This is a genomic window from Streptomyces angustmyceticus, from assembly GCF_019933235.1.
GTDB classification, from domain to species: Bacteria; Actinomycetota; Actinomycetes; order Streptomycetales; family Streptomycetaceae; genus Streptomyces; species Streptomyces angustmyceticus.
Map to the genome: position 1 here is coordinate 6,209,536 of NZ_CP082945.1, position 228,040 is coordinate 6,437,575.

General features: G+C 73.0%; 195 protein-coding genes, 3 rRNA genes, 4 pseudogenes and 1 riboswitch (2 of these 203 running past the window's edge). Of the genes and pseudogenes, 116 read left to right on the plus strand and 86 right to left on the minus strand.

Features of this window, described 5'->3' with window-relative positions; genetic code table 11:
• Positions 1-596: the 5' portion of a class I SAM-dependent methyltransferase gene (locus K7396_RS27685; RefSeq protein WP_152104959.1), read on the minus strand. It extends 94 nt beyond the left edge of the window; 596 of the gene's 690 nt are visible here — the first part of the coding sequence; the start codon lies at positions 594-596; the stop codon falls past the left edge of the window.
• A 79-nt stretch (positions 597-675) separates the two neighbouring features.
• Here K7396_RS27685 and K7396_RS27690 point away from each other — a divergent pair, with 79 nt between their 5' ends.
• From K7396_RS27690 to K7396_RS27700, 3 genes are all read left to right on the plus strand, one after another.
• On the plus strand, positions 676-1,380 hold the full coding sequence (locus K7396_RS27690) for a DsbA family oxidoreductase (RefSeq protein ID WP_152104960.1): 705 nt from the start codon (positions 676-678) through the stop codon (positions 1,378-1,380).
• Positions 1,381-1,494: 114 nt separating this feature from the next.
• The gene (locus tag K7396_RS27695; RefSeq protein ID WP_086720341.1) at positions 1,495-2,556 is read left to right on the plus strand and encodes an aminotransferase class V-fold PLP-dependent enzyme; all 1,062 of its coding nucleotides are present in this window, start codon (positions 1,495-1,497) and stop codon (positions 2,554-2,556) included.
• An 85-nt stretch (positions 2,557-2,641) separates the two neighbouring features.
• Positions 2,642-3,712 carry an alkene reductase gene (locus K7396_RS27700; protein WP_086720338.1) on the plus strand — a complete coding sequence of 357 codons (1,071 nt, stop codon included), beginning with the start codon at positions 2,642-2,644 and terminating at the stop codon, positions 3,710-3,712.
• Positions 3,713-3,790: 78 nt separating this feature from the next.
• Here K7396_RS27700 and thpD read toward each other — a convergent pair whose 3' ends face one another.
• The 4 genes from thpD to ectA form a co-directional block, all read right to left on the minus strand.
• Positions 3,791-4,690 carry an ectoine hydroxylase gene (thpD, locus tag K7396_RS27705; protein WP_086720337.1) on the minus strand — a complete coding sequence of 300 codons (900 nt, stop codon included), beginning with the start codon at positions 4,688-4,690 and terminating at the stop codon, positions 3,791-3,793.
• Between the two features lie 92 nt (positions 4,691-4,782).
• Positions 4,783-5,199 carry an ectoine synthase gene (locus tag K7396_RS27710; RefSeq protein ID WP_086720336.1) on the minus strand — a complete coding sequence of 139 codons (417 nt, stop codon included), beginning with the start codon at positions 5,197-5,199 and terminating at the stop codon, positions 4,783-4,785.
• A 47-nt stretch (positions 5,200-5,246) separates the two neighbouring features.
• Positions 5,247-6,515: a diaminobutyrate--2-oxoglutarate transaminase gene (gene ectB / locus K7396_RS27715; protein WP_086720335.1), complete on the minus strand. Its 1,269-nt coding sequence runs from the start codon at positions 6,513-6,515 to the stop codon at positions 5,247-5,249.
• A 128-nt stretch (positions 6,516-6,643) separates the two neighbouring features.
• Positions 6,644-7,210: a diaminobutyrate acetyltransferase gene (gene ectA / locus K7396_RS27720; protein WP_086720334.1), complete on the minus strand. Its 567-nt coding sequence runs from the start codon at positions 7,208-7,210 to the stop codon at positions 6,644-6,646.
• A 575-nt stretch (positions 7,211-7,785) separates the two neighbouring features.
• On the opposite strand from ectA, the gene K7396_RS27725 reads away from it, so the two are divergent.
• Together K7396_RS27725 and K7396_RS27730 are read left to right on the plus strand one after the other, a co-directional pair.
• The gene (locus tag K7396_RS27725; protein WP_174886994.1) at positions 7,786-8,877 is read left to right on the plus strand and encodes an amidohydrolase family protein; all 1,092 of its coding nucleotides are present in this window, start codon (positions 7,786-7,788) and stop codon (positions 8,875-8,877) included.
• Between the two features lie 311 nt (positions 8,878-9,188).
• A complete protein-coding gene (locus K7396_RS27730) occupies positions 9,189-10,163 on the plus strand; it encodes an SCO1860 family LAETG-anchored protein (RefSeq protein WP_107421229.1) in 975 nt (324 codons plus the stop codon).
• A gap of 208 nt (positions 10,164-10,371) precedes the next feature.
• On the opposite strand, the gene cobC is transcribed toward K7396_RS27730, so the two are convergent.
• From cobC to K7396_RS27770, 8 genes and pseudogenes are all read right to left on the minus strand, one after another.
• Complete coding sequence (cobC, locus tag K7396_RS27735) at positions 10,372-11,463, minus strand: Rv2231c family pyridoxal phosphate-dependent protein CobC (RefSeq protein WP_086720340.1); 1,092 nt, start codon at positions 11,461-11,463, stop codon at positions 10,372-10,374.
• A gap of 2 nt (positions 11,464-11,465) precedes the next feature.
• Complete coding sequence (locus tag K7396_RS27740) at positions 11,466-12,371, minus strand: sirohydrochlorin chelatase (protein ID WP_174886995.1); 906 nt, start codon at positions 12,369-12,371, stop codon at positions 11,466-11,468.
• Between the two features lie 195 nt (positions 12,372-12,566).
• Positions 12,567-13,121 (minus strand): annotated as a pseudogene (locus K7396_RS27745) (cobalamin biosynthesis protein); the annotation flags it as partial.
• Positions 13,024-14,445, minus strand: a complete 1,422-nt coding sequence (locus K7396_RS27750) for a cobyrinate a,c-diamide synthase (RefSeq protein ID WP_086720330.1) — start codon at positions 14,443-14,445, stop codon at positions 13,024-13,026. The gene K7396_RS27750 and the pseudogene K7396_RS27745, both read right to left, overlap by 98 nt.
• A gap of 25 nt (positions 14,446-14,470) precedes the next feature.
• Complete coding sequence (gene cobO / locus K7396_RS27755) at positions 14,471-15,067, minus strand: cob(I)yrinic acid a,c-diamide adenosyltransferase (RefSeq protein WP_086720329.1); 597 nt, start codon at positions 15,065-15,067, stop codon at positions 14,471-14,473.
• Positions 15,067-17,163, minus strand: coding sequence for a putative cobaltochelatase (locus K7396_RS27760; protein WP_086720328.1), 2,097 nt, complete (start codon positions 17,161-17,163; stop codon positions 15,067-15,069). Before K7396_RS27760 ends, cobO begins: the two co-directional genes overlap by 1 nt.
• Positions 17,164-17,234: 71 nt before the next feature.
• A complete protein-coding gene (locus K7396_RS27765; RefSeq protein WP_086720327.1) occupies positions 17,235-18,776 on the minus strand; it encodes a cobyric acid synthase in 1,542 nt (513 codons plus the stop codon).
• A gap of 10 nt (positions 18,777-18,786) precedes the next feature.
• Positions 18,787-19,845 (minus strand): cobalamin biosynthesis protein, encoded by a 1,059-nt coding sequence (locus tag K7396_RS27770; protein WP_086720326.1) that lies wholly within the window; start codon positions 19,843-19,845, stop codon positions 18,787-18,789.
• Positions 19,846-19,996: 151 nt separating this feature from the next.
• Positions 19,997-20,144, minus strand: a riboswitch (cobalamin riboswitch).
• 205 nt (positions 20,145-20,349) lie between these two features.
• Between K7396_RS27770 and K7396_RS27775 the strand changes: the two genes are divergently transcribed.
• From K7396_RS27775 to K7396_RS27785, 3 genes are read left to right on the plus strand one after another with little or no spacing between them, the layout of a single operon-like run.
• Complete coding sequence (locus tag K7396_RS27775; protein ID WP_152104961.1) at positions 20,350-20,793, plus strand: hypothetical protein; 444 nt, start codon at positions 20,350-20,352, stop codon at positions 20,791-20,793.
• A gap of 5 nt (positions 20,794-20,798) precedes the next feature.
• Positions 20,799-23,432, plus strand: a complete 2,634-nt coding sequence (locus tag K7396_RS27780; protein ID WP_152104962.1) for a caspase family protein — start codon at positions 20,799-20,801, stop codon at positions 23,430-23,432.
• On the plus strand, positions 23,429-24,826 hold the full coding sequence (locus K7396_RS27785; protein WP_086721488.1) for an extracellular solute-binding protein: 1,398 nt from the start codon (positions 23,429-23,431) through the stop codon (positions 24,824-24,826). The genes K7396_RS27780 and K7396_RS27785 overlap by 4 nt, the downstream gene beginning before the upstream one ends.
• Before the next feature lie 54 nt (positions 24,827-24,880).
• Here the strand turns inward: K7396_RS27785 and K7396_RS27790 are convergent, their stop codons facing one another.
• Both K7396_RS27790 and K7396_RS27795 read right to left on the minus strand, forming a co-directional pair.
• Entirely contained in the window at positions 24,881-25,117 is a 237-nt protein-coding gene (locus K7396_RS27790; protein ID WP_086721489.1) for a hypothetical protein, read from the minus strand.
• 22 nt (positions 25,118-25,139) lie between these two features.
• On the minus strand, positions 25,140-26,471 hold the full coding sequence (locus tag K7396_RS27795) for an inorganic phosphate transporter (RefSeq protein ID WP_086721490.1): 1,332 nt from the start codon (positions 26,469-26,471) through the stop codon (positions 25,140-25,142).
• A gap of 388 nt (positions 26,472-26,859) precedes the next feature.
• Here K7396_RS27795 and K7396_RS27800 point away from each other — a divergent pair, with 388 nt between their 5' ends.
• From K7396_RS27800 to K7396_RS27825, 6 genes are all read left to right on the plus strand, one after another.
• Entirely contained in the window at positions 26,860-27,516 is a 657-nt protein-coding gene (locus K7396_RS27800; protein WP_086721491.1) for a class II aldolase/adducin family protein, read from the plus strand.
• A gap of 107 nt (positions 27,517-27,623) precedes the next feature.
• Positions 27,624-28,751, plus strand: a complete 1,128-nt coding sequence (locus K7396_RS27805) for an alpha/beta hydrolase (RefSeq protein WP_152104963.1) — start codon at positions 27,624-27,626, stop codon at positions 28,749-28,751.
• 237 nt (positions 28,752-28,988) lie between these two features.
• Complete coding sequence (locus K7396_RS27810; protein ID WP_086719561.1) at positions 28,989-30,428, plus strand: hypothetical protein; 1,440 nt, start codon at positions 28,989-28,991, stop codon at positions 30,426-30,428.
• 484 nt (positions 30,429-30,912) lie between these two features.
• The gene (gene abc-f, locus K7396_RS27815; RefSeq protein ID WP_086717255.1) at positions 30,913-32,511 is read left to right on the plus strand and encodes a ribosomal protection-like ABC-F family protein; all 1,599 of its coding nucleotides are present in this window, start codon (positions 30,913-30,915) and stop codon (positions 32,509-32,511) included.
• A gap of 335 nt (positions 32,512-32,846) precedes the next feature.
• Positions 32,847-33,068 (plus strand): helix-turn-helix domain-containing protein, encoded by a 222-nt coding sequence (locus tag K7396_RS27820; RefSeq protein WP_176604217.1) that lies wholly within the window; start codon positions 32,847-32,849, stop codon positions 33,066-33,068.
• 113 nt (positions 33,069-33,181) lie between these two features.
• The gene (locus K7396_RS27825; protein ID WP_086717257.1) at positions 33,182-33,961 is read left to right on the plus strand and encodes an enoyl-CoA hydratase/isomerase family protein; all 780 of its coding nucleotides are present in this window, start codon (positions 33,182-33,184) and stop codon (positions 33,959-33,961) included.
• Between the two features lie 51 nt (positions 33,962-34,012).
• Here the strand turns inward: K7396_RS27825 and K7396_RS27830 are convergent, their stop codons facing one another.
• Positions 34,013-34,732: a hypothetical protein gene (locus K7396_RS27830; protein WP_086717253.1), complete on the minus strand. Its 720-nt coding sequence runs from the start codon at positions 34,730-34,732 to the stop codon at positions 34,013-34,015.
• Positions 34,733-34,953: 221 nt separating this feature from the next.
• Between K7396_RS27830 and K7396_RS27835 the strand changes: the two genes are divergently transcribed.
• From K7396_RS27835 to amaP, 5 genes are read left to right on the plus strand one after another with little or no spacing between them, the layout of a single operon-like run.
• Positions 34,954-35,415: an Asp23/Gls24 family envelope stress response protein gene (locus K7396_RS27835; protein ID WP_086717252.1), complete on the plus strand. Its 462-nt coding sequence runs from the start codon at positions 34,954-34,956 to the stop codon at positions 35,413-35,415.
• Between the two features lie 35 nt (positions 35,416-35,450).
• Positions 35,451-35,648 carry a hypothetical protein gene (locus K7396_RS27840; RefSeq protein WP_086717251.1) on the plus strand — a complete coding sequence of 66 codons (198 nt, stop codon included), beginning with the start codon at positions 35,451-35,453 and terminating at the stop codon, positions 35,646-35,648.
• A 15-nt stretch (positions 35,649-35,663) separates the two neighbouring features.
• Entirely contained in the window at positions 35,664-36,041 is a 378-nt protein-coding gene (locus tag K7396_RS27845) for a hypothetical protein (protein WP_086717256.1), read from the plus strand.
• Positions 36,038-36,703, plus strand: a complete 666-nt coding sequence (locus K7396_RS27850; RefSeq protein ID WP_086717250.1) for a DUF6286 domain-containing protein — start codon at positions 36,038-36,040, stop codon at positions 36,701-36,703. The genes K7396_RS27845 and K7396_RS27850 overlap by 4 nt, the downstream gene beginning before the upstream one ends.
• Positions 36,704-36,710: 7 nt before the next feature.
• Positions 36,711-37,316, plus strand: a complete 606-nt coding sequence (amaP, locus tag K7396_RS27855) for an alkaline shock response membrane anchor protein AmaP (protein ID WP_086717249.1) — start codon at positions 36,711-36,713, stop codon at positions 37,314-37,316.
• Between the two features lie 71 nt (positions 37,317-37,387).
• On the opposite strand, the gene K7396_RS27860 is transcribed toward amaP, so the two are convergent.
• From K7396_RS27860 to K7396_RS27885, 6 genes are all read right to left on the minus strand, one after another.
• Positions 37,388-38,143, minus strand: a complete 756-nt coding sequence (locus K7396_RS27860) for an SDR family oxidoreductase (protein WP_086717248.1) — start codon at positions 38,141-38,143, stop codon at positions 37,388-37,390.
• Positions 38,144-38,147: 4 nt separating this feature from the next.
• Positions 38,148-39,932, minus strand: coding sequence for a glycoside hydrolase family 15 protein (locus K7396_RS27865; protein ID WP_086717247.1), 1,785 nt, complete (start codon positions 39,930-39,932; stop codon positions 38,148-38,150).
• Between the two features lie 54 nt (positions 39,933-39,986).
• The gene (locus tag K7396_RS27870; protein ID WP_086717246.1) at positions 39,987-40,814 is read right to left on the minus strand and encodes an SURF1 family cytochrome oxidase biogenesis protein; all 828 of its coding nucleotides are present in this window, start codon (positions 40,812-40,814) and stop codon (positions 39,987-39,989) included.
• Between the two features lie 106 nt (positions 40,815-40,920).
• Entirely contained in the window at positions 40,921-41,154 is a 234-nt protein-coding gene (locus K7396_RS27875; RefSeq protein WP_086717245.1) for a hypothetical protein, read from the minus strand.
• A gap of 63 nt (positions 41,155-41,217) precedes the next feature.
• The gene (locus tag K7396_RS27880; protein ID WP_223660221.1) at positions 41,218-42,255 is read right to left on the minus strand and encodes a DEDDh family exonuclease; all 1,038 of its coding nucleotides are present in this window, start codon (positions 42,253-42,255) and stop codon (positions 41,218-41,220) included.
• A 136-nt stretch (positions 42,256-42,391) separates the two neighbouring features.
• Entirely contained in the window at positions 42,392-42,937 is a 546-nt protein-coding gene (locus K7396_RS27885; protein ID WP_086717243.1) for a Type 1 glutamine amidotransferase-like domain-containing protein, read from the minus strand.
• A 131-nt stretch (positions 42,938-43,068) separates the two neighbouring features.
• Between K7396_RS27885 and K7396_RS27890 the strand changes: the two genes are divergently transcribed.
• Genes K7396_RS27890 through K7396_RS35715 form a run of 3 tightly spaced genes read left to right on the plus strand, consistent with a single transcriptional unit; the run spans position 43,069 to position 46,320 of the window.
• Positions 43,069-43,968: a sterol desaturase family protein gene (locus K7396_RS27890; RefSeq protein WP_086717242.1), complete on the plus strand. Its 900-nt coding sequence runs from the start codon at positions 43,069-43,071 to the stop codon at positions 43,966-43,968.
• Positions 43,965-44,684: a lysoplasmalogenase gene (locus K7396_RS27895; protein WP_086717241.1), complete on the plus strand. Its 720-nt coding sequence runs from the start codon at positions 43,965-43,967 to the stop codon at positions 44,682-44,684. Before K7396_RS27890 ends, K7396_RS27895 begins: the two co-directional genes overlap by 4 nt.
• Before the next feature lie 10 nt (positions 44,685-44,694).
• Positions 44,695-46,320 (plus strand): TIGR03086 family metal-binding protein, encoded by a 1,626-nt coding sequence (locus K7396_RS35715; protein ID WP_263295962.1) that lies wholly within the window; start codon positions 44,695-44,697, stop codon positions 46,318-46,320.
• A gap of 93 nt (positions 46,321-46,413) precedes the next feature.
• On the opposite strand, the gene K7396_RS27915 is transcribed toward K7396_RS35715, so the two are convergent.
• Together K7396_RS27915 and K7396_RS27920 are read right to left on the minus strand one after the other, a co-directional pair.
• A complete protein-coding gene (locus K7396_RS27915) occupies positions 46,414-47,928 on the minus strand; it encodes a S8 family serine peptidase (RefSeq protein WP_086717239.1) in 1,515 nt (504 codons plus the stop codon).
• A 196-nt stretch (positions 47,929-48,124) separates the two neighbouring features.
• Entirely contained in the window at positions 48,125-48,322 is a 198-nt protein-coding gene (locus K7396_RS27920) for a hypothetical protein (protein ID WP_086717238.1), read from the minus strand.
• Positions 48,323-48,542: 220 nt separating this feature from the next.
• Between K7396_RS27920 and K7396_RS27925 the strand changes: the two genes are divergently transcribed.
• The 3 genes from K7396_RS27925 (at position 48,543) to moaA (ending at position 51,693) form a co-directional block, all read left to right on the plus strand.
• The gene (locus K7396_RS27925) at positions 48,543-48,887 is read left to right on the plus strand and encodes a DUF485 domain-containing protein (protein WP_086717237.1); all 345 of its coding nucleotides are present in this window, start codon (positions 48,543-48,545) and stop codon (positions 48,885-48,887) included.
• Entirely contained in the window at positions 48,884-50,521 is a 1,638-nt protein-coding gene (locus K7396_RS27930; RefSeq protein ID WP_086717236.1) for a solute symporter family protein, read from the plus strand. Before K7396_RS27925 ends, K7396_RS27930 begins: the two co-directional genes overlap by 4 nt.
• Positions 50,522-50,703: 182 nt before the next feature.
• Positions 50,704-51,693: a GTP 3',8-cyclase MoaA gene (gene moaA / locus K7396_RS27935; RefSeq protein WP_086717235.1), complete on the plus strand. Its 990-nt coding sequence runs from the start codon at positions 50,704-50,706 to the stop codon at positions 51,691-51,693.
• A 70-nt stretch (positions 51,694-51,763) separates the two neighbouring features.
• On the opposite strand, the gene K7396_RS27940 is transcribed toward moaA, so the two are convergent.
• Positions 51,764-52,009, minus strand: a complete 246-nt coding sequence (locus tag K7396_RS27940) for a hypothetical protein (RefSeq protein WP_086717234.1) — start codon at positions 52,007-52,009, stop codon at positions 51,764-51,766.
• 230 nt (positions 52,010-52,239) lie between these two features.
• Complete coding sequence (locus K7396_RS27945) at positions 52,240-52,614, minus strand: DUF3099 domain-containing protein (protein WP_086717233.1); 375 nt, start codon at positions 52,612-52,614, stop codon at positions 52,240-52,242.
• 222 nt (positions 52,615-52,836) lie between these two features.
• Between K7396_RS27945 and K7396_RS27950 the strand changes: the two genes are divergently transcribed.
• Positions 52,837-53,115: a GlsB/YeaQ/YmgE family stress response membrane protein gene (locus K7396_RS27950; RefSeq protein ID WP_086717232.1), complete on the plus strand. Its 279-nt coding sequence runs from the start codon at positions 52,837-52,839 to the stop codon at positions 53,113-53,115.
• 117 nt (positions 53,116-53,232) lie between these two features.
• Here the strand turns inward: K7396_RS27950 and tyrS are convergent, their stop codons facing one another.
• The 3 genes from tyrS to K7396_RS27965 form a co-directional block, all read right to left on the minus strand.
• Positions 53,233-54,636, minus strand: coding sequence for a tyrosine--tRNA ligase (tyrS, locus tag K7396_RS27955; RefSeq protein WP_086717231.1), 1,404 nt, complete (start codon positions 54,634-54,636; stop codon positions 53,233-53,235).
• A gap of 174 nt (positions 54,637-54,810) precedes the next feature.
• Positions 54,811-56,262 carry a metallopeptidase TldD-related protein gene (locus tag K7396_RS27960; protein WP_086717230.1) on the minus strand — a complete coding sequence of 484 codons (1,452 nt, stop codon included), beginning with the start codon at positions 56,260-56,262 and terminating at the stop codon, positions 54,811-54,813.
• Positions 56,259-57,788 carry a TldD/PmbA family protein gene (locus tag K7396_RS27965; RefSeq protein ID WP_086717229.1) on the minus strand — a complete coding sequence of 510 codons (1,530 nt, stop codon included), beginning with the start codon at positions 57,786-57,788 and terminating at the stop codon, positions 56,259-56,261. The genes K7396_RS27960 and K7396_RS27965 overlap by 4 nt, the downstream gene beginning before the upstream one ends.
• A gap of 294 nt (positions 57,789-58,082) precedes the next feature.
• Here K7396_RS27965 and fabG point away from each other — a divergent pair, with 294 nt between their 5' ends.
• Positions 58,083-58,787 carry a 3-oxoacyl-[acyl-carrier-protein] reductase gene (fabG, locus tag K7396_RS27970; RefSeq protein ID WP_152105253.1) on the plus strand — a complete coding sequence of 235 codons (705 nt, stop codon included), beginning with the start codon at positions 58,083-58,085 and terminating at the stop codon, positions 58,785-58,787.
• 5 nt (positions 58,788-58,792) lie between these two features.
• Positions 58,793-59,563, plus strand: a complete 771-nt coding sequence (gene fabI / locus K7396_RS27975; protein ID WP_088797049.1) for an enoyl-ACP reductase FabI — start codon at positions 58,793-58,795, stop codon at positions 59,561-59,563.
• A gap of 85 nt (positions 59,564-59,648) precedes the next feature.
• Here the strand turns inward: fabI and K7396_RS27980 are convergent, their stop codons facing one another.
• Positions 59,649-60,332, minus strand: coding sequence for a FadR/GntR family transcriptional regulator (locus K7396_RS27980; protein WP_152105252.1), 684 nt, complete (start codon positions 60,330-60,332; stop codon positions 59,649-59,651).
• 145 nt (positions 60,333-60,477) lie between these two features.
• Between K7396_RS27980 and K7396_RS27985 the strand changes: the two genes are divergently transcribed.
• From K7396_RS27985 to K7396_RS27995, 4 genes are all read left to right on the plus strand, one after another.
• A complete protein-coding gene (locus K7396_RS27985) occupies positions 60,478-61,809 on the plus strand; it encodes a CynX/NimT family MFS transporter (protein ID WP_152105251.1) in 1,332 nt (443 codons plus the stop codon).
• A 16-nt stretch (positions 61,810-61,825) separates the two neighbouring features.
• Positions 61,826-61,942: an SGM_5486 family transporter-associated protein gene (locus K7396_RS35720; RefSeq protein ID WP_263295963.1), complete on the plus strand. Its 117-nt coding sequence runs from the start codon at positions 61,826-61,828 to the stop codon at positions 61,940-61,942.
• Positions 61,943-62,112: 170 nt separating this feature from the next.
• Positions 62,113-62,322: a hypothetical protein gene (locus tag K7396_RS27990; protein ID WP_086718622.1), complete on the plus strand. Its 210-nt coding sequence runs from the start codon at positions 62,113-62,115 to the stop codon at positions 62,320-62,322.
• Between the two features lie 88 nt (positions 62,323-62,410).
• Complete coding sequence (locus K7396_RS27995; protein ID WP_086718623.1) at positions 62,411-62,929, plus strand: SixA phosphatase family protein; 519 nt, start codon at positions 62,411-62,413, stop codon at positions 62,927-62,929.
• A gap of 228 nt (positions 62,930-63,157) precedes the next feature.
• Here the strand turns inward: K7396_RS27995 and serB are convergent, their stop codons facing one another.
• On the minus strand, positions 63,158-64,405 hold the full coding sequence (gene serB / locus K7396_RS28000) for a phosphoserine phosphatase SerB (protein WP_086718624.1): 1,248 nt from the start codon (positions 64,403-64,405) through the stop codon (positions 63,158-63,160).
• Between the two features lie 581 nt (positions 64,406-64,986).
• Between serB and K7396_RS28005 the strand changes: the two genes are divergently transcribed.
• Positions 64,987-67,560 (plus strand): ABC transporter ATP-binding protein/permease, encoded by a 2,574-nt coding sequence (locus tag K7396_RS28005; protein WP_086718625.1) that lies wholly within the window; start codon positions 64,987-64,989, stop codon positions 67,558-67,560.
• Positions 67,561-67,657: 97 nt separating this feature from the next.
• On the opposite strand, the gene K7396_RS28010 is transcribed toward K7396_RS28005, so the two are convergent.
• The 3 genes from K7396_RS28010 to K7396_RS28020 form a co-directional block, all read right to left on the minus strand.
• Complete coding sequence (locus K7396_RS28010) at positions 67,658-68,404, minus strand: transglycosylase SLT domain-containing protein (protein ID WP_152105250.1); 747 nt, start codon at positions 68,402-68,404, stop codon at positions 67,658-67,660.
• A 446-nt stretch (positions 68,405-68,850) separates the two neighbouring features.
• Positions 68,851-69,984 carry an S-adenosylmethionine:tRNA ribosyltransferase-isomerase gene (locus K7396_RS28015; protein ID WP_152105249.1) on the minus strand — a complete coding sequence of 378 codons (1,134 nt, stop codon included), beginning with the start codon at positions 69,982-69,984 and terminating at the stop codon, positions 68,851-68,853.
• Positions 69,981-70,889, minus strand: a complete 909-nt coding sequence (locus K7396_RS28020; RefSeq protein WP_152105248.1) for an SDR family NAD(P)-dependent oxidoreductase — start codon at positions 70,887-70,889, stop codon at positions 69,981-69,983. Before K7396_RS28020 ends, K7396_RS28015 begins: the two co-directional genes overlap by 4 nt.
• Positions 70,890-71,075: 186 nt before the next feature.
• On the opposite strand from K7396_RS28020, the gene K7396_RS28025 reads away from it, so the two are divergent.
• The 3 genes from K7396_RS28025 (at position 71,076) to K7396_RS28035 (ending at position 73,379) form a co-directional block, all read left to right on the plus strand.
• Positions 71,076-72,233, plus strand: coding sequence for a GAF domain-containing sensor histidine kinase (locus K7396_RS28025; protein ID WP_086718229.1), 1,158 nt, complete (start codon positions 71,076-71,078; stop codon positions 72,231-72,233).
• An 85-nt stretch (positions 72,234-72,318) separates the two neighbouring features.
• Positions 72,319-72,948 carry a response regulator gene (locus K7396_RS28030; RefSeq protein ID WP_086718240.1) on the plus strand — a complete coding sequence of 210 codons (630 nt, stop codon included), beginning with the start codon at positions 72,319-72,321 and terminating at the stop codon, positions 72,946-72,948.
• 188 nt (positions 72,949-73,136) lie between these two features.
• Positions 73,137-73,379 carry a chaplin gene (locus tag K7396_RS28035; protein WP_086718230.1) on the plus strand — a complete coding sequence of 81 codons (243 nt, stop codon included), beginning with the start codon at positions 73,137-73,139 and terminating at the stop codon, positions 73,377-73,379.
• Between the two features lie 231 nt (positions 73,380-73,610).
• Here K7396_RS28035 and K7396_RS28040 read toward each other — a convergent pair whose 3' ends face one another.
• A complete protein-coding gene (locus K7396_RS28040; protein ID WP_086718231.1) occupies positions 73,611-74,426 on the minus strand; it encodes a hypothetical protein in 816 nt (271 codons plus the stop codon).
• A 90-nt stretch (positions 74,427-74,516) separates the two neighbouring features.
• Here K7396_RS28040 and K7396_RS28045 point away from each other — a divergent pair, with 90 nt between their 5' ends.
• The 4 genes from K7396_RS28045 to K7396_RS28060 all read left to right on the plus strand — a co-directional run bounded on the left by K7396_RS28045 (position 74,517) and on the right by K7396_RS28060 (position 77,708).
• The gene (locus K7396_RS28045) at positions 74,517-75,329 is read left to right on the plus strand and encodes an ABC transporter ATP-binding protein (RefSeq protein WP_086718232.1); all 813 of its coding nucleotides are present in this window, start codon (positions 74,517-74,519) and stop codon (positions 75,327-75,329) included.
• Positions 75,330-75,402: 73 nt separating this feature from the next.
• Positions 75,403-75,816 (plus strand): NfeD family protein, encoded by a 414-nt coding sequence (locus tag K7396_RS28050; protein ID WP_086718233.1) that lies wholly within the window; start codon positions 75,403-75,405, stop codon positions 75,814-75,816.
• Positions 75,817-75,918: 102 nt separating this feature from the next.
• Positions 75,919-76,857: an SPFH domain-containing protein gene (locus K7396_RS28055; RefSeq protein WP_086718234.1), complete on the plus strand. Its 939-nt coding sequence runs from the start codon at positions 75,919-75,921 to the stop codon at positions 76,855-76,857.
• Between the two features lie 83 nt (positions 76,858-76,940).
• The gene (locus K7396_RS28060; RefSeq protein WP_086718235.1) at positions 76,941-77,708 is read left to right on the plus strand and encodes a sulfite exporter TauE/SafE family protein; all 768 of its coding nucleotides are present in this window, start codon (positions 76,941-76,943) and stop codon (positions 77,706-77,708) included.
• 33 nt (positions 77,709-77,741) lie between these two features.
• Here the strand turns inward: K7396_RS28060 and K7396_RS28065 are convergent, their stop codons facing one another.
• The 3 genes from K7396_RS28065 to K7396_RS28075 all read right to left on the minus strand — a co-directional run bounded on the left by K7396_RS28065 (position 77,742) and on the right by K7396_RS28075 (position 80,000).
• A complete protein-coding gene (locus tag K7396_RS28065; RefSeq protein WP_086718236.1) occupies positions 77,742-78,245 on the minus strand; it encodes an HNH endonuclease in 504 nt (167 codons plus the stop codon).
• Positions 78,246-78,635: 390 nt separating this feature from the next.
• Positions 78,636-79,175, minus strand: coding sequence for a YbhB/YbcL family Raf kinase inhibitor-like protein (locus K7396_RS28070; RefSeq protein WP_086718237.1), 540 nt, complete (start codon positions 79,173-79,175; stop codon positions 78,636-78,638).
• A gap of 42 nt (positions 79,176-79,217) precedes the next feature.
• Positions 79,218-80,000, minus strand: coding sequence for a sporulation protein (locus K7396_RS28075; RefSeq protein WP_086718238.1), 783 nt, complete (start codon positions 79,998-80,000; stop codon positions 79,218-79,220).
• 170 nt (positions 80,001-80,170) lie between these two features.
• On the opposite strand from K7396_RS28075, the gene K7396_RS28080 reads away from it, so the two are divergent.
• The 6 genes and pseudogenes from K7396_RS28080 (at position 80,171) to K7396_RS28105 (ending at position 88,787) form a co-directional block, all read left to right on the plus strand.
• Entirely contained in the window at positions 80,171-80,821 is a 651-nt protein-coding gene (locus K7396_RS28080; protein ID WP_086718239.1) for a DNA-3-methyladenine glycosylase, read from the plus strand.
• A 618-nt stretch (positions 80,822-81,439) separates the two neighbouring features.
• A 16S ribosomal RNA gene (locus K7396_RS28085) occupies positions 81,440-82,968 on the plus strand.
• A 305-nt stretch (positions 82,969-83,273) separates the two neighbouring features.
• Positions 83,274-86,393 (plus strand): 23S ribosomal RNA (locus K7396_RS28090).
• 116 nt (positions 86,394-86,509) lie between these two features.
• A 5S ribosomal RNA gene (gene rrf / locus K7396_RS28095) occupies positions 86,510-86,626 on the plus strand.
• Together the 16S, 23S and 5S rRNA genes form the textbook arrangement of a ribosomal RNA operon.
• 337 nt (positions 86,627-86,963) lie before the next feature.
• Positions 86,964-87,740, plus strand: a pseudogene (locus K7396_RS28100) (hypothetical protein); the annotation flags it as partial.
• A gap of 282 nt (positions 87,741-88,022) precedes the next feature.
• Positions 88,023-88,787, plus strand: a complete 765-nt coding sequence (locus tag K7396_RS28105) for a tetratricopeptide repeat protein (RefSeq protein WP_218039134.1) — start codon at positions 88,023-88,025, stop codon at positions 88,785-88,787.
• A gap of 109 nt (positions 88,788-88,896) precedes the next feature.
• Here the strand turns inward: K7396_RS28105 and K7396_RS28110 are convergent, their stop codons facing one another.
• The 5 genes from K7396_RS28110 to K7396_RS28130 form a co-directional block, all read right to left on the minus strand.
• Positions 88,897-90,714, minus strand: coding sequence for an IucA/IucC family protein (locus K7396_RS28110; protein ID WP_152105018.1), 1,818 nt, complete (start codon positions 90,712-90,714; stop codon positions 88,897-88,899).
• Complete coding sequence (locus K7396_RS28115; RefSeq protein ID WP_086720605.1) at positions 90,711-91,280, minus strand: GNAT family N-acetyltransferase; 570 nt, start codon at positions 91,278-91,280, stop codon at positions 90,711-90,713. Before K7396_RS28115 ends, K7396_RS28110 begins: the two co-directional genes overlap by 4 nt.
• Positions 91,277-92,596 carry a lysine N(6)-hydroxylase/L-ornithine N(5)-oxygenase family protein gene (locus K7396_RS28120; protein ID WP_107421239.1) on the minus strand — a complete coding sequence of 440 codons (1,320 nt, stop codon included), beginning with the start codon at positions 92,594-92,596 and terminating at the stop codon, positions 91,277-91,279. Before K7396_RS28120 ends, K7396_RS28115 begins: the two co-directional genes overlap by 4 nt.
• A gap of 47 nt (positions 92,597-92,643) precedes the next feature.
• A complete protein-coding gene (locus K7396_RS28125) occupies positions 92,644-94,197 on the minus strand; it encodes a pyridoxal phosphate-dependent decarboxylase family protein (RefSeq protein ID WP_086720607.1) in 1,554 nt (517 codons plus the stop codon).
• Between the two features lie 156 nt (positions 94,198-94,353).
• Positions 94,354-95,619 carry a DUF1015 family protein gene (locus tag K7396_RS28130; RefSeq protein ID WP_086720608.1) on the minus strand — a complete coding sequence of 422 codons (1,266 nt, stop codon included), beginning with the start codon at positions 95,617-95,619 and terminating at the stop codon, positions 94,354-94,356.
• A 175-nt stretch (positions 95,620-95,794) separates the two neighbouring features.
• Between K7396_RS28130 and K7396_RS28135 the strand changes: the two genes are divergently transcribed.
• Positions 95,795-96,820: an HAD-IIA family hydrolase gene (locus K7396_RS28135; RefSeq protein WP_086720609.1), complete on the plus strand. Its 1,026-nt coding sequence runs from the start codon at positions 95,795-95,797 to the stop codon at positions 96,818-96,820.
• A gap of 140 nt (positions 96,821-96,960) precedes the next feature.
• Here K7396_RS28135 and K7396_RS28140 read toward each other — a convergent pair whose 3' ends face one another.
• Together K7396_RS28140 and K7396_RS28145 are read right to left on the minus strand one after the other, a co-directional pair.
• Complete coding sequence (locus K7396_RS28140) at positions 96,961-97,851, minus strand: siderophore-interacting protein (protein WP_152105019.1); 891 nt, start codon at positions 97,849-97,851, stop codon at positions 96,961-96,963.
• Positions 97,852-98,036: 185 nt separating this feature from the next.
• Positions 98,037-99,059 (minus strand): ABC transporter substrate-binding protein, encoded by a 1,023-nt coding sequence (locus tag K7396_RS28145; RefSeq protein WP_152105020.1) that lies wholly within the window; start codon positions 99,057-99,059, stop codon positions 98,037-98,039.
• A gap of 111 nt (positions 99,060-99,170) precedes the next feature.
• Between K7396_RS28145 and K7396_RS28150 the strand changes: the two genes are divergently transcribed.
• From K7396_RS28150 to K7396_RS28160, 3 genes are all read left to right on the plus strand, one after another.
• A complete protein-coding gene (locus K7396_RS28150; RefSeq protein WP_086721085.1) occupies positions 99,171-100,175 on the plus strand; it encodes a FecCD family ABC transporter permease in 1,005 nt (334 codons plus the stop codon).
• Complete coding sequence (locus K7396_RS28155) at positions 100,172-101,326, plus strand: FecCD family ABC transporter permease (RefSeq protein ID WP_152105021.1); 1,155 nt, start codon at positions 100,172-100,174, stop codon at positions 101,324-101,326. Before K7396_RS28150 ends, K7396_RS28155 begins: the two co-directional genes overlap by 4 nt.
• Before the next feature lie 149 nt (positions 101,327-101,475).
• Complete coding sequence (locus K7396_RS28160) at positions 101,476-102,426, plus strand: ABC transporter ATP-binding protein (RefSeq protein ID WP_086721909.1); 951 nt, start codon at positions 101,476-101,478, stop codon at positions 102,424-102,426.
• On the opposite strand, the gene K7396_RS28165 is transcribed toward K7396_RS28160, so the two are convergent.
• Entirely contained in the window at positions 102,410-102,757 is a 348-nt protein-coding gene (locus K7396_RS28165) for a sterol-binding protein (protein ID WP_086721910.1), read from the minus strand. The genes K7396_RS28160 and K7396_RS28165 overlap by 17 nt on opposite strands.
• 74 nt (positions 102,758-102,831) lie before the next feature.
• Between K7396_RS28165 and K7396_RS28170 the strand changes: the two genes are divergently transcribed.
• From K7396_RS28170 to K7396_RS28210, 9 genes are all read left to right on the plus strand, one after another.
• Positions 102,832-103,275, plus strand: coding sequence for a hypothetical protein (locus K7396_RS28170; RefSeq protein WP_086721911.1), 444 nt, complete (start codon positions 102,832-102,834; stop codon positions 103,273-103,275).
• A gap of 7 nt (positions 103,276-103,282) precedes the next feature.
• Entirely contained in the window at positions 103,283-104,098 is an 816-nt protein-coding gene (locus tag K7396_RS28175; protein WP_086721912.1) for a TlyA family RNA methyltransferase, read from the plus strand.
• On the plus strand, positions 104,095-105,036 hold the full coding sequence (locus tag K7396_RS28180) for an NAD kinase (RefSeq protein WP_086721913.1): 942 nt from the start codon (positions 104,095-104,097) through the stop codon (positions 105,034-105,036). The genes K7396_RS28175 and K7396_RS28180 overlap by 4 nt, the downstream gene beginning before the upstream one ends.
• A gap of 327 nt (positions 105,037-105,363) precedes the next feature.
• Positions 105,364-106,101, plus strand: coding sequence for a class I SAM-dependent methyltransferase (locus tag K7396_RS28185; protein ID WP_152105022.1), 738 nt, complete (start codon positions 105,364-105,366; stop codon positions 106,099-106,101).
• Positions 106,102-106,626: 525 nt separating this feature from the next.
• Positions 106,627-108,354, plus strand: a complete 1,728-nt coding sequence (gene recN, locus K7396_RS28190; protein WP_086717437.1) for a DNA repair protein RecN — start codon at positions 106,627-106,629, stop codon at positions 108,352-108,354.
• A 302-nt stretch (positions 108,355-108,656) separates the two neighbouring features.
• Positions 108,657-110,753, plus strand: a complete 2,097-nt coding sequence (locus K7396_RS28195) for a bifunctional polysaccharide deacetylase/glycosyltransferase family 2 protein (protein WP_086717438.1) — start codon at positions 108,657-108,659, stop codon at positions 110,751-110,753.
• Between the two features lie 91 nt (positions 110,754-110,844).
• Complete coding sequence (locus K7396_RS28200) at positions 110,845-112,035, plus strand: LCP family protein (RefSeq protein WP_086717439.1); 1,191 nt, start codon at positions 110,845-110,847, stop codon at positions 112,033-112,035.
• Between the two features lie 86 nt (positions 112,036-112,121).
• On the plus strand, positions 112,122-112,910 hold the full coding sequence (locus tag K7396_RS28205; protein ID WP_152105023.1) for a hypothetical protein: 789 nt from the start codon (positions 112,122-112,124) through the stop codon (positions 112,908-112,910).
• A 413-nt stretch (positions 112,911-113,323) separates the two neighbouring features.
• Positions 113,324-114,487 (plus strand): glycosyltransferase family 4 protein, encoded by a 1,164-nt coding sequence (locus tag K7396_RS28210; protein WP_152105024.1) that lies wholly within the window; start codon positions 113,324-113,326, stop codon positions 114,485-114,487.
• A 41-nt stretch (positions 114,488-114,528) separates the two neighbouring features.
• Here the strand turns inward: K7396_RS28210 and K7396_RS28215 are convergent, their stop codons facing one another.
• The gene (locus K7396_RS28215; RefSeq protein ID WP_086719253.1) at positions 114,529-116,160 is read right to left on the minus strand and encodes a PucR family transcriptional regulator; all 1,632 of its coding nucleotides are present in this window, start codon (positions 116,158-116,160) and stop codon (positions 114,529-114,531) included.
• 149 nt (positions 116,161-116,309) lie between these two features.
• Entirely contained in the window at positions 116,310-117,398 is a 1,089-nt protein-coding gene (locus tag K7396_RS28220) for a LacI family DNA-binding transcriptional regulator (protein ID WP_152105025.1), read from the minus strand.
• 224 nt (positions 117,399-117,622) lie between these two features.
• Here K7396_RS28220 and K7396_RS28225 point away from each other — a divergent pair, with 224 nt between their 5' ends.
• Positions 117,623-118,837 (plus strand): beta-1,3-glucanase family protein, encoded by a 1,215-nt coding sequence (locus K7396_RS28225; RefSeq protein WP_086720150.1) that lies wholly within the window; start codon positions 117,623-117,625, stop codon positions 118,835-118,837.
• Positions 118,838-118,910: 73 nt separating this feature from the next.
• Here the strand turns inward: K7396_RS28225 and K7396_RS28230 are convergent, their stop codons facing one another.
• Positions 118,911-120,722: a glycoside hydrolase family 15 protein gene (locus tag K7396_RS28230; RefSeq protein WP_086720149.1), complete on the minus strand. Its 1,812-nt coding sequence runs from the start codon at positions 120,720-120,722 to the stop codon at positions 118,911-118,913.
• Between the two features lie 474 nt (positions 120,723-121,196).
• Between K7396_RS28230 and K7396_RS28235 the strand changes: the two genes are divergently transcribed.
• The 11 genes and pseudogenes from K7396_RS28235 (at position 121,197) to K7396_RS28285 (ending at position 133,602) form a co-directional block, all read left to right on the plus strand.
• The gene (locus K7396_RS28235; RefSeq protein WP_086720148.1) at positions 121,197-122,852 is read left to right on the plus strand and encodes a CTP synthase; all 1,656 of its coding nucleotides are present in this window, start codon (positions 121,197-121,199) and stop codon (positions 122,850-122,852) included.
• 97 nt (positions 122,853-122,949) lie between these two features.
• Positions 122,950-123,576 carry an NUDIX domain-containing protein gene (locus tag K7396_RS28240; protein WP_086720147.1) on the plus strand — a complete coding sequence of 209 codons (627 nt, stop codon included), beginning with the start codon at positions 122,950-122,952 and terminating at the stop codon, positions 123,574-123,576.
• 170 nt (positions 123,577-123,746) lie between these two features.
• Positions 123,747-125,876: a tetratricopeptide repeat protein gene (locus K7396_RS28245; protein WP_223660222.1), complete on the plus strand. Its 2,130-nt coding sequence runs from the start codon at positions 123,747-123,749 to the stop codon at positions 125,874-125,876.
• A gap of 168 nt (positions 125,877-126,044) precedes the next feature.
• Positions 126,045-127,160 (plus strand): alanine dehydrogenase, encoded by a 1,116-nt coding sequence (gene ald, locus K7396_RS28250; protein ID WP_086719364.1) that lies wholly within the window; start codon positions 126,045-126,047, stop codon positions 127,158-127,160.
• A 488-nt stretch (positions 127,161-127,648) separates the two neighbouring features.
• Positions 127,649-128,665 carry a ParA family protein gene (locus K7396_RS28255; protein ID WP_350250154.1) on the plus strand — a complete coding sequence of 339 codons (1,017 nt, stop codon included), beginning with the start codon at positions 127,649-127,651 and terminating at the stop codon, positions 128,663-128,665.
• Positions 128,650-129,318 carry a hypothetical protein gene (locus K7396_RS28260; RefSeq protein WP_174887001.1) on the plus strand — a complete coding sequence of 223 codons (669 nt, stop codon included), beginning with the start codon at positions 128,650-128,652 and terminating at the stop codon, positions 129,316-129,318. The genes K7396_RS28255 and K7396_RS28260 overlap by 16 nt, the downstream gene beginning before the upstream one ends.
• Positions 129,319-129,559: 241 nt before the next feature.
• Positions 129,560-130,666, plus strand: a complete 1,107-nt coding sequence (locus tag K7396_RS28265) for a segregation and condensation protein A (protein WP_086719353.1) — start codon at positions 129,560-129,562, stop codon at positions 130,664-130,666.
• Complete coding sequence (gene scpB / locus K7396_RS28270) at positions 130,663-131,367, plus strand: SMC-Scp complex subunit ScpB (RefSeq protein ID WP_086719354.1); 705 nt, start codon at positions 130,663-130,665, stop codon at positions 131,365-131,367. The genes K7396_RS28265 and scpB overlap by 4 nt, the downstream gene beginning before the upstream one ends.
• Positions 131,367-132,512, plus strand: a complete 1,146-nt coding sequence (locus K7396_RS28275) for a pseudouridine synthase (protein ID WP_086719355.1) — start codon at positions 131,367-131,369, stop codon at positions 132,510-132,512. Before scpB ends, K7396_RS28275 begins: the two co-directional genes overlap by 1 nt.
• Before the next feature lie 123 nt (positions 132,513-132,635).
• Positions 132,636-132,782: pseudogene (locus tag K7396_RS28280) on the plus strand (ADP-ribosylglycohydrolase family protein); the annotation flags it as partial.
• Positions 132,775-133,602, plus strand: coding sequence for a nucleotidyltransferase domain-containing protein (locus K7396_RS28285; RefSeq protein WP_086719356.1), 828 nt, complete (start codon positions 132,775-132,777; stop codon positions 133,600-133,602). The pseudogene K7396_RS28280 and the gene K7396_RS28285, both read left to right, overlap by 8 nt.
• On the opposite strand, the gene K7396_RS28290 is transcribed toward K7396_RS28285, so the two are convergent.
• Entirely contained in the window at positions 133,588-134,283 is a 696-nt protein-coding gene (locus K7396_RS28290; RefSeq protein ID WP_086719357.1) for a nucleotidyltransferase domain-containing protein, read from the minus strand. The two genes, K7396_RS28285 and K7396_RS28290, sit on opposite strands and share 15 nt — an antisense overlap.
• Positions 134,284-134,528: 245 nt before the next feature.
• On the opposite strand from K7396_RS28290, the gene aroH reads away from it, so the two are divergent.
• From aroH to der, 5 genes are all read left to right on the plus strand, one after another.
• The gene (aroH, locus tag K7396_RS28295; RefSeq protein WP_086719358.1) at positions 134,529-134,891 is read left to right on the plus strand and encodes a chorismate mutase; all 363 of its coding nucleotides are present in this window, start codon (positions 134,529-134,531) and stop codon (positions 134,889-134,891) included.
• Positions 134,888-135,973, plus strand: a complete 1,086-nt coding sequence (locus K7396_RS28300) for a prephenate dehydrogenase (RefSeq protein ID WP_086719359.1) — start codon at positions 134,888-134,890, stop codon at positions 135,971-135,973. The genes aroH and K7396_RS28300 overlap by 4 nt, the downstream gene beginning before the upstream one ends.
• 87 nt (positions 135,974-136,060) lie before the next feature.
• Positions 136,061-136,795, plus strand: coding sequence for a (d)CMP kinase (cmk, locus tag K7396_RS28305; RefSeq protein ID WP_086719360.1), 735 nt, complete (start codon positions 136,061-136,063; stop codon positions 136,793-136,795).
• Positions 136,792-137,448, plus strand: a complete 657-nt coding sequence (locus K7396_RS28310; RefSeq protein WP_086719361.1) for a lysophospholipid acyltransferase family protein — start codon at positions 136,792-136,794, stop codon at positions 137,446-137,448. Before cmk ends, K7396_RS28310 begins: the two co-directional genes overlap by 4 nt.
• A 96-nt stretch (positions 137,449-137,544) precedes the next feature.
• Complete coding sequence (gene der, locus K7396_RS28315; RefSeq protein WP_086719362.1) at positions 137,545-139,005, plus strand: ribosome biogenesis GTPase Der; 1,461 nt, start codon at positions 137,545-137,547, stop codon at positions 139,003-139,005.
• Between the two features lie 26 nt (positions 139,006-139,031).
• Here the strand turns inward: der and K7396_RS28320 are convergent, their stop codons facing one another.
• Entirely contained in the window at positions 139,032-139,376 is a 345-nt protein-coding gene (locus K7396_RS28320; protein ID WP_223660223.1) for a hypothetical protein, read from the minus strand.
• Positions 139,377-139,494: 118 nt separating this feature from the next.
• A complete protein-coding gene (locus K7396_RS28325; RefSeq protein ID WP_152105026.1) occupies positions 139,495-140,292 on the minus strand; it encodes a hypothetical protein in 798 nt (265 codons plus the stop codon).
• A 284-nt stretch (positions 140,293-140,576) separates the two neighbouring features.
• Here K7396_RS28325 and K7396_RS28330 point away from each other — a divergent pair, with 284 nt between their 5' ends.
• The 4 genes from K7396_RS28330 (at position 140,577) to K7396_RS28345 (ending at position 144,824) form a co-directional block, all read left to right on the plus strand.
• Positions 140,577-141,182, plus strand: coding sequence for a LysM peptidoglycan-binding domain-containing protein (locus K7396_RS28330; RefSeq protein ID WP_086719876.1), 606 nt, complete (start codon positions 140,577-140,579; stop codon positions 141,180-141,182).
• 294 nt (positions 141,183-141,476) lie between these two features.
• Positions 141,477-142,736: a glycosyltransferase family 4 protein gene (locus K7396_RS28335; RefSeq protein WP_086719877.1), complete on the plus strand. Its 1,260-nt coding sequence runs from the start codon at positions 141,477-141,479 to the stop codon at positions 142,734-142,736.
• Complete coding sequence (locus K7396_RS28340) at positions 142,733-143,707, plus strand: hypothetical protein (RefSeq protein WP_086719878.1); 975 nt, start codon at positions 142,733-142,735, stop codon at positions 143,705-143,707. The genes K7396_RS28335 and K7396_RS28340 overlap by 4 nt, the downstream gene beginning before the upstream one ends.
• 82 nt (positions 143,708-143,789) lie before the next feature.
• Complete coding sequence (locus tag K7396_RS28345; RefSeq protein ID WP_086719880.1) at positions 143,790-144,824, plus strand: helix-turn-helix transcriptional regulator; 1,035 nt, start codon at positions 143,790-143,792, stop codon at positions 144,822-144,824.
• Here the strand turns inward: K7396_RS28345 and ctaD are convergent.
• The gene (gene ctaD / locus K7396_RS28350; RefSeq protein WP_086719881.1) at positions 144,712-146,394 is read right to left on the minus strand and encodes an aa3-type cytochrome oxidase subunit I; all 1,683 of its coding nucleotides are present in this window, start codon (positions 146,392-146,394) and stop codon (positions 144,712-144,714) included. The genes K7396_RS28345 and ctaD overlap by 113 nt on opposite strands.
• A 511-nt stretch (positions 146,395-146,905) precedes the next feature.
• Here ctaD and K7396_RS28355 point away from each other — a divergent pair.
• A complete protein-coding gene (locus K7396_RS28355) occupies positions 146,906-147,118 on the plus strand; it encodes an I78 family peptidase inhibitor (RefSeq protein WP_086719883.1) in 213 nt (70 codons plus the stop codon).
• Positions 147,119-147,220: 102 nt separating this feature from the next.
• On the opposite strand, the gene K7396_RS28360 is transcribed toward K7396_RS28355, so the two are convergent.
• On the minus strand, positions 147,221-148,255 hold the full coding sequence (locus K7396_RS28360; RefSeq protein ID WP_086719884.1) for a phosphatase PAP2 family protein: 1,035 nt from the start codon (positions 148,253-148,255) through the stop codon (positions 147,221-147,223).
• 282 nt (positions 148,256-148,537) lie between these two features.
• The gene (locus K7396_RS28365) at positions 148,538-149,731 is read right to left on the minus strand and encodes a glycosyltransferase family 39 protein (RefSeq protein WP_086719886.1); all 1,194 of its coding nucleotides are present in this window, start codon (positions 149,729-149,731) and stop codon (positions 148,538-148,540) included.
• 211 nt (positions 149,732-149,942) lie between these two features.
• Between K7396_RS28365 and K7396_RS28370 the strand changes: the two genes are divergently transcribed.
• Both K7396_RS28370 and K7396_RS28375 read left to right on the plus strand, forming a co-directional pair.
• On the plus strand, positions 149,943-151,592 hold the full coding sequence (locus K7396_RS28370; protein WP_086719888.1) for an MFS transporter: 1,650 nt from the start codon (positions 149,943-149,945) through the stop codon (positions 151,590-151,592).
• A gap of 141 nt (positions 151,593-151,733) precedes the next feature.
• Entirely contained in the window at positions 151,734-152,939 is a 1,206-nt protein-coding gene (locus K7396_RS28375) for an acyl-CoA dehydrogenase family protein (RefSeq protein ID WP_086719889.1), read from the plus strand.
• Between the two features lie 105 nt (positions 152,940-153,044).
• On the opposite strand, the gene K7396_RS28380 is transcribed toward K7396_RS28375, so the two are convergent.
• Complete coding sequence (locus K7396_RS28380; protein WP_086719890.1) at positions 153,045-153,494, minus strand: cell division protein SepF; 450 nt, start codon at positions 153,492-153,494, stop codon at positions 153,045-153,047.
• Positions 153,495-154,202: 708 nt separating this feature from the next.
• On the opposite strand from K7396_RS28380, the gene K7396_RS28385 reads away from it, so the two are divergent.
• The 3 genes from K7396_RS28385 (at position 154,203) to K7396_RS28395 (ending at position 157,823) form a co-directional block, all read left to right on the plus strand.
• Positions 154,203-155,102 (plus strand): S1 family peptidase, encoded by a 900-nt coding sequence (locus K7396_RS28385; RefSeq protein WP_086719892.1) that lies wholly within the window; start codon positions 154,203-154,205, stop codon positions 155,100-155,102.
• 228 nt (positions 155,103-155,330) lie between these two features.
• The gene (locus K7396_RS28390; RefSeq protein WP_086719893.1) at positions 155,331-156,260 is read left to right on the plus strand and encodes a slipin family protein; all 930 of its coding nucleotides are present in this window, start codon (positions 155,331-155,333) and stop codon (positions 156,258-156,260) included.
• A 486-nt stretch (positions 156,261-156,746) separates the two neighbouring features.
• Positions 156,747-157,823, plus strand: coding sequence for a S1 family peptidase (locus K7396_RS28395; protein WP_086719895.1), 1,077 nt, complete (start codon positions 156,747-156,749; stop codon positions 157,821-157,823).
• A 91-nt stretch (positions 157,824-157,914) separates the two neighbouring features.
• Here the strand turns inward: K7396_RS28395 and K7396_RS28400 are convergent, their stop codons facing one another.
• Together K7396_RS28400 and K7396_RS28405 are read right to left on the minus strand one after the other, a co-directional pair.
• A complete protein-coding gene (locus tag K7396_RS28400; RefSeq protein ID WP_086719896.1) occupies positions 157,915-158,352 on the minus strand; it encodes a subtilase-type protease inhibitor in 438 nt (145 codons plus the stop codon).
• Between the two features lie 538 nt (positions 158,353-158,890).
• A complete protein-coding gene (locus K7396_RS28405; protein ID WP_152105027.1) occupies positions 158,891-159,586 on the minus strand; it encodes a TetR/AcrR family transcriptional regulator in 696 nt (231 codons plus the stop codon).
• A 107-nt stretch (positions 159,587-159,693) separates the two neighbouring features.
• Here K7396_RS28405 and K7396_RS28410 point away from each other — a divergent pair, with 107 nt between their 5' ends.
• Complete coding sequence (locus K7396_RS28410) at positions 159,694-160,464, plus strand: SDR family NAD(P)-dependent oxidoreductase (RefSeq protein ID WP_152105028.1); 771 nt, start codon at positions 159,694-159,696, stop codon at positions 160,462-160,464.
• Between the two features lie 174 nt (positions 160,465-160,638).
• On the opposite strand, the gene K7396_RS28415 is transcribed toward K7396_RS28410, so the two are convergent.
• A complete protein-coding gene (locus K7396_RS28415) occupies positions 160,639-161,379 on the minus strand; it encodes a 5-formyltetrahydrofolate cyclo-ligase (RefSeq protein ID WP_223660224.1) in 741 nt (246 codons plus the stop codon).
• The gene (locus K7396_RS28420; protein WP_086719217.1) at positions 161,376-162,542 is read right to left on the minus strand and encodes a helix-turn-helix domain-containing protein; all 1,167 of its coding nucleotides are present in this window, start codon (positions 162,540-162,542) and stop codon (positions 161,376-161,378) included. Before K7396_RS28420 ends, K7396_RS28415 begins: the two co-directional genes overlap by 4 nt.
• 325 nt (positions 162,543-162,867) lie before the next feature.
• Here K7396_RS28420 and K7396_RS28425 point away from each other — a divergent pair, with 325 nt between their 5' ends.
• Positions 162,868-163,287 carry an ATP-binding protein gene (locus tag K7396_RS28425; RefSeq protein ID WP_086719216.1) on the plus strand — a complete coding sequence of 140 codons (420 nt, stop codon included), beginning with the start codon at positions 162,868-162,870 and terminating at the stop codon, positions 163,285-163,287.
• A gap of 151 nt (positions 163,288-163,438) precedes the next feature.
• Here the strand turns inward: K7396_RS28425 and K7396_RS28430 are convergent, their stop codons facing one another.
• The 3 genes from K7396_RS28430 to K7396_RS28440 all read right to left on the minus strand — a co-directional run bounded on the left by K7396_RS28430 (position 163,439) and on the right by K7396_RS28440 (position 165,214).
• Positions 163,439-163,654 carry a tautomerase family protein gene (locus K7396_RS28430; protein WP_086719215.1) on the minus strand — a complete coding sequence of 72 codons (216 nt, stop codon included), beginning with the start codon at positions 163,652-163,654 and terminating at the stop codon, positions 163,439-163,441.
• 205 nt (positions 163,655-163,859) lie between these two features.
• On the minus strand, positions 163,860-164,183 hold the full coding sequence (locus K7396_RS28435; protein WP_086719214.1) for a hypothetical protein: 324 nt from the start codon (positions 164,181-164,183) through the stop codon (positions 163,860-163,862).
• On the minus strand, positions 164,180-165,214 hold the full coding sequence (locus tag K7396_RS28440) for a DUF3533 domain-containing protein (RefSeq protein WP_086719213.1): 1,035 nt from the start codon (positions 165,212-165,214) through the stop codon (positions 164,180-164,182). Before K7396_RS28440 ends, K7396_RS28435 begins: the two co-directional genes overlap by 4 nt.
• Before the next feature lie 244 nt (positions 165,215-165,458).
• On the opposite strand from K7396_RS28440, the gene K7396_RS28445 reads away from it, so the two are divergent.
• A complete protein-coding gene (locus K7396_RS28445; RefSeq protein ID WP_152105029.1) occupies positions 165,459-169,040 on the plus strand; it encodes a DNA polymerase III subunit alpha in 3,582 nt (1,193 codons plus the stop codon).
• The gene (locus K7396_RS28450; RefSeq protein ID WP_086718924.1) at positions 169,037-170,143 is read left to right on the plus strand and encodes a DNA polymerase Y family protein; all 1,107 of its coding nucleotides are present in this window, start codon (positions 169,037-169,039) and stop codon (positions 170,141-170,143) included. Before K7396_RS28445 ends, K7396_RS28450 begins: the two co-directional genes overlap by 4 nt.
• A 32-nt stretch (positions 170,144-170,175) precedes the next feature.
• Here the strand turns inward: K7396_RS28450 and K7396_RS28455 are convergent, their stop codons facing one another.
• Positions 170,176-170,832, minus strand: a complete 657-nt coding sequence (locus K7396_RS28455; protein WP_086718920.1) for a pyridoxamine 5'-phosphate oxidase family protein — start codon at positions 170,830-170,832, stop codon at positions 170,176-170,178.
• A 334-nt stretch (positions 170,833-171,166) separates the two neighbouring features.
• Between K7396_RS28455 and K7396_RS28460 the strand changes: the two genes are divergently transcribed.
• Positions 171,167-172,021, plus strand: coding sequence for an esterase/lipase family protein (locus tag K7396_RS28460; protein ID WP_086718921.1), 855 nt, complete (start codon positions 171,167-171,169; stop codon positions 172,019-172,021).
• Positions 172,022-172,088: 67 nt separating this feature from the next.
• On the opposite strand, the gene K7396_RS28465 is transcribed toward K7396_RS28460, so the two are convergent.
• From K7396_RS28465 to K7396_RS28475, 3 genes are all read right to left on the minus strand, one after another.
• On the minus strand, positions 172,089-172,676 hold the full coding sequence (locus tag K7396_RS28465; RefSeq protein WP_086718922.1) for a TetR/AcrR family transcriptional regulator: 588 nt from the start codon (positions 172,674-172,676) through the stop codon (positions 172,089-172,091).
• 315 nt (positions 172,677-172,991) lie between these two features.
• Complete coding sequence (locus K7396_RS28470) at positions 172,992-174,002, minus strand: lytic polysaccharide monooxygenase auxiliary activity family 9 protein (RefSeq protein ID WP_086718923.1); 1,011 nt, start codon at positions 174,000-174,002, stop codon at positions 172,992-172,994.
• 428 nt (positions 174,003-174,430) lie between these two features.
• Positions 174,431-176,950, minus strand: a complete 2,520-nt coding sequence (locus tag K7396_RS28475) for a SpoIIE family protein phosphatase (protein ID WP_152105030.1) — start codon at positions 176,948-176,950, stop codon at positions 174,431-174,433.
• 196 nt (positions 176,951-177,146) lie between these two features.
• On the opposite strand from K7396_RS28475, the gene K7396_RS28480 reads away from it, so the two are divergent.
• The 5 genes from K7396_RS28480 (at position 177,147) to K7396_RS28500 (ending at position 182,450) form a co-directional block, all read left to right on the plus strand.
• On the plus strand, positions 177,147-177,914 hold the full coding sequence (locus K7396_RS28480) for a class I SAM-dependent methyltransferase (protein ID WP_086720857.1): 768 nt from the start codon (positions 177,147-177,149) through the stop codon (positions 177,912-177,914).
• 264 nt (positions 177,915-178,178) lie between these two features.
• The gene (gene asnB / locus K7396_RS28485; RefSeq protein ID WP_086720856.1) at positions 178,179-180,029 is read left to right on the plus strand and encodes an asparagine synthase (glutamine-hydrolyzing); all 1,851 of its coding nucleotides are present in this window, start codon (positions 178,179-178,181) and stop codon (positions 180,027-180,029) included.
• Between the two features lie 164 nt (positions 180,030-180,193).
• Positions 180,194-180,583, plus strand: coding sequence for a GntR family transcriptional regulator (locus K7396_RS28490; RefSeq protein WP_086720855.1), 390 nt, complete (start codon positions 180,194-180,196; stop codon positions 180,581-180,583).
• A 58-nt stretch (positions 180,584-180,641) separates the two neighbouring features.
• Positions 180,642-181,418 carry a dimethylargininase gene (ddaH, locus tag K7396_RS28495; protein WP_086720854.1) on the plus strand — a complete coding sequence of 259 codons (777 nt, stop codon included), beginning with the start codon at positions 180,642-180,644 and terminating at the stop codon, positions 181,416-181,418.
• Positions 181,419-181,487: 69 nt separating this feature from the next.
• The gene (locus tag K7396_RS28500) at positions 181,488-182,450 is read left to right on the plus strand and encodes a pirin family protein (protein ID WP_086720853.1); all 963 of its coding nucleotides are present in this window, start codon (positions 181,488-181,490) and stop codon (positions 182,448-182,450) included.
• Between the two features lie 42 nt (positions 182,451-182,492).
• Here K7396_RS28500 and K7396_RS28505 read toward each other — a convergent pair whose 3' ends face one another.
• Positions 182,493-183,605, minus strand: a complete 1,113-nt coding sequence (locus K7396_RS28505) for a DUF5925 domain-containing protein (RefSeq protein WP_086720852.1) — start codon at positions 183,603-183,605, stop codon at positions 182,493-182,495.
• A gap of 127 nt (positions 183,606-183,732) precedes the next feature.
• On the opposite strand from K7396_RS28505, the gene K7396_RS28510 reads away from it, so the two are divergent.
• Entirely contained in the window at positions 183,733-185,079 is a 1,347-nt protein-coding gene (locus K7396_RS28510; RefSeq protein WP_086720851.1) for a glycoside hydrolase family protein, read from the plus strand.
• Between the two features lie 92 nt (positions 185,080-185,171).
• On the opposite strand, the gene K7396_RS28515 is transcribed toward K7396_RS28510, so the two are convergent.
• From K7396_RS28515 to K7396_RS28540, 6 genes are all read right to left on the minus strand, one after another.
• On the minus strand, positions 185,172-188,678 hold the full coding sequence (locus K7396_RS28515; RefSeq protein WP_086720850.1) for a lipopolysaccharide biosynthesis protein: 3,507 nt from the start codon (positions 188,676-188,678) through the stop codon (positions 185,172-185,174).
• A 53-nt stretch (positions 188,679-188,731) separates the two neighbouring features.
• A complete protein-coding gene (locus K7396_RS28520) occupies positions 188,732-189,535 on the minus strand; it encodes a polysaccharide deacetylase family protein (protein WP_086720849.1) in 804 nt (267 codons plus the stop codon).
• Positions 189,532-190,614: a glycosyltransferase family 2 protein gene (locus K7396_RS28525; RefSeq protein ID WP_152105031.1), complete on the minus strand. Its 1,083-nt coding sequence runs from the start codon at positions 190,612-190,614 to the stop codon at positions 189,532-189,534. Before K7396_RS28525 ends, K7396_RS28520 begins: the two co-directional genes overlap by 4 nt.
• On the minus strand, positions 190,611-191,426 hold the full coding sequence (locus K7396_RS28530; RefSeq protein WP_152105032.1) for a glycosyltransferase family 2 protein: 816 nt from the start codon (positions 191,424-191,426) through the stop codon (positions 190,611-190,613). Before K7396_RS28530 ends, K7396_RS28525 begins: the two co-directional genes overlap by 4 nt.
• Positions 191,427-191,901: 475 nt before the next feature.
• On the minus strand, positions 191,902-192,996 hold the full coding sequence (locus K7396_RS28535; protein ID WP_152105033.1) for a GNAT family N-acetyltransferase: 1,095 nt from the start codon (positions 192,994-192,996) through the stop codon (positions 191,902-191,904).
• 1 nt (position 192,997) lies between these two features.
• Positions 192,998-193,423, minus strand: a complete 426-nt coding sequence (locus K7396_RS28540; protein WP_223660225.1) for a hypothetical protein — start codon at positions 193,421-193,423, stop codon at positions 192,998-193,000.
• Positions 193,424-193,646: 223 nt separating this feature from the next.
• On the opposite strand from K7396_RS28540, the gene K7396_RS28545 reads away from it, so the two are divergent.
• The 3 genes from K7396_RS28545 (at position 193,647) to K7396_RS28555 (ending at position 195,817) form a co-directional block, all read left to right on the plus strand.
• Complete coding sequence (locus K7396_RS28545) at positions 193,647-194,354, plus strand: YoaK family protein (RefSeq protein WP_152105034.1); 708 nt, start codon at positions 193,647-193,649, stop codon at positions 194,352-194,354.
• 120 nt (positions 194,355-194,474) lie between these two features.
• Positions 194,475-195,281: an SGNH/GDSL hydrolase family protein gene (locus tag K7396_RS28550; protein WP_152105035.1), complete on the plus strand. Its 807-nt coding sequence runs from the start codon at positions 194,475-194,477 to the stop codon at positions 195,279-195,281.
• A 272-nt stretch (positions 195,282-195,553) separates the two neighbouring features.
• On the plus strand, positions 195,554-195,817 hold the full coding sequence (locus K7396_RS28555; RefSeq protein WP_152105036.1) for a hypothetical protein: 264 nt from the start codon (positions 195,554-195,556) through the stop codon (positions 195,815-195,817).
• 306 nt (positions 195,818-196,123) lie between these two features.
• Here the strand turns inward: K7396_RS28555 and K7396_RS28560 are convergent, their stop codons facing one another.
• The gene (locus K7396_RS28560; RefSeq protein WP_152105037.1) at positions 196,124-197,383 is read right to left on the minus strand and encodes a type ISP restriction/modification enzyme; all 1,260 of its coding nucleotides are present in this window, start codon (positions 197,381-197,383) and stop codon (positions 196,124-196,126) included.
• Positions 197,384-197,600: 217 nt separating this feature from the next.
• On the opposite strand from K7396_RS28560, the gene K7396_RS28565 reads away from it, so the two are divergent.
• Positions 197,601-198,992 carry an MFS transporter gene (locus K7396_RS28565; RefSeq protein ID WP_086715660.1) on the plus strand — a complete coding sequence of 464 codons (1,392 nt, stop codon included), beginning with the start codon at positions 197,601-197,603 and terminating at the stop codon, positions 198,990-198,992.
• Between the two features lie 611 nt (positions 198,993-199,603).
• Here the strand turns inward: K7396_RS28565 and K7396_RS28570 are convergent.
• Positions 199,604-200,350, minus strand: coding sequence for a GntR family transcriptional regulator (locus K7396_RS28570; protein WP_152105038.1), 747 nt, complete (start codon positions 200,348-200,350; stop codon positions 199,604-199,606).
• 17 nt (positions 200,351-200,367) lie between these two features.
• Positions 200,368-201,717, minus strand: coding sequence for a homogentisate 1,2-dioxygenase (gene hmgA, locus K7396_RS28575; protein ID WP_152105039.1), 1,350 nt, complete (start codon positions 201,715-201,717; stop codon positions 200,368-200,370).
• Between the two features lie 159 nt (positions 201,718-201,876).
• On the opposite strand from hmgA, the gene K7396_RS28580 reads away from it, so the two are divergent.
• The 6 genes and pseudogenes from K7396_RS28580 to K7396_RS28605 all read left to right on the plus strand — a co-directional run bounded on the left by K7396_RS28580 (position 201,877) and on the right by K7396_RS28605 (position 208,410).
• The gene (locus K7396_RS28580; protein ID WP_086718301.1) at positions 201,877-202,527 is read left to right on the plus strand and encodes a TetR/AcrR family transcriptional regulator; all 651 of its coding nucleotides are present in this window, start codon (positions 201,877-201,879) and stop codon (positions 202,525-202,527) included.
• Positions 202,528-202,728: 201 nt separating this feature from the next.
• A complete protein-coding gene (locus K7396_RS28585; protein ID WP_086718302.1) occupies positions 202,729-204,189 on the plus strand; it encodes a CitMHS family transporter in 1,461 nt (486 codons plus the stop codon).
• Between the two features lie 299 nt (positions 204,190-204,488).
• A pseudogene (locus K7396_RS28590) lies at positions 204,489-204,782 on the plus strand (MFS transporter); the annotation flags it as partial.
• 160 nt (positions 204,783-204,942) lie between these two features.
• The gene (locus K7396_RS28595; protein ID WP_152105040.1) at positions 204,943-206,337 is read left to right on the plus strand and encodes an aldehyde dehydrogenase family protein; all 1,395 of its coding nucleotides are present in this window, start codon (positions 204,943-204,945) and stop codon (positions 206,335-206,337) included.
• Between the two features lie 107 nt (positions 206,338-206,444).
• Positions 206,445-207,527, plus strand: coding sequence for a Zn-dependent alcohol dehydrogenase (locus K7396_RS28600; RefSeq protein WP_086720991.1), 1,083 nt, complete (start codon positions 206,445-206,447; stop codon positions 207,525-207,527).
• Between the two features lie 118 nt (positions 207,528-207,645).
• Positions 207,646-208,410: an SDR family oxidoreductase gene (locus K7396_RS28605; RefSeq protein ID WP_086720990.1), complete on the plus strand. Its 765-nt coding sequence runs from the start codon at positions 207,646-207,648 to the stop codon at positions 208,408-208,410.
• 58 nt (positions 208,411-208,468) lie between these two features.
• Here K7396_RS28605 and K7396_RS28610 read toward each other — a convergent pair whose 3' ends face one another.
• Positions 208,469-209,116 carry a TetR/AcrR family transcriptional regulator gene (locus K7396_RS28610; RefSeq protein WP_086720989.1) on the minus strand — a complete coding sequence of 216 codons (648 nt, stop codon included), beginning with the start codon at positions 209,114-209,116 and terminating at the stop codon, positions 208,469-208,471.
• A gap of 74 nt (positions 209,117-209,190) precedes the next feature.
• Between K7396_RS28610 and K7396_RS28615 the strand changes: the two genes are divergently transcribed.
• The gene (locus tag K7396_RS28615) at positions 209,191-210,342 is read left to right on the plus strand and encodes an acyl-CoA dehydrogenase family protein (protein ID WP_086720988.1); all 1,152 of its coding nucleotides are present in this window, start codon (positions 209,191-209,193) and stop codon (positions 210,340-210,342) included.
• Between the two features lie 121 nt (positions 210,343-210,463).
• On the plus strand, positions 210,464-211,114 hold the full coding sequence (locus tag K7396_RS28620; RefSeq protein ID WP_086720987.1) for a TetR/AcrR family transcriptional regulator: 651 nt from the start codon (positions 210,464-210,466) through the stop codon (positions 211,112-211,114).
• Between the two features lie 67 nt (positions 211,115-211,181).
• Here the strand turns inward: K7396_RS28620 and K7396_RS28625 are convergent, their stop codons facing one another.
• Positions 211,182-211,643 (minus strand): MaoC family dehydratase, encoded by a 462-nt coding sequence (locus tag K7396_RS28625; protein WP_086720986.1) that lies wholly within the window; start codon positions 211,641-211,643, stop codon positions 211,182-211,184.
• Between the two features lie 155 nt (positions 211,644-211,798).
• Here K7396_RS28625 and soxR point away from each other — a divergent pair, with 155 nt between their 5' ends.
• Positions 211,799-212,374 carry a redox-sensitive transcriptional activator SoxR gene (soxR, locus tag K7396_RS28630; protein ID WP_223660226.1) on the plus strand — a complete coding sequence of 192 codons (576 nt, stop codon included), beginning with the start codon at positions 211,799-211,801 and terminating at the stop codon, positions 212,372-212,374.
• A gap of 51 nt (positions 212,375-212,425) precedes the next feature.
• On the opposite strand, the gene K7396_RS28635 is transcribed toward soxR, so the two are convergent.
• From K7396_RS28635 to K7396_RS28650, 5 genes are all read right to left on the minus strand, one after another.
• Positions 212,426-213,868, minus strand: coding sequence for an amidase (locus K7396_RS28635; protein WP_086720985.1), 1,443 nt, complete (start codon positions 213,866-213,868; stop codon positions 212,426-212,428).
• Positions 213,869-213,960: 92 nt separating this feature from the next.
• On the minus strand, positions 213,961-214,074 hold the full coding sequence (locus tag K7396_RS36110; protein ID WP_425275745.1) for an MFS transporter small subunit: 114 nt from the start codon (positions 214,072-214,074) through the stop codon (positions 213,961-213,963).
• Positions 214,071-215,450 carry an OFA family MFS transporter gene (locus K7396_RS28640; RefSeq protein WP_086720984.1) on the minus strand — a complete coding sequence of 460 codons (1,380 nt, stop codon included), beginning with the start codon at positions 215,448-215,450 and terminating at the stop codon, positions 214,071-214,073. Before K7396_RS28640 ends, K7396_RS36110 begins: the two co-directional genes overlap by 4 nt.
• Before the next feature lie 22 nt (positions 215,451-215,472).
• Positions 215,473-216,201, minus strand: coding sequence for a 3-keto-5-aminohexanoate cleavage protein (locus tag K7396_RS28645; RefSeq protein WP_086720983.1), 729 nt, complete (start codon positions 216,199-216,201; stop codon positions 215,473-215,475).
• A gap of 88 nt (positions 216,202-216,289) precedes the next feature.
• Positions 216,290-216,904, minus strand: coding sequence for a hypothetical protein (locus K7396_RS28650; RefSeq protein ID WP_152105041.1), 615 nt, complete (start codon positions 216,902-216,904; stop codon positions 216,290-216,292).
• A gap of 255 nt (positions 216,905-217,159) precedes the next feature.
• On the opposite strand from K7396_RS28650, the gene K7396_RS28655 reads away from it, so the two are divergent.
• Positions 217,160-219,979 carry a penicillin acylase family protein gene (locus K7396_RS28655; RefSeq protein ID WP_086718290.1) on the plus strand — a complete coding sequence of 940 codons (2,820 nt, stop codon included), beginning with the start codon at positions 217,160-217,162 and terminating at the stop codon, positions 219,977-219,979.
• A gap of 193 nt (positions 219,980-220,172) precedes the next feature.
• Entirely contained in the window at positions 220,173-221,195 is a 1,023-nt protein-coding gene (locus K7396_RS28660) for a LysR family transcriptional regulator (protein ID WP_086718291.1), read from the plus strand.
• Here the strand turns inward: K7396_RS28660 and K7396_RS28665 are convergent.
• Positions 221,190-222,545, minus strand: coding sequence for an MFS transporter (locus tag K7396_RS28665; protein ID WP_223660227.1), 1,356 nt, complete (start codon positions 222,543-222,545; stop codon positions 221,190-221,192). The genes K7396_RS28660 and K7396_RS28665 overlap by 6 nt on opposite strands.
• A gap of 92 nt (positions 222,546-222,637) precedes the next feature.
• Positions 222,638-223,915, minus strand: a complete 1,278-nt coding sequence (locus tag K7396_RS28670; RefSeq protein WP_086718292.1) for an exo-beta-N-acetylmuramidase NamZ family protein — start codon at positions 223,913-223,915, stop codon at positions 222,638-222,640.
• Positions 223,916-224,101: 186 nt separating this feature from the next.
• Here K7396_RS28670 and K7396_RS28675 point away from each other — a divergent pair, with 186 nt between their 5' ends.
• The 4 genes from K7396_RS28675 to K7396_RS28690 all read left to right on the plus strand — a co-directional run.
• A complete protein-coding gene (locus tag K7396_RS28675) occupies positions 224,102-224,875 on the plus strand; it encodes an SDR family oxidoreductase (RefSeq protein WP_086718293.1) in 774 nt (257 codons plus the stop codon).
• A 133-nt stretch (positions 224,876-225,008) separates the two neighbouring features.
• The gene (locus K7396_RS28680; protein ID WP_086718294.1) at positions 225,009-226,670 is read left to right on the plus strand and encodes an AMP-binding protein; all 1,662 of its coding nucleotides are present in this window, start codon (positions 225,009-225,011) and stop codon (positions 226,668-226,670) included.
• 25 nt (positions 226,671-226,695) lie between these two features.
• Positions 226,696-227,301, plus strand: coding sequence for a TetR/AcrR family transcriptional regulator (locus K7396_RS28685; RefSeq protein WP_086718295.1), 606 nt, complete (start codon positions 226,696-226,698; stop codon positions 227,299-227,301).
• 326 nt (positions 227,302-227,627) lie between these two features.
• Positions 227,628-228,040, plus strand: the 5' portion of a protein-coding gene (locus K7396_RS28690; RefSeq protein ID WP_086718296.1) for a class I SAM-dependent methyltransferase. The gene runs 208 nt beyond the window's last position; the window shows 413 of its 621 coding nt (coding positions 1-413); the start codon lies at positions 227,628-227,630; its stop codon lies off the right edge, out of view.

A 228,040-nucleotide genomic window follows, 5' to 3' on the forward strand; every position in this document is an offset into this window, starting at 1 on the left:
CCCACCACCCCCGCCCGCTCCTTGCGCACCGCGAAGCCGGCCTCCCCGAGCAGCCCGCGCAGCCGCTCCGGCGGATGGTGCCGGAACACCCCGCCGTCCGGCGTCTCGAAGACCCCGTACGTTCCGTAGCGGTCCGCGAAGCGCGCGTACCGCTCCCGGTTGAGGGCATCGTCCTGCAGCGGAACGTCGCTCAGGTACACCACCCCGCCGGGCCGCACCAGTCGCCCCAGCTCCGCGACGATCGCCGTCTGGTCCGCGTCCCCGGGAACGCAGGTGAGCACCGCGAACAGCAGCGCCGCGTCGAAGGCACCGTCCCCGAACGGCAGCGGGAACCCGGCGCAGTGCAGGAGTTCCAGCCCGGGGTGCTCGCGCCGCCCCCGCGCGATCAGCGCCGCCGAGACGTCCACCCCGCGCACCGCGCCGTACCCCAGCCCGGCCAGCTCGGCGGTCAGCCGCCCGTAACCGCACCCGTAGTCCAGCACCCGCGCGCCGCGCGGCACATAGACGTCCAGCAAGGCCGGATCGAGCGGATGGGTGAAGGTCTTGGCCGATCCGGTCGTCTCCCAGAAGCCGAGAAATCCCTGTGACGAGGTCATGCGGGGACGGTACCCACGGAATACCCCGCCGTCCCCCGGGGTTGCACCGGGACCCATCCACGACGAGGAAAGCCGGCTCATGCGCGTCGAAATCTGGTCCGACATCGCCTGCCCCTGGTGCTACATCGGCAAGGCCCGCTTCGAGGCCGGGCTCGCCGCCTTCGCGCACCGCGACCGGGTCGAGGTGGTGCACCGCTCCTTCGAGCTGGACCCGAAGGCACCGGCCGCCACCGACGTCCCGGTGCTCGACATGCTCGCCGCGAAGTACGGCGTCACCCGCGAGCAGGCCGAGGCGATGGAGGCCCGGGTCGCCGAGGCGGCCGCCGGGGAGGGGCTCGGCTACCGCTCCGACCGGATCCACGGCAACACCTTCGACCTGCACCGGCTGCTGCACGCCGCGGCCGCGCACGGGGTGCGGGACGCGGTGCTCGACGCCTTCTACCGTGCCAACTTCGCCGAGGCCAGGACGCTCGGCGACCCCGCCGTGCTCCGCGCGGTCGCCGTCGGCGCGGGGCTGCCCGCCGAGGAGACCGACCGGGTGCTCGCCGACCCCGGCGCCTACGCCCGGGAGGTGCGCGCCGACGAGCGCGAGGCCGCGGAGCTGGGCGCCACCGGCGTCCCGTTCTTCGTCATCGACCGCCGCTACGGCATCTCCGGCGGCCAGCCCGCCGAGGTCTTCCGGCAGGCGCTGGAGCGCGCGCACGAGGACGCCCCGGCGCCGCCCGCGGCCGGCGGCGAGGCCGCGGTGTGCGGCGACGACGGCTGCGCCGTGCCCGGGAAGTGACCGCGGGCCGGCCCGCTCGCACCCCCCTGTGACCTGCACGGATAAGGAGCGCTTGCGGGCCGGCCAAGCGGATTCGCCATGGACGCGGCGCACTTCGCCGAGCACAGTGGGGGCATGCAGCGAATCGAGCCACTCGGCGGGGACGAGTTCGCCCCCGAGACGACCTATCTGAACTCCGCCTCGTGCGGCCTCCTGCCCCGGCGCAGCGCCGCCGCCCTGCGCGCGGCCGTGGAGGAGTCCGTTTCCTACGGCACCATGGGCCGCGACTACTTCGCCGCCGCCACGGCCTCCCGGGCGGCCTTCGCCCGGCTGATGGACGTCCCCGCCGACCGGGTCGCCCTCGGCAGCTCGGTCGCGGTGCAGTCCGCGTTCGTCGCGGCCTCGCTCCCGGCGGGCGCCGAAGTACTCGCCCCCGAGGGCGACTTCAGCTCGCTGGTCAACCCGCTCGCCGCGCACCCGGGGATCAAGCTGCGCACCGTGCCGCTGGAGGCGCTCGCCGACGAGGTGCGCCCCGGCACCGCGCTGGTCGCGCTCAGCGCCGTGCAGTCCCTGGACGGCCGGATCGCCGACCTGGCGGCGGTCCGCGACGCCGCCCGGACCCACGGGGCGCGCACCTACCTGGACGTCACCCAGGCCGCCGGCTGGCTGCCGCTGCGCGCCGCGGACTTCGACTTCGTCGTCGCCGGCGCCTTCAAGTGGCTGCTGTGCCCGAAGGGGGCGACCTTCATGGCGTTCGGCGGGGACCTCGGCCGGGGCGAGGAGTGGCCGGCCGCGCTCCACGCGGGCTGGGTGGCGGGGGAGGACATCGGCGCGTCCAACTACGGGCCGATCCGGCCGGCCGCCACCGCCCGGCGCTTCGACGAACCGCACGCCCACTACTCCTACGTCGCCGCCGAGCACTCCCTCGGCCTCCTGGCGGAGCTGGGCGTGTCCACCGTCCACGCCCACAACACCGCGCTCGCCGACCACTACCGCGCGGGCCTGACCGAGCGCGGTCTGACGCCCCGCCCCGCGCCCGGCTCGGCGATCGTCTCCACCCCCGGGCTCGCGGACGCGGAGGAGCGGCTGGCCGCGGCGGGCGTCCGGGTCGCGGTGCGCGGCGGACTGCTGCGCGCGGCCTTCCACCTCTACAACTCGACCGACGACGTGGACCGGCTGCTGAGCCTGCTGGACTAGGGGGAGGACGGGGCGGGCGTGGGAGCGGGGGAAGCTGATGTAATGGGCAACGATCTTGTTCCGTACAGCAGTTGAGAGGCCCTCAGTGACCACCGCGTTCGACCCCGTCGACCTCGCCGGCATCCCGCTCGCCAACCGCATCGTGATGGCCCCGATGACCCGCAACCGTGCCACCGGGGGCGGCGGGGTGCCGACCGACTCGATGGTCACGTACTACGCCCAGCGCGCCTCGGCCGGGCTGATCGTCACCGAGGCCAGCCAGACCTGCGCCGTGGGCCAGGGCTACCCCTTCACCCCGGGGCTGCACACGCCCGAGCAGGTCGCCGGCTGGCGCCGGGTGACCGACGCGGTGCACGCGGCCGGCGGCCGGATCTTCGCGCAGCTGTGGCACGGCGGCCGGATCGGCCACCCGGTGCTGCTGCCGGACGGGCTGGTCCCGGTCGGCCCGTCCCCCGTGGCCGCGGCCTGCCAGGTCTTCACCGAGGACGGCATGAAGGACTGCGTCACGCCGCACGAGCTCACCGACGCCGACATCCGCACGACCGTCGAGGAGTTCGCGGCCGCGGCCCGCAACGCCGTCGAGGCGGGCTTCGACGGCGTGGAGATCCATGGCGCCAACGGCTACCTCGTGCACCAGTTCCTGGCCCCCAACAGCAATCTGCGCACCGACGACTGGGGCGGTACGACGCAGGGCCGGATCCGCTTCGCCGTCGAGGTCACCCGGGCGGTGGCCGAGGCGGTCGGCGCCCACCGCACCGGTCTGCGGCTCTCCCCGGGCAACCCGTTCAACGGCATCGAGGAGCCGGCCCCCGAGCCGCTCTACACCGCGCTGCTGCGGGCCGTCGAGCCCCTGGGCCTGGCCTATCTGCACCTGTGCGACGTGCCCGACCACGAGCTGATCGCCCGCCTGCGCGAGCACTTCACCGGCCCGCTCGTCCTCAACCCGGCCGATGGCGGGCGCCCCGCCGGCCCCGAGGACCTGCCGCTGATCGAGGACGGCACGGCCGATCTGCTCGCCTTCGGGCGGCAGTTCCTCGCCAACCCCGACCTGCCCCGGCGGCTCGCCCGCGGCGGCCCCTTCAACACCCCCGTCCGGGAGAGCTTCTACGGCGGCGACGACACCGGCTACCTCGACTACCCGGCGCTGGACGCCTGAGCAGGCACCGCACACACCAGCGCGGCCGCCGCACAGTCCCTGCTGTGCGGCAGCCGCGCCACCCGTGCTCCGCCGTGCCTACCGCACCGGCGTGAAGTCCCGGGCTCCGATGTACTCCGGGCGCCGGATCGGCGCCGCGAACGGCTCCACCGCTTCGTTGTCCACGCTGTTGAAGACGATGAAGACGTTGCTGCGCGGGTAGGGCGTGATGTTGTCGCCCGAACCGTGCATGGCGTTGCAGTCGAACCACGTCGCCGAGCCGGCCTTGCCGGTGAACAGCCGGATGCCGTGCTTGTCGGCCATCTTCGTCAGCACCTCGTCCGACGGGATGCCCGCGTCCTGCATCTGCAGCGACCGCTTGTAGTTGTCCTTCGGCGTCGCACCCTCACAGCCCACGAAGTGCTGGTGCGAACCGGGCATGATCATCAGCCCGCCGTTGGTGTCGTAGTTCTCCGTCAGCGCGATCGAGACCGACACGGTGCGCATGTTCGGCAGACCGTCCTCGGCGTGCCAGGTCTCGAAGTCCGAGTGCCAGTAGAAGCCGGAGGCACCGAAGCCGGGCTTCACATTGATCCGCGACTGGTGGACGTAGACGTCCGAGCCGAGGATCTGCCGGGCACGGCCGACCACACGCGGGTCGGAGACCAGCTTGGCGAACACCTCGCTGATCTTGTGCACCTCGAACACGGACCGCACGCTCTGTGACTTCTTCTCGACGATGGAGCGCGGGTCGGCGCGCATCGTCGGATCGAGCACGAGCCGGTCCAGTTCGGCGCGGTACACCGCGACTTCGTCCGCCGTCAGCAGCTCTCCGATGGCGAAAAAGCCGTCGCGTTCGAAGTCGCTCAGCTCGGACGGCGCGAACGGGCCGGCCGTTCCGGGCTGCGACCACACCACCGGGTCCTTCCGCGGGGTGATGACCTCATTGGTCCCACGGGTCGGGTACAGGTCGGCGGTGCGCTCGGGTGCGGTGGTCATGGTGTTGCCTTCCTCTCCTCTCGTACGGTCTGCGGCTTGCGTGCGTGTGGGCGTGCCTTCCTCCTGCCGGACGGGGCAGGCGGCCGACGCCGTCAGACCGCCTCGGTCTCCGGCTCGGGCTCGGTGAGCAGCGGGTAGACCCCGTTCTCGTCGTGGTCCTCACGGCCGGTGACCGGCGGGTTGAAGACGCAGACGCAGCGGAAGTCCTTCTTGATCCGCATGGTGTGCTTCTCGTGCCCGTCGAGCAGGTACATCGTGCCGGGCGTGATGATGTGCTTTTCGCCGGTCTCGTCGTTCGTGAGCTCGGCCTCGCCCTCCACGCAGAGTACGGCTTCGATGTGGTTCGCGTACCACATCGAGGTCTCCGTACCGGCGTACAGGGTGGTCTCGTGCAGCGAGAAGCCGACGCGCTCCTTGGCGAGCACGATGCGCTTGCTCTCCCAGGTACCCGACTTCGCCTTGACGTGGCGGTCGGTGCCCTCGATGTCCTTGAAGGATCGGACGATCACGGTGACTCGGTGCCTTTCTGTGGAACGGTAAGGAACTCTGGAGTGGCTCAGACGCAGTCGCGGACCGCGCGGGCGAGGATCCGCAGGCCCTCGTCCAGCTCCTCGGGGGTGGTCGTCAGCGCGGGAAGCAGTTTGACGACCTCGCTCTCCGGGCCGGAGGTCTCGATCAGCAGACCCAGCTCGAAGGCGCGCTTGGCGATCTTGTCGGCGACGGGCTTGTCGTTGAGCTCCATGCCCCACACCAGGCCGCGGCCGCGGTACTCGGCGATGGCCTCCGGGTGCTCCTCGGCGATGGCCTTGAGGTGTGCTTCGACAATCTCACCGCGGGCGAGAGTCTGCTTCTCCATCTGGCCGTCGGCCCAGTAGGTGTCCAGCGTCGCGGCGGCGGTGACGAACGCCGGGTTGTTGCCGCGGAAGGTGCCGTTGTGCTCGCCCGGCTCCCAGATGTCCAGCTCAGGCTTGAACAGGGTGAGCGCGAGCGGCAGGCCGTAGCCGCTGATGGACTTCGAGACGGTGACGATGTCCGGCACGATGCCCGCCTCCTCGAAGGAGAAGAAGGCACCCGTACGGCCGCAACCCATCTGGATGTCGTCGACGATGAGCAGCATGTCCCAGCGCTGGCACAGGTCGGAGAGGGCGCGCAGCCACTCGGCACGGGCGACGTTGATGCCGCCCTCGCCCTGGACCGTCTCGACGATCACGGCGGCGGGCCGGTTCAGGCCGGAGCCCTGGTCCTCCAGCAGCCGCTCGAACCACAGGAAGTCCGGGTACGTGCCGTCGAGGTAGTTGTCGAACGGCATCGGGGTGCCGTGCACCAGCGGGATACCGGCGCCGGCGCGCTTCATGGAGTTGCCGGTGACGGCGAGGGCGCCCAGCGACATGCCGTGGAAGGCGTTGGTGAAGGACACGATCGACTCGCGGCCCTTGACCTTACGGGCCAGCTTCAGCGCGGCCTCGACGGAGTTGGCGCCCGTCGGGCCCGGGAACATGACCTTGTAGGGCAGGTCGCGCGGCCGCAGGATGATGTTCTGGAAGGACTCCAGGAACGCCCGCTTGGCCGTGGTGGACATGTCCAGGCCGTGGGTGACGCCGTCCCGCTCGATGTAGTCGATCAGAGCGCGTTTGAGCACCGGGTTGTTGTGCCCGTAGTTGAGCGATCCGGCCCCGGCGAAGAAGTCGAGGTAGGTGTGGCCGTCCTCGTCGGTCATGCGGCTGCCCTGCGCGCGGTCGAACACGGTGGGCCAGCTGCGGCAGTAGCTGCGGACCTCGGACTCCACGGTCTCGAAGACGCTCAGGTCGGGCTGGGTGATGGTCACAACATGCTCCTGGGAGATGAGTGGCGAAAAGGATCAGGAAGTCTGTGGGGCGGTGCCGGCGGTGTCACGGGTGTGGTGCCGGCTCCCGCGTGGCCGCTGCGGCGCGGTGGCCGCGCGGTCCTGGGGCGTCAGTGCTCCGGGCGGGCCGGTGGTTCGAACGGGCCGATGAGGTGCAGCACCTCCGGCTCGTGGCCCTGCTCCGGGAACAGCCCCGCGTCGAAGAGCACCTCACGCTTGATCGGCACGGAGTGCCGCTCGGCGAAGGACGCGAACAGCCGGTTGGACGCGGCGTTGTCGGGGGTGATGGTGGTCTCGACGAATCGGATGCCCAGCTCTTCCCCGGCCCGGGCGCTGAGCCCGTCCAGGAGTGCGGCGGCGAGCCCCTGGCCGCGGTGCGCGTCGTCGACGGCTACCTGCCAGACGACGAGCGTGTCCGGGCGCTCGGGGCGGATGTACCCGGTGACGAAGGCGGCCGGCTCGCCCTCCGCGTCGCGGGCGACGACGGAGGTGGCGGCGAAGTCGCGACACCACAGGAGGTAGCTGTACGAGGAGTTGAGGTCCAGCGCCTTCGAGTCGCGGGCGATACGCCAGATCGCGGCTCCGTCCTCCACGCGTGGGGTGTCGAGCTTGAAGCCCTCCGGAAATTCTCTGATATCGCTTCGGGCACCTGCATGGTCTGCTTGTGCGGCGGTCATAGAAATTAAATTTACCCAGGGAAAAAGGAAATTGCATCGCGGGCAGGGGTTACGGAAGCGCCGAAGATGTGTTATCGCGCGGGGGCGCCCGTACGCGCGATGCCACCGCGTGATGTCCCCATTTGACCTGGATGTTCGGGGCGAAACGGACACGGTGTGTAGTCGGTCACAGCTCCGTAACGCGGATGAGATCCGTCCGAATTACGGAACCCGGCGCCCACAAAATCGTGGCGTTTGAGCTGCGGAAAAGCGGGCAGAAGAATACGGGAAGCTGTACTCCAGGGAAATGGGAATTCGTCCCCGGAAGGCGTGGCGCAAGGCCCATCGAAACCCGCGTGACAAGGCCGTGGCAAGGGCTTCGGGAACACGCGCGAGAAGTTGTCCCAAAGCGTGCGGAGAACGCGGGTAAAGGCGCGCACGGAACGTGCGGAAGCTCCACGGAGAGCGACCGGGGCGAAAGGTGCGGCGCGCTGACGGCTTTCCGGGGAACGGCCCGGGGAATGCGCCCGCCCGGTGGGCCCGGCGGGGGCCGCCGCACGCGGTGTGACGCCGCCTAGAGTGCCGGTATGACGTCCATGAGCGAAGGTGCGGTGCTGCACCTCAAGGGGAGGGTCCTCGTCGGACCGGACGACGTGCGCGACGAGCTGTGGGTGGTCGGGGGCCGGGTCACCTACGACCGGCCGGCCATGGCACGGGATGCCACCACCGTGACGGGCTGGGTACTGCCCGGCCTGGTCGACGCCCACTGTCACGTGGGCCTGGACGCCCACGGCCCGGTGGACGCCCCCACCAGCGAGAAGCAGGCCCTCACCGACCGTGACGCCGGCACCCTGCTGATCCGCGACTGCGGCTCCCCGTCCGACACCCGCTGGGTCGACGACCGCGCGGACCTGCCGCGGATCATCCGCGCCGGCCGCCACATCGCCCGCACCAAGCGCTACATCCGCAACTACGCGCACGAGGTCGAACCCGAGGACCTGGTCGCCTACGTCGCCCAGGAGGCCCGCCGCGGCGACGGCTGGGTCAAGCTCGTCGGCGACTGGATCGACCGCTCGACGGGCGATCTGGGGGCCTGCTGGCCCCCGGGCGCGGTCGAGGCGGCCATCGCCGAGGCCCACCGGCTGGGCGCCCGGGTGACGGCGCACTGCTTCGCCGAGGAGTCCCTCGCCCCGCTCGTCGAGGCCGGCATCGACTGCGTCGAGCACGCCACCGGGCTCACCGAGGACACCATCCCGCTGTTCGCGGAGCGCGGCGTCGCCATCGTGCCCACGCTCGTCAACATCGCCACCTTCCCGCGGCTCGCGGACGGCGGCGCGCAGAAGTTCCCGCGCTGGGCGGACCACCTGCGGCGGCTGCACGCGCGCCGCTACGACACCGTGCGGGCGGCCTACGACGCCGGTGTGCCCGTCTACGCCGGCACGGACGCCGGCGGTTCGCTCGCCCACGGCCTGATCGCCGGGGAGGCCGCCGAGCTGACCCGGGCCGGCCTGCCCGCCACGGCGGCCCTCTCCGCCACCACCTGGGGCGCCAGGGACTGGCTCGGCCGCCCCGGCCTCACCGAGGGCGCCCCGGCGGACCTGGTGGTCTACGGGAGCGATCCGCGCGAGGACGTCCGGGTGCTGGCCGCGCCGCGGCGCGTGGTGCTGCGCGGTCAGGTCGTGGGGTAGCCGGGGAGCCGCGCCCCGGGTGCCCGAAGGGGTGACCCGGGGCAACCCGGCTGGTCAACCGGGGTCACCCGGGTGGTGTGGCCGCTGTGGCGGGGGTGGTTCTCCGTGCCGCAGGAATCGAACAATTACGCGGAAACCACCCATTGGGATGAACTGACCTCACGTGGCTGCCCGTTCACCCTCCGTGCCGACACGATGTGCGGGTCGAGGTCGTCGGCCCGCGTGATGTCCCCCATTGGCGCGGCCGGCGGCTCCATTTCTCCTGTGAGGGTTCCACACACGTGTCCACCAGTCCCACCTGCTCCTCCGGCATGCCCAGGCGGCTCGCCGCCACCGTCGTCGCCACCGCGCTCACGGCCGGCCCCGCCCTCCTGCTCGGCGCCGTCCCCGCGCATGCCACCGGAGCCCACGGCCCGGCCCGCGGCACCGCCGACGCGGTCGTGCTGCGCACCGGCCTGAACGTCGGGCTGCTCCACAAGACGCTCGACGTCCCGCTGAACACCACGCTCAACGAGGTGCACGCCCCGGCCTCGGCGTCCAGGACGGCACTCACCGTCCGCCTCGACGGGCTGAACCAGGGCAGGCCGTTCAGCGTGCTGCGCGCCGACGTCGCCACCGCGCGGGCCACCCAGGGCCACGGCAGGACCGAGGGCTACGCCAACCTCGTGCGGGCGAAGGTGCACCTGCCCGGCCTGGCCCTGCGGTCGCTGGTCGAGGTCCAGCAGGTCACCGCCAAGGCGGTGTGCGAGGCGGGCGAGCGGCCCCGCGCCGAGGCCAACGTGCTGGGCGACGTCCTCGTGCTGGGCAAGCGGGTACGGCTCACGGCGGGCGGTACGACCGAGGTCAAGGTGCCGGGCGTGGGCGAGGTGCGGCTCGACCTGTCCCGCAGGAACGTGCTGTCCAAGAGCGCCGCGGCCACCGCGCTCGACCTGAAGGTGTCCCTCAACCCGCTGAAGCTCGGCGTCGCCGAGGTGCGCGGCGGGGTCACCCTGGCCCGCGCCGCCTGCACCGCGCCCGGCGTCAAGGCACCCGAGCACCACAGCACCGGCGGCACCGAGCCCACCGCCGGCACGAAGCCCGCGGGGGACAGCAAGCCGGCCGGCGGCAAGGACACCGCGGTGACGCAGACCGGCTCGCGGCCCGCCACCCAGAACCTCGCGGAGACCGGCAGCAGTTCGGCCACCCCGTACCTCGCCGGGGGCGCGGCCCTGCTGGTCGCCGCGGGCGCCGGATCGGTCGCCTACGCCCGCCGGCGCCGCAACGCCGCACCGGGCGGCCGCGACTGACGGACCCCGTACACCGCGCTCGGTGCTGTGGGGGCGTCGCGCGCGGGGTACGGCCGAGGTGCGCCGGCCGGGCCGGAGACAGCCGGTACGGCGCACCTCACCCTCGCCGGGGGCCTTCGAACGTGGTGTGCGGGACCCCGGCGAGGTCCGCCCGGCGGCTCCGGCCGCCGGGCACCCCCGCTCCGGCCGGCCGCGGCCCCGGGCGCCGCTACCCGAGCACCTCGCCCAGCGCCGCCGCGAACCGGTCCGTCGTGGCCCGGTCCCGCACCGCGAGGCGCAGCCAGCCGGGGCCCAGGCCGGGGAAGGTGTCACCGCGGCGCACCGCGAAGCCGCGGGCCCGCAGCGCGGCCCGTACCGCGTCCGCGTCCGGCAGCCGGATCAGCACGAACGGGCCCGCCGCCGGGCCGGCCGCCCGGATCTGCCCGAACGCGCCCAGCAGGGCCAGCAGATGGTCCCGGTCCGCGGCGATCTCCCCGGCCGCCGCCTCCGCCTCCGCCAGCGCCCGCGGCGTACAGCACGCCTCGGCGGCGGCCAGCGCCGGGCTGGAGACCGGCCACAGCGGCTGCGCCCGCTCCAGGGCGGCGACGGTGTCCGCGGCGGCCAGCACATAGCCGATCCGCAGCCCGGCCAGCCCCCAGGTCTTGGTGAGGCTGCGCAGCACGACCAGCCCCGGCAGGTCCGTGCGCCCGGCCAGCGCCTCCCGCTCACCGGGCACCGCGTCCATGAAGGCCTCGTCCACCACCAGCGTCCGGCCGGGCCGCGCCAGGGAGGCCAGCACGCCCGCCGGGTGCAGCACCGAGGTGGGGTTGGTGGGGTTGCCGACGACCACCAGATCGGCGTCCTCGGGCACCGCGGCCGGATCCAGCCGGAAGCCGTCGCCCGCGTCGAGCAGCACCCGCCCGACGTCGTGCCCGGCGTCCCGCAGCGCCGCCTCGGGCTCGGTGAACTGCGGGTGCACCACGACCGGCCGGCGGGCCCGCACGGCGCGCGCGATCAGTACGAACGCCTCCGCGGCCCCCGCCGTCAGCAGCACCCGCTCCACCGGCAGACCGTGCCGGTCCGCGACCGCCCGGCGTGCCGCGCGGCCGTCGGGGTAGGCGGCGAGGGTGTCCAGCGACGCGGCGATGCGGGCCTTGAGCCAGGCCGGGGGAGTGCCGGTGCGGACATTGACCGCCAGATCCGTCAGGGCGCCGTCCGCGCCCCGGACTTCGGCGTCGCCGTGGTGCCGCAGATCGGGTTCGCGGGGCGGTGCGTCCGGCCCGGGGGCCCGGAGCGGCGCGGGCCCGGTGTGTGCCGGCATGCTCACCGCTCCCCGGCGTCCGTCGCCACCGGGGCGCTGCGCGGCGCCGCGCCGTCCGGCCGCCGGGCGCCCTCCGCCGCCGGGCAGCCGCACGCCGCGCCGGCCGGCGGCGCCCCGTCCGCGACCGTGGCGCGGTAGCGCTCCATGACCACCTCGGCGACCTCGGCCTCCGCGCCGAGCGCCGCCGCCACGGTCACCTCCGTGCCGGGGTACGCGGCGGACCAGCCCTCGGCCTGCATCCGCAGCCGCTCCCACAGGCCCCCGGGGAGGACGAAGTAGGGCAGGACCACGATCCGGGCCGGCCGGCCGGGCGCCGCGGCGGCGGCCAGCGCCCGGCAGCGGTCCAGGCCCGCCGGCACGTCGGGCGCCGCCTGCGAGACGAACGCGGTCTCCACCCCCGCGACGCCGCGCCCCTCCCACAGCAGCCGCGCGGCCCGCGCCACCTCGGCATTGGCGTACGGATCGGAGGCGCCGCGCCCGACCAGCAGCACCGTGGTGCGGGCCCGGTCCTCGGGCCTGCGGGCGCCGCCGCCCAGCGCCTCGTCCAGCCGGCGCTCCAGCACGTCGAGCACCTTGGGGTGCGGGCCCAGTTCGGCCCCGCAGGCGTAGCCGAGCCCCGGGTGGCGCTCCGCCGCCCGCGCCAGCGCGGACGGCAGCGCCTCGGGCACCGGCCCCGTCGGGGCCAGCAGCAGCGGTATCACGGCGAGCCGGGAGGCGCCCCGCGCGACGAGCCCGTCGACGGCGTCGTCCAGCGGCAGGGGAGAGGCCGGGACGCCGAAGAACCCGCCGGCGACGGGCACTTCGGGGTGCCGCTCGCCCAGTACACGCACCAGCGCGCGCAGAGCCTCGGCCCCGCCTTCGTCACGGGTGCCATGACCGGCGATGAGCAGTGCGGGAGGAGTGGTCACTGGATCTCCTTGGTGCCGGGGGTGCGCAGTCGGCGCCGGGTCGCCGATGTCCGCCGTCCGCCGATCCGGGCCACGGCGGGGCGGGTTGGGGGAGGTCATGACGATAACCGCCCCGGCTGCGGGCACGGCGGCCGCTCCCTCCCTACCAGCGGTAAGGGCCCCGTCTTCCGTTACAGCCCCCACGGCGAGCGCACAGGTCGCCCGCGCCGACTTCCGCTTTCCGGCGGCCAGGGCGGCGCCCGGCCCCGCGGCCAGCAGCGCGGCCGCCTCGGCCACGCTCGGCGTGCCGACGGCGGCCGCCGCGGCCGCGGACGGCTCCGGTACCCGTACGGCCGCCAGCGCCGCCGCCGGGAACGGCCGCAGCGGCACCCCCAGTTCGCGCGCCGCCCCGGTCAGCCCCGGCTCGGCCGCCTTGGCCGCCACCGTCGCCAGGGCGGTGACCTGCCGGACGGCGTACCCCGCCGCCGCGCAACTCGCCGCGAGCAGTTCCAGCACCTCGGACACCGGGACGCCGCGGCGCGCGCCCAGGCCGGCGACCAGCGGCACGAGAGGCGCGCGCGGCGCGTCGGCCGGGGACGGCGCGGGGGCTTCGCCGGCCTCGGCGGCCGCCCGGAGGGTCATCCCGCCCGCCTCCGGCCGCCGCCCCCGGCGGTCATCGGGCGGCGCTCCGGGCCCCGCCGTCGTGCGCCGCAGCTGCCGCGCCCGCCACCAGGCGTCCGGCCAGCGATGGTTCGGCGGCCCAGTGCACATGCAGGTACGAGGCGTGCACCCCGCCGGAGACGAAGCCCTCCACCCGCCGCTCCGGGTGCGTCAGCCCCCAGGCCGGGTCCGCGCCCGCGCCCGGCTCCAGCACCGTGCGGTGGAACTCGTGGCCGCGCACCCGGGTCCCGGCCGCCGCGAGCGCGTTGTCGCGCAGCGCCACCGCCTCCCGGTAGCCGAGGGTGAGCCGCTCGGTCATCCGGGACTCGGCGGGCAGCACCCCGCACATCGGCTTCCCGTCGAGCGACCGGGAGAGGTAGAGCAGCCCGGCGCACTCGGCGGAGACCGGCGCCCCGGAGGCGGCCAGCGCGGCCACCGCGGCCCGCAGCGGCGCGTTCGCCGACAGGTCCGGTGCGTACATCTCGGGAAAGCCGCCGCCGATCACCAACCCCTGGGTGCCGGGCGGCAGTCGCTCGTCCCGCAGCGGGTCGAACGGGGCCACCTCGGCGCCCGCGGCGGCCAGCAGCTCGGCGTGCTCGGCGTACGAGAAGGTGAACGCGGCGCCGCCCGCCACGGCGATCAGCGGCCGCCTGGAGGCGTTCGTCCCCGAGGCGGCCGTCCCCGCGGCGGGGGCGAGCTCCGCCGCCGGGTCCCAGGGCGCGTCCGGCAGCTCGGGCACCGTACGCGCCAGCGCCAGCAGCGCCTCCAGGTCGCAGCCCTCCCGGACCCGCGCGGCGAGTTCGGCCACCGACTCCAGCGCCTCGGTCCGCCGTTCGGCGACCGGCACCAGGCCGAGGTGCCGCGACGGCGTACCGGCCCGCCCGTCCCGGCGCAGCGCGCCCAGCACCGGCACGCCGGAGGAGTCCATCGCCTCCCGCAGCAGCTCCTCGTGACGGTCCGAGCCGACCTTGTTGAGGATCACCCCGGCCAGCCGCACCTCCGGGTCCCACGAGGCGAAGCCGTGCACCAGCGCGGCCACCGACCGCGACTGCGAGGACGCGTCCACCACCAGCACCACCGGTGCCCGCAGCAGCTTCGCCACCTGCGCCGTCGACGACAGCTCGCCCATGCCGGACGCCCCGTCGAACAGCCCCATCACGCCCTCGACCAGCGCGAGATCGGCGCCCGCCGCGCCGTGCAGGAACAGCGGCGCGATCCGGCCGGGCCCGCACAGGTAGGCGTCCAGATTGCGGCCGGGGCGCCCGGTGGCCAGGGAGTGGTAGCCCGGGTCGATGTAGTCCGGGCCCACCTTGTGCGGCGACACCACGAGCCCGGCCTCGGCGAACGCCGCCATCAGGCCGGTGGCCACCGTCGTCTTCCCCGCGCCCGAGGACGGCGCGGCGATCACCAGCCGGGGGATCGCACCGGTGCTCATGCCGCGCCCGCCCGGCCGGCCCCGCTCACCATTCGATGCCCCGCTGGCCCTTCTGGCCGGCGTCCATCGGGTGCTTGACCTTCGTCATGTCCGTCACCAGGTCCGCGAAGTCCAGCAGCGCCTCGGGGGCGCCCCGCCCGGTGATGACGACATGCTGCGTACCGGGACGCCCGCGCAGCGCCGACACCACCTCCTCGGTGTCGATCCAGCCCCACTTCAGCGGGTACGCGAACTCGTCCAGCACCAGCAGCTTGTACGTCTCCGCGGCGAGGTCCCGCTTGACCTGCTCCCAGCCCTCGCGCGCCGCGTCCTCGCTGGAGGCGATGTCGCGCTGCACCCAGGACCAGCCCTCGCCCATCTTGTGCCAGGCGACGGTGCCGCCCTCGCCGGACTCCCCGAGCACCTTCAGCGCCCGCTCCTCGCCGACCTTCCACTTCGCCGACTTCACGAACTGGAACACCCCGACCGGCCAGCCCTGGTTCCAGGCGCGCAGCGCCAGCCCGAAGGCGGCGGTGGACTTGCCCTTGCCCTGCCCGGTGTGCACGAACACCAGCGGGCGGTTGCGGCGCTGGCGGGTGGTGAGGCCGTCGTCCGGCACGACGGCCGGCTGTCCCTGTGGCATTACGCTGCCTTCCTGTTGCCTTGCACGGTCCGTACGAGCGCGGAGACGCTGTCCGCGCGCAGTTCGTCGAGGGTGACCGCGGTGCCCTGCAGGTCACGGGCCAGCTCGCCCGCCAGCCCCAGCCGCACCGGGCCCGCCTCGCAGTCCACGACCACCGAGGCGGTGCCCTCGCCCGCCAGCAGCCGGGCCGCGCGGGCGGCGCGGGCGACGGGCTCCGGGCCGCCGGTCGCCCGGCCGTCGGTGACGACCACCAGCAGCGGCCGCCGCGAGGCGTCCCGCATCCGCTCCACCCGCAGCACCTCATGGGCCTTCAACAGCCCCTCCGACAGCGGCGTACGGCCGCCCGTCGGCAGCTGCTCCAGCCGCGCCGCGCCCGCCTCGACCGAGGACGTCGGGGGCAGCGCCAGCTCGGCGCCGGTGCCCCGGAAGGTGATCATGCCGATCTTGTCGCGCCGCTGGTAGGCGTCCAGCAGCAGCGAGAGCACCGCGCCCTTGACGGCGCTCATCCGCTTCCGTGCCGCCATCGAACCGGACGCGTCCACGACGAACAGGACCAGATTGCCCTCCCGGCCCTCGCGCACCGCCTCGCGCAGGTCGTCCCGGCGCACCACCAGGCCCCGGCCGTGCCGGCCGCGCGCCCGCTGGTGCGGCGCCGCGGCTTGCACGGTCGCCGCCAGGTGCAGCTTGCCCAGCGCGCCGTGCGGGCGCCGCGCCCCGGTCGTCCGGCCGTGCGCGGTCCGGGCCCGCGACCTGCGGCCGTCCGCGCCCTCGCCCAGGCCCGGGACGTCGAGGCGCCGGGTGCGGAACGGCTCGGCCGCGCCGACCGCCGGCCTCTCCCCGGCCGCGGCCCCCTGCGGCGCGCCCTCGGGCTCGGGCCGTTCGGTCCGCTCGGGCGGCTGCGGGGCCTCCCGGTCCTGCTGGTGCGGGAGTTCGGCCTCCGGCGGGAGCGGGGACTCGTCCGGGCCGCCGTCCTGCGGGGGCTGCCCGCCGCCGTCCGGACCGCCTCCGCCGGGGCCGCCGTCCGGGCCGTCCGGCTCCGGGTCGTCGTCGCCGTCCGCGTTCTCGTCCGCGCCGAACTCCTCCAGCGTCCGGTCGAGTTTGTCCTCGTCCAGGCCGGGCGCGTCGAAGGGGTTGCGGCGCCGGCGGTGCGGCAGCGCCAGCAGCGCCGCCTGCCGCACGTCCTCCTCCAGGACCTCGCTCCGGCCCGCCCAGGCGGCCAGCGCGGTGGCGGTGCGCGCCATCACGATGTCCGCGCGCATCCCGTCCACCTCGAACGCCGCGCAGGTCGCGGCGATCTGGCGGAGCGCCCCGTCGCCCAGCGTCACCCGCGGCAGCAGCTCGCGGGCCGCGGCGATCCGCGCGCGCAGCGCGTCCTCCTCGGCCGCCCAGCCCGCCGCGAAGCCCGCCGGATCGGCGTCGTAGGCCAGCCGGCGCCGGACCACCGCCACCCGCTCGTCGGGCTCGCGGGAGGCGGCCACCTCGACGGTGAGCCCGAACCGGTCCAGCAACTGCGGCCGCAGCTCGCCCTCTTCGGGGTTCATGGTGCCGACGAGCAGGAAGCGGGCCGCGTGCCGGACCGAGACGCCCTCGCGCTCCACGTACGAGGCGCCCATGGCGGCCGCGTCCAGCAGCAGGTCCACCAGGTGGTCGTGGAGGAGGTTGACCTCGTCGACGTAGAGGATGCCGCGGTGCGCGTCCGCCAGCAGGCCCGGCTCGAAGGCCTTCACGCCCTCGGACAGCGCCCGCTCGATGTCCAGCGCGCCCACCAGCCGGTCCTCGGAGGCGCCGACGGGCAGTTCGACCATCCGCGTCGGGCGCTCCTCGACGGCGGCGGCCTGGTGCGGCCCGTCGGGGCAGCCGGGGTCGGGCGCGGCCGGGGCGCAGGCGAACCGGCAGCCGCCGACCACGTCCACCGGCGGCATCAGCGACGCCAGCGCGCGTACGGCGGTGCTCTTGGCGGTGCCCTTCTCACCGCGGACCAGCACGCCGCCCACTGCCGGGCTCACCGCGTTCAGCAGCAGCGCGAGGCGCAGGTCGTCCATGCCGACCACCGCGGTGAAGGGGTACTGCGGGGTCGTGTTGTGCGCGGTCGTCATGCTGTGTCGTCCTCCAGATCGTCGGCCGGCTGCGTCGTCGGTGTCCGTGGCGGTCCCTCCCGTGCGTACCCTCATGGCGCCCCCGGAGGCACGAACGGCAGCCCCTCCGGTACTCCCTGTTCGATCAGCCGCAGCAGCGCGGCGGTGTCCGCGTGCTCCTCGATCAGATCGCCCAGCCGGTCCAGCTGCTCCTCGCGCAGCGCCTCGAAGCAGGTGTCCGGGGCCGGGACGAACGCCCGGCCCGCGCCGGCCGCGACCCGCCGCAGGAAGGCCCGGCGGAAGCCGTCGCTCTCCAGCGAGCCGTGCCAGTGCGTGCCCCAGACCGAGCCGCTCCGGCACCCGTCGAGGAACTCCTCGTCGCCGCCGGTCACCTCGGCGACACCGTGGTGGATCTCGTAGCCGGTCACCGGCTCGCCCAGCGCCTCGCCGGCCGGCCGCGCCAGGGTCTTCTCCACCGCGAACCGCACCCGCACCGGCAGCAGCCCCAGCCCGTCGACCACGCCCGCCTTCGACTCGACGTCGTCCTCGATGCGCTCGCCCAGCATCTGGAAGCCGCCGCAGATGCCCAGCACCGGGCGGCCCTCGGCGGCCCGCCGGGCGATCGCGTCCGCCAGCCCGCGCTCGCGCAGCCACGCCAGGGCCCGGACCGTGCCCCGGGTCCCCGGCAGCACCACCAGGTCCGCGTCGGCCAGCTCCTCGGCCCGGTCCACGAACCGCACCACCACGCCCGGTTCCGCGGCCAGCGCGTCCACGTCCGTGAAGTTCGACATCAGGGGGACGGCACAGACCGCCACCCGCAGCACCTCGGCGCCGTGCGGCGGGGCCACCACGCTCTCGCGCACCGCGCCCCGCAGCGACACCCGCAGGCCGTCCTCCTCGTCGATGCCCAGGCCGTGCGAGAAGGGCAGCACGCCCAGCGTCTGCCGCCCCGTCAGGCCGCGCAGCATGTCGAGGCCAGGCTCCAGCAGCGTCACATCGCCGCGGAACTTGTTGACGAGGTACCCGGCGACCAGCGCCTGGTCCTCCTTCGACAGCAGCGCGGTGGTGCCGAAGAAGGAGGCGAACACCCCGCCGCGGTCGATGTCACCGACCACCACCGCCGGGATCCGGGCGGCCCGCGCCAGCCCCATGTTCACGATGTCGGTGCGCCGCAGGTTGATCTCGGCGGGGCTGCCGGCGCCCTCGCAGATCACCGCGTCGTGGGTGCGCCGCAGCTCCGCCAGGCAGTCGGTGACCGTGCCGAGCAACTGCTCCTGGCGCCCCTGGTGGTAGCCCTTGGCGCTGAGTTCGCCCACCGGCTTCCCCAGCAGCACCACCTGGCTGCTGCGGTCGCTGCCGGGCTTGAGCAGGACCGGGTTCATCAGCGCGCTCGGCTCCACCCGCGCCGCGGCCGCCTGCATCGCCTGGGCCCGCCCGATCTCCGCGCCCTCGCGCGTGACGAACGAGTTCAGCGACATGTTCTGGGCCTTGAACGGCGCCACCCGCACGCCCTGCCGGACCAGCCAGCGGCAGATGCCCGCCGTCACCACGCTCTTGCCGGCGTCGGACGTCGTGCCGGCCACCAACAGGCCACCGCCGACGGCACCGCCGGATGCCTCGAACCGCCCGTTCACCGGGTCCTCCTCATGCGCCGGGGCCCCGGCTGTCGTGAGCCGTGCGCGCCAGTGCGCCCACCGCCGCGCGTGTCCTCGCACCCGCGGCCCGGCGGGAGACGGACGACGGGGCCCGCCGCACCGCACCGGCCGCCAGCCGCGCCGCCACCGTCGTCACCAGCGCCAGGGCACTCACCCGGCGCGAGAGCCGCACGGCCCGTTCGATGTCGGGCACCGCGACCGGCGGCGCCCCGTCGTTGAGCACCGGCCGGTGCTCCACCCGCCCGCCGTACGCCAGCGTGCCGCCCAGCCGGACGCCCAGCGCGCCCGCGAACGACGCCTCCACGGGGCCCGCGTTGGGGCTCGGGTGCGCACCGCCGTCCGCCCGCCAGGCCCGCAGCGCACCGCGCCGGTCGGGGCCCGCGAGCACCGTGAGGGCGGCGGTCAGCCGGGAGCCGGGCCAGCCGGCGAGGTCGTCGAGCCGGGCCGAGGCCCAGCCGAAGCGGCGGTGGCGCGGCGACTTGTGCCCCACCATCGCGTCCAGGGTGTTCACCGCCCGGAACGCCACCAGGCCGGGCACGCCGCCCAGCGCGCCCCAGACCAGGGCGCCCACCACGGCGTCCGAGGTGTTCTCGGCGACCGACTCCACCACCGCGCGGGCCATCTGGGGCCCGTCCAGCGCCTGCGGGTCGCGCCCGCACAGATGGGGCAGCCGCTCCCGCGCCACGTCGAGGTCGCCCGCCGCCAGCGCCCCGCCGACGGCCCGCGCCTCCCGGCCGAGCGAGGTGCCGCCCAGCACGGCCCAGGCCGTCGCCGCGGTCAGCGCGATCCCGGCACCGTCGCGCAGGGGGGCAGGGGCGGAGCGTACGGCGCGCCGCACCAGCGCGGCACCGGCGGCGGCACCGCCCGCGCACAGCACGGTGTGCGCCGCTCCCCAGCCGCGGTGGTCGCGCCAGAGGCGGCGTTCGACGGCGGCCGCGGCCCGGCCGAAAGCGGCCACGGGATGGCCGCGCCGGGGGTCCGCCGCGATCAGGTCGCCGAGAAAGCCGAGGGCCGCGCCGCACGCATATCCCGCGTGTTCGCCGCGCACCGGATCAGACCGCCGCCAGGGCGTGTCCACGACGTGCCACGCCTCGAAGGGGCCCTGCGGCAGCGGGCAGTGGGGCTCTCGACGGGCAGCCGGGCATGGCGGTATGTCCTCACTCAGGGTCCGCGCCCTGGCTCGACGTGTCGGCGACCAGAGTCTCCTGGCTCCCCGGATCGGCGGCCCTCCGGCCTTCCAGTCCCGCGTGCGTCGGCGGACGCAGGCGAGGCGGACCGTGGCCTTCGCTGGAGGAACGCTCCCCGGTGACAGTGGCGGGACCGCGCCGGATTCGCACCGGACTTCCTCAGCTGTCGCCGAATGGCTCCGGCAGTCCACCACGTCCCGCGAATGCCCGTCAACTCACTCTTGACCTGCGACGCAGCCCTGTGGCAGGCACTGTGGCGCACGCCACAGCGTGGTGGCGGCATCACCCACGGTTGCCCGCGCACCTGATCCCGCGTCACTATCTGGTGCACGGCGGCGACGGGGCCGCCGGAAGGGGGCCGGGGGATGCCGCAGCGCGCTGACCGACATGAGATCCGCATCAGGATCACGGGCACGAACAATCCCGAACAGGACATCGAGGACCTCAAGGCGTGGCTGGAGCGCGAGCCGTGGCTGGACCGGCGCCGGCACGACTGGCTGCTGCGGCCGCGGCCCGCCGGCGGGGGCGCGGACGGGCCGGGCGACATGGCCGTCGGCGTCGACGACCTGATCCTGGTCGTCGTCGGTGCGGTGGCCGCCGAGATCACCAAGAGCCTCGGCATCGCCCTGCAGGAGTGGCTGCGACGGCGCCGGGAGGAGCGCGACACCGGCGAACGGCCCGCCGTCGCGGTCGGGGCCGGCGACGGCGACCCGCGGCCGCTCGACGAGGCGGGCCCGGACGCCGCGGCCCCCGAACACCCCGATCCCGGCAGCCCGGCGGACGGGAGCGGCAGCACCGCCGGGGACTGAGCCGGATGTCCGAATACGACGCGCGGGGCAAGGTCAACCGGGCGCTGCTGATCTGCGTCGACGACTACCGGCACCTGCCCCCGCTCCCCGCGGTGAAGGACAACGCGCAGGAACTCGAACGCGCCCTGCTCGCCCCCGGCACCGACCTGTTCACCCGCGGCGAGGTCGTCGTCTGCCGCCCCCAGGAGCCCTGGGAGGTGGAACAGGCGCTGGACGCCGTCACCCAGGAGGCCCGCGGACTGCTGCTGGTGTACTTCTCCGGCCACGGCCGGGTGGGCCGCGACGGCGGCAATCTGCAGCTGACCGTCGGCGCCTCGGAACCGCGCCACAAGACCGTCTCCTGGCAGGACATGGTGCTGCCCTACCTGGACAACGCACGCGCCGACCGGATCGTGATCGTCCTGGAGTGCTGCTACGCGGGCAACGCGAGCGAGGCCTTCTACGCCTGCCGCAAACCCACCTCGCTGCTGATGGCCGCGCAGCCCAACCGCCGCATCTTCAGCGGCGAGGAACCCACCGGCGGCAGCGTCTTCAACCGCGCCCTGGTGCGGACCCTGCAGCAGGGCGTACCCGGCAAACGGTTCGTCACCTTCGAGGACCTCGTCCGCTCCCTGCGCGACCAACTGGCCGCGGAACGCACCCCGATGGGCGACGTGTGGGAGCCGCGCTCGGCCAAGCAGAACACCGTCGACGACGTCGTGCTGTCCTTCGCCACCCCCGAGGCCCGCCCGCCGACCCCGCTGCGGATCCGGTTGCGGCGCCGCCTGAAGGCGTACGTCCGGCACTGGCCCAGGATCCTGCTGATCCTCGCGATCGTCCTCGTCCCGGCCACCAGCGGCGTCGTCCTGCTCACGCTCCCGGACCGCGAGGCGCCCTGCCCGCCCGCCCTCGAACTGCGGCTGCTCACCGCCCCCGAGGCCGAACCCGCGCTGCGCCGGGCCGCCTTCGACTACGAGATGTCCGAGGCCAACACCCGGCCGCTGAGCGGCGAGGGCGACCTCCCCGACGGCTGCCGGCGCGCCCAGATCACCGTGTACTCCGCCGCCAAGGACCAGGTCGACCAGGGCTTCGCGGCCGCCGACCGCTGGCAGGGCGAGGCCCGCGGCACCGGCGAGGACCGGCCGGGCGGCCAGGTCACCGACCCCCTCTACCGGCCGGGACCGCAGCCCGACATCTGGATCCCGGAGTCCACCGCCGACTACGACGAGGCTCGCCGCGGCATGCCCCCCAAGGGCTCCCCGGCCACCCTCCACTACACCGCCCCGGTCGCCTACACCCCCCTCGTCGTCGGCATCCCGGCGCCCCGGCGGCTGGACGACGTCGAACCGGCCGGCGCGTCCTGGCCCGAGCTGCTCACCGGCACCGACCGCGACCACCGCGACCTCAGGCTGCTGCGGCCCAGCCCCGTCCTGTCCGGCACCGGCCTGCTGCACACCCTCGGCCTCTACCTCGCCCGCGACGGCTCGGACGCCGCGTCGGCGGGCACCCCCGACCCCGCCCTCGCCCGGCAGGCCGAGGAGCGCCTCGCCGCCCCCGGCAGCCAGTACGCGGGCAGCACCGAACTGCTGTGTTCGCTGCGGCCCGACACCGACGCCGCCGGCTCCGTCGACCGGACGAGGTCCGCGCCCCTGGTCTCGGAGAAGTCCCTCGCCGACTACAACCTGGGCCACGCCATCGGCAGTTGCCCCGCCCTGGACTCCCCGCTCCCGCTGCGCGACCGGTACATCGCCTACTACCCCGGCAACGTCCCCGCGCTCGACCACCCCCTGATCCGCGTCGACTGGCACGGCACCGCGGACGCCGCCCCGCGGCAGGCCGCCGTGGCCCGCTTCGCGACCTGGCTGCGCGAGCCGGACGGCGGCCAGCGCACGCTGACCGCCCAGGGCTACCGCGGGGTGCGCGACAGCGGCCCGCGCCGGGGCTCGCCGCTGCTGGACAGCCGCGCGGACGTCAGTCCCCTCGTCGCCCCCACGGTCCCCTTCACCGCGGACCCCGAACAGGTCTCCCGGGTCCTGGACGGCTACGACAAGGCACAGCGCTCCAGCCAGGTGCTGATCCTCCTGGACGCCTCCACCTCCATGGCGGAGAACGGCAAGCTCCCGGTCGCCCTCGGCGCGGCCGGGCGGGCCGTGGAACTGGCCGGACCACGGCACACCTACGGCCTGTGGACCTTCCCCGACCGCGCCCGCCCCGGGGACCGCGACGCGGTGCGCGAACTCGTCCCGCTCGGCAGCGCCGATCCCGCCCGGGGCCGGGCCGCCCTGGACCGGATCGCGAGCCGCCCGGACGGTGAACTGGTCGACCACGGCGCCGCGATGGAGGAGGCGCTGACCCGGGCCCTGCGGACGATGAAGACCTCCCCGGCCACCAACAAGGCCATCGTGCTCGTCCTGGACCAGGACGACGGCGCGGCCGGGCGCGCGGCGGGCGTGGAGCGCACCCTCGGCACCCTCGTCGAGGACGGGCCCGACGTCCCCGTCCTGGCGCTGGTGATGGGCAAGTCGGGCTGCGACACCTTCGCCCTCCAGCACCTGGCCGACGCCTCCCACGGCCAGTGCGTGCCCAGCGGCCCGCAGGCCGTCGACACGCTCGCCGGGCGGATCGCCTCCATCGGCACGGCCACCAAGGGGGACCGATGACCATCCCGCGCGCCCGGACGGGGGCCGTCCTGGTCTGCCTGGCGCTCCTGCCGGCGGCCGGCGGCTGCACGGCGGGGGAGCCCACCGGCCCGGAGCGGGGCGCGATCGTCCTCGCCACCGGCAGCGACCTCAGCAGCTCCGGCATCCGCCAGGACCTGATCCGCGCCTGGGAGAAGGAGCACGGCCGCACGGTCCGGATCGTCAAACTCCCCGACACCGCCGACGGCCAGCGCAGCCAGCTGCTGGCGGCCGGCCAGTCCGGCAACGGCGGCTACGACGTGCTCAACCTCGATGTCGCCTGGACCGCGGAGTTCGCCGAGGCGGGCGTCATCCGCCCCTGGGCCGACCATCTGGACGGCGACTTCCTCGACAGCGTGGCCAAGACGGTCGAGTACGGCGGCAAGGTGTGGGGCGTCCCGTTCAACACCGACGCCGGGCTGCTCTACTACCGCAAGGACCTCCTGGCGGAGTACCACCGCCCCGTCCCGTCCGACTGGGACGAGCTGGAGAAGACGGCGCAGGACGTGGCGGGCGCCTACAACCGCAAGGCCGCAGGAGCCGCCCGCGGGGCCGGACGGAAGCCGCCGCGGATGTACGGCATGGTCGCCCAGCTGCGGCCCTACGAAGGGCTGACGGTCAACACCCTGGAGTCGGCCTGGGCCGACGGCGGCGACCCCGACGCCACCAGCTTCACCAAGGACGAGCAGGTCGGCGCGCTCCAGCAGGGCGTCACCGACCTCAAGGGCCGGCTCGACGCGATCATGCCGCACGAGGCCACCACCATGGACGAGACGGAGAGCCGCCGCTGGTTCGCCGACGGCCGGGCCCTGTTCATGCGCAACTGGCCGGTCGAGTACGCCTCGGTGGCCGAGAAGCTCACGCCCGGCGTGCAGTTCGACGTCACCCAGCTGCCGGCCCGCCGCGGCGACGGCAGACGGATGTCCGTGCTGGGCGGGCAGAATCTGGCGATCTCGGCCGCCAGCGAGCGGCCGGCCGGCGCCCGGTCCCTGATCGAGGCGCTGACCGGCCCGCGCAGCGAACGCTGCCTGCTGGAGCGGGGGTTCGCGGCGACCCGCGAGTCGGCGTACCGGGAGAGCGCCGGGGCGCCGCGCTGCCCGTCGCACAGCGGTACGGAGCGCGGTGAGCACGGCACCCCGGGAGCGCCGGAGCCGCGGCCCGACACCCGCACCCTGCACGAGGCGCTGCTGGCCGCCGAGCCCCGCCCGCGCAGCGCCCACTACCAGACCTTCAGCAAGGTCGTGCAGCTCGGGGTGTCCGCCTTCCTCAACGGCCGCGGCGGCACGGCCATCGCCGACCGCCTGGCCCGCGAGGCGGACGACGCCCTCGGCGGACGGGGCGCACCGACGACGAAGCGCCCGGCGGACGACGGCTGATGCCGAGGTCCGCCGGGCGCCGGGTGCCGTCCGGTGCTGCCGTCTCCCGTGGGGTCAGGCGGCGACGATCAGGTAGATGCCGTAGGCCACCGCCGCCGCGCACAGGGCGAAGGCGGTCACCGCGCCGGCCCGCGCGCCCGTACCCGGTGCGGTGCCCGCGGCCGTGGCGCCCTCGGTCTGCGGCTTGCGGGACGTCCCGACGATGCCGACGGTGAACAGGCCCACGATCCCGACCGTCACCGCGAGGGTGACGCCGAAGACCTGGCCGAGAGCTGCCCAGTCGATGTTCATGGGGTTCCTTAGGTGAGGGCGGCTAGCGGGAGACCGTCGCGGCCCGGGGGCGCGGGGCAGGAGGAGCGGAGGAGTCGGCGCCGGACGCCTGGGCGGGAATCCCGGCGGCGTCCGGGGACTCGGCCACGGCCGCTGCGGCGTCGGCCACCGGGGTGTCGGCCACCGGGGCGTCGGCCGGGGCCGGCTGGCCCGCCGGGGGCGGGGAGACGGAGCGCAGCGCGGCGGTCACCACGCCCACCGGCTCCGCGGCCGGACCGTCGTTGACATTGGTGTGGTCGACCGGCTTGCGCCGGGAGGCGGCCCAGATCGCGCCGCAGATGCCCAGGCCGAGGACGGCCACCGCCGCCACGCCCCAGTCGCCCTGGCCGGCCAGGAACGCGGCGCCCGCCGCGACCAGACCCGCGGCCGGCAGCGTCAGGCCCCAGGCGAGGACCATCCGGCCGGCCGTGGACCAGCGCACCACGCCGCCCTTGCGGCCCAGACCCGAGCCCATCACGGAACCGGAGCAGACCTGGGTGGTGGAGAGCGCGAAGCCGAGGTGGGAGGAGGCCAGGATGGTGGCCGCGGCGCCGGTCTGGGCGGCGAAGCCCTGCGGCGGCTGGATGTCGGTGATGCCCTTGCCCATGGTGCGGATGATCCGCCAGCCGCCCAGGTACGTGCCGAGCGCGATGGCCAGGCCCGCCGAGGCGATGACCCACAGCGGCGGGTCGGCGTGCGGGGCGACCACACCGCCGGTGATCAGCGCGAGGGTGATCACGCCCATCGTCTTCTGGGCGTCGTTGGTGCCGTGGGCGAGGGAGACCAGGGCGGCGGAGGCGATCTGGCCCGCGCGGTAGCCCTTGGCGGTGTCCGCCTCGTCGCGGTTGCGGGTCAGCCGGTAGGTGAGCCGGGTCGCCGCCATCGCGGCCAGGCCGGCGACGATCGGGGCGGCCACCGCCGGGATCAGGACCTTCATCACCACGGCCTCGCCGTGCACCCCGTGGGTGCCGACCGACACCAGGGTCGCGCCGATGAGACCGCCGAAGAGCGCGTGGGAGGAGCTGGAAGGGAGGCCCGCGAGCCAGGTCAGCAGGTTCCAGACGATCGCGCCGACCAGGCCGGCGAAGATCACTTCAGGTCGGATGCCGGCGCTCTCGTCGATGATCCCGCCGGAGATGGTCTTGGCCACCTCCACGGACAGAAACGCACCGACGAGGTTGAGCACTGCCGACATCGCCACCGCGGTCCTGGGTCGCAGGGCGCCGGTGGAGATGGTGGTGGCCATCGCGTTGGCCGTGTCGTGGAAGCCGTTCGTAAAGTCGAACACCAAGGCCGTGACGATCACGATCCCGATGAGAAGCGTGATGTGTTCCATTCACCCGGGCAATCAGTTCGAAGGTCAGTGTCGTTGGGACCGTACGGAGAGCGGGTGAACGGAAAGTGAACTGGGACGGGCGCGGTGGTGACACCCCCGCAGTGTTCACGGGAAGGAGTCCCCGCCGTCACTTCCGCCTCATCCGTTGGCGAACTCGGTGAGTTGGGGCGACGGGCGTCTCCCCGGTCGCGCCGTGCGCCGGCTCCGGCGTGACGTGAACGGAGGAAGAACGCAAGATGGCTCATCTCCGCCCAATCCGCCACAGTGGGCAAGATATCCCTATATGGCAGATAGCGGACAAGCGGGCCCCCGGCGTACGGTGCCCCGGCCTGCTCGTACGGTGACGCGCACCGCGTCCGCCCATTCGCCGCACCGCGCCGGAGGACCCATGAAGGACCGCGCCGACCGCCTCGCCGAAGCCTGGGGCGACCTGGTCGCCACCGCCCGCCGCACCGTCACCGACGGCCTGGTCGTCGGCACCTCGGGCAATGTCTCGTGCCGCATCAAGGACCTGGTGCTGGTCACCCCCAGCGGCGTCCCCTACGACCGGCTCGGGCCCGCCGACACCACCGCGGTCGACCTCGAAGGGCGCCAGATCATCGGCACGCTCCGGCCGACCAGCGAACTCCCCATGCACCTGGCGGTCTACCGCAGCACCACGGCCACCGCCGTCGTCCACACCCACGCCCCCTGCGCCACCGCCGTCTCCACCCTCGTCCCCGAACTCCCGCCCGTCCACTACATGACCGCGGCGCTCGGCGGCCCCGTCCGCGTCGCCCCCTACGCCCTCTACGGCAGCGACGAACTCGCCGCGCACATGCTGGCGGCGCTCCGCGACCGCACCGGCTGCCTGCTGCAGAACCACGGCACCCTCACCTACGGCGACAGCCTCGGCCAGGCGCTGGACCGCACCGCCCAGCTGGAGTGGATGTGCCGGGTCTGGCTGACCGCGAGCTCGGTGCCCGGCCACGCACCCAGCCTGCTGTCCGCCGAGCAGCTCGACGCGGCCGCCGACCGGCTGCGGGACTACGGCCGGCAGGGCTGAGCGCCCGCCGGGGGGGACGGCGGCGCGGCACGGGCCGCCGTCCCCCCCGGTCACCCGCCGGACACCGCCAAGTGGCCGTGTCCGGCGCCGCTGCGCACACTGGTGAGGTGCGCCTGGTTACCGCGGCGGCCGTGGCCGCCACCACCGTGATCGGTGCCGGGGCGGCCGCCGTGGCGGTCGGCCGGTACGCCGGCGACGTCGCCCTGAAACCGTCGCCCGACGACCCCTTCCCGGGCGACCCCCGGCTCACCGTGCACTCCGCCACCGAGAGCCGCGTCGCCCTCACCCGCAGCCTGGCGTCCCTGCGGCCCGGCACCTACGGGCTCACCGGCTCCGGCTGCCACGCCGTGATCGGCGACGTCGTCCACGGCGTCCCGCACCCCGCCGACGCGGTCGTGCGCCGCCTGGTGCGGGTCACCCACGGCACCCTCAGGCCGGGCAACCGGATGCGGCTCACCCCTCAGGTCCACCTCGGCAACCCCCGCGACGCCCTCGGCCTGGACTGCGCCGACGTCGACGTCCCCGGCGAACTCGGCGCCCTGCCGGCGTGGTTCCTCCCCGGAGTGCGCGACACCTGGGTCATCACCGTCCACGGCCTGGGCACCACCCGCGAACACCCCATGGTGGTCATGCCGTTCCTGCACCGGCACCGGCTGCCGGTCCTCGACGTGGCCCACCGCAACGACATCGGCGCCCCGCGCACCGCCGACGGCATCGACCACCTCGGCGACACCGAATGGCGCGACCTCGACGCCGCGATCCGCTACGCGGTCCGCTACGGCGCCCAGGACATCGTCCTCCACGGCTGGTCCACCGGCGCGACCATGGCCCTGCGCGCCGCCACCCACTCCGCGCTGCGCGCCCGGATCAGCGGCCTCGTCCTGGACTCCCCGGTCCTCGACCGGGGCGCCACCGTCCGGGCGCTGGCCGCCGCCCGCCGCGTCCCGCGCGCCCTGCTGCCGCTGGCCGTACGCGCCGCCGAGGGCGCCACGGGGATGCCCGTCGACCGCCCCGCCGACGCCGTCGACGTGGACGGCCTCAACGTCCCCATCCTGCTCTTCCACGGCCCCGACGACCTCATCGCCCCCTGGACGGCCTCCCGCTCCCTCGCCGCCCGCCGCGCCGACCTGGTCACCTTCCAGCCGGTTCCGCACGCACCGCACGCCGCGATGTGGAACGCCGACCCGCCGGCCTACGAAGAGGCACTGCGGCGCTTCCTCACCCCGCTCATGTGACGCCGCGCGCGGGCGCCGGCCCGCGCACCGGGCCCGACAGCGGCCCCCGCGAACCGCCCCGCCCCCGGCCACGGGCCCGCCGCCCCGGCCGCGATCCGCGCGCCCCCGGATGACGCCCGGACCCACGGCGCGACAACTCCCCTCATCGCGGACGTGTCGGCACGGCGGCGCGGCCCCGGCAGATCGCAAGCAGGGTTCCGATTGGGCTTTCGGGCCGACAGCGGGAACACTGCTCCTGTGACGTCCCGTACCCCGCGCGACTCCCGGCTCCGACTCGTCCCCCGTCAACCGGTTGCGGCCGCCCGCCGGGCGGTGACAACCCGGACCAAGCGTCCGGCGCCCCGCCCGCCCGAGGGCACGCCGCCGCCCGCGGAACTGGCCCGGCAGGCCCGCGCCGTACTCGCGGGCGCGGCCCGCCTCGCCCGCTGGGCCGACGGCGCCGCGCTGCGCGCCGGTGCGGACGGGACGCTCCCGGAGGCCGCCGCGGAACGCGCCGCCGAGGCCCTGGGTCTGACGCCGCGGCAGGTCCGCACCGACTGGGACCGGGCCCGGCTCTCCGGCCTCGTCGAACTCCACGACGGCCTCGCCCGCCCCGGCTGGCGGCTGCGCGCCTGGGACCGCGACGACACCGCCGTGCTGCGCGGCTGGGTCGCCCTCTTCGACGCCTGGTCGCTGGCCCGCCCCGCGCCGGCCACGGCCGGCCCCGCGATAGTCGCCGAAGTCGTCGAGGCACTGCCCCAGTTGCTGTCCCTGCTGCACCTCTCGGCCGGGCCCGTCCGGCTCCCGGTGCTGCTCGACATGCTGGATCAGCGCGTCGCCGAGCTGCGCACCGAACGCTGCGAGGTCCCCTACGGCCAGGACCCGGCCCCGGGCAGCGCCGACCACGCCGCGCCGGCGGCCGACGACGCCGCGGGGGCGTCGCTGGCCGAACTGCTGGGCTGGGCGCTCGACGCCCTGCTGACCGTCGGCGCGCTGGTGCCCCCGGACGGCGCGCACGACGGCGTCCACGAAGCCTTCCACGACGCCTCCGAGGCGCAGCTCACACCGCTCGGCAACTGGTCGGTGTGGGTCAAGCTGGAACAGATCTGCGTCGCCGCCCAGAGCCCGGCCGGCCACATCGAACAGTCCGCGGAGGCGATGCTGCGCGGCTGCGCCCGGCTCACCCCCGGACCGGCCCGCGCCGAGTACCGCGCCTGGCTCGCCGCCCGCTCGGTCGGCGCGGCCGTCGAAGAACTGCTGACCGTGGCCCGCGGCGAGGACGCGCTGCTGCGCGGCCTGGCCTTCGAGGCACTGCGGGCGGTCGGCGCCCCCGCCGAGCCCGCCGTACGCGCCGCCGCCGACGAGCCGGCCCTGCGCCCGTACGCCCTGCTCTGGCTCGTCGAGCACGAGGGCGGCGACCCGGAGACCGCCCCCGACGTGCTCACCCGCGAGGAGTCCACCTGGCTCTGGGTCGACACCGCGGCGGCCGTCGCCGACCACGGCGAGACCCAACTCCTGGTCCGGCACCTCGACTCGGCGGTCCAGGGCTCGGTCCCCCGCCTCCTGGAGGAGGTCCGCGCCATCGGCCACCCCAGGACCGTCCAGGTCCTGGTGGCGTTGGCCGCGGCGCACCCAGACCCGGCCCTCGCGAAGGCCGTGCGGCGGGCGGCGTTCCAAGTCCATACCGGTGGGGTTTGATCCCACGTTTTTGGCTTTCCCGCCGTGGGTTCTTCTCGCCGTGTTTCGCCCGCTGGCGCGGTGCGCTCGCCGGGGCGCCTGCGGCGGGCGGGGTCCGCTGCGCGGGGCTGTGGGTGCGGTGACGGGCCGGAGCGGGTGGGGTGCCGGACGTAAAGCGAAGCAGTCCGGCACCCCACCCGCGGAGGCCCGGCACCGGCACCCGAAACGCCCCGCGCAGCGGACCCGCCCGCCGCGTGGGGGTACCTCCCACGCCCTTAAGGCAGTGGGGGAGCAACGGCGGGACAGCCAAAAACGTGGGCCGGGAGCAAAGCGCAGCGGGCGACAAACGGCGAGAACCCATCACGTCGGGAAAGACACAAACGTGGGAAGAAAAACTACCGTTAGACTGCCTCCCATGGCAGTTCTCCCCCGGGTTCATTAGACGGCGTAGCCCGCTCTCGGACCGTCCGTCCAATCCGCCGTCTTCCTGCCCTGGAGTTTTTCCGTGATCACCGCCTCCGGCCTCGAGCTGCGTGCCGGCGCCCGCGTCCTCATCGAGTCCGCTTCCTTCCGTATCGCCAAGGGCGACCGCATCGGCCTGGTCGGCCGCAACGGCGCCGGCAAGACCACGCTGACCAAGGTGCTGGCGGGCGAGGGCATCCCCGCCGCCGGGTCGGTCACCCGCGGTGGCCAGGTCGGCTACCTGCCGCAGGACCCGCGTACCGGCGACCTCGACGTGCTGGCCCGCGACCGCATCCTGTCCGCCCGCGATCTGGACACCGTGCTGCGCAAGATGCGCGAGAACGAGGACCGGATGGCGAACGGCAAGGGCGCCACCCGCGAGAAGGCGATGCGGAAGTACGAGCGCCTGGAGACCGAGTTCCTCACCAAGGGCGGGTACGCCGCCGAGGCGGAGGCCGCGACGATCGCCGCCAGTCTCGGGCTGCCCGACCGCATCCTCGGCCAGCCGCTGCACACCCTGTCCGGCGGTCAGCGCCGCCGAGTCGAGCTGGCCCGGATCCTGTTCTCGGACTCCGACACCCTGCTGCTGGACGAGCCGACGAACCACCTCGACGCCGACTCCATCGTGTGGCTGCGCGACTACCTCAAGACCTACCGCGGCGGCTTCATCGTGATCTCCCACGATGTCGACCTGGTCGAGACCGTCGTGAACAAGGTGTTCTATCTGGACGCCAACCGCTCGCAGATCGACATCTACAACATGGGCTGGAAGCTCTACCAGCAGCAGCGTGAGGCCGACGAGAAGCGCCGCAAGCGCGAGCGTGCGAACGCCGAGAAGAAGGCCGCGGCGCTCAACTCCCAGGCCGACAAGATGCGGGCCAAGGCCACCAAGACCGTCGCCGCGCAGAACATGGCCAAGCGCGCCGACAAGCTGCTCGCGGGCCTGGAGGCGGTGCGCGCCTCCGACAAGGTCGCCAAGCTGCGCTTCCCGGACCCGGCGCCATGCGGCAAGACGCCACTGACCGCCGAGGGCCTGTCGAAGTCCTACGGTTCCCTGGAGATCTTCACCGACGTCGACCTGGCGATCGACAAGGGCTCCCGGGTCGTCATCCTGGGCCTCAACGGCGCCGGCAAGACCACCCTGCTGCGGCTGCTGGCGGGCGTCGAGCAGCCGGACACCGGCGAGGTCCGCCCGGGGCACGGCCTCAAGCTCGGCTACTACGCCCAGGAGCACGAGACCCTGGACCCGGACCGCACGGTCCTGGAGAACATGCGCTCCGCCGCCCCGGACATGGACCTGGTCGCGATCCGCAAGACGCTGGGCTCCTTCCTCTTCTCCGGCGACGATGTCGACAAGCCCGCCGGGGTGCTCTCCGGCGGCGAGAAGACCCGGCTCGCCCTGGCGACGCTGGTCGTCTCCTCCGCGAATGTGCTGCTGCTCGACGAGCCCACCAACAACCTCGACCCGGCCAGCCGCGAGGAGATCCTCGGCGCGCTGCACACCTTCACGGGCGCGGTGGTCCTGGTGACGCACGACGAGGGGGCCGTGGACGCGCTGTCGCCGGAGCGGATCATCCTGCTGCCCGACGGCGTCGAGGACCTGTGGGGCCAGGACTACGCGGACCTGGTCGCGCTGGCCTGACAGCGGCGATTGGATCATGCCGTATGGATCATTCGGCCGACGTGTGATCCATCATCTGAGTGAGAACGGCTCGTACATCGGCGAGTCTGCGGCATACGGCCGGGCCCGTGGGGCCCGGCCGTCACCATTTCGGCGGCATACCACCTGACCTGCCACTTCTTGCGCAAAGCCGGGCGAGGGCGGCCTTCCACCAGGGCGGAATGCGGCATTCCGGCCTCGGTGGGCGGCCGCCGGACGGCAAAGGATGTCGTACTGACCTTGCGGAATGGGTGGCCAGGAAGCCGGGGAGGGGTGATCATGAGAGTCCAGAGCGCACTTCCCACGAGGAGGCACGGGTGGCCGAGACTCTGAAGAAGGGCAGCCGGGTGACCGGCGCCGCGCGCGAGAAGCTCGCGGCAGACCTGAAGAAGAAGTACGACTCCGGTGCGAGCATCCGGGCGCTGGCCGAGGAAACCGGCCGCTCCTACGGATTCGTGCACCGGATGCTCAGCGAATCCGGTGTGGTCCTGCGCGGTCGCGGCGGAGCCACGAGGGGCAAGAAGGCCACATCGGCCTGACGGCTGCGACTCCGGGTGCAGCGGTGTCCCCCCGGTCGACCGAGCGGTCGACCGGGAGGTTACCGTTCAGTCACTTACGCACGCAGGTGCGGCTGGCTGACTCGGAGGCGCTCATGACTCTGCTGGACAAGGACGGTGTGCGACTCACCGTCGACGATGCGATCGCCACGGTGACCCTCGCCAACGCGGCGAAGCGCAATGCGCAGTCACCGGCCATGTGGCGGGCGCTCGCCGAGGCGGGTTCGCTGCTGCCGGGAAACGTCCGGGTCGCGGTGCTCCGCGGTGAGGGCAAGTCCTTCTCCGCCGGCCTCGACCGCCAGGCGTTCACGCCCGAGGGCTTCGACGGCGAGCCGTCGTTCATCGATCTGGCGCGTGGCAGCGACAGCGCTCTGGACGCCACGATCGCCGAGTACCAGGAAGCGTTCACCTGGTGGCGGCGCAACGACCTGGTGTCGATCGCCGCCGTGCAGGGGCATGCCATCGGCGCGGGCTTCCAGCTCGCCCTGGCCTGCGATCTGCGGGTGGTCGCGCCCGACGTCCAGTTCGCCATGCGCGAGACCAGCCTGGGACTCGTACCGGACCTGACCGGTACCCACCCCCTGGTGGGGCTGGTGGGCTACGCCCGGGCGCTGGAGATCTGCGCCACGGGGCGCTTCGTGCACGCCGAGGAGGCCGAGCGGACCGGCCTGGCCAACCTCGTGGTGCCCGCGGACCAGCTCGATGCCGCGGTGTCCGACCTGGCCGCCGCGCTCACCGCCGCGCCCAGGGACGCCGTCATCGAGACCAAGGCCCTGCTGGCCGGCGCCGCGGGCCGCACCTACGAGGAGCAGCGCGGCGCCGAGCGGGCCGCGCAGGCGCGCCGACTGCGCGATCTCGCGGGCGTGGGGGAGTAGCCCCGCCGCATTCCCCGCACTGACGGGCGTCCCCCTGGCCGGGGGCGCCCGTCAGCGCTGTTCGACGGCGGTGACCAGCACGGCCACCGTCGACGGCGCCGCGGGCGTGGCCGCCACCGCCCGCCGCACGGCGCAGGAGACGTCCAGGGCCCGGTGGCCCGGCGCGGTCGCCAGCTGGATCAGCACATGCCCGTCGGTGCGCCGCACCGCGCGGGAGCGCCCGCCGAGCGCCGGTGCCAGGCGGGCCACGCCCGGCACCTCCCGCGCGACGGCGGTGATCCCCGCCGGGCCCTCCTGCGTCGCCCCGCTCCGGTCGTCCGCCGCGGGGGCGGCGGGCTCCTCCGTCGGGGCGGCGGGCGGCGGTGCTGCCTCGTCCTCCGCCAGCAGCGCGCTGACCCGCAGGTCCACCACGCCGACCACCAGTCCCAGCTCCTGCACCGATGCCTCCAGCAGCGCGGTGCGCACCTGGTCGGCGACGGCGGGCAGCGGCCGGCCGGCGACCGCGGCGAAGTCCGCCTCGATCCGCAGCGGGCCGGGCGGCAGGGCGCTCGGCGGGGCCGGCACCGCGGGCTCCGTGGCGTGGCCGGGGTCGGCGACGGACAGCCGCAGCGTCCCGATGCGGACGCCGGCCGGTGTCCGGGCGGCGGCCCGCAGCGCCCCGGCGGCCGCCCGCTCGGTGATCCACGAGCCGTCCGCGGGCCCGCCGAGCGGCAGCACCCGGCCGATCCCGAGCTGCGCCCGCACCGACTGTGCCAACTGGTTCGCGGCCACCGCGTCACCCCTTTCCCGGCAGGGCCCGGACCTGTTCCCTGACCCGTCCCGGACCACGCCCCCAGCCTGCCGCAGACCGGCCCCGGCGGCAGGGCGGTGCGCCGGACACCGCCGTACGGAGCACTCCGCTGCCGCATCCCTGGGGCGGCCCCCGGCGACCGGACCTACTGTGGGCAACGGAGCGGGCGGACCGTTTCTCCTCGCGGAAAGGGACGACGGCGATGAGCGAGAGCCAGCAGCACGCGGAGGGGACGCGGACCCCGGCCAGACGGGGTGGCGGCGATCCCGCGACCCGTGGGCGGACCACCATCGCCGACGGTGTGGTGGAGAAGATCGCCGGCCTGGCGGCCCGGGAAGTCCTCGGTGTGCACGCCATGGGCAGCGGCCTCGCCCGTACGCTCGGCGCCGTCCGCGACCGGGTCCCCGGCGGGGGCCGGTCGGCGACCGTGACCCGTGGGGTCAAGGCCGAGGTCGGCGAGGTGCAGACCGCGCTGGACCTGGAGATCGTCGTCGACTACGGCGTCGCCATCGCCGATGTCGCCCGCTCCGTACGGGAGAACGTCATCTCCGCGGTGGAGCGGATGACGGGCCTGGAGGTCGTCGAGGTCAACATCGCGGTCAGCGACGTCAAGCTGCCCGACGAGGAAGACGAAGAAGAGGGAGCGGAGCCGCGGCTCCAGTAGCCGGGTCCGTCGGAGTGGTAGCGAAGGAGCGCACGATGAGCATGGCCGTGGTCGGCCTCTTGGCCGGCATGGCGCTGGGCTTCGCCGGATACTTCGGCGGCTTCGGCGCCTTCGTGCTGGTGGCGGCGCTGGGCGCCATCGGGTTCGTGGCCGGCAGACTCCTGGACGGGGATCTGGAAGCCGGCGATTTCTTCCGTCCGCGCGGCAGCGGCCGCGACGACCGGCGGCGGTGAGACCGGGTGGCGACGATGTCCCCGGTCGCCGCCACCGCCGGCGTACCGGCGGGTGAGCGGGGCGCGACCAGAATCGCCGACCGGGTGGTGGCGAAGATCGCCGCACGCGCCGCCCGGGAGGCGCTGCGCGGGCAGTCCCCGCAGGCCGACGCGCATGCGACGGTGACGGTCCACCGGCGCGACGACCGCCGGCACTTCGGCGAGGCGCGGGTGCGGATCGCCGTGGAGCTGGGCTACCCCTCCGACATCGGCGCCCAGTGCCGGGCGGTGCGCCGCCGGGTCACCGAGCGGGTCACGGCGCTGGCGCACATGGAGGTGCCCGAGGTCGCCGTGGACGTCGAGCGGCTGCACTCCCCGCTGCTGGAGCGCACGGGCCGCGGGAGGGTGCGATGAGCGACGACGCGCGGCAGCCGGACACCCGGCGGCTGCCCACCCTCGACCCGGTGCCGGACCCCTCGGCCGAGGGCGCCGGCGGCGCCCCGGACGCGGCCGCGACGGACACCGCGGACGGCGGGCGGGCCGGGCGCTTCTGGTCGGCCCGCCGGGTGCCGGCCGCCGTGGTCGCGCTGGTGCTGCTGGCCGCCGCGGGGCTGCTGCTCTACGACGTGGTCGCGGTGCGCGCCCACCACCCCGCGATGGCCTGGCGCCGGTGGCTCGCCCGCGAACTGGCCACCCGTCACCTCGACACCCCCTGGGTGCTGGCCGCCGCCGCGCTCGCCATGGTGCTCGGCGTCTGGCTGATCGTGCTGGCCCTCACCCCCGGCCTGCGCCGGGTGCTGCCGATGCGGCCGGCCGCGCCGGACCTGCGGGCCGGGCTGGACCGGGCGGCCGCCGCACTGGTGCTGCGCGACCGCGCCATGGAGGTGGCCGGCGTCCAGTCCGTACGGATGAAGGTCGGCCGCCGCAAGGCCAGGGCCCATGCCGTCTCGCACTTCCGCGGGCTGGACGAGGTCCGCGCCGACCTCGGCACCGCGCTGGGCGAGGGCCTGCGGCAGCTGGGGCTGGCGCACCGGCTCGGCCTGACCGTGCACGTCCGGCGCCCGAAGAAGAGGTAGGCGAGCGATGCGCCAGATCAGCAGAACGGTCAACCGGGTACTGCTCGGGGTCGTCGGCGTGGTGCTGCTGGGCACCGGTGGCCTGGCGCTGCTCGGCGGCCTGGACCTGCCCGCGAAGGAGCATCTGGACCTGCCCGCCCACTGGCCCTGGTCCCGCCCCGGCGACGTCCTGCTGTCCGCGCAGCAGCGCACCCGCTGGACCGGCCAGGGCTGGTGGTGGCCCAGCGTGATCGCCGCGCTGGCCGTCCTCGTGCTGCTGATGCTGTGGTGGCTGCTGTCGCAGCTGCGGCGGCACCGGCTGCACGAGATCCTCGTCGACAGCGGCGACGGCGAGGGCGCCACGCTGCGCGGCCGGGCGCTGGAGGGTGTCCTCGAGGCCGAGACGGAGGCGCTGGACGGCGTCGACCGGGCCGGTGTGCTGCTGACCGGCCGCCGGCGCGCACCACGGGTGCGGGCCCTGCTGGCCCTCGCCCCGCACGCCGACCCGGGGACCGTGGTCCGGCGCCTGTCGGAGGAGGCGGTGGCGCACGCCCGCCGCTCGGCCGGCCTCGACCGGCTGCCGGGGGACGTCCGGCTGCGCGCGGTCAAGCACCGGCCCGAGCGGGTGAGTTAGGGCGTTTCCGCCGCGGTGAAGTCCGGTGCGGCCGGTGCCGTGGCGCGTTCCGGCCCGGGGCGGGCACCCCGTCAGAAGCCGTGCAGGGCCCCGCCGTCCACCGGCACCATCACCCCGGTGACGTACGACGCGGCCGGCGACAGCAGGAACGCCGCGGTCCGGCCGAACTCCTCCGGCTTGCCGTAGCGGCGCAGCGGGATCGCCGCGGAGTTGCGGGCGCGGGTGCCCTCCGGGTCGCCGGAGAGCGCGTCGAGCTGGGTCATCCGGTCGGTGGCGATCCGGCCGGGCAGCAGGCCCAGGACGCGGATGCCGCGCGGGCCCAGCTCGTCGGCGAGCGACTTGGCGAAGCCGGCGAGGCCGGGGCGCAGCCCGTTGGAGATGGTGAGCCCGGGGATCGGCTCGTGCACCGAGCCGGACAGCACCAGGCCGATCACGCCGCCCTCCGCCAGCTCGGCGGCGGCCGTGCGGGCCAGCCGTACCGCGCCGAGGAAGACCGACTCGAACGCCTGCTGCCACTGGTCGTCGGTGTTGTCGAGGGCGCCGCCGGGCGGCGGGCCGCCCACGCTGACGAGCATGCCGTCCAGGCGGCCGAAGCGCTCCCTGGCCGCGGCCACCAGGCGGCCGGGGGCCGCCGGGTCGGCGTTGTCGGCCGCCACCCCCAGGGCGCGCTCGCCGAGCGAGGCGGCGGCCGCGGCCGCGCTCTCCTCGGTGCGCCCGGAGAGCACGACGTTGGCGCCGTCGGCGACCAGTTCACGGGCGGTGGCGAAGCCGAGGCCGCGGGTCGCCCCGGTGACGAGGTACGTCCGGTCGGTGAGTCCAAGATCCATGGCCCTAGTCTGCCCTCGCCCCGTCCTGCAGTCCGAAGGCGGTCCCCACCAGGCCGATGTGGCTGAACGCCTGCGGGAAGTTGCCCAGCTGCCGGCCGGCCGCCGGGTCGTACTCCTCGGAGAGCAGCCCCAGGTCGTTGCGCAGGTCCAGCAGCCGTTCGAACATCTCCCGGGCCTCGTGCCGCCGCCCGCTCAGCCGCAGGGCGTCGACCAGCCAGAACGAGCAGGCCAGAAAGGTGCCCTCGTCGCCCGGCAGCCCGTCGACCGAGCCGCCCTCGGTGCTGTACCGGCGCACCAGCCCCCCGTGCGTCAGCTCCCTGCGCACCGTGTCGACGGTGCTGACGACCCGGGGGTCGTTCCCCGGCAGAAAGCCGACCCGGGGGATCAGCAGGGTCGCCGCGTCCAGCTCCGCCGAGCCGTAGAACTGGGTGAAGGTGCCGCGGTCGGCGTCGTAGCCCTGCTCGCACACCTCCCGGAACACCTCCTCGCGCATCGCCCGCCAGCGGTCGGCGTCCCCGCCCAGCTTCGGGTTCGCCTCCACCGTCCGCGCCGCCCGGTCGGCGGCCACCCAGGCCATGACCTTGGAGTGCACGAAGTGCCGGCGCGGCCCGCGGATCTCCCACAGCCCCTCGTCGGGGTCGCGCCAGGAGGACTCCAGGTAGTCCGCCAGCGCGCGCTGGATGCTCCAGGCGTGCGGCTCCGACGGCAGCCCCGCGGTGCGCGCGATGTGGAAGGAGTCGAGCACCTCGCCGTAGACGTCGAGCTGGCGCTGTTCGACGGCGGCGTTGCCGATGCGTACCGGCACGGAGTCGGCGTATCCGGACAGCCAGGGCAGCTCGGCCTCCGGCAGCCGCCGCTCACCGGCGAGCCCGTACATGATCTGCAGGTCGTCGGGGGCGCCGGCCACCGCGCGCAGCAGCCAGTCCCGCCAGGCCCCGGCCTCCTCCAGATATCCGGCGGAGAGCAGGGAGTTCAGGGTGAGGCTGGCGTCGCGCAGCCAGCAGTAGCGGTAGTCCCAGTTGCGTACGCCGCCCAGCTCCTCCGGCAGCGAGGTGGTGGGGGCCGCGACGATGCCGCCGGTGGGGAGGTAGGTGAGCGCCTTGAGGGTGATCAGCGAGCGGATCACGGCCTCGCGGTAGGGGCCGGTGTAGCGGCAGCGCGCGGACCAGGTCTGCCAGTCGTCCAGGGTGTCCTGGAGCGCCTCGAACGGGTCGATCCGGACCGGCCGGGGCTCGTGCGAGGGGTGCCAGGTCAGCACGAACGCGGTGCGCTCGCCCGCGGTGACGGCGAAGTCCGAGCGGGTGCTGAAGTCCTTGCCGTAGGTGGTGCTCCGCTCCGGGGTGCGCAGCCACACCGAGTCCGGTCCGGCGACGGCGACCCGGCAGCCCTCGGTGGCCCGCACCCAGGGCACCACCCGGCCGTAGTCGAACCGCAGCCGCAGCACCCCGCGCATCTCGACGCTGCCGCTCAGGCCCTCGACGATCCGTACGACATCGGGCTGGCGGTCGCGCTGCGGCATGAAGTCGATGACCCGGACGCTGCCCGTGGGGGTCTCCCACACGGTGTCCAGGATCAGCGAGTCGCCGCGGTAGGAGCGCTCGGCGCGGGCCTCGGGGGAGCGGGGGGACAGCCGCCAGTGACCGTTGTCCTTGTGGCCCAGGAGCGCGGCGAAGCAGGCCCCGGAGTCGAAGCGGGGCAGGCACAGCCAGTCGATGGAGCCGTCGCGGCCGACGAGAGCGGCGGTCTGCAGATCGCCGATGAGCGCATAGTCCTCGATATGTGGGTGCACTCAGCGGCTTTTCCCGCGCGGCGGGCGCGCCACGCGGGGTGGCGGCTGTACGGGCTACCTGCTCGCCGGAACCGCCGCCGGGTCCGCGCCGGCGTCCTCGCCGTCCGGGTCCGCGCCGGCCTCCGCGGCGGCGGCCTCCGCCCGGTCGCGGCGCTCGCGGCGGACCAGGACGACCCAGCCGACCGGCACCGCCGCCGCGAACAGCCACCACTGGATCGCGTACGCCATGTGGGGGCCGATGGAGTCGTGGTCCGGCTCGGGCACCAGCTCGGGCTTGCCGCCGTGCGGCGCGGGCCCGGTCTGCTCGATGTAGCCGCCGAGCAGCGGCCGCCCCATCCGCGGCGTGAGCTCCTTGCTGTTGATCAGCATGATCTGGCGCGCGGGCAGGCCCTTGGTGTCCTTGATGCCGCTGACCGCGGTGGTCTCGTCGGCCATCATCCGGCCGGTCACGGTGACCTTGCCCTTGGGGGCGGGCGGAACGTCCGGGAACCTGGTCAGGTCGTTGCCCGCCGAGATCCAGCCGCGGTTGACCAGCACGCCCCGGCCGTCGCCGAGCACCAGCGGGGTCAGGACGTAGTAGCCGATGCTCTGCTCGTCGGCGGCGGTGCGCTGGCGGACCACGACCTCGTGCGCGGTGTCGTAGGTGCCGGTGGCGGTGACCGTGCGCCACATGTCGTGGTGCGGCAGGTTCCGGCCGGGCGCGGTCAGCTCGGTGACCGGGACCGGCCTGGCGGCCAGGCTGCTCGCGATCAGCTGGTTCTGCGCCACCTTGTGCTCATGGCGGTGGAGCTGCCAGAAGCCCAGCTTGATCATGACGGGGATCAGCACGAGAGCCAGAAGGGTGAGGATCACCCACTGCCGGGACAACAGGAAGCGGTACACGGCCTCGACGGTACCTGGGGCGCCGCGGCCCCCGGGCCGCGGGTCCCCCGGCGCCGTCCGGGAGGACCGGGGCGCGGCCGGTGCCGGTCCCCGCGGCCCCGGTGGCTCAGACCCGGTCGACGATGCCCACCCTCCCGTCCGACCGGGCGCAGTGCGCACCGCAGTACCACCGCCCGTCGGCCTCGACGCCCTGGCCGATGATCTGGCACCGGCAGTGCTCACAGATCGGCGCCATGCGGTGGATGGCGCAGGCGAAGCAGTCGAAGACGTGCACCGCGCCCTGCGCGTGCACCTCGAACGTCATGCCGTATTCGTTTCCGCAGACCTCACAACGTGCCATGCGCCACAGGGTGCGGGCGGCGCCCTCGCGGGAGGCGGTGGCGACGGGTGTGTTGGGCGGGCTTCACCCGGACGCAGGCGGCGAGCCGGCCGGCGCGACGTCCTGCAGCAGCTGCATGAAGGCCGCCTCGTCGACCACGACCGTGCCGTACGAGGCGGCCTTGGCGGTCTTGGAGGTGCGGGCGTCGGGATCGTTGGTCACCAGCAGGCTGGTCAGCCGGGACAGGCTCGTGGCGACGTGCAGCCCGGCCTCGGTCGCCCGGTCCTCCAGCAGCTCGCGGTCCACGGAGGTGTCGCCCGAGAAGGCGACCCGCATCCCCTGGACCAGCCGGCCGCCGGCCTCGTAGCGCCCCGGGTTGGGGTACGGGCAGGCGGGGCGCTTGCGGGAGGGCCGCCAGGAGGTGGGGCGGTACGCCGTGGCGGTGGAGCGCTGCCGGGGCGCGGGGGCGTCCGACCACTCCGTCAGCGGCTGGCAGCTCAGCAGCGGCAGCCGCAGGTTCTCCCGCGCGGCGCGGTGCAGACTGGGACGGAACGACTCGGCCAGCACCCGCGCGTCGTCCAGCGCGTGGTGGGCGCGTTCCTGCACCACGCCGTAATGGGCGGCGAGGGACTCCAGCTTGTGGTTGGGCAGCGGGAGCCGCAGCTCCTTGGACAGGGCGATGGTGCACAGCCGCTGCCGGACCGGTGCCGTCGCCGCGGCGCGGGCGTACTCGCGGGCGATCATCGACCAGTCGAACATGGCGTTGTGCGCGACCAGCACCCGGTCGGCCAGCCGGCGGGACAGCTCCGGGACGATCTCCCCGAAGAGCGGGGCGTCGGCCAGCACGGCGCTGGTGAGTCCGTGGATCCAGACCGGCCCCGGGTCCCGCTGCGGGTTGACGAGGGTGTACCAGTGGTCCTGGACCTCGCCGTGTGCGTCGAGTTGGTACACGGCCGCGGAGATGATCCGGTCGTCCCGGGCCAGGCCCGTGGTCTCGACGTCGACCACCGCGTACCCCTGGGGATAGGCGGACGGCCAGGGGGCCGGCGGCGTCTGCGGGCCCGGCTGCTGGCCGATCTTCGGCGCGATCGGGTCGGCTGCTGCCATGTGGTCTTCGAGCATGGTCACTGAGGATACGGGCCGCCACTGACAGCCACCGAACCGGCGTGGGGCGCGCGGGGCGGCCGCGCGCCCCGTGTGCCGTAGTCCCGGGACCGCCACCGGAGTTGACGGCGTGCCCGGGATCCGGCGCCCGGCGCTACGTCCCCAGCAGCCGCGCCGGCCGCGCCGTCTCCGTCACCGCGCCGTCCGCGCCGACGTCCACCCGGCGGAGCGTGGCGCCCGGCCTGCGGGTGACGACGTCCACGAGGCGGCCGCCGGTGAACAGCGCGGCGGCGCCGTCGTCGAGGGCCCAACCTCCCGGCAGCGCAAGGTCGTTGACCGCCGCCAGATAGCCGGGCCGGCGCGACGGCTCGCTGTCGTAGTGGCCGTGCACCCGCCAGACGGCAAGCATGTTGGCGGTGTTGCCGCCCCCGACGTACACGACGTCCTGGGAAAGGACGAATGCCCGCAGATCGGTCACGGTGCGGCGGAACAGCTCCAGATGGACCGGCTCGCAGGCGCGCGCGGCCAACGCCGTGTGGAACTTCTCGATGTATCCCGGGGCGTCGCCGCTCGCGGTCGGCAGGAAGCAGACCTTCGGCCGGGGCCGCCCGGAGGCCTCCAGTACGAAGTCGTCCAGCAGCGTGTCGGGGTCGTCGGAGAAGCCGCCGCCGAGGAGGGCGAGGGTCGGTGTGCGGGGCATGGGACCTCGATTCCGGTCGTCGCGGGACCTCCTGTGCGGCCGCCGCCGCGACGCAGCTGACGGCACGTCTCACATACTTCTCAGTAACAACCCCTAGCGGCACCGCCGTCCACCGATTTATGGTGCGGGACATGCCGCACCTGCCCGATGTCGTGTTGTGGTCCGTACCTGCCTTCGTCCTGCTCACCGTGGTGGAGATGGTGAGCTACCGCCTGCATCCCGACGAGGAAGCGCAGGGCTATGCGGCCAAGGACGCCGCCACCAGCGTCGGCATGGGGCTCGGCAGCCTCGTGTTCGACGCGCTGTGGAAGATCCCGATCGTGGCGATCTACGCGGCCGTCTACGAACTCACCCCGCTGCGGATACCCGTGCTGTGGTGGACGCTGCCCCTGATGCTGCTCGCCCAGGACTTCTTCTACTACTGGTCGCACCGCGGCCACCACGTCATCCGCGTCCTGTGGGCCTGCCACGTGGTGCACCACTCCAGCGAGAAGTTCAACCTCACCACCGCCCTGCGCCAGCCCTGGACGACCTGGACCGTCTGGCCCTTCTACGTCCCGATGATCGCCCTCGGCGTCCATCCGGCCGCGATCGCCTTCACCTCCGGGGCCAACCTCGTCTACCAGTTCTGGGTGCACACCGAGCGGATCGGCACACTGCCCCGCCCCGTCGAGTTCGTCTTCAACACCCCCTCCCACCACCGGGTCCACCACGCCTCGCAGGGCTGCTACCTGGACCGCAACTTCGGCGGGATCCTCATCATCTGGGACCGGATGTTCGGCTCGTTCGTCCCCGAGACGGAGCGGCCGGTCTACGGGCTCACCAAGAACGTCAACAGCTTCAACCCGCTGCGGGTGGCCACCCATGAGTACGCCGCCATCGCCCGCGACATACGGGCCGCGGACAGCTGGCGCGAGCGCGCCGGGCGGGTGTTCCGCGGGCCGGGCTGGCAGCCGGCCGCGCCGGCCCCCGCGGAGGAGACGCCCACCGGTGCCGGGGTGCGCGCCTCCGTCCAGGAGCCGGCCGCATGACGGCACGCCGGCCGCGGGCCGTACGACCGCTGCTGTGGGCGGGCGCCGTGCTGTCCGTCGTGCACCTGGCGGCGCTCCTGGGACACGTCACGACGGTGGTGCAGCTCACCAAGCCCGCGCTGATGCCGGTGCTGGCCGCCTGCGTGCTCGCCCGCGGCGGCCCCCGGCTGCTCGCCGGTGCGCTGCTGTGCGGCTGCGGCGGCGACACCTTCCTCCAGATCGGCGGGGACCTCGCCTTCCTGGTGGGGATGGGCTCCTTCGCCGCGGGACACGTCTGCTACCTGCTGCTGTTCGCCCGGCACGGGACGTCCCCCGGGCCCGGCCGGCGGGGCCGGACGTACGCGGCGGGCGCCGCGTACGCCGTACTGCTGGCCGGCACGGTCGCGCTGCTGTGGCCGGACCTCCCGGCCGACCTGCGGATCCCGGTCGCCGGCTACAGCCTGCTGCTCACCGCGATGGCCTTCGGCGCGCTCCGCGCGGGCCCCCTGGCCGCCGCGGGCGGACTGCTCTTCCTCCTCTCCGACACCCTGATCGCGAGCGGCATCGCCCACTGGCCGCAGCTCCCGGCCCCCCAGTTCTGCATCATGCTCACCTACGTCGCGGCCCAATTCGCCCTGGCCGGCGGCGTGTTGCGGGCCGCCGGCACCGGCCCTGCCCGCCCCGCACCCCAGCCCGGCGAAGAGCCGGTCCCGGCGGCCGGACACGGCGCCGCTTGAGTCTCCCCCCGTGGGAGACCCGACAGTGGAGCCCATGTACGAGGACGGCACGGGCCTGCTCACCATCGGCGCCCTGGCGCGCCTGACCGGCGTCCCGGTGAAGACCATCCGGAACTGGTCGGACCAGGACCTGCTGCCGCCCGCCGCCCGCACCCCCGCGGGCTACCGGCTCTACGGCCCGGAGTCGCCGGCCCGCCTGGAGATCGTGCGCAGCCTGCGCGACCTGGGCATCGGGCTCGCGGCCATCCGGTCCGTGCTGCACCGCGAGCGCACCGTCGCCGAGACGGCCCGGCAGGGGGCGGACGCGCTGGACGCGCAGATCCGCGCTCTTCGGCTGCGTCGCGCCGTGCTGCGTGCGGTGGCCCTGCGGGGGAGCACACCGGAGGAGCTGCCGCACATGACCGAACTGGCCCGCCTGTCGGACCGGGAACGCCGCCGGATCATCACGGACCTCGTCGAGGACGCCCTCGGCAACGTACCCGCCCCCGACTACCGCAGCGGCCTGCTGGCCGCGGTGCCCGACCTGCCCGACGACCCCACCCCCGAGCAGCTCGACGCCTGGAGAGAACTGTCCGCCCTGGTCCGCGCACCCGAACTGCGGGCGGCGCTGCGCCGGCTGGCCGAGTACAGCGCCCGTACGACGCCGGCGGAGGACGAGCCGCGCCCCGCGGCGGAGACGGCCCCGGCCGCGCAGGAGCAGACCGCGCAGCAACAGGCCGCCGTGCGCGTCGCCGAGCTGATGCGGGAGCGCGGCGAGGCGGCCGTCGCGGCCGGCCTCGCCCCGGACTCCCCGGCCGCCGAGCCCGTCGTCGCCGAGCTGGTCGCCGCCTGGATCCCCACCCAGGCCGGTACCGCCGACCCGCCCGCCGAGGACGGCCCGGGGGCCCGCGGCCGGCTGCTGGAACAACTGGAGACCGCCGCCGAACCGGCCGTCGAGCGCTACTGGCAGCTGCTGTGCACCGTCACCGGCCGCCCCGCGCCACCCCGCTGGGGCACCGCCGGCGCCTGGACCACGGCCGCGCTGCGCGCCCACCTCCGGCCGTACGAGCTGGACCGTTCCGCGTTCGCATCCGCCGACCCGGACCGGGTGCTGCACGCCTGCACGCAGGTGATCCGGGACGTCGGCGCGCTGGTCGCGGCCGTACGGCCCGAGGATCTGGACCTGCCGACACCGTGCGCGGGCTGGACCGTACGGCAGTTGCTCGACCACATGGTGTGGGAGAACCTGATGGCCGCCTCGGTCGCCGAGGGCACCCCGCGCGACGACCTCACCGCCGACCACCTCGGCGCCGACCACCGCGCCGCCTTCGAGGACTCCGCCCGCGCCGCCCTCGCCGTCTTCACCGGCAGCGGAATGCTGCACCGCACCTTCGGCCCCTACGAGGCGCCCGGCGCGATGCTCGTCCAGCAGGTCGTGGTCGAACTCCTCGCCCACGGCTGGGACCTGGCGCGGGCGACGGGCGCGCCCACCGGCCTGGCGCCCGGCGTCGCCGAGGAGACCCTGGCCGCGGCCCGCCGGATCTACGGTGCCGCGCCGCGCACCGAGGGCGGCTCGTTCGCCCCGGAGCGGCCCGCCCCGCCCGGCGCGCACGCCACGGACCGGCTGGCGGCCTTCCTCGGCCGCGACCCGGCCTGACCCGCCGCGCGGGCCCCGCCCGCACCGCAGGGAAAAGGGCCGGGTGACGCACCACCCGGCCCTTCCCCGTCCGTACCGGAAACCGTCCGGACGTTACTTCTTCACCGCGTCCAGCGCGTCGACGATGCCGTAGCCGAAGTGGCTGTTGACGTGCTTGGTGCCGGTGCAGGTGGCGTCACCCGTGGGGCAGCCGGGGTTGTCCGCCTGCTCCTTGAGGAGCCACTGGATCTCCTGCGGGCCGGCCTTCGGGTGGGCGCTCTTGATCAGCGCCGCGACGCCCGCGACGTGCGGGGTCGCCATGGACGTGCCGGCCAGGTAGGCCCAGTCACCGCCCGGCATGGTGGAGAGGATGTTGCCGTTCTTGGCGGGCAGCTCGGGCACCTGCCGCGAGTCGCCGCCCGGCGCGGCCACGTCGATCTGGCCGAGGCCGTAGTTCGAGTAGTACGACTTGAGCTTGTTCACGCCGGCCGCCGCGACCGTCACCGTGCCCGGCAGCTGGGTGGGAACGTCCCAGCAGGTCTTCGGGTTGATGGTGCGCTGGACCGGGGTGGAGTCGTTCGGGCTGGAGGCGTCGGGGAGCTGGGGCGCCGCCAGGTCGAGGCCGGAGTTGCCCGCCGCGGCGATGTTGATCGCCCCCTTGCGCTGGGCGTAGCTCGCCGCACGGCCGACCGCGTCGATGATGGCGGCCTGGTCGGCGTCGTCCTTGCAGTTGAACATCCACGGGTCGACGTAGTAGCTGTTGTTGGTGACCTGGATGCCGTGATCGGCGGCGAAGACGAAGGCGCACACCACGCTCTCGGCGTAGAACAGGCTCGTCTCCGGCTCGCTGACCTTGAGGGCGGCGATCTTCACGCCCGGCGCGACACCCGCCACGCCGACGCCGTTGCGGGCCGCGGCGATCGTGCCCGCGACATGGGTGCCGTGGTAGTCCTCGTCCGGGTTCCAGGGCCGCCAGGCGCCCTTGGAGGTGTCGGCCACGCCGCCCACGCAGTTGGCGGACTGCTTCGCGGAGAAGTTGGCCTTGAGGTCGGGGTGGGTGTCGTCCACACCGGTGTCGATGATGCCGACGGTGACCTTCTTGCTGCCCGGGTTCACCTTCGCGGCCTTGTCGGCCTTGATGGCGGGCAGGTCCCACTGCAGCGGTTCGAGCGGCTCCTCGCCGTTCGCCTTCGCCGCCTTGCCGGCCGCCGCCAGCTGGGACTTCGACAGGTCGATCTTCTGCGGCTTGCCGATGTCGGTGGTGCCCTGCGCCTTCAGCGGCGCCGTGCGGGTCGCGCCCGCCGACTGCACACCGGGCACCGTGCGCAGGGTGGTGGCGAACTGGGGGTTGGCCGAGTGGACGACGATCACGCCTATCTGCTCATGGGCGACGATCACCTTCCCGCCGGCCGTGGCTATCGCCTTCTCGACCTTGCCGACCGTGGCACGGCCGGGCGTGGTGTTCACGACGTACGACAGCAGCGGGCCGTCGGCCTGGGCCGCTGCGGCCGGGGCGGAGTCCTGCGGCGCGGCGGAGGCCGCGTTCGGGAGGAAACCGAGGGACGCGGTCAGAGCCAGTCCGAGCGGTACGGCCAGCGCCCGCATGCGTCTGGATCGGGGATGTGCCATGGATACTCCACATCATCCGTGAGACCGCCCGTGCACGGCGTGCGCACGGGCGGGTGCAATGAGATGTGAAGCTATCGGCGATCACTCCTGTGCAGCAATGGAATGGTGCGAAAAAACGGGGAGAAAACCCGCCAGGAGTGTGGAATTGATAGCGCGTCAGCTGATCCCGCCCCGTATGAGCATCCGTCAGGGCAGGTCAGCCGTGGCGCCGCAGGGCGGTGATGCTCAGCGGGGGCAGCGCGATCCGCGGACCGTACCAGCGGCGCGCGCCGCCGTCCGCCCCCGGCCGCGGCTCCGACGGGGCGAGGGGGAGCGGCGCGGGCAGCCGGACGCTGCCGTAGGGGCGCCGGCGGGGTGCGGGTGGCTGCGGGGCCTGCTGTGGCGGCGGATTCACACCGGGCTCAACGAAGCGCCTCCCGGGCGGTGGCGGGCGGCGCCGGGGATTCCCCCGGTTTCTTCTGGGATTCAACCAACGCGCCCCTGTCGTATCGTCCGACGCACCTCTACGATGCGTGATCCAGATCACTTACGTGAGCTTTACCGCCGACCGGGCCCGGCCCGGGCCGCTCCGCGAGGCCGGCCCGGGGACCCGCCCCTTCGCGTCAGGAGATTCCGTGAGCGCCGCACCGACCCTCGACCCGGGGACGCACGAACCGCCCGACTACATCCAGGTGCAGTCGAGCGCGGAATTCGACGAACTCCGCCGCGCACACCGCTCGTTCGCCTTCCCGCTGACCGTCGCCTTCGTCCTCTGGTACCTCGGGTACGTGCTGCTGTCGAGCTACGCCGGCGGCTTCATGGCCACCAAGGTCCTCGGCCACCTCAACGTGGCCTTCGTCCTCGGCATCGCCCAGTTCGCCACGACCTTCCTCATCGCCTGGTGGTACTCCCGGCACGCCGCCGCCGAGCTCGACCCCCGGGCCGAGGCCCTCAAGTCCCGCCTGGAGGGTGACGCATGAGCCCACTGCACCCTCCCCTCGCGCTCGACCTCGCGGCCGGCGGGGCGGGCGAGCACCGCACCCTGATCGTCACCCTCTTCGCGGTCTTCGTCGCCGCCACCCTCGGGCTCACCGTCTGGGCCGGCCGGCAGACCAAGGGCACGGAGGACTTCTACGCCGGCGGGCGGCAGTTCAGCGGATTCCAGAACGGTCTGGCCATCTCCGGCGACTACATGTCCGCCGCGTCCTTCCTGGGCATCGCCGGCGCCATCGCCCTCTTCGGCTACGACGGCTTCCTCTACTCCATCGGCTTCCTCGTCGCCTGGCTCGTCGCGCTGCTCCTGGTCGCCGAGCCGCTGCGCAACTCCGGCCGTTTCACCATGGGCGACGTCCTCGCCTACCGGATGCGCCAGCGCCCGGTCCGCACCGCCGCCGGCACCTCCACCATCATCGTCTCGATCTTCTACCTGCTCGCCCAGATGGCGGGCGCGGGCGCCCTGGTCACCCTGCTCCTGGGCATCACCAGCGAGGCGGGCAAGATCCTGGTGGTGGTCCTCGTCGGCGTGGTGATGATCCTGTACGTCACCATCGGCGGGATGAAGGGCACCACCTGGGTCCAGATGATCAAGGCGGTGCTGCTGATCGCCGGCACCCTGCTGATCACCTTCCTGGTGGCGCTGAAGTTCCACTTCAACCTCTCCGACCTGCTCGGCGCCGCCGCCGAGAACAGCGGCAAGGGCTCCGCCTTCCTGGAGCCCGGCCTCAAGTACGGGGCCACCGCCACCTCGAAGATCGACTTCATCTCGCTGGGCCTCGCCCTCGTCCTGGGGACCGCGGGCCTGCCGCACATCCTCATCCGCTTCTACACGGTCCCCACCGCCAAGGCCGCCCGGAAGTCCGTGAACTGGGCGATCGGCATCATCGGCGTCTTCTACCTGATGACCATCGCGCTGGGCTTCGGCGCCGCGGCCCTCATCAAGCCCGGGACGATCACCGCCTCCAACAAGGCGGGCAACACCGCGGCCCCGCTCCTCGCCGAGGCGATCGGCGGCGGTGCCGGCTCCACCGGCGGCGCCATCCTGCTCGCCGTCATCTCCGCCGTCGCCTTCGCCACCATCCTCGCGGTGGTCGCCGGCCTCACCCTCGCCTCGTCCTCGTCCTTCGCGCACGACCTGTACGTCAACGTGCTGCGCAAGGGCCGGGCCACCGAGAAGGAAGAGGTCGGCGCGGCCCGCTGGGCGACCGTCGGCATCGGGGCCGTCGCCATCGTCCTGGGTGTCTTCGCCCGCGGCCTGAACGTCGCGGGCCTGGTGGCGCTCGCCTTCGCGGTCGCCGCCTCCGCCAACCTCCCGACCCTCCTGTACAGCCTGTTCTGGAAGCGCTTCACCACCCGGGGCGCCCTGTGGTCCATCTACGGCGGCCTGGTCTCCTCCGTCCTGCTGGTTTTCTTCTCCCCGGTCGTCTCCGGCAAGGAGACCTCGATGTTCCCGGGCGCCGACTTCGCCGTCTTCCCGCTGGAGAACCCGGGCCTGATCTCCATCCCGCTGGGTTTTCTGCTCGGCTGGCTGGGGTCGCTGCTGTCCAAGGAGGAGCCGGACGCGCGGAAGTACGCCGAACTGGAGGTCCGCTCGCTGACCGGGACCGGAGCCCACTGAGGCGCCCCGCGGGGGGTCCCCACAGGACCCGGGCGGGGCGGCCTCGTAGAGATCTACGAGGCCGCCCCGCCCACCTCGTGCTTCTCCTCCCTGCTGGCTGTCACACCCATCGCGTAGGCTCGAAGGCGTACTGATCCACCGGAGGAGAGGTACCGAGCCATCACCCTTGGGGAGGGGGCCCAATGCTCATCGACACCTACGGTCGTGTGGCCACCGACCTGCGTGTTTCACTCACCGACCGGTGCAACCTGCGGTGCACCTACTGCATGCCCGAAGAGGGCCTGCAGTGGCTCGCCAAACCCGACCTGCTCACCGACGACGAGATCGTCCGGCTGATCGGCATCGCCGTACGCGACCTGGGCATCGAGGAAGTCCGCTTCACCGGCGGCGAGCCGCTGCTCCGCCCCGGCCTGCCCGGCATCGTCGAGCGCGTCGCCGCCCTCGCCCCGCGCCCCCGGATGTCGCTGACCACCAACGGCATCGGCCTGCAGCGCACGGCCACCGCCCTGCGCGACGCCGGCCTCGACCGGGTCAACGTCTCCCTCGACACCCTGCGGCCGGACGTCTTCCAGGCCCTGACCCGCCGCAAACGGCACGACGACGTCCTGCGCGGTCTGGAGGCGGCCCACGCCGCCGGCCTGACCCCGGTCAAGGTCAACACCGTCCTGATGCCGGGGCTCAACGACGACGAGGCCCCCGACCTGCTGGCCTGGGCCATCGCCCATGACTACGAACTCCGCTTCATCGAGCAGATGCCGCTGGACGCCCAGCACGGCTGGAAGCGCGACGGCATGATCACGGCCGGCGACATCCTCGCCTCGCTGCGCACCCGCTTCACGCTCACCCCCGAGGGCCAGGAGCAGCGCGGCTCCGCGCCCGCCGAGCGCTGGATCGTCGACGGCGGGCCGCACCGCGTCGGGGTGATCGCCTCCGTCACCCGCCCGTTCTGCCGCGCCTGTGACCGCACCCGGCTGACCGCCGACGGCCAGGTCCGTACCTGCCTGTTCGCCACCGAGGAGACGGATCTGCGCACCGCGCTGCGCTCCGAGGCCCCCGACGATGAGATCGCCGCCCTGTGGAAGCGCGCGATGTGGGGCAAGAAGGCGGGCTCCGGCCTGGACGACCCGTCGTTCCTGCAGCCGGAGCGCCCGATGTCCGCGATCGGCGGCTGACCCGGTCCGCTCCCCGGCGACCGGCGACCGGCGACCGGCGAACCGCGACCGGCGGCCGCCCCGGCCCGCCTCAGCGGTCGGCGGCCGACGCCTCCCACTCCTCCAGCGTCACGACATCCTTGAGGAAGCCGCGCACGCCGAGGAACTGCGACAGGTGCTCCCGGTGCTCCTCGCAGGCCAGCCAGGTCTTGCGCCGGTCCGGGGTGTGCAGCTTCGGGTTGTTCCAGGCCAGCACCCACACGGCGGCGGCCCGGCAGCCCTTCGCGGAACAGATGACGGCGCCCTCGGCGGCTTCCTGGGGATTCGGGGAGTTCACGGCCTCAACCCTACGTCCTGGTGATCACCGCACCGGCTCCGGCCACCGCACCCGCGGACCTGCGGACATGACGACGCCGGGCAGCCACGGGGGGAGCCGCCCGGCGTCGGTCCGTCGCTCCGACGGGGGATGCGGAGCGCGTACGCAGTATGTCACGGGGGATGGTGCCTGGTGCACCGGAACTCCATGATTGATCTGAGCTTTTCTTGAGCTTTGCAGACCGGCGTTGATCAGCTCGGGTCGTGCGGCGTGGCGGAGGAGCCCGCCGCGGGACGCTCCGGAACCGGTTCCGCCGGCGCGCTGTCCGCTCCCGGCGTCAGCATCGTCCGGGTCGGGCCCGCGATGAAGGTCTTCGGGAGCGAAGGGGCGTTCTCCCGGCCCGCGTTGGCGATCACCACCGCGATATAGGGCAGGGCCAGGCCCAGCACCAGCGTCGCGATGGCGACCGGCCGTTCGATGTTCCACAGCACGACGGTGAGCACCACGGACACCGTTCGCACCGCCATCGAGATCACATACCGGCGCTGCCGTCCGCGTACGTCCTCGGACAGGCCCTGCCTGGCCCCGGTGATCCGGAAGGTCTGGCCGCTGCTCTGCTTCCGCATCACGTTCCACCACCTGATCAGTCGTGCCGGATTCTCCCCGGTATCCGGTCGGATTCCACGGTACGCCGCGGCTGCGCCGTCTACGAGACCGGGTGGTGCCCGTTTCGGCGGGGGCCCGCACCGCACCGGTGGGGACGACGGTCCCCGGCGTGCGCCGTAGTCGATGCGGGGCGACACTGACGGGGCGAGTGTCATCTGCACCGTGGCGCAGGAGGAGTCGACATGACGTGGTTGTGGGCCATCATCGTGGGCCTGGTGCTGGGCCTGATCGCGAAGGCCATCATCCCGGGCAAGCAGCAGATCCCGCTCTGGCTGACGGTGATCTTCGGCATGCTGGGCAGTGTCCTCGGCAACTGGGTCGCCACCGGCATCGGGGTCAACGACACCAAGGGCATCGACTGGATCCGGCACGTGCTGCAACTGGCCGGCGCGATCGTCATCGTCGCCGTCGGCGACCGCCTCTGGGTCTCCATGCGGGACCGTAAGAAACACGCCGCCTAGGCGGTACTCCCCATCTCCCCGTTCAGGCCGGGCGCGCGAGCCCGGCCTGAACGGTGCCGTACGAAGGGGCGGCCGGAGCGCAGCGATGCGCTCCGGCCGCCCGTTGCTTCCGCCGTCTCAGCGGCCGTCGAGCTGGGCCAGCTTGCGGCCTGCCTTGAGGTAGGCGACCCCGGCCGTGTCCGCCAGCTTCTCGGCCAGCACCTCGCCCAGCGGACGGACCGAATCGGCCTCCGCCAGCACCAGGGTCTGCTGCCCGTCCTCGCCCTCCACGACCAGCCGCAGCGCGTTCTGCTTGGCCAGCCGCCGCGCCGCCGAGGCGCTGGGTGTGAACTCCAGGACCCGGGTCAGCACCGTCGCCACCGTCTCCGCGCCGTGCGCGGCGACGTCGACGACCGGGAGCGAGTCCACGTCCGAGAACGACTTCTTGGAGAACTGCGCCACGAAACCGGCCCGCGCCGCCATCGCCGCCTCCAGGCCGTACAGCGCGGCCACGACCTCGCCGGCCAGGATCTTCTTGAGGTCCATCGGGTGCAGCGAGCGGTCCGTGACCCGGCCCAGGACGAGGGCGATCTCCTCGTCCGTCCACTCCGTCCAGGCCTGGAGGTACGGCTCCATCAGCCGGTCCGGCACCGACATGATCTTGCCGAAGACGTCGTCGGCGGGCGCGCCCAGCCCGACGTAATTGCCCTTGGACTTGGACATCTTGGCGCCGGTGCCGTCCGTGCCCTCGATCAGCGGCATCGTGACCACCAGCTGCGGACGCTGCCCGCGCAGCTCCATCAGCTTGCGGCCCATCTGCAGATTGAGCAGCTGGTCGGAGCCGCCCAGCTCCACATCGCACTCCAGCGCCACCGAGTCCAGGCCCTGCGCGATGGGGTACAGCAGCTCCGTCATGGTCAGACCGGAGCCGGCCGCCAGGCGGTTGCGGAAGTCCTCGCGCTGCAGCAGCTGGGAGGCCGGCACCTGGGCGAGCAGGGTGAGCAGCTCGGGGAAGGTGTACGGGGCCAGCCACTCGCTGTTCTGCCGGAAGCTGACCTTCTCGAAGTCGAAGAAGGGGCGCACCTGTTCGCGGTAGGTGGCGAGGTTGTGCGCGATGTCCTCGTCGGTCAGCGGCGGGCGCTCGGCGGTACGGCCCGACGGGTCGCCGATCTTGGCGGTGAAGTCACCGATGATCAGCGTGACGTCGTGGCCCAGCCGCTGGAACCGGCTCAGGACGATCAGCGGCACCGCGTGCCCGAGGTGCACATCGGTCGCCGTCGGGTCGATGCCCAGCTTGATGTGCAGGCCCTTGCCGGCCGCCCGGCGCTCCTCGATCCGCTCGGCCAGCTGCTCCACGCCCGGCAGGACCTCGACCGTACGGGCCGCGATCAGCTCGGCCTGCTCCTTGGCGGGCAGGTCCGTCAGATCCAGAGAGCGCCGGGCGCCCGTCTCCTGGAGCAGCTCCTGGACCGTGGCGTCCGAGGAGAGGTCGGCGGAGAGCAGGGCGGTGGCGCGGGCGACGGATTCGCCGAGGCGTGTCATGGCGTTCCTGATCGATCGTGGTTCCCAAACGGGAGGACAAGCGAACAGTCTATTCGCCCGGAGTGACACTCCGGCGCCGTCCGCCCCTGCGCCGCGACCGACCGCCGTCAGCCCGCCGTCCGCCCGTCCGTCCGCCCGCCCGGCTCGTCACCGGCCGGGCGGGCGCCCACGGCCTCACACCCCGCGGCTGACCGAACTCATGTTGAAGTCCGGGACGCGCAGCGCGGGCATCGCGGCCCGGGTGAAGTAGTCGCCCCACTCGCGCGGCAGGGTCCGCTCCGTACGGCCCGCCTCCACCGCCCGGGACAGCAGGTCCACCGGCGACTCGTTGAACCGGAAGTTGTTCACCTCGCCGACCACCTCGCCCCGCTCGACGAGGTAGACACCGTCCCGGGTCAGACCGGTCAGCAGCAGGGTCGCCGGGTCCACCTCGCGGATGTACCACAGGCAGGTCAGCAGCAGCGCCGGACCGTCATGGCCGGCGGCCGCCACCATCTCGTCCAGCGACCGCGAACCACCGCCCTCCAGGAGGAGGTTGTCGATGCCGGGCGCCACCGGGAGACCGGTCAGCGCGGCGCTGTGCCGGGTGGTCGGCAGCCGGTGCAGCACGCCCTCGCGCAGCCACTCGGTGGCCGCCAGCGGCAGGCCGTTGTCGAAGACCGAGGCATCGTCGCCCGAGGAGTGCGCCAGGACGAACGGCGCGCACTCCAGACCGGCCGCCCAGGGGTCGCTGCGCAGTGTCAGCGGCAGCTCGCAGAGCCGCTCGCCCACCCGGGTGCCCGCCCCGGGCCCCGTCGGGCCGTCGCCGTCGGCCGGGCGGGAGAAGACCGTACGGCCCTCGGCGGCGTCCCGGGCCCCGGAGGACCACATCTGGTAGACGAGCAGATCGGCGACGGCGGTCGGTGGCAGCAGGGTGTCGTACCGCCCGGCGGGCAGCTCGATCCGCCGCCCGGCCCAGTCCAGCCGCCGGGCCAGCTCGCCGTCCAGCTCCCGCGGATCGACATCGGTGAAGTCGCGGGTCGCGCGGCCGGTCCAGGCCGAGCGGGGCCCGGCCGTGCCCGTACCCGGGGACTTGGCGTTCAGCTCCAGCGTCCCGGTGGGCTGGTCGTGCCGCAGCCGCAGCCCGGAGGAGTTCCCCAGGTACGACGAGACGATCTCGTGGTGGGCGAAGCCGTACAGCTCCCGGCCGCCGGCGCGGGCCTGCCGGAAGGACTCGCCCAGCGCCGGCGCGAACGCCGCGAACACCTCCGAGGAGGTCTCGGCGGGCGCCTCGGTGAAGTCGGCGGACACCTTCTCGCCGCCGACCAGTGGCTGCGCGTCCTCGGCGGGTCCGGCGTCCCTGGCGGCCGCCTCGGCGGCCCGCACCAGCGGCTCCAGGTCCTCCGCGGTCACCGCGGAGCGCGAGACCACGCCCGACGCGGTGCCCTGCCCGCCGTCCACGGTCGCCACGACGGTGACGGTGCGGCCGCGGGTGACGCCGTTGGTCGTGAGCGCGTTGCCCGCCCAGCGCAGATTGGCGCTGGAGTGCTCGTCGGCGATCACCACACAGCCGTCGGCACGGGAGAGCTCCAGGGCCCGCTCGACGATCTCGTGCGGCCTGTTCCTGCGCGGCGTACGGGTGCTCATCGACCGGCCTCCTGCGTGGTGTTGAGAACGTTCACGCCCTCGAAGAGCGCCGAGGGGCAGCCGTGCGACACCGCGGCCACCTGCCCCGGCTGGGCCTTGCCGCAGTTGAAGGCGCCGCCCAGGACATAGGTCTGCGGTCCGCCGACGGCGGCCATCGAGCCCCAGAAGTCGGTGGTGGTCGCCTGGTAGGCCACCTCCCGCAACTGCCCCGCCAGCCGCCCGTTCCGGATCGCGTACGCCCGCTGCTGCGTGAACTGGAAGTTGTAGCGCTGCATGTCGATCGACCAGGAGCGGTCGCCGACGAGGTAGATGCCGCGTTCGACGCCCGAGATCAGGTCCTGTGTGGACGGTCCGTCGGCCGCCGGCTGCAGTGAGACGTTGGCCATCCGCTGGACGGGGACATGACCGGGGGAGTCCGCGTACGCGCAGCCGTTGGAGCGGGCGAAGCCGGTCAGCCGGGCGATCCTGCGGTCGAGTTGGTAGCCGACGAGGGTGCCGTCCTTGATCAGGTCCCAGGACTGGGCGGCCACCCCCTCGTCGTCGTAGCCGATCGTGGCGAGCCCGTGCTCGGCGGTCCGGTCGCCCGTGACGTTCATGAGCTCGGAGCCGTAGGCCAGCTTGCCGAGCTGGTCGAAGGTGGCGAACGAGGTGCCCGCGTAAGCCGCCTCGTAGCCCAGCGCCCGGTCCAGCTCCGTGGCGTGGCCGATCGACTCGTGGATCGTCAGCCACAGGTTGGAGGGGTCCACCACCAGGTCGTAGGTGCCGGCCTCGACGCCCGGCGCGCGCATCTTCTCCGCGAGGTGCTCGGGCAGGCGGGCCAGCTCGCCGTCCCAGTCGTAGCGGCCGTCGGTCAGGTACTCCCAGCCGCGGCCCACCGGCGGGGCGAGGGTGCGCATCGAGTCGAAGTCGCCGCTGGCGGGGTCCACCGCGACCGCGGTCAGCTGCGGGTGCAGCCGCACCCGCTGCTGGGTGGTGCTGGTGCCCGCGCTGTCGGCGTAGAACTTGTTCTCCTGGACGGTCAGCAGCGCGGCGTCCACATGGGCCACGCCCTCGGCGGCCAGCAGCCGCGCGCTCCACTCCGCCAGCAGCCCGCTCTTGTCGGCGTCCGCCACGTCGAACGGGTTGATCTCGTAGGAGGAGACCCAGGTGCGGTCCGGGTGGGCGGGCTCGTCGGCCAGCTCCACCCTCTCGTCGGAGCCGGCGGCCTGGATGACCTTGGCCGAAAGTTTGGCCATCGCCACGGCCTGGGAGGCCACCCGGGCGGCCGCGTCCATGGTCAGGTCCACCCCGGAGGCGAAGCCCCAGGCCCCGCCGTGCACCACCCGGACCGCGTATCCGAGGTCGGTGGTGTCCGAGGTCCCGGACGTACGGGCGTCCCGCAGCCGCCAGGAGGCGCTGCGGATCCGCTCCAGGCGGAAGTCCGCGTGGTCGGCGCCCAGCGCGCGGGCGCGGGCCAGCGCCGCGTCGGCCAGCGCGCGCAGCGGCAGCGCCAGGAATGTTTCGTCAACGGCATGGGGTGCAGGCAAGGAGTCCTCCCGTGGTCGGCGCCTGCATCATGCCCTGCCGGGCGTCCGCGGCCCAGGGCGTGGCGGGGCGGGGCGCCGGGAGTCGGCCAGGCGAGGGGGCCGCGGCGCGGGGCGACGGGCGCCGGCGCGCCACGGTCCGGGAGGCTGCCGGGGCGCCCGCCGCCGTGGCGGTTCTGTGGAGACCCGACAGTGACCGGCGCGCGTGCCTGTCCGTGCTGGATTCCACCTGAGGGCCCCGTGACCGATAGTTTCTTATCGAACGCAGGACGGACTGGAAACGGAAAGGGTGATCTCTTGAGCCGCTCGGTTCTGGTCACCGGAGGTAACCGCGGCATCGGCCTCGCCATTGCCCGTGCCTTCGCCGAGGCAGGCGACAAGGTCGCCATCACCTACCGCTCGGGCGAGCCGCCCTCGGGGTTCTTGGCCGTGAAGTGCGACATCACGGACAGCGAGCAGGTCGAGCAGGCGTACAAGGAGATCGAGGAGAAGCAGGGTCCGGTCGAGGTGCTGGTGGCCAACGCCGGCGTCACCCGTGACCAGCTGCTCATGCGGATGTCCGAGGAGGACTTCACCTCGGTCCTCGAAACCAACCTCACCGGCACGTTCCGGGTGGTCAAGCGCGCCAACCGGGCGATGCTGCGGGCCCGCAAGGGCCGCGTCGTGCTGATCTCGTCCGTGGTGGGCCTGATGGGCGGCGCGGGCCAGGCGAACTACGCCGCGTCCAAGGCCGGCCTGGTGGGCTTCGCCCGCTCGCTCGCCCGGGAGCTCGGCAGCCGCAACATCACCGTCAACGTCGTCGCACCCGGCTTCGTCGACACCGACATGACCCGCGTGCTCACCGACGAGCAGCGGGACGCCATCGTCAAGCAGGTGCCGCTCGCGCGCTATGCGCAGCCCGAGGAGATCGCCGCCTCGGTCCGCTTCCTGGCTTCCGACGAGGCCGCGTACATCACCGGAGCCGTCATTCCCGTCGACGGCGGATTGGGCATGGGTCACTGATCAGCATGAGTGGAATCCTCGCAGGCAAGCGCATCCTGGTCACGGGTGTCCTGACCGAGTCGTCGATCGCGTTCCAGGCGGCCAAGGTCGCCCAGAACGAGGGCGCCGAGGTCATCCTCACCGGCTTCGGCCGGCTCTCCCTCGTCGAGCGGATCGCCAAGCGGCTCCCCAAGGAAGCCCCGGTCATCGAGCTGGACGTCACCAACCAGGAGCACCTGGACGGCCTGGCCGACAAGATCCGCGAGCACCAGGGCGAGGGCGCCCGCCTCGACGGCATCGTGCACTCCATCGCCTTCGGCCCGCAGGGCGCCTTCAACTTCCTGGAGGCGGAGTGGTCGGACGTGGGCACCGCGGTGCAGGTCTCGGCGTACTCCTACAAGTCGCTGACCATGGCCTGCCTGCCGCTCATGGAGCACGGCGGCGCGGTCGTCGGCCTCACCTTCGACGCGCAGATCGCCTGGCCGAAGTACGACTGGATGGGCGTGGCCAAGGCGGCGCTGGAGAGCACCAACCGCTACCTCGCGCGTGACCTCGGCCCCAAGGGCGTCCGCTGCAACCTGGTCTCGGCCGGCCCCATCAAGTCGATGGCCGCCAAGTCCATCCCCGGCTTCGAGGAGCTGGCGGACGTGTGGAACCACCGCGCCCCGATCGGCTGGGACCTGGCCGACCCGGAGCCGGCCGGCCGCGGCGTCGTCGGCATGCTGTCCGACTTCTTCCCGCGGACGACGGGCGAGATCGTGCACGTCGACGGCGGTGTGCACATGATGGGTGCCTGACGCACCGACGCCTTTCCGCTGCCCGCCCCGGTCCGCCGGGGCGGGCAGCGGGCGTTTGCGGGGCGGACGCGGGCGACGGCCGGCGTCAGTCCTGTCCCAGGGGGCGGAGCCGGCAGCCGAAGGGATGCGCGCTCGCCTCGGCGGCGGCCCGCTCGCCGTCGCCCGCACGGATCGCCTCGACCAGCCGGGAATGGTCCATGTGCGCCTCGGGCCGCAGCTCCTCGCCCACGTCGGCCCGCAGGAAGTCCCGCAGCACGCCCCCGAGGTCGGCGTAGATCTCGGCCAGCACCTCGTTGTGCGAGGCCGCCACGATCGCCAGGTGCAAGGTCGCGTCCGCCTCCACGAAGTCCTCCGCGCGGCCGGACTCCCAGGCGCGCTCGCGCCGCTCCAGCAGGGTGTCGAGCTGCCGCAGGTCCTGCGGGGTGCGGCGCTCGGCGGCGAGCCGGGCGGCCGACGCCTCCAGGGCGCTGCGCAGCTCGGCGACGTGTCCGGGCTCGGCCGCCGCGAACCGCCGGTTCATCACCCCGGCCAGTTCGCTGGTCGCCACCACGTAGGTGCCCGACCCCTGCCGGATGTCCAGCAGCCCGTTGTGCGCCAGCGCCCGTACGGCCTCGCGGACGGTGTTGCGGGCCACCCCGAGCTGCTCGACCAGCTCCGGCTCGGTCGGGATGCGGGCGCCCACCGGCCACTCGCCGGACGTGATCTGGGCGCGCAGCTGCGCGATCACCTGGTCGGCCAGGGCGGACCGGCGGGGCGAGGTCAGAGGCATGGCTGCGCTCCGGAAGGCAGACGACGGCGGACGGGGGCGGTGCGGCGCCCGCCGGACCCTTGCGGCCCCCGGCGCCGACCGGGCCAGCAGAGGGTATCGATATCGGCTGGACAGGCATTCATCCCATGATTCTATGATGGGCCTCATGGCAGACGACGACCTCGCGACCCTCGCCCCCGCCGCCGGGGCCCGCACCCCCCACGCCGACCGGCCCGCCGGCGGCGCGGGAGCGCCGCATCCGGACCCCGGTGCGGCCGCCCCCGCCCCGGACGGCCTCCCGGCGACCGGCCGCTGGCTGCCGCGGATCGTGATCGCCGGTCTCGTCCTGGCCGCGCTCAACCTCCGCCCGGCCATCACCAGCCTCGGTGCGCTCCTGGAGGAGGTCCGCGACGGCCTGGGCATGAGCGGCACCGTCGCCGGACTGCTGACCTCCGTACCCGCGCTCTGCTTCGCCGCCTTCGGCATCGCCGCACCCCGCCTGGCCAGGCGCTTCGGGCCCGCCGCTGTCGTCTGCGCCGGCATGGTCGCGATCGCCGCGGGCGTCGCGGTGCGGCCCTTCGCCGGCGGCACCGGCGGCTTCCTCGCCGCCAGCGCGCTCGCCCTGGCCGGCATCGCGGTCAGCAACGTCCTGATGCCGGTCGTCATCAAGAGCTGGTTCGCCGACCGGGTCGGTTCGATGACCGGTCTCTACTCCATGGCGCTGGCCCTGGGCACCTCGCTCGCCGCGGCGCTCACCGTGCCCATGACCGGTGCGCTGGGCGGCAGTTGGCAGACCGGTCTGGCGGTGTGGGCGGTGCTCGCCGTGGTCGCGGTGCTGCCCTGGCTCGTGGTCGCCCGGCAGCGCGCGGGCGCCGGCCGGCCGGCCGCGGACGGCCCGGCGCGCACCTCCGGGAACCCCGTACGGATCACCTCCTCGCCGACCGCCTGGGCGCTGGCCGTCTTCTTCGGCCTGCAGGCCACCGCCGCCTACATCACGATGGGCTGGATGCCGCAGATCTTCCGCGACGCCGGGGTCTCGGCGGGCACCGCGGGGGTGCTGCTGGCGGTCACGATGGTGATGGGCGTCCCGCTCTCCTTCGTCCTGCCGCGGCTGGCGTCCCGGATGCGGCACCAGGGGCCGCTCGCGGTGCTGCTGGGCCTGTGCGGCCTGGCCGGTTACGCCGGGCTGTGGCTGGCGCCGGCCGCCGGCGCCTGGGCCTGGGCGCTGCTCATGGGCATCTCCAACTGCGCCTTCCCGCTGGCCCTGACGATGATCGGGATGCGGGCGACCAGCTCCGCCGGGGTCGTCAAGCTCTCGGCCTTCGTGCAGAGCGTCGGCTATCTGATCTCCATCCCCGGACCGCTGCTGGTCGGCACGCTCTACCAGCACAGCGGCGGCTGGGGGCTGCCGATCGCCCTGATGGCCGGGCTGATGGTGCCGCAGATCGCGGTGGGCGTGCTGGCCGGGCGGGACCGCCGGATCGAGGACGAGACCTGAGTGCGACACTGGGCGCATGCCAGTGCTCGAACCGAATCCGCAGGGCAGCCAGAAGAAGCTGCTCCTCGTCCTGGGCGTCATGCTCGGCGTGACCGTCGTCGTCGCGATCATCGCGAGTATCGCGGCGCCGTAGCGCGCCTGAGGCCCGTCCCCTAGGGGACGGGCCTCAGGGGTGAGTGGGTGGCTTCCCTGATGGGAACGGCCGCCGGGGGCCCGTAGCTTCGACGTACACCGCCCGCAGCGGTGGGCGCGCCGCATGCCCGCGGCCGCGCAGGTCCCCCTCGCGCCCCGGAGGCGATCCGCATGCCCGCCGCGTCCAGCCGGTCACCCGCAGCCAAGGCTCCCCGCCTGCGGACGCGCCTGCCGTGGTGGGCACTGACCCTGCCGGTGCTCTCCTTCGCCCTCCTGCTGGCACTCGTCGCGAGCCCCGCCGAGGCGCGGGCGGTGAGCGTCCCGCAGGGCCTCGGTCCGCTGCTGGAACTCCTGGCCGCGCTCGTGCGCGGCGGCGCCTGATGTCCGCCCGCCGCCCCTGTCCCGCCCGGCGGAACGAGCACTTCAACACCCCGCGCCCCGCGCCGCCTTTCGTGCGAAGCTGGGACCCATGAGCGCCGATACACCCCGCCGGATTGTCCTCCTCCGACACGCCAAGGCCGAATGGTCGGAGACCAGCGATCATGAGCGTCCGCTCGCCGAGCGCGGCCGCAAGGATGCCCCGGTCGCCGGCCGCTGGCTGGCCGGAGCCGGGATCACCCCCGATCTGACCCTGTGCTCGACGTCCGCGCGCACCCGCGAGACATGGAAGCTCGCCGTCCACGAGCTGCCGCAGCGGCCCAAGACCGTCTACGAGGAGCGGATCTACGAAGCCTCCCTGGGCGAGCTCATCGCGCTGCTGAACGAGACCTCCGACGACGTCACCGACCTGATGCTGGTCGGCCACAACCCCGGTGTGCACGCCCTCGCCGACGCGCTCTCCGGCGACGCCGAGGGCGATCTGCTGCCGCGGATGAACCGCAGCGGCTTCCCGACGGCCTCGCTGGCCGTGCTCTCCTTCAGCGGCTCCTGGAAGTCGCTCGAACACGGCGTCGGGCGCCTGGTCGCCTACTGGAGCCCCCACGAGTAACGCCGGGCCCCCGCCCCGCGCGGGGGAGCGGTAGGCACGCCGAGAGGGCCCCGGCAGACCGCTGCCGGGGCCCTCTCCTGTGCGTCGTCGGACCTCCGCCGGGGGCGGTGCCCCGCGGCCCGTGCCCGTACCCCGGCCGCGCTCCAGGCCGCGGACGCGCTCCGTACCACGGCCCGGACCCGTCGCGGCCGCCCCGGAGCGCCGCCCGGCCCGCGCCGCGCAGGCCGCTCAGCCGACGAGGGTGTCCGCCGCCTCGACCTCTTCGCGGGTGATCCCCAGCAGATACAGCACGGTGTCCAGGAACGGCACGTTCACCGCGGTGTGCGCGGCCTCCCGCACCACCGGCTTGGCGTTGAAGGCGACGCCGAGCCCGGCGGTGTTGAGCATGTCGAGGTCGTTGGCGCCGTCCCCGATCGCCACGGTCTGCGCGAGCGGCACCCCGGCCTGCTGTGCGAACTGCCGCAGCAGCCGGGCCTTGCCCGCCCGGTCCACGATGTCGCCGGTGACCCGGCCGGTGAGCTTGCCGTCGACGATCTCCAGGGTGTTGGCGGAGGCGAAGTCCAGCCCCAGCTCCTCCTGGAGCGCGTCGGTGACCTGCGTGAAACCGCCCGACACGACGCCGACTTGGTAGCCGAGCCGCTTGAGGGTCCGTACCAGGGTGCGGGCACCGGGGGTGAGCCGGACCTCCTTGCGGACGGCCTCGACCACGGACGCGTCGAGCCCGCCGAGCAGCTCGACCCGGGCGTGCAGCGACTGCTCGAAGTCCAGCTCGCCGCGCATCGCGGCGGCGGTGACCTCGGCGACCTCGGCCTCACAGCCGGCGTGCGCCGCGAACAGCTCGATGACCTCGTCCTGGATGAGCGTCGAGTCGACGTCCATGACGACCAGCCGCTGCGCCCGGCGCTGCAGCCCGGCCGCCACCACCGCGACATCCACGCCGAGCCGCGCGGCCTCGGGGGCCAGCACGCTGCGCAGCGCCTCGGTCGCCGCACCGGACACCGCGAACTCGACGGCGGTCACCGGATACTTGGCGAGACGGAAGATGCGGTCGATGTTGCCGCCGGTGCCCGTTATGGCGGCGGCGATCGCGGCGGCGGTCTCCGCGGTGAGCGGATGCCCCAGCACGGTGACGTGCGAACGCCCGGTGCCGCGCGGCCGGTTGTCACCGCGGCCGGAGATGATCTCCGCCTGGAGGTTCAGCGATTCGGCCCAGCTGTGCACGGTGGCCCGCAGGTCGCCTTCGGAGGAGCCGGAGGAGCCCTCGGCGGGGGAGGGGGCGGTGACCAGCGCGCACAGCGTGATGCGCCCCCGGGTCACCATTTGTTCGATGTCCACGACATCGACGGAGTAGGCAGCGAGGGTGTCGAAGAGACCTGCGGTGATGCCGGGCCGGTCCTTCCCGAAGATCTTCACGAGAAGGGTCGGTACGTCATCGCCCGGTACGGCGGTGGCAGGCGGGGTCTGCGATGCGCTCATGGTGCCCTTACGGTAACCGCCGGGCGGCCGCCGCCGTACGCGTGTCCGGGGTTCGGACCGGCACCGCACCGTGGAGCCGCGCCCGCACCCACACCTCCGGCCTCCGGCCGCCCCTGGATCGTTATGGAGTCGTGTCCGGCTTCGCCGCGTACCGTCCCGACCAGGGGATCCGTTCGGGCGCCCAACCTCCTTGCCGGGGCGACCGGTTCGGCGCGCCCGGGGCACGCCACCGCCGCACGCCACCGCGGCGGACCGCGCCGTCGGGCGGCGCTGTGCCCGCTTCCTCCCATCATGCGGCTTCCGGTGCGGGCGCGCACGGCGTCCCCGGCGGTCCCTGCCGCATCCCCGCCGGGCCCGGCCGCCCGGAACACCCGTAATCCGGTGATCCCTGCCCTTCCGCGGCCTTCCCGCTTCCATGGGCTTTCTCCCGCTCCGGGAGTGCCCGGCGGGACCGGGGCGGACTCCCCGCACCCCGGCCCCGTCCCGGTTACCGGTCGGAGGGCCGAGCCTGAAATAGTTCCTCACGATGTTCGCCAACCCTGGACTTCCCATACAGAGGGCGTCACTCGGGGGACTATGTAATGGGGCGTGGAGTGCCTGAACTCGTACTCGAATTGAACGGTAGGACCTGGACGCTCGACCCGTCCCGGTCCTACAGCGTGGGCCGTGATCCGCAGGGCGACATGGTGCTCGACGACGCCAGGGTCTCCTGGCGGCACGCCACGGTCCGCTGGGCCGGCCGCGGCTGGCTCATCGAAGACCAGGGCAGCACCAACGGCACGTACGTCCAGGGCCGGCGGATCCACCAGATGGAGATCGGCCCCGGCTCGACCGTGCATCTGGGCAACGCCACCGACGGCCCCCGGGTGACCCTGTCCGCCGCGGCGCCCGCCGCCGACGGCCATGGCGCCCAGCCCGCGGGGGCGCGGCAGCAGCAGGCCGCGCAGGGCTGGCAGGCGCCCCCCGCGCAGCAGCCGCCGGCCCAGCAGCCGCCCGCCCAGCAGGGCTGGCAGGCCCCGCCGCAGGACGGGCAGCCGCCGTACGTCCCGCCGCAGCAGGACCGGCAGCCCCAGCAGGCCGTTCCCCCGCAGCGGGCGCAGCAGTCCCCGCAGCGCCCCGCGCAGCAGGCGGCCGGCGCGCCCGTCCACGGCGACCGCAGCCCGACCACCTTCCACCGTCTGGACACCGGCCGGGTGATGCGCATCGGCCGTGCGCTGGAGAACGAGCTGGTCGTCTCCGACCTCCAGGTCTCCCGCCACCACGCCGAGTTCCGCGCCACCCCCGACGGCCGCTTCGAGATCCACGACCTCGGCAGCCACAACGGCACCTACATCAACGGCCAGCCGGTCCCGAAGTCCGGCAAGGCACCGGTCGGCCCGAACGACATCATCGGCGTCGGCCACTCCACCTTCCGCATGGTCGGCGACCGTCTGGAGGAGTTCGTCGACACCGGCGAGGTCTCCTTCTCGGCCCGCCACCTCACGGTCACCGTCGACGGTGGCAAGCAGATCCTCAAGGACGTCTCCTTCGGGGTCCCCGAGAAGTCGCTGATCGCGGTCATCGGCCCGTCCGGATCCGGCAAGTCGACGCTGCTCAAGGCGCTGACCGGCTACCGCCCCGCCAACCAGGGCGATGTCCTCTACGACAACCGGAACCTCTACAAGCAGTTCGCCGAACTGCGCCAGCGCATCGGTCTGGTCCCGCAGGACGACATCCTGCACAAGGAGCTGACCGTCCAGAAGGCGCTGCGCTACGCGGCCAAGCTCCGCTTCCCCGGCGACACCGCGGAGGCCGAGCGCGAGGCCCGGATCGACGAGGTGCTGCACGAGCTCAAGCTGCACGTCCACAAGGACAAGAAGGTCACCTCGCTCTCCGGCGGCCAGCGCAAGCGTGTGTCGGTGGCCCTGGAGCTGCTGACCAAGCCGTCACTGATCTTCCTGGACGAGCCGACCTCGGGCCTCGACCCGGGCATGGACCGCGATGTCATGCAGCTGCTGCGCGGTCTCGCCGACGACGGCCGTACGGTCCTGGTCGTCACGCACTCGGTGGCCGAACTCGCGCTGTGCGACAAGCTGCTGGTGATGGCCCCGGGCGGTGGCGTGGCCTACTTCGGCCCGCCCGCGGAAGCGCTCAACTTCTTCCAGTACGACACCTGGGCGGATGTGTTCTCCGCGTTCGAGAACTACCGCGACTACGACTGGATGGGGCGCTGGCGCGGCTCCCCGCACTACCAGATGTACGCCGCGGACATCGACGCCGTCGCCCCGCAGTCGGTCAACGTCCAGGTGCCGCCGGCCCGGATACAGAAGTCCCAGAGCTGGGGCTCGCAGCTGTGGACGCTGATGCGCCGCTATGTCTCGGTGCTCGCCTCCGACCGGGGCTTCCTGGGCCTGATGCTGATCCTGCCCGCGGTGCTCGGCGTGGTCTCGATGCTGATCCCCAGCGATTACGGCCTGGGCTACGGGCCGATGAACAAGAACCGCACCAACCGCGACGCCAGCACGATCATGCTGATCCTCGCGGTCGGCATGTGCTTCTCCGGCGCCGCCAACTCGGTCCGTGAACTCATCAAGGAGCGGGTCATCTACGAGCGCGAACGGGCCACCGGCCTGTCGCGGTCGGCGTATCTGATGTCCAAGGTGATCGTGCTCGGCGTGGTCACGGCCGTCCAGGGCGTGATCATCGCGGCGATCGGCTTCTCCACCCGGAACATGCCCACCGAGGGCTTGATCGTCGCGAAGGCCCCGGCGGTGGAGATGGCGCTGGCGATCATCGCGCTCGGCTTCACCTCGATGATGTTCGGCCTGATCATCTCCGCGCTGGTGAAGACCGCGGAGAAGACCATGCCGCTGCTGGTCATGTTCGCCATCGTCCAGGTGGTCTTCACCGGCGTGCTCTTCCAGCTCTTCGACACCCCGGGCGTCGCGCAGTTCGCCTGGCTGATGCCGTCGCGCTGGGCCGTCGCCGCGATGGGCGCGACCGCCGACATGAACACCCTGCTGCCGTGGGAGCCGGGCAACCCCGACCCGCTGTGGAAGCACCACACCGGCGTCTACGTGATGGACATGATCATCCTGATCAGCCTGGGCATCGGGCTCGCCTTCGTCGTCGCCCGGCTGCTGCGCCGCCACGAACCCGAGGTCATGCGCAAGTAGCGCCGCGCACCGCACCGGCACGCCCGAGGGGCGGCACCCGACGACCGGGTGCCGCCCCTCGGCGGTGTGCGTGCTGCGGACTGCCCGAACCGGCGGCTCAGTACGCCGAGTTGACGTTGTCCATCGAGCCGTACTTGGCGGCCGCGTAGTTGCAAGCGGCGGTGATGTTGGCGACCGGGTCGTACATGTTCCAGGACGTGCCCTCGACGTGGTACGTCTTGAAGGTCGGGGCGATGACCTGCAGCAGGCCCTTGGACGGGGTGCCGTTGATCGCGTTGATGTCCCAGTTGTTGATGGCCATCGGGTTACCGCTGGACTCCCGCATGATGTTGCGGTGGATGCCCGAGTACGAACCGGGGATGCCCTTCTTGGCCATGATGTCCAGCGACTCGCGGATCCAGCCGTCCAGGTTGTTCGGGTAGGTCTTCGCGACAGGCTTCGGAGCGGCCTTCGTCGGGGCTGCCTTCGGCGCGGCCGCGGGGATCGCGGTGCGTACGGCGGAGCGGCTCGCGGCGGCCTGCTCGGCACGCGCCTTCGCGGCCTTGGCCTTCGCCACGGCGGCGGCCTTCACCTGGGCGGCCTTCTCGGCCTTGCCCGCGGCGGCGGACTTGTCCGCCTGCTGGGCGATGGTGGCCTGCTGGGCGTGGGCGGCGGTACCGACCGCGCTGAAGGCGACCGGCTTGATGTTCTCGACAGAGGTCGCCTGGGTCTTGCCCTGATCGGCGTCGGCACCCGGAACGGCGGTGAAGACCAGAGCTGCGGCACCGGCGGTGGCGACACCGGCGACGGCGAGCTTGTGCGTCCGGGTCAGGCGGTGGAGACCAGAAATGGCGTGCTGAGGCATGGCGGGGACAGACCTTCCGATGGGGGGACGCCGCACGGGCCCAGAGCGGTGGCGAACGCCGTATTCCGATCACGGCGCCGAGCGACGTGAGCCATTCTTAGCGGCCGGAAATTCCCCCGGCAAAGGTGTGACGTACGATCCGGGTTAGTGGAACCCCGCTGGCGGATATTGCGTCCCGAATAGGACTTTCCCAGCTCACGCAGTATTAGAGGGTCCACTAACCGGGCTCGTAAGTGACCTGCGTCCTATGCGCGGCGTCACAGTGCGGCCGTGTTTGTCTCGCCGGACGTAATTGCAAACGCACAGTCCGTACGCGTGAGAACTCCACCAAGACCCGGCCGACCGGCCGCGGAATACCTTCCGCCATTCGCATTCCGGGGCCGGGCCCGGGCCGTCATCGACCGCCCGAGCCCGGCCCCGGCCGTTCGCCCCCACGCCCCCGGCGCTCAGTCCGGCAGCACGAGATGCAGATCGCCGAATTCGTGCCACAGATAGCGCCCCCGCACCGCCTCCGCGTACGCGCGCCCCAGCGTCTCGCCGTCCGCCACCGCCCCCAGCATCAGCAGATGGGAGGCGGTGGGCTCGTGCAGCCCGGTGAGCAGGCCGTCCACCGCCCGCACCCCGCGCTCCGGCGTCACCACGAGCTCCGTCCAGCCGGCCGCGGCCCGCACCCGCCCGTCCCGGCCGGCCGCCGACTCCAGGGCCCGTACCGCCGTGGTCCCCACCGCCACGATCCGCCCGGACGGGCCGCCCGGCGCCGCATGCCGCCGCGCCGCCGCCCTGTGCCGGGCCCGCGCGGCGTTCACCAGCCAGGCCGTGGCCGGCGGCACCGCGAACCGCTCCGGATACGGCGGCTCGAACGCCTCCGCCGAGGCGACCCCGGTGTGCAGCGAGACCGGCGCGACGACCACGCCCCTGCTGACCAGCCGCGCCACCAGCGCCGCGGTGAAGGGCCGGGCGGCACTGGGCATCTCGGCGCTGCCGCCGCCGGGGGAGTCCTGCGCGAACACCGTCTGGTACGCGGTCAGCGGCTGGTCCCGGTCCGTATAGCCGTAGCGGATCGGCCGCCCGTGGCGCCGCATCAGCTCGGGCACCTCCGCGCCCGTCACCCGCGCCCACCACAGCCGCCCGCTCCCGGGGTCCAGCGGGGCCTGAATGATCAGCCGCGCCCCGCCGGGCAGCCGTACCACCGTGCCGGCCGGGCCGCCCGCCCGCGGCCCGGTGCTGCCCCGTCCGTCCGGCGTCCGCAGCTCCACCGCCCAGCAGCCGGCCACCGACCGCCCCGCCGGATGCCACCGGTCCGCCCGCGTCGAGAAGTGCACCACCACCGGCTCGCCGCGCCCCCTTCCGTCGCCGACCCGGCCGTCCACGGCGGCGGGCAGCGTCCGTGAGGTGTTCACGACCAGCACGTCCCCGGCCGTCAGCAGCTCCGGCAGCTCGCCGAACAGGTGGTGACCGGCCCCGGCGGCCCCCCGGGTCACCATCAGCCGTACCGAGTCCCGGCCCAGGCCCGGCCCGCGCTGCTCGGCCGGTACCGCGGCCGACAGCTCCGCAGGGACCTGCAGCGCCTCCGCGGTCACCGGGAGCCCGCCCCGTCGGGCGTGGCGACCCCGGCCGCCACGCGGTACCGCCCGCTGGGGGCCCGGTCGTCCAGCAGGCCCAGCAGCCCGGGGACCACCGTGCCGGGCAGCGGCCGTCCGGAGGCGTCGTCGTCCGGTACGGCGGCCGCGTACAGGTCGGTCCGCATGTCGCCCGGATCCACCCACCACACCCGCAGCCCCCGCTCCTCCTGGGCGAGCACCGCCGACTGCTGGTCCAGCGCCGCCTTCGCGGAGCCGTAGCCGCCCCAGGTCGGGTACGCCTCGACCGCCGCGTCCGAGCTGATGTTGAGAATCGCCCCACCCGCCGGAACGGATGTCCGTTTCGCTCCCTTAGGTCCATCTTCCACCTCCACATAAGGGGGCGAATCGGACGTTCCGGCATTTCGGGCATTACCGATATAAGGGTGTGGATCGTACCTCATGGCATTTCCGGCATCCCCTGTATATGGATCGTTTCCTATAAAGGGGGCGACTCCTTCATACGAGGACAGGTAGGAGGAAATGCGCAAGAGCGGCAAAGTCTCCTGCGTGAGGCCGAGCGGCGCCACCACATTCGCCTCCAGCGCCGCCCGCAGCCCCGCCAGCGGATGGTCCGCCAGCGGGACCAGCGGCTCGGCCCCCAGCACGCTCGCGTTGTTCACCAGCAGATCGAGCCCGCCCAGCTCACCGGCCGCGGCCACCAGCGCCGCCCGGTGCCCGCCGTCCGTCACGTCCCCGGGCAGCGCGACCACCCGCGCCCCCGCCCCGCGCAGCTCCCGCGCCGCGTCCTCCAGCGGCCCGGCCGACCTGGCGTCCACGACCAGATCCCAGCCCCGCGCGGCCAGCGCCGAGGCCAGGGCCCGGCCCAGCCCCTTCGACGCCCCCGTGATGATCGCCACCGGCATGATCGTCTCCCCTTCCCCGACGCGGGACCCGGTCCGGCCCCGGCCTCACGGCAGGAACGCCGCCGCCCCGCGGGCGTCGGGCGCCGGACCGGCCGTGGCCAGGGCATTCGCCCTAGGCCGGGGGACGGAGGAGAGGGCCGTCATCGGACCGATACGCCCTGGTCGCCCCGCCGGTACGGTGAGGCCATGACCAACGGACCGGGAGCCGGGATCCCCGCGGTGAGCACCGCGATCCTGGCGATGAGCAGGCATCTGGAGGTGCGCGACGTCCTCAAGACGATCGTCGCCTCGGCCCGCGAGCTGCTGGACGCCGAATACGCGGCGCTGGGGGTGCCCGACGACCACGGCGGCTTCGCCCAGTTCGTGGTGGACGGCGTCAGCGCCGAGCAGTGGAAGGCCATCGGCCCGCTGCCCCGCCAGCACGGCATCCTCGCCGCGATGCTGCACAACGCCACGCCGGAGCGGCTCGCCGACGTCCGCGAGGACCCCCGCTTCGGCGGCTGGCCGGCCGCCCACCCCGACATGTCCGACTTCCTCGGCCTGCCGGTCGCCGACGGCGACGAGATCCTCGGCGCGCTCTTCCTGGCCAACAAGCGCCGCCCCCAGGCCCCTGCCTCCCACGGGGAGGGCTGCGGCTTCACCGAGGAGGACGAGCGGCTGCTCGGGATACTCGCCCAGCACGCCGCCATCGCCCTGACCAACGCCCGCCTCTACGAGCGCAGCCGCGAACTGACCATCGCCGGGGAGCGCGCCCGCCTCGCCCACGAGCTGCACGACGCGGTCGCCCAGAAGCTCTTCTCGCTCCGCCTCACCGCCCAGGCCGCCACCGCCCTCGTCGACCGCGACCCGGCGCGCGCCAAGGACGAACTGCACCAGGTCGCCGCACTGGCCGCGGAGGCCGCCGACGAACTGCGGGCCGCCGTCGTCGAACTGCGGCCCGCCGCCCTGGACGAGGACGGCCTGATCGCCACCCTGCGCTCCCAGGCCCAGGTCCTGGACCGGGCCCACTCGGCGCGGGTCACCTTCGCCGCCCACAGCGTCCGGGCGCTGCCCGCCGCCCAGGAGGAGGCGCTGCTGCGGGTCGCCCAGGAGGCGCTGCACAACGCCCTGCGGCACTCCGGCGCCGAGCTGGTCGAGGTGACCCTCGCCCGCAGCGGCCAGGGCGCGCTGCTGCGGATCTCCGACGACGGCTGCGGCTTCGACCCCGGCGCGGTCCGCCGGGCCGGCCGCCATCTCGGCCTGGTCTCGATGCGCGACCGCGCGAGCGGCGTCGGCGGCAAGCTCACCGTGGAATCGGAGCCCGGCAAGGGCACCGCTGTCGAGATGGAGGTGCCCGGTGGCTGACAGGGACAGGGACGGCGCGACGGGGACGCCCCCGCGCGAGGCCGGCACGGGTCCGGGGCACCGCGGCGCGGGCGGCGGGCAGGCGATCCGCGTGCTGCTCGTCGACGACCACCAGGTGGTGCGCCGCGGGCTGCGGACGTTCCTGGAGGTCCAGGACGACATCGAGGTGGTGGGGGAGGCGTCCGACGGCGCCGAGGGCATCGCCGCCGCCGAGGAGCTGCGCCCCGACGTCGTCCTGATGGACGTCAAGATGCCCGGCATGGACGGCATCGAGGCGCTCCGCGCGCTGCGCGAACTCGACAACCCCGCCCGGGTGCTGGTGGTCACCAGCTTCACCGAACAGCGCACGGTCGTCCCGGCGCTGCGCGCGGGCGCGGCCGGTTACGTGTACAAGGACATCGACCCGGACGCGCTGGCCGGCGCCATCCGCTCCGTCCACGCGGGCCATGTCCTCCTGCAGCCCGAAGTGGCCGGTGCCCTGCTCACGCAGGAGGAGAACAACGGCACCCAGGGGCGCGGCACTTCCCTCACCGACCGGGAGCGCGAGGTGCTGGCCCTGATCGCGGACGGCCGCTCCAACCGCGAGATCGCCCGCGCGCTGGTGCTGTCGGAGAAGACGGTCAAGACCCATGTCTCCAACATCCTCATGAAGCTCGACCTCGCCGACCGCACACAGGCCGCGCTGTGGGCCGTACGGCACGGCATCGGGGCCTGAACGCCGGTGGAGGAGCGCCGGGGACGACGGCGCTCCTCTACCGTCCGCACAAGCGGAATGTCGTCTTCAGATCCGAGATTCATACTGTCGTGTAGCCGTAGCCCGTTCGGCGTATCCCTTCCCTGCCCGGGGCGTTGTCCAGTGCAGTCGTGGCGGCTGGCCACGGCAACGGCAACGAGGAGTCAGAAGTGAAGAACATCAAGCGCGCAGCGGCCGTCACGATGATGGCGAGCGGTCTCGCCCTCGCGGGCGCCGGCATCGCCTCCGCCCACTCCCCGCAGGCGCAGGGCGGTGCGGTGAACTCCCCCGGCATCGTCTCCGGCAACGTCGTCCAGGTCCCGGTGCACGTTCCCGTGAACGCCTGCGGCGTCACCGCCACCGTCATCGGCGCGCTCAACCCCACCTTCGGCAACCCCTGCGCCAACGTCTGATCACAGACGGCCCGCAGGCCACCGCCTGACCCGCGCGACGCCATGGTCCGCGCGGGTCGGGCCGCCCGGCCCCGTCCCCCTCCGGCGCGCTCAACCCCGCCTTCGGCAACGCCACCTCGGACACCTGAGGTCGTCCGTCCGGGCCGCACGGCTTCGCCTGCCCAGAGGCGTCCGGCCCGGCCGGCACCGGCCCCGCCGACCACACAATGGTCCGGCGGGGCCGCTTTCGTTCTACCCGCGGTGCCGCTCCCTCTCCTCCACCGCGGAGTTGTACGCCGCCACCTGCGCCCGCCGGGCCGTCCGCTCCACCGGCCGCAGCGCCTCGGCGCGGGCCGCGATCTCGGACGAACTCACCGCCGCGCCGTGCTCCCTGCCGTCCCCGCCGGCGCCTTGCGCGATGCCGATGAGCGCGCCGACGCGCTGCGCCAGCTCCAGCACCCGCACCGCCCGCGGCGGATATCCGGGCGCCAGCACCTGCCGGCCGGCCTCCGCCCGCGCCCGGTACGCCTCCAGCGCGGCCTGCGCCACCGGCCCGGACCCGGCCACGTCCAGCTTCGAGAGCAGCTCGGTCGCCTCCCGCAGCGCCTCCGCCAGCTCCCGCTCGGCCTCGCCCAGTGACGGCACATCGGCCGGCGGCGCCTCCCGCACCGGCAGGCAGTGCCAGACCACCTCCACATGCACATCGGGACCAATACCGCCCTCGGGCCCGGCCTCGTACGTCTCCGGGACCAGTCCCAGCCCGGCCCCCGAGGCGAGCACCGCCTCCCCGGCCTCCAGCGCCCGCGCGTTGAACTCCGGCGGCCCGCACAGCCCCAGCGGATGCCCGGACACCGGCAGGGCCACCCGCAGGCCCGTCGCCCCCAGCGTCCGCAGCCGCCCCAGCGCGAGCGTCAGCCCGACCGGCACCTCCTCCCCGGGCAGGCCCGCCACGCGGTGCACCGCGTCGTCGTCCGCGATCCGGTGCGCGGCTTCATCAGGTGAGACAAGTCCGGCCAAAAGGGCATTTCCCCATGCCGCCAGCCGTCCTGAACGTGGTTCATCGAGCATGCCCCCCAGCCTAGGGAAGAGCACTGACAACGAGTGGCGTAGGTTTGCAGGGGGGCTGCGCCTACAGGTGTACGCGACGACCGAGAAGCAATGGGAGACAACGCGCTCATGAGCGATGTGCTGGAGCTGGTGGACGTATCCGTGGTCCGCGAAGGACGGGCTCTGGTGGACCAGGTCTCCTGGTCGGTGAAGGAGGGGGAGCGCTGGGTGATCCTCGGCCCCAACGGCGCCGGCAAGACCACCCTGCTGAATGTCGCCTCCAGCTACCTCTTCCCGACCGCCGGCGACGTGTCGATCCTCGGCGAGCAGCTCGGCAAGGTCGACGTCTTCGACCTGCGCCCGCGCATCGGCATGGCCGGCATCGCGCTGGCCGACAAGCTGCCCCGCAGCCAGACCGTCCTGCAGACCGTGCTCACCGCCGCGTACGGCATGACGGCCAGCTGGCAGGAGAGCTACGAGGACATCGACGAGCAGCGCGCCCGCGCCTTCCTCGACCGCCTCGGGATGAACGACTACCTCGACCGGAAGTTCGGCACCCTCTCCGAGGGCGAGCGCAAGCGCACCCTGATCGCCCGCGCCATGATGACCGACCCCGAGCTGCTGCTGCTGGACGAGCCGGCCGCCGGCCTCGACCTCGGCGGCCGTGAGGACCTGGTCCGCCGTCTCGGCCGCCTCGCCCGCGACCCGTACGCACCCTCGATGATCATGGTCACCCACCACGTCGAGGAGATCGCCCCGGGCTTCACCCACGTCCTGATGATCCGTCAGGGCAAGGTGCTGGCCGCCGGCCCCCTGGAGCTCGAACTCACCTCCAGCAATCTCTCCCACTGCTTCGGCCTCCCGCTGATCGTCGAGCGCAACGGCAACGACCGCTGGACCGCCCAGGGCCTGCCCCTGACCTGAGCGCCCGCGCCTGGCCGATCGCGCCCTGTCCCGGGCCGCCGCACGGATCTACCATGAAGCGGTGGATCCATGGGTGTGGTGGCTGATCGCCGCCGTAGGACTGGGCATTCCTCTCGTCGTGACCGCGATGCCCGAATTCGGGATGCTCGCGGTCGGCGCCGTCGCCGGTGCCGTCACCGCGGGCCTCGGTGGCGGCACCGTCCCGCAATTCCTCGTGTTCGTCGCCGTGTCGGTGGCGCTGATCGCCGTCGTACGCCCCCTCGCCAACCGCCACCGCGGCCAGAGCCCCCCACTCGCCTCCGGCATCGACGCGCTCAAGGGCCGGAGCGCCACGGTCCTGGAGCGGGTCGACGGCGGGGTCGGCGGCCGCATCAAACTCGCGGGTGAGATCTGGTCCGCCCGCTCCCTCGACGGCAATCAGGTCTACGAGCCGGGCCAGCAGGTCGACGTCGTCGAGATCGAAGGCGCCACCGCCGTCGTCATCTGACCCGAACACGCTGCGCGACGAGCCACGTCTCTGAAAGACTGATCAACGGCAAGCCGGTCACCGGCCGGCGCGGACCAGCAACGAAGGGCACGGGAGCCGCTTGTGGAACCGATCATCATCGTCCTGATCATCCTGGTGGTGCTCGTGTTCATCGCACTCATCAAAACGATCCAGGTCATCCCACAGGCCAGCGCCGCCATCGTCGAACGCTTCGGCCGCTACACCCGCACCCTCAACGCGGGCCTGAACATCGTCGTCCCGTTCATCGACTCCATCCGCAACCGCATCGACCTGCGCGAACAGGTCGTGCCGTTCCCGCCGCAGCCGGTGATCACCCAGGACAACCTGGTCGTGAACATCGACACCGTCATCTACTACCAGGTGACCGACGCCCGCGCCGCGACCTACGAGGTCGCCAGCTACATCCAGGCCATCGAGCAGCTCACGGTCACCACGCTCCGCAACATCATCGGCGGCATGGACCTGGAGCGGACCCTGACCTCCCGTGAGGAGATCAACGCGGCGCTGCGCGGCGTCCTCGACGAGGCCACCGGCAAGTGGGGCATCCGCGTCAACCGCGTCGAGCTCAAGGCCATCGAGCCGCCGACCTCCATCCAGGACTCGATGGAGAAGCAGATGCGCGCCGACCGCGACAAGCGCGCCGCCATCCTCCAGGCCGAAGGTGTCCGTCAGTCCCAGATCCTCACCGCCGAGGGCGAGAAGCAGTCCTCGATCCTGCGCGCCGAGGGCGAGGCCAAGGCCGCGGCCCTGCGCGCCGAGGGCGAGGCCCAGGCGATCCGGGTGGTCTTCGAGTCCATCCACGCCGGCGACCCGGACCAGAAGCTGCTCTCCTACCAGTACCTCCAGATGCTCCCGAAGATCGCCGAGGGCGACGCCAACAAGCTCTGGATCGTGCCCAGCGAGATCGGCGACGCCCTCAAGGGCCTCGGCGGCGCCATCGGCAACTTCACCCCGCCGACCGGCGGCGGCTCCATCCCCAAGCCCAGCTCCCCCAACCGGGAAGCACCGCCCATCGACTGACCGCCCGGCCTCGTGCATGATCAGCGGTGGCCCCTCGACCTTCATGGCGGGGAGGCGACCCTGACCATGTGAGGAGAGGACCTTTGTCCATCGGGGAAGCAGTCGCAGTCCTCGCCGCCGGAATCGGCGCCGGTACGATCAACACCGTCGTCGGCTCCGGCACCCTGATCACCTTCCCGGTGCTGCTCGCCTTCGGCCTGCCGCCGGTCACCGCGAACGTGTCCAACACCCTCGGTCTGGTGCCCGGTTCGATCAGCGGCGCCATCGGCTACCGCCGCGAACTCGCGGGCCAGCGCCGCCGGATCCTGCGCTTCTCCGCCTCCGCCCTCATCGGCGGCCTCGGCGGCGCCATCCTGCTGCTGGCACTGCCCTCCACGGCCTTCGACACCATCGTCCCGGCGCTGATCGCCGTCGCGCTCGTCCTCGTCGTCGTGCAGCCCAGGCTCGCCGCGCGGATCCGCGCCCGGCGCGAGCGCAACGGCACCACCGCCCACCGCGACGGCGGCCCGGCCCTGCTCCTCGGCCTGATGCTGGCCAGCGTCTACGGCGGCTACTTCGGCGCCGCGCAGGGGGTGATCTACCTGTCGCTGATGGGCGTCCTGCTCACCGAGGACCTCCAGCGCCTCAACGCCCTCAAGAACGTCCTCGCCGCGATCGTCAACGGCGTGGCGGCGGTCTTCTTCCTCTTCGTCGCCCACTTCGACTGGACCGCCGTCGCCCTGATCGCCGTCGGCTCCACCCTCGGCGGGCAGCTCGGTGCGAAGGTCGGCCGACGGCTGCCGCCCACCGCCCTGCGCGGCATCATCGTCCTCGTCGGCCTGCTGGCCATCGTCCAACTCCTCCTGAAGTAGGGGGAGCCGGACGACGGATTCCCGCGGCGCGCGCTACGCCGGCAGCGCCAGCCACTCCGGCAGCGCGTCCCGCACCGACACCCCCAGCGTCGACAGCAGCGCGTCCGCCGGCGTCGGCTCGAACGGCCGCCGCAGCAGCGCCATCCCCGCCTGCTCGGGCGTACGGTCCGCCTTGCGGTGGTTGTCCTCCGCGCATGAGGCGACGGTATTCAGCCAGGTGTCCCCACCGCCGTGCGACCGCGGCACGACATGGTCCACGGTCGTCGCCCGCCGCCCGCAGTACGCGCACCGGTGCTGGTCACGCACCAGCACTCCCCGCCGCGACCAGGGCGCCCGTTGTCGGAACGGCACCCGGACGTATCTGCTCAGTCTGATCACCTGCGGCACCGGCAGATCCACCGAAGCGGCACGGATCCGCAGCCCCGGGTGAGCGTGCTCGACGACGGCCTTGTCCTGCATCACCAGCACCACCGCCCGCCGCAGCGACACCGTCGACAGCGGCTCGAAGCTCGCATTGAGCACCAGCGTCTCGCGCATCCCGTCCACCCTCCCGGACCCGCTCCGCCCCCGTGGCGAAGTTGCTCCACTGTGCAGCGGCAGGTATTCCCCGAACAACGCAATTTCCGCATGCCACAAGGGAAATGGAGGGCGATCGGCAGATGAAAAGGAGGTGCTCCCTCAGCGCCGCACGGCGCCGGAAAAGCGTGCGCCCCGGGTCCCACCCCCGTGAATTACGCGAGACCCGGAGCGAACGGCAGCCGGCGAGGACACCCGGCACATGCGGGCTCCGACAAGCGGCCGGCGACACACCTGCGCCCCGCCGCTCCCGCCACTGCGGTACCAGCTGCCCGACGCCCTGATGAAGGGCGGCGGCACGGGTACCACTTTGCGTGCGGGAAGCGCCGGGGCGCAACGGAATTACGGCGCTCAGCCCGCCGCGGGAATCTCGTACTCGGCGATCAGCTGAGCCCGCCCGAGCGTGTGGAAACGCAGGTTGAAGCCCACCACCGCGGGCGAGGCCCCGGCATCCGGACCGAGCTTCTCCTGGTCCACCGCGTAGACCGTGAAGACATAGCGGTGCGGACCGTCCCCGGGCGGCGGCGCCGCGCCCCCGAAGTCCCGCGTCCCGTAGTCGTTACGGACATGCACGGCGCCCTCGGGCAGCCCCTTCATCTCCCCGGACCCGGCACCGGCCGGCAGCTCCGTCACCGACGCCGGGATGTCGAACAGCGACCAGTGCCAAAAGCCGCTGCCCGTCGGCGCGTCCGGGTCGTAGCAGGTGACGGCGTAGCTCTTCGTCCCCGCGGGAGCGCCCTCCCACCGCAGCTGCGGCGAACGGTTCCCCTCGGCGTAGACCTGCTCCGGCCGCAGCGTCCCGCCCGGCTCCACCTCGTCGCTCAGCACCGTGAACTCCGGCACCGGCGGATGGAAATCGTGCGGGAGCGGCCGCCGCTTCAGCTCGGACACTGCAACACCTCCTGGTCGCTTGCTGACACCTGTCCGCCCAGGTTAGAGCCAGTTCCGCTTGCCGCCGACCTCCGCCAGCCACTGGTTGAGGTAGGCCGCCCAGTCGGTCCCCTCGAAGTCGTGCAGCCCGACCGTGAACGACCGGTAGGTGTCCGACCCCTCGCTGAACAGCCCCGGCTTCTTGTCCATCTCCAGGACGACGTCCATCTCCCGGTCGTCCGCCACGAACGACAGCTCCACCTGGTTCAGCCCGCGGTACTGCTGCGGCGCGTAGAACTCGATCTCCTGGTAGAAGGGCAGCCGCTGGCGCGTCCCCCGGATGTGCCCCTGCTCCAGGTCGGCCGCCTTGAACCGGAACCCGAGCCGCCCGAACGCGTCCAGGATCGCCTGCTGCGCCGGCAGCGGGTGCACGTTCACCGGGTCGAGGTCACCGGAGTCCACCGCACGGGCGATCGCCAGCTCCGTCGTCACGCCGACGTTCATCCCGTGCAGATGCGTCCCCAGGAACGTGGTGATCGGCGTCTCCCACGGGATCTCCAGCCCGAACGGCACGGTGTGCGCCGCACCGGGCTGCACCGCGAAGGCACCGCCCAGCTGCACCTTGGTGAACTCGATGTTCCGCTTGTACTCCTCGTCGCCGCTCTCGACCTCGACGCGCGCCTGCAGCCCGACGGACAGCCCCTGGATGTCCTGGGCCACGGACCCGCCCTGGATCCGCACCTCGCCCTGTACGACCCCACCCGGGACGACGTTCTCCTCGAAGAGCACCGTCTCCACCGACGCACCCCCGGCGCCCAGGCTCGCCAGCAGCTTCTTGAATCCCATGCTCGTCCTCCCCAGGCGGAACGCCTGTGCTGTGTCATGCGCGCCGAGGTCTCGGCCTGATCCCTACGAACGCGAAACCGTACGACCCGGTTCCACGGCCCTCACTTTCCCAACCCCGGCGCCCCCATGGCCAGCCGCCCTCCCGACCGGCTCCACTACTCTCGGTCCGCATGACCGACGTACCGGAACGTATGCCGCTCACCCACGACTTCTTCGACCGCCCCGTGGTCGACGTGGCCCCCGACCTGCTCGGCCGCATCCTCCGCCGCAACACCCCCGACGGCCCGATCGAGCTCCGCCTCACCGAGGTCGAGGCGTACGACGGCGACACCGACCCCGGCTCCCACGCCTACCGCGGCCGCACCGCGCGCAACGCCACCATGTTCGGCCCGCCCGGCCGCGCGTACGTCTACTTCATCTACGGGATGTGGTTCAGCCTCAACGCGGTCTGCGGTCCCGAGGACAAGGCGAGCGGTGTCCTCCTGCGCGCCGGCGAGATCCTCACCGGCGCGCCCCTGGCAGCCGCCCGCCGCCCCAAGGCCCGCAGCGCCAACGAACTGGCGAAGGGCCCGGCCCGCCTGGCGACCGCCCTCGACATCGACCGCACCCTCGACGGCACCGACCTGTGCACCGGCGGCACGGCCCCCCTCTCGGTCCTGCACGGCCGGCCGCCCGCCCGCGAACTCGTCCGCAACGGCCCGCGCACGGGTGTCGGCGGTGACGGCGCCGACCACCCCTGGCGCTACTGGATCGCCGACGACCCGACCGTCAGCCCCTACCGCCCCCACACCCCCCGACGCCGCACCACCAGCACTACTTGACTCTGCATGGCCGACCGCCTAACGTAGCCCGAGCCGCTGGAGACGGGCAGCGCTATCTGCGCAGACCGCCAGGCGGCACAACCAACTACTCCGATCGGCACCCTCACGGGTCCTATTTCGCGTTGCCGAAATTCGATCCAGCCGCCTCGATTATGAGTCGCCAGGGAAAGCCGTTAAAGTAGTGACCACGCCGAAAGGGCAGCAGTGAATAACTGCTCCGAGGCGACCCTCCGACGGAAATCGGAACCGGAATCGAAAGAAGCCGGATCTGATAGAGTCGGAAACGCGAAGAAGCCGAAAGGCGGAAACGCGCCGGCGAAAATCAGGACCGCGAGGATCTGATAGAGTCGGAAACGCAAGATCGAAGGGAAGCGCCCGGAGAGCCTGGTGAAACAGGCACAAAGGAAGCGTCCGTTCCTTGAGAACTCAACAGCGTGCCAAAAGTCAACGCCAGATATGTTGATACCCCGTCCACTTCGGTGGATGAGGTTCCTTTGAAAAGCCCACCACGGCCCCATGGGTCGGGGTGGCACACACAGCGAGGACGCTGTGAACGACCGGACCTATTCCGTCTGGTTGTTCCGCTCTCGTGTGTGTTGACCCGATTACGGGTAAACATTCACGGAGAGTTTGATCCTGGCTCAGGACGAACGCTGGCGGCGTGCTTAACACATGCAAGTCGAACGATGAACCTCCTTCGGGAGGGGATTAGTGGCGAACGGGTGAGTAACACGTGGGCAATCTGCCCTTCACTCTGGGACAAGCCCTGGAAACGGGGTCTAATACCGGATACGACCTCCGACCGCATGGTCTGGTGGTGGAAAGCTCCGGCGGTGAAGGATGAGCCCGCGGCCTATCAGCTTGTTGGTGGGGTGATGGCCTACCAAGGCGACGACGGGTAGCCGGCCTGAGAGGGCGACCGGCCACACTGGGACTGAGACACGGCCCAGACTCCTACGGGAGGCAGCAGTGGGGAATATTGCACAATGGGCGAAAGCCTGATGCAGCGACGCCGCGTGAGGGATGACGGCCTTCGGGTTGTAAACCTCTTTCAGCAGGGAAGAAGCGAGAGTGACGGTACCTGCAGAAGAAGCGCCGGCTAACTACGTGCCAGCAGCCGCGGTAATACGTAGGGCGCAAGCGTTGTCCGGAATTATTGGGCGTAAAGAGCTCGTAGGCGGCTTGTCACGTCGGATGTGAAAGCCCGGGGCTTAACCCCGGGTCTGCATTCGATACGGGCAGGCTAGAGTTCGGTAGGGGAGATCGGAATTCCTGGTGTAGCGGTGAAATGCGCAGATATCAGGAGGAACACCGGTGGCGAAGGCGGATCTCTGGGCCGATACTGACGCTGAGGAGCGAAAGCGTGGGGAGCGAACAGGATTAGATACCCTGGTAGTCCACGCCGTAAACGTTGGGAACTAGGTGTGGGCGACATTCCACGTCGTCCGTGCCGCAGCTAACGCATTAAGTTCCCCGCCTGGGGAGTACGGCCGCAAGGCTAAAACTCAAAGGAATTGACGGGGGCCCGCACAAGCAGCGGAGCATGTGGCTTAATTCGACGCAACGCGAAGAACCTTACCAAGGCTTGACATACACCGGAAAACCCTGGAGACAGGGTCCCCCTTGTGGTCGGTGTACAGGTGGTGCATGGCTGTCGTCAGCTCGTGTCGTGAGATGTTGGGTTAAGTCCCGCAACGAGCGCAACCCTTGTTCTGTGTTGCCAGCATGCCCTTCGGGGTGATGGGGACTCACAGGAGACTGCCGGGGTCAACTCGGAGGAAGGTGGGGACGACGTCAAGTCATCATGCCCCTTATGTCTTGGGCTGCACACGTGCTACAATGGCCGGTACAATGAGCTGCGATACCGCGAGGTGGAGCGAATCTCAAAAAGCCGGTCTCAGTTCGGATTGGGGTCTGCAACTCGACCCCATGAAGTCGGAGTTGCTAGTAATCGCAGATCAGCATTGCTGCGGTGAATACGTTCCCGGGCCTTGTACACACCGCCCGTCACGTCACGAAAGTCGGTAACACCCGAAGCCGGTGGCCCAACCCCTTGTGGGAGGGAATCGTCGAAGGTGGGACTGGCGATTGGGACGAAGTCGTAACAAGGTAGCCGTACCGGAAGGTGCGGCTGGATCACCTCCTTTCTAAGGAGCATCTAGACGGCCGCAAGGTTGTCCAGAGCCACTACGTCGGCAAACGTCCGACGGTGGATAGCTCATGGGTGGAACGTTGACTATTCGGCACACTTGATTCTCTGGAAGTTAGTACTGCTTCGGCGTGGAACGCATCCGGGAGGTCGAGTGGGCCGGGCACGTTGTTGGGTATCTGAGGGTACGGACTGTTGAGTCTGGACCTTCGCGATGCCGGCCCCAGTGAACTCAGCCTTCGGGTTGGGGTGGTGGGTGGCTGGTCGTTGCTTGAGAACTGCACAGTGGACGCGAGCATCTGTGGCCAAGTTTTTAAGGGCGCACGGTGGATGCCTTGGCACCAGGAACCGATGAAGGACGTGGGAGGCCGCGATAGGCCCCGGGGAGCTGTCAACCGAGCTTTGATCCGGGGGTGTCCGAATGGGGAAACCCGGCAGTCGTCATGGGCTGTCACCCGCTGCTGAACACATAGGCAGTGTGGAGGGAACGCGGGGAAGTGAAACATCTCAGTACCCGCAGGAAGAGAAAACAACCGTGATTCCGGGAGTAGTGGCGAGCGAAACCGGATGAGGCCAAACCAGTTACGTGTGATACCCGGCAGGGGTTGCGTGGCTGGGGTTGTGGGATCTCTTTTCTGCAGTCTGCCGGCTGTGGGACGAGTCAGAAACCGTTGGTGTAGGCGAAGGACATGCGAAAGGTCCGGCGTAGAGGGTAAGACCCCCGTAGCTGAAACATCAACGGCTCGTTTAAGAGACACCCAAGTAGCACGGGGCCCGAGAAATCCCGTGTGAATCTGGCGGGACCACCCGTTAAGCCTAAATATTCCCTGGTGACCGATAGCGGATAGTACCGTGAGGGAATGGTGAAAAGTACCGCGGGAGCGGAGTGAAATAGTACCTGAAACCGTGTGCCTACAAGCCGTGGGAGCGTCGCACAAGGACTTGTCCTTGTGTCGTGACTGCGTGCCTTTTGAAGAATGAGCCTGCGAGTTTGCGGTATGTTGCGAGGTTAACCCGTGTGGGGAAGCCGTAGCGAAAGCGAGTCCGAAGAGGGCGTTGAGTAGCGTGCCCAAGACCCGAAGCGGAGTGATCTAGCCATGGGCAGGTTGAAGCGGAGGTAAGACTTCGTGGAGGACCGAACCCACCAGGGTTGAAAACCTGGGGGATGACCTGTGGTTAGGGGTGAAAGGCCAATCAAACTCCGTGATAGCTGGTTCTCCCCGAAATGCATTTAGGTGCAGCGTCGTGTGTTTCTTGCCGGAGGTAGAGCACTGGATAGGCGATGGGCCCTACCGGGTTACTGACCTTAGCCAAACTCCGAATGCCGGTAAGTGAGAGCGCGGCAGTGAGACTGTGGGGGATAAGCTCCATGGTCGAGAGGGAAACAGCCCAGAGCATCGACTAAGGCCCCTAAGCGTGTGCTAAGTGGGAAAGGATGTGGAGTCGCAGAGACAACCAGGAGGTTGGCTTAGAAGCAGCCACCCTTGAAAGAGTGCGTAATAGCTCACTGGTCAAGTGATTCCGCGCCGACAATGTAGCGGGGCTCAAGCACACCGCCGAAGTCGTGTCAATGCAGTAATACTCCTAACGGAGGCTGTGTTGGGTAGGGGAGCGTCGTGTGCCGGGTGAAGCAGCCGTGGAAACGAGTTGTGGACGGTTCACGAGTGAGAATGCAGGCATGAGTAGCGATACACACGTGGGAAACGTGTGCGCCGATTGACTAAGGGTTCCTGGGTCAAGCTGATCTGCCCAGGGTAAGTCGGGACCTAAGGCGAGGCCGACAGGCGTAGTCGATGGACAACCGGTTGATATTCCGGTACCCGCTTTGAAACGCCCAATATCGAATCCATTAATGCTAAGGCCGTGAAGCCGGCCTGGAGTCTTCGGACGAAGGGACGTGGTGGAGCCGCCGATCCAAGGTGGTAGTAGGTAAGCGATGGGGTGACGCAGGAAGGTAGTCCAGCCCGGGCGGTGGTTGTCCCGGGGTAAGGGTGTAGGGCGCTGTCTAGGCAAATCCGGACAGCTTGAAGCCTGAGACCTGATGCCGAGCCGATTGTGGTGAAGTGGATGATCCTATGCTGTCGAGAAAAGCCTCTAGCGAGTTTCATGGCGGCCCGTACCCTAAACCGACTCAGGTGGTCAGGTAGAGAATACCGAGGCGTTCGGGTGAACTATGGTTAAGGAACTCGGCAAAATGCCCCCGTAACTTCGGGAGAAGGGGGGCCATTGCTGGTGATGAGTCTTGCACTCTGAGCTGGTGGTGGCCGCAGAGACCAGCGAGAAGCGACTGTTTACTAAAAACACAGGTCCGTGCGAAGCCGTAAGGCGATGTATACGGACTGACGCCTGCCCGGTGCTGGAACGTTAAGGGGACCGGTTAGTCGACCTTCGGGTCGGCGAAGCTGAGAACTTAAGCGCCAGTAAACGGCGGTGGTAACTATAACCATCCTAAGGTAGCGAAATTCCTTGTCGGGTAAGTTCCGACCTGCACGAATGGCGTAACGACTTCTCGACTGTCTCAACCATAGGCCCGGTGAAATTGCATTACGAGTAAAGATGCTCGTTTCGCGCAGCAGGACGGAAAGACCCCGGGACCTTTACTATAGCTTGATATTGGTGTTCGGTTCGGCTTGTGTAGGATAGGTGGGAGACTTTGAAGCAATCACGCCAGTGGTTGTGGAGTCATTGTTGAAATACCACTCTGGTCGTGCTGGATGTCTAACCTGGGTCCGTGATCCGGATCAGGGACAGTGTCTGGTGGGTAGTTTAACTGGGGCGGTTGCCTCCTAAAGGGTAACGGAGGCGCCCAAAGGTTCCCTCAGCCTGGTTGGCAATCAGGTGTTGAGTGTAAGTGCACAAGGGAGCTTGACTGTGAGACTGACGGGTCGAGCAGGTACGAAAGTAGGGACTAGTGATCCGGCGGTGGCTTGTGGAAGCGCCGTCGCTCAACGGATAAAAGGTACCCCGGGGATAACAGGCTGATCTTCCCCAAGAGTCCATATCGACGGGATGGTTTGGCACCTCGATGTCGGCTCGTCGCATCCTGGGGCTGGAGTCGGTCCCAAGGGTTGGGCTGTTCGCCCATTAAAGCGGTACGCGAGCTGGGTTTAGAACGTCGTGAGACAGTTCGGTCCCTATCCGCTGTGCGCGTAGGAGTCTTGAGAAGGGCTGTCCCTAGTACGAGAGGACCGGGACGGACGAACCTCTGGTGTGCCAGTTGTCCTGCCAAGGGCATGGCTGGTTGGCTACGTTCGGAAAGGATAACCGCTGAAAGCATCTAAGCGGGAAGCCTGCTTCGAGATGAGGGCTCCCACCCCCTTGAGGGGTTAAGGCTCCCAGTAGACGACTGGGTTGATAGGCCAGATATGGAAGCCCGGTAACGGGTGGAGTTGACTGGTACTAATAGGCCGAGGGCTTGTCCTCAGTTGCTCGCGTCCACTGTGTGGTTCCCGGGTTGCGAACAGTCGCAATCGCTGGTTGAACCAAGTTTCACTTCATTTAACTGAAGAGTGTGCTTGTTCGCTCGAACCCGATAGGGTTTCGGTGGTCATAGCGTTAGGGAAACGCCCGGTTACATTCCGAACCCGGAAGCTAAGCCTTTCAGCGCCGATGGTACTGCAGGGGGGACCCTGTGGGAGAGTAGGACGCCGCCGAACAATCTTTCAGGACCCTTGGTCCCAGCGTTCACGCTGGGACCAAGGGTCCTTTTTGTTTTATGCCGAAGCGCGCCGGACACATCGGTGCGTGAGAATGAATGCAGTACCGAAGACAGGAGTCACGTCGATGTCCACCAACTCTTCCGACGATCGTTCGGAGCGCCGGCCGCAGCGGCGCGACGACGGCGACCGCGGTGGTTTCCGGCGTGACGACCGGGGGCCGCGTCGGGACAACGACCGTGGCGGTCGCCCGGCCGGCGGTGGCGGCTACGCGGGACGGGACAACCGCGGCGGGGACCGCGGCGGGTTCCGTCGTGATGACCGTCCCTCGGGCGGCGACCGTGGCGGCTTCCGCCGTGACGACCGACGGGACGATCGCGGTGGTGACCGGGGTGGGTTCCGTCGTGATGACCGTCCGTCCGGTGGCGACCGTGGCGGGTTCCGTCGTGATGACCGTCCGTCCGGTGGCGACCGTGGCGGGTTCCGTCGTGACGATCGTCCGTCCGGTGGTGACCGGGGCGGGTTCCGCGGTGGTGACCGGCGCGATGACCGTGGTGGGTTCCGTCGTGATGACCGTCCCTCGGGTGGCGACCGGGGCGGCTTCCGCCGTGACGACCGTCGTGATGACCGCCGTGACGACCGCGGTGGAGATCGCGGTGGGTTCCGTCGTGACGATCGTCCGTCCGGTGGTGACCGTGGCGGGTTCCGCGGTGGTGACCGGCGTGATGACCGTGGTGGTTTCCGTCGTGATGACCGTCCCTCGGGTGGCGACCGGGGCGGCTTCCGCCGTGACGACCGGCGGGACGATCGTCCGTCCGGTGGTGAGCGTGGTGGTTTCCGTCGTGATGACCGTCCGTCCGGTGGTGACCGTGGCGGGTTCCGCGGTGGTGACCGGCGTGACGACCGTGGTGGGTTCCGTCGTGATGACCGTCCGTCGGGTGGCGACCGGGGCGGCTTCCGGCGTGACGACCGGCGGGACGACCGGCGGGACGACCGTCGTGATGACCGGGGTGGCGACCGTGGTGGCTTCCGCAGGGACGACCGGCGCGACGACCGCGGTGGTGACCGTGGCGGGTTCCGTCGTGACGATCGTCCGTCGGGTGGCGACCGCGGTGGCTTCCGGCGCGACGACCGCCGTGATGACCGGGGCGGAGACCGTGGTGGGTTCCGTGGTGGCGACCGGCGGGACGATCGTGGGGGCTTCCGGCGGGATGACCGTGGGGGCGAGCGCGGTGGGTTCCGTAGGGATGACCGGGGGCCGCGGCGGGATGACCGTGGTGGGTTCCGGCGGGACGATGAGCGCGGGCGGCGGCCGTATGGCGCGGGGCGTGGGCGGGACGACCGTCGGGACGACCGGCGCGATGACCGGCGGGGGGACCGGGAGCCGATCAAGCGGCTGCCGATTCCGGAGGACGTCACCGGTGACGAGATCGACAAGGATGTGCGGCAGGAGCTGCTGAGCCTGCCGAAGACGCTCGCCGAAGACGTCGCCAAGAACCTGGTGATGGTGGCGAAGCTGCTGGACGAGGACCCGGAGAAGGCGTACGGGTATTCGCGGGTGGCGCTGCGGCTGGCGTCCAGGGTGGCGGCGGTGCGGGAGGCCGCGGGCTTCGCGGCGTACGCGGTCGGCAAGTACAGCGAGGCGCTGGCGGAGTTCCGGGCGGCGCGGCGGATGACCGGCAGCGTGGAGCTGTGGCCCGTCATGGCGGACTGCGAGCGCGGTCTCGGGCGGCCGGAGAAGGCGCTGGCCATGGCCGGCGAGCCCGAGGTGCACAAGCTCGACAAGGCCGGACAGGTCGAGATGCGGCTGGTCGCGGCCGGTGCCCGGCGGGACATGGGGCAGGCGGACGCCGCGGTGGTGACGCTGCAGAGCCCGGAGCTGGCGTCGAGCGCGGTGCACCCGTGGACGGCGCGGCTGCGGTACGCGTACGCGGACGCGCTGCTGGAGGTCGGTCGCGAGGAGGACGCGCGCGACTGGTTCGCCAGGGCGCTGGAGGCCGACCAGGGCGGCACGACGGATGCCTCGGACCGGCTCGCGGCGCTGGACGGGGTGGAGTTCACCGACGCGCTGGAGGAGTCCGACGAGAGCGAGGGCGAGTCCGACGGCAGCTCCGACGACAGCGAGGGCGCGCGGGACGACGAGGGGCCGGCGCAGGACTGAGCCGGGCGGTCGTCGTGAGCTGAGGCGGCAGGTGCGCTGAGGCGGACGCGGACGGAGAGAAGGGCGGGACCCCGCGAGGGGCCCGCCCTTCTTGCGTTTGCGGGGTGGATCAGGTGGTCGGTGCGTACGGGGCGAGGGGGTTGCGGAGGGTGCCGCTGAGCTGGAGGGCGCCCGCGGGGTCCTGGAGGTCCACCATCTGCTGGTTGTTGCGCAGTTGGAGGCGGTTGAGGCAGGAGAGGGCGAACTCGTCGGTGAACAGGTCGTACTGGCGGAACTTGTCGGCGAGGTGGGGAGCGGACGCCTGGTAGTCGAGGACACAGGAGGCGACCGTGCGCCAGAAGGCGTCCTCGTCGAGGATGCCCAGGTCGGCGAGGGTGGCGCTGAGGAAGCGGAAGAAGCAGTCGAAGACGTCGGTGAAGACGGAGAGCAGTTTCTTGTCCTCGGGGACGTCGGCGCGGATGCGTTCGACGGCGGGGGGCAGGACCGCGTGCGGGTCCATGACGGCGATCTCCTCGGCGATGTCCTTGAAGACGACCCGGGCCACGGCGCCGTCCTCGACGACCAGGATGGCGTTCTCGCCGTGCGGCATGAAGACCAGGTCGTAGGCGTAGAAGGCGTGCAGGACGGGGGTGAGGTACGCGTCCAGGTAGCGGCGGAGCCAGACGGCGGGCTCCAGGCCGGACTCCTCGATCAGCGCTGCGGCGAACGAGCCGCCGTCCCGGTCGACATGGAGGAGGGAGGCCATGGTGGCCAGGCGCTGGCCCGGTTCGAGGGTGGGGACGGGGCTCTCGCGCCACAGGGCGGCGAGCATCTTGCGGTACGGGGAGTCCTTGGTGGTGGCGGACTCGTACGGGCGGTGGTGGTAGCCGAGGGCGGCACGCTCGCGGATGATCGAGAAGCGGGCGGCCCGGAAGGTGTCGTCGGCGGAGATCAGGCGGGCCAGCCAGTCGTTGATGGCCGGGGTGGCCTTCATGTACGACGCGGAGAGGCCGCGCATGAAGCCCATGTTGAGGACGGAGAGGGCCGTCTTCACGTAGTGCTTGTCGGGGTGGCTGGTGTTGAAGAAGGTGCGGATGGACTGCTGGGCGAGGTAGTCGTCGTCGCCGGGGCCCAGGCACACCAGCCGCTGTTCGGCGATCTCGGCGGCGAAGGTGACGGAGAGCTTGTTCCACCACTGCCAGGGGTGGGTGGGGAAGAGGAAGTAGTCGCCGGGGTCGAGGCCGAGGCCGGTGAGGGTGGCGGCGAAGCGGGTGCGGGTGGCGTCGTCGAGTTCGTCGCGGACGAGGGTGTCGTAGTCGAGGCCGGCGCCGGCGGTGAAGGTGGTGTGGTCGCGGTGGGCGGCGAGCCAGAGGAGCCGCAGGGGGCTCGCGGTCTCCGGGGCGTAGGCGTGGTACTCGTGGACGCCGAAGCCGAGGCGGCCGTTGTTGGCGACGAAGCAGGGGTGGCCCTCGGTCATGCCGGTCTCGATGGCCTGGAAGCCGGACTTGGCGAGTTCGGCGGCGGTGGGCCGGTCGGCGGCGAGTTTGTAGGCGGTGCCGGAGAGGGTGGAGCTGATCTCCTCCAGGTAGACCGGCAGGATCTCGTCGCCGAGGCCCAGGGCGCCGCGCAGTTCGAGGAAGAAGTCCAGTGCGTCCAGGGGGAGTTCGCGCTCGTCTCGGTGGCGGGTGATGCTGTCGGCGTCGACCTGCCAGTGGTCCAGGGCCTGTCTGCGGGCGGCGAAGCGGTAGGCGGTGGCGCCGTCGTCGCTGTGGACGACGTAGTGGCCGTCCTGCGGGAGGCGCTGGGGGGCGAGCAGCCGCTCATGGGAGAACTCGGCCAGGCCCTTGCGGATCAGCAGGCGGTTGGCGCGGGACCAGTGGGCGGGGGTGAGGTGGGCGACGGCGTCCCGGGCGGGGAGGTGCGGGGTGCCGTCGGAGGGGGCGGTCATCGGTTCTCTCCTCGGGTGGCCAGGAACTGGTCGCGGGTGCAGGTGCTGAGGCAGGCGTCTTTGGAGGGGAGGGAGACGGTCCGCAGGACCTCGAAGCCGACGGCCTTGTTGAGGGCGTGGACGGCGGTGTTGCGGGCGTCGGGTTCGACCACGACCCGGCGGGTGCCCGGGTCGGCGAAGAGCATCTCCATGACGGTGGTGAGCACGGCGAGGGTGAAGCCGTGCACGGGGGTGTCGGTGGGGGCCGCCAGGAAGTGCATGCCGACGTCACCGGGCTCGGCGGCGTGGACGCCGACCAGTTCGCGGTGGGCGGGGTCGTAGCGCTCCATGAGGAAGGCGGGGGTGCCGTGGTGCAGGCCGAGGAAGGCGTCGTGGAAGGGGTCGGCGGCGATGCGCGCGAACTCCTTCTCGACGGCGGCGAGGTCGCAGTCCTGCATCAGCCAGAAGACGGCTTTGGGGTCGGTGACCCAGCGGTGCAGCAGCGCGGCGTCGGCGGGCGGGTCCACCGGGCGCAGGGCGAACTCACCGAGCGCGGGGTCGGTACGGGTGAACAGCGTGGGCCTCATGCGGGGATCTCCACGGGGTGGTGCGGGCCGGCCGGGGCGGCGAATTCCTGGAAGGCGATGGCCTTTTCGACCGGGTAGTACTCGCGGCCGAGCAGCTCGCGGATGATGCAGGCGTTGCGGTACGCGGCCATGCCGAGGTCGGGGGTGACGAAGCCGTGGGTGTGCAGCTCGGCGTTCTGCACGTAGATGCCGTGGCCGGTGGTGTCGATGCTGTAGTTGCGTGCGACGTCGTAGCGGCCGGCGTCGTCCCAGGCGATACGGTCGTGGACGGGGGCGAGGAAGTCCGGTACGCGGTAGCGGTAGCCGGTGGCGAGGATCAGGCCCTGGGTGTCGAGCGTGAAGTCGGCGCCCTGTTCCTCCTGGCGCAGGCCGAGGGTGTAGGTGCCGTTGTCCTCGTCGTAACCGGCGTGGTGCAGGGCGGTGTTGGTGAGCAGACGGGTGGGGACCGGGCCTGCCAGGTTCTTCTGGTAGAGCAGGTCGAAGATGTCGTTGATCAGCTCGGAGTCGATGCCCTTGTAGAGGTTCTTGTGCGAGGCGTTGAGCCGGTCGCGGGTGGCCTGCGGGAGGGCGTGGAAGTAGTCCACGTACTCCGGTGAGGTCATCTCCAGGGTGAGCTTGGTGTATTCGAGGGGGAAGAAGCGCGGGGAGCGGGTGGCCCAGGTCAGGTGGTAGCCGTGGCTGTCGATGTCCTGGAGGAGGTCGTGGTAGATCTCGGCGGCGCTCTGGCCGCTGCCGATGAGGGTGATGCTCTCCTTGGCCTGGAGGGCGGGCTTGGCCGCCAGGTAGTCGGCGTTGTGCAGCAGGTCGCCGCCCAGGCCCCGGCAGGCGTCGGGGACGTAGGGCGGGGTGCCGGTGCCCAGGACGAGTTTGCGGGCGCGGTGGGTGGTGCGCTCGCCGGTGGGGAGGTGCTCGGCGTGGACGACGTAGAGCTCCGCGGCGCCGTCGTACTCGACGAGGGTGACGCGGTGGGCGAAGCGGACGCTGTCGAGTTTGCCGGCCGCCCAGCGGCAGTAGTCGTTGAACTCGGCACGCAGCGGATAGAAGTTCTCGCGGATGTAGAAGGGGTACAGCCGTCCCGATTCCTTGAGGTAGTTCAGGAACGAGAAGGGCGAGGTGGGGTCCGCGAGGGTGACCAGGTCGGCCAGGAACGGCACCTGGAGGTGGCTGCTGTCCAGCATCATGCCGGGGTGCCAGTCGAAGGACGGCTTGTCGTCCAGGAACAGGCCGTCGAGCCCGTCGACCGGTTCGGTCAGACAGGCCAGGCCCAGGTTGAACGGGCCGAGGCCGATGGCGATGAAGTCATAAGGGGCGGACACGAGGTCTCCGATGGGGGAGGTCTGCGGTGGAGAGGCGGGGGAGGGGGTCAGCGCGCGCTGAGTGCCGGCCGGGGCTGCTCGGCGAGGTAGGCGCCGGCGTGCTCGGCGATCAGGTCGAGGACGGCGGCGATGTCCTCCAGCGTGGTCTCCGGGTTGAGCAGGGTGAACTTGAGGTGGTGGCGGCCGTCGACGACGGTGCCCGCGACGATCGCGTCACCGGAGGCGAACAGGGCGTCCCGGGCGTGCAGGTTGACCCGGTCGCAGAGTTCGGGGTCCTGGTCGGTGCTGGGCACGTAGCGGAAGACCAGGGTGCTCAGCTGGGGTTCGACGACGACGGAGAACCGGGGGTCGTCGTGGAGCAGTTTCCATGCCTCGGCGGCGCGGTCGATGACGTCGTCGAAGAGCTCTCCGACGGCCGCGGCGCCCATGGTGCGCAGGGTGAGCCAGAGCTTGAGGGCGTCGAAGCGGCGGGTGGTCTGGATCGACTTGTCGACCTGGTTGGGGATGCGGCGCTCGGCCATGCGGCGCGGGTTGAGGTAGTCCGCGTGGTAGGTGACGTGCCGCAGGGTGGCGCGGTCGCGGACCAGGACGGCGCTGGAACTGACCGGCTGGAAGAAGGACTTGTGGTAGTCGACGGTCACCGAGTCGGCGCGCTCGATGCCGGCCAGCAGGGCGCGGCGGCGGGAGACCAGCAGGCCGCAGCCGTAGGCGGCGTCGACATGCATCCAGGCGCCGTACCGGTCGCACAGCTCGGCGATCCCGGGGAGCGGGTCGATGGAGCCGAAGTCGGTGGTGCCGGCGGTGGCGACGACCGCCATGGGTATCAGTCCGTCGCGGTGGCAGCGCGCCAGTTCGTCGGCCAGGTCGGCGGTGCGCATCCGCTTGTGCTCGTCGCTGGGGACGGAGATGACGGCCTCCGCGCCCATGCCGAGCAGGGTGGCGGACTTGCGGATGCTGAAGTGGCTGCACTCCGAGGTGAGGATCCGCAGCCGGGGCAGGACGTCCGTGAGGCGGCTCGGCGCGGGAGTGCCGGGCTCGGGGGAGGGGACGCCCGCACCGGTCAGGGCGCGGCGGCACGCCTCGTCGCGGGCGAGCAGCATGGCCTGGAGGTTGGACTGGCTGCCGCCGCTGGTGAAGATCCCGTCGGCCGCTTCGCCCAGGCCGATGCGCTCGGCCGTCCAGTCGACGAGCCGGCGCTCGATGAGGGTGCCGCCGGCGCTCTGGTCCCAGGTGTCCAGGGAGGAGTTGACGGCGGAGAGCACGACCTCGCCGACGAGGGCGGGGATCACCACAGGGCAGTTGAGGTGGGCGAGGTAGCGCGGGTGGTGGAAGTAGACGGCGTCGCGGAGGTAGACCTCTTCGAGTTCGTCGAGCGCGGCGGCCGTGTCGTGCAGCGGTGTGTCGAGGTCGATGCCGGAGACGGTGGGGGCGAGGCCGTCGACGGTGATGCCGGTGAAGGGGCGGTCGGTGCCGGCGATCTTGGCGCCGACGCGTGCGACGCTCTCGGAGACCGCGGTGCGGTAGTCCTGGGCCGTCTTCTGGTTGAGCAGGTACGTCCGGCTGTCGGCCGGGTCCTCGGCGGGGCGCGCGAGGAGATCCATGAAGGTGTCCTCCCTGGTGCGGACTTGACCACGTCCGGCGCACGCTGAGGTGCGCGCAGGGGCAGGGAGACCCACCCGAGCGACGTGGTTAGGTAAGGCTAACCTAATTACGTCTCGGGTGGGGTGCGGGGTGCCGCGGCGGCGGCCGCCCGGGGTTCAGTTGTGGTGGTCGTCCAGGGTCCGCAGGACCAGACCGGTGGCCGGCTTGGGCCCGAAGGACGTGGACTTCCGCGGCATCGTCACGCCGCGCTCCGCGAGATGACGGACCGTCTCCTCGGAGGTGGCGCGCATCAGGACCGCGGTGCCGCCGTGCCGGGCGGCCTGTTCGACGGCGGCGCCGGTGTGGTGCAGATAGCCGATGTCCGACGGGTGGTCCGGGATGTGCCAGACCTCGTCCAGCAGGACGGAGTGCAGCACCGTGGCGTCCAGCCGCCGCCATGCCTCGGGGCGGTCCCGGCGGATCGTGCGCTCCAGCAGCCCGGGGTCGGGGCGGTCCAGGAGGTGGAAGGAGTCCGGTCCGCCGGCGAGCACGAAGGCGGTGCCGGGCGTCTCCTCCAGGGTCTCCAGGGCGGCCGGCAGGTCGCCCGGCAGGGCGCGGGCCCGGAACGCCCCGGCCAGATCCGCCAGTGCCTTGGCGGGCGGCAGATGCGGCAGCACCCGGTGGATCGCGCGGACCTGCAGCGGATAGCGGGCGGTGTCCACCAGCAGGACCAGGCCGAAGGCCCAGGGGGAGGCGGCGGTGGCGCCGGGCTGCTGCTCGTACAGCCGCTGGTAGGTCGCCCAGCGGTGGTGGCCGTCGGCGATCAGCGCCTGCCGGCCGGCGAGATCCTCGTCGACGGCGGCGAGATCGGCCGGGTCGGTGACCGCCCACAGGCGGTGCCCGAAGCCGTCCTCGGTGGTGGTGGCCAGCAGCGGTTCGCGCTCCACCGTGCGCTCGATGACGGCGGCGGCACCCGTCGCGGTGCCCTGGCCGCGGTAGGAGAGCAGCAGCGGCTCGAAGTTGGCGGCCGCCGCGCGCATCAGGGCGGCCCGGTCCTCGACCACTTCCGGGATGACGCCCTCGTGCGGCAGCACCGGCCCGTCCAGTCCCAGCGCCCCGATCAGCCCGCGCTGCAGCACCGTCCCGGAGCGCTGCTCGTAGACGTACAGGGCGGGCTCCGCGTCCTGCCGCAGCACGCCCTCGGACCGCCAGCGGCGCAGGGTGTCGGCGGCCTGGCGGTGGCGGGTGGTGGGGTCCGCGGCGTGCGGCAGGATCAGCCGGACGATGTTGTACGGGTCGGCGGTCTCCAGATGGCGCACGCCGTCCGGCCGCACCACCACGTCGTACGGCGGGGACGTCACAGCGGTCAGGCTGCCGACCCGCTCGCGGTCGTATCGCAGCCCGCGGAACGGGAGGAGGCGGAGGCCGTCGGTACTGGTCATTGAAGAATGCTATGCCGCCGGGCCGATGAGGGAAGATCGGGGGACAGCCCCTGTGTGGCTGGAAATATCGGGATGCGCGCGAGGGAGAAGCGGTGTACCGGCCGGCGCGGCGAGCGCGCGCCCGGTGCGCGGCGGGCTCCTTCGCGCGACATGTGGGAGCGAGGAGCGAGACGGCATGAACGAGCAGGTTCGCAGGCGGCCCGACGGGTGCCCGCGCCCGCTGAGCGAGGCGTACGACACGGCGCTGCTGGATCTGGACGGGGTCGTCTACGCCGGCGGGCGGGCACTCGCCCATGCCGTGGAGTCGCTCACCGCCGCGCGGGGCGGCGGGATGCACCTCGCGTATGTGACCAACAACGCCGCCCGCACTCCGCAGGCCGTCGCCGGCCAGTTGTCCGGTTTCGGGCTGCCGACCGGTCCGGACGATGTGATCACCTCGGCGCAGGCGGTGGCCCGGCTGATCTCCGAGCAGGTGCCGGCGGGCGCGCGGGTGCTGGCGGTCGGCGGCGAGGGGCTGTGGGTGGCGCTGCGCGAGCGCGGCCTCGAACCCGTCCGCAGCGCGGACGACGACCCGGCCGCGGTGGTGCAGGGCTTCGATCCCATGCTCGACTGGGAGCGGCTGGCCGAGGCCGCGTACGCGGTGCAGCGCGGGGTGCCGTGGTTCGCGTCCAACACGGATCTGACGATCCCCAAGGAGCGGGGCATCGCCCCCGGCAACGGGGCGTTGGTGGAGGTGGTCCGCATCGCCGCGGGCGGGTCGCCGCAGGTGGCGGGCAAGCCGCAGCCGCCGATGCACCGGGAGACGGTGCTGCGCACGGGTGCCCGGCGGCCGCTGGTGATCGGCGACCGGCTCGACACCGACATCGAGGGCGCCCACAACGGCGAGGTCGACTCGCTGCTGGTGCTCACCGGCGTCACCACCCCCGCGGAGCTGCTGGCCGCCCCGCCGCGGCACCGTCCCGCGTACGTGGCCGCGGACCTGCGCGGACTGCTGGCACCGCAGCCGGAGGTGACCGACGACGACGGCGGTTTCCGGTGCGGCGGCTGGCGGGCCGAGGCGGCCGGCGACGCGCTGGCCGTGACCGGTGAGGGGACGCCGCTGGACGGGCTGCGCGCGCTGTGCGCGGCCGCCTGGACCGCTGCCGGGGACGGCGGTTGCGGGGCGGACGCGGGCAAGGCGCTGGAGCGGATCGGGGTGTGAGGGGCGGGCCGGGGCCGCGGCCCGCGAGGTGAGGCGATGCGGAGGCGCGGCCGCGGGGCGGCCCGGTGGGTATGCGGCCGGGCCGCCGGTGCGGGATGCGGGCGGCCGGGCCGTGCGGGGCCGGGCCGCCGGTGTCCGGTTCAGCCCGCGGCGGCGGCCGTCGCGGCGGCGGTCAGCTCCGCGAGCAGGTCCTCCTCGCTGGCACCCCGGCGCCAGTAGCCGGTGAACTTCACGGCCCTGCGGTCGATGCCGCGCTCGCGGACCAGGTGCCTGCGCACCGCCTTGACGGTCCCCGCCTCGCCGGCGACCCAGGCGTACGGCGTGCCCTCGGGCAGTGCGGCGGCGCGCAGCGCGTCGAGCACCGGTTCGCCGGCCGCGGCGCCGGCCCCGTCCCGGACGAGCCAGCGGATGTCGGCGTCGGCGAAGGTCGGCAGGGGCTGCCGGTCGTCCTCGTGCGCGATCTCGATCCAGACCTCGGCGCGGGTGCCGGGGGAGAGCCACGACAGGATGCCGGCGATCGCGGGCAGCGCCGTCTCGTCGCCGGTGAGCAGGATCCAGTCGGTGCCGGCCGGCGGGCGGAAGTCGACGCCGCCGTTGTCCTCGACGGCCGGGGCGAGGACGGTCAGCCGGTCGCCCGGCCGGGCGGCGGATGCCCAGCGGGAGGCGGGGCCGCCCGCCGTGGCGGCGGCGTCGGGACCGGCGCCGTGCAGCGCGAAGTCGACGTCGAACTCGGCCGGTTCGTGGCGCTGTTCGCGGATGGTGTACGAGCGCATCACCGCCCGCTCGGCCGGGTCCTGCGCCCGCCAGGCGGTGTACCAGCCGTCGCCGGTGTCGTCGAGGACCGGCCGGTCCTGGTGGGGCTGCGGGAGGAAGAGCTTGAACCGCTGGTCACGACCGCCGGAGGCCAGGTCGGCGAGCCGCTCGCCGCCGAAGGTGATCCGCACCACGGACGGGCTCAGCCGCCGGGACCGGACGACGTGCACATCGAAGAAGCGGAACGGTGCGGTGGCGGGGGCGGCGGTCGTGGTCATGCGGGGGAACCTCCCGGGAGGATGCTGGGGCGTTCGGCGGTGGGGTGCGGTGGCTGGTGCGGGGCGGCCGGGTGGCCGGGCGGGCGTCCGTGGCGGCCGGGGGCGATGCCGTTGGCCGGGGGCGGGCCGGACCGGTCGTGGCGCGACCGGTCCGCACCCGCCGCCGAAGCCGCCGCGGACGGGCGTCACTTGACCTTCTTCGCGCCCTCGATCGCCTTGGCGAGCGACTCGATCAGCGGCGCGGCGCCCGCGTAGGAGAAGCGCGGCTCGCTCGACCAGGGCGTGATCTGGCCGGCCTTGACGGCGGGCAGCTTGGCCCAGGAGGGCTTGGCCGCCAGGTCCTTGGGCTGGAGGGTGGCGGTCCGGTTGTCCAGCAGGAGGACATCGGCCTGGTACTTGTCGGCGTTCTCCCAGCTCAGGCTCTCGAAGTAGCCGCCCTTGTCCAGGTGGTCGGGGACGATCAGGTCGACGCCGAGGGACTTGTAGTACATGAGGTCGGCGTTGATGCCGGGGTTGGAGGCGTAGAAGAGGTCGGGGCTGCCGGAGCAGGCGAGGACCTTGACCGGGTGGGCCTTGGCGGCCTTGCGCAGCGCCGCGGACGCCTTCTCGAAACGGGCCTTGGCGTCGGTGACCTTCTTGGCCTTCAGGTCGGCGCCGAGCGACCCGGCCAGCTCGGCGTAGCGCTCGATGATCTTGATGAGCGGAGTGCGGGAGGAGGTGAGGGCGACGGACTCGGCCAGCTTGGCGATCTTGTCCTTGCTGTCGTCCGGCACGAACCACAGGGCGCCCGGCTCGTACATGTTGGTGACCAGCAGGTCGGGCCGCAGCGCCGCGTACTTCTCGACGTTGAACTGGTTGTAGGCGTTGCCGATGATGGTGACCTTGTCGACGTCCAGGTCACCGGCCTGCGGATCGGGCTTGCCGTTCTTGAGCTTGGTGGGGCCGAAGACGCCGACGATCTGATCGTCGATCCCGAAGTCGTGCAGTGCCGCGGCGGTGCCGGTGAAGGCGACGATGCGCCGCGGGGTGTGCTGGAGGGACACCTTCTGCTTGCGGTCGTCGGTGAACGACCACGGCTTGGCATCGCCGTTGGCGCCTGCCGAGTCCTTGCCCCCGCCGCATGCGGCGAGCAGGGCGCCGATGCCGAGGGCGCCACCCGCGGCCAGGATGCCGCGGCGGGACGGGGTGAGGCTACCGGAGGTGCTCATGATGGCGGTGCTTCTCTCTGGGAGGGGCCGAGGAAGAAATTGTGAGGGTAGGCTAACCTAACCATCGTGTTGGTTGACAGTCCCCCCGAAGCAACAACGGCCCCGGTCCCCGTGAAGCCGCGGCGGCGTCATCTCCTGTGCTCCGTGGGGCTGGTGGCCGCCGTGGCCGTCCTCGCGGCCGTCGCCGTCCTGGGCATCGCCGTCGGCGCGAAACCGATCCCCCTCGACCAGGTGTGGCACGGGGTGTTCCACTACACCGGCTCCGACACCGACGTGGTCATCCGCGACGTCCGCTTCCCGCGCACCCTGCTGGGCCTGCTCGTCGGCGCCGCGCTCGGCCTGGCCGGCACGGTCATGCAGGCGCTCACCCGCAATCCCCTGGCGGACCCGGGAGTTCTCGGCATCAACGCCGGTGCCTCGGCCGCGGTCGTCACCGCCATCAGCTTCCTCGGCGTCACCTCGCTGACCGGCTACGTGTGGTTCGCGTTCGCCGGCGCCGCGGTGGTCTCCGTCGCGGTGTACGTCCTCGGCGGCACCCGCGGCGCCACACCCGTACGGCTCGCCCTCGCCGGCACCGCGCTGACCGCCGTCCTCGTCGGCTACATCAACGCCGTGAACCTGCTGGACACCGCCACCCTCGACAAGATGCGCTTCTGGACGGTGGGTTCGCTGGCCGCGGCCACCCTGCCGACGGTCACCGGGATCGCGCCGTTCCTCGCGGTGGGCGGCGTCCTCGCGCTGCTGATCGCCCGGCCGCTGAACGCCCTCGCGCTCGGCGACGACCAGGCGCGGGCGCTGGGCGCCCGGCTGACCCGCACCCGGGTGCTGGCGATGGCCGCGGTGACCCTGCTGTGCGGCGGGGCGACCGCCGCCTGCGGCCCGATCGTGTACGTGGGCCTGATGGTTCCGCATGCCGTACGGGCCGTCACCGGGCCCGACCTGCGCTGGATCCTGCCGTACTCCGCGGTGCTCTCGCCGGTCCTGCTGCTCGGCGCCGACGTCCTGGGCAGGGTGGTCGCCCGGCCCGGTGAGCTGCAGGTCGGCATCGTCACGGCCGTCGTCGGCGGCCCCGTCTTCATCTATCTCGTACGGCGTCGGAGGATGGCCCAGCTGTGAGCGCGACCGTGAAGCCCGGCAAGGGCAAGGGCATCGAGGAGAAGGCCGGGGCCGGGCGCGGCCCGCGGACCGGGGCCGGCCGGCGGGTCACCGTGCTGCGGGCTCCGGGCGGGCGCTCGGTACGGCTCGACGTGCCCGCCGTGGTGGCCGGACTGGTGCTGCTGGCCGTCGCGCTGGCCGCCGGTGTCGCCCTGATCGGCTCCGGCGACTACCCCATGACCCCGTCCGAGGTGATCACCACCCTGACCGGTGGCGGGGACCCCGGCCAGGAGTTCATCGTGCAGGACCTGCGGCTGCCGCGGGTGCTGGTGGGGCTGCTGGCCGGCGCGGCGTTCGGGATCTCCGGGGCGGTCTTCCAGACCGTCTCGCGCAATCCGCTGGGCAGCCCCGACGTGCTCGGGTTCGCCCAGGGCTCGTCCGTCGGCGCGCTGGTCGCCATCGTCTACTTCCAGGCCGGGACCCTCGCGGTCGCCGCCGGAGCCGTCGCCGGCGGGGTGCTCACCGGCGTCGCGATCTTCCTCCTCGCCTGGAAGCGCGGCATCCACGGCTACCGCTTCGTGCTCGTCGGCATCGGCGCCGGCGCCATGCTGTACGCGATGGTGCTCTACCTCCTGACGAAGGCGAACATCGTCGAGGCGACCCGCGCCACCACCTGGATGACCGGATCCCTCAACGGCCGTGACTGGGACCAGTTCGGGCCGCTGGCCGCGGTCTGCGCCGTCCTCGTCCCGCTGCTGCTGTGCTACGGGCGTCCGCTGCGCATGCTGGAGATGGGCGACGACGCGGCCAGCGCGCTGGGCGTCCGCGTCGAGCGGGTCCGCGTCGTCGTCCTGCTGGTGGCGGTCGTGCTCGTCGCCGCGGCCACCGCGGCCGCCGGGCCGATCTCCTTCGTGGCGCTCACCGCGCCCCAGTTGGCCCGCCGGATGTCCCTGCCGCGCTTCCTCAAGGGCGCCGGGCGGGGCGCCCCGCTGCCCGGCCCCAACCTGCTGCTGTCCGCCCTCATGGGCGCCGCGCTGCTGGTCACCGCGGACTGGGCCGCCCAGCGGCTGTTCGGCGCCGACCAGCTGCCGGTGGGCGTCCTCACCGGCGTGCTCGGCGGCGGCTATCTGCTGTGGCTGCTGGCCACGGAGCGCAGGGCGGGGCGGGTATGAGCGGGCGGGGGCGACGGCGAGGAGCCGGGCAACCGCGGCGCGCCGGGGAAGGGCAGCGCCGAAGAGCCGGGCGGCCGCCCCGGGCCGGGTAGGGCCGCGGCAGCGCGCCGGGCAACAGCACAGCACACGACAACCCCAGGAGTTCCGAAGTGAGCCGTCTCGCGGCTGAGAACGTCACCCTCGCCTACGACCAGCGGGTCATCGCCGAGAACCTCTCGGTGGCCATCCCCGACCGCTCCTTCACCGTCATCGTCGGCCCCAACGCCTGCGGTAAGTCCACGCTGCTGCGCGCGCTCTCGCGGATGCTCAAGCCGGCCACCGGTTCGGTGCTGCTGGACGGCTCGGCGATCTCCGCACTGCCGGCCAAGAAGGTCGCCAGGACGCTCGGGCTGCTGCCGCAGTCCTCGATCGCCCCGGACGGGATCACCGTGGCGGACCTGGTGGCGCGCGGCCGCTATCCGCACCAGGGGCTGCTGCGGCAGTGGTCGCCCGACGACGAGCGGATCGTCCAGGAGTCGATGGCCGCCACCGGCGTCGGCGAGCTCGCCGAACGCCATGTCGACGAGCTGTCCGGCGGGCAGCGCCAGCGGGTGTGGATCGCGATGGCGCTCGCCCAGCAGACGCCGCTGTTCCTGCTCGACGAGCCGACCACCTATCTGGACATCCAGCACCAGATCGAGGTGCTGGACCTCTGCGCCGAGCTGCACGAGGAGCAGGGGCGGACGCTGGTCGCGGTGCTGCACGACCTCAACCACGCGGCCCGTTACGCCACCCATCTGATCGCCATGAAGGACGGCGCGGTCCTCGCCGAGGGCGCGCCGGCCGACATCGTCACCGCGGAACTGGTGGAACGGGTCTTCGGGCTCGGCTGCCAGATCATCGAGGACCCGGAGACCGGCACCCCGCTCGTCGTCCCGGCCGCACGCAAGCGCCGTCGCACCGGCTCGGGAGCGGGACGGGCCGACGGCGGCGCGGCCGAGGCGAAGCGGACCACCGAAGGGAACGCGAACGACGGGAACGTGAGCGACGCAGACGCGGCCGGCGACAGCGCTGCCGCGGCGGACCGGACGGGCGAGACGGCGCCTACAGCAGCGTCCTGAGGCGCAGCAGGTCGCGCAGGCCGGCCTCCAGCTTGACGCGGCCGCTGCCCCAGGCCCTGGCGAAGTTCAGCGTGCCGTCCACCAGGGCGACGAGATCGTCGCCGGACATGGCCAGGCGGATCTCGGCCTTGTGCGGGGGCGGGCCGGGGACGCTGGTCACCTCCTGGATGGAGCCGTCGGACAGCCGCCCGAGGAAGGTCACATCGAGGTCCGTGATGCGGCAGCTCAGCGAACGGTCGAGCGCCGCCGCGCTGCGGACGCTGCCGTCCGCCGAGGACAGGTTCTGGGCCAGCCGGTCGAGAGCGGCGCGGCACTGGTCGAGGGTTGCCATCGTGATCGACGATACGCCAGGTCGGGGACGGCTCGTTCCCCCTTGTCGGCCTGCGCCGAGGTAGCGTCGGGGGCATGGAAGAGCCGACGTCCGGCCCGGAGCCGGAGGCACCCGCGGGAACCGCTCCAGGCGACCCCGCGCGACCGGGGCACCCCGCGCCGGCGGACCCCGTACGGCCGGGGGAGCCCGCGCCGGAGGAGGAGCCCCCGCCCGGGGAGCCCGCGCCGCCGGGGCGACGTACCGAGCCGGCGGGCCGACGCGGCGAGCCGTCCGGGCAGCGTTCCGAGCCGGACGGACCGGCCGGGCCGCAGCCGATCGGGGTGGGCACGACAGCGACCGGAGAGGCCGCGGTCGACTCCGCGCTGCGCCGTCTCGCCGATGCCGACCACCTCCCGGCGAGCGGACACCTGCGGGTGTACGAGGATGTCCACCGTGGGCTGCGCGAGGTGCTGGCCGGTCTCGACCAGCACCCCGGGCCGCCCGCACCTTCCCCGACGCCGCACGACAACAGGAGCTGAACCACAGGTGGCAGGAGTGGCACGACGCCGACTCGACGCGGAGCTGGTGCGCCGCAAGCTGGCCCGTTCCCGCGAGCACGCGAGCCAGCTGATCGCCGCGGGCCGGGTGACGGTCGGCGGCGCGACCGCGACCAAGCCGGCCACCCAGGTGGAGACCAGCGCGGCCGTGGTCGTCCGTGAGGACGAGAGCGACCCCGACTACGTCTCGCGCGGCGGGCACAAGCTCGCCGGCGCGCTCGCCGCCTTCGTGCCGCTCGGCCTGAAGGTCGAAGGGCGCCGGGCGCTGGACGCGGGCGCCTCGACCGGTGGCTTCACCGACGTCCTGCTGCGGGCCGGCGCCGGTCATGTCGTCGCCGTCGACGTCGGATACGGACAGCTCGCCTGGTCGCTGCAGAGCGATGAGCGGGTCACCGTGAAGGACCGCACCAACGTGCGCGAGCTGACCCTCGAACAGATCGACTCGCAGCCCGTCGACCTCGTTGTCGGCGACCTCTCGTTCATTCCGCTGGGTCTCGTCCTGCCCGCGCTGGCGCGGTGCGCGGCGCCCGATGCGGACCTGGTGCTGATGGTCAAGCCGCAGTTCGAGGTCGGCAAGGAGCGGCTGGGCAGCGGCGGCGTGGTGCGCAGCGCGGAGCTGCGGGCCGAGGCGGTGCGCGCGGTCGCGAGCCGCGCGGCCGAGCTGGAATTTGGCGTACTTGGCGTAACTGCGAGCCCGCTGCCCGGCCCCTCGGGAAATGTCGAGTACTTTCTGTGGCTCCGCGCCGGGGCGCCCGCACTGGACCCGGCGGACGTCGACCGTGCAGTGGCGGAGGGGCCTCGTTGACCACTACCCAGGCAGTTGAAGGCAGCGCAGCACACGGGAACAGCAAAGCCGCGCGGACGGTTTTCCTGCTCGCCCACACCGGCCGCCCCGCGGCCATCCGCAGTGCCGAACTCGTCGTCCAGGGGCTGCTGCGCTGCGGCATCGGCGTACGGGTGCTGGCGGAGGAGGCCGCGGACCTGCCGCTGCCGCCGTCCGTCGAGCGCGTCAAGACGGAGCCGTGCGCGGCCGAGGGCTGCGAACTGCTGGTGGTCCTGGGCGGGGACGGCACGCTGCTGCGCGGCGCGGACTTCGCCAGGACGTCCGGCGTCCCGATGCTCGGCGTCAACCTCGGCCGGGTCGGCTTCCTCGCGGAGGCCGAACGCGACGACCTCGACAAGGTCGTCGACCGGGTCGTCACCCGCGCCTACGAGGTCGAGGAGCGGATGACGCTCGACGTCCTCGTCCGCAACAACGGCAGCGTCGTCTACACCGATTGGGCCCTCAACGAGGCGTCGGTGGAGAAGGCCGCCCGGGAACGGATGCTGGAGGTCGTCACCGAGGTCGACGGCCGGCCCGTCTCGCGCTTCGGCGGCGACGGCGTGGTCTGCGCGACGCCGACCGGCTCCACCGCGTACGCCTTCTCGGCCGGCGGGCCGGTGGTCTGGCCCGAGGTCGAGGCCCTGCTGATGGTCCCGATCAGTGCGCACGCCCTGTTCGCCAAGCCGCTGGTCACCTCGCCGCGCTCCGTCCTGGCGGTCGAGGTGCAGCCCAAGACCCCGCACGGCGTGCTGTGGTGCGACGGCCGCCGCAGCATCGAACTCCCGGCCGGCGCCCGCGTCGAGGTCCGCCGCGGCGCCGTACCCGTGCGCCTGGCCCGGCTGCATCACGCCTCCTTCACGGATCGTCTGGTCGCCAAGTTCGCCCTCCCGGTGGCGGGGTGGCGAGGGGCCCCGCAGTAGGCACACCGTCCGGCGGACGAAGAGCCGGACAGCCCCTGGCCGAGCCCCGGACGGGGTTTCCCCGGAGCTGTCCGGCACCGCACCGGAAAAGAACGGAAAACCGGGCCCGGCGCGGCGGAAACCGCCCCCGTGCGGCCCCGCGCCGGGGACCTGGACGGCGCCCCGCCCCCGGCCCTGAGCCGCGCCCCGCCCGTCCCCGCCCGAGCCGCTCACCCGGCCCGCCACCGCATCCGGCCGCCTCTCCCGCTCTGGGCCCCGGTGCCCTCCCGGCCTACGATCACCGGACGGCGACGGCGACGGGACGGCGGAGCAGACAGGGGGCAGGGAATGGAACGGAACATCCGCAGCGTGGAGGACGTACTCCGGCTCCTGGACGGTCTGTTCGCGCCGGAGGCCGACCGCTGGACGGCCGGGGGAGCCTCGTGGTGGGACGACTTCTATGCCGACCGCTCCCGGCCGGTGCCGTTCTTCGTCGCGAAGCCCGACGAGAACCTGGTCGCGTATCTGGAACGCGGCCTGGTCACTCCCGGACGCGCCCTCGACCTGGGATGCGGTCCGGGCCGCAACGCCCTCCACCTCGCCGCCGCCGGCTTCACGGTGGACGCCGTCGACCTCTCCCCGGCGGCCGTCGCCTGGGCATCGGACCGCGCCCGCGAGGCGGGGGCCGACGTCCGATTCCTGTGCGGCGACGCGTTCGCCCTCGCGGACACCGCACTCCACGGCCCCCACGACCTGATCTACGACTCCGGCTGCTTCCACCACCTGCCGCCCCACCGCCGCGTCAGCTACCTCGCCCTCCTCGACCGTGCCCTGGCACCCGACGGCCATCTCGGCCTCACCTGTTTCGCGGCGGGCGCGATGGGCTCCGAACTCGGCGACAGCGACTTCTACCGCCAATCCGGCCTGCACGGCGGTCTCGCCTACACCGCGGACTCCCTGCGCTGGATCTTCTCCGACCTGTCGGAGGTGGAGCTGCGCCGCATGCGCGACGAGGAACCGGCGTCCCCACGCTTCGGCGAACCCTTCCTGTGGACGGGCCTGTGGCGCCGCGCGGCCCGGCCGTAGCGGTCCCTCCTGCCTCCGCGGTCCGGTCGGGGCGCGGGTGTCTGCCTCGGGGGAGCGGCCGTTCCCCCGTCGAGGCGAATCTGTATATCGGCATACGGGCCGGTCCGAGGAGCCGCGGGGCGCCGACGAGGCGGCGAGCGGCAGCCGTCTCTCCCGGCGCGGTGGCCCGCCCGCGTCCGCCGCGCGCCGCACAAAGTGCTGTCCGCACCGGCCCCACGACGCCTCGTCCGCCCCGCGCCGACCGCCGTCGCGGAACACGGCGTTGCCGCCCCTGCCTCGGCGAATGCGGGCTACGCCCTCGTCCGCGCGCGGCGCCGGCCGCCCCACACCGTCGGCACGGCCCCAGCCGGCCCGCAGTCCCCTTCCTCGCTGGCGGTGATCATCGTGACGGCGGAGCGTGAGCGCGCACCCTGAGGAATTCCTCCGTTTTCCGGTGGGGATTCCGCGGGGGCGGCGGCAGGAGTGAGGGGAGGCCGTCGCGGGGCGGCCCCGGGACCTCGTAAGGTCGTATCCGTGTTGGAGGAGATGCGGATCCGGTCCTTGGGTGTCATTGATGACGCCGTTGTCGAGCTGTCCCCTGGCTTCACGGCGGTGACCGGCGAGACGGGCGCCGGCAAGACCATGGTCGTCACCAGCCTCGGCCTGCTGCTCGGCGGGCGCGCCGACCCCGCCCTGGTGCGGATCGGCGCCAAATCGGCGGTCGTTGAGGGCAGGATCGGCGTCGGCCCCCAGGCGCCCGCCGCCGTACGGGCCGAGGAGGCCGGCGCCGAGCTGGACGACGGCGCGCTGCTGATCAGCCGCACGCTCTCCGCCGAGGGCCGCTCGCGCGCCCATGTGGGCGGGCGTTCCGTGCCGGTCGGCCTGCTGGCGGAACTCGCCGACGACCTGGTCGCCGTGCACGGCCAGACCGACCAGCAGGGCCTGCTGCGGCCGGCCCGCCAACGGCAGGCGCTGGACCGCTACGCCGGGGACACGGTGGCCGTCCCGCTCGCCAAGTACACCGCCGCCCACCGCAGGCTGCGCGCCGTCGCCACCGAGCTGGACGAGCTGACGACGCGGGCCCGCGAACGTTCGCAGGAGGCCGACCTGCTGCGCTTCGGCCTCGACGAGATCGCCGAGGCCGAGCCGCTGCCCGGCGAGGACACCGAGCTGGCCGCCGAGGCCGAGCGGCTCGGCCACGCCGAGGCCCTGGCCTCCGCGGCGAGCGCCGCGCACGCCGCGCTGGCCGGCAACCCCGAGGACCCCGAGGGCGTCGACGCCACGACCTTGGTCGCCGGCGCGCACCGCGCGCTGGAGGCCGTGCGCAGTCACGACCAGGAGCTGTCCGCGCTCGCCGAGCGGCTCGGCGAGATCGGCATCCTGATGGCGGACGTGGCGGGCGAGCTGGCCAGTTACGCGGACGGCCTGGACGCCGACCCGCTGCGGCTCGCCGCGGTCGAGGAACGCCGCGCCGCCCTCAACCACCTGACCCGCAAGTACGGCCAGGACATCGCGGCGGTACTGGCCTGGTCCGAGGAGAGCGCCGCCCGGCTCGCCGAACTGGACGGCGACGACGACCGGATCGGCGAACTGGCCGCCGAGCGGGATGCCCTCCGCGCCGAACTGGGCGAACTGGCGCAGACCCTGACCGATGCCCGCACGGCGTCGGCGAAGCGTTTCGCCGACGCGGTCACCGCCGAACTCGCCGAACTCGCCATGCCGCACGCCCGGGTCACGGTCGAGATCCGCCAGACCGAGGTGGCCGAGGACGCCGACGGCATCGAGGTCGGCGGCCGCACCGTGGCCTACGGGCCGGCCGGCGCCGACGAGGTCGAGCTCCTGCTGGCCCCGCACCCGGGCGCACCGCCCCGCCCGATCGCCAAGGGGGCGTCCGGTGGTGAGCTCTCCCGGGTGATGCTCGCCGTCGAGGTGGTCTTCGCCGGCTCCGACCCCGTACCGACCTACCTCTTCGACGAGGTCGACGCGGGGGTCGGCGGAAAGGCGGCCGTCGAGGTCGGCAGGCGCCTGGCCAGGCTCGCGAAGTCCGCGCAGGTCGTCGTCGTCACGCACCTTCCGCAGGTCGCGGCCTTCGCGGACCGCCAACTGCTGGTGGCGAAGACCAATGACGGGTCGGTCACCAGGAGCGGTGTCACGGTCCTGGAGGGTGAGGAGCGGGTCCGCGAGCTCTCCCGGATGCTGGCCGGCCAGGAGGACTCCGAAACGGCCCGCGCACACGCCGAGGAACTGCTGGAGACGGCGCGCACGGGGAGCTAGACCCTGAGGTGAGCGGCGTCACCTCCCCCGCTGCGCCGTCGGCCGGCGGGCCCGCCCGCGCAGTGGCATCCCTCACGGCGGGCCCGGGGCCGGTCGTGAGTACACTCGCCGACCATGTGCGAGCCCAGACGGTATGCAAAACAGCGCAAATCGCGCAGTGACCGTCCGTGCGCCGACGCTTCCGTCAGGTGCACGGGGGCCTCGGTGAATCCGCTCGCCACCGTCGCACACGCCCCGCACCGGACCCGTGCGGTCCGCGGCCGCCCCGCACCGGCGCCGGCCGCCGGCCGCCCGGGGGCCGTGTGAGACGCCGCGCGAACCGGGCCCGGCACCGGCGCTCCCGCGACCCGCGCGGTCACTGGCTGCTGCTGATCATGGTGCTCCCGGTGATGTTCGGTGCCCTGCTCTTCGAGGGCTGGACCACCCACGAGGTCGACGCCGCCAAGACCCGCAAGGACTGCGCCAGCCCCGTGCCCCGGTCCGTCGACAAGGGCGGCCCGGTGCTCCGGTTCCACGACGGCAAGGCGGTCTCGTCCTCGGTGCCGGCCCGCACGGTGGCGCTCACCTACGACGGCGGGCCCGACCCCGTGTGGACGCCGCGGCTGCTCGACCTGCTGCGCAAGCACCACGCCCACGCCACGTTCTTCCTCCGCGGCGCCCAGGCGGCCGAGCACCCGGACCTGGTGCGGCGGATCAAGGCCGAGGGCCATGAGATCGGCTCGAACACCTACACCGGCGCGGCCATGGGCGCGTCCTCGCCGCTGCGCGCCTCCCTGGAGCTGTCGCTCACGCAGAAGGCGCTGGCGGGCAGCGCGGGCCTGCACACCAGGCTGCTGCGGATGCCGCAGACCACCGCGGTCGACACCCTGTGCGGCGCCGAGTGGAAGGCCGCCGAGAAGGCCGGCGCGGAGGGCTACACCCTGGTCGCCGCCGACCGCTGGTACCGCAACCCTTCGCAGGGCGTGATCCGGCAGTTCGGCCAGAACGGCCTCGGCTACCTGGGCTCCAAGGAACTGCTCGACAACCCGAAGGCCGACAGGTTCACCACCGTGACGGCGGGGGTACGCCGGCCCTCGCCCGACGTCCCGGCCTCCGCCGTCGAGCGCTGGTCGGGTACGGCCCTGATCTGGGCCAAGGCCCTGGGGCACGCCTTCATCAGCGCGATGGCCTGGGTGCTCGCCATAGCTGGCGGACTGGGACTGCTGAGGCTGGCGATGCTGGTGTTCTTCGCCCGGACCCACGTCCGGCGGCTGACCCGTATCCGCCCCGGATCGACCTGGCTGCGGGAGGTCACCGACCCGGTGACGGTGCTCGTCCCGGCCTACAACGAAGAGGCGGGCATCGAGTCCACCGTCCGTTCGCTGCTCGCCTCCACCCACCGGCGACTACAGGTCATCGTGATCGACGACGGGTCGACGGACCGGACGGCGGACATCGCCGCGCGGATCGGCGATCCCCGATTGGAGGTGATCCGGCAGACCAACGCGGGCAAGGCGGCAGCCCTCAACACCGGCCTGGCCCATGCCCGGTACGGCATCATCGTCATGGTCGACGCCGACACCGTCTTCGAACCGGACGCCTTCCACCACCTCATCCAGCCGCTCGCCCACCCGGCGGTGGGTGCGGTCAGCGGCAACACCAAAGTCGGCAACCGTCGCCGGCTGCTGGGCCGGTGGCAGCACCTGGAGTACGTCTTCGGGTTCAACCTCGACCGGCGGATGTTCGAGGTGCTGGAGTGCATGCCGACGGTCCCCGGCGCCATCGGGGCCTTCCGCCGGGACGCGCTGATGGGTGTCGGCGGCGTCAGCGAGGACACCCTCGCCGAGGACACCGACCTCACCATGGCCCTGTGGCAGGCGGGCTGGCGGGTGGTCTACGAGGAGTCCGCCGTCGCCTGGACCGAGGTGCCCACCTCGCTGCGGCAGCTGTGGCGGCAGCGCTACCGCTGGTGCTACGGAACGATCCAGGCCATGTGGAAGCACCGCCGGGCCGTCGTCAGACTGGGCCCGGCCGGGCGCTCGGGCCGCCGCGGGCTGAGCTACCTCGTCCTCTTCCAGGTCGCCCTGCCCCTGTTCGCGCCGGTCGTCGACATCTTCGCGCTGTACGGGCTGCTCTTCCTGGGGCCCTGGCAGTCGGCCGGCGTGTGGTGCGGCTTCCTGCTCGTGCAGCTGCTCTGCGCCGGATACGCGCTGCGGCTGGATGGCGAGAAGCTGCGGTCGCTGTGGGCGATGCCGTTCCAGCTCCTGGTCTACCGGCAGCTGATGTATCTGGTGGTCATCCAGTCCGTGGTGGCCTTCCTGCTCGGCACCCGCCTGAAGTGGCACCGGATGCACCGCTCGGGGACCGCGGGGCAGCAGATCGGGCAGCCGGCGGCGTACCGGAGCCTGTCATCGAGGTGAGTGGGCCACTCAGTACGGACTTGCCCGTCGCTGTCACGCAGAATTCCGGACTATTTGGTGAAAGGCTCGCGAGCATGCAGACTGTCCGCCCATGAGTGACTGGCTGGACGGTGCCCCCGGCGCCCACCGTGGCGGTGGCGCGGGGAAGCCGGAGCGTGCCGTCACGGGGCAGGTGCGGCAGCCCGGCTCCCGTCCGCCGCAGCCGGCCGCCGGCCGGCCGATGCCCGGCCCCTACGGCGGTCCCGGCGGTCCCAGGCGCAGAAGCACCCGGCCCGCGGCCACCCGCCCCACCTGGCGCCGCCGGATCCTGCGGCTCGCCGGCCTGGTGGGCGTCGTGGCGCTGCTCACCTCCATAGGCACCTACACCTGGGCCGACACCAAGCTGGAGCGCGACGTCGACCTCGGCCGGCTCACCGGCCGGCCGGCGCCGGGCAAGGGGGCCAACTATCTGATCGTGGGCTCCGACAGCCGCCAGGGCCTGTCCGGGAAGCAGCTGAAGGACCTGCACACCGGCGGCTCGGCGGACGCGGGGCGCCGCACCGACTCGATGATCCTGCTGCACACCGGCGCCCACGGCACCACCATGATGAGCCTGCCGCGCGACTCCTGGGTGACCATCCCGCCCCACGTCCGCCCGGAAACCGGCAAGCGCTACGGCGCGTCGAAGGACAAGCTCAACGCGGCGTTCTCGCGGGGCGGTCCCGAGCTGCTCGTCCGGACCGTCGAGCACAACACGGGCCTGCGCATCGGGCACTACACGGAGATCGGCTTCGCGGGCTTCGTCGGCATCGTGGACGCGGTCGGCGGTGTGCCGATGTGCCTGGACAAGGCCGTCAGGGACGAGAAGTCCGGCGAAAACCTCGCACAGGGCTGCCACACGCTCGACGGCCGGGAGGCGCTCGCCTTCGTCCGCCAGCGCCACCAAGAGGCCCAGGGCGATCTCGGCCGCGGCCAAAACCAGCAGAAGTTCCTGGCCGCGCTCTCCCACAAGGCCGCACAACCCGGCACCCTGCTCAACCCGTCCACGGTCTACCCCACGGTGAACGCGGGCCTCGACACGCTCATCGTCGACAAGGGCATGAGCCTGTGGAACCTCACCTCGCTCTTCGAAGCGATGAAGGGCGTCTCGGCCGGCCAGGGCACCCGCCTCCACGTCCCCGTCTCCGGCCTCGGCGTCAGGACCCCCAAGGGCAGCGCCGTGCGGTGGGACCTGCCGCGGGCGAAGAAGCTCTTCAGGGAACTGCACGACGACCAGCAGGTGACGTCCGCGCCGAAGGGTTGAACCGACCCTCCCGCAGAGGGTGCGACGGGGCCGCGCCTAGGGTGACCGGAGGTGAGCGCGGCAGGGTGCCGGGCGAGGGGAGCGGCATGGCGGCGGCAGGCAACGGGGTGCTCGGGCGGATCTCGGCGCTCCTGGGGGCGGCAGGGACGACCAGGGCCGCCCATGCGGCGCTCCGGAAGCGGCCGCCGGGCGGTGCCGTCCTGTGGGAGCGGAAGAACTACGCCGGCCGAACCGTGGACCTGCACGCGGGGCTCGCCACGGCCACCGGAACCGCGCTCGCCGCCGCCACCGCACCGGGGCTGCCCGCCCGGACCCGGGCCGCCACGGCGCTGGCCGTACTGGCCGCCGGGGGCTGCGGGGCGTACGACGACGTGTTCGGTGCCGGTGACCCCCGCCGGGGATTCCGGGCCCACCTTTCGGCGCTCCGGCACAAAGAGGTCACCAGCGGCGCCGTGAAGCTGTTCGGGATCGGGGCCGCGGGCCTGGCGGCGGGGGCCTTCCTCAAGGAGCGCCCGGCCGACAAGCTCCTGGCGGGCGTGGTGATCGCGGGCTCGGCCCATCTGGTCAACCTCCTGGACGTCCGGCCTGGCCGGGCGGCCGGCGCCGTACTGGCCGCCGGCGCTCCCGGTCTGCTGCGCCGCGGTCCGGCCGGTCCGCTGTCCGCGGCACCCATGGGGGCCGCGGCAGCCGTCATCGGCGACGACCTGGGGGAGCGCACGATGCTCGGGGACGCCGGGGCGCACGCTCTCGGCGCGGCCCTCGGCGTCGCCATCGTCACGGGCAACGGCCGCCGCGGGCTGGCCGCACACGCCGCGGCCCTGGTCGCCGCCGCGGCCGCCGGGGACCGCGTCAGCCGGACGGCAGCGGCGCTCTGAGGCCGCCCGGCCCGCCCCCGACACCACCTCCCTCCCCGTATCTGGCCGATCCGGACAAACCTCTCGCGCTCCCGACGGCGGCGCACACGCCCCTTGCTCCGGCGCACGCGCACCCCCGGAGGTGGACTCACTCGAACGAGCCGTTAACCCGCGCGGGCGGTTTGTCGCCCATGTGGGTGATCTGGTGGGCGCCGGGGTGAGACTTCCCACCGGAACGGCGGGCCGACGGTGCCGAATTGACGTCGCCGGACTGGCATCCTGGGCGCGGTGCGCGGACTCGGGCGTGCTCGCCCCGTCCTGACCGCCCTGCCGGACAGACGGGCGAACGCCCGCACGCGAGGCCGCACCCCGCAGCAAACGGACCGACCCGCCGGTACGGACCGTCCCGCCCCCGACCCAGGAGCCCCGACCACGTGATCAGCACCCCGACCTCGGCGCACGGGCTGTCGCCGCTGCGCACGGTCCAGGTGCTGGGACACGGCAGTGCCGGCAGCGCGGCGCACGTCCGCTCGCTGGCCGAAGGGCTCGTGGCCCGCGGGGTGCGGGTGACCGTCTGCGCCACGCAGGAGACCGAGGACGCCTACGACTTCACCGGCTCGGGCGCGCGGTTCGTGTACGTCCCGCCGCGGACGGACCCGGCGAGCGTGGCCGCGCTGCGCAGCGCCTGCTGGGACGCCGACCTCGTCCACGCGCACGGGCTGCGGGCCGGGCTGCGGGCCTCGATGGCGCTCCGCGGACTGCGCGGCCCCCGGGGCGGACGGCGGGTCCCGCTGGTCATCACCTGGCACACCAAGGCGCACATCGAGGGCGCGCGGGCCGGCCTGGTGCATCTCATGGAGCGGCGGGTGGCGCGGGCGGCCGCCGTGGTCCTGGGGGCCTGTTCCGACCTCGTGGACCGGGCGCGTGAGCGGGGAGCGCGCGATGCCCGGCTCGCGCCCGTCGCGATTCCGCGCCCCCGGCCGGGCGGCGCTGCGGCCGAGCCCGAGAGCCACGACCGGATGCGTCGCAAGGAACGGGCCGAACTGGGCGCGGTGGACCGCCCGTTGCTGCTCGTGGTCGGCCGGCTCGACCCGAGTCAGGGGCACGACCTGCTGCTGGACGCGGCACACGCCTGGTGCGCGCTCGATCCGCAGCCGCTGGTCGCCATCGCGGGGGAGGGCGAGCAGCGGGCCGCGCTGCAGCGGCGCATCGACGCCGAGCAGTTGCCCGTCCAGTTGCTCGGCCGCCGCGACGACGTCCCCGAACTCCTCTCCGCCGCCGACCTGGTGGTGCTGCCCAGCAGGTGGGAGGCCCGTTCGCTGATCGCCCAGGAGGCGCTGCGCGCGGGGGTGCCGCTGGTCGCCACCGACACCGGAGGCACCCGCGAACTGGTCGGCCCGGCCGCGGAACTGGTGCGGTACGGCGACGCCGCCGCGCTGGCCCGTGCGGTCCTCGCGCTGCTCGCCGACCCCGTACGGCGGGACGCCCTCGCCGCGGCGGGCCGCGCCCAGGCGGCCGGCTGGCCCAGCGAGAACGACACCGTCACCCAGGTCCTCAGCGTCTACGACGAACTGACCCAGCCGGCGCAGCCGGCCTGACCTGCCCGGCCGGCCGGGCAGGTCAGGCCGGGGCGGGGGCCCTACGGGTGGTCCGTATGGCGCCTGGCGCGCAGGGCCAGCCGCAGGCCCAGGACCGTCTGGGGATCGTCCAGGTCCGTGCCCAGCAACTGCGCGATGCGGGCCAGCCGGTCGTACAGCGTCTGCCGGTTCACGTTCAGGTCGCGGGCGGTCTCCGCCTTGCGGCCCGCGCTGGCCAGATAGGCCTCCAGCGTCGGCAGCAGCGGCTGCCGGGCGCCGCGGTCATGGGCGAGCAGCGGCCCGATGGCGCGCTCCACGAAGTCGGTGAGCACCCCCTGCTCGCCGTGTTCGCGCATCCGCCACAGCAACAGCTCGATGTCCAGGCGGCGCGCGTCGTACCAGGGTGCTTCCGGCAGCCCCTGGGCCGCGGCCGCCGCCTCCGCCGCGTGCCGCAGGCCGGGGCCCGCCGCCGCCCAGTCGCCCGGGGTGCCGACCACGACCACCGGGCGGGGGGCGGCCGGCCGGTCCAGGCCGGCGCGGACGACCCCGGCGCGCAGTGCCGCGGCGATCCGGTCGGCGAGCGCCTCACGGTCCTGGCCCGCGCGCAGCGCGACGAGCAGCGGGACCCGGCCCTCCACGGGGCGCACGCCGAGGAGCACCGGCACCCCGGGGGCGGCGAGTTCCTCGCGCAGGGCCTGGGCGAGCAGCGCCCAGCCGCCGGGGGAGGGCAGCCCGGCGGGCAGCCGCATCACCACCGGGAGCACCGGTTCCGTGCCGGGGCGGAAGCCCAGCAGGCGGGCCTGGCCGGGCGCCTCCGCCGCGGAGATCCGGCCCTCCGCCAGGTCCGCGAGGAAGTCGCCGCGGCCCCGGGCGGCGAGCACCTCCTCCTGGCGGGACTGGAGCATGACGACGGCGAGAAGGTCGGCCGCCCGCTCGGCGGCGATCCGGTGCACCGGGGCCAGCGGGGCGTTGACGGGCAGCAGGACGAGGCGGGCGCGGACCGCGTCGGGGCCGGGGCCGCCGCCGGGGACGTCGATGCGGACGCCGGTGTCGCGCAGGCCCTCCCAGGCCAGCAGCGGGTCGGCGTCCGCCGGGCCGCCGTCGCCGGTGTCCGGGCCCGCGGCGTAGAGGGGGCTGCCGTCGGGGGTCTCCAGGCAGAGCGGGTTGCCGGTGAAGTCGGCGAGCAGCCGGAGCACCTCGGGGGCGCCGCCGCCGCGCAGCAGCACGTCCGTACAGCGCCGCAGGATCTCGTCGGCGCGCCGCAGCAGCGCGTAGTGGCTGTTGATGATCTCGGTGTGGATCGCCTCGGTGACCGTGACGTAGGGGACCTCGCGGTGCAGCTGGATCAGCGGCAGGCCGCAGTCCCGGGCCGCGTCGACGAGTGCGGCCGGCAGGGATTCGAAGCGGGAACCCAGCTCCACGACGAGCGCGGCGATCTCGCGGTCCGCGAGCTTGCGGATGAAGGCGCGCTGTTCGGAGGGCCGGGCGCCCAGCCCGAGCCCGGTGGTCAGCAGCAGTTCGCCGCCCTTGAGCAGCGAGGCGATGTGCGGGACCTCGCCCGCGTGCACCCAGCGCACCGGGCGGTCCAGCCGGTCGGCGCCGGCCAGCACCTCCGGCAGGCCGCGTCGCAGCGCCGGCAGCTCCAGCGCCCTGCGTACCGTGATCTCGGCTTCGATCTTCGCTTCCGGCCCCATGGCGTGGAACGGTACCCGTAGTCCGCTATCCGGAGCCGCGCGGTCCGGTTCCTGCTGCCGCGTCGGCCCGTCCCCTCGCCGCCCCGCCCGCCCGCGCCCGGCGGCGCCAGGACCCCGGCGGCCGACGGGCCCGCCGCCACCGGCCGCCCTCACGTCGATTCCCGCACCACCAGCCGGGCCCCCGTGATCACCGGAGCGAGTCCGCCGGGACCGTCCCCCGGCACCTGCCCCGCCCCGGCGCCCCCGTCCGCCCCCTCGGCCTTCCGCGGGTCCAGGAGCCGCAGCAGCAACCGGGCCATCAGCCGCCCCATCTCCTCCACGTCCTGGCGCACCGTGGTCAGCGGCGGATCGGCCCAGGTGGCCGGCTCCAGATCGTCGTAGCCGACCACCGCCACGTCGTCCGGCACCCGGCGCCCACGGGCCCGGAGCGTGCGCAGCGCGCCGTTCGCCATCAGGTCGGAGCAGGCGAAGACGGCGTCCAGGTCCGGTGCGGCGTCGAGGAGTTCGGCCATGGCGCGCTCGCCGCCCTGCGCGGTGAACCCGCCGTCCGCGATCAGCCGCGGGTCCGGCTCCGGTGTGCCGAGCGCCTCGCGGTAACCGTCGAGGCGGTCCACCGCCGAGGTCTGGTCGAGCGGCCCGGTGATCACGGCGATCCGGCGCCGGCCGCGGCCGAGGAGGTGGCGTACGGCCTGGCGGGCGCCGTCGCGGTTGTCGGTGTCGACGTACAGCGGCCGGGGCGCGCGGCCGGCGCCCGCCCAGTCGGGCCGGCCGCCGTAGACGGTGGGCAGGCCGGCCCGCTCGGCCATGGCGGGCAGCGGGTCGTCGCGGTGCAGCGAGAACATCAGCGCGCCGTCGACGTGCCCGGCCGACAGGTAGCGGCCGATGCGGTCGTAGTCGGTGCGGTGCTCGACGAACATCAGCAGGAGCTGGGTGTCGGCGCCGGCCAGCTCGCGGCTGATGCCCCGCAGTTGGCGCCCGAAGAACGGGTCGCTGAAGACCCGGGTCTCGGGCTCCGCGATGACCACGGCGACCGCTCCCGTGCGGCGGGTGACCAGGGAGCGGGCCGCGCTGTTGGGGACGTAGCCCAGTTCGGCCACCGCCTCGCGGACGCGTTCGCGGACCTCGTCCCGTACGCCCGCACCGCCGTTGACCACGCGGGAGACCGTGGCCCGCGAGACCCCGGCGAGCGCGGCGACCGCCTCCAGCGTCGGGCGCGGACCGTTCGGCTCAGGCACCATTCAACTCCTTTTTCTTCACGGTGACGTGACGGTGTTCGGTCGAGTGGGCAGGGTTCACGGCGCACGACATGAGAGCGCTCTCACGCTGACTGGCTCCACGGAACTCCCCACCCCCCACTGCCAGGAAAGAATGTCATGAGCATGAGATACACGGACTTCGGCGGCCCCGCCCCGTCCCGCACCGTCCGGCCGTCCCGGCGCCCCGCCCCGCGAGGAGCCGCCTCGTGATCACTCGCCGCAGCCTGCTCGGCGGACTCGCCGTCGGTACCGCCGCCTCCGGATTCGGCCTGGCCGGCCATGCCCTCGGCGCTCCTGCCCCTGCTTCCGCCGCCCGGTCCGGCCGGGCCGCCGACGGGATGCCCCTGCACCTCGTCAACCACTCCGGCGCCTACGCCAACTCCTCGGTCTGGATCTACATCGTCGGCAACGACGGCACCCAGCAGGTGCACGTCACCCCGGACGGCGCACTCCGGCCCGTCGCGCTCGCCGACAACGGCCCGGACGGCTACACCGACTACGCGATCCCGCTCGCCGCGAGCGGCACCACCACCCTCCGACTGCCGCGGATGTCCGGCCGGATCTACACCGCGCTGGGCGGCAGGCTCAAGTTCAAGGCGGTCGAGGACGGCAACGGGAAGGCCGCGCTCGCCTACCCGGCGGGCTGGGTCCCGTCCGACCCCAACTACGACGTCCTCCACGACTGCGCGGAGTTCACCTACAACTCCGGCGGGATGTACTGCAACACCACGATGGTCGACATGTTCAGCGTCCCGCTCGCCATCACGCTCACCGGCGCCGCGGAACAGACCACCGGCACGCTGAAGGACGGTGCCCGCGCCACGGTCTTCTCCGACGTCAAGGCCGCCGAGGGCTTCGACCGCCTGGTCATCGGCGACAAGCGCGTGATCGCCCCCGGCCACGGTCTCGACACCGGGCTCTTCGACAAGGACTACTTCGCCCCGGCCATCGACGAGGCATGGTCCGCCTACGCGGGCAAGGACCTGACCGTCACCACCGACGCCGGCACCTTCACCGGCCGGGTCAGCGGCGGCACGCTCTCCTTCACCGGCCCCCGGGGCGCCGTGGGCCGAGCGGCCGCGCCCGCCGGCCCGGTCTCCTTCGACAAGCCGTCCACCCGCGACGTCCTCTTCTGCGACGGCACCCTCGCGGCCCCCAACGATGGAGCCCGCGGCCCGGTCGCCGCCGTCCTGGGCGCCGCCCTCAACCGCTCCACCCTCACCTCTCAGGCACGGCAGCCCGCCACCGACCCGGCCGCCTTCTACCGGCAGCGGCTGACCAACCACTACGCCAAGGCCATGCACGCCGCGACGCGGGACGGCAGGGCCTACGGCTTCGCCTTCGACGACGTGGCCGGCTTCGCCTCGTACATCGAGGACGGCGCGCCGCGGGAGATCACCCTCACCCTGACCCCGTTCTGACAGCGAAAAGGTGCCGTCCGGAAACCCGGACGGCACCACGGAACGCCCAGAGGCCGGCGCCCCGGAGAGGGCGCTAACCCCCGTAGGCCCCGCTGGCCGTCAGCCGCAGCGCCGTGTCGATCAGCGGAACGTGGCTGAACGCCTGCGGGAAGTTGCCCACCTGCCGCTGGGCCTTGGGGTCCCACTCCTCGGCGAGCAGTCCCAGGTCGTTGCGGAGCGAGAGCAGCTTCTCGAAGAGCTTGCGGGCCTCGTCGACCCGGCCGATCATCGCGAGGTCGTCGGCGAGCCAGAACGAACACGCCAGGAAGGCCCCTTCCTCGCCCTCCAGGCCGTCCACCCCGAGGTCGTCGGCGCCGGACGTCGGGTAGCGCAGCACGAACCCGTCCTCGGTGGACAGCTCCCGCTGGATCGCCTCGATCGTGCCGATGACGCGCTTGTCGTCCGGCGGCAGGAACCCCATCTGCGGGATCAGCAGCAGCGAGGCGTCCAGCTCCTGCGAGCCGTAGGACTGGGTGAAGGTGTTGCGTTCCTTGTCGTAGCCGTTCTCGCAGACGTCCCGGTGGATGGTCTCGCGCAGGTCCTTCCAGCGCTCCAGCGGCCCGTCGACGTCCCCGGACTCGATCAGCTTGACCGTCCGGTCGACCGCGACCCAGGTCATGACCTTGGAGTGCACGAAGTGCCGGCGCGGGCCGCGGACCTCCCAGATGCCCTCGTCCGGCTCGTCCCAGTGCTTCTCCACCCACTGGATCAGCTTGAGCTGGAGCACCGAGGCGTAGTCGTTGCGCGCCAGGCCCGTCATGTGCGCCAGGTGAAGCGCCTCGGTGACCTCGCCGTAGACATCGAGCTGGAGCTGCCCGGCGGCGCCGTTGCCGACCCGCACCGGACGCGAATTCTCGTATCCGGGAAGCCAGTCGAGCTCGTTCTCGCCCAACTCCCGCTCACCGGCGATGCCGTACATGATCTGCAGGTTCTCCGGATCGCCGGCCACCGCCCGCAGCAGCCACTCCCGCCAGGCCCGCGCCTCCTCGCGGTAGCCGGTGCGCAGCAGGGACGAGAGGGTGATCGCGGCGTCCCGGAGCCAGGTGAAGCGGTAGTCCCAATTGCGCACGCCGCCCAGGCACTCCGGCAGCGAGGTCGTCGGGGCCGCCACGATCCCGCCGGTCGGCGCGTACGTCAGCGCCTTGAGCGTGATCAGCGAGCGCACCACCGCGTCGCGGTAGGGGCCGTGGTACGTGCAGTGCTCGACCCACTCGCGCCAGAACTCCTCGGTCGCCTCCAGCGACGCCTCGGGCTCCGCGACGGCCGGCGGCGGCTTGTGGGAGGGCTCCCAGCTGATCGTGAACGCGATCCGCTCACCCGGCGAGACCGTGAAGTCGGAGAACGTCGTCAGGTCCTTGCCGTAGGTCTCCGCCTCGGTGTCCAGCCACACCGAATCGGGGCCCGCCACCGCGACCGTACGGTCGTCCACCTTGTGCACCCAGGGCACGACCCAGCCGTAGGAGAACCGCATCCGCAGCTCCGAGCGCATCGGAACCCGGCCGCTGACGCCTTCCACGATGCGGATCAGCTGCGGCGCCCCGTCGCGCGGCGGCATGAAGTCGATCACGCGGACCGTGCCGCGCGGGGTGTCCCACTCCGATTCCAGGACGAGCGAATCGCCCCGGTAGCGCCGGCGGTCGGCCGGTGCGGGCCGGCCCCCGGGACCGTTGACCGGCCCCATCCGCCAGAATCCGTGCTCCTCCGTGCCCAGCAGCCCTGCGAAGACCGCCGGGGAGTCGAAGCGGGGCAGGCACAGCCAGTCGACTGTGCCGTCCCTGCACACTAGAGCGGCGGTCTGCATATCGCCGATGAGTGCGTAGTCCTCGATGCGCCCGGCCACGTGCATCTCCCGTCGAACTGGAGTCACGCCCCCCATGGGACGTTGTGGTCTGTCCGTCCTGCCCATGAAACGTCGCCGAGCAGCGGGACCGGAAATCGGGCCGGGGCACCGACCAGCGGTAGCTGGGGGCACCGACCAGCGGTGGCTGGGGGAGGGTGGTGCCTTCCCGGACGGCTCGTCGCGAATGTCCGAGCAGGATACGACGCACGTGGGTGATCCGCGCGACCCTCGCGACGAGTGAAGCGGTCCAAACGGGTGGCCTCCGTCACGTGACAGCGTCATCCGGAACCATCACTTCCAGGTTCCGCCGTGCGGAGGGCACGACCATGCCCGGTCGCTGATAGCCTGGTACCCCGTGGACCGGTGGGACCCAGCAGACGTCACGGCACCCCCGAACCGCAGCGACGGCACCCCTGAATCCCAGGTCCCATGCCGCTTCGCACCTCTCCACCTCGCGACCACGGGAGCTCCCTCTTGGCCATGCCGCCCAAATCCACGACGACCAAGCACCTCTTCGTCACCGGGGGCGTCGCCTCCTCTCTCGGCAAGGGGCTCACCGCCTCCAGCCTGGGTGCTCTCCTCAAGGCGCGCGGTCTGCGGGTCACGATGCAGAAGCTCGACCCGTACCTGAACGTCGACCCGGGAACGATGAACCCGTTCCAGCACGGTGAGGTCTTCGTCACCAACGACGGCGCCGAGACCGACCTGGACATCGGCCACTACGAGCGGTTCCTGGACGTCGACCTCGACGGCTCCGCGAACGTGACCACCGGCCAGGTCTACAACACCGTGATCGCCAAGGAGCGGCGCGGCGAGTACCTCGGCGACACCGTGCAGGTCATCCCGCACATCACCAACGAGATCAAGCACCGCATCCGGCGGATGGCGACCGAGGACGTCGACGTCGTCATCACCGAGGTCGGCGGCACCGTCGGCGACATCGAGTCGCTGCCGTTCCTGGAGACCGTCCGCCAGGTCCGCCACGAGGTCGGCCGGGACAACGTCTTCGTCGTGCACATCTCGCTGCTCCCCTACATCGGCCCCTCCGGTGAGCTGAAGACCAAGCCGACCCAGCACTCGGTCGCCGCGCTGCGCAACATCGGCATCCAGCCCGACGCGATCGTGCTGCGCGCCGACCGCGAGGTGCCCACCGCGATCAAGCGCAAGATCTCGCTGATGTGCGACGTCGACGAGGCCGCGGTCGTCGCCGCGATCGACGCCCCGTCGATCTACGACATCCCCAAGGTGCTGCACACCGAGGGCCTGGACGCCTACGTCGTACGGAAGCTGGACCTCCCGTTCCGCGACGTGAACTGGACCCAGTGGGAGGACCTGCTCGACCGCGTCCACAACCCCGACCACGAGGTCAAGGTCGCGCTGGTCGGCAAGTACATCGACCTGCCGGACGCCTACCTCTCGGTCACCGAGGCGCTGCGGGCCGGCGGCTTCGCGAACCGCACCCGCGTGAAGCTCAAGTGGGTCACCTCCGACGACTGCAAGACCCCGGCCGGCGCCGCCGAGCAGCTCGCCGACTGCGACGCGGTCTGCATCCCCGGCGGCTTCGGCGACCGCGGCGTGGACGGCAAGGTCGGCGCGATCACCTACGCCCGGGAGAACAAGCTCCCGCTGCTCGGCCTGTGCCTGGGCCTGCAGTGCGTGGTCATCGAGGCGGCCCGCAACCTGGCCGGCATCGAGGGCGCGAACTCCACCGAGTTCGACCCGGCCGCCGCCGACCCGGTGATCTCCACGATGGCCGAGCAGATGGACATCGTCGCGGGTGAGGGCGACATGGGCGGCACGATGCGGCTGGGCATGTACCCGGCCAAGCTCGCCGAGGGCTCCATCGTCCGCGAGGTCTACGACGACCAGCCCTACGTCGAGGAGCGCCACCGCCACCGCTACGAGGTCAACAACGCCTACCGCGGTGAGCTGGAGAAGAAGGCCGGGCTGCAGTTCTCCGGCACCTCCCCGGACAACAAGCTCGTCGAGTACGTCGAGTACCCGCGCGAGGTGCACCCCTACCTCGTCGCCACCCAGGCGCACCCCGAGCTGCGCTCCCGCCCGACCCGCCCGCACCCGCTCTTCGCCGGGCTGGTGAAGGCCGCGGTCGCGCGCAAGACGGGCACCGCGAAGTAAGGGACACCGCGGCGGATACGGTTGCCGGGGTACGGCCTCTTCGGAGGCCGTGCCCCGGTTTCTGCGTTGGTTCAGGCGACACACAGGAGGACGCGCCATGACGATCAAGGACACCCCCGAGGAGTGGACGGTCATCGCGTCCAGGACCCCGTTCACCGGGAACAAGACCAGCGTGCGCACCGACGAGGTCGTCATGCCGGACGGCAGCACCGTCACCCGCGACTACCAGGTCCACCCGGGTTCGGTGGCCGTCCTCGCCCTCGACGACGAGGACCGGGTGCTGGTGCTGCGCCAGTACCGCCACCCCGTGCGGCAGAAGCTGTGGGAGATCCCCGCCGGGCTGCTCGACGTCCCCGGGGAGAACCCGCTGCACGGGGCGCAGCGCGAGCTGTACGAGGAGGCCCACGTCAAGGCCGCCGACTGGCGGGTGCTGACCGATGTCTACACCACGCCCGGCGGCTGCGACGAGGCCGTACGGATCTTCCTCGCCCGGGGCCTCTCCGAGGCCGAGGGGGAGCGGTTCGAGGTCTCCGAGGAGGAGGCCGACATGGAGCTGGCCCGGGTACCGCACGACGAGCTGGTCCGCCTCGTCCTCGCCGGTGAGCTGCACAACAACTGCCTGGTCGTGGGCGTGCTGGCGCTGAGCGCCGCCCGCGGCGGCGCGGGCCTGGACGCGCTGCGGCCGGCCGACGCCCCGTGGCCGGCCCGCCCCTTCGAGGCCTGAGCCGCCGGGCCCGCCGCTCCGCCACCGGGAGCCGGTCGGATGATCGGCCGATCCGATCGGGTGACGCAACCGCCCCGCTCTGCAGGGGAGGTGACGGCCCGTGAACTACGCTCGGCAGCGTTCCGTCCCCGTGGCGGACGCATATGCGCAGGTGGACGGGAGCGTGACCGGTGACGGACCAGGCGGTGGGCGGGGGGCACCTCCCGCCCGGGATGGCGGAAGGGCCGGTCACGGCGGCACCCGGACAGCGGGCGCCGGGGCCCCGCGCGGACGGCGCCTCCGCCCGCCACTCCACCACCGGGTTCACCGGCCGCCGCCGCGAGCTCAAGGAGCTGCACGCCGACATCGCCCGGGCCGGTCTGGACACCCTCTCCGGCCGCAAGGGCACCCGCAGCCGGGTGCTGCTGATCGCCGGCCGCCCCGGCTCCGGCCGCACGGCCCTCGCCGAGGAACTGCTGCGGGAGCTGGCGGACGGCCACCCCGACGGCGTGCTGCGGGCCACGCTGACCGGGCCGGGCGGCGAACCGGCCGACACCGGCCGCACCGCGCGCGACCTGCTGGCCGCGCTCGGCGCCGACGCCCCGCCCGGCGCCGCCGAGGACGAGCTGGCCGAGCAGCTGCGCGAAGCCCTCGCCGGGCGCCGCGCGCTGCTCTTCCTGGACGACGCACCCGGCGCCGAACAGGTGGAACCGCTGCTCCCCGACGCCCCCGACTGCCTGGTCGTGGTGGTCTCGCAGGGGCCGCTGACCGGCATCCCCGACGTCCGGCCGTGCGCCCTGGGCGGCCTGGACAGCGCGGCCGGCGTCGAACTGCTCAGCCGCTACGCCGGGCCGACCCGGATCACCGTCGACCCGCGCACCGCCGACAGCGTCGCCGAGGAGTGCGGCGGCCAGCCCGCCGCGCTGGTGCTGGCCGGGGCCTGGCTCGCCGCCCGCCCCAAGTCCTCCGTCGCCGACCTGTACCAGGCGCTGCGCGCCGTCGACCTGCCCCCGGACCTGCCGACCGGCGCCCGCCCGCTGTTCCGCGCCTTCCGGCTCGCCCACGACGCGCTGCCGGCGCCCGCCGCCCGCATACTGCGGCTGATCACCCTGGCGCCGGGCGGTCTGGTGGACGCGCACATCGCCTCCGCCCTGGCCGGCTGCTCGGTGGCGGCGGCCGCCACGACGCTCGCCGACTTCACGGCGCTCGGCCTGCTGCGCCCGGTCGCCCCCGAGGACGACGAGGCCCCCGCCGCGGACGCCGGCACCGGCGCGCCCGACCCGGCCCTGCGCCCCCGGTACCGGCTGCCCGGCTGCCTCGACCCGCTGGCGCGCGAACTGCTGCGGGAACACGAGCGCCCCGCCGACATCCAGCTCGCCCGCGCCCGGATGCTGGAGCGGACCGTACGGCTGCTCCAGTCCTGCCGGGCGATGGGCGAACCGGCCGATTCCCCCGCCCGGGAGAAGGTCGACGGACTGCCGCGCTCGCTGCGCTTCTGCTCCCGGGGCGCCGCCGCGCACTGGCTGCGCAGCCGCCGCGGCGCGCTGCTCGACGCCGCCAGGATCGCCGTCGCGGACGGTGAACTCGACACCCTGGACCGGCGGTTGATGGCCGCGCTGACCCGGACCCTGCTCGTGCACCAGGGCCCCGAGGCCGCCGCGCCGGACCTCTACGCGCTGCACGGACTCGTCCTCCAGGTCGCCGAGCGGCGCGAGCTGCCGCGGGAGAAGGCGGCCGCCCTGCTGAACCTCGCGGACCTGGACGGGCAGGCCGGCCGCACCGCCCAGGCGCTGACCCGCTACCGGGGGGCGCTGGAGGCGGCCCGCTCGGTGCAGGACCCGGTCGCGACCGGGCGGGCACTGGAGTCGCTCGGCGGTACGTACACCGCGCTGGGCGACTGGCAGCGGGCCGCCGACTGGTACGGCCGGGCGCTGGAGCTACGGCTGGCCCGCGGCGAGAGCGGGGACGCGGCGCGGCTGCAGGGCCGGATCGGCGGGGCGCACACCTACGCGGGCCGGTGGGGCGAGGCGCTCAAGGCGTGGCGGGCGGCGGTCGGCACGTACCGCAGGACCGGCGACGTGGCGGGTCAGGCGCGGGCGACCGGCGAGGTGGCCCGGGTGCAGGAGTACGCGGGACGGCCCGAGGAGGCGCTGCGGACCTGCCTGGAGGCCCTCGGCATCGCCCGGAAGGCGGGCGACGGACGACTGGAGGCGGCACTGCAGCTACGGATTGCGGACACCCTCGACCGGCTCGGAGATCCGGCAGCCGCACGGCTCCATCGGGCCGTGGGGGAGCGACTCCTCGAAGATCACTCCGAGTGACCTGCGAAATCGGTAGTGCTTCTCGCGAGAATTAATGCTTTGCAAGGCTAGACAACGAGAGCTCCTTCAATAGACTGGCCGGGCCGCGTTCGGCGCGGTCAGTTCCGTCATGCAACGCATGAGGGGATAATTCCTCCTGCACCCTCTCTTTCAAGGACCGTGATCGACGTGAAGGTCGGCATCCCCCGCGAGGTCAAGAACAACGAGTTCCGCGTGGCCATCACGCCCGCCGGAGTCAACGAACTCGTCCGCCACGGCCACCAGGTCTTCATCGAGAAGGACGCCGGCGTCGGCTCCTCCATCCCGAACGAGGAGTACGTCTCCGCCGGTGCCACCATCCTGGACACCGCCGACGAGGTCTGGGGCACCGCTGACCTGCTGCTGAAGGTCAAGGAGCCGATCGCGGAGGAGTACCACCGCCTCCGCAAGGACCAGACGCTCTTCACCTACCTGCACCTGGCCGCCTCCCGGGAGTGCACCGACGCGCTGCTCGGGTCCGGCACCACCGCGATCGCCTACGAGACCGTCGAGACGGCCGGCCGCCAGCTGCCGCTGCTCGCCCCGATGTCCGAGGTCGCGGGCCGTATCGCCCCGCAGGTCGGCGCCTACCACCTGATGCGCCAGGCCGGCGGCCGCGGTGTGCTGCCCGGTGGTGTCCCCGGTGTCCACGCGGGCAAGGCCGTCATCATCGGCGGCGGCGTCTCGGGCTGGAACGCCCTGCAGATCGCCGTGGGCCTCGGCTTCCACGTCACCCTGCTCGACAAGGACATCAACAAGCTCCGCGAGGCCGACAAGATCTTCGGCACCAAGGTGCAGACGATCGTCTCCAACGCCTACGAGCTGGAGAAGGCCGTCGTCGAGGCCGACCTCGTCGTCGGCGCGGTCCTGATCCCCGGCGCCAAGGCCCCGAAGCTGGTCACCAACGAGCTCGTCGCCAAGATGAAGCCCGGAAGTGTTCTTGTCGACATCGCGATCGACCAGGGCGGCTGCTTCGAGGACTCCCGTCCCACCACGCACGCCGAGCCGACCTTCGCGGTCCACAACTCGGTCTTCTACTGCGTGGCCAACATGCCCGGCGCGGTGCCGAACACCTCCACCCACGCGCTCACCAACGCCACGCTGCCCTACATCGTGGAGCTGGCGAACCGCGGCTGGGTCGAGGCGCTGCGCCGTGACCCGGCGCTGGCCAAGGGCCTGAACACGCACGACGGCAAGGTCGTCTACGGCCCCGTCGCCGAGGCGCACGGCCTGGAGCACGTCGAACTGCGCACCCTCCTCGGCTGAGACGTCAACGACGCGCGTCAACGCTGCATATCCGGCCGGGCCTTGGCAACAAGGCCCGGCCGGTCGCATTGGGGGAGCACGGAAGCCCCTGTTCCGGAACGCCGGCCCCCAACTCGCCGCGAACGTGACCCTTTAGCCGTTTCGCGCACCCCGGAAACTTCGGTCCGATGCGACGTGCGCCCTTGACATCGGGGGTCCGGTTACCGACACATCGTGCCGGGTCCGGTGGATTGTGTTGCTGCGGACGCCCGACACGCCATAGAGTCGCCAACCGTCGGCATGGTGCCACGCTGACCTATCGATAAAGTTTCCTGGTCACATCCAAGGAGGTAAGACGACTTGTGAATGAGTCGACATTTACTCCCGGAGGTGGTCAACCAGGAGCGGTTGCAGGGGGCCAGGACCCCTCGGGGCGCGAGGCTGTCGGCTCCGTCGCGGTCCACACCTTCGCAGCCCACCAGAGCATTTCCACGACAGCCCACCAGAGCATGGACGGCCATCACGTGAACGCCATGGCCGGCGACCGGGGCAGTGGAGAACCCGCCCGTCTCGCCGACTACGACGACCTGCCCCAGGGGCACTTCTACGACCCGGACGCGGAGTACGAGCCGGACCCCGAATACGCCGCGACGCTCGCGCCGGACGCCGCGCGCCAGCGTCGGGAGCGCGTCGGCCCGACCGGACGCCCGCTCCCCTATTTCCCCATCCCGGGACCGCTGTCCGAGCACGGCCCCGCCAAGATCATCGCGATGTGCAACCAGAAGGGCGGGGTCGGCAAGACCACCTCGACCATCAACCTCGGTGCCGCGCTCGCCGAATACGGACGACGGGTGCTGCTCGTCGACTTCGACCCGCAGGGCGCCCTGTCGGTCGGACTCGGCGTCAACCCGATGGAGCTCGACCTGACCGTCTACAACCTGCTCATGGAGCGGGGCATGGCGGCCGACGAGGTGCTCCTGAAGACCGCGGTCCCCAACATGGACCTGCTGCCCAGCAACATCGACCTGTCCGCGGCAGAGGTGCAGTTGGTCAGCGAGGTCGCGCGCGAGTCGACCCTGCAGCGCGCCCTGAAGCCGCTGCTGGCCGACTACGACTACATCGTCATCGACTGCCAGCCCTCCCTCGGCCTGCTCACCGTCAACGCCCTGACGGCGGCTCACAAGGTCATCGTGCCGCTGGAGTGCGAGTTCTTCGCGCTGCGCGGTGTCGCGCTGCTCACCGAGACCATCGAGAAGGTCCAGGAGCGGCTCAACCCCGAGCTGGAGCTCGACGGCATCCTGGCGACGATGTACGACTCCCGCACGGTGCACAGCCGCGAGGTCCTGGCGCGGGTCGTCGAGGCCTTCGACGACCACGTCTACCACACCGTCATCGGCCGTACGGTCCGCTTCCCCGAGACCACCGTCGCGGGCGAGCCGATCACCACGTACGCCTCCAACTCCGTCGGCGCCGCCGCCTATCGCCAGCTCGCCAGGGAGGTGCTCGCCCGGTGTCACGCCGAGTGAGTCTGCCGGGAGCCGACGAACTGTTCCGTACCACCGGGGGAGTGGGGCTGCAGCCCTCCAGCCCCCGCCGCGCGGCGAACGGCTCCGCGGCAGGCGGCGAGGCGCCCCGGGTGCCCGCACCGGCCGGCGAGCCCGACACCGCGGAGGAGACGCCGGAGACGGCCACCGCCGTACGGCAGCGCCGGCCCGGGGCCCCCGGCGCCTGGGACGCCCCGGCGGCGACGGCCGGTGACGGCGGACCGGCCACGCCGCCGCGGGTGCCCGCCGTCGGGTCCCCCGCCGAGCACAGCGGCCGGGAGGGCGACGGCGACACCGCCAAGGGCCACCGGGCCGCGGCGGGCCAGGGCGGCCAGGCGGGTTCCGACGCGGCCGCGGCGGCCGCGCAGGCCGGCGGCCAGGGCCGCCGGCGCGGCGGCTCCCGCGGCGCCAACCGCCGCCCCAGCGGCCGGGAACGGCACGACGAGAAGATCACCGTCTATGTCTCCGCCGAGGAGCTCATGGACCTCGAACACGCGCGGCTGGTGCTGCGCGGCGAACACGGCCTCGCCGTGGACCGCGGCCGGATCGTCCGCGAGGCGGTCGCCGTCGTCCTCGCCGACCTGGAGTCGCGCGGCGACGCCAGCATCCTCGTGCGGCGGCTGCGGGGGCGCTGACGCCCGGCGCCCGCGCGGCCGGTCCGGTGCCCGTGGGACGCCGTTGTGACGGCCGCCCGCCGGGGCGGCGGAGATGTCCTGTGACGGTGGCCGCGGTGCGGAAACGTCACGCCGCGCGGGGCCGGCCGCGCCGGGTCGGCCATGGCACGGGCGCGGCGGGATAGCCTGCCTCCTCGGCGGGGTCTCCCGCCCCTGACCAGCCCGCCGCCCCCGGCGCGGGACCGCAGCACCATGGACCGCGATGCCGACGACCAACGACGACGCCCCCGCGCCCCGCGCCCGCAGACCTCTCGGGCGGGGGGCCGCCGCGGAGCCGGTGGCGCCGGATGAGCCCGCGGCACCGGTTCGGCCCGACGCGTCGGACGATACCGAGGCGACCGGGGCGGCAGGTGCGGCCGAGGCACCGGAGGCCGGCGACGCGCCCCCGGCAGCAGCCTCGGCTCCCGAGGAGGGCCCCGGCGGCTTCCCGGCCTCCGAGGCACCAGAGGCCGGCGACACGCCCCCGGAGCCCGGTGACGGGACGTTCACCCTCCGCCTGGACAACTTCGAGGGGCCCTTCGACCTCCTGCTGCAGTTGATCTCCAAGCACAAGCTGGACGTCACCGAGGTCGCGCTGTCGAAGGTGACCGACGAGTTCATGGCGCACATCCGGGCCATGGGGCCGGACTGGGATCTGGACCAGACCACCGAGTTCCTGGTCGTCGCGGCGACGCTGCTGGACCTGAAGGCGGCCCGGCTGCTGCCCGCGGCCGAGGTGGAGGACGAGGCGGACCTCGCGCTCCTGGAGGCCCGCGACCTGCTCTTCGCCCGGCTGCTGCAGTACCGCGCCTACAAGCGGATCGCGGACATCTTCAGCGGCCGGCTGGCGGACGAGGCCCGCCGCTATCCCCGTACGGTCGGGCTGGAGCCGTACCTCGCCGAGTTGCTGCCCGAGGTGGTCATCAGCACCGGAGCGGACGGGTTCGCCAGGCTCGCGGTGAAGGCGATGCAGCCCAAGGCCCGGCCGCAGGTCTATGTCGACCACATCCACGCGCCGCTGGTGAGCGTGCGGGAGCAGGCCGAGGTGGTGATGGCGCGGCTGCGGGAGGCGGGCGAGGCCGGCTTCCGCGAACTGTGCGCGGACGCGCCGGACACCCTGACCGTCGTGGCGCGCTTCCTGGCCCTGCTGGAGCTCTACCGGGAGCGGGTGGTGGTCCTGGAGCAGGAGGAGGCCCTGGGGGCGCTGCAGGTGCGCTGGACGGGCGCGGAGGGGGCCGAGCCGGTGGTCACGGACGAGTTCGACCGGGAGCCGGGGCCGCGGGACGACGCGGCGGAGCAGGGAGCAGACACGGCGAAGGAGCGGGCATGAGCGGCGTGGCCGACAGCGGGGCGTACGACATCACGGAGGCGGAGGCCGGCGCGGGCGAGGCCCCCGGGGAGCGGTCCGGCGCACCGGCCGGGGCGCTGGGCGTGGCCGAGCTGGCGCTGAAGCCCGCGCTGGAGGCCGTCTTGATGGTCGTCGACGAGCCCGCGACCGAGGAACACCTGGCCAGGGTGTTGCAGCGGCCCCGCCGTGCGGTCGCGCTGGCGCTGCGCGAGCTGTCCGACGACTACGCCCGCCAGGGCCGGGGCTTCGATCTGCGGCTGGTGGCCGGCGGCTGGCGGTTCTACTCCCGCGCCGCGTACGCGGACGCGGTGGAGAGCTTCGTCCTGGACGGGCAGCAGGCCCGGCTCACCCAGGCGGCTTTGGAGACTCTGGCCGTGGTCGCGTACCGTCAGCCGGTCAGCCGTTCCCGTGTCTCGGCCGTACGCGGCGTGAACTGTGACGGTGTGATGCGCACGCTCCTCCAGCGCGGCCTGGTGGAGGAGGCGGGGACGGAACCTGAAACAGGTGCGATCCTGTACAGGACGACGAACTACTTTCTGGAGCGGATGGGCCTGCGCGGCCTGGACGAGCTCCCTGAGCTCGCACCGTTCCTCCCCGAGGCGGACGCGGTCGAGGGCGATTCCCCGGAAGGTATCCCGTCGTTCGACGTAGACGACAGCGGCGACTCTCAGACGGATCATTGATGCGAAGCAGCGGCAGGAACAACGACAGCGGGCGGGGCAACTACCGCGGCGCGGGCAACAAGAGGGACGAGAAGCAGCAGCGCGCCGGCCGTCCCCGTCCCGAGGAGCGCCGCTACGACGTGGGCGGCCCCGGCGACCAGGGCGGAGGCAAGGACGGCCGCGGCGGCGCCAAGAGCGGTGGTCCCAAGAGCGGCGGCCCCAAGAGCGGCGGCAGCCGGGGCGCGGCGGCCCGCGGCGGCGCCAAGGGCGGTCCGCGCACCGGCGCGGCCTCCAAGGGGTCCCGCCCCGGTGCCAAGGGCGGCCCGCAGCGCGGCCGCGGCCAGGCGCCCGCGCGGCCCCGTGAGTACGACGCCCAGGTGGAGGAGCGCAACCGCGCCCGCCACAACAAGCCGCAGGTCAAGACGCCCAAGACGTTCGGCGACCAGGAGGGCGAGCGCCTGCAGAAGGTGCTGGCCAGGGCCGGTATGGGCTCGCGGCGGGCCTGCGAGGAGCTGATCGAGCAGGCGCGGGTCGAGGTCAACGGCCAGATCGTCATGGAGCAGGGCGTCCGGGTCGACCCCGAGAAGGACGAGATCAAGGTCGACGGCCTGACGGTCGCCACCCAGTCGTACCTCTTCTTCGCGCTGAACAAGCCGGCCGGTGTGGTCTCCACCATGGAGGACCCCGACGGCCGCCAGTGCCTGGGCGACTACGTCACCAACCGGGAGACGCGGCTGTTCCACGTCGGCCGGCTGGACACCGAGACCGAGGGCATCATCCTGCTCACCAACCACGGCGAGCTGGCCCACCGTCTGACGCACCCGCGCTACGGCGTCAAGAAGACCTACCTGGCCGCGATCCAGGGCCCCCTCCCGCGCGACCTGGGCAAGCAGCTCAAGGACGGCATCCAGCTGGAGGACGGCTACGCCCGCGCCGACCACTTCCGGGTCGTGGAGAACACCGGCAAGAACTACCTCGTCGAGGTCACGCTCCACGAGGGCCGCAAGCACATCGTGCGCCGGATGCTGGCGGAGGCCGGTTTCCCCGTCGACAAGCTGGTCCGTACGAGCTTCGGCCCGATCGCCCTGGGTGACCAGAAGTCGGGCTGGCTGCGCCGGATGACCAACACCGAGGTCGGCATGCTGATGCGCGAGGTCGAGCTCTAGACCCGCCGCCGTCTCCGGCGGGCCCGCAGGACGGGAAACGCCTTGCGGGCCCGCCCGGCCACCCCTTAATGTCACTGCGACATTAAGGGGTGGTTTTCCATGCTGTCCACGGGGGTCACGGGGACCGTCGCCGACTCCGACCCGATCGCCTGCCTCACCGGCGCCTTCGCGGGTGCCCACCTGGGGGCCGGCGCCCGGCCCGAGGAGTGGGCGGCCCGTATCGAGTACCGCGGCGAACTGCCGGCACTGGGGGAGGTCCGGGATGCGTGAGAACCCGGTAGCCGGTGAAACGGTCAGCGCGCGGGAGGCCGTCCTGCGCGCGGCCGGGCTGCCCGCCGTCGACCTGGGGGCCGTGGTCGCCGGACAGGACGATCCGCTGGTCTTCGCGACGGTATCGGGCGCGCACCTGTACGGCTTCCCGTCCCGGGACTCCGACGTCGACCTGCGCGGCGCCCACCTCCTGCCGGCTGCCGCCCTCCTCGGGCTGCACGAGCCGGAGGAGACCCGGACCCGGATGTGGGAGCAGGGCCGCACCGAGCTGGACCTGGTCTCGCACGACCTGCGCAAGTTCGCCCGGCTTCTGCTCCGGCGCAACGGCTACGTCCTGGAGCAGCTGGTCTCGCCCCTGGTCGTGCACACCACAGCCGTGCACGACGAGCTGCTCGCGCTGGTGCCGGACCTGCTCACCTCCCACCACGCCCACCACTACCGGGGCTTCGCCGGGACCCAGTGGCGGCTGTTCGAGAAGACCGGCGAGCTGAAGCCGCTGCTGTACACGCTGCGGGTGCTGCTCACCGGCATCCACCTCATGGACAGCGGCCGGGTCCAGCCCCATCTGCCCACGCTGGCGGACGAGTTGGCCGCGCCCGCCTACATACCGGAGCTGATCGCGGCCAAGGAGGAGGCCGAACACGGCACGGCAGGCGGCGTGGCCGGCCCGGAGCGGCTGCGCAGGGACGTCGAGGCGCTGCACGCCCGGCTGGACGCCGCGCAGGACGCGACGGCCCTGCCGGACGCTCCCGGTGCCCACGAGGCGCTGCACGACCTCCTCGTCCGCGTCAGGACGGCCGGCACCTCAGCCCAGCGCTGAGGCGCGCCGGGCCCGGAACAGGAAGTCGGCCACCCGGCCCCGGTCCGGCTCGGCCGGCAGCGGTGAGCCGGACACCGCGGCCTCGGCCTCCTCGGCCAGCCGCGCCATCCGGCGCTCCACCGTCTCCCAGGCCACCTCGCCGCGCCGGACCGCCAGCAGCTCCTCCCGGTCCGGGCCGACGTCCAGGGTGAGCCGGCCGGTGCGGAGCAGATCGCGGGAGGAGGCCAGCAGCCGCAGCAGGTGCATGGCGTGCTTCCAGCGGGGCGCGCCGTGCTGGCGCACGTCCGCCCGCAGCTGCTTGAGCTGGCCGCCGGCGTAGCCCGCGAAGGTGCGGTGGGCCTGCCGGGACAGGAAGGCGTCGCGCAGCGCGAGCAGCTCCCGGCCGGTGGCGTCGACCCGCTCCACCAGCGGGGAGTGCAGGCACTCCAGGATGGTGGGGTTGGCACGCAGCGCCAGGTGGCAGAACCGCTCCAGCTCCCAGGAGAACTCCTCCTCGCGCGGCCCCTCCACATGGGTCGGGGGCTTCTCGAATCCCCAGAACAGCGGGGTGGGGGCGAGGAAGACCCCGCGCCGGTCGGTGTCACTGGTCTCCGTGGCCAGACCGAAGGCGCGCGAGCCCATCACACAGGCGTAGACGGTGTGCTCGGCGACCAGGGTGTGACCTTCGGCGGCTTCGGACATGGCGGCGATTGTCGCTGGCGGGACGGCGAATGTCACCAGGTTTCCGGGGCGGAATGCCGCACTCCGGAAGCCGTGTCACCGTCGGTGGGCGGCCGGTCGCGGCGCCCGGAGAGTCCGCCGTCGTCCCGCGCGGCCGTCCCGCCGTACGGCCTGCGCGTACGGATTGCCGGTGCGGCTGGTTACGCTGATCAGTGCGCGCACAGATGCGTGACGTGACGCGGCACAGGACGCAGGGGAGCAGTGACGTGGCGGTACGAGCGGTCCGCGGGGCCGTCCAGCTGGAGCGGGACGACGCGGAGCACATGCAGGAGCAGGTCGGCGAGCTGCTCACCGCCCTCCTCGAACGCAACGGCCTCCGGGCGGACGACCTGATCAGCGTGTGGTTCACCGCCACCCCCGATCTCCACAGCGACTTCCCGGCCGCCGCCGCGCGCGCCCTGGGCATCACCGACGTCCCGCTGATCTGCGCCCAGGAGCTGGACATCACCGGCGCCATGGAGCGCGTGGTGCGGGTGCTCGCCCACGTCGAGACCGATCTGTCCAAGGCCGGGATCGCCCACGTCTACCTCGGCGCCGCCGGGGCGCTGCGAAAGGACATCGCGCAGTGAGGACCGCACTCGTCATCGGAACGGGCCTGATCGGCACCTCCGCCGCCCTCGCGCTGCAGGGGCGGGGCGTCCAGGTCTTCCTGGAGGACCACGACCAGGCCCAGGCCCGGACGGCCGCCGCGCTGGGCGCCGGCACCGCCGAGCCGCCCCCGGAGGCGGTCGACCTGGCCATCGTGGCCGTGCCGCCGGCCCATGTCGCGGCGGCGCTGGCCGGTGCCATCCGGCGCGGGGCGGCCCGCGCCTACATCGACGTCGCCAGCGTCAAGGGAGGCCCGCGCCGCGAGCTGGAGGCCATGGGCTGCGCGCTGACCGGCTACCTCGGCACCCACCCGATGGCCGGCAAGGAGCGCTCCGGCCCGCTGGCCGCCACCGCCGACCTCTTCGAAGGCCGGCCCTGGGTGCTCACCCCGACCCGCGACGGCGACACCGAGGTGCTCAACCTCGCCCTGGAGCTGGTCGCCCTGTGCCGGGCCGTCCCGGTGGTGATGGACGCCGACGCGCACGACCGCGCCGTCGCCCTGGTCTCGCACACCCCGCAGCTGGTCTCCAGCCTCGTCGCGGCCCGCCTCAAGGGCGCCGACGAGACCGCCGTGCGCCTCTGCGGCCAGGGCATCCGGGATGTGACGCGGATCGCGGCCTCCGATCCGGCGATGTGGATCGACATCCTCGCCGCCAATCCGGGCCCGGTCGCCGATGTGCTGGGCGAGATCGCCGCCGACCTGGACGAGACGGTCCGCTCGCTGCGCGCCCTGGAGTCCGCCGACGACGCGAAGCGCGGCAGCGGCGCCGGCGGCATCGAGGACGTGCTCCGCCGCGGCAACGCCGGGCGCGAGCGGGTGCCCGGCAAGCACGGCGCCGCCCCGGCCACCTACGAGATCGTCGCCGTGCACATCGGCGACCAGCCCGGCGAGCTGGCCCGGATCTTCGCCGACGCCGGCCGGGCCGGGGTCAATATCGAGGACGTCCGCATCGAGCACGCCACCGGCCAGCAGGCGGGCTTCATCCAGCTCATGGTGGAGCCGCAGGCCGTGCCGGGGCTGATCGCCGAGCTGCGGGAGCGGGGCTGGTCCATCCGGCAGTGACACCGTGGACGGCGCCGTGCGGGTGAGCCAGTAACCTTGTCCGAGGCCCTTATGGCCCTTGGACCCCCGCCCCGTGTAACAAGAAAGGTGTTCGTCACCGTGGAAACCGCCGCCCGGACCGCCCCGGCAGCAGTGATTGTCGCCATCGACGGCCCCGCAGGCACGGGCAAGTCCAGCACGTCCAAGGCCGTGGCCGCCAAGCTGGGCCTCGGCTACCTCGACACCGGCGCCCAGTACCGCGCGATCACGTGGTGGATGCTGAGCAACGGCATCGACGTCAACGACGCCACCGCGGTGGCCGACGCCTCCGCCAAGCCCGTGATCGTCTCCGGCACCGACCCGGCCGCCCCGACCATCACGGTCGACGGCCTGGACGCCGCGGGCCCGATCCGCACCCAGGAGGTCACCTCCGCGGTCAGCGCCGTCAGCGCCGTGCCCGAGGTCCGGACCCTGATCACCGATCTGCAGCGCAGCATCGCCGCCGAGGCGCCCGACGGCATCGTCGTCGAGGGCCGGGACATCGGCATCACCGTCCTGCCCGACGCCGACCTCAAGGTCTTCCTGACCGCCTCCCCCGAGGCGCGGGCGGCCCGCCGCAGCGGCGAGCTCAAGGGCAAGGAGGCCAGTGACCTGGCCGCCACCCGCGAGGCGCTGATCAAGCGGGACGCCGCCGACTCCGGCCGCAAGACCTCCCCGCTGGCCAAGGCGGACGACGCCGTCGAGGTCGACACCACCGAGCTCACGCTGGAGCAGGTCATCGAGTGCGTGGTCACCCTCATCGAGGGCGCCGGCGCCGAGAAGGCAGGGCGGGTCGCCCGGTGACCGACAGCGGCGGGGCCCCGAGCGAGGCGGGCGCCGCGGTCGGCCGGCGGATCGGCATCGGTCTGATGTACGGGCTGTGGCGCCCGCGGGTGCTGGGCGCCTGGCGGGTGCCGTCGGCCGGGCCGGTGATCCTCGCGGTCAACCACTCGCACGGCATCGACGGCCCGATGCTGATGGGCACCGCGCCGCGGCCGGTGCACTTCCTGATCAAGAAGGAAGCCTTCGTCGGCCCGCTGGACCCGTTCCTGCGGGGCATCGGGCAGCTGAAGGTGGACCGCGACACCACCGACCGCAAGGCGATCACCGACGCCCTCGGGGTGCTGGACCAGGGCGGCGTGCTGGGGATCTTCCCGGAAGGCACCCGCGGCGAGGGCGACTTCGCCTCCCTGCGGGCGGGCCTGGCGTACTTCGCGGTGCGCTCCGGCGCCCCGGTGGTGCCGGTGGCGGTGCTCGGCGGCAAGGACGGGCGAAGCCGGCTGTCGTCGGCCGTGCCGCCGCTGCGCTCCCGCGTGGACGTCGTCTTCGGTGACGGGTTCCAGGCAGGGGACGGCAGCGGACGGCGCACCCGTAAGGCGCTCGACGAGGCGACCGTACGGATCCAGGAGCGGCTGACCGCCCACCTGGCAGAGGCCAGGCGCCTGACCGGGCGCTGAACCAGACTTGAGCCGGTGGGCCGCGGACGAGCGGCCCACCGGCCACGAGGACCACGCGGCGGTAGCCGCACATTGAATGCGTGAGGAACGGACTTCATGAACGACCAGATCCCTACCGGCGACGAGCACGGTGCGCTTGGCGACGCCGAGTACGCGGAGTTCATGGAGCTCGCCGCAGAGGAGGGCTTCGATCTCGAGGAGGTCGGGGGCGACATCGCCGCGGCCGGCCACGGCCCGCTGCCCGTCCTCGCCGTCATCGGCCGCCCCAACGTCGGCAAGTCGACCCTGGTGAACCGCATCATCGGCCGCCGCGAGGCGGTCGTCGAGGACCGGCCGGGCGTCACCCGCGACCGCGTCACGTACGAGGCCGACTGGAACGGCCGCCGCTTCAAGGTCGTCGACACCGGCGGCTGGGAGCAGGACGTCCTCGGCATCGACGCATCCGTGGCGATGCAGGCCGAGTTCGCCATCGAGGCGGCCGACGCGGTGGTCTTCGTCGTCGACGCCAAGGTCGGTGCCACCGACACCGACGAGGCCGTCGTCAAGCTGCTGCGCCGGGCCGGCAAGCCCGTCGTCCTGGTCGCCAACAAGGTCGACGGCCCGTCCGGCGAGGCCGACGCCGCCATGCTGTGGTCGCTGGGCCTGGGCGAGCCCTACCCGGTCTCCGCGCTGCATGGCCGGGGCACCGGCGACATGCTCGACGCCGCCCTGGACGCCCTGCCCGAGGCCCCCGCGCAGACCTTCGGCACCGCGCTGGGCGGCCCCCGCCGCATCGCGCTGATCGGCCGCCCGAACGTCGGCAAGTCGTCGCTGCTGAACAAGGTCGCCGGCGAGGAGCGGGTGGTCGTCAACGAGATCGCCGGCACCACCCGCGACCCGGTCGACGAGATGATCGAACTGGGCGGCAAGACCTGGAAGTTCGTGGACACCGCCGGCATCCGCCGCCGGGTGCACCTCCAGGAGGGCGCCGACTACTACGCCTCGCTGCGCACCGCGGCGGCCGTCGAGAAGGCCGAGGTCGCCGTCGTCCTGATCGACGCGTCCGAGTCCATCAGCGTCCAGGACCAGCGCATCGTGACGATGGCCGTGGAGGCCGGACGCGCCCTGGTCATCGCCTACAACAAGTGGGACACCCTCGACGAGGAGCGCCGCTTCTACCTGGAGCGGGAGATCGAGCGGGACCTCGTGCAGATCCCCTGGGCGATGCGGGTGAACGTCTCCGCGCGCACCGGCCGCCACATGGAGAAGCTGGTCCCGGCGATCGAGACCGCGCTGGCCGGCTGGGAGACCCGGATCCCCACCGGGCGGCTGAACGCCTTCCTCGGCGAGATCGTCGCCTCCCACCCGCACCCGATCCGCGGCGGCAAGCAGCCCCGCATCCTCTTCGGCACCCAGGCGGGCACCAAGCCTCCGCGCTTCGTCCTGTTCGCCTCCGGCTTCCTGGAGGCCGGCTACCGCCGCTTCGTCGAGCGGCGGCTGCGCGAGGAGTTCGGCTTCGACGGCACGCCGATCCACATCTCGGTGCGGGTGCGCGAGAAGCGCAGCAAGAAGAAGTAGCGGCGGCCCCGGGCCGCGCGGACGGATCAGTGTCCGTGCGGCCGGGTGTCCCGCCGCGCCGGCGGCAGCGCCGCCGGAACATGGCCCCGCGGGTGGTACGACGGGCGGCTCACGACCTCCCAGTGGCCCGCGGGACCCGCCGCGCGGCTCCAACTCCCGCTGCCGCGCAGCGACTCCGGGAGCTCCGGCTCGTCCGTACGGTCCCCGGGCAGGGCCCGGAAGGCGCGGCGGTACTCGGCGTACAGCGCGTCGTAGATCGGCGTGGCCGCGGCGTGGTCCGTGGGCTGCGCCGTCCGGTGTTCGTAGGACGGGCGCATGCCGGGGATCGGGGGGCTGTACGGGGCGCGGGCGGAGGGGTCGTATGCGTGCACGTATGTGCCAACGACCCCGGTGGCCGCGGGATGCGGCTTTCGTGCGGAAATGGCTGATCGCGAGGGCATGACCGTCCGGATCGGCGGTCCTGCCCCCGCGATCGGGTGCCGGGGACGGTCAGGTGCCGGCCAGCGGCATCTCCGCGGCGACCAGGGCGCCCTTGGCCGCGGCGTTCTCCAGCGCCTCCCGCATCAGGTCCTCGCGGGGCTGGTGGCCGATGGAGCCCGCGGGCGCCGCGTACATCAGCACCGACTGCGCCTTGTTGGCGGCGGCGCGCCAGCCGTCGGAGACGGCCAGCGGCTGGTGGGCCTGCCACCAGGCGGCCTGCTGGCCGGCGGCGCCCGGCTGCAGGACGGCGTGCAGCTTGCCCATGGCCAGCAGCGCGGACCAGCCCGGGTTCGGGGCCGGGAGCTGGTTCATGTCCGTCACCGGCTGGAAGCCCTGCTCCAGGAGCAGCGGGAGGAACGCGTCGTCCGGCCCGGCCGAGCCGGGGCGGGCGATCGGGCCGTCCGGCTCGACCACCAGGGCCGGGCGCAGGTCGTTCTCGACCAGCACCAGGCCGCAGGTGATCCCGAGGGTGGCCTGGCGCGGGGCGGTGGGGAGCGGGACGGCCGGGGCGGGGTTCTGGGGGGCGGCGTCCTCTCCGGTGATGGAGCGCACGGCTCCCTGGAGCTGCTCCTCCGACACCGGGACGACCTGCGAGGGGATGCAGGTGGCGTGGGCGAACGCGAGCACCGCGGTCTCCTCGCCCACGAACAGGACGGTGCTGGTGCGCTCCTGCTCGCTGTCGCCGGGGGTCCGGCAGGAGGTGCAGTCGTAGCTGCCGGGGGCGTCGCCACCGGCCAGCAGGCGGTCGGCTTCTTCGTCGCCGATCTCGGCGCGAACGTCGTCGCTGACGTCGAGCATGCGCGGCACGGGTGGCTCCTCGATCTCTGTGCGTCAGCCGGGTGGTCTCCCGGCTCGTACCAGGACAACGGGTGACCTGCGGCAGGAGTCACGCGAGGGCGGGAACAGAATCGAACCAATCCCCGCACAGCGGAAATCCATGGAAAGCCGCCCCAGAAGCGGTCACATAACGCCAACTCTTGCGCAGAACCTGCTGCAGTCGGCGGTGTTCCGTACACCGGACCGGGTGGGTGCGGGGGCCCGCGGGCGTGGCGCGCTGGTCAGCGCCCGGCGGCTGCTTACCGTCACCGGCTATGTCGGACAACTCTTCGGCGCCTCGGCGCTTCGTGGGATCCGTCGGGCTGCTCACCGCGGCCGCCGCCCTCGTGCTGTGCCTGCCCGGCGACGCCGTCGCCGACGGGGCGGGCGGCGACGGCGGCGGGGGCAAGGGCGCGCACGCCTGCGCCGCCGACCAGTGGCCCTGGGGCTGCCTCGCCGAGTGCGAGAGCAGCGGGGACTGGCACGTCAACACCGGCAACACCTTCTACGGCGGGCTGCAGTTCTGGCAGCCCACCTGGGAGGCCTTCGGCGGCCTCGACTTCGCGGAGCGGGCCGACCTCGCCAGCCGCGGCGAGCAGATCAAGATCGCGAAGCGGGTGCAGGCCGCCCAGGGATGGGGCGCCTGGCCCGAGTGCGCCCAGCGCTACGGGCTGATCCCGCCCGCCCGGACCCATGTCGTACGGCGCGGGGAGACGCTCGGCGAGATCGCCGAGAAGTACCACGTGAAGGGCGGCTGGCGGGCGCTGTACAGCGCCAACCGCTCGACCATCGGACCGGACCCCCGCAAGCTGCCGGTCGGCATCAAGCTGCGGCTCCCGCGGAAGGCGAAGGCGCACTCCCGGCCGGAGAGCGACGACTGACGGTCGGACGGCGGGAGCCCGGCCGGGCCCGGACGGCGGCCGTCCCGCGCCCCGGTCCGGCCCGGCGCAGGGCCTGGTCACGCGGTGCGGACCGAGGGGATTTCGGCCCGGAGGGTTCCCCGGCCCGGCTTCCGATGACCTAACTTTTGCGGAACAACTTGGCGAAAGGCCCAACCAGGAACCCTGATTCGCGGTCCTACCGGTCGGCAGGGGGCCGCGTCGCGCCAACGGGAGGGGGGTGCGACGCGGCCCACGGGGAGACCACGACCGGAAGACCAGGGGACACGGGGACGGATGCACATCTCATTCCTGATACACAATGCCTACGGCATCGGGGGGACGATCAGGACGACGTTCAACCTCGCGCGCACGCTCGCCGAGCAGCACGAGGTCGAGATCGTGTCGGTGCTGCGCCACCGCGACGACCCGGTCTTCGACCTCGGTCCGCGGGTCGCCCTGCGGCACCTGGTGGACCTCAGGGAGAACAGCCCCGGCTACGAGGGCGCGGACCCCGCGCACGCCCGCCCCGCCAGGATATTCCCCGCCGCCGAGAACCGGTTCGGCCAGTACAGCGAGCTGACCGACCGCCGGATAGCCCAGCACCTGCGCCGGCTGGAGACCGACGTGGTGGTCGGCACCCGGCCCGGACTCAATGTGCACATCGCCAAGCAGGCGCGCCGCGGCCCGGTCCGGATAGGCCAGGAGCACCTCACCCTCGACACCCACAGCCGGGCGCTCAAACTGGCGCTGCGCAGCGCCTATCCGCGCCTCGACGCGGTCACCACCGTCACCGAGGCCGACGCCCGCACCTACCGCAGGACGCTGCGGCTGCCCGGAGTGCGCGTCGAGGCGGTGCCCAACAGCGTGCCGGAGCCCGCTCTCGCACCCGCCGACGGCAGCGGCAAGTGGGTCGTCGCGGCCGGCCGGCTCGCCCGCGTCAAGCGTTACGACGTCCTCATCCGCGCCTTCGCCCACGTCGCCGCCGAGCGGCCCGACTGGCGGCTGCGGATCTACGGCGGCGGCGCGGAGAAGGCCGCGCTGCGCGCCCTGATCGACGAACTCGGCCTGTACAACCACGTCTTCCTGATGGGTCCGGCCAACCCCCTGGAGCCCGAGTGGGCCAAGGGCTCGATCGCGGCGGTCTCCTCCAGCCTGGAGTCCTTCGGGATGACGATCGTCGAGGCCATGCGCTGCGGGCTGCCGGTGGTCGCCACCAACTGCCCGCACGGGCCCGGCGAGATCATCGACGACGGGGTGGACGGCCGGCTGGTGCCGGTCGGCAACCCGGAGGCGCTGGCCGGCTCGCTGCTCGCGCTGATCAACGACGACGCCGCCCGCAAGCGGATGGGCGAGGCCGCGCTGGTCTCGTCGGCCCGCTTCGACCCGGCCGCGGTCGCCGGACGCTACGAGGAGCTCTTCGGCGAGCTGCTCGCCCGCGGGCGGGGCAACCGGCTGCGCGGCAGCCTGCATCGCGCCCGGGGAGCCCTGCTCGGCGGCGCGTACGCCACCAAGGACGCGGCCCGCGCCGCACTGAGAGGGGTGCGGACGGTATGACCGCGCCGAGCCGACTGACGGTCACCGGAGACGAGATGAAGGAGTCCTCCGCCATCGATCCAGAACCCATGGTTCCGGCGCGCGCGGGAACCGACCGCCCCGAGCGGGCGGCCGAACCGGCCGGGGCGGCGCCGGTGGAGCTGAGGGCCGACTGCATCGCCGACTCCGCCGGCGGCCTCACCTTCGACCTGAACGCCCCTCAGGAGACCCCGGGCGCCTGGAGCGCGGCGCTGGTGCTGCGGCTGCGCGGCGGCGACGGCGCGGACGACGAGGTGCGGCTGCCGCTCGGGCCGAACGGCGCCGGGCGCCTGCGCGCCGTGCTGCCCAGCACCGTCCCCCTCGCCGAGGGCCGCTGGAACGCCTACGCCGACCTCGGCGACGGCCAGGACCCGCGGCGCCTGCTGCCGGGCCTCAACGACCTGCGGTCGCTGGTGGACCGCCGGCCGCTGGCGGGCATCGGCCGGCTCGGGGTGCGCATCCCGTACGCGACCAAGTTCGGCAACCTCGCGCTGCGCAGCTGGCGGCGCGGTCCGCACGCCGAGGCCGGTGACATCCTCGTCGCGCCCGACGGCATGACGGTCTCCGGCCGGCTCTACGGCGCCGCGCCGGGCGCCGGTGCCCGCGCCGAGGCCCGTGCGCGCCGCGATGCGGCCTCGACGGACGCCGCGCCGGCCACCGTCACCGTCCCGCTGACCGTGGAGGGCACGGAGTTCACCTTCACCCTGCCCTACGAGGAGCTGGCCGCCCGCTGGGAGCAGGGCAGCGAGCCCTGGGACCTGTGGCTGCGCCCCGCCGAGGGCGCCCGGCCGGTGCGCCTGGCCCGCCTCCTGGACGACGTCGCCGACAAGAAGCAGGTCTTCAGCTACCCGGCGCTGCCGGTGCCCTCCGGCACCGGGCGGCTCCGGGTCGGTCCGTACTACACGCTCGACAACGACCTGGCCGTACGGGTCGCGGGCCCCGCCGAGGACTGACGGGCCCCGTCCGCGGTCCGCCCGCGGTCCTCGTGACGTATCGAGGACCGCGGCTGTCCGCAAGGGCTGCGAGACTCGGACCATGTTGGAGACCTCGGCACGTCTGCTGCGTCTGCTCTCCCTGCTGCAGGCCCACCGCGAGTGGTCCGGCGCGGAGCTCGCCGACCGGCTCGACGTCACCCCGCGCACGGTGCGCCGGGACATCGACCGGCTGCGCGAGCTGGGCTATCCGGTCCACTCGGCGCCGGGCACCGCCGGCGGCTACCGCCTCGGGGCCGGCGCCGCACTCCCGCCGCTGCTGCTGGACGACGAGGAGGCGGTGGCGGTCGCGGTCGGGCTGCGCACCGCGGCGGCGGGCGGGGTCGAGGGCATCGAGGAGTCCTCGGTGCGGGCGCTGGCGAAGCTGGAACAGGTGCTGCCACACCGGCTGCGGCGCCAGGTCGGTGCGCTGAACGCCTTCACCGTCCCGCTGCCCGGCGGCGGGCCGCGGGTGGACCCGAACGTCCTCACCGAACTCGCGCACGCCTGCCGGGACCGCCACCGGATCCGCTTCGACTACACCGCCCACGACGGCACGGTCTCCCGCCGCATCGTGGAACCGCACCGCCTGGTCAGCGCCCGGCGCACCTGGTACCTCGTCGCCTGGGACACCGACCGCGGGGACTGGCGCACCTACCGGGCCGACCGCCTCACCCCCACCCCGCCGCACGGGCCGCGCTTCACGCCCCGCCCGCCACCGGCCGAGGACCTCGCCGAGTACGTCGCCCGGGGCATCTCCACCCGGGTCTACGCCCGGCGGGCCACCGTGCTGCTGCACGCCCCGCTGGAGCGTGCCGCGGAGCGCATCGGCCCGGCCGCCGGAACCCTCGAAGCAGTCGACGAGCGGACCTGCCTGCTGCGGACCGGGGCGCACAGCCTGGAGCTGATGGTGCTCCACATCGTGCTGACGGGCTTCGACTTCGAGGTCCGTGAGCCGCCGGAGCTGCTCGACCGCGTCCGGGAGGTCAGGGACCGGCTGTCCCGGGCACTGGCGGCGCCGCCACCGGCTGCTTCCCCACCTCCGGATGGTGCAGATCGAACGCGGGGGACTCGGAACGGATCCTCGGCAGGGTCGTGAAGTTGTGCCGGGGCGGCGGCGAGGAGGTCGCCCACTCCAGGGAGCGGCCGAACCCCCAGGGGTCGTCGCCGGCGGTCCTGGTGCCGTGCCGGGTGGTCCGCCAGACGTTGTAGAGGAACGGCAGCGTGGACAGGCCGAGCAGGAAGGAGCCGACGGTGGAGAGGGTGTTCAGGGCCGTGAAGCCGTCGGCGGCCAGATAGTCGGCGTAGCGTCGCGGCATGCCTTCCACGCCCAGCCAGTGCTGGACGAGGAAGGTGGTGTGGAAGCCGACGAACAGTGTCCAGAAGTGGATCTTTCCCAGCCGTTCGTCGAGCAGCTTGCCGGTGAATTTCGGCCACCAGAAGTAGAAGCCCGCGTACGTGGCGAAGACGACCGTCCCGAAGACGACGTAGTGGAAGTGGCCGACGACGAAGTAGGAGTCGGTGACGTGGAAGTCCAGCGGCGGTGAGGCGAGGATGACGCCGGTCAGCCCGCCGAACAGAAAGCTCACCAGGAACCCGATCGACCACAGCATCGGCGTCTCGAAGGACACCGAGCCGTGCCACATGGTGCCGATCCAGTTGAAGAACTTCACCCCGGTCGGCGCCGCGATCAGGAACGACATGATGGAGAAGAACGGCAGCAGCACCGCCCCCGTCACGAACATGTGGTGCGCCCAGACCATCACCGACAGGGCCGTGATGGCCATCGTCGCGCCGATGAGCATCACATAGCCGAAGATCGGCTTGCGGGAGAAGACCGGGATGATCTCCGTGATGATGCCGAAGAACGGCAGCGCGATGATGTAGACCTCGGGATGGCCGAAGAACCAGAACAGGTGCTGCCACAGCAGCGCACCGCCCCACTGCGCCTCGAACACCACCGACCCGAACTGCCGGTCCGCCTCCAGCACCAGCAGCGCCGCCGCCAGGACGGGGAACGCCATCAGGACCAGGATCGAGGTGAAGAGGATGTTCCAGGTGAACACCGGCATCCGGAACATCGTCATCCCGGGCGCGCGGAGCACGAGGATCGTGGTGATGAAGTTGACGGCACCGAGGATGGTGCCGAAGCCGGCCAGCGCCAGCCCCATGATCCACATATCGGCGCCGACGCCGGGGGAGCGGACCATCGAGTTCAGCGGTGCGTAGGCCGTCCACCCGAAGGCCGGGCCGCCGAAGGGCGTGAGGAAGCTGCCCAGCACGATCAGGCCGCCGAAGAGGAACAGCCAGTACGAGAGCATGTTCAGCCGCGGGAAGGCCACGTCCGGCGAGCCGATCTGCAGCGGCATGATCTCGTTGGCGAAACCGGCGAAGGCGGGGGTGGCGAACAGCAGCAGCATGATCGTGCCGTGCATCGTCACCGCCTGGTTGAACTCCTCCGCGTCGATGATCTGCAGCCCTGGCCGGGCCAGTTCGGCGCGCATCACCATCGCGAGCAGCCCGCCCACCAGGAAGAAGCCGAACGCGGTGATCAGGTAGAGATGCCCGATCTTCTTGTGGTCGGTGGTCGTCAGCCAGTCGACCAGCACCGCCCCGCGGCGCCGGGCCCCCGGGGGCCGGAGAGCGGCCCGGTCGGTGTCCGTAACCATCCGCTGCACCTCGTTCGTCGAAGGTGTACTGGGGCCCGGCACATGATGCTCGCGCGGACGGCGCGGAGCGAGGTGGCGCTCCGGTCCGTTCCGGTGGGATCGGGCGGGGCCGGCGGAGCGGCCGGCGGGCGGGCCGGAGCGGCCGCCGGGACCGGCAAGCCGGGCGATGTGCGGAAAATGTGTGCGGAGTGTGGCGCGTGGGACAAATTCCCGGCGGCCGATAAGGGCACCGGGTAAAGGGAATCCGCCGTTTACGGAGGATTGTTTTCGGACGGCCCGCCGCGAGGTGCCGGGCAAACGCTCCCGTTTCGCATTCGATCAAGGTGGAATTCCGGCCGGGCAAAATTCCACCCGGATGCGCGATCGCACGGCGCGTAAGGGTGACGGAAGTTCCGGCAAACGCACCGGTGTCGGCTGTGACACAAGTGTGACCAACGCCGGACCGGGTGGTCACCGGGGTGTGCGAGGGCCGCCCTTCCGCGGGCCGCCGGGGGCGCCTACGGTGGCTGTCATGGACGTACCGAACCTTCCCGACAACCCCCAGGACGACATCGACGCGTATGTCGGCCTCGCCCAGCAGGACGCCGAGGAGCAGGCCAGGGGGCGTGGCTGGACGACCGTCCGCGCGCTGCCGCCGGGCGCGATCGTCACCATGGAGTACCTGGCCGGCCGGATCAACTTCGAGGTCGAGGACGGCACGGTGCACCGCACCTGGCAGGGCTGAGCGCCGCACCGACGACGAAGGACCCGCCCGCTCCCCGGGGAGCGGGCGGGTCCTTCGTCGCGGGGTGGGGTGTGCGTACCGGCCCCGCCGCCTGTGGTGGGCTCAGCCGCTCGCGTTGCGGCCGCGCCCGGACGTCGGGCTCAGCGGAATGGTGCGCGGCATCCGGTCCGCGTGCGGCGGCCGCCGGCTGCCGGCCGGTGCGGCCGGGGCGCGCTCCGAGCGGATGGTGTACGGGCGCGACGGGTGGTGCGGCCAGCCGTCCGGGGTATGGGCGGCGGACCGGCCGCCGGTGCCCGCGGAGATCGGTTCGCGGACGAGCACCTCGCCGTCGGGGGCGATGCGCTGCCGGGAGACGCCGGGGGCCAGTGAGCCGACCGGCAGCGGGCCGCGCAGCGAATCGGGGCGCAGCCGCAGCCAGAGCCGCAGCAGGATGCCCATGAGGCGGTCCTCGAACCAGGTGATCCCGGGCTCCAGCCACGGCATCGCCAGCAGCACCAGCAGTCCGGCCGCCCAGCCGAGCAGCACGTCGCTGACCCAGTGGGTGCCGAGGTAGACGGTGGTCATGCCGACGCCCAGCGCGCCCAGCGCGGCGATCACCGACAGCGTCCGGCGGCGCAGCGAGGTGGTCGCCAGGTAGGCCAGCACACCCCAGGTCACCACGGCGTTCGCGGTGTGGCCCGAGGGGAATATGTCGCCGCCGAGCCCCATCTCGTTGGCGCCGACCACGGTCGCGTAGTGCGGGCCGAGCCGGCCCATGCCGAGCTTGGCGGCGCCCACGGTGATGTTCAGCAGCAGCAGCGAGGCGCCGAGCACCAGCAGCGGGTGGAGGTTGCGCTGGCGCCAGCAGCGCCAGCCCAGCCAGGCCGCCACCGCCACCGCGGTCGGTCCGCGCTGCCCCAGTACAACGAAGTAGTCGAGGAAGGCATGGATCTCGGGCCATTGCTTGTACGGCCTGAAGAACATGACTTGCCAGTCGAACGTGACCAGCCATGAAGTGGCGAGCACCCCGGCCACGATCGCGAGATACACCGCCAGCGTGCCCCAGAACAGCCACATGCGGGTCCGGGTCATGCTGGGCGGTCGGACGCGATCGGTCGGGCGCTCCTCCATCTGGTCGAGCTTGTCATCGGTACGCACTCAATCGACGTTACCGCGTGTGATGTAGGTGCTTGGTCAAACTGTGCGCTTTGTAATGACGATGTGATGTGGAATGTGTCTCAATCGGGGCTTCGTTACAAGGATTTGGAAGAGAATTCCCGGCGATTCCCAAACGCTTCCCCGGGCCCGCGTGTCGTCACCCTGAGCGCCTTATCTGCTTTTCGCCGGCAGAGTTTATCCGGCCGTCGCCCGGGGGCCGCTCGTCGTTTCCCGGGGTGGATCACGGAGAGGGTTCGCATGATGACGGTGTGTGCTCGGAGGTCAGGGCGGCCCGGACCCGTTCAGCCAGAACGCCCCGTACGCCGCCGAGCCCGCCGCCACCAGGCCGACGACCGCCCAGGCCCGCACCGGGCGCCATCGCGCGAGCCCCGCGGCGAGCGGCAGCAGCAGCGGATACGCCGGCAGCATCAGCCGCGGTTTGGAGCCGAAGTAGCCCTTGGCGGTCAGCGCGAGCAGCAGCACGGCCCCGCAGTAGACCGCCAGCGGCAGCGGCTGGCCCTGCCGCACGCCGCGCAGATACAGCCAGACCACCAGCCCGACGCCGACGAGCAGCCCGAGCCCGGCCGCGAACGCGGGCCCCGACAGCTGCCGCCAGACGAAGGCGCCGAAGGCGAGCCCCCCGTCGAAGCCGTTGCCCCACTCGCCCTGGACGTCCAGGTAGCCGGTGAACGAGCCCTGCCGCGCGCCCACCCACAGGAAGAAGCCGCACCAGCCGAGCGGGGCGAGCAGCACACCGGGCAGCAGGCCGGGCCGGGCGCGCAGCGCCGCGCGCACCCCCGCGCCGCAGGACCGCTGCCGCCACAGCGTCACCGCCGCGGTGATCCACACCGCCGCGACCACCGCCGCGCCCACCGGCCGGGTCAGCCCGGCCAGCGAGGCCAGGACCCCCGCCCCCGCCCAGCGCCCGGTCAGCACGGCGTACAGGCTCCAGGCCGCGAGCGCGGTGAACAGCGACTCCGAGTACGCCATCGACTGCACGATCCCGACCGGCACCGCGGCCCACAGCGCCGCCAGGGCGACCCCGGCCCGGTGTCCGTGGAGCCGCTCGCCGGTCGCGTACAGCGCCCAGGCCGCGGCCAGCGAGGCCAGCCAGGACACCACCATCCCGGCGTCGGCGGCCGACAGCGGCGACAGGGCGGACAGGCCGCGCTCCAGCCACGGCAGCAGCGGGAAGAAGGCCAGGTTGGAGTGCACCTCGCCGGTGGGCAGCCGCACGGTGTAGCCGTAACCCTGCTCGGCGACCCGGGTGTACCAGAGCGCGTCCCAGCGGGCGGTCAGCAGCGTGTGCCAGTCCTTGCCGTCGGCCGCGGACCAGACCGCGAGGACCACGAGCCCCAGCAGCCGGACCGCCGCGAAGGCCGCGAGTGCGGGCGCGGCCCGGCGCAGCGCGGCGCGTACGGCCGGGATGGCGCGCGGCGGGCGGCCGGGAACGGCGGCGGAGGCAAGATCGTTCATCACGAGGATTATCCAGGGTGGCCGAGGAGCGACTGCCGGCCGCGGGAGGGCAACGCAAAGGGCTGCGATGAGCGTCTCATCGTGAGGTGAGCCACGCGGCACCCACCGGGACTCGCGTAGTCTGACGTCTCTACTCGCTTGTGCCGCCGGTTCCCCCGGGGCGTTGTCGCGCCCTGATCCGTGGCCGCGAGAGCATGACTGGAGGTGCTGCATGTCCGGGACGACCGCGTCCGGCAGTGGACGGACGGCTGGTGTTCCCCGGCTCACCGGCGGCGGCGCGAACCGCTGGACCGTATTGATCGTGCTGTGCGTCAGCCTGCTCTTCGTCGCGCTGGACACCACGATCCTGTACGTCGCCGTGCCCTCCGTCACCGAGGACCTGCGGCCGGGGCCGGTCGAACTCCTCTGGATCGTCGACGTCTACCCGCTGATCGCGGCCTCGCTGCTGATCCTCTTCGGCACCCTCGGCGACCGCGTCGGCCGCCGCCGCATCCTCCTTCTCGGCTACGGCCTCTTCGGTCTCGCCTCGGCCGCCGCCGCGCTCGCGCCCAACCCGCAGATCCTGATGGTGGCCCGCGCCCTGCTCGGCATCGGCGGCGCCATGATCATGCCGGCCACGCTGTCGATCCTGCGTCAGGTCTTCCCCGACCGGCGCGAGCGAGCGGTCGCCATCGGCGTGTGGAGCGCGGTGGCCGCGGTCGGCGCCGCGGTCGGTCCGGTGCTCGGCGGGTTCCTCGTCGAGAACTTCTGGTGGGGCTCGGTCTTCCTCATCAACATCCCGATGATGGCCGTGATGCTGCTGGTCGGGCGGTGGCTGCTGCCGGAGTCGCGCGGTGAGCGCAACGGCCCCTGGGACGTGATCGGCGCGATCGTCGCGGCCCTCGGAGTGCTGGGCGTCGTCCTCGGCGTGAAGCGGATCGGCAGCGGCACGGCCGTGCTGGGCGTGACCACGCTCCTGCCCATCGTCCTCGGGGTGCTGCTGCTGGTCGTGTTCGTCCGCCGCCAGCGCCGGCGCGAGCACCCGCTGATCGACATGCGGCTGTTCGCCCGGCCCGCGTTCGGCACCTCCGTCGGCTGCATCGTGCTGGCCATGCTCGCCCTGGTGGGCCTGCAGCTGATCGCCGTCCAGTACCTCCAACTCGTCCTCGGGCTGAGCCCGCTGGAGACCGGCCTGCGGATGCTGCCGCTGGTCTTCGCCGCGATGGCCGCGGGCCTGACCGGCTCGAAGATGCTGCAGGCCCTCGGGCCGCGCGCCATGGTCTCCCTCGGCTTCGTGCTGACCGCGACCGCCGTGCTCTGTCTGACCGCGATGAGCAGCCAGGACCGTCCGTGGCTGCTGTCCCTGGGCTTCGTCCTGCTCGGCTTCGGCTTCCAGTCCACGCTGTTCGGGGCGTACGAGTCGATGCTCAGCGAGGCGCCCGCCGAGCAGTCGGGCGGCGCCGCCGCGATCGGGGAGACCTCCTACCAGCTCGGCGCCGGGATCGGCGTCGCCCTGCTCGGCAGCGTCATGAACGCCGCCTACGCCCCGGGCCTGAACCATGTCGACGGCGTCCCCCGGCACGCCTCGGCCTCGGCCGCGCACTCCCTGGGCGAGGCGTACAAGGTGGCCGCGGGACTGGGCGAGGGCGCCAGGGCCGCGCTGCGCGAGGCCGCCCGGGAGTCCTTCGTGCGCGGGCTGCACGTCACCCTCGTCGCCAGCGCCGTGCTGCTGCTGATCGGCGCGGGCATCGCGCTGCGGCTGCCGCGCCGGGCGGCGGACTCCACGGAGCGGGCCGAGGCGGACGGGGAGCCTGCTCCGGGCGAGGGCACGGCCGGCGCCGCCCGCGAGGGCGAGCCCGCCCCGGCGCGTTCCGGCCGCTGACCGGCGCGGCGTCCCGCGCGGCCGCCCCGCCGTGGCGGCGGTGACCCTTGCCGCGCGGCACGGCGGGCCGTACCGTCGGGAGCGAGATAACTACCGCTGCTAGTTTTTCGCGCGAGCGCCGAACCCGCCGGAGGCCCCGTCATGTCCGCACAGCCGTTCCGAGCTTCCTCCGCGGTGCCGCCGTTCGACCCCGGTGACCCCCTGGGCCTGGACGACCTGCTGACCGACGAGGACCGCGCGGTCCGCGACACCGTCCGCGGCTGGGCCGCCGACCGGGTGCTGCCGGGGATCGCCGACTGGTACGAGCGCGGCGAACTGCCCGGCATCCGTGAACTCGCCCGCGAACTGGGCTCCCTGGGCGCCCTCGGGATGTCCCTGACCGGCTACGGCTGCGCCGGGGCCTCGGCCGTCCAGTACGGCCTGGCCTGCCTGGAGCTGGAGGCCGCCGACTCCGGCATCCGCTCGCTGGTCTCCGTCCAGGGCTCGCTCGCCATGTACGCGATCTGGCGCTTCGGTTCCGAGGAGCAGAAGCAGCAGTGGCTGCCCCGGATGGCGGCCGGCGAGGCCATCGGCTGCTTCGGCCTGACCGAGCCCGACATCGGCTCCGATCCCGCGGCGATGCGCACCCACGCCAAGCGCGACGGCGGGGACTGGGTGCTCAACGGCCGCAAGATGTGGATCACCAACGGCTCGGTGGCCGGCGTCGCGGTGGTCTGGGCCCGCACCGACGACGGCATCCGCGGGTTCGTGGTCCCCACGGACACCCCGGGGTTCTCGGCCCCCGAGATCAAGCACAAGTGGTCCCTGCGGGCCTCGGTGACCAGCGAACTGGTCATGGACGACGTACGGCTGCCGGCCGACGCGGTGCTCCCTGAGGTCACCGGGCTGCGCGGCCCGCTCGGCTGTCTCAGCCACGCCCGCTACGGCATCGTCTGGGGCTCCATGGGGGCCGCCCGCGCCAGCTTCGAGGCGGCGCTGGACTACGCGAAGTCGCGCGAGCAGTTCGGCAGGCCCATCGGCGGCTTCCAGCTCACCCAGGCCAAGCTCGCCGACATGGCCGTCGAGCTGCACAAGGGCATCCTGCTGGCCCATCACCTGGGGCTGCGGATGGACGCGGGGCGGCTGCGCCCCGAGCAGATCAGCTTCGGCAAGCTGAACAACGTCCGGGAGGCGATCGAGATCTGCCGCACGGCCCGGACGATCCTCGGCGCCAACGGGATCTCGCTGGAGTACCCCGTCATGCGGCATGCGACCAACCTGGAATCGGTGCTGACCTACGAGGGCACCGTCGAGATGCACCAGCTGGTGCTCGGCAAGGCGCTCACCGGCCTGGACGCCTTCCGGTGAGCGGGCCCGCCCGCTGACGCCGGCCGCTGTGCGATCCGGGGGCCCGCTCCTTCGCGCCTGCCGCCGCGGGCCCCCGGACCCCGGCCGACAGCACGCGGGTCGCGCTCAACTCTGGTTGAAGAAACCGCCGTTGCGGTGCCCGCGGGCCTCGCCGCTGACGACCTTGTAGTCGGCGGGGGTCAGCAGGAACACCCGGGTGGCGACCCGCTCGATCGAACCGCGCAGCCCGAAGGTCAGGCCGGCCGCGAAGTCCACCACGCGCTTGGCGTCGGAGGGCTCCATGGCCGTCAGGTTGACGATGACCGGGACGCCGTCCCGGAAGAGTTCGCCGATGCCGCGGGCGTCCCGGAAGCTCTCCGGAGTGACCGTGGCGATGCGGGTGCCCTGGTCCTGGGCGGCCTCGTCGGCCACCCGGACCCGGGGGTCGGTGACCCAGGGGCTCTCGCCCGAGTCGCCGGCATCGGGTCCCTCGGCGTAGTCGTCGTCGTAGTAGCGCTCGTCATCACTGTCGTCGACGAGGCCAAGCCAGGCGCTCGCCTTGCGCACCGATCCCATTGACGCCTCCTCTCACCCGCGGTGTCTGTGTGTGTACCCCTATCGTCGTCCATCAGGCCGACAGTGTGCCAAGTGGATAGCCGCCGCACGGGGGGTTCGTGACACATCTGGTGCAAAGAGGGTGGCGCGGCATCAGCTCATGCGCCCCGTAAGGAAACTGACAGTATGAAGAACGTGACGGTCGGTACCTGACCCGGTGGCGGTGGCAAAGCGGTCAGTGCCGGGCGGACCGGACCAGCGGGTCGGTTCAGGTGTGCGACCAGTGCGGATGCCCGGCCGCTCCGGTGGCCGGGGTCGGCGGGTCTCCGGCGGGCCGATCCGGGACGTCTTCGGGGCCGAGGATGTGGGCTCGTCCTTCCTGGCGTCCGAGGCCGTATCCGTGGCGGGCGCGGCGGCGCTCGGCCCGCGGCCGCGGAACCGCCTCGGCCGCCGGTTCGTCCCATCTCCGACCGAGGGGGTCAGCGCCGCCCCGGCGGCCCGCAACGCGGCTGCCGGGGCGCTGTGTTGGGGCCGTGCGGCCGTGAAGCGGGTGTATCCGGCACAAGACATTCGTGTGAGCCTCTTGCGCCGCGGGGGCGGCGCGCCCGAAACTCCGCTCAGCGCTTGTCAGGGGCACGCTGAAAATGAACGTGCGGATTCCCGCGTGCCCTTCGGCTGCGCCTCACGGGCTGCCCACCGGCGGCCCCCCGATCCCCCTCGGAGGAATCAGTGAGGAACGAGCGCACCATCCCCCGCAGCGGCGTAGCGAGACGCACCCGGCTGATCGCCGTGGCGTCCGGACTGGTGGCCGTCGGTGCCATCGCCATCCCCACCGCCAACGCACAGATACCCGCCCCCACGAAGACGTTCAGCGCCACCCAGCTCTCCGCCGCCGGCCAGGCGGTGCGCACCGCGGATGTCGCGGGCACCGCCTGGCGGGTCGACAGCAGGACCCACACCCTGATCGTCACCGCCGACCGCACGGTCTCCCAGGCCGAGATCGCCAGGATCGAGCGGGCCGCCGGCAGCAACGCCGACGCGGTCCGCATCGACCGGATCGCGGGCACCTTCCGCAAGTTCATCTCCGGCGGCGACGCCATCTACGCCCCCAGCTGGCGCTGCTCACTGGGCTTCAACGTCCGCAGCGGCAGCACCTACTACGCCCTGACCGCCGGTCACTGCACCGACGGCAACCCGCCGTGGACCACCGGCTCGGGGGCGAGCATCGGCCCGACCGCGGGCAGCAGCTTCCCCGGCAACGACTACGGCATCATCAAGTACACCGGCTCGGTGTCGCACGCGGGCACCGTCGGCAGCCAGGACATCACCAGCGCCGGCACCCCGACCGTCGGCCAGACGGTCACCCGCCGGGGCTCCACCACGGGCACCCACAGCGGCAAGGTCACCGCGCTGAACGCCACCGTCAACTACGGCGGCGGCGACATCGTCTCCGGACTCATCCAGACCACCGTCTGCGCCGAGCCCGGCGACAGCGGCGGCCCCCTCTACTCCGGGACCAAGGCCCTCGGCCTCACCTCCGGCGGCAGCGGCGACTGCACCTCCGGCGGCACCACGTTCTTCCAGCCGGTCACCGAGGCGCTGAGCGCCTACGGGGTGAGCGTCTACTGACGCCGCCCGGCTGACGTCCGTAGGGACCGTCCGGTGCGCACCGGACGGCCCGCGCGGAGCGTCCCGTGCACGAGCGCCGGATCCGGATCCGGCGGTACGAGGGCCCCCGTCCGCCGGCGGACGGGGGCCCGGCCGCGCGCGAGCGTGCCTCGACCGCCCTCCCGAGCCGGGCATACCATGGTAAACAACGCGATTCGGACGGTGTGCGGCAGGTTTCAGGGAGCCGTGATGGTCGAAGAACTGGTGACGGCCGGGGTGGCGCTGGCCTCCGTGGGTGCCGTGTACTTCGTGGCCGCGGCGCGGGTGATCAAGCAGTACGAGCGCGGCGTGGTGCTCCGGCTGGGGCGGCTGGCCTCCGAGGTGCGCGGGCCGGGGTTCACCATGATCGTTCCGGGTATCGACCGGCTGCGCAAGGTCAACATGCAGATCGTCACGATGCCGGTGCCCGCCCAGGAGGGCATCACCCGGGACAACGTGACCGTCCGGGTCGACGCCGTCGTCTACTTCAAGGTCGTGGACGCCGCCGACGCGGTCGTACGGGTCGAGGACTACCGCTTCGCGGTCTCGCAGATGGCACAGACCTCGCTGCGGTCGATCATCGGCAAGAGCGAACTGGACGATCTGCTGTCGAACCGGGAGAAGCTCAACCAGGGCCTGGAGCTGATGATGGACAGCCCGGCCATCGGCTGGGGCGTCACCGTCGACCGGGTGGAGATCAAGGACGTCTCGCTGCCGGAGACGATGAAGCGGTCGATGGCCCGCCAGGCGGAGGCCACCCGCGACCGGCGCGCCCGGGTGATCAACGCCGACGCCGAGCTGCAGGCGTCGAAGAAGCTGGCCGAGGCGGCCGGGGCGATGTCCGACCAGCCCGCCGCGCTGCAACTGCGGCTGCTGCAGACCGTGGTGGCGGTCGCCGCCGAGAAGAACTCCACCCTCGTCCTGCCCTTCCCCGTGGAGCTGCTGCGCTTCCTGGAGCGCTCCGGGCTGCAGGCGCAGGCCCAGACCGCCGCGGCCCAGGCGGAGCGGAGCGTCGGCGAAAAACCGGCCGGCCCGGCGGCGCCCGGATCCCCGCGGCCGGCCGCCGGGGCCGGGGCCGGGACGGACGGTGCGCCGCCCCCGGAGCTGGAGGACCTCCCGGAGTCGGAGGATCTGCCGTAGGCCGAGGGCCCGCCTGCCGCGGGTGGAGGGCCTGCCGCAGGTCGAAATTCCGCCGTAGTGGCGGAGCGCCGATACGTCCCTGATGTCCGTCTGATCGCCGTACGTTCCTGTTGAGGTGGGTACTTACGGCGATTCCCGCTGCCCGGGGGGCGGCTCCCGGGCGCTGGTTTCCGGCCAGCTATAGTCCTCACACGTTGCCGTCCGCCGAGCGCCTCGCGCGCCGCTGAGGTCCGCACTCGGGGCCGCGGGCGACCGGCATCGGTGTGACCGCCGTGTGGCGAAACCGTGAACTCCCGCACGGGAGACCGGAACCCGGTCTTGTGCGCGAGTGAGGCGGATGGGAATACTCGGCTCCGCACGTTGGCATGGACGCGCTTCCTTGGGGCCGGTTCCTCGGGCGGAGCCGTTCCTGCTCCACCCCCTCACTCTCCGGGCCCGGGCAACTCCCCACAGTTTCCGGGCTCTTCCCCCCACGGAGGCTCGGACTTGAAGCACCGTCGCATACCCAACCGGCGCGTCATCATCGCGGGTGCCGGAGCCCTGGCGCTCGCCGCGACCGCCACCGTCACGCTCGCCAACGCCAACGCGTCCACGGCCCCCGCCCGCACCCCCGCGCTCGCCAAGCTGACCTCCGCCGCGGCGGCCGGCCTCGCCTCGCACCTGAAGACGGACACCGCCGGTGCCTTCTACGACGCCAAGGCCAAGAAGCTGGTCGTGAACGTCGTGAACCAGGCGCAGGCCCGTGCCGTGCGGGCCAAGGGCGCGGAAGCCAGACTCGTCAAGCACACCTTCGCCCAGCTCGACTCGGCCCGGCGGACCCTGAAGTCGAAGGCGACCATCCCCGGCACGTCCTGGGGCATCGACCCGCAGAGCAACAAGGTCGTGGTGACCGCGGACCGCACGGTCAAGGGCACCAGGCTGGACCGGCTCACCAAGGTCGCCCAGGCGCTCGGCGACAAGGTCGAGGTCCGCCACAGCAAGGGCGAGTTCAAACCCTTCATCGGCGGCGGCGACGCGATCTGGGGGAGCGGTGCCCGCTGCTCGCTCGGCTTCAACGTCGTCAAGGACGGCCAGCCGTACTTCCTGACGGCCGGCCACTGCGGCAACGACATCAAGAGCTGGTCCGACAAGCAGGGCGGCTCGGCGATCGCGACCACCGAGGACTCGAAGTTCCCGGGCAACGACTTCTCCCTCGCCAAGTACACGGGCGACACCCCGCACCCCAGCGAGGTCGACCTCTACAACGGCAGCACGCAGAAGATCACCAAGGCCGCCGAGGCCACCGTCGGTGAGAAGGTGCAGCGCAGCGGCAGCACCACCCAGGTCCACGGCGGCACGGTCAAGGCCCTGAACGCCAGCGTCAACTACCAGGAGGGCACGGTCGAGGGTCTGATCCAGACCGATGTCTGCGCCGAGCCCGGCGACAGCGGCGGCGCGCTCTTCGACGGCGACGCCGCGATCGGCCTCACCTCCGGCGGCAGCGGCGACTGCTCCCAGGGCGGCGAGACCTTCTTCCAGCCCGTCACCGAGGCCCTGAAGGCCTACGGCGCGAAGATCGGCTGACCGGAGCCGCACCGGCTCCGCCCGGTGTCCGCCGCACAGGACGATCCCCGGGCACCATCCACCGGTGCCCGGGGATCTCACGCCGGACCGGTCAGAAGTTGAAGACCGTGTCGCTGTCGATGTTCATCGCGCAGCGGTTGGCGAAGGTGTAGCTGTACGAGACCCGCTTGCCCTGCCACACGCCGTCGGCGGTGACCACGAGGGGGTTCCACTCCTTGGTGCACAGCCGGTCCGAGGTGGCGGCGGTTATCGCGTTGAAGTCGCCGGCCACCGCACGCAGTTGGGTACAGGCGGCCAGCGGGTTCGGGTGGCTGCCCCTGGCTCCCGGCATACAGCTGAGCGTCACCGCACGCTGCACCGTGGCGGTCGCACGGCTTTCGCCCTGGCCGACCGTCAGCACCAGTTCCGTCGGGGCGTACAGGCCGCCGGTCCGCGACGGCTGCGCCGGTGCGGCGGCCTGAGCGGTGGTGGCCAGTGTGCCCAGGACCAGTGCCGCGCCGAGCGCGACCGCCCCAGTGATGTACCGCATGACGAACACTCCCTTGCTCGAAGGTGCAGATACCGGACGGGAGTCTGGCCCAACCGCACCTCGAAAGCATCTTGAGTGAGCACAAGGCGATCGCTTTTAGTCATTAGCTGAAAGCTGAGAGTAATGGCGCGAACGGGCCGGAGGTGGCCCGTGGCGGTTCGGGCAAAGGGGGGTGCGGCCAGCGGGGATGCGGCGCCGGTCATGCCCTTGGCAAAGGTCGCCGGAACCCGGAAGGAATGAATCCGGCCGCCGACCGGTCGTTCGGGAGGGTTTCGATCTCCGTCGATTGGCTGAAGAGGAGGGGCGGAGGGGCCCTCCGTGCTGCCCGAGGCGCCCGACGCGGTAAGAACCGGCCACTCGCTGCTCGCCTTACCGCCGCCCGTTCTTTGCTTTGCCGTCGCGAAGTCGGGCGCGGCGTGGGGTCGTTGTGTGTACGGGCCGTGAGTTCCGGGGCGGTCGCCGAGTACGTGTCGGGGGCGGCCGTCACACGGAGGCCCGGAGGGCGGCCGTCATGCGGACCTTCGGAGCCGACGGGCCATCACGCGGGTCCGGGTTGGGGCCCGGCGCTGTCCCCCGCCGCCCCGTCCAGCTGTGGCAGCCCGGCCGTCAGCGCCCGCAGGCACCGGGCCACCAGCGCGGCGGGGCCCTCCGGCCCGTCGTCGTCCGGCGCCCCGTCGCCCGTCGCCCACTCCTCCACCGCGATCCGCATCGCGGTGTTCGCGGCGGCCGCGGCCAGCCGTACCTCCAGCGGCGGTGCGCCGGCCAGCCGCGCCAGGACCGGCACCAGTGCCTCCTCGGCGTCGTGGTGCACCCGGTGCCAGACCGTGCGCAGCGCCGGATCGCCCGGCATCGCCCGCAGCAGCCCGCGGGTCCAGCGCAGCGCCTCGGCGGCCGGCTCGTCGGCGGGCGTCAGTGACCGGCGGGCCGTCCGCTCCAGCACCTCGCGCACGGAGGGCGCGTCCGGGCCGGGCGCGGCGGTGGCCAGGTCGTCGACCCACTGCCGCACCCCGTCGGCGAGCAGCGGTACCACCGCCTCCTCCTTGGTGCGGAAGTAGCGGTAGAAGGTGCGCAGCGCGACCCCGGCGGCGCGGGCGATCTCGTCGGCGGTGACGGCGGCGCCGCGCTCCGTGAACAGGGCGGCCGCGGTGCGGGCGATCTCCCGCTGGGTCGCGGCCTTGCGCCGCTCGGTCAGCGAGGGGCGGGGGAGTGCGGCGGGGCGGGCGGCGGTGGGCATGGCGCCAGCTTACGGAGGTCCCTGCCGATTTCGGCACGGCACGCGAAATTGGCACACTGTGCCAGATCGGCATACCGTGCGCGTTACCTTGAGAACGGAGCTGGACCATGAACCGCTTTGACGGCCGCCGCACCCTGATCACCGGAGCCGGCTCGGGCATCGGCCGGGCCACCACCCACCGGATCCTCGCCGAGGGCGGCCGGGTGGTGGCGGCGGACATCGACGAGGCGGGTCTGCGCGGCACCGCCGAGCGCGCGGCCGCGGACGGCAGCGCCGGGCGGCTGGAGACCACGGTGCTCGACGTGGCCGACGAGGCATCGGTCCGCGCCACCGTCGCCGCCGCGGTCTCCGGTCTCGGCGGCCTCGACGTCCTGGTCAACGCGGCCGGCATCCTGCGCTCCTCGCACACCCACCTGACCGGCCTGGAGGAGTTCCAGCGGGTCATCTCGGTCAACCTGACCGGCACCTTCCTGATGATCCGGGAGGCGCTGCCCGCGCTGCTGGCGGGCCGGAACCCCGTGGTGGTCAACTTCAGCTCCACCTCCGCCTCGTTCGCGCACCCGTACATGTCGGCGTACGCGGCCAGCAAGGGCGGCATCCAGTCCATGACGCACGCCATCGCCGCCGAGTACGCCAAGCAGGGCCTGCGCGCGGTGTGCGTGGCCCCGGGCTCCATCGACAGCGGCATGACCAGCGGTCCCGTCCCCGGCCTGCCCGAAGACGCCGACACGGGCCTCTTCGACAAGCTCTTCCCGGCCCTCGGCGAGGGCTTCGCAAGCCCCGACACGGTCGCGGGCGTCATCGCGATGCTCGCCTCGCACGACGGCGCCTTCATCACCGGCACCGAGATCCGCATCGACGGCGGCACGCATATGTGAGGCACGGGGAGCGGGTGTCCGGCCGGGGCTGCCCTGGGGAGCACGACTACGGGCTGGTGGCTCCTACGGGCGGGCCGAGTGCCCCACGGCCGCGCGGGGGCGAGTCACTGTTCCGACTGCTCGACCCCAGTCGGGCGGACTGCCTTGCCCTGACTCCGCAGGGACCACCGGACTTCAGTGCCCCGGGGCTCGTGCCGCCAGGACGGGGATGGAGGCGATCTTCCGCGCGTCCAGGTGCTCCCACATCAGCCCGGAGGGACGATGTGGCGACCGGCAGGTGATGACCTCACTTGGCGTCACGATCACATCGACGCCGACGTCGTGCTCGGTCGCCGGCATGGCCTCGTCGAGGACTTGCAGCTCGTGCACGGTGGTGACGACGACGGTGTGTTCGCCGATGAGCCCGGCCTCGGTGAGGAACGCGAACTCCAGGTCGGAGTAGCCGGCGCCCTTGCCGATGCGCACCCCGGCTCGATTCACGGCGACGCTGCCCAGCACCACCATGTCCACCGGCTGGAGGGCGTCCACCCCCACTTTGGGGGCGACGCCGGCAGCAACCCGACTGGAGGCGGCTTCGGTTGGCGGGATCGTGAGCGCCGTGGGGTCCAGCAGGTAGAACGGGTGGGGGTCGGCGAGCTTGGGCACCGCCATGAAGACGGTCTTGCCTTCGGACAACGCGAGCGCGCGCACGGGGAGCTGAGCCTTGTCGGGTACGGACTTGATCACCCACGCGTGCTTCCAGGCGGGCAGCTCGCCGAGCCTGGCGGCTGCTTCCTGTGATCCGACGAAGTTCGGGATGCGACCGTGCGTGGTGACGTCGTGGCTGGCGCAGTTGGCGTCCAGGACGGCCCACACGCGCTCGCGCACTCGTTGCTTCTCGCGGTCCAGGTCCGTGGACATCTGCTCGTCGTTCATGCCGCCTCCATCAGCGCCAACAGGCGATCCTGGGCCTCCTGTACCGCGATCTCAGCTCGCCAGGGACGGAGTTCGCGCGCGGCACGGAAGACGATGTTCATTCCACCACCTCCGCGCGTTCCCTGCAGTTCGTCAACGGCATCGTTGAACACGACGAGCGCGTCGTCGAGGTCACCTCGGCGGATCGCGGTGAGAGTGAGGTTGCCCAGGACGATCGCGCGCGACTTGCGGCGCCCCTGCATGCGCGATGCGGTGTCCTGTAAGAACTGCTGCGCCTTGTCGAACCTCCCGAGAGACAGGCAGCAGGAGCCGGCGAGGCGACCGAAGTGTGTCGGGGTGAACAGTTCATGGGCCGCGTCCGTCCCGTCGGAGCGTTCGAGGTGCTTCTCGGCTCCGAACAGGGCGCGCTCGCATTTGCTGTCTTCGCCGAGGAAGGCGTGGGCCTCCGCAGCGTGCAGCAGAGCCAGACCCGTCAGGGCATGGCTCGCCTTCCGGGTGGTCTGAGCTGCTTGGAGCGCTAGTTCGAGGCCCTGGCGGTGGTCGTTCGCCCCGTACAAGGCGACATAGGAGGTGCGGAGCAGGGCATGCCCCTCGGTTGCGCGATCACGGAGATGGCGTGCCACCTCCAGGCTCTGTGCGTAGTAGGCGCGGGCTGACTCATGGTCTCGCCGCTGCGACGTGTCCCAGATCAACTGGCCCATCAGCGTAGCCGCGTCGGCTTGGAGCGAACGCAGTTCACGCTGCACGCGTCCGGCCGGGGCCTCGTCGGCGAGGAAGGCCACCTTGTTGAGCTGCTGCCCGGCCTCAGCGAGGAGCGTCGCCGAGGCAACGGCGTCATAGCGGATCGTGAGGCTTTCCATCTCGGAGCGCAGCTCCGCTGCCACGATCAGGTCGACTCCCGACGGACGTCGCAGCGCATAGCCGACGCGCTCCGTGCTCCTGGACGTCGTCGCCGGCGCCACCGTCAGCAGGTCTTCCAACTCCTTGGTGCCCACTTGGAGGAGTCGTGCCAGGCGGGGCCTTTGGAACGGGAGCGGGCTCGAATCGCCTGACTCCCAGCGACGAACCGTGGAGCGCTCAACCCCGAGAGCCTCGGCAAGGGTCTCCTGGGTGAATCCCAGAGCACGTCGACATCGAACAAGGTCGTGCCTCTTCACCGCCATGGGTCAACTCTCCCCGGTTGTCTTCGGCCTCGATGGCGAAGCGGCATCCCAGGTCGGTCCCAGGTGTGCCCCAGTGATGCCCCGTCCTCGCCCCAATTCTGCTCTGGTTCCGCCTGCCTGGGAGCGGTTCCGTGGGGCTGCTTCAGCAGATCGCACCGCTCGATCTGCCATCGCTTCTGCCAACGATCGTCAAGGAGACCCGTTGCTGAGGATCTACGAAGTGGACCGGGGCGCGGGGCAGCATCGCCGGCTCCTGCCGGTGCCCTGCCTGCCCGGTGCCTCTCCTTCCGGCGACGTCGTCACAGCAGGGAGGAGACCAGGACGCATGGACGAACAGAGTGAACTCCGCTTCAACCGTTCGGCCACGTCCGTCGGCAAGGCGCGCGCCTTCGTCCGAGCCGCACTCCCCGCCGAACAACTCGGCCACCGGATCGACGACATCACGGTCTGTGTGTCCGAGCTGGTCACCAACGCGGTGCGGCACGGCAGCCCTGCTGGTCACCTCATCCTCGTGCGCGTGATTGTCAACGAGATGCTCTTGCGTATCGAAGTGCACGACGCGGGCGACAGCCCACCTCGGCTGCAAGCCCCGGCAGACGATGACGAGGCCGGGCGTGGCCTCTTCCTTGTCAATGCCCTTGCCGACGACTGGGGTATCGCGCCTCGCAAGGGGCTCGGCAAGGCCGTCTGGGCCGCGTTCAAGTTGCCCGCGCCTGTGTCCGTGCGCAATCCCGTGCCATGCTGATCGACCCTGAGGCCCCGGCTTCCACCGTGGGCCTTCCCGGGGGCAGGATCTGCGCGCGGTGAGCGGAGCGAGTCGCCTTGAATGAGCGAAGAGGGATTTCAACGGGTGTGCTGCTGCCCGGCGGCCGTAGGGATTCGAAGAAGCCCCGGTGCTAGCCGGCCCGCTTGGTCTGGACGTCCTCGGCGGTCAGGGCCTTGCCGCCGATGGCCCATGCGCCGCTGGGGGTCTCGGTGATCACGACATGTGTCACCGGTCGCAGTGCCTCGCCCTCGATGGCGATCAACGCCTCGGAGACGTCTTCGACCATCTTCTGCTTTTCCTCGGGGGTGAATACCCCGGCGATCACCTTGATGTCGATGAAGGGCATCGGATGCCTCCCACGTGATGGTGAGATCCGGCCGTCATGCCGCTCGTGGCGCCAGGTTCGAACGCCTCTCGGGGCCTGCCTGAACGGCCCTGGTCATCGGCTCCCGGCCGTCGTCGATCCGGCCCGGTTCACCGTCGGGCCGTGACGCCGATGCCCACCGCTGCGCACGCCGGCGTGTTTCTCCCAGTGTCGCAGATCGACCCCCTCACGCCTGTCCGGTTTCGAAGCGGCTCACCTTTCCGTTTTCCACCGTGAAGCGCCAGCGGGTGCGCATTTCGCCCCAGGTGTCGTTGCGGTAGTCCGCGACCAGGGAGAGGCCCTGGTGGGACTCGGACCGGACGTCGATGTGTCCCCGTGTCGCGAAGATCTCCCGGTCGCACCATTCGCGCAGGTCCCGGTCGGAGCCGTCGTCGGACATGGTGGCGTCGGGGGTGAGGGCGTCGAAGAACGCCTGCTCGTCGTTGTCGTTGAGGGCCGTGACCAGGGCTCGTACCGCGGGGTCGGACAGTCGGTTGGCGGAGAGGGTCATGAGGGGTTCCCGTCCTTCGTGCGGAGGATCGAACGTGCCAGGGTGATGACGGTGCCGCCCGCCGCCCAGGCGGACAGCACCAGGAGCGGGCCGGTGAGCGCGTTGCCGCGGAAGTAGGCGAGGGAGCGCGCGGCCCAGGTGCCGGCGCCCGGGGGGAGGGCGGGGCCGAGGGCGCGCCAGAACGGGGGCAGCATCGGGTAGGGGTAGGCGCCGCCCGCGCTGGGGTTGCCGAGGATGACGATCAGCAGGATCGCCAGGCCGATGCCGATGATGCCCAGCAGGGCCTGGCAGGCCAGGGTGGTGGCGCCGACGGCGAAGACGACCAGCGCGCCCAGGCCCCACAGGCCGAAGAACGTGCCGGGCAGTGCGTCCAGGACGGGCCCGACGATGAGTGTGCCCGCCAGTCCGGCGGCGAGCGCGTACAGGGCGAGCGCGGCCAGCCGGATGACCGCCCGGTGCCCGTTGGAGGGGCGCGCCCCGGCGCTGATCGCGAGGATCGCGGCGCACAGGTAGCCGCCGACGCACCAGCCGACGACGAGGTAGAAGGACGACAGGCTGCGGCTGTCGCCCGGGTCCGCGGGGATCACGTCCACGGTGCGCACGGTGCGGCGCTCGGCCTTCTCCGCCGAGCGGACGACCAGTTCGACCGCCTGGGCGAGGGAGGCCCCGCCGCCACTGGCCACCAGGAGCCGGTCGGTGCGGCCGCGCGGGTCGACGATCAGCACGCCGTCGAGGGTCCGGTCGGCGAGCCGGGCCCGCGCGGCCCGTTCGGAGGGCACCGCGCGCGGGTCCAGGGGGGAGCCGGGCAGCCGGCTCAGCTTGCCCACCAGCTGCCCGCGGGCCTGGGCCGGGGCGACCACGCCGAACGGCACATCGGTGGGCCGGGGGTGGTGGAAGGCGCCGGTGTACGACGTGATGAACGCGATCATCAGGCCCAGCACGCCGAGCACCAGCAGCGAGGCATGGGGCGTCACCGCGCTCCGCACCTCCCGGAGGAAGGTGGTGCGGGTGCCGTCGTCCGTCGTGGCCATGCGGTCGCTCCTCGTCACGCTGCCGGCTGCCGGTCCGGCGCGCTGGGTGCTTTTGCTCCGTTATCTTCCGTTTGGCGGTGGGGGTGCGCAGATCGGGCGGGGCCGATCGGCGGATGGCGAGCGGGAGGCGGGCGGGGCTCCCCGGGCAGGTCTTCGTACGAATGTTCGATGGCGGGTTATGGTGGAGGGGAGGAACGAGGGACACAGAGTCAGCCGGGGGGCGGATGAGGCGCAGGAGGTGCGGATGCCCGGGTTCACGCATCTGCACACCGCTTCGGGGTTCTCCCTGCGCTACGGCGCCTCCCATCCGGAGCGGCTCGCCGAGCGTGCCGCCGAACGCGGGATGGACGCCCTCGCGCTGACCGACCGGGACGGGCTCTCCGGGGCCGTACGGTTCGCCAAGGCCGCCGCCGAGGCCGGTATCCGCCCGCTGTTCGGCGCCGAACTCGCCGTGGCGGAGCGGGAGTCGGACCCCGCGCCCCACGCTGCCGCCACGCGCCGCCGCACCCCGGTGCGCGGCGGCGCCTTCCGTGACGAGTCCGCCGCCCGCGCCGTCTTCCTGGCCCGCGACGGCGCGGCCGGCTGGGCCGCCCTGTGCCGGCTGGTCTCCGCCGCCCACGCCGGGCGGGGGGAGCAGCCCGTCCTCCCGTGGAGCGCCCTGGAATCCGCCGCGGGCGGGCTGACCGTGCTGCTCGGGCCGGACTCCGAGATCGGCCGGGCGCTGGCCGCCGGGCGCCCGGACCGCGCCGCCCGGCTGCTCGCCCCCTGGCGCGAGCGGTGCGGTCAGGCGCTGCGCCTGGAAGTCGTCGACCACGGGCGGCCCGGCAGCGGCCCCGGCTCCCCGCGGCTGGCCGCCCGCACCCTCGGCTTCGCCGTCGACCAGGGCGTCCACGCCGTGCTGACCAACGCGGTCCGCTACGCCGACCCCGGCCAGGGGCCGGTCGCCGACATCCTGGACTCCGCCCGCCGCCTGGTGCCGGTGGACCGGCACCGGCCCGAGGCCCGGGACGGCGGCGAGCGCTGGCTCAAGGACGCCGCCGCCATGCGCCACACCGCCGAGCGGGTCGCCGAGGCGGCCGGATTCCGCCGCGCCCTGGCCCACCGGCTGCTCACCATGACCGAGGAGACCGCCGGCGCGTGCCTGGTCGACCCGCAGGACGACATCGGGCTCGGCCGGGTCCACTTCCCCGAGCCGCGGCTGGTCGGCGCGGGCCGGCGCACCGCCGCCCGGGTGCTGCGCTCGCGCTGCGCCGCCGCGATGGTGCTGCGCGGCTACGACCGCGACCGCGCGCGCTGGGTGCGGCTGCACGACGAGCTGCGCACGATCGAACGGCTCGGCTACCCCTCGTACTTCCTGACGGTCGCTCAGGTCGTGGACGACGTCAAGGGGATGGGCATCCGGGTCGCGGCCCGCGGGTCCGGCGCCGGCTCCCTGGTCAACCACCTCCTCGGCATCGCCCACGCCGACCCGGTCGAGCACGGGCTGCTGATGGAGCGCTTCTTGTCCGAGCGGCGGGCGGCGCTGCCGGACATCGACATCGACGTCGAGTCCGCCCGCCGGCTGGAGGTCTACCGCGCGATCTTCGACCGCTTCGGCGCCGAGCGGGTCGCCACCGTCTCGATGCCCGAGACCTACCGCGTCCGGCACGCCGTACGGGACGTGGGCGCCGCCCTGGGCATGGACCCGGCACGGGTGGACCGCCTCGCCAAGTCCTTCCCGCACATCCGCGCCGGCGACGCCCGGGCGGCGCTGGCCGAGCTGCCGGAGCTGCGCGGGATCCGGGAGGCCGGCGGGGAGCGGCTGTGGCCGCTGGTCGAGGCGCTGGACGCGCTGCCGCGCGGGATCGCCATGCACCCGTGCGGGGTGCTGCTCTCCGACGCCACCCTGCTGGACCGCACGCCGGTCGTGCCCACCAGCACCGAGATCCCCCACCGCCTCGAGGGCACGGGAAGCGCTCCCCTCGCCATGTCCCAGTTCGACAAGGAGGACGTGGAGGACCTGGGGCTGCTCAAGCTCGATGTGCTGGGCGTACGGATGCAGTCCGCGATGGCGCACGCGGTCGCCGAGATCGGCCGGGCCACCGGGCGCCGGATCGACCTCGACGACCCCGCGCAGGTGCCGCCCGGCGACGAGGCGACCTACGACCTGATCCGTTCGACCGAGACCCTCGGCTGCTTCCAGATCGAGTCGCCGGGCCAGCGCGACCTGGTCGGCAGACTGCAGCCCGCCACCTTCCACGACCTGGTCGTCGACATCTCCCTCTTCCGGCCGGGCCCGGTCGCCGCCGACATGGTGCGGCCCTTCATCGAGGCCAGGCACGGCCGCAGGCCCGTCCGCCATCCGCACCCGGACCTGGCGGAGCCGCTGCGCGAGACCTACGGGGTGGTGGTGTTCCACGAGCAGGTCATCGAGCTGCTGCGGATCATGACGGGCTGCGCACGGGACGAGGCGGACGAGAAGCGGCGGGCCCTGTCGCACCCCGAGCAGCAGGGCAGGCTCCGCGCCTGGTTCGCCCGGTGCGCCGAGCGGCGCGGCTATGCGCCCGACGTCGTCGCGCGCACCTGGGAGATCGTCGAGGCGTTCGGCTCGTACGGCTTCTGCAAGGCGCACGCGGTGGCCTTCGCGGTGCCCACCTACCAGTCCGCCTGGCTCAAGGCGCACCACCCCGCGGCCTTCTACGCCGGGCTGCTCACCCACGACCCCGGGATGTACCCGAAGCGGCTGCTGCTCGCGGACGCGCGGCGGCGCGGGGTGCCGGTGCTGCCGCTGGACGTGAACCGGTCGGCGGTCGCTCATCGGATCGAACTGGTGTCCGGTTCGCATGGTGGCGGGCCCCGTTCCGGCGCGCTCTGGGGGCTGCGGCTCGCGCTCTGCGATGTGCACGGCATGAGCGAGGCCGAGGCGCGGCGGATCGAGGTCGGGCAGCCCTACCGCTCGCTGCAGGACCTGTGGCAGCGGGCCAGGCCGAGCCGCCCGGTGGCCGAACGCCTCGCCCGGGTCGGCGCGTTGGACGCCTTCGGCGCGAACCGGCGGGATCTGCTGCTGTACGTCGCCGAGCTGCACCGCCACGGACGGCAGGCGTCCACCGGCCAGTTGACGCTGCCGTCCGGGGCCCTCGACGGGGCGGGCGCGGAGCGGGGCGAGCCGGTCGACGCGGTCGAGCCGGCGGGGCTGCCCGACCTCGGCGACGTCGAACGGCTCAGCGCCGAGCTGGGCGTCCTCGGCATGGACGCCTCCCGCCATCTGATGGCCGACCACCGGGAGTTCCTCGCCGAGCTGGGCGCCCTGCCGGCCCGGCTGCTGCGCGGCGCCCGGCACGGCGAGACGGTGCTGGTCGCCGGGGCCAAGGCGGCCACGCAGACACCGCCGATCCGCTCCGGCCGCCGGGTCGTCTTCACCACGCTCGACGACAGCACGGGCCTGGTCGACTGCGCCTTCTTCGACGATTCCCACGAGGCGTGCGCGCACACCGTCTTCCACTCCTGGCTGCTGCTGGTGCGCGGTACGGTCCAGCGGCGCGGGCCGCGCAGCCTCAGCGTGGTCGGCGCCGCCGCCTGGAACCTCGCCGAGCTGGCCGAACTCCGCCGCGAGGGCGGGCTGGAGGCGGTCGCCGCCCGGCTCGCCACGGCACCGGAGAAGCCGGAGCGGCAGGAGGGGCGGCACGAGCCGGCGGCCGGGACGGACGACGGGCGGGACGGGCCGGGCCGCACCCTCCGGCTGGAGACCGGCTACGAGCTGCACCCGTGGGCCGACCTCCAGCCCGCGGGCGAACGCGCCGCCACCGGACGCAAGTTGTGGCACGCCAGCCCGGGGAGCGCGGGATGACCCCCGCGCCGGGGCCGCCCGCCGCACCGCCGGAGCCGTCCGGCGCCCCGCGGCAGCCGGGCCTGCTCCACATCCGCTTCCGGGCCGCCGGCGACACCCCCGTGAGCGCCGGGGAGTTCGAGCAACTGCTGCGGCTCCTGGCGCAGTTCACCCCGGTGGTCGAGGCGCTTCCGCCGGACGCCGTGCTGGCCGATGTGCGCGGCGCGCTGCGCTACTTCGACCGGGACGCGGCGGGCATCGCCGAACTGGTGCGGCTGCGCGCCCTGGCCTGGTACGGCGTACGGTGCACGATCGGGATCGGCGCCAACCCGCTGCTCGCCCGGATGGCGGCCGGCCGGGCCGCGCCCGGGGAGATCCGGTCCGCCCCCGGCGGCGCCGGAGCGGTCGCCGCGTTCCTCGACCGCCGCCCGGCCTCGGCACTGCACGGCGTCGGCCCGGCCACCGCCCGCGCCCTGTGCGCGTACGGCCTCGACAGCGTCGGCCGGATCGCCGCCGCACCGCCCGCGACCCTGCAGCGGATCCTCGGCGCGAAGACCGGCCGGATCGTGTACGAGCGGGCCCGCGGCATCGACCCGACGCCGGTGACGCCCAACGCCGCGGCCCGCTCGATGGGCGCGGAACACCGCTTCGCCCACGACGAGCTGGACCCGGCCAGGCGCCGCAGGGCACTGCTCTCGCTCGCCGACGACCTCGGCGCCCGGATGCGCGCGAGCGGACAGGTGGCCCGTGCGCTCACCCTCACCGTCCGCTACGCCGACCGCTCCACCACGACCCGCACCCGCCGGCTCGACGGGCCGACCGCGCACGGGCCCGCGCTGACCGGGGCGGCCTACGCGCTGCACGCCGCGCTCGGGCTGCAGCGGGCGCGGGTGCGGTCCGTGGCGCTGCGCGCGGAGGACCTGTGCCGGGCCGAACTCGCCGCGCGGCAGCTGACCTTCGACCCGTCCGACGACAGGGCGCACCGCATCGAGGCGGCCGTCGACCGGGCCCGAGCGCGCTTCGGCACCGGGAGCGTACGCCCCGCGGCGGCCCTCGGCCCGCCCGGCCGTACGCCCCCGCCCCCGGGCACCAAGCCCTTCGGGCCCGGGACCGCCCGGCCGTAGGCGACAGTTGCCCGGGCGCGCGCCCCGGCGCCTCAGCCGTAGAGCTTCTGTGCGTACGTGGGGCCGTAGTGCCGCTCCAGTTCCTCCAGCGGCATGTCCTGGAGTTCGACGCCCTTGACGATCCGGGCCCGCGACGGCAGGGCGTCGGGCTGCCAGGTCTCCGGATTCCACAGCTCCGAGCGCAGGAACGCCTTGGAGCAGTGGTAGAAGACCTCCTCGACCTCCACCAGCAGCGCCAGTCGCGGGCGGTTGCCCTTCACGGTCAGCTCGTCGAAGAACGGGGCGTCGCGCAGCAGCCGGGCGCGGCCGTTGATCCGCAGGGTGTCACCGCGCCCCGGGAGGAAGTACTCCAGCCCGACGTGCGGATTGCCGAGGATGTTCCGCATGCCGTCCAGGCGCTTGTTGCCGGGCCGGTCCGGGATCACCAGGGTGGTGTCGTCCAGGACGGCGGTGAAGCCCGCCGGGTCGCCCTTGGGCGAGACATCGCACCGGCCCTGCGCGTCCGCGGTGGCGATCACACAGAACGGTGAGCGGGCCAGCCACCGGCGGTCCAGGTCGTGCAGCCGGTGGCGGGTCTTGTTCGCGGCGTGGGAGCTGGGCTCCCCGATCAGCTCGCGCAGCTCCTCCTCCGACGAAATCTCCACCATCCCGGTCGGATCCGCGGCCCCCGCGCTCTTGCTCGGTGTCATCGGTGTCCCCCTCCTGTCCTCCGTGCCGCGGTCGTTGGTCAAGACGCCGTCGGCGGTGATGTCACTGGTCAAGGCGTTGCCGACTGTACGGGACGGCACCGGCCCCCGGCAGCCGTGCCGCAGGGGACCCGGGGCACCGGCACACCCTTGGCGCTTTGCCCCCGGACGTCCGGTGAGGGTCGTGTGCGGTTTCCTTCACCGTCACGCCGCTGGCACTCGCTGCTTACGCGGCCGTAACTTACTTGCCAGTCAACTGCGTTGGCCCTTGCGATCCGGATCGCGTGAACGGCTCACCGAGCACTTCGGAGTCCCCTCACCCCGCAAGGAGCATCGTATGAAGCTGCGCTGGTCAAGAACGCTGACCCTGCTGCCCGCCCTCGCCCTGGCCCTCGGTCTCACCGCCACCGCCCCAGCCGCCGCTGATGCCCCCACCATCCGCAGCGGCTGGAACAACTACTCCTGCAAGCCGTCCGCCGACCACCCGCGCCCGGTGGTCCTGGTGCACGGCACCCTGGGCAACGCCGTCGACAACTGGCTCGGCCTCGCGCCCTACTTGGTGGCCCGCGGCTACTGCGTCTTCTCCCTGGACTACGGGCAGCTGCCGGGCGTCCCGTTCTTCCACGGGCTGGGGCCGATAGACGCCTCCGCCCAGCAGCTCGCCGACTACGTCGACCGGGTGCTGGCCGCCACCGGCACCTCGAAGGTCGACATCGTCGGCCACTCGCAGGGCGGCATGATGCCGCGGGTGTACATGAAGTTCCACGGCGGCGCGGGCAAGGTGAACACGCTGGTCGGGCTGGCTCCCGACAACCACGGCACCGACCTGGACGGGCTGACCCGCCTGCTGCCCTACTTCCCCGGCGCCAAGCAGTACCTCGACCGGGCGACGCCGGGACTGACCGACCAGATCGCCGGCTCGGAGATCCTCAACCGCCTCAACGAGGGCGGCGACACCGTCCCCGGGGTGCACTACACCGTGATCGCGAGCAAGTACGACGAGGTCGTCACCCCCTACCGGACGCAGTTCCTCAGCGGCCCCGACGTGCACAACGTCGTGCTCCAGGACCTGTGCGCCCTCGACCTCTCCGAGCATGTGGCCGTCGGCCTCGCCGACCGCGTCGCCTTCCACGAGACGGCCAACGCCCTCGACCCGGCGCACGCCACCCCGACCACCTGCGTGTCGGGCTGATAGGGAGCGCTCCGGCCCCCGCCCGCGCGGGGGCCGGACCGTGCGCCTCCGGGCCGGGCCGCCGCCGTCAGCCGCCGGCCAGCAGGGCGTCGGTGCACTGTTCCGCCAGGTCCTCGGCGTACTCGGGCAGGGGGATGCCGCCGCGCAGATGGCGGCGCACCACGGACAGCGGGAGGTCGATGACGGCGAGCGTCACCCGGTCCAGGCCGGCCCTGCCGTGCACCCCCAGGGCCCCCGCGAGCGCCGCCACCGCCGCGCGGACCCGGATGTTCCCCTCCTCCGCGCGGAGCAGGTGCGCGTCGGACCAGTCCTCCCGCCCGAACTCCCCGGCCCCGTACAGCAGCAGCGCGGCCTCCGCCGGGTGCGCGCGGCTCCACGCCACGATGTGCCGGGCGGCCGCCCGGCCCCCGGTGCGCGGGTCGTCCGACGACTCCAGGGCCTCGAAGTAGCCCTCCTGGAAGCCCTCGACGGTACGCAGCCACACCTCGGCGAGCAGCGCCGTACGGCCGGTGAAGCGGTGGTAGAGCGAGCCGCTGGGTGCGCCGACGGCCGCCGCGACCGCGGACATGGTGACGCCCGAGGGGCCGGACTCGGCCGCCAGGCGCACGGCTGCGTCGAGGAGCTTCGAGGTGTCGAAGCGGGGTGGCCTGGCCATGTTCTAGAGGGTACTCTCCACTATATTGGAGATGTTCCTCTAGAACGAGGTGCCGGCGGGCGCGGGAGGGACGCGGGGACGCACCCTGCCGTGCCGTACCACCCTCGCCCCGCCCGCCCCGGCCCCGCCGTGGCCCGGCGGGCGGTACCGCCGTCCGGGTGAGGCCGGCCGCCGGCCGGGTGCCCGCGCGCACGCCGCACCACAGGGGAGTGCGGCGTGCCGGCGGCACCGGCGCGGCGGCCGGAGACAGGGTGACGCCGCCCCCGGCTGACGGAAGGGGGCGGCGTCGCTTCCCGGGCGGCCCGGGCGCGGGGCTCAGCCGCGGTGCCGGGCGGCCCGGCGGCGGCCGGTGGTGAACAGCACCCCGGCGCCCAGGGCCAGGACGGCGCCGCCGCCGATGGCCAGCGGGGTGGTGGAGCTGTCGCCACCGGTCTCCGCCAGCTGCTGTCCGTCGACCGGCTTGCCGCCGCCCTGCTGCCGCGCGGCGTTGCCGTCGGTCTTCGCGGGGGCGTCCGCCGCCGTGACCGAACCGGTGTGTCCCGGCGCGACGGCGTCGGTGTGGGCGCCCGTCCCACTGCCGCCGTGGTGGTGCCGGCTCATGTCCATCGACGACTTTCCGGCGGCCGCCGCGACCTGACGGTCGGTCGGCGCCGAGGCGGTGGGCGCGGACTTCGTGGCGGCGTTCTTGGCACCCTTCCCGAAGACCACGTCCGAGCAGGTGTAGAACGCCTCCGCGCTGTCCGACCGCTGCCAGATGCTGTAGATCAGGTGGCGCCCGGACCGCGCCGGCACCTTCCCGTCGAAGATGTACTCCCCGTTGACGAGCTTCGGGTCGGTGACCTTCGCGAACGGCTTCGACTCCAGGTCGGACCACTTCAGCGGCTTGGCCGGGTTGTAGCCGCTCTTGGTGAGGTACAGCTCGAAGTACCCCTTGTGGGGCGCGGTGGCCTTGTAGTGGAAGGTGTGCTTCCCCGCCCGCATCGCGGACGAGGGCCAGTCGGCACGGGGCAGGTCGAGGCCCTTGTACTCGGGGTTGTTGGCGCTGCACAGCTTGCCGTCCGGGATGCGGGACGTGGACTTGCCGCCGGCCTCGCCGTCCCGTACGCCGTTCCAGTCGTAGAGGGCCTGGGTGCCGCCGGCCTGGACGGCCGCCTTGCACGCCGCGGACTTCGGGCTCTCCGGCCCCTCCGCGAAACAGGCCGACACCCGGCTGACCGGGTCCGTCATCGAACCGTGCGCGGCGGCCGGGCTCGCGGTGAGCACGGTCAGCACGAGCGGGCCGATGCCGGCCAGTGCGATCCCGGTGGCCTTGCGACGAGCGGTCATCGTGGGGGTCTCCTTCAGTCGTTGCGTCGAGCGGGGCGTGAGGCGGCACAGCGGTGGGGGGTCGGAACACGGCCCGCGGCGCCTCCCCCGGTGGCGGCGCCGACGGCCCGCAGCGCCGCCTCACGAGAAGCACGCTAGCCCCGCTGAACAGCGCATTTGCCGCCGAAGGGCGGTTGCGGAGGATCTTTATGGCGGGCTTAAGGAGCGGCTAAGCGGGGGCACAGGCAGGCGGGGAGGAAACGGGCACGGGGCGTGCCGGGGCGCTCTGCCGGCCGCCTTCGTGGGCCGGCCCGCCCGTCGTGCACCGCCGGCGGCGGGGCCGGGCCGTGGGCTCAAGTCCGTTGGCGGGGCGGGGAGATGCCGGGCGGGGGAGGGCGGGCGACGGCGATCGGGAGTCGTGCGGTGGCCCAAGGCCGTTGAGATGGACGTCAGTTGTCCTCGGCGCCGGTGAAGTCGGCCGGGTCGCCGCCGAGGTCTTCGAGGAGGGTGTCCAGGTCGTTCGACGGTTCGGCCTCGGGGGCGGCGGCGAGGGGGAGTTCGGCCCAGATGATCTTTCCGTGGGCGGTGTAGCGGGTGCCCCAGCGCTGGGCGTACCGGGCGATGAGGAACAGGCCCCGGCCGCCCTCGTCGGTGGTCCGGGCGTGGCGCAGGTGCGGTGTGGTGCTGCTGGCGTCGGAGACCTCGCAGATCAGGTCCCGTGCCCGGATCATCCGCAGGCCGATGGGGCCCGTGGCGTGCCGGATGGCGTTGGTGACCAGCTCGCTGACGATCAGTTCGGTGGAGAAGCCGAGGTCCTCCAGACCCCACTCCCGCAGCCGCCCGGCCGCGGTCCTGCGGGCCTCGCCGACCGCGGACGGATCGGCGGGGATCTCCCAGGTGGCCAGCTGCGACCGGGGCAGCGCCCGGGTGCGGGCCAGCAGCAGCGCCACGTCGTCGACCGGCCGGCCGCCCGGCAGGCCGCCGATCACCGTGTCGCAGAGGTCCTCCAGCGGAGCCCCGGGATCGGCCAGCGCACGGCGGAGCCGGGTGATGCCCCCGTCGAGGTCGAGGGCCTTCCCCAGCAGCAGCCCGTTGGTGTACAGCGCCAGCAGACTGCCCTCCGGCAGCGGCAGTTCGACGGATTCGAAGGGCATGCCGCCCAGTCCCAGCGGCGGGCCGGTCGGCAGGTCCAGCAGCTCGCCCGCGCCGTCGGGGCCGACGAGCAGCGGCGCGGGGTGGCCGGCGCGGGCCAGGGTGCAGCGGCAGCTGACGGGGTCGTAGACGGCGTACAGGCAGGTGGCCCCGATGACCCCGTCGTCGGCGTTCGCGTCGTGGGCGACCCGGTTGAGCATGTCGTCCAGGTGCGCCAGCACTTCTTCCGGGGACAGGTCCAGGTCCGCGAGTGCCTGCACCGCGGCGCGCAGCCGCCCCATCGTGGCCGCGGCGTGCATCCCGTGGCCCACCACGTCACCGACCACCAGCGCGACCCGCGCCCCGGACAGCGGGATCACGTCGAACCAGTCGCCGCCGACCCCGCTCAGCGAATCGGCCGGCAGATAGCGGCAGGCGGCCTCCACCGCGCACTGCTCGGGCAGATCGCGCGGCAGCAGGCTGTGCTGGAGGGTCAGGGCCGCGTTGTGCTCGCGGGTGTAGCGGCGGGCGTTGTCGATGGAGATCGCCGCGCGGGCGACGAATTCCTCGGCGAGCACCAGGTCGTCGGGCTGGAACGGCCCGGTGGCCTGCCAGCGGGAGAACGCGGCCGCCCCCAGGAAGACGCCCCGCGCCCGCAGCGGCACCACCATCAGCGAGTGGAAGCCCAGGGACCGCAGGTGTGCGGCCCGGACCGGGCCCTCGGCCGCCCAGCCGCCGTCGGCGAGGTCGAGTGACTGGAGCAGCGTGGAGTCGCCCTCGGTGAGGCTGCGCACGACGGGCGCCGACGGGGGATAGGCGGTCGGTTCCCCGACGGTGATCACCGCCTCGGGGCAGCCCTCGCGCACGGACTGCTGCCCCGCACGGCGCATGGCGAGCAGATCCGCCGCGTCGAGTTCCCCGGGTGCCGCCTCCTCCCCGGAGAGCAGCGCGTCGAGCAGGTCGACGGTGACGAAGTCGGCGAGGTCCGGGACCGCGGCCTCGGCGAGTTCCTGCGCGGTCCGCCAGACGTCCAGCGAGCTGCCGATGCGTTCACCGGCCTTGTTCAGCAGTGTCATCCGCTGCCGCGCCCGGTAACTTTCCGTGACGTCGAGGACCATGTAGCAGATGCCGAGCACCTGGCCCGCCTCGTCCTCCATGCGGAAGAACGACGTGGAGTAGGCGTGCTCGCGCTGTGGATCGGACTGCGGGCGCCCCAGGTACTCGTAGCCGACGGAGGGGGTGCCGGTGCGCAGCACCCGGCGCATCTCCTCCTCGATGGCCTTCACGGCCAGGCCCGGCTGCACCTCGCCCAGGCGCTTGCCGAGGCGCTGCTCGCGGCTGGTGCCGCCCATCTGCTCCAGGGAGTCGTTCAGCCAGATGAACTGCAGATCGGCGTTCACCATGGCCACGCCGATCGGCGACATGCCGAGAATGCCCTCCAGAAACGACCGGCTCGCCCCTGACCAGGGGGTCTGTGTCAGCTCCGCGGCAAGGACGAGCCGCGAGAAGCCCTTTCGGCCGTCCAGCACCGGCAGCACCCGGAACTCCAGGTCCAGGCGGTGCCCGTCCTTGTGGCGCACGGCCTCCAGCCCGCTCCAGCCGGTCGCCGACGCCAGCCGGTCGGTCCACCTGCTGTCAGGCCCCGGGCCCGCGCCCACCACCGCGAAGAGGTCCGTCAGCGGCCTGCCGACGGCCTCGGAGACCCCGTAGCCCAGGAGCCGCTCGGCGCCCGCGGTCCAGCCCCGCGCCACCCCCGCGCGATCGGCCATCACCACGGCCGTCCGTGTGAGGTCGAAGACCCCGTCTCCGGAGAGACGGCTGCTCTGGGAAGCACTCATCTGGCCGGTCCAATGCCGGTCCCACCATGCGGCAGACGCTCTGTCCGGGGCGGCGCCGCCGCATCCGACCGGCCCTTACCACGGTACTCCCTCCCCCTGCCCGGGGCTCTTCCCGGAGCCGCCCCACGGGCCGTCCGGCACCCGGCGCCCCGGCGTCCCCGCGGCCGTTGTCAGTGGTCGCTGAGACCCTCGGTACATGAGCACCGACGCGCCCGCCGACCCTGCACCGCAGCCCGCCGACCGACCCGCCAACCCCCGTGCCGGCCAGGGGGGATCGGCCCTGCCGACCGCCGACGCCGCCTACTGGGAAGCGGCCGCCGCCTCCTTCGACGACGAGCCGGACCACGGCCTGCGCGACCCCGCGGTCCGCTCCGCCTGGGCCGCCCGGCTGCGCTCCTGGCTCCCCTCGGCCCCCGCCGCCGTCCTCGACCTGGGCTGCGGCACGGGAAGCCTGGCGCTGCTCGCCGCCGAGCAGGGCCACCGGGTCACGGGCGTCGACCGCTCACCGGGCATGATCGAGCGGGCGCGCGGCAAGCTCGCGGGCCGGGACGCGGCGTTCCTGGCCGGGGACGCCGCCGAACCGCCCGTGGGGGAGCGGCGGTTCGACGTCGTGCTGGTGCGTCATGTCCTGTGGGCGCTGCCCGATCCCGCGGCCGCGCTGCGCCGTTGGGCCGCCCTGCTCCGTCCGGGCGGCCGGCTGGTGCTGGTCGAGGGCCGCTGGGGCGAGGCCGACCCGATCGGCATCCCGGCCGGTGAACTCACCGCCCTGATCCGGCCGTTGGCCGCGCGGGCGTACGTCGAGCAGCTCGCGCACGACCGGGCGCTGTGGGGCGGTGAGGTGAACGACGAGCGGTATGTGCTGATCGCCGAGCTCCCGCGCCGGCACACCGAAGTGGTCGACGTCCACGCCCCGTCCGCCCCCTCCCGCGCGGTCTCCCTCGACGGGACGCGGCCCGGCGGGTGAGGGCGCGGCCCGGCGGGTGAGCGGGGCGCGGCCCGGCTGGTGAGGGGGCGCCGCTTCACCGCGCGCCCCCCGCTTTACCGCCCCTTTCCCCCTGCCTGGCGTGCGCTGTGCCGCCGCTTTCCCGCGCCGTGGGGCGGCCCTGGCGCGTTCCGGACGCTCGCCGACGGTTTAAGTGGCACATGCAATTACTTGGGCTTACGGTGACCGCGCGGACCGTCGCCGGGATGCGGCGGCGCTGCCGTCCCTGAGGGAGGAGCCGCGAGGATGTGCGGAATCACCGGATGGATCTCCTACGACCACGACCTCACCACCCGCCGCGCCACGCTGGAGGCGATGACGGGGACCATGGCCTGCCGCGGCCCGGACGCGGCGGGCTTCTGGCTCGACACCCACGCCGCGCTCGGCCACCGCAGGCTCGCGGTCATCGATCTCGACGGCGGCCGGCAGCCCATGGCCGTCGAGGAGGACGGCCGCACCCTGCTCGTCACCACCTACAGCGGCGAGGTCTACAACTACCTGGAGCTGCGCGCCGAGCTGGAGGCGCTGGGCCGCACCTTCCGTACGCACAGCGACACCGAAGTGGTGCTGCACGCCTACCTCCAGTGGGGCGAGGCGTTCACCGAGCGCCTCAACGGCATGTACGCCTTCGCGCTCTGGGACCCGCGGAAGCAGGAACTCCTGCTGGTCCGCGACCGGATGGGCATCAAACCGCTCTACTACCACCCCACCCCCGACGGGGTGCTGTTCGGCTCCGAGCCCAAGGCGGTCCTCGCCCACCCCTCGGTCCGCCCCGTCGTCGACGCCGAGGGCCTCTCCGAACTCCTCACCTTCACCAAGACCCCGGGCCACGCCGTCTACCGGGGACTGCACGAGGTGCGCCCCGGCCATGTCGTCCGGGTGGGCCGCGGCGGGGTGACCGTCCGGCGCTACTGGGCCCTCACCGCCCGCGAGCACACCGACGACCTCGCCACCACCATCGCGCACATCCGCGCCCTCCTCGACGACATCGTCACCCGCCAGCTGATCGCCGACGTGCCGCTGTGCACCCTGCTCTCCGGCGGCCTGGACTCGTCCGCGCTCACCGCGCTCGCCGCTCGCGCGCTGACCGCCCAGGGCCGCGGCCCGGTCCGCTCCTTCGCCGTCGACTTCACCGGCCACACCGAGAACTTCACCCCCGACGACCTGCGCGGCACCCCCGACGGCCCGTACGCCCACGCCCTGGCCGAGCACGTCCGCTCCGACCACCACGACATCGTCCTGGACACCACCGCCCTGATGGACCCGGGACACCGCGCCGCCGTGCTCGCCGCCCGGGACCTGCCCAACGGCTTCGGCGACGGCGACACCTCCCTCTACCTGCTGTTCCGGGCGGTCCGCGAACAGTCCACGGTCGCGCTGTCCGGCGAATCGGCGGACGAGGTGTTCGGCGGCTACCGCTGGTTCCACGACCCGGAGTCCGTCCACGCCGGCACCTTCCCCTGGATCGCGGCCGGGCTCGCCGGACGGTTCGCCGGCGGCAACGCCACCCGTGAGGCGCTGCTGGACAAGGGCCTGCTCGCCAAGCTCGACCTGCCCGGATACGAGGCGGACCGCTACCGCGAGGCGCTCGCCGAAGTGCCCTACGCCGACGGCGACACGGGCCACCAGCGCCGGATGCGCGAGATCAGTTACCTCCACCTCACCCGCTTCGTGCAGATCCTGCTCGACCGCAAGGACCGGGCCAGCATGGCCGTCGGCCTGGAGGTCCGCGTCCCGTTCTGCGACCACCGCCTCGTCGACTACGTCTTCAACACCCCCTGGGCGATGAAGACCTTCGACGGCCGGGAGAAGTCGCTGCTGCGCGCCGCCACCCGCGACGTCCTGCCCGACCTGGTCGCCGACCGGGTCAAGTCCCCCTACCCCAGCACCCAGGACCCCGGCTACAACGAGGCGCTGCGCGCCGGGCTCACGGCCCTCGCCGCCGACCGCGACGCCCCCGTGCGGCCGCTGCTGGACCGGACCGCCCTGGCCGCGGCCACCGCCGACGGCGCCGGCCGCGACATCCGCCCGGCCGCCGAGCTCGTCCTCGGCATGGACGCCTGGCTGCGCACCACGGGCACGTCCCTGGACCTGTGACACCGCCCGAGGGGTGACACCTCCCCGCACGACCGGCGCTCCTGACGCACAATGGGTGCGACAAACCGCGCACCGACGGGTACGCACGGCACGCCCCCGGGACGGCCCCGGGGGACGGCCGCCGCGCATCCGCCCGCCCCACCACCAGCACCAGGAGCGCCACCGTGTCCCCGCAGACCCTGACCATCACCATCGATCCGGCGGCGGCCGCCGCGCCGTTCGAGCAGGTACGCACCCAGATCGCGGACCGGGCCAGGGACGGCGGCCTCCCGGTCGGCTACAAGCTCCCCACCGTCCGCGGCCTGGCCGAGGACCTCGGGCTGGCCGCCAACACCGTCGCCAAGGCCTACCGCGCCCTGGAGGCCGACGGCGTGATCGAGACCCGGGGCCGCAACGGCAGCTTCATCGCGGCGGCCGGCGAGGCCGCGGACAAGGAGGCCGCCGCGGCCGCCGAGAGCTACGCCCGCCGCGTCCGGCGCCTGGGCCTGGACCACGGCGCCGCCCTCGCCGCCGTCGAGGACGCCCTGCGCGCCACCTACCGCGCCGACGCCTGAGGCGCCCCACCGCACGCCGGACCGCCACACCACCGCACACCCGCCCGAAAGGAGCCGCATGCCCAGCAAGCAGGCGCTCGTCCGCCGCCCCGGCCCCCGCCTCGCCGAGGGACTGGTCACCCACATAGAACGGCGGCCGGTCGACACCGCGCTCGCCCTGCGCCAGTGGGAGTCCTACGTCCAGGCGCTGCGCGACCACGGCTGGCACACCACCGAGGTCGGCCCCGCCGACGACTGCCCCGACGCGGTCTTCGTCGAGGACTCCATGGTGGTCTTCCGCAACGTCGCGCTGCTCGCCCGCCCCGGCGCCGGCGCCCGCCGGGCCGAGGTGCCTGCCGCCCGCGCCGCCGTGGAGGCGCTCGGCTGCTCCGTCAACGAGGTACGGGCGCCCGGCACCCTCGACGGCGGCGACGTCCTGAAGGTCGGCGACACCGTCTACGTCGGCCGCGGCGGACGCACCAACGCCGACGGGGTGCGCCAACTGCGCGCCGCCTTCGAGCCGTTGGGCGCCCGCGTGGTCGCCGTCCCGGTGAGCCGGGTGCTGCATCTCAAGTCCGCGGTGACCGCGCTCCCGGACGGCACCGTGATCGGCCACCCGCCCCTGGTCGACGACCCGGCCGCCTTCCCCCGCTTCCTGCCCGTCCCCGAGGAGGCCGGCGCCCACGTCGTGCTGCTCGGCGGCGGAAAACTGCTGCTTTCCGCGAGCGCGCCCAGGAGCGCGGAACTCTTCGCCGACCTGGGCTATCAGCCGGTCGTCGTGGACATCGGCGAGTTCGAGAAGCTGGAGGGCTGTGTGACCTGCCTGTCCGTACGACTGCGCGAGCTGTATGCGTGAGGCGGCGCCGTCCCGGGCGCCTCGTGCGCCTGCCCGGACCGTCCGCCCGGCCCCGCCTATCGTGACGCCATGAGCAACCTCGACCTCAGACCCGCGCCCCACCCGTGCGGCGGCAACGGCCGTACGGGCCCGGTCCGTGACGTCCAGCCCGGCAAGCAGGTGCCGCTCGGCGAGAGCACCGTCGTCCGCAGACTGCTGCCGAACCTCGGCCGGCGGATGGTCGGCGCCTGGTGCTTCGTCGACCACTACGGCCCCGACGACATCGCCGGGGAGCCCGGGATGCAGGTGCCGCCGCATCCGCACACGGGCCTGCAGACCGTCAGCTGGCTGCGCGAGGGCGAGGTGCTGCACCGCGACAGCCTCGGCAGCCTGCAGACCGTACGGCCGCGGGAGCTGGGCCTGATGACCTCGGGCCGGGCCATCGCGCACTCCGAGGAGTCACCGGCCGGCCACGGCCGCCTCCTGCACGGCGCCCAGCTGTGGGTGGCCCTCCCCGCCGCACACCGCGACACCGCCCCCGCCTTCGAGCACCACGCCGACCTGCCGGTGATCGACGGCGGCGGCGGACTGTCCGCCACCGTCATCCTCGGCGAACTGGCCGGCGCCGCCTCGCCCGGCACCACCTACTCCCCGCTGGTCGGCGCCGACCTCGCCCTCGCCGCCGGCACCGACGCCCGCCTGCCGGTCGAGCCCGACTTCGAGTACGCGGCGCTGGCCATCTCCGGCGAGAGCGAGGTCGACGGCGTCCGCCTCGCCCCCGGCGCCCTCCTCTACCTCGGCTGCGGGCGCACCGAGCTGCCGCTGCGCGCCGACGGCGACAGCAGCCTGATGCTGCTCGGCGGCGAGCCGTTCGAGGAGAAGATCCTCATGTGGTGGAACTTCGTGGGCCGGTCCCAGGAGGACATCGAAAAGGCCCGCGAGGACTGGATGACCGGCACCCGCTTCGGCGAGGTGCACGGCTACGACGGGGAGCGGCTGCGGGCCCCCGACCTCCCGGCGGTGCCCATGAAACCGCGCGGGCGGGTGCACTGACGGGGCCCGCGAGCGGCCCGTACGCCGGGCGGCCGCGGCGGCTCAGAGGTACAGCCCCGCGTCGGCACCCGAGTCCTGGGGCGGGACCGACGCGGGCCGGGTGCCGCGCCGCAGCGCGAAGAGTTCGGCGAGGGTGGCGCCCTCGCGCCCGATGCCGCCTTCCGTGCCGAGCCAGCGCACGGCCTCCGGGCGGGTCAGCGGCCCGACCTCGATCCGGGCCAGGCAGCGGCCGGGGCGGACCACCGCCGGGTGCATCCGCTCCAGGTCCTCGTTGGTGGTCACGCCGACCAGGACGTTGCGGCCCTGGCCCAGCAGCCCGTCCGTCAGGTTGAGCAGCCGCGAGAGCGCCTGGCCCGCCGCGTGCCGGGCCTCGCCGCGGATCAGCTCGTCGCAGTCCTCCAGGAGCAGCAGCCGCCAGCGGCCCTTGCCGGTGCTGTCGTCCTCGCCGATCGCGATGTCCATCAGATAGCCGACGTCGTGGAACAGCCGTTCCGGGTCCAGGACGCAGTCCACCTGGCACCAGTCGCGCCAGGAACGCGCGAGCGTGCGCAGCGCGGAGGTCTTGCCGGTGCCGGGCGGGCCGTGCAGCAACAGCAGCCGGCCGGCGATCTCCGCCGGCGCCGCCTTCATCAGCCGGTCCATGGCCTCGGCCACCGGCGCGGTGTAGTTGGGGCGGATCTCCTCCCAGGTGCCGGCCGAGATCTGCCGGGACGTACGGTGCGGCCCGCGGCGCGGCGAGAAGTACCAGAAGCCCATCGGGACGTTCGCCGGCTGCGGCTCGGGATCGTCCTGCGCGCCGTCGGCGGCCTGCCCCAGCACCTTCTCGGCCAGTTCGTCGGTGACGGCGGTGACCGTCACATCGGCGCCGCGGTTCCAGCGGGAGACCAGCACCGTGAAGCCGTCGCCCTCGGCGAGGGTGGCGCTGCGGTCCTCGTCCTTCGCCGAGCGCAGCACCCGCGCGCCCGGCGGCAGCAGCGTCAGGCCCGACTTCACCCGGTCCACGGACCGGCTGCGGGCGTACGGCTGCTCTCCCTTGGCGAACCGCCCCAGGAAGAGCGCGTCGACGACATCGGCGGGCGCATCGCTGTCGTCCATGGTCAGCCGGAGCGGAAGGGACTCCTCGGCGGCGGTCGGCCGGACGTGATCGGCACACATTCCGCCATGATCGGTCACGACGCCCCATGACGTACACGGATTATCCCGGCGTTTTCCCCGTACCAGAACAGAACTGTTACGGGGAAACCTGGGCGTAGTGGGGGGATCGCTGGCTAACCTGCCCATTGTGCGACGTCATGGTGGGGAACGTCAGGGTCCGGTCCGCGCGATCGCGGCCGGAGTGGCGGTGCTGGCGGTCCTGCTGGTGCTCTGCTCCCTGCCGGGCGACGAGGGCGGGGACGCGAAACGGCCCGCGCTCCCGCGCGCCGCGGGCCCCGCCGTGGGCTGGGGGTTCACCCACACCCAGTACAGCGCGGACGACGGCACCGGCGCGGCCACCACGCGGGCCGCCCGGCTGCTGGCCGCCCACCCGATGCCGCAGAACCAGCACCTGATGGGCTGGGGCGCGGACAACCCCGAACCGCGCCCCGGCCAGTACGACTTCGCCGACCTGGACCGCCGGCTCGCCCTGATCCGCCGGACCGGCGGCACCCCCGTGCTGACCCTGTGCTGCGCGCCGGACTGGATGAAGGGCGGCACGGCCGGGCGCACCGACTGGAGCGCCCTGGAGAAGGCGCCGACGCCCGCGCACTACGCGGACTTCGCGGCCCTCGCCGGGAAGGTCGCCCAGCGCTATCCGGACGTGCGGCACTTCGTCGTCTGGAACGAGTTCAAGGGGTTCTTCGACGACGCCAGGGGCCGCTGGAACTACGAGGGGTACACCCGCCTCTACAACCTCGTCTACCGCGCGGTGAAGAAGGTGAACAGCGCCAATCAGGTCGGCGGCCCGTACCTGGTGATGGACAGTTACGTCCCGGGCGACGACACCTACGCCTCCGCCCTCAAGGGCCCCTGGGGCAGCGTCGACCGCCGCACCCTCGACGCCTTCGCCTACTGGAACCGGCACAAGGACGGCGCGGACTTCCTGGTCGTCGACGGCTCCAGCTACAGCAAGGACAACCGCTACGCCCCCGACGCGTTCGCCGCCACCCGGAAGTTCGCCGACGTGGGACGGTGGCTGCGCAAGGAGAGCGGGCTGCCGCTGTGGTGGGCGGAGTGGTACGTCGAGATCCCGGACGGCAACGACGGCCGGGCCGGCTGGAGCGAGCGCCGCCGCACCGCCACCCAGGCCACCGCCCTGATCGAGATGGCGTCCGGCGGCGCCGGCAGCGGGTTCTACTGGAACCCGGAGACCCGGGGGGCGCACTGCCCCGGCTGCCTGTGGACCAGCACCGCACGGGACGACGGGGGAGCGGCGCTGCCCATGATGGACCTGCTGTCCCGCTTCTCCCGCGCCTTCCCGCCGGGCGACCGGCCGCAGGACCTCGACACCGGCGGGACGGCGGTACGGGGGCTGGCCGACGCCCGGACGGCGCTGCTGGTCAACACCGCCGACCGGAGCGCCGCGACGACGGTGGACGGGAAGCGCGTCACGCTCGACGGCTACCAGGTGCGGTGGATCGACCGCTCCTGACCGCAGGCGGCCGAGGGCGGCCCCGGGCCGGGTGCGCCGTACCGCCGTCCGGCCGGCCTCGCCCGCCCGGGAGCCGCGCCCGTCGCCGCCCCTCATGACATCGTCGCGAACCGCTGCACCAGCGACGCCAGGAACACCGCCAGCAGCGGCAGCGAGAACCAGAACAGGCCCTGGATCCAGTGCAGTTGCCGCACTCCGGGGGCCACCCCGACCCGGAGCACCTCGCGGGCCGTCAGCACCACGATCAGCGCGAGCGCCGCCAGCGCGCCCAGCACCGACCACGGCGTCCAGGTCACCTGCGGACCGGCCCGGCCGGGCCGGGGCGGCGGCACCTCGCCCGCCGGGCGCCGCGTCGTCTCGTAGACCGCCGCGTGCCGGTTGGCCATCACCCGCCGCAGGTCCGGACGCCGGTCCAGGGCGGCGCGCAGCCGCGTCTCCCAGCCCGCGCGGTAGCCGGAGTCCAGCCGCAGGGACTCCGCCTGGGCGTGGTTGACGACGAGGTACGACCGGGGGCCCGCCGTGCGCAGCGCGGACACCACCGGGCCCACCCGGTCCGGATCGCGGGGCGCCAGGGCCGGTTCGTACTGCACCCGCTCCATGTCCTTCGCGCCCCAGGGCATCGCCGGGGTGACGCTGTTGACGGGGTCGCTGCTCAGCCACAGCAGCCGTGCGGTCGGCCGGTCGTGCGCGTAGACGTAGTCCATCGCCGCGACCTCGCCCGGCCGGACCCGCTCGAACGGCTCGTTGCCCCAGCGGGCGACCAGGAAGCCGAAGGCCAGCAGCAGGCCCGTCAGCAGCGCGGCGAGCGGCCCCAGGCCGCGCCGGCTGCCGCCCTCGCGCGGGAACAGGGCCAGCGCCGCCAGCACCGCGGCGCCGGGCAGCGCGAACAGGAACACCCGCAGCGCCATCTCACCGCCGTAGGACTGCATCCCGAACGCCAGGAACGGCACGAAGGCCAGCACCGGCAGCGCGCGTTCGGTGAAGCCCGCCGCCCGCCGCCGCAGCACTCCCCAGCAGGCCAGCGCCAGTACGCCGCCGGCCAGGGCCACCCGGGTGTAGAGCACCAGCTTGTGCGTGGGGTCGCCGCCGCCGATCCGGTCGGTGACGGACGAGGCGACATTGCCCCCGACGCCGCCGAGCCCGCCGAACAGCTCGTCGAAGTGGCCCGACCAGTAGGGCTCGGCGAGGAACCCCACCCACGCCGCCACCAGCACGCCGAGCAGCAGCGGCAGGCCGCGCAGGGTGGAGCGCCGGACCAGCACCCACACCGTCACCACGCCGAGCATCACGAACGGGGTGAGCTGATGGCCCGCCACCGACGCCGCGAACAGCGCGATCAGCACCCCGAGCAGCGTCACCAGCTGCCCGCGGCCGGCCGGCCGCACCTCCGCCTCGCCCGGCCGGCGCGCCCCCCATGTCGGCCGGGGGTCGCGGAACCACACCAGCAGGATCGCCACGAACGCGAGATACAGCAGGTAGGTGAAGCCCTGCGGGGAGAAGTAGTCCTGGCCGACCCAGCCGCACAGCGCGAACAGCCACAGGGCGCACCACTTGGCCCGCCAGCTCGCCCGTACCGCCTTCAGGAGCAGGAACAGCGGCGCCAGATACAGGAGTTGGATGGTGAGCGGCCACCAGCGCAGCACCTCGGTGAAGTCGGTGACGCCGCAGGCCCCGGCGACGAACTGCACCGCGGCGAAGAAGCCGGGCCAGCTCCAGCGGGCGTCCAGGTCCGGGACCGCGGTGCCGGTCCTGGAGAGGTAGTCGAGGAATCCCAGGTGCTGCCAGGCCGTCGGGAAGCGCGGCTCGGTCTCCAGCACGGCCGGCAGCGCGTGCAGCGCCACCACCGTCAGCAGCAGCACCGCGGCGAGCAGCGCCCGCCGGGGACGGGGGAGCGACAGCGCCGCGCCGAAGGAGGCCACCAGCAGGGCGGCCCCGGCGAGCGTCGCCACCGGCAGCACCGAGATCAGCCCGAGCCCGTTCATCCGGTCCAGCGCGCTGTCGCCCATCCCGCGCAGCGGCAGCCAGAACAGCGCGAGCGCGGTGGCCAGCAGCGCCCAGACGGCGAGGTCGGGGCGGCTGCGGACGCGGGCGAGGAGGGTGCGGCGGCCCGGCGGCCCGCCCCGGAGCGGGGGGTCCGGCACGGGGTCGGCGGCCGCTGCGCACTGTTCGCCGTGCACCCGCACCGCATCCCCCAGATCGCCGTGGACGGCCGGTTCCGCCGGATCGCCGCCGGGGGCGGGGCCGCCGGCCGGTGCCCGGCCGGGTGGCGCGGACTCCGTCCCGCGCAGCACCCGGCCCAGCCGGACGCTCGCGATCGCGACGATCACCGCCAGGCTGGAGACCTCGGCGACACCGGCGCCGGTCAGCCCCATCCGCGGCAGCAGCGCCAGTGTCAGCCCGAGCACCAGCACACACAACAGGCCCTGCAGCGCGGCCAGTCCGGCCGTACGGCTCTGGGCGCGCAGCACCGCGAAGTGGACCTCCATCACCACCCGCAGCACCGCCCCCACCGCGAACCAGCGCAGCAGCGGCGTCGCCGCCTCCGCGTACCCCGGGCCGAAGATGCCCAGCAGGCAGGGCGCGGCGACGAACAGGACGGCACAGACCGGCAGCATGATGCGGGCCATCCGCCGCAGCGCGGCCCGGGTGTGCCGGGCCAGCTGCGCCGGGTCGTGCGCCCCCTCGACGGTGAGCGAGGCGCCCATGTTGAGGGCGAGCAGGTTGACCGTGCCGCCGATGGTGGTGGTGATGTAGAAGTACGCGTTGTCCGCCGCGTCGACCTGCGAGGCCACCAGGACCGGTACGAGGTAGACCACCGCGAGCGAGAACAGCGAGCCGGTGGAGTCGCCGGCCAGGAAGCGGCCCATCTCCCGCAGCGACGGCGGGCGGGCGGTGCGCGGCGCGGCCCGCGCGTGCCGGGGCACCAGCCGCCGGAACACCAGCCAGCCCAGCGGCAGCACCGAGACCGCGATCGCCGCGGCCCAGGAGACGAAGACCCCGGCGGTGGGGACCGCCGCGGCGAAGACCACCAGCAGCCCCAGCTTGACCGTGGAGAAGGCGAGGTTGCCCACCGGCACCCACAGCGCGCTGCGCAGCCCGGTCAGCACCCCGTCCTGCAGGGTGAGCAACGACCAGGCGACCACGGTCAGCAGGAAGCCCAGGCCGTTCAGCGGGCCGTGCAGAAAGCGGTAGGAGGGGCCCCAGAGGTCGAGGGTGAGCAGGAAGACGGCCGCGGCGACGGCCACCACGACCGAACTGCCCGCGTAGGTCCCCAGCACCAGCCGGCCGGTGCGCCGCCCGGCGACCGGGATGAAGCGGGCCAGCGCCCCGGTCAGCGTCACCGCCGTCAGCCCCGCCAGCAGCTTCATCGCGGCGATGGCCGCCGAGCCCTGGCCGACCGCGGCCTCGGTGTAGTACCGGGCGGCGACCAGCCAGAACCCCAGGCCGAGCAGCCCGGAGACGCCGGTGTTGAGCATCAGCGCATAGGCGTTGCGGAACAGCGGACTCCCGCCGTCCCGCCCCGGGAGGCGCAGCCCGCGGCCGCCGCCCCGGGGCTCCGGTTCCGCGCGCTCCTCGGTCCTGGTGGTGGTGTCCGACACCGGTTCCGTCGCTCCTTCGTCCACTTCTCCCGCCGCCGCGCGCCGCGGCGTGCTCAACCGCCCCGCGTGCACAGCCGGACCGTCTGCCGCGCCCTGCGGACCACCGCGTACCCCTTGGTGAGCGCCCGGTCCCGGGCGAAGGAGCGGAGCAGGCCGCGGCCCTCGACGATCCGGGCGAACTCCTCGGTGTCCGTACGGCGCCGCACCGTCAGCCGCTCCAGGGCGTACGGCCCCTGGCGGCGGTCCGCGAGCGCGTTGCCCACCGCGAGCGCCTGCGCGAACCCCAGGGCGCGCACCGTCTGCCGCACCCGCCGGCTGGAGTGGCCGTAGGGGTAGGCGAAGGACTCCGGCGGCGTGCCGACCTGCTCGGCGATGATCTCCTTGCAGCGCCGTACCTCGTGCCGCAGCCGGGCGTCGCCGAGGCCGTCCAGCTGTGGATGGCTGTGGCTGTGCCCGCCGATCTCCACCCCGGCGGCGGCCAGTTCCCGCACCTGGTCCCAGTCGAGCATGGCGTCCGGGCCTTCCCCGGTGTCGTACGGGCCGCGCAGCCAGCCGGTCGACACGAAGAGGGTGGCCGGGAAGCCGTGCCGGGCGAGGGCGGGCAGCGCATGCCGGTGCACGCCCTCGTAGCCGTCGTCGAAGGTGATCAGCACCGGCCTGGCCGGCAGCGGGCCGCCGCCGCGCCAGGCCGCCGCGAGCGCGGCGGTGGTCAGCGGGGTGAAGCCGCCGTCGGCCAGCACCGCGAGCTGCGCGGCGAACGACTCCGGCGGCACGGACAGCTCCCGTACGGCGGGCGCCGGGTCCGCGGTCACCGCGTGGTACATCACGATCGGCACCGCCGGGGGCCGGGTGCTCATGCCGCGGTCCCCTCGCGCGCCGGGACCGCGCCCGGCGCCGCGCCGTCCGCCCGCTCCTCGGCTCCCGTACCGGTGCGGGGTCTTCGGCGTGCCCGCAGGGTGCCCCACGCGTAGCCGGCCGCCGCGGCGGCCACCCCCGCCACGATCGCGCCCGCCCGCCCGGCGCCGCCCGGGCGGCCGAGCGCCGCGTCGCGCACCCCGCGCAGCACCCCCGCCGGCAGCACCCGGGTGGTGTAGCGCCGCTCGGTCGCCAGCCCGTCCCGCGCGCCGACGCTGCGCGACACCAGCGCCTTGGACAGGCCCTCGGCGTACGCCCGGCTGCGGAAGTAGCCGAACCGCTCCCGCACGGCCGGGACCTTGTGATGGATGACCGACCGGTCGTCGATCAGCAGCACCGCGTCCGGCAGGGAGCGGCTGATGCGGATGCACAGCTCGGTCTCCTCGCCGCCCAGCGGCCGCCGCCCGGCGTCCCGGCCGATCCCGACGGCGAACCCGCCGACGCGCTCGAACGCCGCCGTGCGGAAGGAGGCGTTGCCGCCCAGGACGTTGCGCACCCGCGCCGTGCCGGGCGGCAGACCGCGGTACGTGCAGCCCACCACCCAGTCGAACTCCTCGGGGAACCACGCCGGCCGGCGGCCGGAGGCCCAGACCGGCTCGGTGCGCCCGCCCACCGCCATCACCGCCGGGTCCGCGTAGGCCGCGGCGAAGTGGCGCAGCCAGTCCCGCTCGGCCACCGCGTCGTCGTCCAGGAAGGCGACCACCTCGCCGCGCGCCTCGGCGATACCGGTGTTCCGCCCCGCGGACAGCCCGCGGGGTCCCGAATTGGCCATGATTCTCAGGGGAGTTGCGGGAGCGCGGGCGGAGGACGCGCCCGCGCGGGCGCCCCCGAAGTGCTCCCTGAGCCGGGCCAGCAGCGCGGGGTGATGGTCCACCACCAGGAGCAGCTCATGGGCGGGACGGGACTGCCCGTCCACCGACTCCACCGCGGCGAGGATGTCGCCCCACCGGTCCTGGGTGTGGACGCAGACGACGACGGAGATCCGCGGCGCCGGGCCGGCTGCTTCTCCCGCCGCGCTCACCGGGCGTTCCCGGTGATCAGCGCGGGCCGGGCCGGCCGGTTGTGCCGGGAGCCCCGCTCGCGCAGGATCACCCGGAGCACCCGCAGCCCGTCCCGCACCGCCCGCAGATTGCTGACGCCGTGGATGCGGTTGTACTCGTGGCTGGGGATCTCCTGCACCCGCAGCCCCGCCTTGACCACCCGGATGTTCATCAGCGTCTCGACCTCGAACCCGGCGCAGTCCAGGGCGATTTCGTCCAGGCAGTGCCGCCAGAAGGCGTTGTATCCGTAGCAGAGGTCGGTGTAACGGGCGCCGAACTTGGTGTTGACGACGGCGGTCAGGATGCGGTTGCCGAGCTTGCGCACGGGTGTCATGTCGTCGGTGCCGCCGCCGTTGGCGAACCGCGAGCCCTTGGCGAAGTCGGCCCCGGACACCAGCGCCGAGACATAGCTGACGATCTCGCCGCCGTCGGCCGACCCGTCCGCGTCGATCATCACGATGATCTCGCCGGTGCAGGCCGCGAAACCGCTGATCAGCGCGTCGCCCTTGCCCTTGCCGCGCTGCGGTACGACCGTGACGTCCGGCCACAGGTCACGGGCGACCCGGACGGTGTCGTCGGTGGAGTTCCCGTCGACCAGGATCACCTCATGGATCCAGTCCGGCAGGGTCTTGAAGACATACGGCAGGTTCTCCGCCTCGTTCATCGCCGGGATGACGACACTGACCGGTGGAGCGATGGCCAGATGCGAGGAGACGGGACGGTAGACGGCCTGGTCCGGCAGCAGCGTCAGCGATGGTTCTTCCGCGTCGGCCGGGCGAAGGAACGAGCTCATCGGGATTCTTGCCCTCTCGTCCGGTGGACCTCCCACCCCCGGGCGGTCCGTGTGGTTATCCGGGTCGAAAGGGGGGTTCACACCTGGGCCGCACGGCAGGGTTCACCGTCCGGACAAGGCGAGCAGGCACGCGTGATTCCGGCTGCGCGGCTCGTGCTCCGGCCCTCGGCAAGCTGTGATCGGCAAGCGAAGACCGCGCGCACGGGACCCCCCCACCGCGCACCGCACCGGCCGCTTCACCGTGTCGCTCGGGCTCTCCCCAAGAGCCGTCTTGCGATGATCGTCCGGTGCGGGTGGATGTGCGTCGGTATTGATGACTGGGACTGTAGGGCACCGCCAGACGGGTCAAATACCCTTTGCGGCAACTGGCCGGTGCACTCGGGGGCACGCCCGTATCAATGCACCGGCGCACGCCCCGTTGCGCCGTCCGGAACCGCGCAAAACCCTGACACCGGCCACCGGTGACGGTATTGCGTCAGTGTCCTGCCCGGATCCGGCCCATCCGCTTGAGCAGACGATCGGCCGGCGCGAACAACTCCGGCCTGGCCAGCACCGTGTTGCGCAGCGCCCGCACCGGCGCCCGCCGCGCCCGGTGCCCCAGCGCCACCGGATGCGGCCGCACCACCCACCCCTCGGACACCGTGAGTTCACGGGTCTTGAGGGAGTCCTTGTAGTCCTTCGCCCCGCGCCCCAGGTCGAGATAGCCCAGGGACTCCTCGGCCGCCGCCCGCGCCATCCGCAGATGCAGCACCAGCCCGGGGGAGAACTTCGCGAACTGCGGGTCGTACGCGGGGAACCAGCAGGCCAGCACGGACGGCGACCGCAGCCCGAAGTGCGCCGCGATGGGCCGCCCGCCCGCGTACAGCACCGACAGCAGCCCCGCGAAGGACGCGGTACGGGTGTGGAACAGCTGCTCCACGAGCCGGACGATCCAGGGGTGGGCGAAGCGGTCGCTGCGCCCCGTCCTGCGGTACTGCGCCGACTTCCACCGCATCAGCGTCCGCAGCGCCGCCGGGTCGCGCTCGTCGTGGACGTAGCGCAGCGGCCCGATGTCCCGGCCGAGCTTGCGCTCCTTGGCGAGGGTGGTCCGGGCGAACTTCGGCGACCGGCCCCGCAGCCCCGCCAGGTAGGTCTCGAAGCCCTGGTCCACGTCGATGACGGGCGAGGCGTGACCGCGGAAGGACGCCGCCGCGAACGGGCCCTGGCCGGCCACCAGGTGATCGAACTCCAGCACCGACAGCCCGCAGGCCCGCAGCAGCTCCCGGGCGTCCCACCGGAACCCGGGCCGGTGCACCAGCCCCTGGGCATCCGAGACGCCCAGGCCGACCGCCCGCCCGATGCCCAGCGCCGAACGCTGGAAGGGCAGGAACGCGGCCGGCCCGCCGTCCTCGTGGAGCACCGCGACGCGCACCCCGCCGCGGCAGTGACCGACGGCCAGTGCGAACTCGGGGGAGAGGAAGGGGTTCGCCAGCTGCGGCGACCCCAGGAGGGACGCCCGGGACTGCAGGGCGGTCCAGGCACTCCGGTCGGCCCCGGACAGCTCGCCGGGGCGGTGCACGGCGACGTCCATCTCAGCCCGCCCGGCTTCCGGGGGCCCGGCCTGCGCGCCGGCGCACCGCGACGGCCAGCAGCAGGGCGCCGCTGACCGCGGCCACCGCGACGACGCCGCCGCGCGGCGACCACAGGTGCAGCGCCAGCATGGCCTGCGCCACCAGCAGGTCGATCGCCAGCGCCCCGGCGCCGGCCGCGACCGCGCGGCCCGGCGGATCCATCCGGCCGAGCGCCGTGGCGAGCGCGGCGGCGGGCGCCATCAGCAGGAAGAAGAGGGTGAACGGGGCGCGCAGCGGCGAGGCGATGCCGGCGAGCGCGAGGACGGCTCCCATGACGCCGATGCCGGTCCCCACCCCCGCGAGCAGTGCCGCGGTGGCGCCCGTCGGCCGGTCCCCGGGCGGCGGCGCGTCGTGCGAGCCGTGCCGGGCGATGGTCTTGGTGTGCATTGGCAGCTTTGCCCCCCATAAGCGCCGGATGCCGGGCCTCAATGTCGCGCAACGCTCGGAGCACCGTCAAGACGCGAAGACGACCGGAAACCTGCGCAACCGTACGCGGGGGCGGGTGTGGCGGGCCGCCCTCGGACGGCGCAATGGCGGCGGTGCGGGCCGGCGGTCCGGAGACTGGGGGGACGTGCCGCGAGGCGAGTGACCGCCGGAAGGAGCCGCGTTGGTGGAGCCGCCGAGCGGAACCGCCCTGACGGTGATCATGGTGTGCCTGACCGTGGCCACCGGGATGCTCGACGCCGTCAGCTTCCTGGCGCTCGGTCAGGTCTTCACCGCCACCCAGACCGGCAATCTGCTCTTCCTCGGCTTCGGTATCGCCGGGCAGGGCGGGCTGTCGGTCCTGGCGACGGTGGTGTCGCTCGGAGCCTTCGCCCTGGGGGCGGCGTTCGGGGCCCGGATGGAGTCGACGCTGGCCGCGCGGCGGCACCGCTGGTTCCCGGTCGCGCTGGCCCTGGAAGCGGCACTGCTGGTGGCCGCCGCCGCGGCCGCCTGGGACGCGGGCCCGGTCCGGGGGCTGCCGCCGGGCCGGCGCTTCCTGGTCATCGGGCTGATGGCGGTGGCGATGGGCATGCGCAACGTCACCGCCATGCGCGCCGCCGTCCCCGACTTCACCACGACGGTCGAGACCCGGGCGATGACGGCCCTGGTCAGCGGGTCACCGCTGGGGCGCGACAGGCGGCTGGGGTACGGCAGTCACGCCGCGGGCCGCCGGCTCTTCTCGGTCACCGCGATGTTCGCCGGGGGCCTCCTCGGTGCCGGACTGCTCGGTCTGGGCACCCGGCCGATGCTGCTGATCCTGCTCGTGGCCGTCGTCATCGCGGCCACCGCCTTCCTCGTTCCCGGCCTCGCCCGCGACACCGCCCAGGGGCGGTGAACATCCGCCCGGATCGCCATATTTGCCGTGAACGGCCGACGAACTTTGGCATGGACACTTCCGGCTACCCGCGAGTTTTGCTACGACGAATGTGGCAGAGATCCTGCTAAGGGAGGTTCCATGAGACTGTCCCGATTCGCGGCCTTGACATCCGCCTTCTTCGTCACCACGGCGCTCGCGCTCACCGGCGCGAGCGCCGCCGCGTCCGCTCAACTCCCCGCCGCCACCGGCTATGTGGCCCTCGGCGACTCCTACTCCTCCGGTGTCGGAGCCGGCAGCTACGACAGTGCCAGCGGCTCCTGCAAGCGCAGCGCCAAGGCCTACCCGGCCCTGTGGGCCGCCGCGCACTCCCCCTCCTCCTTCCAGTTCACCGCCTGTTCCGGCGCTCGAACGGGTGACGTTCTCAGCGGTCAGCTCGGCCCCCTCAACAGCTCCACCGGCCTGGTCAGCATCACCATCGGCGGCAACGACGCCGGATTCGCCGACACCATGACGACCTGTGCGCTCCAGGGCGAGAGCGCCTGCCTGTCCCGGGTGGCCCAGGCCAGGACCTACATCGACACCACCCTGCCCGGCCGGCTCGACGGGGTGTACGACGCCATCTCCCGGAAGGCCCCGGCCGCGCATGTGGTGGTCGTGGGCTATCCCCGCTTCTACAAGCTCCGCGGTACCTGTATCGCCGGCCTCTCCGAAAAGTCCCGCGCCGCGATCAACGCGGCCGCCGACGCCATCAACGGCGTCACCGCCAAGCGGGCCGCCGACCACGGCTTCACCTTCGCCGACGTCAACAGCACGTTTTCCGGACATGAGCTGTGCTCCGGCAGCGCCTGGCTGCACAGCGTGACCTATCCGGTCCTGGAGTCCTACCACCCCACCGCCACCGGGCAGTCCGGCGGCTATCTGCCGGTCTTCGCCTCCGCTGCGTAACCATCGGCCCGCCGGGCGCCCGGGGAGGGCGGGTGAGATTCCGGTCTCTTCCCGGGCGTCCTGGCGGTCCGTCAGACCTCCACCGGGCCTCCGCGGCAGCCCGATGACGCTCAACTCGCCCTGGCCCATGCGGTGTACGTGACATTCCGTATGGTGTTCGTCAACGTCAAGGCGGGGCAGGTGAATCCGTTGACCGGTCTGCACGCGTGTCCTCCGAGAGAGATAGGGTTACCCTGCCCGGGGCCGGGTGCCCTCGTAGGGTGGGGAGAGTCATGGAACAGATAACAGTGCGTAGCAGGGCGCGAGTCCCTGCCATCAGCTGCGGGAGCAGTGCGTCCAGTGCGCGTCTCGACCGCCATCTCGCGGTGCTGGGTGGTCCGGCCATCCCGCAGCGCGAGGCGGAAGGGGCGACGTCCCTGATGCAGGAACTCACCGCACGTGATCATTTCCGTTCGAGGCACGGCCGCGGCGCCAGGGTGTCGCTGTTCGCGCCGCTGCGCAGGCTGCGGCGTTCGCTCTTCGGCGGTCACGGCTGATCCGCTTCTGAAGCGGCATCTCGGGCGATCACACCGTCCCGGCGCGGCACTGCGGTCCGATCGCTCGTCAGGCCCAGGGCACCGGCAGCGTGCCGGTGTGCTCGCCGGGGCGGAACCCCTGCCCGAGGGTGCCGTACGGCATCCGCTCCACGCCCGGCCCCGTCCCCGCCCGGCCGGCGTCGCACTCCCCACCACCCGTTGCCCGGCAGCGGGTGGTTCTGTGCGTTTCGGCGGCGCACGGTCCCGCGGCACGCCCGCCCGCCGGCCCCGGAGCCCCCCGAGGGGACGACCCGCCTCCCCCGGTGCTCACCACAGCGCGAACTGCCCCTCCGGGCCCTCCTCGTGATGGTCGAGCACGGACGCCGGACGGTGGGCGGACACCGGCGCCGGCAGGAGGCCGGCGGCCCGCAGTTCACCGGCCGTCACCTGCGGACCCTCGGCCGTCTCCCGCGCCAACTGAACGCCCTGCGGACGAAGTTCGTCCAGCAGCGCCAGGACGGTGATCAGCTCCAGCAGCTCCGAGGTCCACTCCTGCGGCCAGTTCGCGGGACGCAGCGCCGCCAGCGAACCGGCCTCGGGCGCCTCCGTGCCCGCCGCGGCCGGGCCGGTGCGCTCGGCCAGCCACGCCTCCAGGACACGGACGCCGCCCGCGTGGAAGTCCCAGGCGCCCGCGGGCACCGGCGAGATCCGGCCGCCGCCGAGCAGCAGCGCCTCTTCCTCCGGGTCGTAGGCGACGTCCTGCGGCAGCCCGCCGGCGGGGAGCGCGGAGCGCACGTACGGGCGCCGTCCGCCCGGCATCCGGGGCCGCTCGCCGCCGCGCCGACCGGCCGCCCCGGGGGCGTGGGCGCCGCGGGTGGTCAGCCAGAGCAGCCGCTCGCCGAGCGCGACGCCGCGGTCCCAGAGGGCGGGATCGGCGGTGAGCGGCACGGTGCAGCCGTCGGGGGAGTGCCGGGCGCTCGCCACGAACCAGGCGAGCAGGTCCGCCGGCGCCGCCGGGCGGTCCAGGCGCCGGCCGAGCAGGGCCGCCAGCCCCGGGGCGAGATTGGGCTCGTGCCCGCCGGGCCGCCGGTAGAACGGACGGATCCGCCCGGGGCGGCCGGCCGGGGAACGCCCGTCGGGCAGCAGCGCGGAGCACACCACGGCCGGGCCGGGGACCTGCGGCACCTGCCCCCACTCGACCACGAACACCTGCCGGTCGTCCGCCACCCGCCACAGCTCCGGCCGCGCGCCGTCGAGCAGCCGGTGATCGGGCAGCAGCCACTGCTGGTCGAACGGGCCGTGCGTCACCCGCACCGGCTCGGGGCACGGGCCGGCCGCCCGGTACAGCCGCTCGGTGGCCGTGGCCTGGCCCGGCAGCTGGCCGACGGCGGAGTGCAGGGTCCGGGCCCGGGACGGGCGGAACAGCCGCTCGCGGGCCGCCGCGTCGTGCGCGGCGGCCAGTGCCGCCCAGCGGGCGCGCAGCGTGGCCGGGTCCGGCGCGAGCACCCAGGAGCGGCCGAGCCGCAGCGGCGCCACGGACCAGGGCATGAGATCGGACAGCCGTGGCGCGTCCTGCTTCGCCGTCACGCGGAGCCCCTCCCGGACCGTTCGGTTGACCCCGGCATGGTATCCACCGGCCCGGCGGCGGGAGGGAATCCGCCGGCCGCGTCCACCGCACGGGCGGCGGCACAGGCGGTCTTCCGCCAACTGATCTTGGCGGAGTACGGTCCTCGCCGTACGCCCGACCACGCGGTACGGACCTGGCTCCGCCCGTGCGCCGGGACCTGCTCAGGGGAGGACCGCCATGACGGACACCACCTCTCCCACGCCGGAACGGCGCGGGGGGACCCCCGACGGCAGCCGGGCCGCCGCCCGGCTGGACCGGCTGCCGCCGTCCCGGTGGCACCGCCGGATCACCCTCCTCGTCGGCATCGGCGCCTTCTTCGACCTCTACGAGATCTTCCTCGGCGGGGTGCTGGCCGCCGCCCTCGCCGACCAGTGGCACCTCGGCCCCACCGCGAAGTCCTGGGTGATCGCCGCGGGGTTCCTCGGCATGTTCGCCGGCGCCAATGTGCTCTCCGTGCTCGCCGACCGCTTCGGACGGCGCCGGATGTTCCTGGTCAACCTGGCGGCGTACGCGCTCTTCTCGCTGCTGTGCGCCTTCTCGCCGAACCTGTCCTGGTTCCTCGCGCTGCGCTTCCTGTCCGGCCTGGGGCTGGGCGCCGAACTCGTGCTGGTGGACACCTACCTCGCGGAGTTCCTGCCCCGGGCGGTACGCGGCCGCTACATCGCCCACGCCTACACCATCGGGTTCCTCGGCGTCCCCGTCGCCGCGCTGCTCGGCGCCCGGCTGGTGGCCGCACACCAGCCGCTGGGCGTCGACGGCTGGCGCTGGCTGCTGGTCGCCGGCGCGCTGGGCGCCGGGTTCCTCCAGCTGATGCGCCGCCGACTCCCGGAATCGCCACGGTGGTTGACGGTGCAGGGCCGCGGCGAGGAGGCCGAGCGGATCGTGTCCGGCCTGGAGGAACGGGTGGCCCGGGAGAGCGGCGGCAGCCTGCCGTCGGTCCCGGAGGCGGAGACCGTCCGCGAACGGAAGGCGCCGCTGGGCGAGATGTTCCGGGGCGACCAGCGGCGGCGCACCCTCATGTGGTGGATCTTCCAGGTGCTGCAGACCGTCGGCTACTACGGCTTCGGGTCGCTGGCCCCCGTGGTGCTCACCGCGAAGGGCCACACCGTCACCGAGTCGCTCCTCTACGCGGCGCTGAGCTTTTGCGGCTACCCGGTCGGCTCCGCGCTGTCCGTCCCGCTCATCGACCGGATCGAACGCCGCACGCTGATCATCGCCTCGGCCCTCGGCATCGCCGCCTGCGGACTGGCCTTCGGCTTCGCCACCGCCTCCTGGGCGATCGTCGCCTTCGGCTTCCTGCTGACCGTGTGCAGCAACGTCTTCTCCAACGCCTTCCACGTCTACCAGACCGAACTCTTCCCCACCGGCCTGCGCAGCAGCGCGATCGGCATCGCCTACTCGCTGTCCCGCCTCACGTCGGTCGTCCTCCCCTTCGTCGCCCTGCCCGTCCTCGACACCCTCGGCCCCGCCGCGGTCTTCACCGGCTCGGCCGGCCTGATGCTCCTCCTCTGCCTGGACGTGGCGCTCCTGGGGCCACGGAGCACGGGCCGTAGCCTTGAGAGAATTTGATCCCACGTATTTGTCTTTCCCGCCGTTCCGCTGCGCTTTGCTTGCGCCCCACGTTTTTGGCTTTTCCGCCGTGGCGGTTGGTCGCCGTGTTTCGCCCCGCTGCGCGGGTGCGCCCGGCGTTGCGCCTCCGGCGGGCCGGGTCCGCTGCGCGGGGCTGTCGGGGTGCGGTGCCGGGCCTCCGCGGGTGGGTGTCCGGACTGCTTCGCTTTACGTCCGGACACCCACCCGCTCCGGCCCGTCCCCTCCCGTTGGGGGGTGGGAAGAAGGCCGGTGGGGGTGGATCTGGGTGGTCCGGTGCGTGTTGTGGACGACGTAGGGAAACGGCCGTGGGCATCGGGAAATGGCTGTGGCGCGGGGAATTGGCTGTGATCGACGCCCGCCCCCACTCACGATCACTTCACTCACTCACGGGAGGGGACGGGCCGGAGGGGCGGGGGTGTGGGACGTAAAGCGAAGCAGTCCCACACCCCCGCCCCTCCGGCCCGTCACCGCACCCACAGCCCCGCGCAGCGGACCCCGCCCGCCGCAGGCGCCACGGCGGGCGCACCGCGAAGCGGGCGAAACACGGCGAGAACCCACCACGGCGGAAAAGACAAAAACGTGGGAAACGACTAAGCGTCGAGCGACACCGTGAAGGAGAAGCGGTCCCCCCGATAGTGGATCCGTGCGACATCGACGACCCGCCCGTCGGCGTCATACGTCAGGCCCGTGTAGTGCAGGATCGGGCTGAGCAGGGGAACCTCCAGCAGCCGGGCGGTTTCCGGGTCGGCGAGGCGGGCCTCGACGGTGTCGGTGATGCGGCTGATCCGTACGCCCACGGCGTCCCGCAGTACCTTCGTCATCGGCCAGCGCTGCAGATCCGCGGGGTCGATCCGCGCGGCGACGTCGGGGTGCACGTAGTTGTGGGCGTGGTTGGTCGGTTCGCCGGTCTCCTCGTCGCCGCGCAGCCGGCGGTAGCCGGCCACCTCGGACAGGCCGGGGAAGTACGTGGCCAGTTCGGGCGGTACGGGGCTGGGCCCGTGCTCCAGCAGTTCGGTGCTCATCCCGGACTGCTGGGCGACGATGGTGTCCACGGAGCCCAGCAGCCGCACCGGCGACCCGCGCCGCGCGCTCGGCTCGATGAAGGTGCCGCGGCGCCGGTGCCGGCTGATCAGGCCCTCCGCCTCCAGTTCCTTGAGGGCCTGGCGCATGGTCAGGACGCTGACGCCGTAGTGCGCGGCGAGGGCGTCCTCGGTGGGCAGCCGCAGCGGTGCCTCGGGGGAGCGGCCCAGTATGGAGGCGCGCAGCGACTGCGAGACCTGGTACCACAGCGGCAGCTTGCGGTTCAGGGCGAGCGAGTCGGGAGCGAAGGTGGTCATGGCGGCGTTCCCCGGTGTCACGGGCGGAAATGGCGCTGGAGACCCTGCCACACGTCGTCGTAGCCGTGCTGCAGATGCCCGGCGTCGCGGGCCTGTTCGGTCAGGGTCAGCGGCCAGCGGGTCTCGAACATGAAGGCCAGGCCGTCGTCGATCTTCTGCGGGCGCAGCTCGGCGGCGCTCGCACGGTCGAAGGTCTCCCGGTCGGGTCCGTGCGCCGACATCATGTTGTGCAGCGAGCCGCCGCCCGGGACGAAGCCCTCCGCCTTGGCGTCGTACGCCCCCTCGATGAGCCCCATGTACTCCGTCATGACGTTGCGGTGGAAGTACGGCGGCCGGAAGGTGTCCTCGCCGACCAGCCAGCGCGGCGCGAAGGCCACGAAGTCCACGCCCGCCAGTCCGGCGGTGTCGGAGGGGGAGGTGAGGACGGTGAAGATCGACGGGTCGGGGTGGTCGTAGCTGATCGAGCCGATGACGTTGAAGCGGCGCAGGTCGTAGACGTACGGGACGTGGTTGCCGTGCCAGGCGACGACATCCAGCGGCGAGTGGTCGTAGGTCGCCGTCCAGAGGGCGCCGCAGAACTTGTTGACAACCTCGACGGGGCCCTCGACGTCCTCGTAGGCGGCGACCGGTGCGCGGAAGTCGCGGGCGTTGGCCAGGCCGTTGGCGCCGATCGGGCCCAGGTCGGGGAGCTGGAAGGGCCGGCCGTAGTTCTCGCAGACATAGCCGCGGGAGGCCGGGCCCCGGCCGTCGTCGGGCGCGGCGTCCAGCAGTTCGACGCGGAAGCGGACGCCGCGCGGGATCAGCGCCACCTCGCCCGGTTCGGCGTGCAGCAGGCCGAGTTCGGTGCGCAGCAGCAGTCCGCCGCGCTCCGGCACGATCAGCAGTTCGCCGTCGGCGTTGCCGAACACCCGCCGTTCCATGGAGGTGTTGGCGTGGTAGAGGTGGACGGCCATGCCGGTGCGCTGGGTGGCGTCGCCGTTGCCGCCCAGCGTCCACAGCCCGTCCAGGAAGTCGACCGGGCCGGCGGGCTCGGGCAGGGGGTTCCAGCGCAGCCGGTTGGGGTCGGGGGTGCAGTCGGTGAACGGCGCGGAGCGCAGGGCGCCCTGCGCGGCGCGGACGAACGGCGGGTGCGCGGCGGAGGGGCGGATGCGGTAGAGCCAGGAGCGGTGGTTGTGGTCGCGCGGTTCGGTGAACGCGGAGCCGCTGAGCTGTTCGGCGTAGAGCCCGAGGGGCGCGCGCTGGGGGGAGTTGCGGCCCACCGGCAGGGCGCCCGGGACGGCCTCGGAGCTGTGTTCGTTGCCGAAGCCGGTGTGGTACGCCAGCCCTTCGGCCGTCTTCCTCGCCTGCTCGTTGCCCGTGCCTGCCATCGCGTGCTCCCGCCGCTCAAGGAATCCTATGCAAGACCTTAGGATTGCGGTGGGGGGCCGTCAACGGAGACTCCCGGCCGCGTCGGCCGGATCGTGGCGGTCGGCCGGATCGTGCGAGGGCGGGCTCCGCCCGTCCGCGGGGGCGGGCAGGATGGACGGGTGCAGCAGCCGAACCCGCGCCCCGCGACACCGCCCGCCTCCCTGCGCCGCGCGCCCGTCCAGCGGCGCAGCGCCCAGCGCCTGGCCAGAATCCTGGACGCCTGCGCCGAAGTCCTGGAGGAGACCGGGTACGACGAGCTGAGCACCCGGGCCGTGGCCGGCCGTGCCGGCGTCCCGATCGGCTCCGTCTACCGCTTCTTCCCCAACAAGCGCGCCATGGCCGAGGCCCTCGCCCGGCGCAACCTCGACGCCTACGCGGACCGCATCACCGCCCGGCTGGCCGGTCCGGCGGACCGGCCGCTCCCGTGGCGCCGGGCGATGGACGTGGTGGTCGACGAGTACCTCGCGATGAAGCGGACGGTGCCGGGCTTCGCCCTGGTGGAGTTCACCGTCCCGGCCCCGCGCGCCGCACGGCAGGCCAACTACGAGGTGGCCGACCGGCTGCGCGCCCTCCTCGCCGGCCCGCTCGGCCTGGACGCGGCCGACGAGCGGCTGCGCACCGCCTTCCTGGTGGGCGTCGAGACGGCCGACGCGCTGCTCCAGCTCGCCTTCCGCAGCGACCCGGCCGGCGATCCCGCCATCGTCACGGAGACCAAGGAACTGCTGCGGGCCTATCTGGCGCGCTATCTGGACGGGGCGGGGGAGGGGTGAGGGGTGATGGATGAGGGGGCCGCCGGCCGGGCGCGGGGTGCCGGTTGTGCGCGTGCCCGTCCGGGGAGATCCGTATTGACCTGGGGTTTTGCTCGTATTGCTCGCGCGTCAAGACCTTGTTAACAAAAGTTTGCGGGACCTAACGTCGCCTGAACTGCCACCCCCCGGCAGAGGTTCAAGGGCGAACGTGAGGTACCTCCAATGCTGACAATCCTCGGATTCGTCATGATCGCCGCCTTCCTGGCGCTGATCATGATGAAGAAGATGTCACCGATGGCCGCGCTGGTGCTCATCCCCGCGCTGTTCTGTGTCCTGGTCGGACAGGGCGCGCACCTGGGCGACTACGTCCTCAAGGGCATCGGCGACCTGGCCCCCACGGCCGCGATGCTGATGTTCGCCATCATCTACTTCGGGGTGATGATCGACGTCGGTCTCTTCGACCCGGTCGTCCGCGGCATCCTGAAGTTCTGCAAGGCCGACCCGGTGCGGGTGGTGCTCGGCACGGCCCTGCTCGCCGCGATCGTCTCGCTCGACGGCGACGGTTCCACCACCTTCATGATCACCGTCTCGGCGCTCTACCCGCTCTACAAGCGGCTGAAGATGAGCCTCGTGGTCATGACCGGTGTCGCCGCCACCGCCAACGGCGTGATGAACACCCTCCCCTGGGGCGGCCCGACGGCCCGCGCCGCCACCGCGCTCAAGCTCGACGCCGGGGACATCTTCGTCCCGATGATCCCCGCCCTGGCCGTCGGCCTGGTCGCGGTGTTCGCCCTCGCCTACGTCCTCGGCCGCCGCGAGCGCAAGCGGCTCGGCCTCCTGACGCTCGGCGACACCCGGCTGGTGACCGAGGCCGCCGACGAGAAGGAGACCGAGCAGGTCCTGGTGGGCGCGGGCGCCGGCGGCACGGGGGGCACCGCCGCCGGTCCCCGGCGCGGCACCGGTGGCGCGGGCACCGGCACCGACGCCGACGAGGACGCCGATGCGGACGGCGGCTCCGGCGACCCGGCCGACGACGACGGTCTCCAGGTCCTGGACCCGCGGCGCGCCACCCTGCGCCCCAAGCTCTACTGGTTCAACGCCGCGCTCACCGTCGCGCTGCTCACCCTGCTGATCGTGCAGGCCCTGCCGATCCCGGTCCTCTTCCTCCTCGGCGCGGCCCTCGCCCTGACTGTCAACTTCCCGCACATGAAGGACCAGAAGGCCCGCGTCGCCGCCCACGCCGAGAACGTGCTCAACGTCTCCGGGATGGTCTTCGCCGCCGCCGTCTTCACCGGCGTGCTCACCGGCACCGGCATGGTCGAGCACATGGCGCGCTGGCTGGTCAGCGGCATCCCCGACGCACTCGGCCCGCACATGGGCCTCGTCACCGGCGTGCTCAGCATCCCGCTGACCTACTTCATGTCCAACGACGGGTTCTACTTCGGCATCGTCCCGATCCTCGCCGAGGCCGGCGCCGCCCACGGCGTGGCCCCCATCGAGATCGCCCGTGCCTCCCTCGTCGGACAGGCCCTGCACATGTCCAGCCCGCTGGTCCCCGCCGTCTACGTCCTCGTCGGCATGGCCAAGGTCGAGTTCGGCGACCACACCAAGTTCACCGTCAAGTGGGCCGCGCTGACCTCCCTGGTGGTCCTGGGCGCCGGTCTGCTCTTCGGCATCCTCTAGATGACCGGTACCGATACCGGCAGCGCGGGGCCCGGCAGGGGATGGCTGCTGCGCCTGGTCGTCACCTTCTCCTTCGCCCAGGGAGCGGTGAGCATGGCCAGGCCGGCCGTCTCCTGCCGGGCCCTCGCACCGGGGGTTGGGGTCTCCCCTGCTCGAACGTAGTTGAGAGCTTGGGGAAGAGCGTGCCATCGGCGTGATCACCGCGGTCTACGCGCTGCTGCCGCTGCTGGTCGCCGTCCCGCTCGGCCGCCGCTGGTGATGACCCCGATGATCCGGTGGCTGGGCCGCACCGCGCTGATGGTCAGCCGCTGCCGATGACGACGGTCGTCCGTGCCGCCCCCGACCGGGCCCGCAGCACCGCGCCGGCGCTCCGCCTGACCGGCAACCGGCTCGGCCGGGTCGCCGCCCCCGCCGGCGCCGGACTGCTGGCCGGACTCGCCGGCACCGCCGCGCCCTTCGTCCTGCTCGGGGCGCTGCTGCTGGCGTCCGCCGCGCTGGCCGCCCGTACGGGGCGGGCGCCCGCCGAGCCGTCCGCGCCGGCCCGCGGTGTACGGCGTCCGCGCGCCTCGGCAAGGCGGGATTCCCCCACGTGACCCCGGAAACCTGTGGGCCATCCGCCAAGGCGGGCGGTTGCGTCGGGGCCTAGGCTCGTGGCGACCGTCACCCCCTGGGGCGCGGCGGTGCCCTGGCGCCCGCAAAACTACCGGCGCTAGTTTGGAGGGCGACCAGCAGTCGGCCCGGGAGGACCACGACGTGAAGCAGCACGACGCGATGTACATCGACGGAAGCTGGCGGCCCGCGGAGGGCGGCGGCACGATCGAGGTCGTCAACCCGGCCGACGAGCAGGTCATCGCCACCGTCCCGGCCGGCTCGGCGCGGGACGTGGACGCCGCGGTCCGTGCCGCCCGCGCCGCGCTGCCGGGCTGGGCCGCCACGGCGCCCCGGGAGCGCGCGGCCCGGCTGGCCGCCCTGCGCGACCAACTCGCCGCGCGCACCGAGGAGATCGCCGAGACCGTCACCGCCGAACTCGGCTCGCCGCTCGCCTTCAGCACGAACGTGCACGCCGGGGTGCCGCTCGCGGTCTGCGCCTCGTACGCCGAACTGGCCGGCAGCCACGCCTTCGAGGAGAAGATCGGCAACTCGACCGTGCTGCACGAACCGGTCGGGGTGGTGGGCGCGATCACGCCCTGGAACTACCCGCTGCACCAGATCGTCGCCAAGGTCGCCCCGGCGCTCGCGGTCGGCTGCACGGTCGTGCTCAAACCCGCCGAGAACACCCCGCTGGTCGCCCAGCTCTTCGCCGAGTGCGTCGATGCCGCCGGGATACCGGCCGGGGTCTTCAACCTCGTCACCGGACTCGGTCCGGTCGCAGGCCAGGCGCTCGCCGAGCACGAGGGCGTCGACCTGGTCTCCTTCACCGGCTCGACGGCCGTCGGCAAGCGGATCGGCGCCCTCGCGGGCGCCGCGGTCAAGCGGGTGGCGCTGGAGCTGGGCGGCAAGTCCGCCAATGTCATCCTGCCCGGCGCCGACCTGCCCAAGGCGGTCGCCGTCGGCGTCGCCAACGTCATGGCCAACTCCGGCCAGACCTGCAGCGCCTGGACCCGGATGCTGGTCCACCAGGACCGGTACGACGAGGCCGTCGAGCTGGCGACCGCGGCGGCGGCCAAGTACGTCCCGGGCGAGAGGATCGGCCCGCTGGTCAGCGCCGAGCAGCGGGACCGGGTGCGCGGTTACATCGAGCGGGGCGTCGCCGAGGGCGCACGGGTCGTGGCGGGCGGACCGCAGGCGCCCGCCGGTCCCGGCTACTACGTCGCGCCGACCGTCTTCGCCGACGTCACCCCGGAGATGACCGTCGCCCAGGAGGAGATCTTCGGCCCGGTCCTGTCGATCCTGAAGTACGAGGACGAGGACGACGCCGCCCGGATCGCCAACGACACCGTCTACGGGCTGGCCGGCGCGGTCTGGGCGGGCGACGACGCGGAGGCGGTGGCCTTCGCCCGCCGGCTGGACACCGGTCAGGTCGACATCAACGGCGGCCGGTTCAACCCCCTCGCCCCGTTCGGCGGTTACAAACAGTCCGGCATCGGCCGCGAGCTGGGCCCGCACGGGCTGAGCGAATACCTGCAGACCAAGTCGCTGCAGTTCTGACCCGGCCGCGCGGCGGGGGACGGCCGAGGCCGCACCCCGCCGCGGCGCCCGCCCCTCCCCGCCGGCCCTGCCGGCCCCGCCCCGCCCTCCGCACCGAGGAGTCCTCCGTGGTCCGCGCCGCCGTACTGTCCGCCGTCAACGCCCCGCTGCGGGTCGCCGAGATCGACCTGCCCGCGCCCGGCCCCGGCCAGGTCCGGATCCGGCTCGCCGCCGCCGGCGTCTGCCACTCCGACCTGTCCCTGTCCAACGGCACCCTGCGCCAGCCGGCCCCGGCCGTCCTCGGGCACGAGGGCGCGGGCACCGTCACCGCGGTCGGCCCCGACGTGACCACGGTGGCCCCCGGCGACCAGGTCGTCCTCAACTGGGCGCCGTCCTGCGGCGACTGCCACTTCTGCGGTCTGGCCGAGCCCTGGCTGTGCGCCCGCGCCGGCCACGCCGCGGACGCTCCGTACGCCACCCTCGCCGCCGACGCCACCGACCTCTACCCCGGCCTCGGCACCGCCGCGTTCGCCGAGGAGACCGTGGTGCCCGCGCGGGCCGCGCTGCCGCTGCCGGACGGGGTGCCGCTCGCCGACGCGGCGCTGCTCGGCTGCGCGGTGCTCACCGGCTGGGGCGCCGTGCACCACAGTGCCCGGGTGCGCGCCGGGGAGTCGGTCGTGGTCTTCGGCGTCGGCGGGGTGGGTCTGGCCACGCTGCAGGCCGCACGGATCGCCGGCGCGGGCCCGATCGTGGCCGTGGACGTCTCCCCGGCGAAGGAGGAACTCGCCCGCGCCGCCGGCGCCACCGAGTTCCTGGTGGCGGGCGACGACACCGCCAAGCGCATCCGCAAGCTCACCGGCGGGGTGGGGGCCGATGTCGCCGTGGAGTGCGTGGGCCGCGCCGACACCATCCGGACCGCCTGGTCGTCGACCCGGCGCGGCGGCCGCACCACGGTCGTCGGCATCGGCGGCCAGGATCAGCAGGTCGCCTTCTCCGCCCTGGAGCTCTTCTACTTCGGCCGCACCCTCTCCGGCTGCGTCTACGGCAACAGTGACCCCGCCCGCGACCTCCCCGTCATCGCCCGGCACGTCCGCTCCGGCGCCCTCGACCTGTCCGCCCTGGTCACCGAGCGCATCACCCTCGACGCCATCCCGTCCGCCTTCGACGCCATGCTGGCGGGCCGGGGAGGGCGGGCGCTGGTGGTGTTCTGAGGGGCGGCCGCCTTCGCGAGTGGCGCGAACCCGATGCCTGAAGGAACATCAAACTTAGGTGTGACTAACCTCGTTGAGGTGGAGGGAGGCTCCGCGGCACACGAGCAGGGGAGTGCGCATGGGACACCTCAGGGGAAAGGCCGCACTCGTCACCGGCGGCAGCCGGGGCATCGGGCGGGGCATCGCCGAACGGCTGGGCCGGGACGGCGCGCTGGTCGCCGTGCACTACGGCAGCAACGAGGCGGCGGCCGAGGAGACCGCCGCGGCCATCGCCGGGGCCGGCGGCCGGGCGTTCACCGTGGGCGCCGAACTGGGCGTGCCCGGCGACGTGGACACGCTCACGGCCGGACTGGAGGCGGGCCTGCGCGCGCACGGGGAAGCGGCGCTCGACATCCTGGTGCACAACGCGGGGCTCAACCTCATGGGGCGGCCGATCGAGGTGCTCACCCCCGAGGAGTTCGACCGGATGGTCGCGGTCAACATCAAGGCGCCGTTCTTCCTCACCCAGCGGCTGCTGCCGCGACTGCGCGACGGGGGCCGGATCATCAACATCTCGTCCGTCTCCACCCGTCTCGCCTCCGCCCACGGCATCGGCTATCCGCTCACCAAGGGCGCGCTCGAAGTCTTCAGCCACACCCTGGCCAAGCACCTCGGCCCCCGCGACATCACGGTGAATTCCGTCGCCGTCGGATTCACCCGCACCGACATGACCGCGGAGGTGCTGGCCGACCCGGCGCACCTGGAGCGCACCATCGGCCTGACCGCCCTCGGCCGGATCGGCCGGGTCCCGGACATCGCCGACGCGGTCGCCTTCCTGGCCTCCGACGACGCGCGCTGGATCACCGGCACCAGGATCGACGTCACCGGCGGGGCCGGCCTGTAGCGACCTCGACGGCCGGGGCCCGCGACGCGGCCGTGCGCCGGGGCCCCGCGCGGTGCGGTCAGCCGCCGTCCGGCGGCAGGAGTTCCGGGTGCTGCAGCGCCAGACCGTCCACCAGCGCCCGCAGGCCGGTCTCGAAAGCGCCCTCGTCCACCTGGCGCTGATGCTCCGCCAGGAGGTGGGCCTGGCCCAGGTGCGGGTAGTCGGCGGGGTCGTAGGCGCTCGGGTCGTCCACGAAGCCGCGGGCGAACGAGCCCAGCGCCGATCCGGCCACGAAGTACCGGACCATGGCGCAGACCCTGGTGGCCTGGGCGGGCGGCCAGCCCGCCCGGACCATCCCGCCGAACGCCGCGTCGGCCATCTTCAGGCCGGCCGGGCGGCGGCCGGGGCCCTGGGCGAGGAACGGCACGATCTGCGGGTGCGCGGCGAGCGCCGCGCGGTAGGAGCGGGCCCAGTCGAGGAGCCCGGCGCGCCAGTCCGCGCCCGCCTCGAAGCCCGACACGTCGACCTGGGCGATGACCGTGTCGGCCACCGCGTCGAGGATCTCGTCCTTGGTCGTGAAGTGGTTGTAGAGGGACGGCCCGCTCACGCCCAGCTCCGCCGCCAGGCGACGGGTGGAGAGCGCCGGCAGCCCTGCGGAGTCGATGAGCGCCAGCGCCGTGGAGACGATGCGCTCGCGGCTCAGGAGGGGCTTGCGGGGTCGGGCCATGACGCACATAGTAGAGGCCGCCCACCAAAAACTAGCAGTGCTAATTAACTGCTCTCGTCCACAAGGGGCCCGAGATGAACCTGGAGCTCAGCGCGGAGCAGACCGCGGTCCGGCGGCTCGCCGAGGACTTCGCCGCCCGCGAGATCGCCCCGTACGCCACCGCCTGGGACCGCGCCGAACAGGTCGACCGCGGCATCGTGAAGAAACTCGGCGGCCTCGGCTTCCTCGGGCTCACCGTCCCCGAGGAGTACGGCGGCTCCGGCGGCGACCACCTCTCCTACGTCCTGGTCACCGAGGAGCTGGGCCGGGCCGACTCCTCGGTGCGCGGCATCGTCTCGGTGTCCCTGGGGCTGGTCGCCAAGACCATCGCCGCCTGGGGCGACGAGGAGCAGAAGCGGACCTGGCTGCCGCGGCTCACCTCCGGCGAGGCGGTCGGCTGCTTCGGCCTCACCGAACCGGGCACCGGCTCCGACGCGGCCCACCTCGCCACCCGGGCGGTCCGGGACGGGGACTCGTACGTCATCGACGGCACCAAGATGTTCATCACCAACGGCACCTGGGCCGATGTCGTGCTGCTCTTCGCCCGCACCGGCGACGCACCCGGGCACCGGGGCATCAGCGCCTTCCTCGTCCCGGCGGACAGTCCCGGCCTGGCGCGCCGCGAGATCCACGGCAAGCTGGGGCTGCGCGGCCAGGCCACCGCGGAACTGGTCCTGGACGGCGTACGGGTCCCGGCCGCCGCCATGCTGGGGCCCGAGGGCAAGGGGTTCTCGGTCGCGATGTCCGCGCTGGCCAAGGGCCGGATGTCGGTGGCCGCCGGCTGCGTGGGCATCGCCCGGGCGGCCCTGGACGCCGCGCTCGGCTACGCGGGCGAGCGCGAGCAGTTCGGCAAGCCGCTCGCCCGCCACCAGCTGGTGCAGGAGCTGATCAGCGACATCGCCGTGGACGTGGACGCCGCGCGCCTGCTGACCTGGCGGGTGGCGGATCTGATCGACCGCGGCGAGCCGTTCGACACCGCCGCCTCGAAGGCCAAGCTGTTCGCCTCCGAGGCCGCGGTGCGCGCCGCCAACAACGCCCTCCAGGTCTTCGGCGGCTACGGTTACATCGACGAGTACCCGGTCGGCAAACTGCTGCGGGACGCCCGGGTGATGACCCTGTACGAGGGCACCAGCCAGATACAGAAGCTGGTCATCGGCCGCGCGCTGACCGGGGTCTCCGCCTTCTGACCGGCCCGTCCCCGGGCATCCGGCCGCCCGCCCGCCGGGCCTAAGCGCTTGCTCAGCGGCGCGATATGGTGTTCGATCCGTCAGTGGAGGGTCCCTGGCGGATCGAGGAGCGGGGTACGCGATGGGTGCGGCGGCGGAGCGGGCCGAAGAGGAGAACCAGGAGTGGGCCGGGGTGACCCCGGACGCCGCACGGCGCCTGGTCGGGGCGGCCGTCGAGGCCTTCGCCGAGCGCGGCTACCACGCCACCACCACCCGGGACATCGCGGGCCGCGCCGGGATGAGCCCGGCCGCCCTCTACATCCACTACAAGACCAAGGAAGAGCTGCTCTACCGCATCAGCGGCATCGGCCACGAAAAGGCGCTGCGCATCATGGGCGCAGCCGCCGGGGCCGGGGGCAGCGCCACCGAGCGCCTCCGCGACGCCGTGCGCACCTTCGCCCGCTGGCACGCCGAGCACCACACCACCGCCCGGGTCATCCAGTACGAGCTCCAGGCACTCGGCCCCGAGCACTACGCCGAGATCGCCGACCTGCGCCGCCGGACGGACCGGCTGCTGCGGCAGATCATCCAGGACGGCGCGGACAGCGGGGAGTTCCGGGCCGACGACGTGCCGGGCACCACGCTCGCGGTGCTCTCGCTGTGTGTGGACGTCGCCCGCTGGTTCACGGCCCAGGGCCCCCGCACGCCGGACGAGGTCGGCACCCTCTACGCCGATCTCGTGCTGCGCATGGTGGGCGCCCCGGCGGACGGGGCCGGCTCCCGCGACGCGTAGGCCGGCCCCCGGGGGGAGGTGGGCCGGGACCCCGGGTGTCCGGGGCCGCGGCCCGGTCGTCGCCCCGCTACAGGTAGAAGCGGCTGACCGTCTCCGCGACGCACACCGGCTTGTCGCCGCCCTCGCGCTCGACCGTCACGACGGTGGCGAGCTGGACGCCGCCGGTCACCTCGGTGACCTCGGCGATCCGGGCGGTGGCCCGCAGCCGCGAGCCGACCGGGACGGTGGCCGGGAAGCGGACCTTGTTGGTGCCGTAGTTGATGCCCATCTTCACGTTGTCGACCCGCATCAGCTGCGGTACGAGCGCGGGCAGCAGCGACAGCGTCAGATAGCCGTGCGCGATGGTGGTGCCGAAGGGGCCGGCCGCGGCCTTCTCCTGGTCCACATGGATCCACTGGTGATCGCCGGTGGCCTCCGCGAACAGGTCGATCCGCTTCTGGTCGATCTCCAGCCAGTCGCTGGTGCCCAGCTCCTCGCCGACCGCGTTCCGCAGCTCGTCGAGCGATCCGAACACTCGGGGCTGTGCCATCCTCGTCCGCCTCCTCGGGGTCCGTCCGCCGCTGCCGCGCACCGGCCGACGCTTACTAAGCGCTTGCTCAGCATGTTCGGTGCGGGTACCCGCTGTCAACGCCCCGGAAGCGCCCGTCCGGGGCCCGCCGGGCGGGCACGACCTAGGGTGGGACCGTGCCCCAGCTTCCGTACAAGGTTCATGAACTCACCGTCGGCCAGCTCTCCGCGCGCAGCGGCGCCGCGGTCTCCGCGCTGCACTTCTACGAGTCCAAGGGGCTGATCAGCAGCACCCGGACGGCGGGCAACCAGCGCCGCTACACCCGGGACGCGCTGCGCCGGGTCGCGTTCGTACGGGCGGCGCAGCGGGTGGGCATCCCGCTCGCGGTGATCCGGGACGCGCTGGCGGAGCTGCCCGACGCGCGCACGCCCAACCGCGAGGACTGGGCCAGGCTCTCCGAGGTCTGGCGCGCCGAACTGGACGAGCGGATCAGTCAACTCGTCGAGCTGCGCGACCGGTTGACGGACTGCATCGGCTGCGGCTGTCTCTCGCTGCAGACCTGCGCGCTGTCCAACCCGTACGACAACCTCGGCGCGCAGGGGCCGGGCGCCCGGCGGCTGCGGGTCGACCACGGCGCCCGGGACCCGGAGGGGGCGCAGCGGCGGGCCGGCGGCGAGCAGCGGCCCGTGGGGGCCCGGCAGGGCGGGCGGCACGCGCAGGGGTGCTGCCCGGACGACACCCCCCAGGCGTGAGCGCGGGTGTGCCCGCCCCGGGCGGGGCGGGCACACGGACTCCGGCCCGTGTCACCACATGGACGGGGTGCGGCCCGCCCACGGCCGGGCCTGCTCCAGCTGCGCCGACAGTGCGATCAGGGTGGCCTCGTCGCCGTAGCGCCCGGCCAGCATCACGCCGATCGGCAGGCCCTCGGCGTTCCACTGCAGCGGGACGCTCACCGCGGGCTGGCCGGTGGCGTTGTAGAGCGCGGTGAACGGCGTGAACGCCCCGATGGCGGCGAACTCGGCCTGGGGGTCGTCGTCGTCGCGCAGGTGGCCGACCGGGACCGGGGGCGCGGCCAGCGTCGGCGAGAGCAGCACGTCGTAGCCGGTGCCCGGCGGCATCAGGCCGTCCGCGACGGACTGGGCGAGGAGCCGGAAGGCGTACATCGCGCGGGCGAAGTCCGTGCCGGAGACCTCGGCGCCCCGGGCCCGCAGATGGCGGGTGAGCGGCATCAGCAGCTCCTCGTGCTCCGGTGGCAGCGGGCGGTTGGTGGCCAGCACCGACCAGACGCGGGTGAAGGCGGTCAGGATGCCCTGGTCGGCCGGCAGGGACAGCTCCTCCACGTCGTGGCCGAGCCCGGTCAGCAGCGCGGCGGTGTCGGTGGCGGCGGTGCGGCAGTCGGGGTGGACCTCGACCCCGGGGACGGGCGCCTCGGTGAGGCAGGCGATCCGCAGCCGTCCGGGGTCGCGGCGGGCGTGGCCGGCGAAGGTCTCCCCGGGCGGCAGCGGCGGCGCCGCGAACGGGTCACCGGGCATCGGGCCGGCCATGACGTCCAGGAGGGTGGCGGCGTCGGCGACCGTACGGGCCAGCGGGCCGGAGGTGGCCAGGCCGGAGATGTCGTGCAGCAGCGGGCCGGGGCTGATCCGGCCGCGGCTGGGCTTGATGCCGAACAGCCCGCAGACGGAGGCCGGGATGCGGATCGAGCCGCCGCCGTCGCTGGCGTGCGCGAGCGGTGCCAGGCCGCCGGCCACCGCGGCGGCCGCCCCGCCGCTGGAGCCGCCCGCCGAGCGCGCCGGGTCCCACGGGGTGCGGGCGGGGGGCGCCAGGCCGTTCTCGGTGTAGCAGGGCAGCCCGAATTCGGGGGTGTTGGTCTTGCCGAGCAGGATCGTGCCGCCGTCCCGCAGCTTCCGCACGACATGGTCGTCGACGGTCGGGACGTGCTCGGCCAGCGCCCGCGAGCCCATCGTGCAGCGCACCCCGGCGACCTGGTTGAGGTCCTTCACGGGGACGGGGACGCCGTGCAGCGGGGGGAGCGTGCGGCCCTCGCGGCGGGCGGCGGTGGCCTCGCTCTCGGCGTCCGTGGCCTGTTTGCGGGCTATCTCCGGGGTGCGGGTGAGGAACGCGCCGAGTGCGTCGTCGAGCCGCTCGATCCGCGTCAGATAGTGCTCGGTGAGATCCACGGGGGAGAGCTCACCGGACCGTATTTTTTCGGCCTGTTCGAGCGCGGTCAGATCGTGCAGGTCGGCCATGGACGTCCACCCTCTCCTCGGACTGCCGCCCGGCCCTGGTGCCGGACCGGCAGGAGGGCCGCCGCCGGCCGGGCGCGATGCCGGCGCGGGGGTCAGCCCGTGAACAGTTGTTTCAGTTTGAGGGTCAGCTCGTAAAGGCCGTATATGAACGGGATGCCCACCCAGAGCCAGACGAGGACGAACAGGACGGCGCGGCGGGCGGTCACTGGCCGACTCCCTTCGGGGCGGTCGGCTCCTTCCCCAACTGCCCTTCAGGCGCGGGTGGTTGGTGGTGCCGGGGGTGGACGGGGCGGATCAGCTCGTTGGCGGCGAAGCCCACCGCCAGCAGGCCGATCATGATGAACAGCGAGGTGGTGTAGAGGTCGGGGCCGCTGCGGCCCGCGGACTTCCCGGCGTCGGCGACGGCGTTGACGATCAGCGGGCCGAGGACCCCGGCGGTGGACCAGGCCGTCAGCAGCCGGCCGTGGATCGCGCCGACCTGGTAGCTGCCGAACAGGTCCTTCAGGTAGGCGGGGACGGTGGCGAAGCCGCCGCCGTAGAAGGAGAGGATCACCATGGCGCAGGCGATGAACAGCGGCTTGGAGGCGTCGCCGGCCAGCGCGATCAGCAGGTACATCAGGGCGCCGGCGCCGAGGTAGAGCCGGTAGACGTTCTTGCGGCCGACCAGGTCGGAGGCGGCGGACCAGCCGATCCGGCCGAGCATGTTGGCCAGCGAGAGCATGCCGACGAATCCGGCGGCCGCCGGGGCGCTCACCGGCGCCGCGGTGTGCGCGAAGAAGTCGGCGAGCATCGGGGCGGCCTTCTCCAGGATGCCGATGCCCGCCGTGACGTTCATGCACAGCACGACCCACAGGCACCAGAACTGCGGGGTGCGCAGCGCGCTGCGGGCCGAGACCTGGGCGGTGGTGACGAGCGGGCGGGCGGCACAGGCACCCGCGGGCGCCTCGGCGGGCGGCCGCCAGTCGTCGGCGGGTACCCGCACCAGCAGCACCCCGAGGGTCATGAAGACCGCGTAGACCAGGCCCATGACCAGGAAGGTCCGTGCGATGCCGGAGGTGTCCGACCCGAGGGAGCCCAGGAGCCCTGTGGACCAGGGGGAGGCGATCAGCGCGCCCCCGCCGAAGCCCATGATGGCGATGCCGGTGGCCATCCCGGGGCGGTCGGGGAACCACTTGATGAGGGTGGAGACCGGGGAGATGTAGCCGATGCCCAGGCCGATGCCGCCCAGGAAGCCGTAGCCGAGGACGACCACCCAGAAGAGGCCGGTGGCCGCGCCGAGGGCGGCGACCAGGAACCCGGCGGCGAAGCAGGCCGTCGAGACGCACATCGCCCAGCGGGGGCCGCGGCGTTCGACGAGGGTGCCGCCGAACGCCGCGGACAGGCCCAGCATCACGATGGCGACCTGGAAGGGCAGCGCCGAGGCCGTGCCGGACAGGTGCAGGGCGGACTCCAGGGGCGGTTTGAACACGCTCCAGGCGTACGCCTGTCCGATGGCGAGGTGGATGGACAGGGCGGCGGGCGGGACGAGCCATCGGCTCCATCCCGGCGGGGCGACGGTGCGGGATCGGGCGAGCGCGCGCATGCGGCGGAACGTACCCCGTGCCTCACCCTCCCGGAAGACCGCGCGTCAAAGCCGTTGCGGCGAAGATCAGTTGGGCGTTGGAGACGGCAGGGCGGCCGTCGGGCAGCAGGAGGGTGTCCTCGATGCCGATCCGGGTGGCCAGGCCCAGCTCGCCGGCCAGCCGCAGCACCGGCCAGACTCCGCCGTCCTGGCCGTGGAGGAGCACCGGCCGGCCGGGCGCGGCGCCGGCGACGGCGGTCAGCAGGGCGCGGGCGGTGGCCCGCGCGGACCCGGCGGCGGTGTCGGTCACCTCGGCCAGCACCCGCAGCACCCGCGGCGCGAGCGGGGAGCGGGCGTACGCCTCCACGCCGTCCGTGCCCGACCAGAGGCCGGCCTCGACGCCGATGCCGCGCGCCAGCAGGGCCGCGGCGACGGCCTCGGCGCCCGGCTCGTGCCAGTTCACCGAGGCGTGGTCGGGCAGCACCGTCCACGACCCGATGCGCTCCGCCCGGCGCACGGGGTCCGGCTCGGCCCAGGCGCCGGTCGTCACCCCGACCGGGACGTCCACCGCCGCCCGGATCGCCTCCAGGGCGGCGGCCACCACGCTCGGCGCGAGCGAGTCGCGGCCGCACGGGGTCTTGGGGTGGACATGGACGTCGTCGGCACCGGCCGCCACCGCCTGCCGCGCGGCATCGGCGAGGGCGGCCGGTGACATCGGCACCGCCGTGGAATCGGCCGCCGTCCGGGGGCCGTTGAGGCATACCTGCAGCATCCCCCGATGATGACAGCAGGGGCCGGCGGTGCGCCCGGTCCATGACGCCCCGGGGTGCGGGCGGTGCTCGGCCGACGCCCGGAGCCGGTCAGGCCGCCGCGAACGCCCCCGCCCCGTGCAGCCGGCCCGCCGCGCTCAGCGCCTCGTGCGTCAGCACCGACACCGGGGCCAGCACCCCGCACCGCTCGCAGGCCGGGCCGGGCGCCGGGGCGTCCACCGACTCCGGGAGCCAGGTGAAGCGGGTGCCGCCGCACACCGGGCAGTCACGGCGCGGCCGCCCCGTCTCCATCGCCACGATCATGCGGCGCAGGACCACCGCGAGGCGGGCCGCGGGGTGCCGTTGCGGCGACTCGCACGGCACGATGTCGCAGCCGCCCCAGGTACGCCGGTGCCATTCATCGATCGCGCCGGGCTGCCGGATGCCGTCGTGCTTCTCCTTGCGGCGCCGGGCGGCGAACTCCTCCTCGTACGCGAGCCAGAGGGTGCGGGCCTCTTCGAGTTCGGCGAGCGCGGCCACCAGCCGCTCCGGATCGGGGTCGCGGTCCTGGGTGGCGATACCGGCCCGGGTGCACAGGTGGTGCCAGGTCGCCCGGTGCCCGTAAGGGGCGAAGCGTTCAAGGCACTTGCGCAGGGCGGTGCGCCGCTGGGTCGCGACGAGTCGTGGATTGCGGACCTGTTCTGCGAGGGCTCTGAAACCGGCCATTCATCCCACCTCCGTGGGGAGGATCCGACTGGACGGGGATGGGACGTAGCCGATCGCCGAACGGATCCCTCGAATTTCCGTGCGGTTTTTCGGGGTCGATGTCCGGGGTGTCATGACCGCGTCCACAGAATCTTCCCCGGGAGAGGGAAAGTTGACTGTTGTTCATCTTCCGGCCGGGGATAACCGCCGGTAACGTCCCGCCCAGCCTTCCCCGCGCTCGTGACGAGCAGGGGGGACCCCCACCGAGGAGCAGGAATGCGACGACGTACCGGAAGGCTCAGGACCGCCGCCGCGGCGGCCCTGTTCGCCTTGGGTGCCACGCTCTTGGCACCGCCCCCCGCCGCGGCCGCGACCGCCGCACCGAACGACGACTACTGCCAGGGCCAGTGCGGCGACATCCTGCCGCCCGGCGCCACCGGCAACGCCACCTTGGTGGAGATCCTCGGCAACAAGCTGTTCGGCACCCACCCCGAGCACTCCACCGACCAGCTCGGCCCGTACGGCGCGCTGGCGAGCGGCTACCAGTCGCTGACCGACGACACCCTCACCACATTCTTCAACGACGCCTCCTTCGGCGTCCCCCAGGACCAGGTCGGCAAGGTCACCACGCCCCGCAGCGACGTGACCATCACCCGGGACAAGAAGACCGGGGTGCCGCACATCAAGGGCACCACCCGCTACGGCACCGAGTTCGGCGCCGGCTTCGCCGCGGGCCAGGACCGGCTCTGGCTGATGGACCTCTTCCGCCACATCGGCCGCGGCGAACTGACCTCCTTCGCCGGCGGCGCGCTCGCCAACCAGGGCCTGGAGCAGCAGTTCTGGCCGCAGGCGCCGTACACCGAGGCCGACCTCCAGGCCCAGGTCGACAACATCCGCGACTCCAACGGCGAGCGCGGCAAGCTGGCCATGCAGGACGCCCAGGCGTACGTCGACGGCATCAACGCCTATCGCGAACAGTCCAAGAACGGCCGCTACTTCCCCGGCGAGTACGTCCTCACCGGCCATGTCGACGCGATCACCAACGCCGGGGAGATCCAGCCCTTCAAGCTCACCGACCTGATAGCGCTCGCCTCCGTCGTCGGCGGGCTCTTCGGCAACGGCGGGGGCGGCGAGGTCCCCTCGGCCCTCGCGCTGCTCTCCGCCCAGCAGAAGTACGGCGTCGAGAAGGGCACCGAGGTCTGGGAGTCCTTCCGGGAGCGCAACGATCCCGAGGCCGCCAAGACCCTGCACGACGGCAGCAGCTTCCCGTACGCGGTCAAGCCCGCCAAGGCGAAGGGCACCGCGCTGCCCGACCGCGGCTCGGTCACCCCCGAACCGCTGGTCTTCGACCGCACCGGCGCGGCCACCGTCAAGAGCGGGACACCGCCCCGCGACCCGGTCAAGGCGCCGAAGAAGTACAAGAAGCTGGAGGGCCTCTTCAAGGACGGGGTGCTGCCCAAGGGCAGCTTCGACCCCACCCAGCACCGCGGGATGTCCAACGCCCTGCTGGTCTCCGGCAAGCACACCGCCAGCGGCCACCCCGTCGCCGTCTTCGGCCCGCAGACCGGCTACTTCGCGCCCCAGCTCCTGATGCTCCAGGAGATCCAGGGGCCCGGCATCAGCGCCCGCGGCGCCTCCTTCGCCGGCGTCGGGATGTACGTCCAGCTCGGCCGCGGCCAGGACTACTCCTGGAGCGCCACCTCCGCCGGCCAGGACATCACCGACACCTACGCCGTCGAGCTGTGCAACGCGGACGGCTCCGCGCCCTCCAAGGAGTCCACCTCCTACCGCTACCGCGGCGCCTGCGTCCCCATGGAGAAGCTGGAGCGCACCAACTCCTGGAAGCCCACCGCCGCCGACCCGACGGCGGCCGGCTCCTACCGGATGCAGGTCTTCCGGACGAAGTACGGGACCGTCACCCACCGCGCCACCGTCGACGGCAAGCCCGTCGCCTACACCGCGCAGCGCTCCACCTACCGTCACGAGGCCGACTCGATCATCGGCTTCCAGATGTTCAACGACCCGTCCTACGTCCGCGACGCCAAGACGTTCCAGAAGGCCGCCGAGCACATCGGCTACGCCTTCAACTGGTTCTACGCCGACTCCCGCGACATCGCGTACTACAACAGCGGCCTCAACCCGGTCCGCAGCCCCGACGTCGACCCCGCGCTGCCCATCAAGGCGGACGACGCCTACGAGTGGAAGGGCTACGACCCGGACACCAACACCACCGACTACACCCCGCCCGCCCAGCACCCCCAGTCCATCGGCCAGGACTACTACATCTCCTGGAACAACAAGCAGGCCAAGGACTACGACTCGGCCGGCTTCGGCAACGGGTCGGTGCACCGCGGCAACCTGCTGGACGACCGGGTGCGCGCGCTGACCGAGGCCGGCGGGGTGACCCGGGCGTCGCTGACCCGGGCCATGTCCGAGGCCGCGGTCACCGACCTGCGAGGCGAGGACGTGCTGCCCGAACTCCTGCGGGTCCTGGGCAGCAAGCCCGTCACCGACCCCAAGCTGAAGACCGCGGTCCAGCAGCTGGAGGCATGGCGCAAGGACGGCGCCCAGCGCCGGGAGACCGCCGCCGGCTCGCACACCTACACCCATCCCGACGCGGTGCGCCTGATGGACGCCTGGTGGCCGCTGATGGTCGAGGCGGTCTTCCAGCCCGGTCTCGGCGGGGACCTCTACGACGCGCTGCGGGCCAACCTCGGCATCGACGAGTCCCCGTCGGCCGGCCACGGCCCCACCGGGGCGCACGCCGGATCGGCGTTCCAGTACGGCTGGTGGAGCTACGCCGACAAGGACCTGCGCTCGGTGCTCGGCGACAAGGTGGCCGGACCGCTCGCCGAGCCGTACTGCGGAGGCGGTGACCTGTCCGCCTGCCGCGACACCCTGCTGGCCACGCTCGGGCAGGCGGCCGGCAAGACGGCCGAGCAGGTCTACCCCGGCGACGACAGCTGCAAGGCCGGCGACCAGTGGTGCGCGGACGCGATCATCCACCGCGCGGTGGGCGGTCTGACCCACGACACCATCAGCTGGCAGAACCGGCCGACCTACCAGCAGGTCGTGGAGTTCCCGGCACACCGGTAGAAGGAGCGCGGCACGACCGGGCCCCGGGGCGGCAGCGCCCCGGGGCCTTCGCGTGCCCGCCGGGTGCCCCGCCGTCCCCGTCCCGTGGCGGAGGCCCGAACTCCCTTGCCAGGAAGCCCGACTGCCCTCGGGACCCGATCTGCGAGGGGGATATGCTGCAGGGTTCTGAACTCCAGGGATGGGAAAGCGAGGCATGGCCTTGTCAGGTCCGCAGCAGTACCCGACGGAGCTGCTGGATACCACCATGGACCAGCTGCGCACGCTGATCGTGGTCCACGAGGCGGGTACCGCGCTGGGCGCGGCCCGGCAGCTGGGCCGCGAGCAGTCCAGCGTGCAGAAGCAGCTGGACACCATGAACCGCACCTTCGCCGCCCTGTGCGGCGAGGAGCTGGTCCTCAAGCAGGGCCGGGGGCGGGACGCCCTGTTCACCGCGACCGGCGAGGCGCTGGTCGAACTGGCCCGGCGCACGCTGGGGGAGTGGACCGAGGGGGTGCGCGACGCCCGCCGCCGGCTCGGCCGGACGGTCTCGGTCGGCACCACCCGCTACACCCTCGGCTTCCTGCTGGACGCCGTCGAGCGCGTCACCGAGGACTACGAGCGCGACGACGTCGACCTGAAGGTCACCCACGTCCGCACCGGCGACCTCTTCGCCAAGCTGCGCGCCAAGGAACTCGACCTGGTCTGCGGCAGCGTCGTGGTCACCGAGGGCGAGGAGGCCGGACTGCTGGCGCCGTACGAGGTCATGGAGTGGCGGCGCAGCGGGCTCTCGCTGCTGACGAACCTGCCGCCCGAGCGGCTCCCCGGCACCTCGTTCGACGCCCGCGAGCTGCCCCGGCTGCCGCTGGTCGTCTCCGCCCGCGGCCTGATCGGCCGCTTCCTGACCTCCTGGTACGGCTCCGACTACCGGCACAAGCTGTCCGTGGCGGCCGAGATCGAGGCCGCGCACTACGGCTTCGAACTGCTGCGGTCGGGAGTGGTCAGCGGGGCGATGCTGGTCACCCGGGGCATCGGGGAGGCCGCCGCGGACGGCCGCCTCCCGGAGGCCGGCGGGCTGCGCACCCTGGAGATCGTCGGCGAGGTCGGCCCCCGGACGGAGGTGCTGGTCGGCGTCTTCACCCGCCGGGGCGAGCGGGACTCCTACGGCCCCGGCCACCCCCTCAACCTCCTGTGGGACGCGCTGTCCCGGGAGAGCGGGCGATGGTGGCTCAGCTCATGAGCGGGGCGCGGCCCCGTGGTCCAGGTCCCGTTCCCGGGTCTCCGGCAGCGCCAGCACGCACAGCAGCGAGACGACCGCCATCGCGCTGACGTACCAGCCCACCGAGGCCGAGCCGTACGCCGACTGGAGCCGGGTGGCGGCCAGCGGGGCCACCGCGCCGCCGAGGACGCCGCCCAGGTTGTAGGCGAGCGAGGCACCCGAGTACCGCACCCGCGCGCCGAACAGCTCCGGCAGGTAGGCGCCCATCGGGCCGTACACCACCCCCATGCAGAACAGCGCGCCGCCGATGCCGAGGGCGATCAGCGCCGGTGCCCCGGTGTCCAGCAGCGGGAAGAGGACCAGGCCCCACACCGCGGCGAGGCCGCAACCGGCGAGGATCAGCCGGCGCCGCCCGGCGGCGTCGGAGCGGGTGGCGGCGAGCCAGGTGCCGGCGGCCAGGAACAGGCAGGCGACGAGGGAGAGCCCCAGCATGGTGTTGCGGGAGACGCCGAGGGGGCCGGTGGCGTAGGACAGGCAGTAGGTCGTCGCGGTGTAGAAGAGGCCGTAGGCGACGATCATGCCGCCCGCGCCCAGCAGGAGTTCGCGCGGATGACGGCGCAGCACCTCGACGGCGGGGACCTTGCTCGCCTCCCGGGCGTCCAGCACCTTCGCGAACACCGGCGTCTCACTGATCTTCAGCCGTACGAACAGCCCCACGCCGACCAGCAGGAACGACAGCAGGAACGGCACCCGCCAGCCCCACGAGCCGAACGCGGCGTCATCGAGCACGGACGACAGCAGCCAGAACACCCCGGTCGCCGCGAAGAACCCCACGGACGGCCCGAGTTGCGGGAAGGCCGCGTAGAGCCCGCGGCGGGCGCGCGGCGCGTGCTCGACCGCGAGCAGCGCGGCCCCGCCCCACTCGCCGCCCAGGCCGATGCCCTGCAGGAAGCGCAGCGCGATCAGCAGCAGCGGCGCCCAGACACCCCAGCTGCCGTAGCCGGGGAGCAGTCCGACGCACGCCGTCGAGAGCCCCATCAGCAGCAGCGAGACCACCAGGACGGACTTGCGGCCCACCCGGTCGCCGAAGTGGCCGAAGAGCACCGAGCCCAGCGGCCGCGCGGCGAACGCCACCGCGTAGGTGGAGAAGGACGCGAGGGTGGCGTTGACCGGGTCGAGCGTCGGGAAGTACGCCTGGTTGAGGACGAGCGCGGCGGCCGTCCCGTAGATGTAGAAGTCGTAGAACTCGATGGCCGTCCCGATGAACGAGGCCACCGCCACCCGGCGCAGGCTCTCGCCGCCGGCGGCGTCCTCCGCCCTGTCCGGCGGGGCGTCGGCCGATGTCTGCGCTGCTGTCGCGTCACTGCTCACCAGCGCACTTTCCGGCCCGGCGCCCAGGACAGTCAAGGGGCGAAACGGCCTGTCCCGGTTCCTGAGACGGGGACAGGCCCGGCCCAACACCCTTACGGGTAGCGCAGATACCGCCGCCGCAGCGCGCGGAAACGGCCGAGTCTCTCCCGCCAGGCGGCGGCGATCTCGTCCGTCCCCGCGCCCGCGTCGATCATCGTCCGTACCGTCGAGGAACCGGTCAGCCGGTCGATGCCGTTGTCCGGCCGCCAGGCGAAGCCGCTCCAGACCCGCTTCGCGGTCACCAGGAGGCCGATGCCCGTGCGGACCGGGTCGAACGCCGCGCGGTCGTGTACGTGGAGCTGGACGCCGCCGATGGTTTTGCCCTGGAACTTGGAGAAGGTCGGCGCGAAGTACGCCTCCCTGAAGTGGACGCCGGGCAAACCCAGTTCGGTGGCGGCCGCGGCCCACCGCCGGTCGACGCCGTCCGCGCCCAGCAGCTCGAAGGGGCGGGTGGTGCCGCGCCCCTCGGAGAGGTTGGTGCCCTCGAAGAGGCAGGTGCCGGAGTAGACCAGGGCGGTGTCGGGCGTGGGCATGTTCGGGCTCGGCGGTACCCAGGGCAGCCCGGTGGCGTCGAAGAAGTCGGTGCGCCGCCAGCCGGTCATCCGCACCGTCTCCAGCTCCACCGGGCGCCCGGCGGCCCGCGGCACGAACTCGCCGTTGAACAGCAGCGCCAGCTCCGCCACCGTCATCCCGTGCGCCTGCGCGATCGGCTCCCGGCCGACGAAGGAGGCGTACGCCTTGTCGAGCACCGGGCCGGTTGCCGCCCGGCCGGTGACCGGATTCGGCCGGTCGAGGACCAGGAAGCGCTTGCCGGCCAGCGCCGCCGCCACCATGCAGTCGTACAGCGTCCAGATGTAGGTGTAGAAGCGCGCGCCGACGTCCTGGATGTCGAAGACGACGGTGTCCACACCGGAGGCGTCGAAGATGTCCGCGAGCGCCCGGCCGCTCTTGTTGTACGTGTCGTAGACCGGCAGCCCGGTGGCCGGATCGTCGTAGCGGCCCTCGGAGCCGCCGGCCTGAGCGGTGCCGCGGAAGCCGTGCTCGGGGCCGAAGACCGCGGTCAGCCGCACCCGGTCGTCGGCGTGCATCACGTCCACGATGTGCCGCAGGTCCCGGGTGACGCCGGTGGGGTTGGTGACGATGCCCGCCGTGCGGCCTTCCAGGAGGCGGTAGCCGTCGGCGGCCAGCCGGTCGAAGCCGGTGTGCACCCGCCGCCCGCCGCCGGGCGCCGGCCCGGCCGCCCGTGCGGGTCCCGTACCCGAGGCCAGCGCGGCACCGGCCGCTCCGGTCGCCGCCAGCCGTCCGAGCAGAACGCGTCTCGACAGAGCCATCCGCACACCTCCGTGATCAGAAACCGACCGGGTACGTGCCATGTGCACGCTAACGCCCGCGGGGCCGCGGCGGAACGGACCCGGCCGGTACGGACCCGGCCGGTACGGCGGGGACTCTTCCGCCGGGACATACCGACTGGTTAGTCTGCCTGTCGGCCGAATGGACGCGACCGAGGGAGACCCAGCGTGGAAGCCGTACGGGACAAGGCCGTTGTCGTCACCGGGGCGGGCGGGGGCATCGGCGCCGCGCTGGCCCGCCGGTTCGCCGCCGAGGGCGCCCGGGTCGTGGTCAACGACCTGGACGCGGCCAAGGCGGCGAAGACCGCCGAGGAGATCGGCGCGCTCGCGGTCGCCGGTGACGCCTCCGCCGTCGTCCCGGCCGCGCGCGAGGCGCTCGGCGGCGGCATCGACATCTTCTGCGCGAACGCCGGGGTCGGCACCGGCGGCGGGCCCGAGGCGTCCGAGGAGGACTGGACGCTGGCCTGGGACGTCAACGTCATGGCGCACGTCAGGGCCGCGCGGGAGCTGCTGCCGGAGTGGCTGGAGCGCGGCAGCGGGCGCTTCGTCTCCACGGTGTCCGCCGCGGGCCTGCTCACCATGGTCGCCGCCGCCCCGTACAGCGTCACCAAGCACGGCGCCTACGCCTTCGCCGAGTGGCTCTCGCTCACCTACCGGCACCGCGGCATCGACGTCCACGCCATCTGCCCGCAGGGCGTCCGCACCGACATGCTGGCCGCCACCGGCGCCGCCGGGGACCTGGTGCTGACGCCCACGGCCGTGGAACCCGAGGACGTCGCCGACGCCCTCTTCGCGGCGATGGCCGAGGGCCGCTTCCTCGTCCTGCCGCACCCCGAGGTCGCCGGCTACTACACCGCGCGGGCGGCGGACCCCGACCGCTGGCTCGGCGGGATGAACCACCTCCAGCGGAAGTTGGAGGAGACCGAGGGCGGCCGCTCCTAGGAGCCCCGGGCAGGGCGGGGTGACGGGCCGGCCGGGCCCGGCGCGTCACCCCGCGCCCCCCGCCACCCCGCGTCACGCAGGTGTCTCCCCCGCAGGGATGATCAGGCGATCAGGAAGAAAGGGCCGCACCCCGATGACCTCCTACCAGGACATGCCGTGGCTGGCACAGCTCACCGACGCCCAGCGCGCCCCCGTCCAGCCGCCCCCCTCGACGCTGCACGCCTTCCGGGCCGCGGTGGGCCGTGTCCCCGACCGCACGGCGCTCGCCTACTTCGACGGCCGGCTGTCCTACGCCGAGACCGACGCGCTCTCCGACGGCATCGCCGCCCACCTCGCCGAGCGCGGCTTCCGGCGCGGCGACCGGGCCGCGGTCATGCTGCAGAACACCCCGCACTTCGTGCTCGCCCTGCTCGGGGTGTGGAAGGCCGGCGGCGTGGTGGTGCCGGTCAATCCCATGTACAAGTCCGCCGAGATGCGGCACATCCTGGACGACGCCGAGGTCACCGCCGTCATCTGCGCCGACCGCACCTGGGACGGCTTCCTGCGCGCCACCGCCGCCGGGGCGCCGTCCGTACGGATCGCGCTCACCGCCTGGGAACGGGATCTGCAGACCCGCGACGACCGGCGGGTGCTGCGCGGTGAGCGGCTCGGGCCGCAGGAGGGCGCCGACGACCTGCTGACCGTCGCCCGCAGCGCGGGCAGGATCCGCGCGGTGCCCACCGACCCGGAGCTCACCGCCGACGACCTCGCGCTCATCAGCTACACCTCCGGCACCAGCGGCACCCCCAAGGGCGCCACCAACACCCACGGCAACATCACCTTCAACGCCGAACGCCAGCGCACCGGCCTGGGACTGCCCGAGGGCGCCACCTACTTCGCGCTCGCCCCGCTCTTCCACATCACCGGCATGGTCTGCGAACTGGCCGCCTGCCTCGCCAACGCCGGCACCCTCGCCCTCGCCTACCGCTTCGACGCCGGCGTCGTCCTGGACGCCTTCCTGGAGCACCGCCCCGCCTACACGGTCGGCCCCTCCACCGCCTACATGGCGCTGATGGCCCACCCGGACGTCACCCGCGACCACTTCGCGTCCTTCCGCACCATGTCCTCGGGCGGCGCCCCGCTGCCGCCCGCCCTCGTCGAGAAGTTCCGCGCCGACTTCGGCCCCTACCTGCACAACGGCTACGGCCTGACCGAGTGCACCGCCCCCTGCGCCAGCGTCCCGCCGGGCCGGGAGGCCCCGGTCGACAAGGTCTCCGGCACGCTCGCCGTGGGCGTCCCGGGGCCCGACACCATCGTGCGGATCACCGACGAGGAGGGCCGGGACCTGCCGTTCGGCGAACAGGGCGAGATAACCGTCCGCGGCCCCCAGGTGGTCCCCGGCTACTGGCGCCGCCCCGACGCCACCGCCGAGGCCCTCCCGGACGGTGAGCTGCGGACCGGCGACATCGGCTTCATGGACGCCGGCGGCTGGCTGTACGTCGTCGACCGCAAGAAGGACATGATCAACGCCTCCGGCTTCAAGGTGTGGCCGCGCGAGGTCGAGGATGTCCTCTACAGCCACCCGGCGGTGCGCGAGGCGGCGGTGGTGGGGGTGCCCGACGCCTACCGCGGCGAGTCGGTCAAGGCGTACGTCAGCCTGCGCCCGGGCGCCGCCCCCGAGCCCGCCGAGCTGGCCGCGTACTGCAAGGAGCGGCTGGCGGCGTACAAATATCCCCGTGCGGTGGAGATCCTGGCCGAGCTTCCCAAGACCACCAGTGGCAAGATCCTCCGACGGGAGCTGCGCCACCGCGCATGACGAGCACGAAGGACAGGTGAGGGCGATGGCCGGCACGAAGGACGGCAACGGCAACGGCGGTACGAAGCCGGTGGCCCGGCGGCTGCTGGCCACCGCCACCAGGCTCTTCGCCGAGCAGGGCTACGACCGCACCTCCGTCCAGGAGATCGTCGATGCGGCGGGCGTCACCAAGGGCGCCCTCTACCACTACTTCGGCTCCAAGGAGGACCTGCTCCACGAGGTCTACGGCCGGGTCCTGCGCCTCCAGCAGGAGCGGCTCGACCACTTCGCCGACGCCGACGCGCCAGTGGAGAAGCGGCTGCGCGACGCCGCCGCCGACGTGGTCGTCACCACCATCGACAACCTCGACGACACCAAGATCTTCTTCCGCTCGATGCACCACCTCAGCCCGGAGAAGGACAAGCAGGTGCGCGCCGAACGCCGCCGCTACCACGAGCGGTTCCGGGCCCTGGTCGAGGAGGGCCAGCGCACCGGCGTGTTCGCCGCCGACATCCCCGCCGACCTGGTCGTGGACTACCACTTCGGCTCCGTGCACCACCTGGGCACCTGGTACCGCGAGGACGGCCCGCTCAGCCCGCAGCAGGTCGCGGACCACCTCGCGGATCTGCTGCTGCGCGCCCTGCGGCCGTAGGCGGACCGCGCCACGGGCCGCCGGACCGTCCCGCCGCGGTGTTCCGTTGGCCACAGTGGCGGGAGTGGCGTCCCTCACACACCCTCACCGTGCGTGTCCGCGCGGCCACCTCGGGGCGGTCCTGACCGCCTCCCGGCGCCCTCCGGCGGGCCTTCACCGGATCTCCGGAAACTTGTCGGATTGCGCGCAAGGCCAGTGGGAATGCGCTCCCGGGCAGTGACACTCAAGGGGTGGCGGCAACTCGGGGGTGTCCTCATCCGCCGTCCGTCACCTACGGTATCGATAGTTCCTCTATCACTACCGATGTGGGTGGCCCTGTGGCTGAAGTGACGCTGTTTCTCCGGGAGTACGCACGGACGCGCCGGGAGGTGGGCGCGATCGCTCCGAGCAGTCCCCGGCTCGGCAGGGCCCTGACCCGCTATCTCATCCCCAGCCCCGGCCGCTCCCGCGCGGTCCTGGAAGTGGGCCCCGGTACCGGAGCGGTGACCCGCCACATCGCCGACGCGCTCGGCCGGGAGGACACCCTCGACCTGGTCGAGGCCAACCCGCGCTTCGTCGACATCCTGCACGGCGCCTACGGCGGCGACCCCCGGCTGCAGTTCCTCACCGGCCTGGTGCAGGAGCACGAACTCGGCACCTACGACACCATCGTCTGCGGCCTGCCGTTCGCGAACTTCGACGCCCCGACCACGACCGACATCTTCGACCGGCTGCTCGGCGCCCTGCGGCCCGGCGGCAC

Bases quoted from the DNA above. Each gene is read 5' to 3' on its own strand.
- K7396_RS27690 (WP_152104960.1), top strand. From the start codon at position 676: ATGCGCGTCGAAATCTGGTCCGACATCGCCTGCCCCTGGTGCTACATC.
- K7396_RS27695 (WP_086720341.1), top strand. From the start codon at position 1,495: ATGCAGCGAATCGAGCCACTCGGCGGGGACGAGTTCGCCCCCGAGACG.
- thpD (WP_086720337.1), bottom strand. From the start codon at position 4,690: ATGACCACCGCACCCGAGCGCACCGCCGACCTGTACCCGACCCGTGGG.
- ectA (WP_086720334.1), bottom strand. From the start codon at position 7,210: ATGACCGCCGCACAAGCAGACCATGCAGGTGCCCGAAGCGATATCAGA.
- K7396_RS27725 (WP_174886994.1), top strand. From the start codon at position 7,786: ATGAGCGAAGGTGCGGTGCTGCACCTCAAGGGGAGGGTCCTCGTCGGA.
- K7396_RS27730 (WP_107421229.1), top strand. From the start codon at position 9,189: ATGCCCAGGCGGCTCGCCGCCACCGTCGTCGCCACCGCGCTCACGGCC.
- cobC (WP_086720340.1), bottom strand. From the start codon at position 11,463: ATGCCGGCACACACCGGGCCCGCGCCGCTCCGGGCCCCCGGGCCGGAC.
- K7396_RS27750 (WP_086720330.1), bottom strand. From the start codon at position 14,445: ATGAGCACCGGTGCGATCCCCCGGCTGGTGATCGCCGCGCCGTCCTCG.
- cobO (WP_086720329.1), bottom strand. From the start codon at position 15,067: ATGCCACAGGGACAGCCGGCCGTCGTGCCGGACGACGGCCTCACCACC.
- K7396_RS27760 (WP_086720328.1), bottom strand. From the start codon at position 17,163: ATGACGACCGCGCACAACACGACCCCGCAGTACCCCTTCACCGCGGTG.
- K7396_RS27775 (WP_152104961.1), top strand. From the start codon at position 20,350: ATGCCGCAGCGCGCTGACCGACATGAGATCCGCATCAGGATCACGGGC.
- K7396_RS27780 (WP_152104962.1), top strand. From the start codon at position 20,799: ATGTCCGAATACGACGCGCGGGGCAAGGTCAACCGGGCGCTGCTGATC.
- K7396_RS27785 (WP_086721488.1), top strand. From the start codon at position 23,429: ATGACCATCCCGCGCGCCCGGACGGGGGCCGTCCTGGTCTGCCTGGCG.
- K7396_RS27790 (WP_086721489.1), bottom strand. From the start codon at position 25,117: ATGAACATCGACTGGGCAGCTCTCGGCCAGGTCTTCGGCGTCACCCTC.
- K7396_RS27795 (WP_086721490.1), bottom strand. From the start codon at position 26,471: ATGGAACACATCACGCTTCTCATCGGGATCGTGATCGTCACGGCCTTG.
- K7396_RS27800 (WP_086721491.1), top strand. From the start codon at position 26,860: ATGAAGGACCGCGCCGACCGCCTCGCCGAAGCCTGGGGCGACCTGGTC.
- K7396_RS27825 (WP_086717257.1), top strand. From the start codon at position 33,182: ATGACTCTGCTGGACAAGGACGGTGTGCGACTCACCGTCGACGATGCG.
- K7396_RS27835 (WP_086717252.1), top strand. From the start codon at position 34,954: ATGAGCGAGAGCCAGCAGCACGCGGAGGGGACGCGGACCCCGGCCAGA.
- K7396_RS27840 (WP_086717251.1), top strand. From the start codon at position 35,451: ATGAGCATGGCCGTGGTCGGCCTCTTGGCCGGCATGGCGCTGGGCTTC.
- K7396_RS27845 (WP_086717256.1), top strand. From the start codon at position 35,664: ATGTCCCCGGTCGCCGCCACCGCCGGCGTACCGGCGGGTGAGCGGGGC.
- K7396_RS27850 (WP_086717250.1), top strand. From the start codon at position 36,038: ATGAGCGACGACGCGCGGCAGCCGGACACCCGGCGGCTGCCCACCCTC.
- amaP (WP_086717249.1), top strand. From the start codon at position 36,711: ATGCGCCAGATCAGCAGAACGGTCAACCGGGTACTGCTCGGGGTCGTC.
- K7396_RS27860 (WP_086717248.1), bottom strand. From the start codon at position 38,143: ATGGATCTTGGACTCACCGACCGGACGTACCTCGTCACCGGGGCGACC.
- K7396_RS27875 (WP_086717245.1), bottom strand. From the start codon at position 41,154: ATGGCACGTTGTGAGGTCTGCGGAAACGAATACGGCATGACGTTCGAG.
- K7396_RS27880 (WP_223660221.1), bottom strand. From the start codon at position 42,255: ATGCTCGAAGACCACATGGCAGCAGCCGACCCGATCGCGCCGAAGATC.
- K7396_RS27885 (WP_086717243.1), bottom strand. From the start codon at position 42,937: ATGCCCCGCACACCGACCCTCGCCCTCCTCGGCGGCGGCTTCTCCGAC.
- K7396_RS27890 (WP_086717242.1), top strand. From the start codon at position 43,069: ATGCCGCACCTGCCCGATGTCGTGTTGTGGTCCGTACCTGCCTTCGTC.
- K7396_RS27895 (WP_086717241.1), top strand. From the start codon at position 43,965: ATGACGGCACGCCGGCCGCGGGCCGTACGACCGCTGCTGTGGGCGGGC.
- K7396_RS27915 (WP_086717239.1), bottom strand. From the start codon at position 47,928: ATGGCACATCCCCGATCCAGACGCATGCGGGCGCTGGCCGTACCGCTC.
- K7396_RS27930 (WP_086717236.1), top strand. From the start codon at position 48,884: ATGAGCCCACTGCACCCTCCCCTCGCGCTCGACCTCGCGGCCGGCGGG.
- moaA (WP_086717235.1), top strand. From the start codon at position 50,704: ATGCTCATCGACACCTACGGTCGTGTGGCCACCGACCTGCGTGTTTCA.
- K7396_RS27945 (WP_086717233.1), bottom strand. From the start codon at position 52,614: ATGCGGAAGCAGAGCAGCGGCCAGACCTTCCGGATCACCGGGGCCAGG.
- K7396_RS27950 (WP_086717232.1), top strand. From the start codon at position 52,837: ATGACGTGGTTGTGGGCCATCATCGTGGGCCTGGTGCTGGGCCTGATC.
- tyrS (WP_086717231.1), bottom strand. From the start codon at position 54,636: ATGACACGCCTCGGCGAATCCGTCGCCCGCGCCACCGCCCTGCTCTCC.
- K7396_RS27960 (WP_086717230.1), bottom strand. From the start codon at position 56,262: ATGAGCACCCGTACGCCGCGCAGGAACAGGCCGCACGAGATCGTCGAG.
- fabI (WP_088797049.1), top strand. From the start codon at position 58,793: ATGAGTGGAATCCTCGCAGGCAAGCGCATCCTGGTCACGGGTGTCCTG.
- K7396_RS27980 (WP_152105252.1), bottom strand. From the start codon at position 60,332: ATGCCTCTGACCTCGCCCCGCCGGTCCGCCCTGGCCGACCAGGTGATC.
- K7396_RS27985 (WP_152105251.1), top strand. From the start codon at position 60,478: ATGGCAGACGACGACCTCGCGACCCTCGCCCCCGCCGCCGGGGCCCGC.
- K7396_RS35720 (WP_263295963.1), top strand. From the start codon at position 61,826: ATGCCAGTGCTCGAACCGAATCCGCAGGGCAGCCAGAAGAAGCTGCTC.
- K7396_RS27990 (WP_086718622.1), top strand. From the start codon at position 62,113: ATGCCCGCCGCGTCCAGCCGGTCACCCGCAGCCAAGGCTCCCCGCCTG.
- K7396_RS27995 (WP_086718623.1), top strand. From the start codon at position 62,411: ATGAGCGCCGATACACCCCGCCGGATTGTCCTCCTCCGACACGCCAAG.
- serB (WP_086718624.1), bottom strand. From the start codon at position 64,405: ATGAGCGCATCGCAGACCCCGCCTGCCACCGCCGTACCGGGCGATGAC.
- K7396_RS28005 (WP_086718625.1), top strand. From the start codon at position 64,987: ATGGGGCGTGGAGTGCCTGAACTCGTACTCGAATTGAACGGTAGGACC.
- K7396_RS28010 (WP_152105250.1), bottom strand. From the start codon at position 68,404: ATGCCTCAGCACGCCATTTCTGGTCTCCACCGCCTGACCCGGACGCAC.
- K7396_RS28020 (WP_152105248.1), bottom strand. From the start codon at position 70,889: ATGCCGGTGGCGATCATCACGGGGGCGTCGAAGGGGCTGGGCCGGGCC.
- K7396_RS28025 (WP_086718229.1), top strand. From the start codon at position 71,076: ATGACCAACGGACCGGGAGCCGGGATCCCCGCGGTGAGCACCGCGATC.
- K7396_RS28040 (WP_086718231.1), bottom strand. From the start codon at position 74,426: ATGCTCGATGAACCACGTTCAGGACGGCTGGCGGCATGGGGAAATGCC.
- K7396_RS28045 (WP_086718232.1), top strand. From the start codon at position 74,517: ATGGGAGACAACGCGCTCATGAGCGATGTGCTGGAGCTGGTGGACGTA.
- K7396_RS28065 (WP_086718236.1), bottom strand. From the start codon at position 78,245: ATGCGCGAGACGCTGGTGCTCAATGCGAGCTTCGAGCCGCTGTCGACG.
- K7396_RS28075 (WP_086718238.1), bottom strand. From the start codon at position 80,000: ATGGGATTCAAGAAGCTGCTGGCGAGCCTGGGCGCCGGGGGTGCGTCG.
- K7396_RS28080 (WP_086718239.1), top strand. From the start codon at position 80,171: ATGACCGACGTACCGGAACGTATGCCGCTCACCCACGACTTCTTCGAC.
- K7396_RS28110 (WP_152105018.1), bottom strand. From the start codon at position 90,714: ATGACCGCCCCCTCCGACGGCACCCCGCACCTCCCCGCCCGGGACGCC.
- K7396_RS28115 (WP_086720605.1), bottom strand. From the start codon at position 91,280: ATGAGGCCCACGCTGTTCACCCGTACCGACCCCGCGCTCGGTGAGTTC.
- K7396_RS28125 (WP_086720607.1), bottom strand. From the start codon at position 94,197: ATGGATCTCCTCGCGCGCCCCGCCGAGGACCCGGCCGACAGCCGGACG.
- K7396_RS28130 (WP_086720608.1), bottom strand. From the start codon at position 95,619: ATGACCAGTACCGACGGCCTCCGCCTCCTCCCGTTCCGCGGGCTGCGA.
- K7396_RS28135 (WP_086720609.1), top strand. From the start codon at position 95,795: ATGAACGAGCAGGTTCGCAGGCGGCCCGACGGGTGCCCGCGCCCGCTG.
- K7396_RS28140 (WP_152105019.1), bottom strand. From the start codon at position 97,851: ATGACCACGACCGCCGCCCCCGCCACCGCACCGTTCCGCTTCTTCGAT.
- K7396_RS28145 (WP_152105020.1), bottom strand. From the start codon at position 99,059: ATGAGCACCTCCGGTAGCCTCACCCCGTCCCGCCGCGGCATCCTGGCC.
- K7396_RS28165 (WP_086721910.1), bottom strand. From the start codon at position 102,757: ATGGCAACCCTCGACCAGTGCCGCGCCGCTCTCGACCGGCTGGCCCAG.
- K7396_RS28170 (WP_086721911.1), top strand. From the start codon at position 102,832: ATGGAAGAGCCGACGTCCGGCCCGGAGCCGGAGGCACCCGCGGGAACC.
- K7396_RS28185 (WP_152105022.1), top strand. From the start codon at position 105,364: ATGGAACGGAACATCCGCAGCGTGGAGGACGTACTCCGGCTCCTGGAC.
- recN (WP_086717437.1), top strand. From the start codon at position 106,627: ATGCGGATCCGGTCCTTGGGTGTCATTGATGACGCCGTTGTCGAGCTG.
- K7396_RS28200 (WP_086717439.1), top strand. From the start codon at position 110,845: ATGAGTGACTGGCTGGACGGTGCCCCCGGCGCCCACCGTGGCGGTGGC.
- K7396_RS28205 (WP_152105023.1), top strand. From the start codon at position 112,122: ATGGCGGCGGCAGGCAACGGGGTGCTCGGGCGGATCTCGGCGCTCCTG.
- K7396_RS28215 (WP_086719253.1), bottom strand. From the start codon at position 116,160: ATGGGGCCGGAAGCGAAGATCGAAGCCGAGATCACGGTACGCAGGGCG.
- K7396_RS28220 (WP_152105025.1), bottom strand. From the start codon at position 117,398: ATGGTGCCTGAGCCGAACGGTCCGCGCCCGACGCTGGAGGCGGTCGCC.
- K7396_RS28230 (WP_086720149.1), bottom strand. From the start codon at position 120,722: ATGCACGTGGCCGGGCGCATCGAGGACTACGCACTCATCGGCGATATG.
- K7396_RS28235 (WP_086720148.1), top strand. From the start codon at position 121,197: ATGCCGCCCAAATCCACGACGACCAAGCACCTCTTCGTCACCGGGGGC.
- K7396_RS28240 (WP_086720147.1), top strand. From the start codon at position 122,950: ATGACGATCAAGGACACCCCCGAGGAGTGGACGGTCATCGCGTCCAGG.
- K7396_RS28255 (WP_350250154.1), top strand. From the start codon at position 127,649: ATGGACGGCCATCACGTGAACGCCATGGCCGGCGACCGGGGCAGTGGA.
- K7396_RS28265 (WP_086719353.1), top strand. From the start codon at position 129,560: ATGCCGACGACCAACGACGACGCCCCCGCGCCCCGCGCCCGCAGACCT.
- scpB (WP_086719354.1), top strand. From the start codon at position 130,663: ATGAGCGGCGTGGCCGACAGCGGGGCGTACGACATCACGGAGGCGGAG.
- K7396_RS28275 (WP_086719355.1), top strand. From the start codon at position 131,367: ATGCGAAGCAGCGGCAGGAACAACGACAGCGGGCGGGGCAACTACCGC.
- K7396_RS28285 (WP_086719356.1), top strand. From the start codon at position 132,775: ATGCGTGAGAACCCGGTAGCCGGTGAAACGGTCAGCGCGCGGGAGGCC.
- K7396_RS28290 (WP_086719357.1), bottom strand. From the start codon at position 134,283: ATGTCCGAAGCCGCCGAAGGTCACACCCTGGTCGCCGAGCACACCGTC.
- der (WP_086719362.1), top strand. From the start codon at position 137,545: ATGAACGACCAGATCCCTACCGGCGACGAGCACGGTGCGCTTGGCGAC.
- K7396_RS28330 (WP_086719876.1), top strand. From the start codon at position 140,577: ATGTCGGACAACTCTTCGGCGCCTCGGCGCTTCGTGGGATCCGTCGGG.
- K7396_RS28335 (WP_086719877.1), top strand. From the start codon at position 141,477: ATGCACATCTCATTCCTGATACACAATGCCTACGGCATCGGGGGGACG.
- K7396_RS28340 (WP_086719878.1), top strand. From the start codon at position 142,733: ATGACCGCGCCGAGCCGACTGACGGTCACCGGAGACGAGATGAAGGAG.
- K7396_RS28345 (WP_086719880.1), top strand. From the start codon at position 143,790: ATGTTGGAGACCTCGGCACGTCTGCTGCGTCTGCTCTCCCTGCTGCAG.
- ctaD (WP_086719881.1), bottom strand. From the start codon at position 146,394: ATGGTTACGGACACCGACCGGGCCGCTCTCCGGCCCCCGGGGGCCCGG.
- K7396_RS28355 (WP_086719883.1), top strand. From the start codon at position 146,906: ATGGACGTACCGAACCTTCCCGACAACCCCCAGGACGACATCGACGCG.
- K7396_RS28365 (WP_086719886.1), bottom strand. From the start codon at position 149,731: ATGAACGATCTTGCCTCCGCCGCCGTTCCCGGCCGCCCGCCGCGCGCC.
- K7396_RS28370 (WP_086719888.1), top strand. From the start codon at position 149,943: ATGTCCGGGACGACCGCGTCCGGCAGTGGACGGACGGCTGGTGTTCCC.
- K7396_RS28375 (WP_086719889.1), top strand. From the start codon at position 151,734: ATGTCCGCACAGCCGTTCCGAGCTTCCTCCGCGGTGCCGCCGTTCGAC.
- K7396_RS28380 (WP_086719890.1), bottom strand. From the start codon at position 153,494: ATGGGATCGGTGCGCAAGGCGAGCGCCTGGCTTGGCCTCGTCGACGAC.
- K7396_RS28390 (WP_086719893.1), top strand. From the start codon at position 155,331: ATGGTCGAAGAACTGGTGACGGCCGGGGTGGCGCTGGCCTCCGTGGGT.
- K7396_RS28400 (WP_086719896.1), bottom strand. From the start codon at position 158,352: ATGCGGTACATCACTGGGGCGGTCGCGCTCGGCGCGGCACTGGTCCTG.
- K7396_RS28405 (WP_152105027.1), bottom strand. From the start codon at position 159,586: ATGCCCACCGCCGCCCGCCCCGCCGCACTCCCCCGCCCCTCGCTGACC.
- K7396_RS28410 (WP_152105028.1), top strand. From the start codon at position 159,694: ATGAACCGCTTTGACGGCCGCCGCACCCTGATCACCGGAGCCGGCTCG.
- K7396_RS28415 (WP_223660224.1), bottom strand. From the start codon at position 161,379: ATGAACGACGAGCAGATGTCCACGGACCTGGACCGCGAGAAGCAACGA.
- K7396_RS28420 (WP_086719217.1), bottom strand. From the start codon at position 162,542: ATGGCGGTGAAGAGGCACGACCTTGTTCGATGTCGACGTGCTCTGGGA.
- K7396_RS28425 (WP_086719216.1), top strand. From the start codon at position 162,868: ATGGACGAACAGAGTGAACTCCGCTTCAACCGTTCGGCCACGTCCGTC.
- K7396_RS28430 (WP_086719215.1), bottom strand. From the start codon at position 163,654: ATGCCCTTCATCGACATCAAGGTGATCGCCGGGGTATTCACCCCCGAG.
- K7396_RS28435 (WP_086719214.1), bottom strand. From the start codon at position 164,183: ATGACCCTCTCCGCCAACCGACTGTCCGACCCCGCGGTACGAGCCCTG.
- K7396_RS28440 (WP_086719213.1), bottom strand. From the start codon at position 165,214: ATGGCCACGACGGACGACGGCACCCGCACCACCTTCCTCCGGGAGGTG.
- K7396_RS28445 (WP_152105029.1), top strand. From the start codon at position 165,459: ATGCCCGGGTTCACGCATCTGCACACCGCTTCGGGGTTCTCCCTGCGC.
- K7396_RS28450 (WP_086718924.1), top strand. From the start codon at position 169,037: ATGACCCCCGCGCCGGGGCCGCCCGCCGCACCGCCGGAGCCGTCCGGC.
- K7396_RS28455 (WP_086718920.1), bottom strand. From the start codon at position 170,832: ATGACACCGAGCAAGAGCGCGGGGGCCGCGGATCCGACCGGGATGGTG.
- K7396_RS28460 (WP_086718921.1), top strand. From the start codon at position 171,167: ATGAAGCTGCGCTGGTCAAGAACGCTGACCCTGCTGCCCGCCCTCGCC.
- K7396_RS28465 (WP_086718922.1), bottom strand. From the start codon at position 172,676: ATGGCCAGGCCACCCCGCTTCGACACCTCGAAGCTCCTCGACGCAGCC.
- K7396_RS28470 (WP_086718923.1), bottom strand. From the start codon at position 174,002: ATGACCGCTCGTCGCAAGGCCACCGGGATCGCACTGGCCGGCATCGGC.
- K7396_RS28475 (WP_152105030.1), bottom strand. From the start codon at position 176,950: ATGAGTGCTTCCCAGAGCAGCCGTCTCTCCGGAGACGGGGTCTTCGAC.
- K7396_RS28480 (WP_086720857.1), top strand. From the start codon at position 177,147: ATGAGCACCGACGCGCCCGCCGACCCTGCACCGCAGCCCGCCGACCGA.
- asnB (WP_086720856.1), top strand. From the start codon at position 178,179: ATGTGCGGAATCACCGGATGGATCTCCTACGACCACGACCTCACCACC.
- ddaH (WP_086720854.1), top strand. From the start codon at position 180,642: ATGCCCAGCAAGCAGGCGCTCGTCCGCCGCCCCGGCCCCCGCCTCGCC.
- K7396_RS28500 (WP_086720853.1), top strand. From the start codon at position 181,488: ATGAGCAACCTCGACCTCAGACCCGCGCCCCACCCGTGCGGCGGCAAC.
- K7396_RS28505 (WP_086720852.1), bottom strand. From the start codon at position 183,605: ATGTGTGCCGATCACGTCCGGCCGACCGCCGCCGAGGAGTCCCTTCCG.
- K7396_RS28520 (WP_086720849.1), bottom strand. From the start codon at position 189,535: ATGAGCACCCGGCCCCCGGCGGTGCCGATCGTGATGTACCACGCGGTG.
- K7396_RS28530 (WP_152105032.1), bottom strand. From the start codon at position 191,426: ATGAGCTCGTTCCTTCGCCCGGCCGACGCGGAAGAACCATCGCTGACG.
- K7396_RS28535 (WP_152105033.1), bottom strand. From the start codon at position 192,996: ATGGACGTCGCCGTGCACCGCCCCGGCGAGCTGTCCGGGGCCGACCGG.
- K7396_RS28540 (WP_223660225.1), bottom strand. From the start codon at position 193,423: ATGCACACCAAGACCATCGCCCGGCACGGCTCGCACGACGCGCCGCCG.
- K7396_RS28550 (WP_152105035.1), top strand. From the start codon at position 194,475: ATGAGACTGTCCCGATTCGCGGCCTTGACATCCGCCTTCTTCGTCACC.
- K7396_RS28555 (WP_152105036.1), top strand. From the start codon at position 195,554: ATGGAACAGATAACAGTGCGTAGCAGGGCGCGAGTCCCTGCCATCAGC.
- K7396_RS28565 (WP_086715660.1), top strand. From the start codon at position 197,601: ATGACGGACACCACCTCTCCCACGCCGGAACGGCGCGGGGGGACCCCC.
- K7396_RS28570 (WP_152105038.1), bottom strand. From the start codon at position 200,350: ATGACCACCTTCGCTCCCGACTCGCTCGCCCTGAACCGCAAGCTGCCG.
- hmgA (WP_152105039.1), bottom strand. From the start codon at position 201,717: ATGGCAGGCACGGGCAACGAGCAGGCGAGGAAGACGGCCGAAGGGCTG.
- K7396_RS28585 (WP_086718302.1), top strand. From the start codon at position 202,729: ATGCTGACAATCCTCGGATTCGTCATGATCGCCGCCTTCCTGGCGCTG.
- K7396_RS28605 (WP_086720990.1), top strand. From the start codon at position 207,646: ATGGGACACCTCAGGGGAAAGGCCGCACTCGTCACCGGCGGCAGCCGG.
- K7396_RS28610 (WP_086720989.1), bottom strand. From the start codon at position 209,116: ATGGCCCGACCCCGCAAGCCCCTCCTGAGCCGCGAGCGCATCGTCTCC.
- K7396_RS28615 (WP_086720988.1), top strand. From the start codon at position 209,191: ATGAACCTGGAGCTCAGCGCGGAGCAGACCGCGGTCCGGCGGCTCGCC.
- K7396_RS28620 (WP_086720987.1), top strand. From the start codon at position 210,464: ATGGGTGCGGCGGCGGAGCGGGCCGAAGAGGAGAACCAGGAGTGGGCC.
- K7396_RS28625 (WP_086720986.1), bottom strand. From the start codon at position 211,643: ATGGCACAGCCCCGAGTGTTCGGATCGCTCGACGAGCTGCGGAACGCG.
- K7396_RS28635 (WP_086720985.1), bottom strand. From the start codon at position 213,868: ATGGCCGACCTGCACGATCTGACCGCGCTCGAACAGGCCGAAAAAATA.
- K7396_RS28640 (WP_086720984.1), bottom strand. From the start codon at position 215,450: ATGCGCGCGCTCGCCCGATCCCGCACCGTCGCCCCGCCGGGATGGAGC.
- K7396_RS28645 (WP_086720983.1), bottom strand. From the start codon at position 216,201: ATGCTGCAGGTATGCCTCAACGGCCCCCGGACGGCGGCCGATTCCACG.
- K7396_RS28650 (WP_152105041.1), bottom strand. From the start codon at position 216,904: ATGGCCGGTTTCAGAGCCCTCGCAGAACAGGTCCGCAATCCACGACTC.
- K7396_RS28655 (WP_086718290.1), top strand. From the start codon at position 217,160: ATGCGACGACGTACCGGAAGGCTCAGGACCGCCGCCGCGGCGGCCCTG.
- K7396_RS28660 (WP_086718291.1), top strand. From the start codon at position 220,173: ATGGCCTTGTCAGGTCCGCAGCAGTACCCGACGGAGCTGCTGGATACC.
- K7396_RS28670 (WP_086718292.1), bottom strand. From the start codon at position 223,915: ATGGCTCTGTCGAGACGCGTTCTGCTCGGACGGCTGGCGGCGACCGGA.
- K7396_RS28680 (WP_086718294.1), top strand. From the start codon at position 225,009: ATGACCTCCTACCAGGACATGCCGTGGCTGGCACAGCTCACCGACGCC.
- K7396_RS28685 (WP_086718295.1), top strand. From the start codon at position 226,696: ATGGCCGGCACGAAGGACGGCAACGGCAACGGCGGTACGAAGCCGGTG.